Source organism: Futiania mangrovi, from assembly GCF_024158125.1.
Classification (GTDB): Bacteria; Pseudomonadota; Alphaproteobacteria; order Futianiales; family Futianiaceae; genus Futiania; species Futiania mangrovi.
Genome location: NZ_JAMZFT010000001.1, coordinates 1,012,205 through 1,241,580 on the forward strand (window position 1 = coordinate 1,012,205; position 229,376 = coordinate 1,241,580).

The window sequence follows — 229,376 nt, forward strand, 5'->3', positions numbered from 1 at the left end:
CCTATTATGTGCAGGAGTGGTTCGGCGATTTCGGCCTGGTGCTGCAGGACTATTCGGTGCCCGTGGCGATCCTGCTGGCGCTGCCGGTGATGCTGCTGGCGGGCATCGCGATGGAGCGGGGCCTCATCAAGCACTTCTACAAGCGCCCCCATGCCGACCAGATCCTCGTGACGTTCGGCCTCGCGATCGTCCTGCAGGAGATCGTGAAGGCGCTGTTCGGCGCCAATCCGATCCCGCAGCCCGCGCCGCAGGCGCTACAGGGCGCGCTGGACGTGGGCACGATGATCGGCTTCGACCCGGGCGTGATCGTCTATCCCTACTGGCGGTTCATATATTTCGTTTTCGCCGCGGCCGTGGTGTCCGCCGTCTTTGCATTCCTGCAGTACACGACCTTCGGGATGGTGGTCCGCGCGGGCATGGCGGACCGGGAGACGGTGGGCCTGCTCGGCATCAACATCGACAAGCGCTTCACGGCCATGTTCGGCTTCGCCGCCGTGGTGACCGGACTTGCGGGCGTGATGTATGCGCCGATCCTGTCGCCCGACTACCACATGGGCATGGACTTCCTCGTGCTCTGCTTCGTGGTGGTCGTCGTGGGGGGCATGGGCTCGCTGCCGGGCGCTGTCGCCGCGGGCTTCCTTCTGGGCGTCCTGCAGAGTTTCGCCGCCATGAACGAGGTCAAGGCGATCCTGCCCGGCATCGACCAGATCATCATCTATCTTGTGGCCGTCGTCATCCTGCTGACGCGGCCGCGCGGTCTCATGGGCCGCAAGGGTGTCATGGAGGACTGACGCATGACGGCGACGCGCACCAACGACACCCTGCTGATGATCGGCTTCACCGTCGCCGTGCTGGCGATGCCGCTCATCCTCGCGCCCTTCGGTGCGGGCTACCCCGACCTGATGCAGCGCTTCGCGATCTACGGGATCTTCGCCATCGGCTTCAACCTGCTGTTCGGCCTGACGGGCTATCTCTCCTTCGGCCACGCGGCCTTCCTGGGCGTGGGGTCCTACACCGCCGTCTGGATGTTCAAGCTGCTGACGCTGAACGTGCTGCCCGCCATCGTGCTGGCGATCGTCGTCTCGGGTCTCTTTGCGCTGGTGATCGGGTTCGTCTCCCTGCGCCGGTCGGGCATCTATTTCTCGATCCTGACGCTCGCCTTCGCGCAGATGAGCTACAACCTCGCCTATTCGGTGCTGACGCCGATCACGAACGGCGAGACGGGACTGCAGATCAATCTCGACGATCCGCGTATCCTCGATCCGAAACTCGAAACCGGCGACCTGCCCCTGACCAACATCTTCGGGTTCCACATGAACGACGTGTTCTGGAATCCGACCTTCCTGGGCCAGCAGTTGCAGTTTTCCTATGGCTTCTACACCTGCGCACTCGTGCTGATCGTGGCGTTCTACATCTCGCTGCGGGTCTTCCGCTCGCCCTTCGGGATGATGCTGCGGGCGGTGAAGACGAACCAGAACCGCCTCAACTACACCGGCGTGAACACGCGGCCCTATACGCTTGCGGCCTTCGTGATCTCGGGCATGTACGCGGGCCTCGCAGGTGCGCTGCTCGCCTGCATGGACCCGCTGGCCGGTGCGGAGCGGATGCAGTGGACGGCCTCTGGCGAGGTGGTGCTGATGACCATTCTCGGCGGCGCAGGCACGCTGCTGGGTCCAGTCCTCGGTGCAGGCTTCATCAAGTATTTCGAGAACATCTTCTCCAAGGTGAACAACAATGTCCTGCACGAGGCGTTCGCCTTCCTGCCCGATGGGCTGGAGGACTTCGTGGTCTGGATCGTCAGCCCGTTCGTCGGCGCCGGCTGGCACCTGACGCTGGGCGCGGTGTTCATGCTGGTCGTGATCTTCCTGCCGGGCGGCCTGCTGGAGGGCGCGCAGCGCATCGTCAACCTGCTGACCGGGCGCAGCGCGAAGGGCGGATCGAGGTCGTCCGGCGCGGCCTCGGCGCCGGCCGAATAGGGAGGGACGGGAACCCATGGGTATTCTCGAGGTTCGCAACGTCTCCAAGCGCTTCGGCGGTCTGCAGGCGCTCAACAACGTCAACCTGACGGTGGAGCAGGGCAGCGTCCACGCGATCATCGGGCCGAACGGCGCGGGCAAGTCGACCTTGCTCAACTGTTTCGTCGGCCGCCTGACGCCGGACACCGGCTCCGTCATGTTCGACGGGCACAGCCTGCTTGGCGCCAAGCCGCACCAGATCAACCAGTTCGGCGTCAGCCGCGTGTTCCAGACACCTGAGATCTTCACCGATCTGACCGTGCTGGAGAACGTGATGATCCCGACGTTCGCCAAGCGCGACGGGGCCTACAAGCTCAATCCGCTGGCCCGCGTCTCGCAGGAGACAGAGGTGCGCGACCACGCGGAGGCGACGCTGTCCGACGTCGGTCTCCTCGACAAGCGCAAGATGGTCGCCTCCTCGCTGTCGCGCGGGGACAAGCGGCGGCTGGAGATGGCGATGTGCCTGGCGCAGGATCCCAAGCTCCTGCTGCTCGACGAGCCGACGGCGGGGATGAGCCGCGCCGACACGAACCGCACCATCGACCTGCTCAAGCAGATCGGCGAGAGCCGCGGCATCACCAAGGTCATCATCGAGCATGACATGCACGTGGTCTTCTCGCTGGCGCAGAAGATCGCGGTGCTGGCGCAGGGGACGGTGATCGTCGAGGACGTGCCGGAGAACATCAAGGGCCATCCCAAGGTCCGCGAAGCCTATCTCGGGGAGGCCCAGGTATGACACTGACAGACGCCGACTTCGGCCGCGCCTCCGCCAGCCATCTCGGGCGGCAGGAGTACGCCTATTTCTCCGCGCACGAAATTCACGCCTATTACGGCGAGAGCTACATCGTGCAGGGCGTGAGCTTCAACGTGCACGAGGGCGAAATCCTTGCGCTTCTCGGCCGCAACGGGGCGGGCAAGACCTCGACGCTGCGCACCATCGCGCGCGTCGACAGCCCGGCCTTGACCCGTGGCGAGATCTGGCTGGACCACAAGCCGCTGCACGAGATGAAGTCCTACCAGGCAGCGGCGAACGGGGTCGCGCTCGTGCCGGAGGACCGGCGGATCATTCCCGGCCTCACGGTGGAGGAAAACCTCCAGCTCGCCCAGATCGCGCCGCCGCACGGCTGGTCGATCCAGCGGATCTACGAGCTGTTTCCGCGGCTCGGCGAGCGGCGCAAGCAGGAAGGCGTCACGCTTTCGGGCGGCGAGCAGCAGATGCTCGCCATCGGGCGGGCGCTGGCGCGCGATGTGAAGCTGCTGTTGCTCGACGAGCCCTATGAAGGGCTCGCGCCCGTGATCGTGCAGGAGATCGAGCGCACGCTGGTCGAGATCAAGGCCCTCGGCATGACCACGATCATCGTGGAGCAGAACGCCATCGCGGCCCTCAAGCTCGCCGACCGCGCGGTCATCCTCGACATGGGCTGCGTGGTGTTCGACGGTACCGCGCAGGAGGTTCTCGACAACGCAGAGCTGCGCGAGGAATACCTCGCGATCTGACGGGGCGCCGCGGCCCCGCGACGGCAAGGAGCCCGGCCCCGGCAGATTGCCAGGTCGGCGTTACGGCACACGTCCATGTATCCTGTCGATGGTTCTGCTGCCGGGGCGCTAACCTATCATTGTATACATAAATCTCTGGAATTTCCCGCGATGGCTATCCAGAATAGCCCCGACAGCCATCAGGGAGGCGCAAGCATGGCGGACGCGGCACCGTCACCCGGGGTTCGCAGCGGGGCAGTTGAGCGGGTCTACACCGGGCTTCGCAAGCTGCTGATCGAAGGCGCCTATCCGCCGGGCACGCATTTGCGGGAGGAGAGCCTGGCAAGCCAGCTGGGCGTCAGCCGGACGCCGGTGCGGGAGGCGATCCGCAAGCTCGCAACGGAAGGCTGGCTCGACATCATCCAGAACCAGGGCGCCTTTGTGCGCCGCTGGTCGCGGGCCGACATCGAGGAGGTGCTGAGCCTGCGCGCGATGCTCGAAAGCCATGCCGCGCGCCACGCCGCCCGTCATGCGACAGTTGGGCAGATCGCTGAAATGAAGGCGATATGCAGCCGCGCCCTATCCTTGCTGCCATGCGAGGATCCGCAGGCCATCGCGGAAGTCGCAGCGCTGAACAGCCGCTTCCACAAGCTGATCCTCGATGCCTCGGGGCAGAGGAGGACGGCGGCGATCATTGCCAATCTCGTCGAACTTCCGATCACGCTGCGGTACTTCAAGCAGCTGGAGCCTGACGACATGGAGCGCAGCATCCGGGAGCATCGGGCGCTTGTGGAAGCCTTCGAGACCCGCGACCCCCATTGGGCCGCTGCACTCATGGAGGCGCATGTGCATGGCGGAAAATCCCTGTTCCTTGGCCGTGTGACGTCTCTCGGCGAGGACGATATGACCGCGGAGGAGCCTGCGGGGGATGTGGGCTCCAACACAAATTCGGGGAATTGACAGGACAAATTTCCGCGCCCATTGTATACAAATTACGACTTTGGGATAATGCCTGATGCCAGACGACGCGATCCGGCCGCACCTATCGCCTTCGCCGCAGCCAGCGGCGGGCCGCGGCGGGCCGGGCTGGTCTCTCGGCGTGGCGGAAGCCTCCCGCCGGATTAGCGCGGGCATCCTGACACCGGCAGAGCTTCTGGAATCGGTTCTTTCCCGGATCGGCGAGGTCGACGGCGCGGTCCGCAGCTACATCCGCGTGATGGCGGAGGAGGCGCGCGCGGCGGCGGCAGAGGCTACGGCGGACATCGCCGCAGGGCATTGGCGCGGGCCGCTGCACGGCATCCCCTTCGCGGTGAAGGACAATTACGATGTGGCGGGCGTGGCCGCGACGGCGGCGAGCCATGCGCGCCTCGACCGCGTTCCGGCACGCGATGCGGCGCTCGTGACCGCGCTGAGGGACGCGGGCGCCATCCTCGTCGGCAAGCTGGCGACATGGGAGTACGGAACGGGCAACGGCGGCGAGTACTTCGACCTGCCGTTCCCGCCCGCGCGCAATCCCTGGGACCTGTCGCGCTTCACGGGTGGGTCGTCGACGGGTGCGGGAGCATCGGTCGCGGCGGGAACGGCGCTGTTCGCGCTCGGCTCCGACACCACCGGGTCCGTGCGCCTGCCCGCGGGCGGCACCGGCATGACCGGGATCATTCCGACGCCCGGGCTGCTGAGCCTCGAGGGCATCCTGCCCAATTGTTATTCGCTGGACGTGCCCGGACCGATCTGCCGCACGGCGGAGGATACCGCGCTCGTGCTCGACGCGCTCGCGCCGGGCAGAGGGTTTGCGCGGGCTTCGACGCAGGGGATCGCCGGTCTCCGGATTGCCGTGGTGCGCGACAAGGGGCCGGGATTCCCTGCGCCCGACGCGCCCTTGGCGGCAGCCTTCGAGATGGCGCTGCGGGTTCTCGCCGATCTCGGTGCCATTGTCGAAGAGGTTCGCCTGCCGGTCCCGGCCGCTGAGTGCCTTGCCGTCACGCAGATGATCGGCCCGTCGGAATCCGCCGCGATCCACGAGGAGGAACTGCGCACGCGACCGGGCGACCTGGGGCGCGCGCTGCGCGACAAGTTGCTTGCAGGGTCGTCTGTGCGCGCCGTCGACTACATCCAGGCGCTGCGCCGGCGGACCGAGGTCGCGTACGCCATCGACGCGCTGATGGCGCGGTTCGACGCGCTCGTGACCTACGGCACGCTGCATCTTCCGCCCCGCCTCGGCGTGGAGCCGGAGATGACCGCCTACACGCTGGAGACGATGCTCGCGCCTTTCAACCTGTCGGCGAGCCCCGCGCTCGTCCAGTGCACGGGTTTCACGGCGGAGGGGCTGCCGACCCATTGGCAGATCGTGGGCAACCGCGGCGACGAGGCCATGGCGCTGAGGGTTGCGGCGGCCTACGAGCGTGAAACCCGCTGGGGGGACCGCTGGCCGGACATTCCCGCGGAGGCGCCGCCGCCCCCACCGGTCGCGGCGCCGGAGAGGACCGAGCCTTCGGGGGCGTTCCGCGAACGTGCCGCGCGCATGGGTCTGGGCCACCTGAACGATGTCGACATGGCGCGGATGGAAGAGCTTGAGGAGCGCGCGGTCAGCCGCGGCGCAGCCTTGCCCCGTCCGCGTGCAAAGGAGGTTCAGCCCGGCTTCGGGCTGCAACGGCCCCCGGTCTGAAGGGGGAGGCAAGACCGGCGGCGGCGCCCGAAGCCCGCAAGGGGCGCCGCACGGCCATGCGGGACCGGGACGAACGGACCGGCGCGCGGCGAAAGAAAGCGGGCGTGAAGCAGCCCGGCAGGGCGGGAGGGTTCAGGCCCGATGCCCGGAAAGCCGGCAGGGAAATGCGTCTAACGGGACGAATTGGGGAGACATCATGTCTGATCACGAGAAAACGGGCGGATTGGCGACCAACCGCCGCCGCTTCCTGCAACTCACCGGTGCGGCCGGTCTCGGCCTCGCGGTGCCTTTCAACCTCGCCAATGTCCGGCTGGCGCATGCCGCGGGCGGACAGCTTCGCGTCCGCGTCGGTTCGGACATCTCGATCCTCGACCCGGCGCTGATCTTCCAGATCGAGAACCAGACGGTCGCGGGCCATGTCTACAACGGTCTCGTGAAGTACGACCAGGCGACCAACGCGATCGTGCCCGACCTTGCGAAGGAATGGGAGGTGTCGGAGGACGGCAAGACCTATACCTTCCACCTGCACGAGGGCATCAACTTCCACAAGGGCTATGGCGCGCTGAAGGCGTCCGACGTCAAGTTCTCCTTCGACCGCGTCCGCGCCGAGGCGACGGGCAGCCGTTACAAGGGGCAGTTCGCGTCCATCGAGAACGTGGCCGCCCCCGACGACAAGACCGTCGTCATCACGCTGAAGGGTGCCAATTCCGGCTTCCTGCACAAGGTCTGCGCCTTCAACCAGGGCTGGATCGTCAGCGAGAAGGCGGTGACGGAGAAGGGTGAGGGCTACAAGCTCGATCCCATCGGCACCGGCCCCTTCGTGTTCGACAGCTGGACCGCCGGGTCGTCCGTGCGGATGGTCGCCAACCCCGACTATTTCGAGGGCGCGCCCAAGGTGGACGAGGTCGTCCTGCGCATCATCAAGGACGAGACGGCGTCGGCCATCGCGCTGGAGAACGGCGAGATCGACATCGCCTTCGCCATCCAGCAGCCGGAGGTCATCGACCGCCTGAAGGCGGCCAATGGCGTGACCATGCTGAGCCGGGAGGCGAACAACACCGTCAACCTGGTGCTCAACACCACGATCAAGCCGATGGACGACGTGCGGGTGCGCCGTGCGATCATCCACGCGCTCAACCGCAAGGGGCTGATCGACGGCTTCTTCAAGGGCACGAAGGCAGAGGCCTACAGCGTGCTCACGCCGACGTTCCAGGAATACACCGAGAACGTGCCCAAGTACGACTACGACCCGGACAAGGCACGCGCCCTGCTCAAGGAAGCGGGGGCGGAAGGCTTCGAGTTCGAGATCGTGACCGTCGCGCTCAACCCTTACGACAAGTTCCCGGTGCCGATGGCCGACGACCTGAACGCGGTCGGCATCAAGACCAGCATCCGCGTGCTGGAGCGGGGCGCCTATGTCCAGGCCCGTGCGAGCGGCAAGGTCAAGAGCTGCATCACCGCGGTGGTCGGCCCGCCGGACCCGGACTCGCCGCTGGTGACGCTGTTCTCCACGGCGTCCTTCCCGCCGGGCCTCAACACGTCGCAGTACGGAGAGGTCGACGACCTGTTGCAGGCGGCGTCGGCTGAGCAGGACCTGGAGACGCGCAAGGGCCTTTACGAGAAGATCGCCCAGAAGACGATGGAGGACGTGCCCGTGGTGCCGATTTTCGCCGACCGGCTGTTCATGGCGCACAGCGACAAGGTCCAGGGGCTCGTGCAGAACTCGCTCTTCACGGTCAACACCTACTCGGTCTCCCTGACGGGGTAATGCATCCGTGACTTACTATCTGAGCCGGACCCTGCTGCAGCTTGCAGTGACGATCTTCGGGATCGTGACCGTCGCATTCTTCCTGATGCGCGCGATTCCGGGCGATCCCGCCCTCTACATGCTGGGCGATTTCGCGACGGAGGCGTCGCTGCAGGCGCTCAGGGCCCGGCTCGGCCTCGACCTGCCCGTGTGGCAGCAATACCTGCTGTTCGTCGAGCGCGCGGTGACCGGCGATCTCGGCCGGTCGGTCGTGACCGGCCAGCCTGCGCTGAAGGAAATGCTTGCGGCCTTGCCCTGGTCCCTGTCGCTCGCGGTCGCGGGGCTACTCGTCGCGGTGGTGACGGGTGTTCCTCTCGGCATCCTGTCGGCGATCAAGCGCGGCACCTGGGTCGACGTGACGATCATGTTCATTGCACTGCTCGGTATTTCCTTCCCGGTGTTCTGGGTCGGGCTTGCGGCAATCCTGATCTTCTCGCACGAACTGGGCCTCTTTCCCGCGCTCGGGGCCAGCACGCAACAGGGCTTCTGGGTGCAGGCGCATCATCTCGTTCTGCCGGCGGTCGTTCTGGGGCTGTCGGTCGCGGCCTATATCGCGCGGCTGACGCGCAGCGCGATGCTGGAGGTGCTGGGGCAGGACTATATCCGCGTGGCCCGCGCCATGGGCGTGCCGGAGAAGCGGATCTTCTTCCGCCTGGCCCTGCGCAACGCGCTCATTCCCATCCTGGCCGTGATCGGCGTGACGTTTGCCTGGTCGCTCGGCAACGCGATCCTCGTGGAGGTCGTATTCAGCCGTCCCGGCCTCGGCTCCACCGTTCTCAAGGCGATCCTCGCGCGCGACTACCAGCTCGTCCAGGCGGGCGTGCTGATCCTCGCGGCGGGCGTCGTCCTCATCAATGTCACGCTGGACCTTCTCTACGGCGTGATCGACCCGCGCGTGAGGCAAGGCTGATGACCGATCTCGCAACCGGACCCGCATTCGACGCCGACGCGCTGCGCGACCGGGAGGCCGCGCGCCGCCGCCGCCGGCAGGCCATGCGCCGCTACCTGACGCACCCGGCGTTCATGATCGGCGGCACGCTGCTCATCCTCCTGGGGATCGTCGCGATCTTCGCGCCCTGGATCGCGCCGAACGCGCCGCTCAAGACCAACATGAGCCTGATCCTCGCAGGCCCGTCGTGGGAGTATCCGCTGGGCACCGACCAGTACGGGCGCTGCGTGCTTTCCCGCCTGGTCTACGGGACGCGCATCTCGCTGCAGGTGGCGTTCTGGGTGGTGACGATCTCGCTGACGCTCGGCACGTTCATCGGTTCGCTCGCGGGGTACATCGGCGGCTGGATCGAGCGTGCGATCGTGGTGATGATCGACATCCTGCTCGCGTTTCCGGGCTTTCTTCTGGCGCTGGCGCTGGTGGCGGCGCAGGGCTCCTCGCTGCAATCGGTCATCATCGCGGTCGCCATCGCGTACACGCCGCGGGTTGCGACCGTCATGCGTTCCGTCGTGCTGACCATCAGGCCGCGCCCCTTCATCGAGGCGTCGCACGCGATCGGCCTCGGCCACCTGCGGATCCTGCTGCGCCACGTCATCCCGAACGCCATGGCGCCTGTGATCGTCGTGGCGACGGTCAGCGCGGCGACGGCGATCCTCGCCGAGGCAGGATTGAGCTTCCTCGGCCTCGGCGTCCAGCCGCCGACGCCGACCTGGGGCAGCGTCATCGCCGACGGGCAGGCGGTCATCACCACGAATCCGTCGATCTCGATCTCGGCGGGCCTGTGCATCGCGGTCACGGTGATCGCGCTCAACCTGCTGGGCGACGGCCTGCGCGACACGCTGGACCCTCAGATGCGCCGCCAGACCGGCGCGAAGATGCTGTGAGGGGGCGAGGGGCATGACCGCACGCAACGTGATCTCCGGCCCGTTTCCGAAGGCGGTGCCGCCTGCGCAGGCGTCCGAACCGCGCCCCGATCCCCGCTCCGATCCGCGCGCGGGGCTCGCGCCTGTGCTGGACCTGCGCAGCGTGACCACGCGCTTTCCGGGCGAGGAGGGCGCCATAACCATCGTCGACGATGTGAGCCTGTCGGTCCGCCCGGGCGAGACGCTGGCCGTTGTGGGCGAGAGCGGATCCGGCAAGACCATGACGTTCCTGTCCGCGATCGGCCTCGTCCCGCCGCCAGGCCGGGTCGTGTCGGGTCAGGTGATGCTCGGCGGCACGGACCTGCTCAAGCTGCCGCCGGAGGAGTTGCGCAAGCATCGCGGCACCGGTCTGTCGATGGTGTTCCAGGATCCGCTGACCGGTCTCAACCCGGTCTTCACCATCGGCGACCAGATCGCCGAGGTGCTGCGCGCGCACAAGGACATGAGCCGCGCCGAGGCCCGCAACCGGGCCATCGAACTGCTCGACCGGGTGCACATCCCCGACCCGAAGCGGCGGGTGAACGACTATCCGCACCAGCTGTCCGGCGGCATGCGCCAGCGGGTCCTGATCGCCATGGCCATCGCGCTCGAGCCGCGCGTGCTGATCGCGGACGAGCCGACGACCGCGCTCGACGTGACGGTGCAGGCGCAGGTGCTGGAACTGCTCGGCGAACTGCGCGACGCCTCGGGCATGGCGATGGTGCTGATCACACACGATCTGGGCCTCGTCGCACGCCATGCCGACCAGGTGGCGGTGATGTACGCGGGCCGCGTCGTGGAGCAGGGGCCCATCGAGGCCGTGTTCGACGCAACCGCCCATCCCTACACGGTCTCGCTGTTCGAGAGCGTGCCGCACCTGGATTCCGACTCTGCCGCCGACCTCACGCCCATCGAGGGGCAGCCGCCGAACCCGGCCTTCCTGCCGGCCGGTTGCGCGTTCGAGGCGCGCTGCTTCCTGGGCAGGGGCCGCGAGGACTGCCTGGCCCGGCGTCCATCGCTCGCAGCCGCCCGCGGCGCGGGGCACGAGACGGCGTGCCATCACTGGGGCGAGATTGCATCGGGGGAGGGCAGGTCATGAGCGTTCATCCCGGTGCGCCGGTGCCCGACGACACGCTGCTCCAGGTCCGCGGGCTGACCAAGCATTTCGGCGGCCGTGCGCTGCTTCCGGGGCGCACGAAGGCCGTGGTACGCGCGGTCGACGGCATCACCCTGCACATCCGCCGCGGCGAGACCTTCGGCGTGGTGGGGGAGACCGGCTCGGGCAAGAGCACGCTTGGCCGCGTGATCCTGCGCCTGCTCGACCCGACAGAGGGGCAGATCCTGTTCGACGGGCAGGACATCACCGGGCTGCCGCGCGCGCAGATGCGCGCCTTGCGCCGCGACATGCAGATGGTCTTCCAGGACCCTTACGGTTCGCTCGACCCGCGCATGAAGGTGGGCCAGATCATCGCCGAGCCGATGCGCGTGCACGGCCTCGCCCGCGGCAATGTCGCCGCGCGCACGGCGGAGATCATGCGCCAGGTGGGCCTCGCGCCGCACATGGCCGATCGCTACCCGCACGAGTTTTCCGGCGGGCAGCGCCAGCGCATCGGCATCGCGCGGGCCATGGCGCTCGACCCCAAGCTTCTGGTGCTGGACGAGCCCGTCTCCGCGCTCGACGTGTCGATCCAGGCGCAGATCCTGAACCTGCTGCGCGACATCCAGCGGCAGACGGGCGTGGCCTATCTCTTCATCGCGCACGACCTCGCCGTGGTGCGCCACATCTCCGACCGGATCGCGGTCATGTACCTCGGCCGCGTGGTGGAGATGGCGACGCGCGACAAGCTTTATGCGAACCCGCGCCATCCCTACACGGCGGCGCTGCTGAGCGCGGTGCCGATCCCGAACCTCGAGAAGGAGCGCGCACGCCGCCGCATCCCCCTTCATGGCGAGATCGGCTCGGCGACTGCCATGCCGTCGGGCTGCCGCTTCCACCCGCGTTGCTTCAAGGCCCGTCTCGTGGCGCAACGGGGCGGGGTGGAGACTGCCGCCGCCAAGGACGGAACCGTCCTGCCTGCGCCATGCGTGCGCACTGACCCGGCCCTCGCACAGGACAGCGAGGGCCAGATGGTGGCGTGCCACTTCCCGCTCGAGGGGTCGGAGGCCGCCGAAGCCACGCCGACCGCAACCGCCCGCACATCAGGAGAGCCCGCATGACCGAAAGCCGCGAAACCAATTATGCCGGCGTGTTCGACAACCGCCTCGGCTGGGGCAGGAAGCCCGCTGTACTCGTCATCGACTTCACCTATGGCTACACGACGCCTGGATCGCCGCTCTATGCCGAGGGCGTGGTCAAGGCCGTCGAGGCGAGCGTCGACCTGCTCGACGCCGCGCGCGCGGCCGGCGTACCCATCATCTACACCAAGGTGATGTACCACCCCTCCGGCATGGACGGAGGGCTCTTCGCGCAGAAGGTTCCGGTGCTGCAACGCCTCGTTCCGGGTGAGCGCCTCGTGGAGATCGACGACCGGGTCGCGCCGCACCCCGAGGACCTCGTCATCGTGAAAAACTATCCGAGTGCCTTCTTCGGGACCTCGCTAGCCGCCACGCTCACGTCGGAGGGCATCGACACGCTGATCCTGCTCGGCTGTTCCACGAGCGGCTGCGTGCGCGCGACCGCCATCGACACCATCCAGCACGGCTTCCGCGGGATCGTCCCGCGCGAATGTGTCGGCGACCGTCACGACGGGCCGCACGATGCGAACCTGTTCGACATGAACGCGAAATACGCCGATGTCCTGCCGCGTGAGGAGGTCATCGCGCACCTGAAGGGACTGGCCCGCACCAAGGCGGCATGAGCCCAGATATCCGGGAGGACCGACAATGACCCAGACCATACCGACAGCCGAGGACCGGATTTCGGTCTATTGGCAGACCGGCTGCACAAGCTGCCTGCGTACCAAGGAATTCCTGACCGAGCACGGCATCGAGTTCCGTTCCCGCAACGTGCTGGAGGACGACACCGCGCTCGACGAGCTTGCCCGCTTCGGCCTGCGCCAGGTGCCGATCGTGGTGCGCGGCGACGAGTGGGCGAACGGCCAGATCCTGCGCGATGTGGCGAAGCTGTGCGGTATTCCGTGGGGCGACGACAGGATCCTGCCGCCGGAGGAATTGCGCCGGCGCATCAATACGATCATCGCCGCAACGCGCGAGAACACGCTGAAGCTGCCGCAGTCGGAGATGCAGACCAACCTGCCGAACCGTCCGCGCAGCTATGCCGACCTCGTCTACCACACCTTCAACATCGTGGATGCGTTCGTGGAGCAGGAGGAGGGCATCCCCCTCGTCTACGAAAGCTATTACCGCCTACCCCCGAAGGAGATGCAGACGCCCGAGGGCCTCGCCGCCTACGGCGACCACGTGGCCAGGCGCTTCAACGACTGGTTCGACGCAAACGGCAAGTCCGTGGACTGGAGCGAGCGCGTCGACGTCTATTACGGCGAGCAGTCGCGCCACGACTTCCTGGAGCGGACCACCTGGCACTCCGGCCAGCACGCCCGCCAGCTGATCTGGGTGCTGGAACGGCTGGGCATCGAGCCCGCGCACCGTTTCGCCCCGGACGCCTTCCGCGGGCTGCCGATCCCGGAGAAGGTCTGGGACAGCGAGGCGGCCTGAGCCGCCAGGACCAATGACTGGACGGGCCCAATGGCAGGGCGGGCCTCAGCCCGCCTTGCGCGCCTGCCAGCCGTCGAGCTTCGAGCGCGCCCCGTTCGTCGCGGGATCCATCGCCGCGTCGTGGTTGTCGCGCTTCGCCGTCAGCTCGATCACATAGCCGTTCGGATCGCGGAAATAGATCGAATCGATGAACCCGTGGTCCGAGATGCCGCGTGTCTCGCGCCCCTCCGCCTTGCCCTTCTCGAACATGGCGTGCAGGTCGTCGTGGCTGACCTCCAGTGCGATGTGGAGGTCGAAATCGTGCTGGTCCTTGAACTCGAAGGGGCGGTCGGGCGCCTCGAAGAACGCGAGGTACGACCCGTCGTCCAGCTCGTAGAAGGTGTGCAGCGTGTTCGTCCCGCGCCCGCTCTTCGTCTCGGTGATCTCCAGCGTGTGGGCAAGCGGCAGGCCCAGGAAATCCTCGTAGAACGCCCGCGTCTCCTCGGAGTCGCGGCAGCGGTAGGCGTTGTGGTGCAATCCCTTGATCATCGGGCGTCCTCCTTGCGGCATGTCGTCGTCGGCGCCCTTTCCACTTAGTGTCGCGCGGGCACAGGGGCAAATGCGGGGCGGCTGTCTCGCACGGGGCCGCGTGTTATGCTGCCCGGCTGTGGCCTGGATGGCGCGGGGGAGTAGAGCAATGTCCGTAACGCAGTCCGAACTCGCGCTCTTCGTGCGCGACGCCCTTACCCGCGGTGTGCGCCGCGAGGAGATCGCCGCCGCACTCGACAAGGCCGGTTGGCGGCGGGAGCAGGTGCGCGACGCGCTCGCGGCCTATGCGGAGGTCGATTTCGTCGTGCCGGTCCCGCGGCCCAGGCCTTATGTCTCCGCGCGCGACGCCTTTCTCTACCTCGTGCTGTTCTCCACGCTTGGGCTCAGTGCCTGGCACCTTGGAATTCTGCTCTTCAACCTCATCGACCTGCTGATCCCCGATCCGGCGCAGCCTTGGGGGGAGTACCGGGCGATGGGGATCCGCTGGTCCGTTTCCGTGCTGGTGGTGGCCTTCCCGCTCTACCTCTACCTTGCGCGCAAGACGTCGCGGGAGGTGGCGGAGGATCCGGCCCGGCGCGCCTCGCGGGTGCGCAAGTGGCTGACCTATGTGACGCTCTTCGTTGCCGCGCTGGCGATCCTGGGCGACGTGGTCGCGCTGATCTACCAGTTCCTGTCGGGCGACCTGACGGTGCCCTTGCTCCTGAAGATCCTCGTGGTGGCGCTGATCGCGGTACCGATCTTCCTGTTCTACCTGCGTGACGTCTCGTCGGACGAAGGGGAGGGCTAGGAGATGCCCGCACGCATCCCCGGAACGGCGCTGGCCATCGGCGCGGTCGTCGTGATCGCGGTGGCGGTGGCCGTCGCGCTGACGGTGATCGACAGTCCCTGGACGGCGCGGGCCAAGCGTCTCGACGGCCAGCGCGCCATGCACCTGCAGACGATTTCGGGCGCACTCGACTGCTACTGGACGCTTGAGAAGCAGCGGGCGCTGCCCGACAGCCTCGATGACCTGAAGGCGCGTATGGAGGAAGAGACCGCTGCCCGCGGGCTTCCCGCCTACTGCCTGCCGGGTAGGCTGTCCGATCCGGAGACCGGCGAAACCTATGGCTACAGGCCGCTGGAGGGACCCGCCTACGAGCTTTGCGCCAGTTTCGCCCGCGCGTCGGAGGGGGTCGGCACCTACGACATGCCCCGCCGTTCTTATGCGCAGCGCTGGGCGCATCCCGAGGGGCGGCACTGCTTCCGGCTGGACGCGGGGACGATCGACCTGCCGGGCGTCGCGGACGGCGACTGACGCCCCCCGGGCTTGTCCGGACCTCTTGACTCCTCCGCGCGTTCGCGGGACGCTTTGTGTTATAACAAATGACGCAAGGGAGCGGGGGATGCCGGCCAATCGTCCGACGCTGGACGAACGCCTCGAGATGCATAGGCGCATGCTGGTCACGCGCCGGATCGAGGAACGCCTCGGCGAGATGCACAAGGCCGGGCAGACGCGCGGCCCGATCCACCGCTGCGACGGGCAGGAGGCGGTGGGCGTCGGCGCGACCGCGGCGCTGGAGCAGCGCGACTATGTGACGACCACCCATCGCGGACACGCAGTCTATATCGGCAAGGGGCTCGACCCCCGCCGCGTGGTAGCAGAGATCTTCGGGCGCGAGACCGGCTATGGCGCGGGCCGGGCGGGCCACATGCTGGTCGCGGACGCGAGCCGGGGCATGATCGGCGGCAATGCGATCGTCGGCGGCTCGATCCCGGCGGCGACGGGCATGGCGCTCTCGATCCAGATCCTGCGGGAGGAGCGGGTGGCGATGGCCGTCTTCGGCGACGGCGCTGCGCAGACCGGCATCTGCCACGAGTCCATGAACATGGCGGGCTTGTGGAAGCTGCCGGTGATCTTCCTGCTGGAGCACAACGAGTACGGCCTGACCGTCCACCACACGGCGCAATCGGCGGTGCCCGAGCTGCACGTGCGGGCGGCGGGCTATGGCATGCCGGGGGTGCAGGTCGACGGCAACGACGCGGTTGCGGTCTTCCAGGCGGTGGCGGACGCGCGGGCACGCGCGCTCCGCGGCGAGGGGCCGACGCTGATCGAAGCTCGGACCTATCGCGTCGAGGGGTTCTCGACCTCCGACATGGGCGGCTACCAGCGGCAGGAGGACATCGACCGCTGGAAGGCGCGCGATCCGCTTCTCGTCTCCCGCGCGGTCCTCGGGGAGGAGGCCGACGCCGCCCGCATCGCCGCGGTCGAGAAGGACGCCGAGGAGACGGTGGCCGCGGCGTTCGAGGCTGCGCTCTCCGACCCCTTGCCGGAGTTCGCGCCCCATGCGCCCAGCGCGCCCTATGCCAATGCCGGGGGAGGGTGCTGACATGGCCATCATGCGCTATGCCGAGGCCCTCAACGCCGCCCTGCGCGAGGAGATGGAGCGCGACCCGACGGTCTTCGTCTTTGGCGAGGACATCGCGACCTATGGCGGCGTGTTCAAGGTGACGGCGGGCCTGGCGGAGGCGTTCGGCGACCGGGTGCGCGACACGCCCATCTCGGAGCAGGCGCTGACGGCGATGGCGGTCACCGCCGCCATGACCGGGACGAAGCCGGTGCTGGAGATCATGTACGCCGACTTCATGCCGCTGACGCTCGACGCGCTGATCAACCAGGCATCGATCTACAACTACATCTGGGATGGGCAGGTCACGATGCCCTTCGTCCTGCGCACGCAGGGCGGCGGCGGCGTGGGTACGGGCGCACAGCACGCCAAATCGCTCGACAGTCTCGTCGCGCACATCCCCGGCATCAAGGTCGTGGCCCCGGTCACGCCGGCGGACGCGAAGGGCCTGCTGCTCGCCGCGATCCGCGATCCACACCCCGTCGTCGTGCTGGAGCACAAGCTGCTCTACAACACGCGCGGCGAGGTGCCGGACGACCAGGGGCCGGTCGAGATCGGGCGCGCCCGCACGGTGCACGAGGGGAGCGACGTTTCGATCTTCGCCACCTCCCGCATGGTGCTGGAAGCCGAGAAGGCAGCGGACGCGCTGGCGGGCGACGGCATTTCGGCGGAGGTGATCGATCTGCGCACGCTGCGCCCCCTCGACCTCGGCGCGATCACGGCGTCGGTCGCCAAGACCAACCACGCGGTCGTCGTGAACGAGGACTGGGGCTTCTGCGGCTATGCGGCGGAACTGTCGGCGACGATCATGGACCATGCGTTCGACGATCTGGATGCCCCCGTCGAGCGGGTGGCGGCGCTCGACATGCCGATCCCCTATTCCCAGCCGCTGGAGGAGGTCGTCATCCCCAATGCCGACCGGATCGCGGCGGCCGCGCGCCGCGCGCTGGCCTGAGGGGCGGGGATGGCGACGCCGATCACCATCGGGGCGGCTGGCGGCGAATATATGGAGTCCGTCGTGGTCGTCGAATGGCGCGTGAAGCCAGGCGACACGGTCAAGGCGGGCGAGGTGGTCGCGGTCGTCGAGACGGCGAAGGCCGCGACCGAGGTGACGGCGCCCTGCGACGGCACGATGGGCCGGATCCTGGCCGAGGAAGGTGCGGAGGTCGGTGTCAAGGATCCCATCGGCCTGATCGGCGAGGGCGAACTGGATACGCCGCCCGCGCAGGCGCCAGGCGTCACGCTACCGGCAGAAAAGGCGGTACCTGCCGCGCCTGCAGTCCCGCGCAAGGCGGGCCGCGTTGTGGCGAGCCCCGTCGCCCGCAAGGTCGCGGCGCGGGAGGGGGTGGACCTCGAAGCACTCGCGGGAACGGGACCGCGCGGCCGGATCAAGCGCCGCGACGTGGAGGCCGCCCTGCGTGCGGGCGGCGCGGGGTCCGGGGCGGCGTCCTTCGCGGAAGAAGCAGGCCCCCTGGCCGTCACGCGCGGCGGCGGCGGAGAAGGCGCGCCCATCCTGCTGATCCACGGATTTGCGAGCGACGCGATGGTCTGGCGCGCGGTGGAACGGGCGCTCGGCAAGGTCCGGCCCGTCATCCGCGTGGAACTTCCCTGCCACGGCCAATCGCCGAAGCGGCGGATCGGCAGTTTCCGGGAGCTTGCGCGCGCGGTGACGGAGGCGGTCGACGCGCTCGACGCCGGGCCGGTGCACCTCGTCGGGCATTCGCTGGGGGGCGCGGTCGCGCTGGCGCTGGCCGATACGCGCCCGCAGGTTGTCCGTTCCCTCATGTTGCTCGCGCCCGCGGGGCTGGGGCCGGAGATGGAGGGGACGATCACCGCCGGGCTCTGCCGGGCCACTCGCGTGGAAAGCCTTGCGCCCTGGCTGAAGCGCCTCGTCGGCGACCCTGCCATCGTGACGGAGAAGTACGCCGCCGCCGCCATGCAGGCGCGCGCGGACGCGAGGCTCCGCGCGGCGCAGACGGCGCTTGCCGGGGTTCTCTTCCCCGACGGGACGCAGGCGATGGACCTGACGGCTGCGCTCTCTCGCACTGCGGTGCCTGCGCGGATCGTCTGGGGCAAGGCGGATGCGCTGCTGCCGTGGCGGCACGCAATCGCAGCCCCCGGCACGGTCGGGCTGCACCTGCTCGAGGGCATCGGGCACATGCCGCATGTAGAGGCGCCGGAGACGGTCGCCCGCATCCTTCAAGACCTCATCGCCGCCGCCGAAAGCGGCGGGCCACGCTGACGGACAGGGAGCCGGAGACCATGCGTGACCTCGCCGGAAAACGGGTGCTCGTCACGGGCGCGAAGCAGGGGATCGGGTTCGCCATCGCCGAACGCTTCCGCGACGAGGGCGCGCGCCTCTGCCTGTTCGGCCGCAGCGGCATGGACGCGGCGCTGGCCCGCCTCGGCGCGGCGGACGCGCTCGCGGTGACGGGGGATGTCACCTCGGAAGCAGACCTCGACACCGCGGTCGGCGAGATGATCCGCGCCTGGGGCGGCGTCGACGTGCTGGTGACGGCGGCGGGCGTCACGCACATCGCGGCCATGGACAAGCTCACGCCCGCGCAGTTCCGCGAGGTCATGGACATCAATGTCACCGGCTCCTGGCTCGCGGTGCGCGCCTGCCTGCCCGCGATGGGTGAGGGCGCATCCACCATCATGCTGGGCTCGGTCTACGGCACGGGCGGCGCGCCCGACCGGTCGGCCTATTGCGCGTCGAAGGGGGCCGTCCACAACCTTGTCCGCGCGCTGGCGATGGAGCTTGGCCCGCGCGGCATCAGGGTCAACGCGGTGGCGCCCACGGGCGTGCGCACGCCGATGGTAGAGGACCTGATCGAGCGCGGCATCTACGACCTTGCGGGGGTATCGGGGCGCGCGGCGCTGAACCGCCTCGCGACGCTTGAGGAGGTGGCGGGCGCGTGCGCCTTCCTCGCCAGCGGGGATGCGTCGATGATCAGCGGCGCAATCCTGCCCGTCGACGGCGGATGGACCGCCAACGGCTTCATCCTGGGCCGGGGGGAGCGGACATGAACGGGCGGCTGATCTTCGAGGTCGCGGGCACGCGCCATCCCATCGACGTCACCGACGCGCACGCGCCGCGCACGCTCGCCGCGCTGCGCCGCTGGCTGCCGGCGGAAATCACCATTCACTGCGCCAAGATCGCGGGCTGCCACATCTACTGGCCGACGCCCATCCTGGAGACGCTGGAGGAGGGGGCGGACATCCACTCCCTGCCGCCGGGCGCGTTCCTTTACTACCCCGACCGGCAGTACATGGAGATCACCTACGACGCCCTGCAGGCGGAGACGGCGGCGGTCAACATGCTGGGGACGTTCGCGGGCGACCTCGGCTGGCTCAGGGCCTTCGCCGACGACCAGCGCGCGCGCCACGGGCGGGAGATCTTCACGGCGCGGCTGTTCTTCGAGGGCGAGGAGACGCAGAAAGCCCCAGCACCTGCGGGGGAGGAAGCGCACGGACGGTTGAGAGCCGCGCTCGCGGCGGCGTGGGAGGCGGAGCCGCAGGAACTGCGCGACTTCCTGATGCGAACGGGCCTCAACATTCCCTTCGGGCCGGTCATCACGGCGGAAGGGGAGTTCCGGCGCACGCAGGAGTTGATGTGGCGGCTGTGGCGGAACGCGAACGGCCATGACGACGCCACGCGCGCGGCCATCGCGCGGGAAACCCTCGAACTCACGCTCGCGCGCATCGTCGGTTATTGCCACCTGGGCGAGGCAGGCGCCGCGCTGGAGGCGGGGCGCGACGCCCTGCTGGCACCGGGGGCGGACGTCACCGCCATCCTGGGCGATCTCACGATCTACTGCGGGCGCATGGGGGCATGGCTCGACCTGCACGTGCCGTGGTGGGAGTGCAACGCGCTGATGCGGCGCGCGCTCGGCCGCGACGACGCCTGAGCCAAGGGACAGGAAAGGAACGGATCCATGAAGCGGGAAAACATCGGCTCGGGCTCGCACTTCGAGGAGGCCTACGGATACAGCCGCGCGGTCGCCGTCGGCGACACGATCTATGTCGCGGGCACCATCGGCATGGACTATGGCGCGCGGCAGATGTCACCCGATCCGGCGGAGCAGACGCGCCAGTCGCTGCGCAACATCGAGGCCGCGCTCGCCCGCCTCGGCTCCTCCCTGAAGGACCTCGTGCAGATCACGACCTTCGTCGACGCGGGCGAAACCTTCGAGAAGGTGGGGCCCGTGCTGGGCGAGGTGCTGGGCGGTATCCGCCCGACCAATGCCGCACTGGTGGTGGGCTTTCCCTTCCCCGACATCAAGGTCGAGATCCAGGCCATCGCGGTCAGGGGCTGCGGCGGATGAGCGAAGCGCTCGACCAGCTCGATCCCGTGGCGCGGCCCGCGACGCTTGCCGATCAGGCGCGCGAGCAATTGCGCGCGGCGATCATGGCAGGCCGGTTCGATCCGGGCGCCAAGCTGACCATCCGGTCGGTCGCCAAGGCGCTCGACATTTCGCTGACGCCGGCGCGCGAGGCGCTCTACGGCCTGGTGTCGGAGGGTACGCTCGACCTCGGGGCGAACGGGACGGTTTTCGTCCCGGTCCTGGACGAGGCGCGGGTGCGCGAGCTTCTGGTGATCCGGCTGGCGCTCGAAGGGGCGGCGGCGCGGGAGGCGGTCAAGCACCTCAATGCGCGCGCGCTCGGCCGGATCCGGGCGCTGAACGACCGGCTCGTGGGGGCCGACGCGGCGCGCGACTACAAGGCGCTGATGCGGCTCAACTGGGAGTTTCATTTCGCGATCTACGGGCTCGCGGGGATGCCCGCGCTTGTCCGCATGATCGAGGGGTGCTGGCTGAAGACCGGCTCGTACCTCAACGTGCTCTACCCGGCTTATGGCGGCAGCGACCGCGGCGTGCAGAACCACGCCGACATCATCGCAGCCCTCGAAGCCGGGGACGGGGACCGTCTGGCGGCGGCCGTGCAGGCCGATATCGAGACGGCAAGCAACGCGCTCCTGGTCGCGATCCGGGGGCGCATGGGGGGCAGCGGGACCGGGAGGGGCTGACACCCGTCACCCGGCGGACGGGCTGCGGCGGGTCCCGTTGTCTGCAATGATGGAGCAAACGCCGGACGAAACAGGCGACCAAGGCAAACCCGAAAACGGAGGGGAGATCATGTTGGGAGCAACGAGAACAGCAACGGTGGCGGCCCTCGCCATCGCCGGCACGTTCGCCACGGCGGCGAACGCGCAGGACTACACGTTCCGGATGGCCATCATCTCGAGCGAGAACAGCGTCTACTACGAGGACATGGCCAAGCCCTTCGCCGACCTCGTGGACCAGCTGACGGACGGGCGGGTGAAGATCGAGATCCTGCCCGCGGGCACGGTCGGCTCGGTGCTGAAACTGCACGAAGCGGTGCAGGACGGCCTGATCGACATGGCGCAGACCACGCCGATCTTCCTCGGCACCGCGGATGTGGTGAACGCGATGATCGCGTCCTTCCCGACGGGACTGGGAGTCGACAGCTACCTGCCGTGGCTCTATTCCGCCGGCGGCCTGGAGCTGTGGCAGGAGCACCGGCGCGAGAAGATGGGCATGCATGCGCTCGTGAGCGCGCTTGGCCCGTCGGAGTTCTTCGCCCACGCCAACGTGCCCATCCGCAACGGCGACGACCTGCAGGGCAAGAAGTTCCGCACGCTCGGCAACTGGGCGGCCATCGTGCAGGAAAACTATGGCGCGGTGCCGACGGTCGTCGCGGGCTCGGAAATCTACGGGATGCTCGAGAAGGGCGGCATCGACATGGCCGAGTACTCGATCCCGTCTGAGAACCAGAAGATCGGCTTCCAGGAAGTGGCCAAGTACATCATTTATCCGGGTATCCAGGCCCCGGCCTGGGCGTTCGAGACGGTGATGCTGTCGGAGACGTGGGACGAGCTTCCCGACGACATCAAGGCCAAGATGGAACTCGCGGCCGAGATCAACACCCACCGCAGCCTGCGCGTGATGACGGTGCGCGACCTCGACACGATGGAGGAACTCAGCAAGGGCGGGAACGAATTCGTCCGCCTCGACGACGCCTTCATGGCCGATGCCATGGAGAAATCGCGCGCCTGGGCCCTGCGCAACGCCGAGGAAGCGAAGGCCAAGGGCGACGATCTGCCGATGCGGGTCGCAACCTCGATCTTCGAGTTCCAGGACCATTGGCGCAAGAACGCGGGCTATCTCGTGCTCGATACGCCGAAGTAAGCCAGCGGCGGGGGCCGGGCGGGACATTGCGTCTCCGCCCGGCCCGCCTTGTCCATCCTGCGAAGGGAGGCGGCAGTGCGCGCGTTCATCGAGTTCCTGCTCGGCGTCGTCGACCGGCTGTCAGGCGCGCTGGCCGGCGTCGCGGTCCTGCTGACCGCCGGCATGATCGGCGCCATGCTGTACGAGGTCGTCGCCCGCTATTTCTTCGGCGCGCCGACGATCTGGTCGAACGACATTTCCTACATGCTGAACGGCGCGGTATTCATGCTGGGCGCGGCCTACACGCTGCGCCACGACGGGCACGTGCGCATCGACGTTCTGCAGCAGATGATGCCCTACCGGCTGCGCCATGGGCTGCAGGCGCTTTTCTATCTCGTCCTGTTTGCGCCGATCCTCTGGATGGTGCTGGACTTCGCCTGGACCCGCACGCTGCGCGCCTATGTCCGCGGCTCCCTGGAGACGGCAAGCGCATGGGAGCCGTTGATCTGGCCGTTCCTGACGGGACTGACGGCCGGACTGGCCGCCTTGTTCGTCCAGGTGATCGCCGAGGCGGTCCGGCACGCGCTCGCGGTCTGGGACGGTCCGCGCGACGTGCCCGCCACCGACATGCGCTGACGAGCGGGAAAGGCGACAGGCCCCGTGGAAAACGACGTTCTCGCGATCCTGATGTTCCCGGCGATGATCGGGCTGCTGCTGCTTGGCTTCCAGGTGGCATTCTCCCTGCTCGTCGTCGGCACGCTGTTCGGCTGGGTGCTCTACGATCACCGCGTCGCGATCCAGCTGTTCAACGTGATCCAGACCACCGCCTCGCAATTCCTGCTGACGGCCGTGCCGCCCTTCATTCTCATGGGCTGCATCCTTGAGCGTTCCGGCATCGCCGAGCGGCTGTTCAATGTCGTCCAGCTGTGGGTCGGGCGGCTGCCCGGGGGGCTGGCGCTCACCACCATGCTGATGGCGGCGATGATCGCGGCCACCACGGGCATCGTCGGTGCGGTCGAGGTGATGATCGGGCTGATGGCGATCCCGGCGATGCAGAGGCTCGGCTACCGCAACGACCTGATCGCAGGGACCGTGTGCGCCGGTGGCTCGCTCGGCACGATGATCCCGCCGTCGCTGGTGCTGATCGTCTATGCCTCGGTGGCGAACCTCTCGGTGGGCAAGCTCTTTGCCGCGGCGATCCTGCCCGGTGCGATTATGGTCGCGGCCTTCCTCGCCTACATCACCGTGCGCAGCATCGTCACGCCGCCCGCGACGCCGGAGCGTGAGGCCGCAGATCCGGGGCACGGCATGACGCTCGGCCGCAAGCTGTGGCTGACGCTGGTCGGACTGCTGCCCGCCGCGGGCCTGATCTTTGCGGTGCTCGGCACGATCCTGAAGGGTATCGCGACGCCGACGGAGGCCGCCTCGGTCGGCGCGCTGGGTGCGCTTGTGCTGGCCGGGTTCTATCGCAGGCTCGACCTGCCCATGCTGCGCGAGGCGTTCCTGACCACGCTGAAGCTCACCTCCATGATCCTCTTCATCGTTGTGGGCGGCTCGATGTTCTCCTCGATCTTCCGGGGCCTCGGGGGGAACGACGTGGTGCGCGCGGTCGTGGAGGCGGCGGACCTCGGCACGTTCGGCATCGTCGCATTGCTGCTCGCCATCGTGTTCGTCGCGGGGTTCATCCTTGAGTGGGTGTCGGTGCTGCTGATCTGCCTGCCGATCTTCGTGCCGATCCTCGATGCCTACGCAGTGGACCCGATCTGGTTCGCGATGCTGACCTTCATCATGCTGCAGACGTCCTACCTGACGCCGCCGATGGCACCGTCCATCTTCTATCTGAAGGGGATCGCGCCGCCTGGCATGACCACCCGGGAGATGTACGCGGGCGTCGTGCCCTTCATTGCCTGCATGCTGTTCGTGCTGGCCCTTGTCATGCTGTTCCCCGGACTGGCCACCTGGCTCCCCGGGGTATTGGTGACCGGGTTCTGAGCACGGGCAAAACCCACCGGACTTCCAGACCGGAGAAAGCGCCGATGAGCACCATCACCAATCTCGAACGCCGCCGCATCCAGGGCGAGATCGTCAAGCCGATCTACGAGGAACTGCTGGCGGAAGTGGGCCCGGAGAAGGCGCGCGAGATCCTGTCCCGCGCCGTCACCAAATCCGCCATTGCCGAGGCGCGTCAGGCCGCCGCCGCAGCAGAAGGCGGCGCGTCCATGGAGAGCTTCACCGAAAACTTCAACCGCACCTACCGCAACCGCGGGGCCGAGGCCGGCATCGAGGTCGAGGTGCTGGGCGAGGGACCTGGCCACCTGGACTTCAACGTGACCCGCTGCCGCTTCGTGGAGATGTACCGCGATCTTGGGCTGGGCGACATCGCCGACGTGCTCTCGTGCAACCGCGACGGCGTGTTCGCGGAAGCCTATGCACCGGACATCCGGCTCGACCGCGCGCAGACGATCGCCCAGGGCGCGCCCTGCTGTACCTTCCGGTACCGTCTGAAGTCAGGGGGCTGAGGACACGGGGTGCGCCGGCCGGTCAGTCCTTGCCCGTGGCCTTCCAGACGTCCGCCATCGGCAGGCCGGCAGCGATGGCGTCGGACCAGGCGTCGTCCCGCGCAGATATGCGCCGTGCTTCCCTCAGCACGTCCTCCATGCGGTCCTGCGGCACGACGACAACGCCCGTGTCGTCCCCGAAGATCAGGTCGCCGGGTCTCACCGCGACGGGTCCGATGCACACGGGTTGCTGCGTGCTCTCGATACCGACCCGGCCCTTGCCGGTCCGCATGAAGACGCCGCGGCTGAACATCGGGTAATCGAGCCCGCGCGTGCCGTCGATGTCGCGGCAGACGCCGTCGATCACCGTACCTGCAAAGCCGTTCCGGGCAGCGAATTGAGACAGAGTATCTCCCCAGACCGACATTTGCGTCCTGCCGCCATTGTCGATGACGACCACGGCGCCGGCCGGCACATCGTCCATGAAGTCGGCGAACCGGCCGAGCGCGGCCCCGGCCAACGTGTAGCGCACAGTAAAGGCGGGCCCGCACATCCTCGCTCCCGGTGTCTGTGCCCCTATGCCGTCCACCGTGCCGTGGATGCCGAGAGCATCCAGCGCGTCCGAGACGATCGGTGAACTGAGCGCCCGAAACGCCCCCATCAACTCCTGAACGCTGCCGTCATCTGTCATCCTGTGTCCCTTCCCCATGTTCCGGGCGCCGGACCGGCCTGCCACCCGCGCGAGGGATGGAGCCGGTACGGCACTCCCGGCAGGATGACAGGAAGCCGAAGCCACATTGAGCCGCAAATCGCGGAACCCCGCCATGCGCGCGCCCGGATCTCGCCGATGTGCAACATGCACCGTGCGCCAGGGACTCGTCCGGGCGCGGTGCATCGGGGGCGGCCGCGCCTTCGAGGCAGTAATCGACCTGCCGGGGGTCCGCGTGCGTCGATGTGCGCAGCCGGGATTCGGTGCGAATATTGACTTGCGTCATAAAACAAATTCGCTAATCAAATTATGAGTTTTCGAATATGATTTGTTTGGTGTTTTTGTTTTCCGGGTATCCGGTGCCGCTGTCTCGCGGCGCACCGGACGACCGGGCCGGGTCGGGAGCCACTGGGGGATTTTCATGACGCAGCGCAAGGGACGCATCTCGGTGATCGCGGTGGGGTGCCTCACGGCGGCGGCGGGGCTGGGCGTCCATTTCGGACCGGACGCGCGCGCGCAGGACGCGGTCCAGCCGGGCGACCCCACGGTCGGGCCGACTGTGAGCGGGTTCGAGGTCAACGGCGCCATCGACCTCTCCATCGGCTTCGACGACAACGTCTTCGCGACGCGCAACGACCGCGTGTCGGACGGGCTGGCGGTGCTGGGCTGGAGTGCGTCTGCCGAACGCGACGCGACCGGGCGCGACCTGCGCATCTACGCCAGCGGCGCGCACGCCCGCCATTTCTCCGAGAGCGACGAGAACTACGACGACGTCGCGCTCGGCACCGAGGCCGGGTTCCAGGCGGCGCCAACATGGCGGCTCTTCGGCGGGCTCTCGTTCGCGCGCGCGCACGAGAGCCGCGAGTCCCCGGACGATGCCGCGGGACAGGAGCCGACCACCTACACGGATATCGAGGCGTTCGCGGGCTCCTCGACCCAGATCGGACGAGGCAGCGTCCGCGTCGGCGCGACCTACAGCCGGCTCGACTATGACGACGTCTCGACGGCTGGCGGCGCGCCGATCGACAATGACGACCGCGACCGTCACGAGGTCACGTTCGGAGGGCGCGGGGGCTATGACCTCGGCGGCGGATACGAGATGTTCGGCCAGGCGCTTGCCGACCTGCGCATCTATGACGATGGCGCCGACGACAATGGCTTCGACCGGGATTCCCAGGGCTATGGCGTTGCCGTCGGCCTGCGCTACGACAACCGGCGCGACCTGGAACTGCAGGCGCTCGTGGGTTACCTGCACCAGACCTATGACGACGCACTGCTGGAAAACATCGGCGCGCTCGACATCGGCCTGTCCGGCACGTGGCGGCCGACCGGGCGCACCAGGGTAACGGGCGGCATCGCCCGCAGCATCGAGGAAACGACGATCAACGGTGCGTCCGGCTATGTGCTCACCAGCTACACGCTGGGGCTGGAGCAGGCAGTGCACCCGCAGATATCGCTCGACACGTCGGTGGGCTTCTACACCAACCGCTTCGTCGGCATCGCGCGGGACGACCATGTGCTGGGTCTCAGCGCTGGCGCCCGCTATTTCCCGATGAAGCACATCTTCGTCGGCACGTCCTACGAGTACCTGCAGCGGGACTCGAGCGATCCGAACGAGGATTACGACGAGAACCGCGTGTTCCTGCGCGTCGGGGCTCAGCTTGCACCGGGCTACGATCCGGCCTTCGACTATGGCGACGTGCCGGCGTTCGTGCCCGGCACCTATGCCGGCGTGCAGGTGGGTTACGGCAACCTCGGCACCGAGCTTGAGGGCCAGCGCGGTGGCGCGGGCGGTGGCGTCCCCGGCAGCCTGACAGCCGACTTCGGCGACCACGGACCCGAAGCCGGCATCTTCGCAGGCTGGGGCGTCGATGTCGGGAACTGGTACTTGGGGCTGGAAGCGGACGCTGCCCATTCGACCGCGGACTGGGATCATGCAAACCTGCCGGGCGAGCGCATCTTCGGCGTCGAGCGGGGTACCTCGGTCGGGTTCGGTCCGCGCTTCGGCTACCGGCTGGACGGCGGCAATCTCGTCTATGGCAGGTTCGGCCTGGCCTTGACGGAGTTCGGCACCGACTATGCCGCCCCCGACGGGGCCGGCGGCTATCGGACCGCGAGCGAGGATCACTGGCTTCCCGGCCTGCGCTTCGGCCTTGGAACAGAAGCGCCGGTCGGCGGGGGCGGCGGCTTCGTTCGGCTCGACTACAGCTACACGGCCTATCGCGACTACGACGTGCATTGGCTGACGCCGACGAGTCAGCTCCGGCGCGACAATTTCGCAAACGACGAGAGCCTGATGCGGCTGGGCTTCGGCTGGCGGCTGGGCGCGGCGCGCGATATCCCGGCACGGCCCGCCAGTTCCTTCGACGGCGCCTATGGCGGCGTGCTCGCAGGCCACGGCGCGCTGAACAGCGTCGAGCGGGGTGCGCGCAGCGGCGGCGCCACGACCCTGACCGCGGACCGGGGTGACACGGGCGTTGCGGGCGGTTTCTTCGGTGGCTATGGCAAGACGTTCGGCAATGTCTATGTCGGCGTCGACGCGAGCGTCGAACTGGCCGACGTGACGCGCGACAATGAACGCGATCCGAACGGGCGCGTCATCTCGACCGACCGGAGGGGAAGTGCGGGGGCAGGCGTGCGCGTCGGTTATACGCCGGACGGCAACGCGCTCTTCTACCTGCGCCTCGGCGGCACCGCGAGCGTCGTCGACACGGGCTATGAGGCTGGCGGCACGGTCTATGATCAGACGGACACGCTGACAGGCGTGAGCGTCGGCGGCGGCATCGAGATTCCCGCCTCGGACAATGCGTTCGTCCGCATGGATTACACCTACACCGACTATGGCAGCTATCGGCTTCCGCAATCGGGCGGCAACGTCGACAGCTTCGATACGGACGAGAGTATTTTCCGTGTCGGGATCGGTTTCAGGTTCTGAAAAAAGCGCATGTTTACAACGAGTTTGGAAAAGGGCGCCCAACCAAGCGCCCTTTTTTCCTTTCGTTTGCGGTAGATCAAGGTTCTTGCATGTGATTAATGGCCTTCTTATTTCTGTAAAATGAGATGACGGCCTGTCGGGAAGTGCTTCCCGGGGCCGCAAGACGGACCGCCGGGCAATCTGGCGGCCAAATCGATGGGAGCGGATATTATGCAGTCCAGCGTTTCGAAGTTTGCCCGCCTTCTGGGCAGCGTCGCGGTTGGCGCGATTGCCGCAGGCGCACTCACGGTCGTGCTTGCAACGGGCACGGCGGGCACCGCGTCTGCCGACAACCACGGCGGCAAGGGCGGGCAGGGCGGCCAGTCCGGCCAGATGGGCGCCAGCAAGGGCGGCAAGGGCGATGCCCGCGGTCACGGCCTTCGCGGCAAGAGCCTGATGGACGTGCTTGCCGAAGAGGACGAGGACAGCGACCGCCCCTCCTGGGCGGGTGTCCCCGGCCGTGACGGCAAGCCTGGACGCGGCAATCCGTCGTCCGGCGGCAAGAAGGGCGACCTGTTCGGCGACATGTACGTGCTGCTGCGTGACGATAACGGCGTTCCCATTCTCGTCGTCTGGTCGGACACGAACAATGACGGCATCCCCGACAGCTATGTCGAAAGCGCGGACGGCTTCGTCCAGCCGATCGACGCCGAGGGCAACCCCATTCCGCTCGATGCGGAAGGCGCGATCTACACAGGCTTCGAGGAGGACGCCCAGGAGGTCGAACTTGGCCGCCTGAACGTCGGCCGCTCGCCCGTGTTCGTGCTGGCGACCCGCTACGAGGAAGCGGTCAACACGCTCAACGACCCGAACGTGGCGTCGCTGTCGCTCGATCCCGTCGGCCGCATCCTGATCACCTACACCGACGGCACGACGAAGACGATCGACGCGCCGCTGGAGAACCTGGCGCTCTACCTCGAGATCATGAGCACAGGTACGCTCACCGGTGTCACGAGCACCAGCCTGTTCACCGGCGACCTCGCGAACCTCGTCGACGGAAAGCTGACGTCGGCCGACCTGCTGGATGCGGCAAGCTTCTTCGCCGCGTCCTCGGACAAGTTCGGCACGGTGGTCGAGGATACGATCATCTACATGAACCAGATCCTCGGTCTCGCGACCTACGTGGGCGACGATTACATCGACTACAAGTCGTTCACCTATGATCGCGAAACGACTTGGGGCGACGTCGAGGTCACCCTCATGCTGCCCGGCACGACCGACGGCACCTGGGTCGAGACCGACGTGAACATCTGGGAAGACTTCTTCGACGAGGCCGAAGCTTCGGGCAGCAACGTCGACGGATTTGCGACGGCCACCAACGACCTCGTCCAGGTGATCGAGTACATCCACGAGTATGCGGTCCCGGTCACCCCGACCGAGTAAGTCCGCACCCTGCGTCCGGCCGGGTCCGTTCCCCCCCTGCGCGACCCGGCCGGCGCTCCTTTCCGAAGTTTCTTCCGGAGGTTCCGCGATGCGAACCTGCATGACTTCCGTTCTGGCGCTGCTGCTTGCCGGTGCGCTCGGAACCGCGCTGCCGTCGGCGGCGTTTGCCCAGCATCAGTCGGGCGGCGGCGGCGGCCACACGACACATACCGACGACCATGACGACGCCAGCCACTCAGGCGGCCACACGTCCGGCACCGCGGGCCACAAGGGCAAGAGCGGCCGCGGAACGCCTGGCGGCGGCCATTCGGTGGAGGATCGCGTGTTCAGCAAGGGCCACAGCGATTCTGGCCGCGGCAAGGGCCCGAAATACATGGGCGGCGGCGCCGGCGGCCACGAGGATGGCGAGGACCATGACCACGAAGACGGAGACGACAGCCATTCGCACGACTGAGTGAGGATGGTGGCGGGTGAGGGGCTCACCGGGCGGTGCCGGGTTTCCGCAGCTGCCCTAGATTGGGAGAGCGACCATGAGACAACTCGATCGGCGTAGTCTTGTCGCGGGCGCTGCCGCGCTGGCGATCGGCCTGGGCGCACTGGCCCTGACGCCAATGCCGGCAGCGGCACAGCAGGGCGATCAGATTTACGGCAGCCAGCTGATGACCGAGCAGGAACGCATGGAATACCGTGAGCGCATGCGCAACGCGCGAACCCAGGAGGAGCGCGAACGTATCCGTTCCGAACATCACATGATGGTGCAGGAACGCGCCAAGCAGCGCGGCGTCGAACTTCCGCCGGAGCCACCTGCGGGCCGAGGCGGCGGCATGCAGATGCACAAGGGCGGCGGAATGGGACGGGGCGGCTAGCAAGCGGCCCGCGGTTCCGGCTGCATTACGGGTAAAGGGTCTGGCGGCGGTGGGGAGCTTTCTTCGCCGCCGTCCTGCGTCCGATGTCGCGGTTGTGCCCTGCAAGGGCGGGGGGTCAGCGGGAGCTTGCTCCGGCGACGCTCCGCGCCGTGACCGCCGTGCCGGGCGCCACGCGGTCGCCGGGATGGACGAGAACGTCCTCGCCTTCCGACAATCCGTCGCGCACTTCCGCGGAGATGCCGTCGCGGTGTCCGACCTCGACATGGCGCAGGCGGGCGACGCCGTCCTCGGCCACGAAGACCGCCCAGCGCTCCCCGTCGCGGAAGAGCGCGGTCAGCGGCACGGTCAGCGCGCGTTCGGTCTGCCACAGCACAACGCGGATTTCCACGCGGTAGCCATGCCCGAGGCGCGCCCACGACTCCGGCGGATCCGTGAGGTCGACGACCACGTTGACGCGCTGCTCCTCGATGCCCAGGGCCGAGACCTTGGTGAAGCCATAGGGCTCCACGCGCCGGACCAAGCCCGAGAGCGGCCGCGGGCCTCCCCAGTCGTCGATCACCACCTTCTGGCCGGGCTCCACCCGGATGGCATCGGAGGACAACAGGTCCGCCACGATCTCCAGGTCGCGCGGATCGCCGATCTCCACCAGCGGGTCGCCGGCCTGTACCACGCCCGCGCTTTCCCGCAACACCCGCAGGATCCGGCCCCCGACCGGCGCGACGATGGGAATGCAGACGCATCGCCCGTGCAGGATCTGCGTCTCGACCGGGGAGACGAGGCGGGCGCGTGCCTGCTCGACCTCGAACCGGCGCATCTCCAGCCGCGCCTCGGCCGTCGCGACGGCAGCCTTGCGCGTCTTGAAGGCCCGTTCCGCCTCGTCCAGCGCGCGCTGGGAGATCGTTTCGCGCCGGATCAGTTCGCGCGCACGCTCAAGCTCCGCCACGCTGAAGTCGAGTTCCGCCTTTGCCTGGTCCAGTTCCGCGCGGGCGAGTTGCAGCGCCGATTGAGCGGCCCGCAGCGCGGCATCCGCTTCGCCTTCGGAGCGCACATCCAGGAAGCCGGGGTCGGCAGGCTCGATCTGCGCCACCTCCGTCTCGTCTGCAACGACCGCGTCGCCCACGTCCAGTTCGATCCGGCGCAGGCGCCCGCCGACGGGGGCGGAGAGCACGAAGACGTCGCGCACGCGCGCCTCGCCCTCCTCGTCGATCGTGACGGTCATCGGGCCGGGTTCAACCCGGGCCAGGTCCACGGGCACGGGACGCGGCCAGAACGCGAACGCGAGGCCTCCCGCCAGCGCGAGGACCAGGATCCCCCAGATCGCGAGCCGCCGCCATTTGAGCGCCATGACGTGTCTACTCCCGGGTCTTGAGGACGGAAATCAGGTCGAGCCGGTCCAGACGCCAGCGCACAAGGTACGCGGACGCCGCCGTGGCGGCCAGACCGATGAGGACCGCCCAGCCATAGGTCGCGGGCGCCACGACGAGGGGCACGCGGAACAGTTCGGTCTCGAAGCCTGCGACGATGAGTGCGGCCAGGCCATAGCCCGCGATGCAGCCCGCCGGCAGCGCCAGAAACACGAGCACCGCCACTTCGCCCAGGAGGATATAGGCGATCTCCCCGCGCGTGAAGCCGAGCACGCGCAGCGTTGCAAGCTCGCGGCCCCGCTCCGACAGCGAGATGCGCGCACTGTTGTAGACGACCCCGAACGCCAGCGTGCAGGCGAAGACGACGAAGAAGGAGACGTAGATAAGCAGCGTGTCGCCCAGCGTCTGGTGAAAGGTCTGCACGGCGGCCTTGCGGATCGTCACGCCGGCTACCGCGGGCAGTTCCTTCAGTTCCGCATGGATCGCGGACACGTACAGGGGATCGACCAGCAGGTGCACCTGCTCGGCGCGCGGACCTTCACGCATCAGCCGGTCCAACGCGCCGATCCGCATGTAGGCAGGCGTCCCGATGAATGTTTCGATGATCGCGGTCACGGGAAGGTCGTGTACCGGGCGGCGGCCCTCGCGCACCTCCACGCGGACCAGGTCGCCCGCGTCCACGCCGAGCTTGCGCGCCAGTGTGGATGAGAGCAGCAACCCCTCCGGCGGCGGCGCAACCGCCCCGCGTTCCACATCGTACAGCAGGTTGAGGCGCGGCTCCTCCACGATGCCCTGGATCCCGCCCCGATGGGTGCGCGGACCCGCATGGAAGGTGACGGCGACGTAGCGGCCGGGCTCCGCCGCCAGGACGCCCGGCAGCCGTTCGAACGACCACACGGCAGAGCGCGGCTTGGTCTCGGCGAAACCCACCGTCATGTCTAGGCGCTGCTGCTCGTGGAAGGTGATGTCCACCATCCGGTCGATGGCGTCGAGCCATTGCATGGAGGTCACGAGCACCGCGACCGACATGCCGATCCCGGATACGGTGAGCGCCGAGCGCACCGGCCAGCGCGCGAGCTGGCGCAGGAAGATCCGCGTCGGCTGGTCGATCCAGCGTTCGAGCGCGGGTCCGTGCAGGCGCGTCTTGCGGTAGCGCGGCGGGGCAGGGGGGCGCATCGCCTCGGCTGGCGGCAGCCGGGCGGCCCTGCTCACGGCACCTAGGCTTCCCGCCAGCGCCGCTCCCAGGCTGACGACCGCGGCAATGGCGAACCCGGACGGTCCGGGGCGGAAATAGAGGAAGGGAAAGCGATAGAACTGGGCATAGACCTCGGTATTGTAGCGGCCGAGCCAGGCACCCGCCGCCCAGCCGAGCAGGATGCCGATGCCGGTCATCAGGATCACGAGTTTGGCGTAGTGCCAGCCGACCTCGAGATTGCTGTAGCCGAACGCCTTCATCAGGCCGATCTCGGCCCGCTCCGTCGCGATCAGACGGGCCAGAACCATGTGGGTCAGGAAAGCTGCAACCACCAGGAAGATCGTCGGCAGGATGCGCGCCATAGAGCGCAACTGGGCGATTTCGTTCATCAGGAACCAGTTGGACAGCTGTTCGGCACGCGCGTAGGCGCCGAGACCGCCGTAGGGTTCCAGGAGGCGGTCGAGCGCGGCGATGACCGTCGGTGTGCGTGCATCGGGCATGAGAGCCAGCGAAATCTCGTTGAAGGCGCCGTCGAGATCGAAGGCCGCCTCCAGCGCGCCGCGCCCCATCCAGAGCACGCCGAAGCGCTTCTCGTCCGGCATCAGCTGTCCGGGCCCCAGCGCATAGACGTACTCCGGCGACAGGGCGGTGCCGACGACGCGCAAGGTGCGCTTGCGCCCGTTGAGGATCGCCGCGAGCGTGTCGCCGGGCCTCAGGCCGTGCGCCTCCGCGAAGGGTTCGGCCAGCACGACCTCGTCGGAGCGGCCGGGCTCGGCGAGGCGCCCTTGCCGGACGGCCAGCCGGTTGAGGCGTGCTGCCCCCCGCTCCGGCAGGGAGACGAGCTGGCCCACAACCGGCTCGCCGAAGCCCGGTACGTCGAGGGTGGCAGTCTCGACGATGCGCGTCTCGACCGTGCGCACCCCGTCGATCTCGGCCGCCCGGACGGCGATACGTTCGGGCGCACGCGTCAAGACGGCGAAGACGTCAGCGAAGTCAAAGGCCTCGTAGTAGGCCTCCGCCGTCTCCTCCAGCGCCTCGATGGAGGTGAGCGACATGACGAGAACGGCCACGCCCGATGCTACGACCAGCGCGACCGCCAGCACCTGGCCGCGCAGGCGCGACAGGTCGCGCAGGAGTTTGCGGTCGAGCGCGCGCATCGCCGCTACCAGGACAGCGCGCGGGCGGGCTGGCGCTGCGCGTTGTGCCAGGTCTCGACGATGCGTCCGTCCGCGAAGCTCACGACCCGGTCTGCCATGCCGCCGATGGACCTGTTGTGCGTGATCAGTGCCGTCGTGGTGCCGAGCCGCCGGTTCACACTCTCGATCGCCTCCAGCACGAGGATGCCCGTCTCGCTGTCGAGCGCGCCCGTCGGCTCGTCGCACAGGAGCACGTCCGGCTGCTTGGCGATGGCGCGGGCGATGGCAACGCGCTGCTGCTCGCCGCCCGAGAGTTGCGCGGGGAAATGGTCGAGCCGCTCCTCCAGGCCGACAAGCCCTAGCGCCTCGGCCGGATCCATGGGGGCGCGCGCGATCTCGGTGACGAGAGCCACGTTCTCCCGCGCCGTCAGGCTGGGGATCAGGTTGTAGAACTGGAAGACGAAGCCGACATGGTCGCGCCGGTAGGCGGTCAGCGCCCGGTCGTCGTGTCCCTCAAGCTCCTCGCCGCGGAAGAACAGGCGGCCCTCGGTCGGCGTATCGAGCCCGCCCAGGATGTTCAGCAAGGTCGACTTGCCGCTGCCCGACGGCCCGAGCAGGACCGCAAGTTCACCTTCCGCGAGGTCGAGGTCGATGCCACGTAACGCATGAACCTCGACCTCCCCGGTCCTGTAGACCTTGGTGAGGCCCTTTGCCTGCAGGACGGTCCGCTTTTCCTCGGTGTCTGCAATGGTCATGCGGCTGCTCCGCGGCGGGCAGGGGACAGCCCGTCGAACGTCTTATTGCCGCAGACGCTGCCGGCCCGCCTTGAGCCAGATCAGCGCGCGAAGGGCACGGCGAGGCACGAAGTGCAGGGCGGCCATGTCTGCGTGGCACCGCCGAGGGGTGCACCAATCCGTTGCAAGGAAATCCCGCAGACGGCCCGGCACCTGCAATCGTGGCGGAGGAGGTGGGATTCGAACCCACGAGACCCTTCCGGGCCTGCCGGTTTTCAAGACCGGTGCCTTCAACCGCTCGGCCACTCCTCCAGCGCGCGGCCCAGATAGCACTCGCCGCCGTCCGGGTGCAATCGCCACGGCGCACCGGGCGAGGGTGCCTCGGCGCGTGGTCCGGCGGCGGATCGGAACACGTGCGCGGGGAAGGATTGCGGCGATCCGAACCTCGTGGCAGGAGTTATGTCCATGAAGATGTTTTGCGAATCACCTGTTTCAGTGCGCGCGGTGTGCGCCGCCGCGGTTCTGTGCGTCGGGCTTGGCCTTTCCATGGGCACCCCGGCACGCGCACAGGGCGGCGATTTCGGCGAATGGCTGCAGGACCTGCGCAGCGAGGCGCGGGGCGCCGGCATTTCGGAGCGTACCCTCGATGCCGCGCTTGCAGGCGTGACCCCCAACCCCCGCGTGATCGAGCTTGACCGACGGCAGTCCGAATTCACCCTGACGTTCGAGCAATACCGCTCCCGCGTTGCGCCGCAATCCCGGATCGACCGCGGGCGGCGTCTCTACGCGGAGAACAAGCCGCTGCTGGACGAGATCGCGGCGGCCTATGGCGTGCCTGCGCGCTTCATCGTCGCGCTGTGGGGCGTGGAGACCGACTTCGGACGGAATACCGGCGGTTATTCGGTGGTGCGGTCGCTGGCCACGCTGGCGCACGACGGACGCCGGTCGGACTATTTCCGCAAGGAACTTCTGAACGCGCTGCGCATCATCGACGAGGGGCATATCACGGCCGAGGCCATGATCGGCTCATGGGCCGGCGCGATGGGGCAGTCGCAGTTCATGCCGTCGAGCTTCCTCAGCCGGGCTGTCGACTGGGACCGCGACGGGCGCCGGGACATCTGGACGACTCGGGCCGACGTGTTCGCGTCGGCTGCCAATTACCTCAAGAACGCCGGATGGGACGGGCGCTACACCTGGGGGCGCGAGGTGCGCCTTCCGCGCGGCTTCGACCGTGCGCAACTGGGCCTCGATACCCGCAAGCCGCTGGAGACCTGGGCGCGTCTCGGCGTGCGCCGTGCCGACGGGGGCGTCTTGCCGGTCGCAGACATCACCGGCTCGATCATCGTGCCGGACCGCAGCGGCGGGCGCGCCTTCATCGTCTATGACAACTTCCGGTCCATCCTGCGCTGGAACCGCTCGTACTATTTTGCATTGACCGTCGGCTATCTGGCCGACCGCATTGGTGGAAACTGACCTCAGGCGCCCCGGGGGAGGGGCTGGTGCGATGACACGACGTCCTGACTGCGGTGCCGGCCGTGCGCGGCGGATGCGGATTGCCCTGCGTGCGTCTCCGGTTCTGCTTGCGCTGCTCGCCGCCGCTTGCGGCAGCGCGCCGGAACCGATGACCGGAACCTTCAAGCAGAAGGTAGGCCGCCCCTACCAGATCAACGGCGTCTGGTACTATCCGCGGGTCGAGGAGAACTACGACGCTGTCGGCATCGCCTCCTGGTACGGTCCAGGCTTTCACGGGCGTGCGACGGCGAACGGCGAAACCTTCAACGAGAACGCCCTGACGGCCGCGCACACGACGCTGCCGCTGCCGAGCTATGTGGAGGTGACCAACCTCGACAATGGCAACCGGCTGGTTGTTCGGGTGAACGACCGCGGTCCCTTCGCCGATGGCCGCATCCTCGATCTCTCCAAGGCGGCCGCGCGGGAGCTTGGCTTTCTCGAGCGTGGGCTGGCCCGCGTGCGTGTACGCCTCGTCGCTCCGCCCGAGGGGGTGACCCTGATCGCGGCAGAGGACCGCGGCACGGCGCCGGTTCGCACTGCGGCAGCGCCTGCCGATGCTCCCGCGGTACCTGTGTCGGTTCCGGTTGTCCCCGTGTCGGCCTCGGCCGTTCCGGCGCCGGCCGGTGCAACCCGCGGGGTTGCAGGGCTCGCTGGCGCTGGTGCGCCATACCGGATGCGGCCTGTCGAGGACGGGCCGGCAACCGCCGCCGCCAGCGCCGCTGCACCCACGCCCAGGGCGTCACCGCCGCGGGCGCAGGCTGCCGCCGCCCTGGTGCCGCGTCCGGCTCCGGCCGCGTCTGCCGGCTCCGGCAATTTCCACGTTCAGGTCGGCACCTTCTCGCAGCGTGACAATGCCGACCGCCTCGTTGCCCGGTTGGGACGGGACTGGCCGGGCAGCATCGACCCGGTGCAGTCGAGCGACGGGCGCACGCTTTACCGTGTGCGCCTTGGCCCGTTCCGTGACGCCGGGGAGGCGGCGCAGGCCCGTGACGCGGCCGCGCGTCATGGTCTCAATGACGCCAGAATCGTGACCGATCCGATCTGACGAGACGGGCTTGCCCGATAACCCGGGCGCGGGACCGGACGAAAGGACATCGCATGACGGCCGCTCTCCGCTTCACAACTCTCGCCGCGCTGGCATTGCTGGCGCTGTTCGCGGGCACGCTGTCCGCAAGGGCGCAGGTCGCGTTCGAGACGCAGGCGCGCGAGGCGATCCTCATCGATGCCCAGACGGGCACGATCCTTTTCGAGAAGAACGCCGACACCCCCATGCCGCCGGCATCCATGAGCAAGCTTATGACCACCTTCATGGTGTTCGAGGCAATCAAGGAGGGGCGGCTGAAACTGGAGGACCGCCTCCCTGTGAGCGAGCGGGCCTGGAAGATGGGCGGCTCCAAGATGTGGGTGCTCGTCGGTGACGAGATCCGCGTGGCCGACCTGCTGCGCGGCGTGATCGTCCAGTCCGGAAACGATGCCTGCATCGTGCTTGCGGAGGCGCTGGCGGGGTCGGAGGAAGCCTTTGCCGACCGCATGACGCGGCGCGCGCGGGAAATGGGGTTCCAGACCGCGACCTTCATGAACGCGACAGGCTGGCCTGCCGAGGGGCACCAGATGACGGCGCGCGAGGTGGCCCTGCTGTCGCGCAGGATCATCGAGCAGTTTCCCGGCCTCTACAAGATCTACTCGGAAACGTCCTTCACCTGGGCCGGCATCACGCAGGAGAACCGCAATCCGCTCCTCTACACCGACATCGGGGCGGACGGGCTCAAGACCGGCCACACGGAGGAGGCCGGCTACGGGCTCGCCGGAACCGCCGTGCGCGACGGCAGACGCCTGATCGTCGTGGTGACGGGGCTGCCCTCGACCCGCGACCGGGCACAGGAATCCCAAAGGCTGCTGCGCTGGGGCTTCTCTGAGTTCGACAACATCAAGCTCTTCAGCAAGGGCGAGACGGTCGAAGTGGCGGACGTGTGGGCAGGCGATGCGGCAACGGTACCGCTGGTGGTCGCCGACGACATCACGGTCACGCTTCCTGTGGTGGCGCGCGACGGCGTCACCGTGACTGCAAGCTATGTCGGGCCCGTTCAGGCACCGGTAGCCGCCGGAACCCGTGTCGGCACGCTCAAGGTGTCGGTCCCGGACGGCGACGACGTGGAGCTTCCCCTTTACGCCGGCGCGGATGTTGGAAAGGCGGGCCTCATGGGACGCCTCAAGGCGGCAGCGACCTACGCCGTCCATAGCGTCCTGGGGAACTGATGCCCGCGGGCGGCGAGGGGGGTACGAGTGGCCGCGGCCCCGGCCGCTTCATCACCTTCGAGGGCGGGGAGGGGACGGGAAAGTCGACCCAGATACGCCTCCTTGCACAGCATCTGGCAGCCGCCGGCCATGCGGTCACGCTCACGCGGGAGCCTGGCGGCACCGCGATGGCGGAGCAGGTCCGCACCCTGCTGCTCTTGCGCGGCGAGGCGCGGATGGATCCGATGGCAGAGACGCTGATGCACTTCGCCGCACGCGCCGACCACCTGGCGCATTGCATCCGGCCGGCACTGGCCGAAGGCCGCATCGTCCTGTGCGACCGCTTCACGGATTCGACGCGCGCCTACCAAGGCGCCGGACACGGTGTTCCCCTCACGCAGATCGACGCGCTCGACGAGATGGTGACTGGGACCACGCAGCCAGACCTGACGCTGCTGCTCGAGGTGCCGCCTGCGGTGAGCAGGCAACGGAGAGTCGCGCGGGACGGGGTGGGCGGCGGCGACCGCTACGAGGACCTTGCCGACGACTTTCATGCCCGCGTCGCAGCAGGCTTTTCGCAATTGCCGGCCCGCTATCCCGGGCGGATCGTCCGCGTCGACGGCAGCGGCACCGAGACCGCCGTCGCCGCCCGCATTGCCGCGATCGTTGCCGAACGGCTCGCACTCTGAGCACGCCTGTGCGAAAAGTGCGGTGCCTTCCCCTCCCGCGACGGACGCCGGCCTGACCCTATGAGCGACGACACCCAGCAGGACAGCGACTGCCGCCCCGGCGCGCCGCATCCGCGCACCCGCTTCGGCCTGCACGGACACGACCGCGCGGTCGAGGTGTTCCTGTCGTCCTGGGCCTCGGGGCGTCTGCCCCATGCGTGGCTGGTCGGGGGCGAGGAGGGGATCGGCAAGGCGACGATGGCCTACCACCTGATACGCGCGTTGCTGCGTCACGGGGACCGCGCGCCGGCCACGGTGGCGGAGGTGACGCAGGCCCCGCCCGACGAGGTCGCGCGGCGCATCGCCGCGGGCGGGCACGGCAACCTGATCGTTCTGCGTCGGCCGTGGGACGACAAGAAGAAGCGCGCCCAGGCGGTTCTGCCGGTGGCGGAGGTCCGCCGCCTCGGCGGGTTCCTGTCGCAGACTGCCAGCGAGAAGGGCTGGCGCATCGTCCTCGTCGACGGCGCAAACGACATGAATACGAGCGCGGCGAACGCGCTTCTCAAGAGCCTTGAGGAACCGCCGCGCAAGACATTGTTTTTCCTGATTTCTGACCGGCCCGGAGCCTTGCTTCCGACAATCCGGTCACGGTGCGCCAGGTTGGAGTTGCAGCCCCTGACCCAGGCCGATACCCGATTGGTGCTGGCAGAGATCGGGACGATGGGTGAGGGGGAAGGGGACCTCGACGCCGCCGTGGCGCTGTCCGCTGGCAGCCCGGGGCAAGCAGTCTCGCTGATGACAGGCGGGGTGCTGGGTATCTACCGGGACCTGCTCGGATTGCTTGGGGACGGCGATCTCGCGCGCACGCAGCGCGAGGCCCTGGCGACAGCGGTGACGGCAAAGAGCGGCGAGGGGGATCTGGACGGCCTGGTTGCCGCCCTCGGCCTGCTTCTGCCGCAGATCGCACGTGCGGGGGCTTGCGGTGCTGCACCTGACGACGTGCCTGACTTTGCGCGCGACCTCATCGTGCGGGAAGCGGGGCGCAGGCCCCTTGATGCCTGGCCAGCCGTGTGGGAGAAGACCGTGGACATCGCCGGGGAAGCGCGCGCCTACAACCTGGACCCCTACCAGACCGCGCTCCACATTCTCGATGACTTCCTCGACCCGGGCGGAGCTGCATGATGCTGGTCGACAGCCATTGCCATCTCGATTTTCCCCAATTCGGCGAAGACCTTGACGGCGTTCTTTCACGTGCGGCGGAGGCGGGTGTCGGCGCGATGCTGACCATCTCGACGTCGATTGGGCGCTTTCCGGGCGTGCTCGAAGTCGCGCGCCGCTCCCCCGTACTCTATGCCTCCGTCGGGGTGCATCCGCACGAGGCGGGCGCGGAGCCCGACGTGACCACCAACGATCTGCTGATGCGCGCGCGTGATCCGAAGGTCATCGGCATCGGCGAGACGGGCCTCGACTATTTCTACGAACACAGCCCGCGCGAGGCGCAGATCGCTGGCTTCCGGCGCCATATCGCGGCAGCGCGGGAAACGGGCTTGCCGCTCATCGTGCATACCCGCGACGCCGACGAGGACACGGTGGCAATCCTGGCGGAGGAAACGGGGAAGGGGGCGTTCCCCTTTCTGATCCATTGCTTTTCTTCGAGCGGCTGGCTCGCGAAGGAGTGTCTCGCGCTGGGCGGCTACATTTCCGTCTCGGGGATCGTGACCTTCAAGAAGGCCGAGGCGTTGCGCGAAACCATTGCCGAGGTTCCGCTTGACCGGATCCTGGTGGAAACCGACGCGCCATATCTCGCGCCCGTGCCGTACCGCGGCAAGACGAACGAACCCGCCTTCGTGGCGTACACGGCCGCTGCGGTCGCGCAACTTAAAAGCGTGGATGAAGACGCAGTCGCGCGCCAGACGACGGACAATTTTTTCCGCCTGTTTTCAAAGGCATCTCGGCCTCAATGACGACAAGATCAAAAGCGCCGCTCAAGGTCACGATCCTGGGTTGCGGGTCATCGGGCGGCGTCCCGCGTGTCGGCAACGACTGGGGTGCGTGCGATCCGGCGGAGCCGCGCAACCGGCGGCGGCGCTGCTCGATCCTTGTCGAACGCGGCGAAACCGCGGTGCTGATCGACACGTCCCCGGACCTGCGGGAACAACTGCTCGATGCGGGCACGCGGCGCCTGGACGCCGTCTTCTACACCCACGATCATGCCGATCAATCGCACGGCATCGACGATCTGCGCGCACTGGCGCTGACCATGCGGCGGCGGATCGACGTCTATTCGGACGAAGCGACCGCGCGCACGCTGATGAGCCGGTTCGGCTATTGCTTCGAGGAGATCCGCGGCAGCGGCTATCCGCCGATCCTGCGCCTCAACGAGATCGGCATGGAACCGCTGACCGTGGACGGGCCCGGTGGCGCCATCACGCTGACACCGTTCGAGGTGGAGCATGGCCGCATCCGCGCGCTCGGGTTCCGGATCGGGCCGGTGGCGTATACGCCGGACGTGAGCGACGTGCCGGAGGCCGCGTTCGATGTGCTGGACGGCGTCGACACATGGATCGTGGACGCTTTGCGCTACACGCCGCATCCGACCCATGCGCATCTGGAGAAGACGCTGCAGTGGGTGGCGCGCGTCAATCCGGCCCGCGCGGTTCTGACGAACCTGCACGTCGATCTGGATTACCACACGCTCTGCCGTGATCTTCCTGCCGGCGTCACGCCTGCGTTCGACGGCATGGTGCTCATCTTCGATGTATGAGTTTTGTGACATAATCATCATTATGCGAATTATATATGCTGGAACGAAGGGTCTCCTCCATGAGCGGAACTGAGCGAACCCCTGCCGGTACCGAGCCTGGACCCAGCGACGCGGCCCGCGGCGATCTCCGCCGCATCGACGCGCTTCTCGCCATCATGGCCAAACTCCGCGATCCCGACGGCGGCTGCCCGTGGGACCTCGAACAGGATTTTTCGTCTATCGCGCCATATACCATCGAGGAAGCCTATGAGGTTGCCGACGCGATCCAGCGTGCCGACATGGCCGATCTCAAGGACGAGCTTGGCGATCTCCTCCTCCAGGTGGTGTTTCACGCCCAGATGGCTGACGAGGCCCGCCTTTTCCGGTTCGCTGACGTGGTCGCAGCCGTTTGTGAAAAGATGATCCGGCGGCATCCCCACGTGTTCGGAACCGCGCACATCGACTCGGCGGAAGGCCAGACGGTCAGCTGGGAAGCGATCAAGGCGGCCGAGCGTGCTGAGAAAGCCAAGGGCGATGCGAGCCTGCTCGACGATGTGCCGGTCGCCCTACCCGCGCTGCTGCGCGCCGTGAAACTTCAGAAGCGTGCTGCGCGTGCCCGCTTCGACTGGAACGACCCGGTGCGCGTCTTCGACAAGGTCGAGGAAGAACTTGCAGAACTGCGCGAGGCGGTCGCGAGCGGCGATGCGGCACACGTCGCCGAGGAGATGGGCGATCTGCTGTTCGTCATGGCGAACCTTGCACGCCATCTGAAGGTCGACCCGGAAGATGCACTTCGTCAGGCCAACGCCAAATTCGTTCGCCGTTTCCACTATATCGAGCAGAATGCGGATACGCCGGACCTGGTTGCGGAACCGCTGAGCCTCGAAGCGCTCGAGGCCCTCTGGCAGGAGGCGAAGGCCAAGGGCCTCTAGTCCGCCGCGCCGAAAAAGCGCGCGAGTTCGTCCGCCACCTCCTTGGGCCGTTCTTCGGGCAGGAAATGGCCGCAGTCGAGCGCCCGCCCCCGCACCTCGTGCGCCCACGGCCGCCAGAATCCGAGGTAATCGAAATCGCGCCCGTCCTTGTTGCGCCGCTCGCCCCAAAGACAGAGCAAGGGCGCGGCGATGCGCGTGCCCGCTGCCCGGTCAGCCGCATCGTTCTCGCAATCGCGCGTGGCGCCAGCGCGATAGTCCTCGCACATGGCATGACGCGCGGCGGAATCGGAAAACGCCTTCAGATAATGCGCCATCGCTTTGTCATCGAAACGAAATCCGGCCGCCGCCCAGGATTTCAGCGTCCATCGCAGATAGAACTCCGGCTCCGCGCCGATCAGGCGTTCCGGCAGGTCGAACGGCTGCGCCAGGAAGAACCAGTGATAGGTGCCGAGCGCCATGAACTTGCCCGTGCGGTCGAAGGTGTCGAGCGTCGTGGCGATGTCGAGAACCGCAAGGCGCGCAACCGCAACCGGATGATCAAGCGCAAGGCGGTACGCGACCCGCCCGCCCCGGTCATGGCCTGCGACCGCGAACCGGTCGAAGCCCAGTTGCGCCATCAGTTCCACCATGTCGGCTGCCATGGCGCGCTTGGCATAGGTCAGGTGCTCGGGGTCGCTCGCCGGCTTCGCGCTGTCGCCATAGCCGCGCAGGTCGGGCGCCACGACGGTGAACCGCTCGGCCAGACGCGGGGCCACCGCGCGCCAGCAGGCACGCGATTGCGGGTAGCCGTGCAGCAGAAGGACCGGCGGCCCCTCGCCCGCGATGGAATAGGCGAACTGCCCTGCCGCGAGCCGCACCGTCCGGTCTGCGAAGCCCGGGATCAGTGCGCCGGAACTCACGCCTCGCTTCCCACTTTCAAAAGGCTCGGAAACTCCTTGAGAAGTTGGCCATATTCCTTTTCGCTCAACAACACGTCGAGATGAATCTCGCCCGTCTCCTCGTCCGGCGTGCTGCCCTGTACCTCGCCCTTGCGATAGAGCCAGGCGAGCGCCTCGCCCGCGTCCGCAGGGATGGCGAGGTGACGCAGCCGCCGCTCCTTCCGGAAGAAGCCGGCAATCGCATCGAGCAGCGCATCCATCCCCTCCCCCGTCAGCGCGGACACCGCGACGAGGCTCGGATCGCGTGCTGCACGTTCGGCCACCGCCTCCCGCTCGGGCTCGGGCAGGCGGTCGATCTTGTTGAGAACCTCCAGGATCTCCGACTGCGCACGGGTATCGACGCCAAGCTCGTCCAGCACGCCCAGCACGTCTGCCCGCTGCGCCAGCGTCTCCGGGTGCGAGATGTCGCGCACATGCAGGATCAGGTCGGCCTCCAGCACCTCCTCCAGCGTGGCGCGGAAGGCGGCCACCAGTTCCACCGGCAGGTCGGAGATGAAGCCCACCGTGTCGGAGAGGATGATCCGCTGTCCCGTGCCGGGCAGGACGATTGCCCGCATGGTCGGGTCGAGCGTGGCGAACAACATGTCCTTCGCCACCACCTCGGCCCGCGTCATCGTATTGAAAAGCGTAGACTTTCCAGCGTTCGTGTAGCCCACAAGCGCAACCACCGGGTACGGCACCTTGCGCCGCGTCTTGCGGTGCTCCTCCCGCGTGCGGGCGACCTTGTCCAGTTGCTTCTTGAGGCGCGTGATCTTCTCCGCCAGCACGCGCCGATCGGCCTCGATCTGCGTTTCGCCGGGGCCGCCGAGGAAGCCCGTACCGCCGCGCTGGCGTTCGAGGTGCGTCCAGGAGCGGACGAGCCGGCTCTTCTGGTAGGTGAGATGCGCAAGCTCGACCTGCAGCGCGCCCTCGCGCGTGGCCGCCCGCTCGCCGAAGATCTCGAGGATGAGGCCGGTGCGGTCGACGACCTTCGCCTTCCAGCGGCGTTCGAGGTTGCGCTGCTGCACGGGCGTGACCGCGCTGTCGATGACGACAAGCGCGATCTCGCGGTCGTGGATCAGTTCTGCCAGTTCGTCGACCTTGCCCTCGCCGAAGACCGTGCCCGGCTTGACCTTGTCGAGCGGCACCACCGCCGCGTGCACGATGTCGACGCCGATGGCTTCGGTCAGGCCCACGGCCTCCTCCAGCCGGGACCGGGGATCGCGCGCGGCACCATCCTCACCCGCCCTTGCGGAGGCGGGACGCTTCAATGCCGGGTGAAGGACGCAGGCGCGTGTGCTCATGCCGACACAACAGCACAAGCCAGGACCCGCGTCACCATCGGCGCTGGGGTCAATCCTGCTCCTGCTCGTACAGCTGGACCGGCTGGCCGGGCATCACGGTCGAGATCGCGTGCTTGTAGACCAGCTGCGAGTGCCCGTCGCGGCGCAGCAGCAGGCAGAAGTTGTCGAACCAGGTGATGACGCCCTGCAGCTTGACCCCGTTCACGAGGAAAATCGTGACCGGAATCTTGTTCTTGCGGATCGTGTTGAGGAACGTGTCCTGAAGGTTCTGCTTGTCGTTGGCCACGGGTTCTGCCCCTTTTTGTTGGCGGCGGTTCGGTACGGGTTACAAAGGCGCTGATCGCTACCCCAACGGAGGCGCACAATCAACAGGCGAAAGAGACACCGGGAAATCCCCCAGCAAGTCTCATGCCTGCGCCAGGGCCTCCGACGCCATTATGTAGAGTTCACGCAGCCGCATTGCCACCGATCCCGGCCTTCCATTGCCGATCACCGCATCATCGATCTGTGTCACGGGCGTGACGAAGGACGTCGCGCTGGTGATGAAGGCTTCGCGCGCGGCCTTTGCCTCCTCCACGGTGAACGGCCGCTCGATTATGTGGACGCCCGCTTCCTGGGCAACCTGCATCAGCATCCTGCGCGTGATGCCTCCCAGAATGGCACTGTCGAGCGCGCGCGTGACCAGGTTTCCGTCCGTGTCGACGATCCAGGCGTTGGTCGAGCTTCCCTCGGTCACATGGCCGGTTTCGTCGACCAGCCACGCCTCGTAGCCGCCCGCCTCCTTCGCCGCCTGCTTGGCAAGCACGTTCGGCAAAAGCGCGACGGCCTTGATGTCGCAGCGCTTCCAGCGGATGTCGGGATGGGTGACGGCACGCACCCCCTCCTCCGCCCGGGCCTGCGCCTTTACGAGGTCGACGGGACGTGCGGTGACGACCAGGGAGGAGGCGGCGTGCGCCGGAAAGGCGTGGTCGCGCGGTGCCACCCCCCGCGTCACCTGGAAATAGAGCAACCCGTCGCGCAGGAGATTTCGCCGCATCACCTCGCGCAGGACCACGCGCAGCGCCGGGCGCGCCATCGGCGGATCGATCCGCAATTCGCGCAGCGACCGGTCGAGCCGGTCGAGATGCGGCCCCTCGTCCAGCAGCCTGCCGTTCTTGACCGCGCAAACCTCGTAGACGCCGTCGGCGAACTGGTAGCCACGGTCCTCGACATGCACGCTGGCCTGCGCGTGAGGAACATAGCGGCCATTGACATAGGCGATGCGGGGCATGGATCGGATACCTTCTCGGGCAAACGGGTCAGAAATATTCGAAGCTGACGCGGAACATGTTCTCGACCTTGCGCACCATGTCCGCGGTCGCGAACAGGACCACGCGGGCGCCGGGCTTGATGACGGTGTCGCCGCGCGGAATGACGACCTGCCCGTCCTGAAACACACCGGCCACGATGATGCCCGGGGGCAGCGAGACCTCTTCGAGCGGCTTGCCTGTCAGCGACGAGGTTTCCAGTGCCTCCGCCTCGATCACCTCGGCGGCCCCGTCCTGCACGCTGCGCAGCGCCTTGATGCGGCCGCGCCGGACATGCTGCAGGATCTTCGACACTGTCGTCGCGCGCGGATTGATGAAGGTGTCGATGTTCAGCGTCCGCATGAGGCTGCGGTAGTTCTCGTTGTTGATGAGCGTCACGGCCCGGCGGGCCCCCTGCCGCTTCGCAAGGACGGAGGCGAGGATGTTCACCTCGTCGTCGTTGGTCAGCGCGACCACGGTTTCGGCATCCGCGACGCCCGCTTCCTCCAGCACCTCGCGGTCGAGCGCGTCGCCATGCAGCACCACGGTCCGCGAGAGGTGGTCGGCAACGAACTCCGCCCGCGACTTGTTGTCCTCGATCAAGCGGGCGCGAATGTGACCGCCCTCCTGCTCGATCGCCTCGGCGACGGCGAGGCCGACGTTTCCGCCCCCCATGATGATGATGCGGCGGGCCACCTGTTCCTCGTGACCGAAAACGGCCAGCGTCCGCGGCACCATTGCGGAACGGGAGCAGAAATAGATCTCGTCGCCGGGGAAAAGCTGGTCGTCGGCCTTGGGCACGCGCATCGCGTCTTCGCGCCAGATGCCGATCACGCGGGCGTCGAGATCGGGAAACAGCTCGGTCAGCTGGCGCAGCGGCGTGTTCACCACCGGGCAGTCGTCGTCGAGCCGGACGCCCACGACCTGAACCTTGCCATCGAGGAAGGGCAGCGTTTCGAATGCACCGGGCGCCTTGAGGCGCCGCAGCACAGACTTCGCCACCTCCATCTCCGGCGAGATGATCTCGTCGATCGGCAGATTGTCGCGGCTGAAGAGATCCCGCCACATCGGCTTGAGATAGGACTGGGAGCGGACGCGCGCGATCTTCACCGGCACATTGAAGAGGGAATGGCACACCTGGCAGGCGATCATGTTCACCTCGTCGGAGTGTGTGACCGCAACCACCAGCTCGGCATCGCGCGCGCCCGCGCGGTCCAGCACGTCCGGGTGCGACGCGAAGCCGACGACCCCTTGCACGTCCAGCGTGTCGGTGATCTTGCGCACGAGGTCGGGCGAGCTGTCGATCACCACGACGTCGTTTTCCTCCGCCGCAAGCTGGCGGGCAATGTTGGAGCCGACCATCCCGGCTCCGCACACGATGGCGCGCATGACGTGTCGCTCCTTTATCGGCCCCGTCGGGCCGTTACTCCTCGCTCTCGCCCCCACGGGCGTCGGCACCGATTCCCAGCATCTTCAGCTTGCGGTGCAGGGCCGAGCGCTCCATCCCGATGAACGACGCGGTGCGCGAGATGTTGCCGTTGAACCGCGTGATCTGTGCGACGAGATAATCGCGCTCGAACCTCTCACGGGCTTCGCGCAGCGGCAAGGTCATCAGTTGCTCGGTCCCGTTGCCGCGCAGCACGGCAGGCGCCGCATCAACGATGTCCTGAGGGATGGCCTCGGCCGTGATTGGGCCCTGCTCGCCGCGCGTCAGAATCAGCAGCCGTTCAACCACGTTGCGCAGCTGGCGCACGTTGCCGGGCCAATCGTAGCTTTGCAGCAGCGCCATGGCGTCGTCGCTCACGTCGCGCTGCGGGAAGCCAGCGCTTTCGGCCAGGGTGCGGGCGAAATGGCGCACGAGGACGGGGATGTCCTCCCGCCGCTCGGCCAGCGAGGGGATGCGCACGGGCACCACGTTGAGACGGTGAAACAGATCCTCCCGGAACCGGCCGCCCGCGATCTCCCGCGCAAGGTCGCGGCTCGTCGCGCTGATCACGCGCACGTCCACGCGCACCGGTTCGGCGCCGTTGACGCGGTGGAAGGTCTGGTCGACGAGGACCCGCAGGATCTTGTTCTGCGTCTCGGGTGGCATGTCACCCACCTCGTCGAGGAAGAGCGTCCCGCCGTGCGCCTGCTCGAAGACGCCGATCTTCCTGGGGTGGCCGTCCTGTGCCTCGACGCCGAACAGTTCCGACTCCATCCGCTCCGGCGCGATGGAGGCCGCGTTGATCGCGATGAAGCCGCCGCTCGCCCGGCGCGAGCCGGCATGAATCATCCGCGCGACCGTCTCCTTGCCCGAACCGGCCGGTCCGGTAACCAGCACGCGGCTTCCCGTGGGGGCGATCTTCTCGACCATCCCCCGCAGCGCCATCGCAGCCGGGGATTCGCCCACCAGCACATCCGACTGACCGGAGCGCAGACGAAGCTCCGCCACCTCGCGCTTCAGCCTCGCGGCCTCCAGCGCGCGGGCGATGATCAGCAGAAGCTGGTCGATCTTCAGCGGCTTCTCGATGAAGTCATAGGCGCCGGCGCGTATCGCGGACACCGCGACCTCGATATTGCCGTGGCCCGATATGATGACGACGGGAACGTCGGGCGTGTTCCGCTTCACCTCCTGTAGCACCTGCAGCCCGTCGAGGCGGGAGCCCTTGAGCCAGATGTCGAGGAGCACCAGCGACGGCTTGCGCATCGCGATCTCGCGCAGCGCGGTATCGGCATCGCCGGCCGTGCGTGCCTCGTAGCCCTCGTCCTCCAGGATGCCAGAGATCAGGTCGCGGATGTCCGCTTCGTCGTCGACGATCAGGATGTCCTTCATGCCACGCTCTCCGAGGGATTGATGCTCCCGGCCGGGTGCGGCCGGGGAAACACGAGGGTCATGGACGCACCGCGCCCGTCGGGAGCATCGCTGACACGCAGCGTTCCCCCGTGGTCGTCCATTACCTTCTCGACAATCGCAAGACCGAGGCCCGTGCCCTTGTCCCGCGTCGTCACATAGGGCTCGGTCAGCCGGTGGCGCAGGTCGCCCGGCAGGCCAGTGCCGTTGTCGATGATCCGAACCTCGACAGTCCCGTCGCCAGGCACGATCTCTACCCTTACCTTGCCTTCGTAGCCCGCTCCCTGCCCCTCCTGCTCGGCGCGCGCATGAACCGCTTCGCCGGCGTTCTTCAGCAGGTTGACGAGGGCCTGGGAGATCAGCCGCTGGTCGCATTGCACGAGCACCGCCTCGTCGGGCGCGATCACGCCGAACATGATCTGCGGGTCGCCGACCTGTTGCAGGAAGACCGCCTGGCGCACCACCTCCGTGATGTTCTCCTCCGCCATGACCGGCTTGGGCATGCGCGCGAAGGCCGAGAACTCGTCCACCATGTGGCGGATGTCGCCCACCTGCCGGACGATCGTGTCCGTGCACTGCTCGAACACCGCGCGGCCCTCGCCGATCTGGGTCGAATACTTGCGCTTCAGCCGCTCGGCCGACAGCTGGATGGGCGTCAGCGGGTTCTTGATCTCGTGCGCGATGCGCCGCGCCACGTCCGCCCAGGCCGCCATGCGCTGCGCAGCCATGAGCCGGGTGACGTCGTCGAGCGTCACGACAAAGCCCGCCGGCCCGTCGGGCGCGGGCTCGGTCGTAACCCGGACCAGCAGTTCGCGCGCCGTGCCCTCGCGCTCGATCCGCACCTGGTCCGAGGGCTCGAGGTCCGTGCGCAGCCCCTTGCGCACCCCGCGCACGAGGTCCTTCAGCTCCGGCGCCACGTCCTCCAGCCGCTGGCCGAGCAGCCGGTCTGGCGGCAGGCCGAGCAGCTTGCACGCCGTGGTGTTCGCAACCTCCACCCGGCCGCCCTGATCCAGGCCCACCACGCCCGCCGACACGCCGAACAGCACCGCCTCGATGAAGCGGCGGCGGTCGTCTATGCTCCGATTGGCCCGAACAAGCTCGTCGCGCTGCGCCTGCAACTGCGCGGTCATGCGGTTGAACGCGTTGCTCAGGCCCCCGATCTCGTCCTTCGGCTGGCCTTCGGGGACGCGCACGCGCAAATCCCCCTCCGACACGCGCATGGCTGCATCGATCAGGCGCCCGACGGGCGTGGCGAGACGGTTGGAGAACCATAGCCCCACCCAGATCGCCGTCATCAGCACCAGGAGCGCGAAGATGAAATAGATCAGCGCAAGGGTCAGCTGGACACCCGACCTCTGGCTTTCCAGCCGCTCGTACTGCTCCACCGCGTCGCGCGTGCGCCTGAGATGGTCGAGCGCGCGCGGATCGAGAAAACGCGCGACATAGAGATAGGCATCGACGAACGCGCCCAGCCGCACGAGGGCGCGGACCTGGGCATCCTCCTCGCTCGTGAGGATGACAACCTCCCCCTCCGCAGCCCTGTCCATCGCGCCTGCGGGCGGGGGATCGAACGTCATCGCCATGGCGAGGGACGCCTGAGCGATGATCTCCCCGCGGCTGTTGATCACGTAGGCCTCAGGCAGGGCGCGCAACGCGGCCTGTGTCGTCACAAGCTCGCCGAACCTGCTCGGATTGTCGTGCAGCAGGTTGGAAGCCCTGTTCACGTCGGTTGCCATGGCCAACGCGTCGGCGCGAATCACCTGGCGATGCTCGTCGAGATAGGCTTCGGCAACGACCACCGAGTTCGTCACCGCCTGCCGCACCCGCGTCGAGAACCACGTCTCGAGACCCAGGTTGATCGTGATCGCCGAAAAGACGGCCACCAGGATCGCCGGCACGACCGCGATCAGCGCGAAAAGCGTGACCAGGCGGATGTGCAGCTGCGAGCCGGCCGAACCCGCACGCCGCGCCATCAGAAGTTGAAAGACCCGCCACCCGATGATGGCTGCCAGCAGTACCAGCAGCGCGACGTCGAGCACGATCAGCGCAACCGCAAGCTCCGGCTGGGGGCCCAACGGTGTCGCGTCGGTTATGACGAGATAGGTCAGAAATCCGGAAAACGGCGCCGCAATCGCGATGGCGACCGCCAGTCGCGATCCGAGCCGTGCCTCGGAGAGGCGCCCGAACAGGCTGCGCCTGCCGGGCGGAGTAGCCGTTTCCGCGCTCGTGGCCATCAGGGGCATCTCCGTTGCGGGCCCGCATCACCCCGAGAGCAGGCCGCCTGCCCCGGTTGCAGCCCCTCTGTTGCGGCAATGCCGGCAACCTGTTGCCAAGTTACATCACTTGATGCCGCGGACCACGCGAATGTCAAGGTCGCGGATCTTCTTTCGCAACGTGTTCCGGTTGATGCCCAGCAGGTCCGCAGCGCGGATCTGATTGCCCCGGGTCGCGGCGAGGGAGGCCGTGATCAGCGGAAGCTCCACCTCGCGCAGGATACGGTCGTAGAGGCCTGCGGGCGGCAACTCCTCCCCATGCGCGGCGAAATACCGGTTGAGATGCCATTCGACCGCAGCGCCGATGCTCTCGCCGTGTCCCCCGTCGCCAGCCGGCTCTCCGCCCTCGCCATCACCGGCAGGCGCAGCGGGCGGGCGTTCGGAGAACAGTTCCTCCTCGACGATCTGCGCCGTGATGACATCTTCCGAATAGAGGGCGGCGAGCCGGCGGACGAGGTTCTCCAGCTCCCGGACATTGCCCGGCCAGCGGTGGCGCTTGAGGACGCCGAGGGCGCCCGCGTCGAGGGACTTTGCCGGCAGGCCCTCGCTCTGGGCGCGGCCGAGGAAGTGACGCACGAGATCGGGCACGTCATCCAGCCGTTCGCGCAGCGGGGGCATCCGGATCGGCACCACGTTGAGCCGGTAATAGAGGTCTTCGCGGAACAGGCCCTGGCCGATCAGCTGCCGAAGGTCGCGGTGCGTTGCGGCGACGATGCGCACGTCGGTGCGGATGGGAGTGCGTCCGCCCACGGTCGTGTATTCGCCTTCCTGCAGCACGCGCAGCAGGCGGGTCTGTGCCTCCGGCGGCATATCCCCGATCTCGTCGAGGAAGAGCGTGCCGCCCTCCGCCTGCTCGAACCGGCCCGTGGAGCGGGTCTGGGCGCCGGTGAAGGCCCCCTTCTCGTGCCCGAAAAGCTCGCTCTCTATCAGCTCGCGCGGGATCGCCGCCATGTTGACCGCGACGAAGGGTCCGCTGCGCCGCTTGCCGTAATCGTGCAGGGCGCGCGCGACCAGCTCCTTGCCCGTCCCCGACTCCCCCGTGATCATCACCGAGAGGTCGGTCTGCAGCAGTCGCGCCATGACGCGGTAGATGTCCTGCATGGCCGGCGACCTGCCGATCAGGGGCAGCCGCTCCTCCTCCGGCTCTGCCGCGGTGCCGCCTTCCCGGCTGTGAGGCACCGTCAGCCCGCGCCGCACCACGCCGATCAGTTCGTTGAGGTCGAAGGGCTTCGGCAGGTACTCGTACGCCCCCCGCTCCGCCGCGCGGATCGCCGTCAGTACCGTGTTCTGCGCGCTCATCACCACGATGGGCAGATCGGGGCGCAGCTTGCGGATCTTCGGCAGCAGGTCGAGCGCGTTCTCGTCCGGCATCACCACGTCGGTGACGATGATGTCGCCCTCGCCCTCCGACACCCAGCGCCAGAGGGTCGATGCGTTTCCGGTCGCACGGACGTTGAAGCCCGCGCGGACCAGGGCCTGGTTGAGGACCGTGCGGATCGCGGTGTCGTCGTCGGCAACGAGAACGGTGGCTTCGCTCATTGGCGTCACTCCTCGGGCTGCAGCATGGGCAGCAGCACGCGGAAGAGTGTGCGGCCGTCCCTGCGCTCATGCTCCACGATGCCGCCATGGTCGCCGATGATCTTGGCAACCAGCGCGAGGCCTAGGCCCGTGCCGCGCGGCTTCGATGTCACGAAGGGGTCGAACAGATGGGGCAGCAGGTCCTCCGGCACGCCGGGGCCATTGTCCTGGACCGTCACCTCGAACGGCAGGCCCTGGCGCCCCCGCCCACCCGGCAGCGACAGGCGCACGCCCGGCCTGAAGGCAGTCGAGACCTGGATCTCCCCGCCACGGGCCGGCACGGCCTCGGCGGCATTCTTCAGCAGGTTCAGGAAGACCTGGATCAGCTGGTCACGGTCGCCCAGCACCGGCGGCAACGAGGGGTCGTAGCTCTCCACGATCCGGATGTCGCGTGCAAAACCGTTCTCGGCGAGGCGGCGGACGTGATCCAGCACCTCGTGGATGTTCACGGCGGTCCTGCGGGGCGGGCGGGCGTCGGAGAAGACATCCATCCGGTCCATGATCTGGCAGATGCGGTCGGTCTCGTCGCAGATCAGGCGGGTCAGCGGCCTGTCGGCGGCGGGAGCCGACTGTTCCAGCAATTGCGCGGCGCCGCGAATACCGGAGAGCGGGTTCTTCACCTCGTGCGCGAGCATCGCCGCCATGGCGGAGACGGAGCGCGCGGCCCCGCGATGGGTGAGCTGGCGGTCCATCTTCTCGGCGATGGAGCGCTCCTGGATCAGGATCAGCAGGCGGTCGGGCAGTTCGGGGACCGGCGCCACCTGCACGTCGACCGTGCGCACCGGCGTGCGCGGCGTGCCGAGGTGGAGGCCGTATTCGCTGACGGTCAGCGCGCCCTGACGCACCTGCTCGACAAGACCGAGGAGCGGCGTGTCCTCGGCCACCAGTGTCTCGAGCGTGTGGCGCGCGAGTGCCGCGGCGCTCAGTGAAAAGAACACCTCCGCCGCCATGTTCGCAGCGACGATCGCATTGCCGCGGTCGACCACGAGGATCGGCAGCGGAATGGCCTGGACGATGGCGGTGGACAATTGGCCGGCGTTTCCTGTCAGCGCGATCATGCGGCGAGCTTCCCCCTGTCGGCGGCCTTCTCCGCAAGGCCATGCGCCTCGTCGAGGAGCGCGTGCACGTCCCCAGATGCGGTGGCGCGCATCAACGGCGTGCGCAGCGTCTCTGCCCCCGGCAGCCGGTCGAGGGTCCAGCCCAGGTGCTTGCGGGCGGCGCGCATGCCGACCTCCGGCCCATAAAGGCCGAGCATCGCCTCATGGTGTTCCCGCGCCGTGCGTGCGCGCACGCCGAGCGGCGGATCGTCCGGCACTAGGCGGCCCGCGAGTCCTGCGGCAACCTGGCTTGCGAACCAGGGCCGCCCCAGCGTGCCGCGCCCGATCATCACGCCGGCCGCACCCGACGCCTCCAGCGCCGCGCGCGCCCGCTCCACGCTGTCGATGTCGCCATTGACGATCACGGGGACGGACGAGACCTCGACCACCGGGCGCACGGCGGCCCAGTCCGCCTCACCCTCGTAGAACTGGCAGCGTGTGCGACCGTGAACGGTCAGAAGCTGCACGCCCGCGTCGACGGCCCTGCGCGCAAGCTCCGGCGCGTTGATGCTGTCATGGTCCCAGCCGAGCCGCATCTTGAGCGTGACCGGTACGTCCACCGCGCGCACCGTCGCCTCGATCAGCGTCAGCGCGTGGTCGAGGTCGCGCATCAGCGCCGATCCCGACAGTGCGCCCGTTACCTTGCGCGCCGGGCAGCCCATGTTGATGTCGATGATCTGCGCGCCCTCGTCCGCCGCGATCTTCGCGGCCTCTGCCATCCAGTGCGCCTCGCAGCCTGCAAGCTGCATCACGCGCGGCATGGACGATGCTGCCGGGAAGAGCGCGCGGCGCAGCGATTCCGCCTTCCGGTTCACCAGTTCCCGGCTGGCAATCATCTCCGACACGACGAGCCCGACGCCCCACGACGCCACCAGCTCCCGGAACACGAGGTCGGTGACGCCGGACATGGGCGCGAGGAACACGGGCGAGGAGAGCGCGTGTCCGCCGATAGCGTCGATCAGATTTGACATGGATGCGCCGGCAAGCGTGCTATTCGCGTGAGCAATTCGTTCAATGCCTCTTTTTTCAGCATTGGACGCTATCGCATTTCTCAAGGCACTGCAATTCGTCCTTCGCGTCCCGGCGGTTCCGGCAAGCCGGTTGCAGTTGGCCCCGCCCGTTCCGCCAAGTAGTCTCGCACGTACAGCAGAATCGGGAGCATCGCATGCGCATTGCCGCCGTGATCGTCGCTGCCGGACGGGGGCACCGCGCCGGCGGTGGCCTGCCGAAGCAGTACCGCACGCTGGCCGGACGCACGGTCCTGCGCCGCACGCTCGATGCGTTCCTGGCGCAACCGGCGATGTCCGCCGTGCAGGTGGTGATCCATCCTGACGACACGGCGCTTTACGATGAAGCGGTTGCGGGCCTCGACCTGCCCGCAGCCGTGCATGGCGGGGCGACGCGGATGGAGAGTGTGGCCGCGGGGCTCGACGCCCTCGCCCGCATGGATCGCGGCCCGGACGCGGTGCTGATCCACGACGCCGCCCGCCCCTTCGTCTCGCCCGCGCTGATCGACAGGGTCACGCAAGCCATTCGCCCGGACCGGGGCGCGATGCCTGGCCTTGCGGTCACCGACACGCTGCGGCGTATCGAGGGCGGTGCGTGCGCCGCCACCGTCCCGCGCGAGGGTCTGTGGCGGGCGCAGACACCGCAGGGCTTTCCCTTCGCGCCGCTGCGTGCGGCATTCAGGCTGGCGCGCGGCAGCGAGACGGACGATGTGGAAGTGGCGGTTGCGGCCGGGCTGACCGTCGTCGCCGTCGAAGGGGATGAGGCAAACGTGAAACTAACGACCGAAGCGGATTTCGAGGCGGCGGGACGCAGGCTCGCCCGCGACATGGAGACGCGCGTGGGCACAGGCTTCGACGTCCATGCCTTCGGACCCGGCGATCATGTGTGGATGTGCGGTGTGCGCATTCCCCACGATCGCGGTCTTGCGGGGCACTCCGACGCAGACGCCGGCCTCCACGCGCTGACCGACGCCCTGCTGGGCGCGATCGGCGCGGGCGACATCGGCCAGCATTTCCCACCCACCGATCCGCAGTGGAAGGGCGCGTCCTCCGACCGGTTTCTCGCCCACGCGGCGGGGCTTGTGAAGGCGCGCGGCGGGCGGATCGTGCACGTGGACGTAACCCTTGTGTGCGAACGTCCGAAGATCGGCCCGCACCGGGAGGCGATGTGCACCCGGATCGCGGAGATCCTGGAAATCGCGCCGGACCGCGTCTCGGTGAAGGCCACGACCACCGAGAAGCTGGGCTTCACCGGCCGTGGCGAAGGTGCCGCGGCGCAGGCCATCGCGAGCGTGGAGGTGCCAAGGGTGGAAGGTTCGCGCGCATGAGCGGGGCAACGCTGCTTGCGACCTGGTTCGGTGCCGGCCTGCTGCGGCCCGCGCCGGGTACGTGGGGCTCGTTTGCCGCCCTGCCCTTCGGCTGGGCGCTGGCCTGGTGGGGCGGCTGGCCGGCGCTGCTTGCGGGCGCCATCCTCGTGTTTGCGGTCGGCGTGTGGGCCGCAGACGTGCACTGCCGCGCGGTCGGCCGCCACGATGCCTCTGAAGTGGTCATCGACGAGGTTGCGGGGCAATGGCTGACGCTGCTGCCCGCCGCCATCGTTGCCGGCACACCCTCCCTTGCCCATCTGGGGGCAGGATTTCTGCTGTTCCGCATCTTCGACGTGGCCAAGCCCTGGCCCTGCTCGCTGCTCGACCGCAAGGTGAAGGGCGGCCTCGGCGTCATGATCGACGACGTGGCCGCCGGGGTTTACGGTGCCGCCATGCTCGCCCTGCTGATCTGGATCGGAGCGATGGGATGATCTTTCCTGCCGACCATGTGGCGAAGGCCGAGGCCGTGCTCGACGCGGCCCGCGCGCGCGGACTGATGGTGGCGACGGCGGAGTCCTGCACCGGCGGGCTGGTTGCCGCCTGCCTGACTGAGATCGCCGGGTCCTCGGCGGTCGTCGAGCGCGGCTTCGTCAGCTACACGAACCAGTCGAAGATCGAATTGCTCGGCGTGCGCGCCGACCTGATCGAGACACTCGGTGCGGTCAGCGAGGAGGTTGCCCGCGCCATGGCGGAAGGCGCCCTCGCCCGCAGCCACGCGCAGGTGGCGGTGTCGATCACGGGCGTTGCAGGTCCCGGCGGTGGCACGGTGAGGAAGCCCGTGGGCCTCGTCCATTTCGGGCTCGCGGTCGAGGGGCGCGACACCCGCGCCCGTGTCGAGCGGTTTGGTGCGCAGGGCCGCGCGCACGTGCGTCTGGCCGCGCTGGGCGTCGCCCTCGACCTGCTTCTGACGGGTGTCACGGGCGAGGACTAGGCCTGCGCCGCCTCTTCGCCGGGACCGTAGAGGTCGCGGGCCCGCGCCTCGAACGCGCGCACGAGACGCTGCATCGCCTCCTGAAACAGCGCCGTCACGACCCGCTGCAGGATCGCCGAGCGGAACTCGAAATCGACATAGAAGTCGATGTCGCAGCCGCCGTCCTCGCGCGGTATGAAGTGCCAATGGTTCGCCAGATAGCGGAACGGCCCGTCCACATAATCGACGTCTACGCGGGTTTCTTCCGGCCGCAGCGTCACCCGGCTCGTGAACTTCTCGCGGAACACCTTGAAGCTGATGATGAGGTCGGCGATCAGCGTCTCGTGTCCGTCCGCCAACTCACGCCGCCGGATCCGCGCGCCCGAACACCACGGCAGGAACTCAGGATAGCGGTCGACCGCCGCGACCAGGTCGTACATCTGGTCGGCCCGCCAGGGAACGTGACGCTTTTCGGCATGCGTGGGCATGGGCGCGCGCGTCAGGCCCGGGCCAGCTTCGCCTCGCGCGCGGCGCGCAGCTTCGCGAAATCCTCATCCGCGTGGTAGGACGACCGCGTCAACGGCGTCGCGGAGACGAGCAGGAAGCCCTTGGCCTGCGCGGTCTTCTCATAGGCCGCGAACTCCTCCGGCGTCACGAAGTCCCTGATCGCGTGATGCTTGGGCGTCGGCTGGAGGTACTGCCCGATGGTCAGGAAGTCGACGTCGGCCGAGCGCATGTCGTCCATCACCTGCAGCACCTGTTCGCGCGTCTCGCCCAGGCCGACCATGATGCCAGACTTGGTGAAAATCGTTGGATCTATCTCCTTCACCCGCTGGAGAAGCCGCAGCGAGTGGAAGTAGCGTGCGCCGGGCCGCACGGACGGATAGAGGCCCGGCACCGTCTCCAGATTGTGGTTGAAAACGTCGGGCCGCGCTTCCACGACCACTTCGAGCGCCCCGGGCTTCCTCAGGAAGTCTGGTGTCAGGATCTCGATGGTCGTCTCGGGCATCCGGTGCCGGATCGCGCGGATCGTGCGCGCGAAATGCTCCGCCCCGCCGTCGTCGAGGTCGTCGCGGTCGACGGAGGTGACGACCACGTGGCGCAGGCCCAGCTTCTCGACCGCCTGGGCGACCCGCGCAGGCTCGAACGCATCGAGGCTGTCCGGCAGCCCGGTCTTCACATTGCAGAAGCTGCAGGCGCGCGTGCAGGTATCGCCCATGATCATCATGGTCGCGTGCCGCTTCGACCAGCACTCGCCGATGTTGGGGCAGCCTGCTTCCTCGCACACGGTCACGAGCTTCTCGTCGCGGACGATCTGCTTCGTCTCCTGGTAGACGCCGCCGACCGGGGCCTTGACGCGAATCCACTTCGGCTTGCGCGCGACCGGATTGTCGGGCCGGTGCGCCTTCTCCGGATGGCGGGGCTTCGCCGGGGCTTGCTCTTCGGTGGTCGTGGCCATGGGCGGTCTCTGCCTCGACAGGAATGCGCCGCATGGGGCGCGGATGAACGTTGAGGTATTCCAGACGGGCGCTTCGATCAAGGCTGCACGGCGTCGGGAACGAAGCTGGCGCCCGCGCGTATTCTCAAGAGGAAGCGCCGCTGTTGCATCTCCAAATTCCTCTCGCGGCGCTTGCAAAGGCCGACAAGGAGGATGCCCACCATGACACGCACGCTCGCGACCTTGCTGGTAGCCGCCGGTTTTGCGACAGCGGCCGCCGGTACCGCGCTCGCCCAGGCGGACACCCGCACGATGATCATGAGCCCGCCGGTGCTGAGCCCGCAGGACTGTTTCGGCCCGAACCTCAACCGCATGAGCCGGGAGCGCTTCGAGCGGCACATGAACCGCTTGCCGCCTGAGCGGCGCGCGCCCTGCATGCAGATGTGGGAGCGCCGCGACGAGGCTGTCCGCGACTGGCGGCGCGAGCACCGGATGCAGCGCCAGCAGGAGATGCGCCGCAGGATGTGACGCGATAGCCGAGGGCGGACGGGGCAACGGCGCGGGTTCGCGCCCAGCCCCGCGTCGCCATCGCATCACATGTGGATCACGCGGCCATAGGCGTCGAGCACGCTCTCGTGCATCATTTCGGAGAGCGTGGGGTGCGGGAAGACTGTGTGCATCAGCTCTTCCTCGGTCGTCTCGAGGTTCATCGCGACGACATAGCCCTGGATCAGCTCGGTCACTTCCGCCCCGATCATGTGCGCGCCCAGAAGTTGCCCGGTCTTCGCGTCGAACACGGTCTTCACGAGGCCTTCCGGCTCACCCAGCGCGATGGCCTTGCCATTGCCCACGAAGGGGAAGCGGCCGACCCTCACCTCGTGGCCCGCTTCCTTCGCCTTCTTCTCCGTAAGGCCGACGGAGGCGACCTGCGGGTGGCAATAGGTGCAGCCGGGGATCAGTTCCTTCTTCATCGGGTGAGCGTCGCGGCCGGCGATCTTTTCCACGCAGATGACGCCCTCGTGCTCGGCCTTGTGGGCGAGCATCGGCGGACCCGCCACGTCTCCGATGGCGTGGACGCCCTTGACGTTGGTGCGGCCGTAGCCGTCGGTCACGATGCAGCCGCGTTCCGTCTTCACGCCGAGCTTCTCGAGCCCCAGATTCTCGACGTTGCCGACGACGCCGACAGCCGAGATCACGCGATCGACGGTCACGGTATCCGTCTTGCCCTTCGCATCCTCGATGGTGACGGTCACGCTGTCCTTGCCCTTGTCGAGCTTTGTGACCTTGGCCGAGGTGCGAATGGAAATGCCCTGCTTTTCGAAACGCTTGCGGGCGAGTGCCGCGATCTCCGCATCCTCGACCGGCAGGATCTGGTCCATCACCTCGACAACCGTCACCTCGGCGCCCATGGTGCGGTAGAAGCTCGCGAACTCGATCCCGATGGCGCCGGAGCCGACGACCAGCAGCGACTTCGGCATGGCGGGCGGCACCATCGCCTCGAAATAGGTCCAGACGAGCTTTCCGTCCGGTTCGAGGCCCGGCAGCACGCGCGGGCGCGCGCCGGTCGCGACGATCACGTTCTTCGCGGCATAGTCGCCGGGCCCGAGCGCGCCCTTGGGCTGCTCCACCGGCTTGCCCCCCATCGCGGACTTCGACGGCGCCTTGACGCTGAGCTTGCCGGGCGCGGTCAGCGTCGCCTCGCCCCAGATCACGTCTACCTTGTTCTTCTTCAGCAGGTGGCCGACGCCGCCGTTCAATTGCTTCGAGACACCGCGCGAACGTTCGACCACCTTCTTGATGTCGAAGCCGAAGTCCTTGGCCCACAGCCCATAATTGTCCGCATGGGACATGTGGCCATAGACCTCCGCCGAGCGGAGCAGGGCCTTGGTCGGGATGCAGCCCCAGTTGAGGCAGATGCCGCCCAGGTGCTCCCGCTCCACGACCGCGGTCTTGAGGCCGAGTTGTGCCGCGCGGATCGCCGCGACATAGCCGCCCGGCCCGCCGCCGATCACGATGACGTCATAGGTGGTGTTCGCCATGGGTCAGGTCCCCCGGAGCGTCAGAGCAGCAGGCTGAGCGGATTCTCGACGATGGATTTGAACGCGCCGAGGAGTTCCGCCCCCAGCGCACCGTCGACCGCGCGGTGATCGGTCGAGAGCGTCACGGTCATCAGCGTCGCGACCTCCACCTTGCCGTCCTTCACGATGGGACGTTGCTCGCCCGCCCCCACGGCGAGGATCGTCGCGTGCGGCGGGTTGATCACCGCGGCGAAGTCCTTGATGCCGTACATGCCGAGGTTGGAGACCGCGGTCGTGCCGCCCTGGTACTCCTCCGGCTTCAGCTTGCGGTCGCGGGCGCGGGCGGCATAGTCCTTCATCTCGGACGAGATGGCGGCAAGCCCCTTGGCGTGCGCGTCGCGCACCACCGGCGTGATGAGGCCGCCCGGGATCGACACGGCGACACCCACGTCGGAGCCCTTGTGCTTCAGCATGCCGCCTTCGGTCCAGGTCACGTTCGCGTCCGGGACCCGCTGCAGTGCGACCGCGAGCGCCTTGATAACGAAGTCGTTGACCGAGATCTTCCAGGCCGGCTTTCCGTCAGCGTCCTTAGGTGCGCTGGCGTTAACCTGCGTGCGCGCGGCGAGCAGAGCGTCGATGTTGCAGTCGACCGTCAGGTAGAAGTGCGGGATCGTCTGCTTCGCCTCGACGAGGCGGCGGGCGATTACCTTTCGCATGTTGTCGTGCGGGACGACCTCGTAGGTTCCGTCCTTGAAGAAGGCGCGGATCTGGTCGTCCGACATGGCGGGAGCCGCGGCCTTCGCGGGCGCACCGGCGGCCGGCGCGGGTGCCGCCTTGCCAGTTCCTTCCTTCGCAGCCTTCTCCACGTCCGCCTTCACGATCCGGCCGTGCGGACCGGAGCCCGAGATGCGCGCGAGATCGAGCCCCTCCTGCTCCGCGATGCGGCGGGCGAGCGGAGATGCGAAGATGCGCTCCCCTCCGGACTTCGGCGCGGGCGGAGCGGAAGATTGCGGCTTCTCCTCAGTCTTTTTGGCGGTTGCGGGCTTTTCCTCAGGCGCGGATGGAGCCTTCTCGGCAGGCTTCTCCGCCTTGGCGGGCGCGCCTGCGGATGCCTTCTTGCCCCCTGCCTCGATGTCGGATGCGCTCTCGCCCTCTTCCAGCAGGATCGCGATGGGCGTATTGACCTTCACCCCCTCGCTCCCTTCGGACACGAGGATCTTGCCGAGCGTGCCCTCGTCGACCGCCTCGACCTCCATGGTCGCCTTGTCGGTCTCGATCTCCGCGATCACCATGCCCGCGGCGATCTCGTCACCCTCCTTCACATGCCATTTGGCAAGCGTCCCCTCCTCCATGGTGGGAGAGAGTGCGGGCATCAGGATTTCGGTCGGCATCTTGTTGGTTCCCCCCCGAGCGTCAGTCCTTGTAGCAGACTTTTTTCACTGCCCCGACCACCTCGTCGACAGACGGCAGGGCGAGCTTTTCCAGATTTGCGGCATAGGGCATGGGCACGTCCTTGCCCGTCACGTTCAGCACCGGCGCATCGAGATGGTCGAACGCCTGCTGCATGAGCACGGACGAGATGTAGCTGCCGACGGAGTTCTGCGGCCAGCCCTCCTCGACCGTGACGCAGCGGTTCGTCTTGCGCACGCTCTCGACGATCGTGGCCGTGTCCATCGGGCGCAGGGTGCGCAGGTCGATCACCTCCGCCTCGATCCCGTCTTCCGCCAGTTTCTCCGCGGCGGCGAGCGCATAGGTCATGCCGATGGACCAGGACACGATGGTCACGTCCGCGCCCTTGCGCGCGACCCGCGCCTTGCCGATGGGCAGCACCAGGTCGTCGACCTTCGGCACCTCGAACGAGCGGCCGTAGAGGATCTCGTTCTCCAGGAAGATCACCGGGTTGGGATCGCGGATCGCGGCCTTGAGCAGGCCCTTGGCGTCCGCCGCCGTGTATGGCGCGACGACCTTGAGGCCGGGCACGCTGCTGTACCAGGCAGCGTAGTCCTGGCTGTGCTGGGCAGCGACCCGCGCGGCCGCGCCGTTGGGCCCGCGGAACACGATGGGACATCCCATCTGGCCGCCGGACATGTAGAGCGTCTTGGCCGCGGAGTTGATGATCTGGTCGATCGCCTGCATGGCGAAATTGAAGGTCATGAACTCCACGATCGGGCGCAGCTTTGCGAAGGCCGCGCCGACGGCAAGGCCCGCGAACCCGTGCTCGGTGATCGGCGTGTCGATGACGCGCTTCGCCCCGAACTCGTCCAGCAGGCCTTGCGTGATCTTGTAGGCGCCCTGGTACTCGGCCACCTCCTCGCCCATCACGAAGACGTCGCCGTCGCGGCGCATCTCTTCCGCCATGGCGTCGCGCAGGGCTTCGCGCACGGTCATGGAGACGGTTTCCGTGCCCTCCGGAACCTCCGGGTCGGCCTCGGCCACGGGTTCGCGCGGCTGGGCAGGCACCTTGTCCGGTTCCGCCTCTTGCGGCGCGGGCGCATCGGCCTTCGCCTCCGCCTTCTCCCCACCCTTCGGCGCGGCGGCGGCGGCGTCCTTCGCGCTCTCGCCCTCCTCGGCCAGAAGTGCGATCACGCTGTTGACCTCGACACCCTCGGTGCCTTCGGCCACCAGCAGTTTCGCAACGGTGCCCTCGTCGACCGCCTCGACCTCCATGGTCGCCTTGTCGGTCTCGATCTCGGCGATCACCATGCCGGAAGTGACCGCGTCACCTTCCTTCACATGCCATTTGGCGAGCGTCCCCTCGGTCATGGTGGGGGACAGCGCGGGCATCAGTACCTCGATGGGCATTGATCAGTTCGCTCCCTGCTCGATCCGTGTCGCGTGGTTGCCGGTGCCTTTGGCAAGCCGGCCTTTCAGGAAACCAGGACGTCCGTCCAAAGCTCCTGCGGATCCGGTTCCGGGCTCTCCTGCGAGAACTCCGCCGATTCCGCCACGATCTTCTTCACCCGCGCGTCGATCTTCTTCAGCGCGTCCTCGTCGGCATGCCCCTTCTCGATCAGCAGCTGTTTCAGCGTGTCGATGGGGTCGCGCTCCTTGCGCATCTTGTCCACCTCCTCCCGCGAGCGGTACTTCGCCGGGTCGGACATGGAATGACCGCGGTAGCGGTAGGTCATCATCTCGAGAATGTAGGGGCCATTGCCGCCGCGGACGTGGGCGGCAGCCTTCTCGCCCGCCTCGCGCACCTTCAGAACGTCCATGCCGTCGACCTGCTCGCCCGGAATGTCGAAGGACACCCCGCGCTGCGACAGGTTCACGGTGGAGGACGACCGCTTCACCGCGGTGCCCATGGCGTACTGGTTGTTCTCGATGATGTAGATGACGGGAAGCTGCCAAAGCTCCGCCATGTTGAAGCTTTCGTACACCTGGCCCTGGTTCGCGGCGCCGTCGCCGAAATAGGTCAGGCAGATGTTGCCGTTCTCGCGGTAGCGGTTGGCGAACGCCAGCCCCGTGCCGAGCGGCACCTGCGCGCCGACGATTCCATGGCCGCCGAAGAACGCCTTCTCGCGGCTGAACATGTGCATCGAGCCGCCCTTCCCCTTGGAATAGCCGTCGATGCGGCCCGTCAGTTCGGCCATGACGCCGTTGGGGTCCATGCCACAGGCAAGCATATGGCCGTGGTCGCGGTAGCCGGTGATGACCTGGTCGCCGTCCTTCAGCACGGACTGCATGCCGACCACGACGGCTTCCTGGCCGATGTAGAGGTGGCAGAAGCCGCCGATCAGCCCCATGCCGTAGAGCTGGCCCGCCTTCTCCTCGAACCGGCGGATCAGGAGCATGTCTTCGTAGTACTTGAGCAGGTCGGCCTTGCCCGGCGTCTTGGCCGAGGACGACCGCGTGCGGGTGGTCTTCGCCCCACCGGATGCCGCTTTGCCCGACTTCGACTGCGAGGTCGCCATGCGTCCCTTCCCCCTGTTGGTTTCGTTCGTGGGCGTGCCCTGCATAAGCTATGTCCGCGCCTTGCGTAAAGCGAGGCCTACGACGAAAGTCTTATGCCGGATACGCAATCTACTCCTGCCCGCCGCCGCGCAGGATGATGACATCGTTCGGATTGGCAAGGCCCAGGCGCCGGTGCACCTGCTCCTCCAGAAGGTCGGGATCGATGGGGTTGTTGCCCGATCCCAGAAGCTGGATCCGCCGCTCCAGCGCCTCCCGCTCTTCCCGCGCGAGGGTAAGCTCCTGCTCCAGGTGCGCGACCTGATATTGCAGGCGCAGATAGGCGATCAGCCCCCGTTCCCCTTCGAGGCCGTGATAGATGAAATAGGCAAGGATCGCGAACAGGACGATCGGCCAGATCGCCCAGCCCGTCCTGCCCCGGATTTCCGCCAACACCGCCATGGGTTCAAGTGACCATACCGGCGAGATTCCCGCAAGCTGCGCGCGCCCTTTGCGGCGCGCGCGCGGCCCACCCTCCCGCCGGCCAGTCCCGTCAGCGCCGCAGTGCCCGGGCGCCCGGATACTCCGCCACGGGGCCCAGTTCCTCTTCGATGCGGATGAGCTGGTTGTACTTCGCCAGCCGGTCGGACCGGGCGAGAGAGCCGGTCTTGATCTGCCCGCAATTGGTCGCGACCGCGAGGTCGGCGATGGTCGCGTCCTCGGTCTCGCCGGAGCGGTGCGACATCACCGCCCGGTAGCCCGCGCGGTGCGCCATCTCCACGGCCTCCAGCGTCTCGGTCAGCGTGCCGATCTGGTTGACCTTCACGAGGATCGCGTTGCCCACGCCGCGCGCGATGCCGTCGGCGAGGCGGGCCGGGTTCGTCACGAACAGATCGTCGCCGACCAGCTGGCACTTGTCCCCGATGGCTTGCGTCAGCGCGGCCCAGCCGTCCCAGTCGTCCTCGGCCATGCCATCCTCGATGGACACGATGGGATAACGCCCGACGAGCGCGTCCCAGTAACGCACCATCTCCTCCGGCTTCAGGGTCTTGCCCTCGCCGTCGAGCCGGTAGGCGCCGTCCTTGAAGAACTCGGTCGACGCGGCGTCGAGCGCGAGCACGATGTCCTCGCCCGCCTTGTAGCCCGCCTTCTCGATGGCCTTCATCACGAACTCGATCGCCTCGTCGGTGGAGCCGATGTTCGGCGCGAAACCGCCTTCGTCGCCGACGTTCGTGTTGTGGCCGGCCGCCTTCAGCGAGGCCTTGAGCGCGTGGAAAACCTCCGCCCCCATCTGCACGGCATCGGCGAGCGAGCCCGCGGCCACCGGCATGATCATGAATTCCTGGATGTCGATGGGATTGTCGGCGTGCGCGCCGCCATTGAGGATGTTCATCATCGGCACGGGCAGCACGCGGGCCTGCGCCCCGCCGACATAGCGGTAGAGCGGCAGCCCGCTCGCTTCCGCCGCCGCCTTCGCCACCGCCATCGAGACCCCGAGGATCGCGTTCGCGCCGAGGCGCGACTTGTTCGGCGTGCCGTCCAGTTCGATCATCAGGCGGTCGATATGGACCTGGTCTTCCGCGTCGAGGCCCGAAATCGCCTCGAAGATCTCGCCATTGGCCGCGTCGACCGCGCCTTGCACGCCCTTGCCGTTGTAGGCGTCGCCGCCGTCGCGCAGTTCCACCGCCTCGTGCGCGCCGGTCGAGGCGCCCGACGGAACCGCCGCGCGCCCGAAGGAGCCGTCCTCCAGCGTCACATCGACCTCGACCGTCGGGTTGCCCCGGCTGTCGAGAATCTGTCGGGCGTGGATGTCGACGATGGCGGTCATGGCGCGCGTCTCCTGTCGGATGATTCCGGGATCAAAACCTCGCGCGCTTCATAGGGCAGGACGCCGCGCGGGAAAAGCCCCCACGGGCCGGCCCGCCCTCATGTCGGCGGGTCAGAGCGACTTGGCCAGCCGGTCGAAGGCGGTGAGTTGCGCCAGCATCGCGTCCATCTGGTCGAGCGGCACCATGTTCGGCCCGTCGGATGGGGCCGTGTCCGGCTCCTGGTGCGTCTCCATGAAGACCGCCGCCACGCCGATCGAGACCGCCGCGCGGGCGAGCGTGCCGACGAAGCGCCGGTCGCCGCCCGAGGTCGCCCCCTGCCCGCCCGGCTGCTGCACCGAATGGGTCGCATCGAATACCACCGGGCAGGCACATTGTTCCTTCATGATGGGAAGCGCGCGCATGTCGGAAACGAGCGTGTTGTAGCCGAAGGACACGCCCCGCTCGCACGCCATCACGTTGGGATTGCCCGCGTCGCGCACCTTGGCGACGACGTTCTTCATGTCCCAGGGCGCGAGGAACTGGCCCTTCTTGACGTTCACGGCCTTTCCCGTTTTCGCCGCTGCGACCAGCAGGTCGGTCTGGCGGCACAGGAAGGCCGGGATCTGCAGCACGTCGACGACCGCACCGGCAATGGCGCATTGCTCCTCGGTATGGACGTCTGTCAGGACCGGCATGCCGGTTTCCTTCCGCACCTCCTCGAAGATCGGCAGCGCAAGCTCCAGCCCGATGCCGCGGGCGGAATTGGCGCTCGTCCGGTTGGCCTTGTCGAAGGAGGACTTGTAGATGATCCCGACGCCGTGCCTCTCGCCCAGCTTGCGCAGCGCATCGGCCATGAACAGCGCGTGGTCGCGGCCCTCCATCGCGCACGGACCCGCGATGATGGCAAGCGGCAGGTCATTGCCGATCTCGATGTTGCCGACGCGGACGGTGCTGGCGGTGCCGGTTTGGGCGGTCATGTCGTCAATCCCCTCGGGCCAAGTCGTCGTTTGGATCGCACGATCCGTCACGGGCGCCATGTAAGCCGTTGCGGCGGCGAAGGGAAGCCATGTGCGCTCCCCGCGCGTGACGTATCCGCGTTTAAGCAGCGGTTAAACATGGACGGGGCAGAATTGAGGCGGGGACGGCCATCCGGCTGGCGGGGCACCCGGCCGTTCCCCTGGGGTCAACAGGACGGTTACGCGAGACATGACGGACACATCGACGCGCGCCGGCAAGGGGGCAGGCGCCATGCTTCGGATCGGCCTTCCCGTTGCAGCGCTTGCGCTTGCCGGGGCGGCCGCGGTCTTGCTCCCGCCGCTGATCGTGCCGGTCCCGGCGCCGATCCTGCTCGTGGCGCTCGCACTCGCGGTCGGCGGCGGCTATGTCCTGCGCCCGCGCGCGCAAGAAGCGGGAGAGAGCGCCCCCATGCCTGCACCTGCGCCCGCCGGCCGGATCGAGCGGGTGGCGAGTGCGGCAAAGTCCCTGGCGGAAGGACATCTCGACGTACGCCTGCCCAAGGGCGGCAACGACACCGCAAGCGTGATTGCAGAGGCGCTCGATACCCTCGCCCAGACGATCCGGGCGGAGCAGGAAACGCGCGATCATCTCGCCAACATTGTCGACCATCTCGACGTCGCGGTGCTGCTGCTGGAACCCGATGGCCGCGTCCGCCAGGTGAACAGTGCCGCGCTCGCGCTGTTCCAGCGGGACGTGGACACGGTGCTTGGCGGGTCGATCTTCGGGCTGCTCGACGGCGAGGCGGATTCCGGCAGCGCAACCGAGGTGATCGCGCGCCTGGGAGAGCGCGCGACCGTGGTGCGGCCAACGGGCGACCTGGTCCCCGTCACGGCCCACGCCGTGGCCATCGACGGGCCCGACGGGCGCGAGATCGTCTGCGCGCTCCGCAACGTCGCCGCCGAGACCGAGCGCATGGAGGCGGTCGAGGCCGCTCATGTCGAGATGCAGGCGATGCAGCGGATGAAGGCACAGTTCCTCGACAACATGAGCCACGAGCTGCGCACGCCGCTCAACGCGGTGGTGGGCCTGTCGGAGATGTTCGTCAACCAGCTGTTCGGTCCCCTCGGCGACGAGAAATACGTCGCTTATGCGGGCAAGATCCGCGAGAGCGGCACCCACCTCTTGTCGCTGCTGAACGACATCTTGCAGATCGCCAAGATCGACGGGGGCTCCGAAACGCTGGTTATCGAGGAGGTCTCGCCCCTGGAACTCGCGCAATCTGCGGTCGCGCTCGTCGAGGATAGGGCGTGGGAGAAGGGCGTCGCGCTGGGCTTCATGCACGGCGAGGACCTCCCTGAGACGATCGAGGCCGACGGTGCTGCGGCCAAGACGATGCTTGTCCACCTGCTGAAGAACGCGGTCCAGCATACGCCAGCCGGCGGTGCCGCGACCGTGATGGTGGAATCTGACGGTGAGAATCTCATCTTCGTCATCGAGGACATGGGCCAGGGGATGCCGGCCGACCTCATCGCCGAGGCGCTGACGCCCTTCCGCCAGGTCAACGCCCACCGCAACGCCCGCAGCAAGGATGGGGCGGGCCTGGGCCTGCCGCTCGCCAAGCGGATCGCCGAACTGCACGGCGGCAGCTTCGAGATCGAGAGCGAGCCGGAGGCCTTCACCCGCGTCCGGATCAGCCTTCCCGTCGTGCGCACGACGTCCAAGACCCGCCTTCGGGCGGCGTGAGACCCGCACGCACGGCGGCGATCTCTCCCCTTGCCTGCGCGGTGATCTGGACGGCCCCCCAGACGAACAGCCCTGCATCCGGCGCCGGAAAGCCCCATTGGCATCTGATTGCCCTCGCAGCCCCTCGCGGGGGCGGCGTCAGACCAGCCGGCTCTGCTCGACCGCGGCCTTGACGAAGCTTGCAAACAGCGGATGGGGGGCGAAGGGCTTGGACTTCAGCTCCGGGTGGTACTGCACGCCGATGAACCAGGGATGGTCGGGCAGCTCCACGGTCTCCGGCAGCAGGCCGTCGGGAGAGGTTCCGGCGACCAGCATGCCTGCCTGTTCCAGCCGCTCCCGGTAGCCCATGTTGACCTCGTAGCGGTGGCGGTGCCGCTCCGAGATCGTGTTGGCGCCGTAGATCGAAGCGATCCGGCTGTTGGGTGACAGCCGCGCCTCGAAGGCGCCGAGCCGCATGGTGCCACCCAGGTTGCCATTGGCCTGCCGGCGTTCGAGTTGTTCGCCGCGCATCCACTCTGTCATCAGGCCGACCACCGGCTCCTCGCAGGGGCCGAACTCGGTCGAACTGGCCTTCGCGATCCCGGCGAGATTGCGCGCCGCCTCGATCACCGCCATCTGCATGCCGAAGCAGATGCCGAAATAGGGGACGTTGCGGGTGCGCGCGAAGGTCGCCGCGGCAATCTTTCCTTCCGCGCCACGCTCCCCGAAGCCGCCAGGAACGAGAATACCGTGCACGTCCTCGAGATAGAGGGCCGTGTCCTCCCGCTCGAACACCTCCGAATCGATCCAGCGCATGTTCACGCGGACATTGTTCGCGATGCCGCCGTGGATCAGCGCTTCCGACAACGACTTGTAGGCGTCGAGCAGGCCCGTGTACTTGCCGACGACGGCAATCGTCACTTCCCCCTCGGGCTGCATCACGGCATCGACGATGCCGCGCCACGCCCCGAGTTCAGGCTCCGGCGCGTCCTCGATCCCGAAGACCGCCAGCACCTCCCGGTCGAGTCCTTCCTCGTGATAGGCGATCGGCACCTGGTAGATCGTCGGCACATTGAGAGCCTGGATCACCGCGCTTGGCCGCACATTGCAGAACAGCGCGATCTTGCGCCGCTCGTCGGCCGGAATTTCCCGGTCGGCGCGGCACATCAGGATGTCCGGCTGGATGCCGATGGAACGCAGTTCCTTGACCGAATGCTGCGTCGGCTTGGTCTTCAACTCCCCCGCCGTGGAGATGAACGGCAGCAGGGTCAGGTGGATGAAGCACGCCTGCCCGCGCGGCAGCTCCTGTCCAAGCTGGCGGATCGCCTCGAAGAACGGCAGGCCCTCGATGTCGCCGACCGTGCCGCCGATCTCCACCAGCATGAAGTCGACGTCGTCGGCGCCATCCAGCACGAACGCCTTGATCGCGTCGGTCACGTGCGGGATCACCTGCACCGTGCCGCCGAGATAGTCGCCGCGCCGCTCCTTCTCGATCACGTTCTTGTAGATGCGCCCCGCGGTGACGTTGTCCCGCTGCGAGGCGGGCACACCCGTGAACCGCTCGTAATGCCCGAGGTCGAGGTCCGTCTCCGCACCGTCGTCGGTGACGTAAACCTCCCCGTGCTGATACGGGCTCATCGTGCCGGGGTCGACATTGAGATAGGGGTCGAGCTTGCGCAGGCGCACCCGGTAGCCGCGTGCCTGTAGCAACGCGCCGAGTGCCGCAGAAGCGAGCCCCTTTCCCAATGAGGAGACCACGCCGCCGGTTATGAATACGAACCGCGCCATGGACCTTCACCTTAGTCGAGATTCGGGGGGGCCGGAAGCACCTTCCGGCCCGTTACAAAACAGGAAACCGGAAACGGTCAGTCGGTCGCGGGAACCGACGGTCCGGAGGGTGCAGCCGGCGCGTCACCCGACGGCTGGGTGCCGACGGCCTCGCCCTTGAGCTGCTCGCTCGTCAGCGGTGTCGTGATCGGCGCGGTGTCGAGGATCGAGGAAGAGCCCGAATGGCCCGCGATCCAGGTCAGCGCCAGGCTCAACGCCATGAAAAGAGCCGCCAGGATCGCCGTTGTCCGGGTCAGCACATTGCCCGCGCCCCGGGCGGTCATCATGCCGCCGCCTCCGCCGATGCCCAGCGCGCCCCCTTCCGACTTCTGCAGCAGGACGACCCCGACGAGGAAGACGGTGACGACAAGATGGATGATCAGCAGGACCTGATACATGGCGAACCCTTCGAAAAGCCCGGTTGCACGGCGGCGGGACGCTTGTAGCCGCCGCCCGCGCGGGGGTGTTTAGCAGCCTTCGCGCGGCGTGTCACCTGACCGCGGTCACCGCTCTGCTGCAAACGCTTCGACGATGGGCAGGAAATCGGCCGCCTTCAGGCTTGCGCCGCCGACCAGCGCACCGTCGACGTCCGCAACGCCCGCGATGGATACGGCGTTCCCGGCCTTGACCGAGCCGCCGTAGAGCAGGCGGATCGCCCCCCCGGTCTCCGCGCCGTAGCGCGCCGTCAGCGCGGCCCGCATGGCCCCATGCACCTCAGCGATGTCCTCCTCGACGGGTGTGCGGCCCGTGCCGATGGCCCACACGGGCTCGTATGCGACGACGACGCTCGCCCCGCTCACGCCCTCGTCCGGAAGCGAGCCCGCAAGCTGGCTGCGCACGACGTCGAGTGCCTGGCCCGCATCGCGCTGGGCTTCGGTTTCACCCACACAGACGATGGCGACGAGGCCTGCCCCGTGGGCCGCGGCCACCTTGGCGCGCACGTCGGCGTCGGTTTCGCCGTGATCCGCGCGCCGCTCCGAATGGCCAAGGATGACCGCCCGCGCGCCCGCATCCGCCAGCATCGGGGCGGCGACGTCACCCGTGTGCGCGCCTGTGGCGTTTGCGTGGCAATCCTGCCCCCCTGCCGTCACCGCGGTCCCGGAGACGGCGTCTGCAAGCCGCGACAGCAGGGTCGCGGGCGGGCAGAGCATCACCTCGCAGGCGCCGGCGTGCACGGCCGCGCCTGCGGCGATCGCCTGCGCCTCGACCAGATGGCCCGCAAGGCCGTTCATCTTCCAGTTGCCAGCGACAAGCGGGGTGCGGGTCATGGGCCAGCCGTCCTCCAGACTGCGAACGAGGGTTCTGTTGCGCGTCTTGGTTGGCCGATCCGGCCGCCGGGATCAAGCCCGATTGCGCCCTGCCGGCGGGAGTGTCGTGCAGATTCTTTGCTTTTCGAGCACCAAGAGCCGCCGGCATTGGGTTGTAACGCCTCCCGCCCGCTCCTAATATCCGCCGCCCGACGGACCGGTTCGCGGTCCGCCGAACCGTTTTGCGCGCGTGAGCGAGGATGTCCGCCAAATGCTCGACCAGATGCGAAAGTTCGCCGGCGGCTGGGTCGCCGGTATCTTCATCGTCCTGCTTGCCGCGAGCTTTGCGGTCTGGGGCGTCGGCGACATGCTGCGCGGCGGTGCGTCGACCACCGTCGCCACGGTCGGCGACGTGCCGATCGAGGCGCCGGCCTTCCTGCGCGAACTGGACCAGGAGCGGCAGCGGCTTTCGCAGCAGCTGGGCCGCAACATCCTGCCGACCGAAGCGGTGCAGGAGGGAATCGACGGCCAGGTACTGGAGCGCATGATCGACCGCACCGTCCTCGACGTCATGGCCCACCGCATGGGCCTCGACACGCCGGATGCGGCAGTTGCTGACTATATCCGCACCCTTCCGGCCTTCCAGGGCCTCGACGGAACCTTCAACCGCACCGCGTTCGAAACCGTGCTGCGCCGGACCGGGTTTTCCGAGCAGGCGTTCCTCGAGAACGTGCGTGCCGATCTCACCCGCCAGCAATTGCTCGACGTGATCGGTGCGGGTGCGCAGCCGGCACTGCTCACGACGTCTGCGCTCAATCAATATGCCCGCGAAGCGCGGACGCTGAGCGCGCTCGTCATCCCGGCCTCAGCCGCTGGCGAGGTGACAGCCCCGACGGACGGGGAGCTGGCGTCCTATCACGAAGACAACACCCAGCGCTTTACCGCGCCGGAATACCGCGCGGTGACGCTGGTCGCGTTCGGGCCGCAGGATCTGGCCGCACAGATCGAGGTGCCGGAAGAAGATATCGCCGCACTCTACGAGACGCGAAAGCAAAGCTACACCGTGCCCGAACGGCGCACGGTCCAGCAGATGCTGTTCGACACGCAGGAAGCGGCGCAGGCGGCGGCGGCGCGCCTGCAGCTTGCGTCCGACCTCGACCAGGCCGTGGCCGATCTCGGCTTCTCGGCGGAGGAGATCTCTCTCGGTGCCGTGACGCGCGCCGAACTGCCGGACGCGGTCGCCGAAGCGGCGTTCGCCCTCGAGGCGCCCGGTGTGACGGCCCCGGTCGAGGGGCCCTTCGGCTGGACGCTGCTCCGGGTCACGGAGATCCAGCCCGAGGACGTGACCCCTCTCGCCAACGTGCGCGAACTCCTGCGCACCGAGCTTGCGCTGGAGCGAGCCAGGGACGAGCTATACGAGCTTTCGAACGTGTTCGAGGACCGGCGCGCGGGCGGCGAAACGCTGGAGGAAGCGGCGTCCGCACTCGACCTGCCTGTCTACAAGGCCGAGGCGATCGATGCGCGCGGTCTTGGCAAGGACGGTCAGCCGCCGCAGGACTTCCCCCGCATCGACGGGCTTCTGCAAGCCGTCTTCGAGTCGGACGTGGGGCTGGAGGAGCCGATCAACGAAACGACGGATGGCATCTATTGGGTCGTCCGCGTCGACGGGATCGAGCCTTCGCGCGTCAGGCCGCTCGACGAGGTGCGCGACCGCGTGGTCGAACTGGTGACGGCGGAGAAGCGCCAGGCCGCGCTCGCCGAAAAGGCAGAAGCCTATGCGGAAGCGGTGCGCAAGGGCGAAACGACCCTCGACAGCGTCGCCGCCGAGGTGGGTGCCGGCGTGCAGGAGATTTCGGGCCTTACGCGCCTGCAGCCGAAAGCGCCTGTCTCGGGCGACATGCTGGACGCACTGTTCGAGGCGGCGGAAGGCGGCGTCGTGACCGGACCTGCGGCGGGCAGCGACGGGTATCTGCTGGGCCGCGTCACGGCGATCTCCAGACCCGAGGGCGATGCGGCGGCGCAGGCAGCGCAGACCCGCCAGGCGCAGCTTTCCGATCTCTACCGGCAGGAACTCATCGCTTCTTACATCGCCGACGCGAAGCAGGCGCTCGAGGTGAGCCGCGACCCGGCTGCCATTCGCGCCGCGCTCAACTCCTATGGCGCGCTCTGAGGCGCGAAGGAAGGCCGCATGATCACGTCTCCGGCGTTCGACGCCTTCGCCGCAGCCTATGATGCAGGCCGCGCACAGGTCGTCTGGACCACGTATGTCGCGGACCTGGAGACACCCGTCTCCGCCTTCCTCAAGCTGGCACACGGCCGTCCGCAGAGCTTCCTGTTCGAGAGTGTGGAAGGCGGCGCCGTGCGCGGCCGCTACTCCATGATCTGCATGAAGCCCGACCTGATCTGGCGTGCGTTCGGCAGCCGGTCGGAGATCAACCGCTCCGCACGCTACGATCCCGATGCCTACGAGGCGTGCGAGAAGCCGCCGCTCGACGCCCTGCGCGACCTGATCGCGGAAACCCGGATCGAGGACATGCCGGCAGAGTTGCCGCCCATGGCCGCGGGCCTTTTCGGCTACATGGGCTATGACACCGTGCGGCTCGTCGAGCGGCTGCCGGAACCGAACACGGACGTGCTCGGCGTGCCTGATGCGATTCTCGTCCGCCCGACGATCGTGGTGATCTTCGACAGCGTGAAGGACCTCGTGACGGTGGTCACGCCGGTCCGGCCCGAACCGGGCGTCTCGGCGCGGGCGGCGCATGCCCGGGCGTGCGAGCGGCTCGCGGACGTGCTGGCAGATTTCGAGCGCGCGCTCCCGGCCACCGGCTACGACACGCGCACACTGGAGACGGCGATCCCGGCACCGGCCTCCAACATGTCGAAGGAAGCCTATTTCGAGATGGTGGAGCGGGCGAAGGAGTACATCCTGGCCGGCGACATCTTCCAGGTCGTGCTGAGCCAGCGCTTTGCCGTGCCCTTCCCGCTGCCGCCCTTCGCGCTCTACCGTGCGCTGCGCCGGACGAACCCCTCCCCCTACATGTATTTCCTCGACTTCGACGGGTTCTCGGTCGTTGGCTCGAGCCCGGAGATCCTTGTGCGCGTGCGTGACGGAAAGGTGACGATCCGCCCCATCGCGGGCACCCGCCCGCGAGGCAAGGACGAGGCGGAGGACGACGCACTCGAGGCCGACCTGCTCTCCGACCCCAAGGAACTTGCCGAGCACCTGATGCTGCTCGACCTCGGCCGCAACGACGTGGGCCGGGTCGCCGAAATCGGCTCCGTCGAGGTGACGGAGGAGTTCGGGATCGAACGCTACAGCCATGTCATGCACATAGTATCCAACGTGGACGGCAAGGTGCGCGGCGACGTCGATGCGCTCGACGCGCTGCAGGCCGGGCTTCCGGCGGGCACCATCTCGGGCGCGCCGAAGGTCCGCGCGATGGAGATCATCGACGAACTGGAGCCGGAGAAGCGCGGCATCTATGGCGGCGGCATCGGCTATTTCGCCGCGAACGGCAGCATGGACACCTGCCTTGTCCTGCGCACGGCGGTTGTCAAGGACGGCACGATGTACGTGCAGGCAGGCGGCGGTGTCGTCGCGGATTCCACACCCGAAGGCGAGTACCAGGAGACCGTGAACAAGGCGAAGGCCGTTGTCCGCGCGGCGGAGGAGGCCGTGCGCTTTGCGGCGTCGGGGGGGCGGCGGCAGTAGCCCGCCGGTTTCCGCCCGACGGGCCGGCCCCCTGCCCTAGCCGCGCAGCGACTTCACGATGGTCGTGACCGGCACGATCACGAAGCCTCGGTCCTCGATGGACTTGAGCCAGGGTTCGAGCATGTCCAGCGTCATCGGACGCGGGTGGCCGATGCCGACGGCAAAACCGTACTTCTTCGCCTTCCGCTCCAGTATTTCCAGCTGTTCCTGGATCGAGCCCTGTACGTCCTCGTAGTCGATGAAGACGTCGCGGTCGACGTTGGGAAGCTGCATCCGGCGCGCGAGCGGGCCCGCGACCGACTTGGCGCTCGTCCGGCTGTCGACGAACAGGAGGCCGCGCCGGGACAACTCGTCCATCACGACCGTCATCGCGTCCTGGTCCGCCGTGACCAGGCTGCCCATGTGATTGTTGACGCCAACGACACCGTCGATGCGCGCGAGGTGCCAGTCGAGCCGGGAGCGCAATTCGTTGAGGCCGAGCCCCGCCAGCAGCGCGTTCGGACCCGGGTCGAGCGGGAGCACAGGCTCCATCGGGATGTGCGCCATCGCCTCGAAGCCTGCAGCGCGCGCGCGATCGACCTGCGCCTGCACGTTCTCCACATGCGGGAAGAAGGAGAGCGTCAGCGGCTTGTCGAAGCTCAGGATCCGCTCGAAGGAAGACATGCTGTTGCCCATGTCGTCGATGATGATTGCGATCATCGGGCGCCCGGCGATCGGGGGCGGCGGCACGGCATTGCGCCGCCATGCAGGCAACAGCGCGCTCGGCGCCACTTCGCGCGGAACCGTGGGCAGTGCGGCGACCTCGGCCTGCGGTGCGGCGGCCTCCGGTGCCGGTACCGATGCGGGCGGCACCGTCTCGGGCAGGCCCAGCGTCTCGGGAACCGCCATGCGTCCGATCCCCTCGTTCCCGAAGTCGAATCCCTGCGGCACGGCGGGAAGAGCCGGTGCAGTCTCCGGTGAGATCACGCGCGGCGCAGCATCGCCCGCGCCGGATGTGGCGGGGGTAAGGATGGCAGGCTGCCCATCGGGCATCGCCACCTCGCTGCCCGTCCCGCGGACCAGATAGAGCGCGAGGACGGCCGCCGAAAGCGCCGCCACAGCCGCGTAGAGGCAGAGCAGGTAGAGCGACGGTGCCTTGCGCAGGCCCTTGCCGAGGTCGGCAACCCGGACCGTGGCCGCGGGCTCGCCGAGTGCCGCGATCGCGTCGGCGGCCAAGGTCTTGAAGACCTCGGCCGGCGGCCTGCCCGCCGCGGCGTTCCTGGAACCCTTCGCAACCAAGGTACTGACCACCGAATTCATCCGAACCTGACCTCTTCTACACAACTGCTGCGCCGCCGTCCTGCCGGGTGGCTTGACGCTCCGCGGCGGAGAGCCTTTAGTGCCCAACCGAACCCAGGGGTACGGGAAGACCGTCCCTGCACCCTTCGACCGTGCGAGTGACCGCGATGATCCTGCTGATCGACAACTACGACAGCTTTACCTGGAACCTCGTCCACTATCTGGGCGAGCTTGGGGCCAAGGTGGACGTGGTCCGCAACGACCAGATCACACCGGCCGAAGCCATGGCGCGCAGGCCTGCGGCCATCGTGATCTCGCCGGGCCCCTGCGATCCGGACCGGGCGGGCATCTGCCTCGACCTCATCGCCGCCGCATGGCGAGAGGTGCCGATCTTCGGCGTCTGCCTCGGCCACCAGGCGATCGCGCAATCCTTCGGTGCGCGCATCGTCCGCGCGCCGGTGCCCATGCACGGCAAGGTCAGCAAGATCAGCCACGACGGAACCGGCGTCTTCCAGGGCGTGCCCAACCCGTTCGAGGCGACGCGCTATCACTCCCTCACCGTCGACCCGGAGAGCGTACCCGACTGCCTGCGGGTGACGGCGCACAGCGAGGACGGCGTCATCATGGGTGTGTCGCATCGCGAGCGGCCCGTCCACGGGGTACAGTTCCATCCTGAAAGCATTCGCACGAACCATGGCAGGGCCATGCTTAAGAACTTCCTAAATCTTGCAGCGGTGGCGGCATGACGGCGGCGCAGGAACGCAGTCTTCGCCCCCTCATCGCGCGGGTCGCCGACGGCACCGCCCTGACCGAGGATGAGGCCATGCAGGCCTTCGACATCATGATGTCGGGCGAGGCGACGCCCTCGCAGATCGGCGGTTTCCTGATGGCGCTCAGGGTGCGCGGAGAAACCGTCGACGAGATCACCGGTGGCGCGCGCATCATGCGCTCCAAGGCGTTGAAAGTGGATGCGCCCGCCGGTGCCGTCGACACGTGCGGCACGGGCGGCGATGCGTCCGGCACCTACAATGTGTCGACCGCTGTCGCCTTCGTCGTCGCTGCTTGCGGTGTGCCCGTCGCCAAGCACGGCAACCGGGCGCTCTCGTCGAAGTCAGGCTCCGCCGACGTGCTCTCTGCGCTGGGCGTGAACATCGAACTGGACGCCGGCCTCGTCGCCCGCGCGATCCGCGAGGCCGGCCTCGGCTTCATGATGGCGCCGCGCCACCACGGTGCAATGCGGCATGTCGGCCCGACGCGGGTTGAGCTCGGCACCCGCACGATCTTCAACCTGCTGGGTCCGCTCTCGAACCCCGCTGGCGCACGCCGCCAGCTGATCGGCGTCTTTTCCGACCGGTGGGTCGTGCCGATGGCGGAAGTGCTGGGCAAGCTGGGGGCCGAGCGCGCCTGGGTCGTCCACGGCAGCGACGGGCTCGACGAACTGACGACCACGGGTCCGAGCATTGTCGCCGAATGGCACGCGGGCGCCGTGCGCACGTTCGAGGTCACGCCGGAGGACGCTGGCCTGTCCCGCGCCACGGCGGCGGATCTGCGCGGCGGCGATGCGGAGGTCAACGCCAGGGCGCTGAAGGCCGTGCTCGACGGGTCAAGGGACGCATACCGAGACATCGTGCTGCTCAACGCCGCGGCGACGCTGATCGTCGCGGACAAGGCCGCCGACCTGAAATCCGGCGCGGCGACAGCTGCCGACGCCATCGACAGCGGGAAGGCGCGGGCCGTGCTCGACCGGCTCGTCGCGGTCACCAACTCCTGAAGCGCCGGACAGACCCATGAGCGACATTCTCGACCGGATCCGCGACTACAAGCTCGAGGAGGTGGCTGCACGCAAGGCCGTGCGTCCCCTCGCAAGCGTGGAGCGCGACGCCCGCGCCGCCCCGCCCGTGCGGGGCTTTCACGCGGCCCTTCTGCGCGCGCAGGAAGAAGAGCGCTACGGCCTTGTCGCCGAGATCAAGAAGGCGAGCCCCTCAAAGGGCCTGATCCGCGCCGATTTCGACCCGCCGGCGCTCGCACGCGCCTATACGGACGGTGGTGCGTCCTGCCTTTCGGTGCTGACCGACACGCCCTCCTTCCAGGGCGAGGACAGCTACCTGACGGCGGCGCGGGAGGCGACCCATCTGCCCGTGCTGCGCAAGGAATTCCTGTTCGACACCTACCAGATCCCGGAGAGCCGGGCACTGGGCGCCGATTGCGTGCTGCTCATCATGGCCGCACTGGAGGACAGGCAGGCAGCCGAGCTTGAGGCCGCAGCCCTCGACTGGGGCATGGACGTGCTGGTCGAGGTGCATGACGGGGCCGAGCTGGACCGCGCGCTGAAGCTGCGCTCCCCCCTCATCGGCATCAACAACCGCAACCTGCGGACCTTCGAGACATCTCTCGCGGTGACGGAGACGCTGGCGCCCCGCGTACCCGCCGACCGGCACGTAGTGGGCGAAAGCGGACTCTTCACGCCGGCGGATCTCGCCCGGCTTGCGCGCATCGGCGTCAACAGCTTCCTGATCGGCGAGAGCCTGATGCGCCAGGCCGACGTGGCATCGGCAACGCGCGCCATCCTCGCGCGGGAGACGGTGGCATGAGCGGCAGTGCGCCCGGCGGGCGCCTTACTCACTTCGATGCAGACGGCAAGGCCGCAATGGTCGACGTCGGCAGCAAGGACGTGACCTCGCGCACCGCGGTCGCGAAAGCGCGCGTCCTGATGGCGCCGGACACGCTGGCCCGCGTCATGGAAGGCACCGCCGCCAAGGGAGACGTTCTGGGCGTGGCACGCCTCGCGGGCATCATGGCGGCGAAAAAAACCTCCGACCTGATCCCGCTGTGTCATCCGCTGGCGCTCACCAAGGTGGCTGTCGACCTCATGCCCCTGCCCGCCGACAATGCCGTGGAGATCACCGCGACCGCGAAGGTCGAGGGACGGACGGGCGTGGAGATGGAGGCTCTGACGGCTGCGTCCGTCGCGGGCCTCACCGTCTACGACATGCTGAAGGCCGTGGACCGCGCCATGCGCATCACCGACGTTCGGCTCGTCGAGAAGACGGGCGGCAAGTCCGGCGACTACCGGGCGGAGTGAGCGCGGCGGCAATGAACGGCAAGGCACCCTTCCCCCTTCTTCCCGTTGCCGAGGCGCGCGCACGCCTGTTTGCACAGCTGGCGCCGACCGGAACCGAATGGGTGCCGTTCTCCGAGGCCGACGGGCGTGTCCTTGCATCCGACGTCACAGCCAACCGGACACAGCCGCCCTTCGATGCGTCTGCGATGGACGGCTACGCGGTCCGGGCGGAGGACCTCGCCGACCTCTCCGCGCGCCTCGATGTGATCGGGGAGTCTGTCGCAGGCCAGCGCTTTTCCGAGGCGCTGCGGCCGGGAACGGCCGTGCGCATCTTCACCGGCGCGCCCATGCCGGAGGGAGCGGACGCCATCGTCCTGCAAGAGGATGTCGACCGCGCCGGCGATGTCATCGCGGCCCGCGAGGCACCCGCATCCGGACGCTGGATCCGGCCCGCCGGCCTCGATTTCAAGACCGGGGACAGGGTGTTGCGCGCGGGCACGCGGCTCGGTGCCGCAGACGTCGCACTGCTTGCGTCGGTCGAGGCGCTGAGCGTGCCTGTGCATCGCCGTCCCGTCGTCGCCATCCTGGCGACCGGAGACGAGCTCGTGCGGCCCGGCTCCCCGCGTGGGCCCGACCAGATCGTCGCCTCGAACACTTACGGGCTGGCCGCGCAGGTGCGCGCAGCGGGCGGCATCGCGCGCGACCTCGGCATCGCGGGCGACTCGGAGGAGGCGCTGCAGGCTGCCATCGCCGACGCGGCAGGCGCCGACATGCTGGTCACGCTCGGCGGCGCATCCGTCGGCGACCGCGACCTCGTGGGGCCTGTCCTTCGTGGGCTCGGCATGACGCTCGACTTCTGGAAGATCGCCATGCGGCCGGGAAAACCCCTGATGTTCGGGACGCTCGGTGGAATGCCCGTGCTGGGGCTTCCGGGAAATCCCGTCTCATCTCTGGTTTGCGGCACGCTGTTCGCCGGCCCGGCGATCCGCCGCCTCGCGGGCGAACCGGCATCCGCTCCCGCCACGCTGAGGGCCCGGCTCGCGGCCGACCTAGGCGAGAACGACCGGCGCGAAGACTATCTGCGGGCATCGCTGACGCGGGAGGAGGACGGAACGCTCCTTGCCACGCCCTTCCCGCGCCAGGACAGCTCCATGCTCGCGCTGCTTTCACGCGCGGATGCCCTAGTGGTGCGTCCGCCACATGCGCCGCCAGCCAGGGCCGGCGAGGCCGTCGACATCCTGCCGCTGCGGGCGATCTGAGGACGGATGTTCTCACTTCGCTTGACGAATCATTGCGAACCAAACTAGAACATAAGCGCAACGGTCCGCTTCGCGGCCGCCGTCGGAACACAGGGCAAAAGTTCGGGGGACACCATGCTCACACGCAAGCAGCACGAGCTTCTGCTCTTCATCCACCAGCGCCTGAAGGACGGTGGCGTCTCCCCTTCCTTCGACGAGATGAAGGACGCGCTGTCGCTCAAGTCGAAGTCGGGCATTCACCGTCTCATCACGGCGCTGGAGGAACGCGGGTTCATCCGCCGCCTGCCGCACAAGGCCCGCGCGCTGGAGGTGATCCGCCTGCCGGAAGACGCATCGCGCCCCGCAACGCCACCCGCGGCCACGACGGACACCAATGTCATCCCGGGCCGCTTCCGTAGTGCGCCGCGCCCCGCAGCCTCCGCGAAGCCGGTCGGCGAAGGCGCCGGAATCGCGGTGCCGCTGATCGGCAAGATCGCGGCTGGCGTTCCTATCGCCGCGCTGGAGAACCCGGTTGCCGAGATCGAGGTGCCGCGAGCACTCGCCGGGCAGGGGGAGCATTTCGCGCTCGAGGTCGAGGGCGACTCGATGATCGAGGCGGGGATCCTCGACGGCGACTGGGCGATCCTGCGCAAGTGCGACTCGGCGAATTCGGGCGAGATCGTGGTTGCATTGATCGACGACAGCGAGGCGACGCTCAAGCGCCTGCGCCGTAAGGGCAATTCCATTGCACTCGAAGCCGCGAACCCGGCGTACGAGACCCGCATCTTCGGTCCCGACCGGGTGAAGGTGCAGGGCAAGCTCGTGGGGCTTATCCGCCGCTATTGAGGCGATTGCGGCACCCAGGGACGGTTGCCGCGGGCACGAGCCACGGTTTCGACATGGACTCGCTCGCCTTGCACGGTGAGTGCCGTTGCCCCTTCCCGCTCGAGCCAGGTGCGGTCGATGGCATGCCCGGGCAGCTCCGGACATCTTAGACCTTCACGCGGAGCGATGATGATTGCGGCAAGCGCGCAATGCGCTTCCTCACCCCTGACACTGCGTCCTGAAGCTGCGGTCAGCACCGCGATGCCGATGCCCCCGCGACTGGACAGCACGCATGGGACCGCCGTACCGCAGGCGGCTTCCCAAGCCGTCCGGGCCACCTCCAGCGGTCGGGGGTCGCCGTCCGCTCGCAACCAGCGTTCGGCTGCGAAGGTCGAGCGCCGATTGAGAGCCATGGCGTAGTCCCCCTCCTCGTGCAGGCGTACGGCAATCGTCGCACCGATGTCGTCGACGAGGATGTCCGGGCCACGCGCCGTCGCAAAAGCTGCAAGTCCTGCACACAGAGGGACGAGCCCCATCCACCGGGTGCCGCCCCTCTGCAGCAGCAGGACGAGGCTACCTGCGACCACGGCGATCAGGGCCCAGAGAGGTGGCCGCGCCACGATGAACTCCGCGCCGGGCAATGCCGCGACCGCCGCGGCGACGGCAAGCACTGCGTCGATCCCCCATCCGGCAGCGGCGAGCGCGAACTCAGAAGCGGCACTCCATCCCAACTCCAGCAGCAAGCCCGCAACAAGCGCGGGCATCACCAGCAGCGCCACGACCGGCACGGCCGCCAGATTGGCAAGCAGGCCGAGTACCGCGACGCGGTCGAAGTGAAAGGCAGCAAACGGCGCGGTTGCCAGGCCGGCGATCAGGCTGGTTCCAGCGACACCTGCCATGTAGGCTGCCACACGATGGAGGGCGCCATGCTGGCGCGGGCGTTCGCCGCGCGGGCGGGCGGACCAGCGCTCGTAGATGGCGACAAGCGCTACCACCGCGGCGAAGGACATCTGGAACCCCGCCTCGAGCAAAGCCTCTGGCTGAAGCGCAAGGATGACGAGAGCGGCCAGCGCGACCGTCCGCATGGAAATGGCGCGCCGGTCGATCAGCACGGCGGAAAGCACCAGCATAGCCATCAGGAAGGCGCGGACGGTGGGCACCGAAGCGCCCGAGATGCCGAGATAGGCGGTAGCGGCAACCATCGCGGCCACGGCGGCGATCTTCTTCGCTGGCAGGCGCAGCGCAAGCGGGGGAATGAGCGCGATGGTCCCTCTCACCGCCCCGAAGACGGCGCCAACCACCAGGCCCATGTGCAAGCCGGAGATCGCAAGAAGGTGGGCAAGGCCCGCAGCGCGCAGGTGCTCTGTGTTCTCCGGCGGAATCCCGCCTCTGTCTCCGGTGACAAGGGCCACCGCGACCCCGCCTGCGGAACCCGGGATCGCAACGCGCAGCCGTTCCGCCACCGCGGCGCGCAGGCTCGCCCAGAAGCCCACACCGCCCGCACCGTCGACCGGTGCAATGACGCTCAGGCGCCGAACCTGGCCCAGTCCGCCGATCGATTCGAAGAAGAGCCGCCGCCCGAAATCATAGGCACCCGGCGCCACCGGGGGAGGGGGCGGCCATAGCCTCGCCGTCGCCTCGACACGCACCCCCGGCAAGAGGTCAGGCCCCGCCCCGCGTGCAGGCACGGCAAGCCGCAGACGGCGCGGCGTCGTACCGGGCCCAAGCCCCCCGATGCGGTCCACCTGAAGCACCACTGTCATGTCGCGGCCGCCGTCACCTTTTCCGGAGACCGCAAGCACACGGCCCGTCACCTCGGCGCTGCCGATACCCCTGTCGAGGACGGGCGTGCCGACCCCCTGGGTCCGCAGGGTTCCTGCAAGCACGCCGGTCAGCACCATTGCGGCAGCGAGACAGACGATCCGGAAGCCCGCACGTCCCGTTCGCCATGCTGCGGCGGCGAGCACGGCCACCGCGAGGGTCAGAAGCACGGGCGCAGCCTGCGCGGGTTCGGCCGGCAAGGCGAAATAGACGGCAATGCCGAGGGCCAGGAGAACAGGCGCCCAGGTGAAGGGCTGCGCCTGTTGTGCAATCCTGCCCGCGGCCCGCTTCACACCGCGGCGCAGACGCCGGCGCCGGGGCACTGCCATGGCGGCGGGCTTCAAAGGCCGGGCTGCCGGTGGTAAGGAAGCCGCGCCACTCATCGCCACGCCACGAACACAGGACGCCCCATGGCCGACCCCCGGACAGTTGTCACCCGCTTCGCCCCCTCGCCGACCGGCTTCCTGCACATTGGAAACGCGCGGACGGCGTTGTTCAACTGGCTTTATGCACGTCACACGGGTGGAAAGTTCCTGCTGCGCATCGAGGACACGGACCGTGCACGCTCCACCGACGCGGCAATCCAGGCAATTTTCGACGGCTTGCGCTGGCTGGGCCTCGATTGGGACGGCGATGCGGTCTTCCAGTTCTCACGCATGGACACGCATGCCAGGGAGGCGAACCGCCTCCTGGACGAAGGCAAGGCCTACCGCTGTTACATGACGGGGGAGGAACTGGAGGCGGAGCGCGCCCGCGCCCGCAGCGAGGGGGGGCGCGTCGAGAGCCCCTGGCGCGACCGCGACTGGCGGGAGGCACCCGCGGGCCGCCCGTTCGCCGTACGCTTTCGTGCCCCGCGTGCGGGCGAGACCGTGATCCGCGACATCGTCCAGGGCGAGGTTCGGATTCCCAATACGCAGCTCGACGACATGGTGCTCCTACGCTCCGACGGCACGCCCACCTACATGCTGTCGGTCGTCGTGGACGATCACGACATGGGCGTGACCCACGTGGTGCGCGGCGACGATCACCTGACCAACGCGGCTCGACAGATGCAACTGATCGAGGCGCTGGGCTGGTCCGTTCCGGTTTACGCCCACATCGCGCTGATCCACGGGCCCGACGGGGCGAAGCTCTCGAAGCGCCACGGCGCGCTGGGTGTGGACTGGTACCGCGACCAGGGCTATCTGCCCGCCGCCATGCGGAACTATCTCGCGCGCCTCGGCTGGGGACACGGCGACGACGAGATCTTCACGACCGAGCAGGCGATCGCATGGTTCGATATCGCGGACCTCGGCAAGTCGCCCTCGCGCCTGGATTTCGAGAAGATGCGCAGCGTGAACGCTCACTATCTGCGCGCGATGCCGGCGCAGGACGCGCTGGCTGCACTGGAAGAATTCGCAACCGCACACGGCCATGCGGCCTTCAACGAAACCCAGCGTGCCCGGATTGCAGGGATGCTGGATGCGCTGCGCGAACGGGCGAGCACGTTGGCCGACCTGCTGGACCAGGCGGCGTTCCTGCTCACCGACGAGGTGATCGTGCCGGACGATGCCGCTGCCGCCGTGCTGACGGAGGAAGCCCGGGCGCGGCTCGGTGCACTGGCGGACGCGCTGGCCGATGTCGAGCCATGGACAGCCGAAAGCCTCGAGGCGGCGGTCAAGGCGCACCTGAAGGATCAGGGCCTCAAGCTGGGCGCTGTCGGGCCGGCGATACGGGCCTGCCTCGTGGGCCGGACGGCGAGCCCCAGCCTGTTCGCGGTGCTGGGTGGCGTGGGCCGCGAAACGGCGCTGATGCGCCTGCGCGCAGCCGCGCGCCCGGCATGAGCGCCCCCCGATTTCGGGACGTGACGGCTGCGCTTCAAGGGCTTATGGTGCGCTGCGATTGGCGGGGGCGCCCCAACGCCGTATAACCCGTCGCGGAGACCTCTATTCGTCGCCTGTGCCGCCGGACCTTCCTACCGGGGGCAGCCTTGCGACCTCAGCCTCGAGGAGGGATGCAGTGAGCGATAACAACAAGACTGCAACGCTGAACGTGGACGGCAAGCCGTTTGACCTGCCGGTCCACTCCGGAACCGTCGGCCCGGACGTGATCGACGTGCGCAAGCTTTATGGCTCCACGGGGAAGTTCACCTACGACCCGGGCTTCACCTCCACCGCGAGCTGCTCCTCGAAGATCACCTATATCGACGGTGACGAGGGCGTGCTGCTCTATCGCGGCTATCCCATCGACCAGCTTGCTGAGAAGTCGCACTTTCTCGAGGTCTGCTACCTGCTGCTCTATGGGGAACTGCCGACGCCGGCGCAGTGCGAGGACTTCGAAAAGACCATCACCTACCACACGATGGTCCACGAGCAGATCCAGTTCCTGTTCCGCGGCTTCCGGCGCGACGCGCATCCCATGGCCGTGATGGTCGGCGTCGTCGGCGCGCTGTCGGCGTTCTATCACGACTCCACCGACATCAACGATCCCGAGCAGCGCAAGATCGCGACCCACCGCCTTGTGGCAAAGGTGCCGACGATCGCGGCGATGGCCTTCAAGTACTCCATTGGCCAGCCGTTCGTGTATCCGCGCAACGACCTCGGCTACACCGAGAACTTCATGCGCATGTGCTTCGCCGTGCCGTGCGAGGAATACACGCCGAACCCGGTGCTGGCGAAGGCGCTGGACACGATCTTCATCCTGCACGCCGATCACGAGCAGAACGCCTCCACCTCGACGGTGCGCCTGGCGGGCTCTTCGGGCGCGAACCCGTTCGCCTGCATCGCGGCGGGTATCGCCTGCCTGTGGGGGCCTGCGCACGGCGGCGCGAACGAGGCCGCGCTGCAGATGCTGGAGGAAATCGGGAGCGTCGACCGTATCCCGGAGTACATCAAGCGCGCCAAGGACAAGAACGATCCCTTCCGCCTGATGGGCTTCGGGCACCGGGTCTACAAGAATTACGACCCGCGCGCGAAGGTGATGCAGAAGCAGTGCCACGCGGTGCTGAACGAACTGGGTATAAAGAACGACCCGCTGCTCGAGGTGGCGGTCGAGCTGGAGCGCATCGCGCTGTCGGACGAGTATTTCGTCGAGAAGAAGCTCTACCCGAACATCGATTTCTATTCCGGCATCACGCTGCGCGCGCTGGGCTTCCCGGTGACAATGTTCACCGCGCTGTTCGCGCTGGCCCGCACGGTGGGCTGGATCGCGCAGTGGAAGGAGATGATCGAGGATCCCGAGCAGCGCATCGGCCGCCCGCGTCAGCTCTACACCGGCCCCGGCGAGCGGGACTACGTGCCGCTCGGCAAGCGCTGACCGGTCAGAGGCCGAGGCGGCGGGCGATGGCCTCCGCCGCCCGTTCGGCGGGTGGACGCCCGCCCCGGCCCAGCATCTCCATGGCTTCGGCAAACGCCGCGCGCTGATCCTGGCGCGCGGTTTCGTCGTTCAGGAGCCGCCTCACGGCGGCGCTCAGGCGGTCAGGCGTGCAGGCGTCCTGCAAAAGCTCCGGCACCACCGGACGGTCGAGCAGGATGTTGACGAGCGTCGCATAACGCACACGGATAAGCCTTTGCGCGATGGCGGCGCTGAGCGCGCCAACGCGGTAGGCCACGACCATCGGGGTTCCGGCGGCCGCAAGTTCCAGCGACACGGTTCCCGACGCTGCGAGCGCGGCATCGGCGGCATGGAAGGCCGCGAACTTCTCCGCCTCTCCCGTGACCGTGAAGGTTCTCTCCCCCCAGGTGGCAAGCGCCTCGCCAATACGCGCGGCCTGAGACGGAACCGTCGGCGTCACGGTCCACAGGCCGGGATGATCGGCCCGAAGGCGATTGAGGGTCTCGCCGAAAACCGGCAGGAGGCGCGTGACCTCGGACGTCCGGCTGCCGGGCAGGACGGCAAGCAGCGGCGCGTCCGCCGCAATACCGTGGCGCGCCCGAAAAGCGGCGCCCGTAACCGGATCGGGCGGCACGCGCGTGACGACCGGGTGGCCGACAAAGGTCGCGGGCAGACCGAAGCCCGCGAAGAAATCCGGCTCGAAGGGAAAGAGGCACAGAAGCTCGTCATAGACGCCCTTCAGCTTGCGCGCGCGTCCCGGCAGCCAGGCCCAGAGCTTCGGTGCGGCGTAGTGCAGGATCGGCATGCCGGGCCGGCCTGCCCGCACCCGGCGCGCAAGCCGTCCGTTGAAACCGAGCGAGTCGATGGTGAGCAGCAGGTCCGGTGCCTCGCGTTCGGCCAGCACTGCCGCAGCCCGCAACCGGGCGAGAATACGCCCGATACTGGGCAGCACGTCGCCCAGCCCCATGACCGCGATGTCGTCGAGCGGAAACAGGCTTTCCAGCCCCTCCTCCGCCATCGCGGGGCCGCCGACGCCGACGAAACGCAACCGGCCAGGCGCCCGCCCCTTCAGCGCGGCCATCACCTCGCCCCCAAGCCGGTCCCCGGAATACTCGCCAGCCACGATCATCACCGTGCGCCGGGCTTGCGCGCTCATGCCCCCGCTCCGCAGTGCCGCGACAGGTCATGCGCGGTGTAGCCGACGACGAAGAGCCCCTCCGCATCGGCCGCTGCAATCACGTCGTGGCGGTCGAGGATCAGCGCGTCGCCCGCCCGCAGCGCGATCCCGGCCAGCCCGGCCGCCGCGGCGCGGCGCACCGTCTCCGGCCCGATCGCGGGCAGATCGAGGCGGCGCTCCTGCGCGTGCTTGGCGGCCTTCAGGAGCACGCCTGCGCGCGCGGCCTTGCCCGTGCCGCGGACATGGGCAGGCAAATCCGCAAGACGTGCCAGCATGGCGTCGGTCCCTTCGACCGCCTCGATGGCAAGCGCGATGCCGCGCGCAACGACCGCCCCCTGGCCCACGTCGAAGGGTGCCAGCGCGCCGACGATCGCATCGGCCCGCGCGATGTCGGCCCAATCCGCACCGTCGGGTGACGAGACGGTCAGGCAGCACTCCGTGGCGAGCAGGGGCGCCGCGACCTCCTCCGGCCCGACGACGCGAAAGCCCTCATCCTCGAATGCCCCGACGATGGCCCGCATCAGTGCATCGTCGCCGCCACGCAGCTTCGGTGCGAGGCGGGGCAAGAGCCGGATCCCCGTCCAGTCGAGCTTGAGGTCGCCGAGATCGGGACGCGACACATAACCGGCGATGGCAACCTCGTGGCAGCCTGCCGTGCGCAGAAGGGAGAACAGGCGCCCGACCTGGCCAAGGCCTACGGTCGCGTCGGCATCTACCTCGGCTCCCTCCCCAGCCAGCGCCACGACGAACACGCTCCGGCCCGCCGCACGCGCAGCCGCCGCCAGACGGGCGGGCAGCGCCCCGCCCCCGGCAACGATGCCGAGCGGGCCACCCCCTGTCATCAGCCGCGCGCGGGCGTGCAGAACGACCGCGAGGTGTCGGCGGTCACGAAGGCGATCACCTCCTGCACGAGGGTCGAATCCACGTACTTCTGCGCCACCGCGGCCGCCCGTTCCTGGAGCGTACCCTCTCCAGCGAAAAGCTCCTGGTAGGCCGCACGGAGTGTGCTGATCTCCGGCTTGGAGAAACCGCGGCGCTTGAGGCCCACGAGGTTCAGCCCCTGAAGAACCGCGCGGTTCCCGGTCACGAGGCCGAAGGGGATGATGTCGTGCTCAACCCCCGACATGCCGCCAACCATGGCGTGACGCCCGATGCGGACGAACTGGTGCACAGCCGACAGCCCGCCCAGAATGGCGTGGTCGCCGATCTGCACATGACCGGCGCAGGTTGCATTGTTCACGAGGATCACATGATCGCCGATCCGGCAGTCATGGCCCACGTGCGCCCCGACCATGATGAGGCAGCTGGCGCCGACACTGGTCAGTCCTCCGCCTCCCTCCGTGCCAGGGTTGAGGGTCGCATGTTCGCGGATCACCGTCCGCGGACCCACCGTAAGGGCCGTTTCCTCCCCCCTGTACTTCAGGTCCTGGGGCGCGTGCCCGACCGAGGCGAAGGGATAGACGGTCACGCCCTCTCCGAGATGGGTCCGGCCGGCGACCGCGACATGGGAATGCAGCCGTACCCCCTGGTCGAGCTGCACACCCGCCCCGACCACGCAATAGGGGCCAATGGCGACGTCGGCGGCAAGCACGGCACCGGGATCGACGATCGCGGTCGGGTGGATATTGGACATGAAGCTTCCCGCTCTCCTCAGGGATCGACGATCATGGCGCCGAACTCGGCCTCGGCCACAAGCTGGCCGTCCACCTTGGCAGCGCCACGGAACTTCCAGACATTGCCGCGGCTGCGCTCGACGCCGACATGGATGTGCAGCTGGTCGCCCGGCGTGACGGGCCGGCGGAACCTGGCCTTGTCGATGGTCATGAAATAGACGAGCTTGCCCTCGCCCTCCGGTCCGAGCGTGTGCACCACCAGAACGCCTGCAGTCTGGGCCATCGCCTCCACGATCAGGACGCCCGGCATGATCGGACGAACCGGGAAATGCCCCTGAAAGAACGGCTCGTTGATCGTGACATTCTTGATACCGACGGCCGATTCGCCCGCGCGCATGTCGACGACCCGGTCGATCATCAGGAACGGATAACGATGCGGGATCATCTTCCAGATCCGTTCGACTCCCACGGAGTCGACAGCCGCAAGGGCTCCGTCGCTCATAAGTCACCCCCTCTTGCTTTCCGCAGGCGTGTCAGAAACGCCATGTCGCGCATGAACTCCTGGATATCCTTCGCCGGTACGCCGCCATGGACCGCACCTGCCGGGATATCGCGCATGACGCCCGAGCCGCCGGCGACCTTCGCACCCGTTCCGATGGTCACGCTGTTGGAAATGCCCGTGTTGCCGCCCACCGCGACGAAATCGCCCAGCACGGTGCTTCCACCGATCGCCACCTGGCCGGACAGGATGCAATGCCGCCCTATCTGCACATTGTGGCCGATCTGGACGAGATTATCGATCTTGCTTCCTTCCCCGACGACGGTGTCGGGACCGGCCCCGCGGTCGATCGCCGAGTTCGCGCCGATCTCGACATCGTCCTGAACGATGACCCGCCCCAGCTGCGGCACCTTGGCATGCGACGGCAGGCCCATTGCGAACCCGAACCCGTCCTGGCCGATCCGCACGCCGGGGTGCAGGATGATGCGGTCGCCGAGGCGCGCATGGCTGACCGAGACGAGCGCACCGATCCGGCAGTCACGCCCGATGGTCACGTTGGCGCCGATCACCGCGTTCGCTGCGATGTGCGTTCGCGCACCGATCTGCGCGCCGGGTCCGATCCATGCACCGGCGTCGATCCTCACGCCTTCGCCCAGGCGCGCGCTCTCGTCGACGACCGCGCGGATGTCGATCCCCGGCACGACGGGGTCCTGCGGATAGAACGCCTGCGCAATCAGCGCATAGGCGCGGTAGGGATCGTTGGCGAGCACGAGACGGCAGCCGGCCGGCGCATCCTTCGCAAAGCGCGGCAGGGCCACGCACGCACCCGCCCGCGTGGTGCGAAATTGCCCGAGATACTTGCGGTTGTCGAAGAAGCTCAACTCCGCCGGGCCCGCCGAAGACAACGGGGCAACGTCTTCCACGACGAAATGCGCGTCGTCCTGATCGGCCAGTACCGCCCCGACGGCGGCAGGCAGCCGTTCGACGATCTCGGCCAGCGTGAGCGTGCAGGCCCGCGTGAAAAAGGCTGGGTCCGCCATGCCTTGCTCCTGCTAGGGCTCCGCACCGGTCAGGGTCACCTCGATCTGCGGATCGAGCGCGTCGAGGCGCGCCAGTGCGGTGGCCGTGATGTCCATGGCTGTATCGTGCAACAGCACGCGCTGCCGTTCCAGCAGGAGCGTCGCGCCCGTCTCGGTGACGAGATCCTTGAGGATCGGCTCGATCGCCGCGCGCAACTGCGACTGCGCCTTCTGCTGGGCAAGCTGGATGGCACGGCTGCGCTCCTGGATGCCCATCTGCGTCCCACGCACCTCCTCCTCGAAGGCGCGGGCACGCTGCTGGAAGCCTTCTTCCGACAGCACGTTGCGCTGCGCGTTCAGGGCATCGCGTTCGCTGCGCAGGCGACTTTCCGCCTCCGAGGCGTCGGCTTGGAGGGTAGCGTTCAACGTCTCGATCTGCGCGAGCATCCGGCGCGCGGGCTTGGAGTCGCGCATCAGGGCACCTGTGTCGACGACGGCGATCCGGGCGACGGGCAGCGTTGCCGACGGGGCAGCCTGCTGCGCCCCCGCCACCCCGCCCGCCACGGCCAGTGCAGCCGCGACGCCGCAAACCGCCAAGCGCAACCTGCTGGGCCGCCGCCCACGCGCGGGGTACAGGCCGAGCATGGTCTAGAACCGCGTCCCGGCCGAGAAGCGGAAGAACTCTGTCTTGTCGTAGTCTTCCTTGATCAGGGCCTGGCTGAAGTTGAAACGGATCGGACCGATGGGCGAGGCCCAGCCCAGACCGAAGCCCACCGAGAGCCTGAGGCTCGCATCGTCCTCGATATTGCTCAGCACGCCGATCTGACCGGTAGTGGGATCGACGCCGATGACATCCTCCTCGTCGATTCCGAACGCCGTACCGGCATCCATGTAGACGCTGCCGCGGAAGCCGATCTCGCTCAGGCCGCCCAGCGGAAACTCCACCTCGCTGCGCACGACGGCATAGTAATTGGCCCCGAGCGCATCGCGCCGGACCGAGGCCGTGTCCCGCGGACCGAGACCCGAACGGTCGAAGCCGAGGAAGTCCGAACCGCCGATGAAGAACCGATCGGTCGTGCGCGGGTCATAACCGCCGAACGGGTAGATTGCACCGCCCTCGAACCCGATGCTGGCGACGACATCGTCCAGCACCTCGCGGAAATAGACAGCGCTCGCCCGTGACTTCACCATCCGGACGTCGCCGCCGAGGCCGGAGAAGTCCTGCTCGAGCGAGAAGCGGAAACCGCCCGTGGGGTCGATCGGGTCGTTCAGGATGTCGTACGTCAACTCGAACCCCAGCGAGGAGTTCAGGTACTCCCCCTCCGAGTCGCGGATGATCGCAGACGCCGAGACCGGAACATTGAAGATCTCGTCGAGAGACAGCCGGTAGCGGGGCGAAAGGCGCCAATTGTCCGACAGCGGGAACCCCGCCTGCAGCGCGAAGCCGGTGGATTTCTGGTCGAACGAAGACTCGCTCTGGTAGTCGGTTTCGACCCGGAAAAGATCGAAGCCCGCCGACAGGTCGCGATCGAACACCTTCGGCTCGCGGAACCGGATTTCGTATTGTTGCTGCGTGCCGCTCAAGGATGCACGCAGGCGCAGGAACTGGCCGCGGCCGAGGAGGTTGCGCTCCGTCAGCGCAATGTCCCCCAAAAACGAATCCGTCGACGAGAAACCGAGACCGAACGACAGCTCGCCGGTCGACTTCTCCTCCACCTCGACACGGACGTTCGCACGGTCCGGCAGCGAGCCTGGCTGCTCATCGATCTTGACGGAGGAAAAGAAGTCGAGGGCACGAAGGTTCTTGCGCGCATCGTCGAGCAGCGTGCGGTTGAAGGCGTCGCCCTCGGCCAGCCGGAACTCCCGCCGGATGACCCGGTCCAGGGTCCGCAGGTTGCCGATGATGTCGATGCGTTCGACATAGACCCGCGGCCCTTCACGCACCTCGATGACCAGGTCAATGGTCCGTGCATCGGCATTCTTGCGCACCCGCGGCCGCACCTCGGCAAAGGCGTAGCCCCGCTCCTGGAGCGTCACGGTGATCGCGTCGACGGCCTTGTCCACCGCGCTCGCATCGTAGGTGTCGCCGGTCGCGAAACGCAGGCGGCCCTGCAATTCCTGCGCATCGACATCGACGATCTCACTCGAGACCGAAACCTCGCCGAACTGGTACTGCTCCCCCTCCTCCACCGTGAAGGTGATGAAGAAGTCCTTCTGGTCCTCGGCCAGTTCGGCGACGGCGGAGATCACTTGGAAATCGGCGTAGCCTTCGGAGAGATAGAAACGGCGCAGCTGCTCCCGGTCGAAGGCGAGACGGTCGGGATCGTAGGTATCCGTCGAGCTGAGGATCTTCCACCAGGCGCTTTCGCTTGTCGCGATCTCGCCGCGCAGGGTGGAATCGCTGAATGCCCGGTTGCCGACGAACGCGATCCGGCGGATCCCGGTCAGCGCGCCCTCGCTGATCTCGAAGACCACGTCGACCCGGTTCTGATCCTGCTGGATGATCTTCGGCTCGATATCCGCCGCAAACCGGCCGTTCGCGCGGTAAAGCTCCAGCAGCCGTTGCACGTCGGCCTGCGCCTTCGCGCGGGTGAAGACCACCCGCGGGCGCAGCTGGGTCTCGACACGCAGCTCGTCGTCGTCGAGCGCGTCGTTACCCTCGAACGCCACGCGGTTGACGATCGGATTCTCGACCAGCGAGACGATCAGCGCGCTGCCGTCCTGGCGAATCGATACGTCGGCGAACAGGCCCGTGTTGAAGAGCGTCTTCAACGACTGGTCGATACGCGACGGCGTGATCGGATCGCCGGGGCTGATCGCCATGTAGGACCGGACCGTCGCTTCCTCGATCCGCTGGTTGCCCGTGACCTCGATCCGTTCGAGCGTCACGCCCTGCTCAGGCGCGGCAAGCGGCGCGGAGGTAACCGCGGCGGTCTGGGTCAGGCCAGGCGTTGCAAGGAGCGCGGTGCCAATGGCGAAAGTGGCGAGAGCGCGGCGGAAACCGCCAGGGAACCGGCGTCCGCGCGGCGCCCCCGGGTCAGGAGAGGATACTGCTGATGGTGTCAAACACACGGAGTTGGACGAAATCGTTCCAGGTGGCGAAAACCATGAGCGACAGGACCAAAACAAGGCCAATCTTGAACCCCATCTCCTGCGCCCGCTCGCCCAGCGGTTTACCACGCACCGCCTCGAAAGCATAGAAGAGAAGGTGGCCGCCATCGAGCAGCGGAACCGGGAACAGATTGATCAATCCGATGCTTGCGGAGATGATCGCCGCCAGGTTCAGAAGCGCAAGAAAGCCGATTTGCGCCACATCTCCGGACATTTTCGCGATCCGGATCGGGCCGCCGAGCTGATCGGTCGCCTCCGTTCCGGCAATCATGCGCCCGACATAGGACAGCGTGTTGCTGACGATGAACCAGGTTTCCTCGACCCCCATCCACACCGATGTGAGCGGATCGTAGCGGACGATTCGCGCCCCCTCGCCCGAACTGGCGCTATGCTGGATGCCGAGACGGGGCTGCGCGACGGTATTGCCGAACCCGTCGTCGGACCGGACCGTCTCGGGCGTCGCCATGATCCGCTCCTGCGTGCCGGAGCGCTCGACCACGAAGGCAAGCGACGCCCCGCCCGAGGTCATCACGATCCGCTGCACGTCGGAGAAGGTCTCCACCTCCGATCCGTCGACGCTGAGGATGACGTCCCCGACCTGGAAGCCAGCCCGCTCGGCCGCGCTGTCCGGGGCGATACCGTCGACGCGCGGCGGCGAAACGTACTGCCCCACGGCCATGAAGATGCCCGCGAAGATGGCGATGGTGAGCAGGAAGTTGGCAAACGGCCCTGCCGCCACGATCGCGGCCCGCTGCCAGAGCGGCTTGAAATGAAAGCTCTCAGCTCTCTCGGCAGCCGACATGCGCGACAGGTTGTTGCGGTCGGGCGTGCTCGCCTCGCTCATGTCGCCATGAAACTTCACGTATCCGCCCAGCAGCAGCCAGGAGAACTTCCAGCGCGTGCCGTGGCGGTCGTAGAAGCCGAACAGCTCCCTCCCGAAACCGATCGAAAAGACATCGATCTTCACCCCGCACCAGCGTGCGACCATGAAATGGCCGAGCTCGTGAATGAACACGACGAGCGTCAGGACGAACAGGAACGGCACGAGATAGCCGAGCGTTCCACCGATAGCCGGGAGGTTTGTCAGAAAGTCCATGAGGGCTTTGTACCCTAAACTCGTTAATGATTATCAGATCGGGAGAGAGCTAGGCCGCCGCGAACCCCTGCGCAAGGTGACGCGCGCGCGCATCCCAATGCATGACATCCTCCAGGCTTCCCGGCACGGCGCCTGCGGCCTCCCCCACAACGGCCTCAAGCACCCGCTCGACCCCCGCGGGGATATCGAGAAACCCGATTTCGCCCGCGAGAAAGCGCGCCACGCAGACCTCGTTGGCGGCGTTGAGCACGGTGGGCGCCACGCCTTCGGCCCGCAACGCTTCCCGCGCCAGGCGCAATGCGGGGAAGCGCGTGTCGTCCGGCGCCTCGAAATCCAGCCTGCCGACCCGCGCGAGATCGAGGCGCGCGCACGGCGTCTCCATCCGGTCGGGCCATGCCAGCGTGTGTGCGATTGGCGTGCGCATGTCGGGCGTGCCGAGCTGCGCCAGAACCGACCCGTCGCGGAAGGCGACAAGGCTGTGCACCACCGACTGCGGATGAACGAGGACATCGATGCACGCCTCGCCCACCGGGAAGAGGTGCGCAGCCTCGATCAGTTCGAGGCCCTTGTTCATCATCGTGGCGGAATCGACCGAGATCTTGGCGCCCATCGACCAGTTCGGATGCGCGATCGCCTGGGCCGGCGTGGCTGCACGCATCGCCGCGATGTCCCACGTCCGGAAGGGCCCGCCCGACGCGGTCAGCGTGATCCGCTCGACATCCGACATGCGTGCCCCGGCCAGCACCTGGAAGATGGCGTTATGCTCCGAATCGACTGGCAGAAGCGTGGCGCCCGCACGCTGCACCGCGTCCATGAAGACCGGGCCTGCGGATACGAGACATTCCTTGTTGGCGAGGGCCACGACCGCCCCCTGGCGCACCGCCGCCAGAGTCGGCTTGAGCCCGGCCGCCCCCACGATCGCCGCCATGACCCAGTCGGCGGGCCGGCTGGCCGCCTCGACCAGGGCCGCTTCACCAGCCGCAGCCTCGACGCCCGAGCCGGAGAGTGCTGCCCGCAGATCATCCAGCAGCCCCTCCTCCGCGATCACTGCAACGCGCGCCTGCAACGCGCGCGCTGCCTCCGCCAAAGCCGCCACGTTTCGGTGTGCGCTGACCGCCTCAACCAGGAACCGCCCGCCGGAGCCCGCAAGTCCCGCCCGGCGCACGAGGTCGACCGTGCTGCCGCCGATGGAGCCCGTGACACCGAAGATGGAAATGCGCCGGACCGATGCCGGCTGCGGGGACTTGGCGTGGCTTACGGCCATTCGAATACCGTTTCTCCTGTCGCGGCCATCGATACATGGACAAGGATGGCCGCCGCGACAAGGCCGTCGACCCGGTCCAGTATGCCCCCATGACCCGGAATGAGCGAGCCTGAATCCTTCCGCCCGTAGAAACGCTTGTACGCCGACTCGGCAAGGTCGCCCGCCTGGGCGACGAACGCCGCGACGACGCCGACCGCCATCATGGCCACGATGCTCCCCCGCCCGGCGGCGAGGCCGAAGCCGGCACTCGCAAGGCCGGCGAACACCATCGTCCCGGCCAGTCCGGCCCAGGTCTTTCCCGGGCTGATCCGCGGCGCGAGTTTCGGGCCGCCGATGGTCTTGCCCGCCGCATAACCGCCCGTGTCGGCCGCCCAGACCGTTACCAGAAGCCAGACGATCAGCATGAGGCCGTCGGGATGCTGGCGCAGGTACAGCAGCGCCACCGCGCTCGCCACCGTATAGATCGGAGCGAGCGCCGACAGCATCTGCGGCCGCCCCCGCGTGCGCACGGCGAGCGCAAGGGTAACGGCCAATCCGATGACAAGTGCCTGCCCCGGGCCGGCAAGGATGGCGAACAGCACCCCGGCACCTACGCCACCGACCGACAGCCCCATGTCGGACCGGTCCAGCCGGGCCATGTCTGCGGCCTCGTACATCATCAGGAGGGCCGCCGCGAAGATCAGTGCGGCATAGACCGCGCCTCCCGCCCAGACGGCTGCGAGCGCGATGGGCGCCAGAACGAGCGCGCTCGCCACGCGCGTCCAGAAGGCGCGCGTGCTTCCGGCGCCGGTTCCGGGCTGGCTCATCCCGCCCTCACGACGCGGCGCCGAACCGCCGCTCCCGCCGCTGAAACTCGAAGATCGCCGCCTCGAACTCCGCCCTGCCGAAATCGGGCCAGAGCGTGTCGATGAACACAAGTTCCGCATAGGCGGCCTGCCAGAGCAGGAAGTTGGAAAGCCGCTTCTCCCCGCTGGTGCGGATCACGAGATCCGGGTCGGGAATTCCCGCCGTCTCGAGATAGGCATCGATCCGCTCCGGCGTCATCGCGCAGGGTGTCAGCGTGCCCGACGCAATATCCTTCGCAGCGCGCGCAATCGCCCGCGTCAACTCTGCCTTGGAGCCGTAATTCAGTGCCAGGACAAGCGTCAGGCCAGTGTTCGCAGCCGTTTGCGCCTCCGCGTTCTCCATCAGGCTCACGATGTCGGACGCAAGCCCGCTCCGATCGCCGATAAAGCGCACGCGCACGTTCTTGCGGTGCAACTCGGCCAGTTCCTGGCGGATGTAGCGGCGCAGCAGGTCCATGAGAAGCTGCACCTCTTCGGCAGGCCGCTTCCAGTTCTCCGAGGAGAAGGCATAGAGGGTCAGATACTCGACCCCAAGGTCGCCCGCCGTCTCAACCGTCCGCCGGACCGCGTCGACGCCCTTCTGGTGGCCATAGGTGCGCGGCATGTGGCGCGCCTGCGCCCAACGTCCATTGCCGTCCATGATGATGGCGACGTGCCGTGGGCGGGGAGTATCGGTCTTCAGCGCCTCGGCAGTCAGCATTCGGAAACTCCGGCGGGAATCGCGGCAGCGGGCCTCAGACCTGCATGATCTCTTTTTCTTTATGCGCGAGGCTCTCGTCAATCTTTCCGATTGTCCGATCGGTGAGAGACTGCACCTCATCGGCGAGTCGCTTGTGCTCGTCCTGCCCGATTTCACCGTCCTTTTCGAGGCGCTTCAGCGTATCCATCCCGTCACGGCGCACGTTGCGCACCGCGATCCGCGCCTGTTCGGCGTACTTCGCGGCAACCTTCGTAAGCTCGCGCCGCCGCTCCTCGTTCAGTTCCGGGATCGGGATGCGAATCAACGTGCCGTCCGGCATCGGATTGAGCCCGAGCCCGGCGTTACGGATCGCCTTGTCCACCGCCGACACCATCCCCCTGTCCCAAACCTGGACCGCGAGCATCCGCGGCTCCGGCACCGAGACGGTGCCCACCTGGTTGAGAGGCATGGTCGCGCCATAGGCCTCGACGGTCACGGGGTCCAGAAGGCTGGCCGAGGCACGGCCCGTGCGCAGGCCGCCAAACTCCGACTGCAGCGTCGAGAGCGCCCCCTCCATGCGCCGCTCCAGGTCCTTCTTGTTGAACTCGCCGCTCATCGCCGCGTCTCCCCGTTCCTGTTCCCGCGCACGGTCACGCCACGGATGCGGCGCGGACCGCCCGCTCAGTCGTTGATCGTCGTGCAGGTACCCTCACCCGTCAGCACGCGGGCGAAAGCGCCTTGCGCATGGATGTTGAACACGATGATGGGCAAGCCGTTCTCGCGGGCAAGCGAAATCGCAGATGCGTCCATGACCTTGAGGTCGCGCGACAGCACGTCCATGTAGCTCAGCCGGTCGTAGCGGACGGCCTCGGGATCCTTCTTCGGATCTGCCGAGTAGACGCCGTCGACCTGCGTGCCCTTGAGCAGCGCATCGCAGCCCATCTCCACGGCACGCAGCGCCGCGGCCGTATCGGTCGTGAAGAACGGGTTGCCCGTACCTGCCGCGAAGATGACGATGCGGCCCTTCTCCATGTGCCGGATCGCCCGCCGCCGGATATAGGGCTCGCATACCGTGGTCATCGGGATCGCCGAAAGCACGCGGGTCTGTGCGCCGATCCGTTCCAGCGCGTTCTGCATGGCCAGCGCGTTCATCACGGTCGCCAGCATGCCCATATAGTCCGCGCTGGCCCGCTCCATGCCCTGGGCGGCAGCCGAAAGGCCCCGAAAGATATTGCCCCCGCCGATCACGAGGCAAACCTCGACCCCGAGATCGCGGACAGCCCGGATGTCGGCAGCGATCCGTTCGACGGTGTCGTGGTCGAGGCCATAGGCCTTGTCGCCCATCAGGGCCTCGCCCGACACCTTCAGCAGGACACGCCCGTACGCCGGTTTCGCCGCCATCCGAACGCTCCTTATTCCGCCACTGTCCGTTTCGCCGCCGTACTGTCCAAGAGGTACCGCGCGTCAACCGCCTGCCGCAGCGGCCACTTCCGACGCGAAGTCCTGCTCTTCCTTCTCGATGCCCTCGCCCAGCGTGAAGCGCACGAAGGCGATGAGATCGACCGGCGCACCCGCATCCTTGGCCGCTGCCTCGACCACCTGGCCGACCCGCGACTCGCCGTCGATCACATAGGTCTGCTCGAGCAGGCAAACCTCTTCGTAGAACTTGCGCAGCCGGCCCTCGACCATCTTCTCGATCACGGCCTCGGGCTTGCCCGACTCGCGGGCCTGCTCGACAAGCACCGCACGCTCCCGTTCGATCGCGGCGGCGTCGAGGTCTTCCTTCCTGAGCGACATCGGGCTGGTCGCCGCGATGTGCATGGCGATCTGACGGCCAAGCGCCTCGAGCGTGGCCTTGTCGCCCGACGATTCCAGAGCCACGAGCACGCCGATCTTGCCCATGCCCGGCGCAACCTGGTTGTGCACATAGGATGCGACGACGCCGTCGCTGACCTCGAGCGTCGCCACGCGGCGCAGAGACATGTTCTCGCCGATGGAGGCGATCATGCCGGTCAGGTGGTCCTGCACGGTGCCGGACGTGCCCGGATAGGAGGCGCCGGAGAGCGTGTCGAGGCTGCCGCCGGACGCCAGCGCCAGCTTGGCGATGGTTCCGGCCATCTCCTGGAACTTGTCGTTGCGCGCCACGAAGTCGGTCTCGGAATTGACCTCGACGACGGCGCCCCTGGTGCCTTCGGTCGCGACGGCCACGAGGCCCTCGGCAGCGACCCGGTCCGCCTTCTTGGCGGCCTTCGCAAGGCCCTTGGTGCGCAGCCAGTCGATAGCCGCCTCCATGTCGCCGGCCGTCTCGGTCAGCGCTTTCTTGCAGTCCATCATGCCTGCGCCGGTCTTCTCGCGCAGTTCCTTGACGAGGCTTGCGGTGATCTCAGCCATGATCGTCCGGGGTCCTCTGATCCTTGGGTTTCAAAAAGAATGCGCTGTCACGGGCGCGCGCACGGGTGCGACCCGAGCCGCGCCGCGTGACCGCGACGTGTCAGTTGGCCGCAGCGGCTTCCCCACCCTCGGCCGGCAGTTCCTCCACCGCCGGGTTCTCCTGCGCGCCGAGGTCGACACCTTCCTCGCCCTGGCTCAGCATGATGCCATCGAGCACCGCGCGGGCCATGAGGTCGCAATAGAGAGAGATCGCGCGGGTCGCGTCGTCGTTGCCGGGGATCGGATAGGTGATGTCGCTCGGATCCGAGTTGGAGTCGAGCACGCCGATCACGGGGATGTTGAGCTTCTTGGCCTCCTGGATCGCGATCGCTTCCTTGTTGGTATCGATCACGAACATCATCGTCGGCAGGCCGCCCATATCCTTGATGCCGCCCAGCGCACGCTCCAGCTTCTCCTGCTCCCGGGTCAGCTGGAGCATCTCCTTCTTGGTGAAGCCCGTCGCGCCGCCGGAAAGCTGCTCCTCCAGCTGGCGGAGCCGCGAGATCGAATGGGAAATCGTCTTCCAGTTCGTCAGCGTGCCACCGAGCCAGCGGTGGTTCACGAAGTACTGCGCACACCGCCGCGCCGCGTCGGCCACGGGTTCCGAAGCCTGCCGCTTCGTGCCAACGAAGAGGATGCGGCCACCGCCCGCCACCGTGTCGCGCGCAGCCACGAGCGCCTGGTGCAGCAGCGGCACGGTCTGCGCAAGGTCGATGATGTGGATGCCGTTGCGGTCGCCGAACAGGTAGGACCCCATGCGCGGGTTCCAACGGTGGGTCTGGTGACCGAAATGAACGCCCGCCTCGAGAAGCTGGCGCATCGTGAAATCGGGAAGAGCCATGTCCTTGTCCTTTTCCGGTTATCCACCGCAGGCGAGAACCCCCGAACCGTTCGAGAGCACCGGAGGGACCATGATGCAGGCAAGACCTGACCATGCGCCCCGTACCTGCGTGCGGGATCGGGGCGGCTTATACGCCCCGGCGCCGCAGGATGCAACCTCGCGCACCTCTCCCACGCATCGGGCGATGCAAGCCTGCCGCGGGCATGCACCCACACCGGTCACACATCCTCCACCTCGACGATCCCGGGAACCGCCTTCAGCGCACCCCTTGTATAGGGTGTTACCGCGTAACCCCCGGGCAGATCGATCTCCACCTCCCGCGCACAGTCGTCGAGCATCAGGACAAGACTTATCCGCCCGCGCCCGGCGGGCGGCAGTCGCGACTTCAAATGATGCAAGGGACCGTTGTCGCGCATGAAGACACGCAGGCCTGCCGCGTCGTTCGCGAGGATGTCGTCGATTGCGCGCACGCGCAGCACGCGCAGACGGACCTGCTCTCCCTCGACCTCGGTATCCGCGGAAATGACGACCGACCTGCCCACCTCGAGCAGGTCGCGGGTATCCCGCAACATCTCGGAGAAGACCGCGATCTCGTACACGCCCGAGGGATCGGAAAGCTGGACGAACGCGAACTTGTTGCCCCGCGCCGAACGCCGTTCCTGGCGCCCGATGACGGTGCCCGCAACGCTCACCCGGCCGGGTCCCTGGGCCGCCTTGCGCAGCACCTCCGCATAGGGAAGCACGCGGGCCCGCGCGAGGGCGCGCTGGTAATCGTCGAGCGGATGAGCCGACAGATAAAAGCCGATCGCGGCGAACTCCTCCGCGAGGCGGTCGAGCGGCAACCAGTCCGGCCGATCGTCCAGACGAAGGCGGGTCGCATCCTCGTCTCCGCCAAAGAGACTGTTCTGGTTGCTCACCCGCTCCTCGGCGGCGCGCTGGGCCTCCCCGATCAGCCTGTCGGCCGCGTGGAAGAGGCGCGAGCGGTTTCCATCCAGGCTGTCGAGCGCGCCCGCACGGATCAGGTTCTCCAGCGCCCGCTTGTTGACGAGCCGAGGGTCGAGCCGGCGTGCGAAATCCTCGACCCCCTGGAATGAACCGTTCGCGCGGCGTTGCTCGACAAGCGCCTGCATGGCGCCCGCTCCCACGTTCTTGATCGCCCCGAGCGCGTAGCGGACCGCCCCGTCCTGAGGCACGAACTCCACCTCGGAATGGTTGACGTCAGGAGGCAGGACCGGGATCGAAAGCCGGTCGAGTTCCTGCTTGAAGAGGTTGAGCTTGTCCGTGTTGCCCATGTCGAGCGTCATCAGCGCCGCCATGAACTCCACCGGGTAGTTCGCCTTCAGATACGCTGTCTGGTAGGCCACGAGAGCATAGGCGGCCGCGTGGCTCTTGTTGAAGCCATAGCCGGCAAACTTCGCGACGAGATCGAAGATGCCGTCCGCCTGCCCGCGGTCGACGCCGAGTTCGACCGCACCCGAGACGAAGCGCGCCTTCTGCTGGTCCATCTCCTCCTTGATCTTCTTGCCCATGGCCCGGCGCAGAAGATCCGCCTCCCCCAGCGAGTAGCCAGACAGGACCTGCGCGATCTGCATCACCTGTTCCTGGTAGATGATGACGCCGTACGTTTCCTTCAGGATCGGCTCGAGCTTCGGGTGGAGATAGTCCGGCTCCTCGTCCCCCTGCTTGCAGGCGATGTACTTGGGAATGTTGTCCATCGGGCCCGGCCGGTAGAGGGCCACGAGCGCGATGATGTCCTCGATGCAGTCGGGCTTCAGCCGGCGCAACGCATCGCGCATGCCCGAACTTTCCAGCTGGAACACGCCCGTGGACTCGCCGCGCGCGAGCATGGCGTAGCTTTCGCCGTCGTCCAGCGGGATGGTCTCGAGGTCGACCGCAACGCCGCGCCGTTCCAGCAATTCCAGCGCCTTGGCGAGGACCGTCAGGGTCTTCAGGCCCAGGAAGTCGAACTTGACGAGCCCCGCAGGCTCGACCCACTTCATGTTGAACTGCGTCACCGGCATGTCGGAGCGCGGGTCGCGGTAGAGCGGCACAAGCTCACTGAGCGGACGGTCGCCGATCACGACGCCCGCGGCATGGGTCGAGGCGTGCCGGTACAGCCCTTCGAGCTTCATGGCATAGTCGACCATGCGCTTGACCTGCGGATCCTCCCGCTGGGCGTCGCGCAGCCGCTCCTCCCCTTCCACGGCCTCCTTCAGCGTCACCGGGTTGGCCGGGTTGTTGGGCACGAGCTTGCACAGCCGGTCGACCTGGCCATAGGGCAATTGCAGGACCCGGCCCACGTCCCGCAGAACGGCGCGCGCCTGCAGCTTTCCGAAGGTGATGATCTGGGCGACCCGATCGTGGCCGTACTTGCCCTGAACATAGCGGATCACCTCGTCCCGCCTGTCCTGGCAGAAGTCGATGTCGAAGTCGGGCATCGACACGCGCTCGGGGTTGAGGAAGCGCTCGAACAGCAAACCGAACCGCAAGGGGTCAAGGTCCGTGATCGTCAGCGCCCACGCCACAACCGAACCGGCCCCCGAACCGCGGCCCGGCCCCACGGGAATGCCATGCCCCTTCGCCCACTTGATGAAGTCGGAAACGATGAGGAAATAGCCCGGGAACCCCATGCGCGTAATGATGTCGAGCTCGAACGCGAGGCGGCTGTCGTACTCCTCCCTCGGGGCGGCGGGGGCAACCGTCGCCAGGCGCCGTTCGAGCCCTTCGCGGGCCTGGCGGGCAAGCTCCGCCGCCTCGTCCAGCCCCGCATCGCTCTCGAAGCTCGGCAGGATCGGCTTGTGCTTGCGCGGGCGGAAGGCGCACCGGCGCGCGATCTCGACCGTGTTCGCGATCGCCTCCGGCAGATCGTCGAACGCCGCGATCATGTCTGCGGGCGTGCGGAAATGATGCTGCGGCGTCAGCCGTCGCCGGTCCGACTCCACGACATAGCTGCCGTCCGCGATGCAGATGAGCGCGTCATGCGCCTCGTAGAGACCCGCGTCCGGGAAATAGACATCGTTCGTCGCAACCAATGGAAGGCCATGCGCATAGGCCCTTTCGACGAAAAAGTCTTCCGCGGCAGCCTCTTCAGGCATACCGTGACGCTGCAACTCGACATAGAGACGGTCTGGAAACGCGCGCGCAAGCCGTAGCAGAACGGCCTCCGCCGGTCCCTCGCCACCGTGGCGCAGGGCATGCCCCACCGGTCCGAACGGCCCGCCCGTCAGCGCGAGGAGACCGTCCGCGTGGGCCACAAGCCGCTCGATGGACACCGAAGGCCCGAGCCCGGAGCCCGCGTCCATGTAGGCGGCCTCCATGAGCGCAAGCAGGTTGCGATAGCCCACGGCGTTCTGGACGAACAGAGAAAGCTCCCGCGATTCCCCGTGACGAACCGCGCGCCTGTCCTCCTCGACGCCCGCATCGAGCGTCAGGGAGCAGCCGATCACAGGCTGCACCCCTTCCCCGCTCAGCGTTTCCGAGATCTCCAGCGCGCCGAAGAGATTGTTCCGGTCGGTGATCCCGACGGCAGGCATGCCGTGCGCCTTGCACAGGCCGGGCAGCTTCTTGACCGGGATCGCGCCCTCAAGCAGCGAGTAGGCCGTGCGGACCCGCAGATGAATGAAGCCGTTCGACACCGATGCCGCCTCCCCCGTCACAGACCCGGCCTCATCGCCGGGCCGGACCGGCGTGTCCGGACACCCTACCCGGCGCCCAGGACCGCGCCCCAGAGCGAAGCTACCCAAACAAGGGACGCGATGGCCAGTACCCCGACGATGTCGCCCGCCCGCGGACCGCGGTCTGACCGATGATACTGCATGGCTGCCCCTCCCGTTCTTGCTGTGTTCACAAGAACGATATGAGAACAAATGCCCTTCGTCAAGCGCCTCGCGCCGCGCTCAGCTCACCGGAACGATTCGGCCGGCAGACAGTGTCACCGCCCGGTCCATCTGCCGGGCGAGCGCATGGTTGTGCGTGGCGATCAGCGCGCCCAACCCCTCCTCGCGCGCGAGGCGGACGAGTTCCGCGAAGACCTTGTCGGAGGTTCTCGGGTCGAGGTTTCCGGTCGGCTCGTCACCCAGAAGCAGGGCCGGCCGGTTGGCGATGGCACGGGCGATGGCGACGCGCTGCTGCTCCCCGCCGGAAAGCTCTGCAGGCCGGTGGGTGAGCCGCGCCTCGAGCCCCAATGCGGTCAGCAGGGAGATGGCGCGCGTCTCCGCCTCCTCCTCCGGCTTGCCCGCCAGCCGCAGCGGCATCATGGCGTTCTCGAGCGCCGTGAACTCCGGCAGGAGGTGATGGAACTGGTAGATGAAGCCGATGCGGTCCCGCCGCAGCGCCGTTCGCTCCCGGTCGCCCAGGTGCGTGGCATCGACGCCCCCGATCCGTACCTCTCCGGAATCGGGCTGTTCGAGCAGGCCCGAGACGTGCAACAGCGTGGACTTGCCCGACCCCGATGGGCCGACGAGCGCCACAAGTTCGCCCGCGCGGATGTCGAGATCGGCCCCGCGCAGCACCTCCAGCCGCGCCTCGCCCGAGCGATAGCCGCGCTGGATGCCGCGAAGCACGAGAACGGGCTCACTCATAGCGCAGCGCCTCTACCGGATCGAGGCGGGCCGCCCGCCAGGAGGGATAGAGCGTGGCCAGGAAGGACAGCGACAGCGCCATGACGAGCACGCCCAACACGTCGCCCGCCACGAGTTCGGCCGGCATGCGCGCGAGGAAGTAGATCGTCGGATCGAACAGCGTCACGCCCAGCAGGCGCGAGATGGCCTGCCGGATCTCCTCGATGTTCCAGCAGAACAGCACGCCGATGACGAGGCCGGCAAGCGTGCCCACAACGCCGATGGCCGCACCGGCGATGAAGAAGACACGCATCACCGCGCCGCGCGTCGCCCCCATGGTGCGCAGGATGGCAATGTCGTGCCCCTTGTCCTTCACCAGCATGATGAGGCCCGCGATGATGTTCAGCGCGGCCACCAGGATGATGAGGCTGAGGATGAGGAACATCACGTTCCGCTCGACTGCCAGCGCCGCGAAGAAACTCGCGTTCGCCTCCTTCCAGGTGGTGACGCCCGCGTTGCCGCCGATCGTGTCGTAGACGGAGGGCATGTAGCGTTCGACCTGGTCGGGATTGTCGACCATCAACTCGATGCCGGTGACCTCACCCGCCGCCTGGAAATAGACCTGCGCGGGCCCGAGCCCCATGAACACGAGGCTGCCGTCGTACTCCGACATGCCCATCTCGAAGATGGCTGCAACGGGATAGCCCTTCACGCGCGGCGCGGTGCCGAACGCGGTCTGGCGGCCCTGCGGCGAGATGAGCGTCAGGGTGGAGCCCACACGCAGGCCGAGCCGCTGCGCCAGGCGGGAGCCCACGGCAACACCGCCCTCCCCAAGGCCCTCGAGACTGCCAGCCAGCACATTGCCGGCGACGAGGTCGAGGCGGGCGAGACTGTCTTGCGGCATGGCGCGTACAAGGACGCCGCTGTTGACCCCGTTGGCCGAGGCCATGACCTGCCCCTCGACAATGGGGGTCGCGGACACGATGCCGTCGATGCTGCCGAGCCGCTCCGCCAACGTCTCGTAGTCGTCGATCCGTCCGCCGTAGACCGACACCATGGCATGACCGTTCACGCCGAGGATGCGCTGAACGAGTTCGATCCGGAAGCCGTTCATCACCGCCATGACGATGATGAGTGTGGCCACCCCGAGCATGATCCCGAGGAAGGAGAACCCGGCGATGACGGAGATGAAGCCGTCGCGCCGGCGCGAGCGCAGGTAGCGCAGCGCAAGCTGCCACTCCAGTGCGCCGAAGGGACGGCTTGCGCTCACGCCGAGAGCCGCGCGATGGCGGCCTCGAGCGTCATTTCCTCCGCCTGGCCGGTCTTGCGGTTCTTCAGTTCGACGACGCCCGCGGCAAGTCCCTTGGGTCCGACGACGAGTTGCCAGGGCAGGCCAATCAGGTCCATGACCGCGAACTTGGCGCCCGCCCGCTCCGCCTCGTCGTTGTAGAGCACTTCGACACCGGCGTTTCCAAGCTGGGCGTAGGCCTGCTCGCAAGCCGCGTCGACCGCCGTGTCGCCCTGCTTCAGATTGACGAGGCCGACCTTGAAGGGGGCCACCGGCTCCGGCCAGACGATGCCGCGCTCGTCGTGGCTCGCCTCTATGATGCCGCCCACGAGACGCGACACACCGATTCCGTAGGAGCCCATCTCGAGCGGCACGGGCTTGCCGTCGGGGCCCTGCACGCTCGCGCCCATCGGCTCGGAATACTTGGTGCCGAAATAGAAGATGTGCCCGACCTCGATGCCGCGGCCAGCAACGCGGCGCGCTTCCGGCACGGCGGCGAAGGCAGCCTCGTCGTGCATCTCGTCCGTCGCGGCATAATTCGCCGTGAACCCGTCGATGGCCTTTTGCAGACCGCCGACGTCGTCGTAGTCGACGCCCGAAGCCATCCAGTCCATCTCCAGATAGGCGCGGTCGAAATAGACCTGGCTCTCGCCGGTCTCCGCCAGGATCAGGAATTCGTGGCTCATGTCGCCACCGATGGGACCGCTTTCCGCGCGCATCGGCACAGCCGTCAGCCCCATGCGCTGGAAGGAGCGCAGATAGGCGAGGAACTGCCGGTTGTAGGTGTGGCGCGCGGCCTCCTTCGAGACGTCGAAGGAATAGGCGTCCTTCATCAGGAACTCGCGGCCCCGCATCACGCCGAAGCGCGGGCGTACCTCGTCGCGGAATTTCCACTGGATGTGGTAGAGGTACTTCGGCAACTCCCGATAGGTGACCGACGCGGCGCGGAAGATGTCGGTGATCATCTCCTCGTTGGTGGGGCCGTAGAGCATGTCGCGGTCGTGCCGGTCGGTGATGCGCAGCATCTCCTTGCCATAGTCGTCGTAGCGGCCGGACTTGCGCCACAGGTCGGCGGGCTGGATCGTCGGCATCAGCATCTCGACCCAGCCGGCGCGGTCCTGCTCCTCGCGCACGATCTGCTCGATCTTCTTCAGCACGGCGTGACCCAGCGGCAGCCAGGAATAGATCCCCGCCGCCTCCTGCCGGACCATGCCGGCGCGCAGCATGTAGCGGTGCGAGGCGATCTGCGCCTCGGCCGGGGTTTCCTTGAGCGTGGGCAGGAAATAGCGGGTGAGTCGCATGGAGTGAGCCTGTCCGTGACGAAACCGATGTCCGCCGGCGTTCTTATGGCATGGACCGCGCGAAGGCAATGCGACGCCTGCGGGACGGAAATGCGGCGGCCCCGGATAGCCTTGCGCCAGCCCAGATCGTGTCGCGCGAACCGTCGCGCGCGCACGAAAATGCAGGCTGACAGACCCGTCACGAAATGATAGTTTCCGTCCGCTGGGTCAGGCGACGAGATGGGTGGCCTCAGTCTAGGGAAGAACGCCGGGGACAAACAACAAGCAACCGGCGGCCGATAAACTCGGAAACGCGCGCGGGCCTTCGGGCAATTACCGCGCGCGTTTGCCTTCGGGCCCGGCTCACCTTGCGACCGGATCGAAGCCCGGAATCGAGTCGAGCGTCAGGATCCCCGACGTCGTGAGCCAGGCATAAAGCCCCCAGATGACGAGGGCTATGAGGGTCGTTGCAATCGCCTTGCGCGCCATGTGCGCGGCGACCGGCGCGCCGGGCTCGGTCCCCTCATCCACGGTTCCCTGTTCATGCTGGCTGCGCACGCCCCAGGGCAGCACGGCGAACAGTACGACCCACCAGATGATGGCGAAGGAAACGATGCCTTCGACGATGGACATGGGCGGCCTCGCTCCCCCGCGCGTGCGTCAGACCTGCTCGATCTCGACGAGCGTGCCGCAGAAGTCCTTCGGATGGAGGAACAGTACCGGCTTGCCGTGCGCCCCGATCTTCGGCTCGCCGTCGCCGAGGACGCGCGCGCCCTCCGCCTTCAGCCGGTCGCGGGCGGCATAGATGTCCTCCACCTCGTAGCAGACATGGTGCATGCCGCCGGAGGGGTTCTTTTCCAGGAACTTCGCGATCGGGGAGTTGTCGCCCAGCGGCTCCAGCAGCTCGATCTTGGTGTTCGGCAGTTCCACGAACACCGTGGTCACACCGTGGTCCGGTTGCGGCGTCGCCTCCGACACGGTGGCGCCGAGCGCACCGCGATAGACGGCGGCCGCGGCCGCGACATTGGGAACGGCGATGGCGACGTGGTTCAGCTTCCCGATCATCCCGTGTGGTCCTCTCGAATGCCGTTTCAGGTCTTGATGGTCATATAGGTCAGGCGGTGCGGCCGTGCAGGCGGGCGCGCGCCCGATCCTGTTCGATCAGCGGCAGGAGGCGGTGCATCTCGGGCCCGGCCTCGCGCCCCGTCAGCGCCTTGCGCAGCGGCAGGAAAAGCGCCTTGCCCTTGCGGCCGGTCTTCGCCTTGAGCGCGCCCGTCAGCGCGCCCCACGTCTCCTGGTCCCAAGGGGTTTCCGGCAGCAGACTAGCGGCGAGCGCCAGGAACTCCCGGTCCTCCTCCGCGATCTGCGGGGTCACGGGCTCGTTCACCACCGCCCACCAGTCGAGCACGCCGTCGATCCGGGTGATGTTCTCCCGCACCGTTTCCCAGAAGGCGACGCCGCCGAGCACACCCATCCGCTCCAGCCGCTCCGCCACCGCTGCATAGGGCGTCTCGGACAGGAGCTTTGCGTTCAGCGCCTCAAGCTCCCGCATGTCGAAGCGGGCAGGCGCGCGGCCGATCTTGCCGATGTCGAACTCCCCGATCAGCGTCGCGAGGTCTCCCCGCACCTCGACCGCGTCGGACGTGCCGAGCTTGGCAAGCAGCGACAACAGCGCCATCGGTTCCACCCCTTCCTCCCGCATGGAGGCGATGGAGAGCGAGCCGAGCCGCTTGGACAAGGGGCCGCCGTCGGCGTTCACGAGCAGCGGGTGATGGCCGAAGGCCGGCGGCGCGGCACCCAGCGCGCGGAAGATCTGGATCTGCACACCGGTATTGGCGACATGGTCCTCGCCCCGGATCACATGGGTGATCTTCTTGTCGACGTCATCCACGACGGAGCAGAGCGTGTAGAGATAGGTGCCGTCAGCGCGGATCAACACCGGGTCCGACAGCGAAGCCGCGTCGATGGTGACGTCGCCGCGGATCATGTCGGCCCAGCCTGTCGCCTCCTGGTCGAGGAGGAAGCGCCAGTGCGGGGTGCGCCCCTCCGCCTCGAACGCGGCCTTCTCCTCCGCCGTCAGCTTCAGCGCGGCGCGGTCGTAGACGGGCGGCAGGCCGCGGGCAAGCTGGCGCTTGCGCTTGCGCTCAAGCTCGTCGGCGGTCTCGTAGCAGGGATAGAGACGCCCCCCCGCAATCAGCAGGTCGCGCACCTCGTCATAGCGCGCCATGCGGTCCGACTGGCGCATGAAGTCGTCGTGCGAAAGCCCCAGCCATTCGAGGTCGCGCTCGATCCCCTTGGCGAACTCCTCCGTCGACCGTTCCCGGTCGGTGTCGTCGAGCCGCAGCAGGAAACCGCCGCCGGCGGCGCGCGCGAACAGCCAGTTGAGCAGCGCCGTGCGGACATTGCCGACGTGGATGCGCCCTGTCGGGCTCGGCGCGAAGCGGACGGTCACGGTCATCGGTCAGGCATCCGGTGTGCGAGCAAAGGAAGACGTTCGTGCCGCCTTATAGCGGCTTCGCGCGGGCAGCGCGAGGGGGCGCGCCCGCCTAGCCCTGCCGCGCGTCGCGGAAGGCGTTGGTGATCGGGTAACGGCGGTCGCGGCCGAAGTTGCGCGGGGAGATCTTGACCCCCGGCGCGGCCTGGCGGCGCTTGTACTCGGCGATGTAGACCAGGTGCTCGATACGCGCGACGGTCGCCCGGTCGAACCCACGCGCCGTCACCTCGTCGACCGAGCGATCCTCGTCCACCAGCCCGCGCAGGATCGCGTCCAGCACGTCGTAGGGGGGAAGCGAATCCTCGTCCTTCTGGTTCTCGCGCAGTTCCGCGGTGGGCGGCTTGTCTATGATCCGCTGCGGAATGACGCGGCCCGCGGGGCCGAGTGCGCCTTCGGGACGGTTCTGGTTGCGCCACTCCGACAGCGCGAAGACCTGTGTCTTGTAGAGGTCCTTCAGCGGATTGAAGCCGCCGCACATGTCCCCGTAGAGCGTGGCGTAGCCCACCGCGACCTCGGACTTGTTGCCGGTCGTGAGCAACATGGAGCCGAGCTTGTTGGAGACGCCCATCAGCAGGAGCCCGCGCATCCGGCTCTGCAGGTTCTCTTCCGTCACGTCGCGCGGCCGGTCGCCGAAGAGCGGCGCGAGCGCGGCCTCCGCCGCCGCCACGCCCTCGGCAATCGACACCGTGTCGTAGTGCACGCCCAGCGCGTCGGCGCAGGCCTGGGCGTCCTCGAGGCTCACCCCGCTCGTGAAGCGCGAAGGCAGCATGATCGTGTGGACCTTGTCGGGGCCAAGCGCGTCCGCCGCGATGGCCGCGGTCAGCGCGGAATCGATGCCGCCCGAGAGGCCGAGGACGACCGAGGGAAAACGGTTCTTGCGCACATAGTCGCGCAGGCCCCGCATGCAGGCCTGGTAGATCGCGGCATTGCCCTCCGGCACCGCCGGACGCTCTCCCGTCTCGCAGATCCAGCCGTCGCCCGACCGGCGCCAGTCGGTGATGCGGATCGCGTCGGTCCATGCGGGCATCTGGTGCGCGAGGCTGCAATCGCCGTTCAGCACGAAGCTGCCGCCGTCGAACACAAGCTCATCCTGGCCGCCAAGCTGGTTGACGTAGACAAGCGGCAGGCCGCTTTCGGTCACGCGGGCGATGGCCTGCTGCAGGCGGCGGTCGTGCTTCATCACCTCGAAGGGAGATGCGTTGATGGAGACGAGGATTTCTGCGCCCGTCTCCTCCAGGCACTCCGTCACGTCTGGGGCCCACATGTCCTCGCAGACCATGACGCCGACGCGCACGCCGCGCACGCCGACGGGTCCGGGCAAGGGCCCCTGCGCGAACACCCGCGGCTCGTCGAACACGCCATAGTTCGGCAGTTCGTGCTTGAAGCGCCGCGCCTCGATCCCGCCGCCCGCGAGGTGCAGCGCGGCGTTGAACACCTTGTCCTTCTCCGCCCACGGCACGCCCACGACGACGTCCGGCCCGCCGTCCGCGGTATCCGCCGCCAGCGCCTCGACCGCCGCCATGCACGCCTTCACGAAAGCGGGCTTGAGGACAAGGTCCTCCTGCGGGTAGCCGCTCAGGAAGCACTCCGTCAGGACCACGAGGTCGGCACCGGCCGCCGCGGCCTCGGCCCTCGCCGCGCGTGCGAGCGCCAGATTGCCCGCGAGGTCGCCGACGGTCGGATCAGCCTGGACGAGCGCGATACGGAGATGGTCTGTCATGGGCGGGCGGTCATGTACCCGGATTTGGGGCCTGTGCCGGGACGAAGGCAAGCCCCCGCCCCGGCGTGGATGGATGGTTCGGCCTCAGCTCGCCTTTGCGATCTGCCGGCGTTCCTCGACAAGGCCTTCCGCGATCAGGAACGCGAGGTCGAGCGACTGGCTGGCATTCAGGCGCGGGTCGCAATGGGTGTGGTACCGCTTGCTCAGGTCGCCTTCCCCGATGGCCTGCGCGCCGCCCAGACATTCGGTGACGTTCTGCCCCGTCATCTCGAAATGCACGCCGCCTGCATGCGTGCCTTCCGCCTGGTGGACGGCGAAGAACTGCTGCACCTCGCGCAGGATGCGGTCGAAGGGCCGCGTCTTGTAGCCGGTCGACGCCTTGATCGTGTTGCCGTGCATCGGGTCGCACGACCAGACGACGTGGCGCCCCTCGGCCTTGACCTTGCGCACCAGCTTCGGCAGGCCGTCGGTCACCTTGTCGGCGCCGAAGCGCGCGATCAGCGTCATGCGGCCCGGCTCGTTCTCCGGGTTCAGCAGGTCGATCAGGCGGATCAGTTCGTCCGGCTCCAGCGACGGGCCGCACTTCATGCCGATGGGGTTCTTCACACCACGGCAATACTCGATATGCGCGCCGTCCGGCTGGCGGGTGCGGTCGCCGATCCAGATCATGTGGGCCGACGTGTCGTACCAATCGCCGGTCGTGGAATCGACGCGCGTCATCGCCTGCTCATAAGGCAGCAGCAGCGCCTCGTGCGAGGTGTAGAAGTCCGTTTGCCGAAGCTGCGGCACCGTCGACGGGCTGACGCCGCAGGCTTCCATGAAGTCCAGCGCCTCGGAAATCTCGTCGGCGAGCTTGCGGTAACGCTCGGCCTCCGTGCTCTTGTCGACGAAGCCCAGCGTCCAGCGGTGGACGTTGTGCAGGTCGGCATAACCGCCCTGCGCGAACGCGCGGATCAGGTTCAGCGTCGCGGCTGCCTGGCTGTAGGCCTGGAGCATGCGCGCGGGGTCCGGCTGGCGGCCGTCATCCTCGAAATCCATCGAGTTGATGATGTCGCCGCGGTAGCTCGGAAGCTCCCGGTCGCCCTGCGTCTCCGTCGGCGCCGAGCGCGGCTTGGCAAACTGGCCGGCCATGCGGCCGACCTTCACGACGGGGCACTTGGCCGCATAGGTCAGGACGACCGCCATCTGCAGCAGCACGCGGAACGTGTCGCGGATGTTGTCCGGGTGGAACTCGGCAAAGCTTTCGGCGCAGTCGCCGCCCTGCAGCAGGAACGCCTTGCCCGCCGCAACCTCCGCGAGGCTTGCCTTGAGCTTACGCGCCTCGCCGGCGAAAACGAGCGGCGGATACTTCGCAAGCGTCGCCTCGACCTCCGACAGACGCCCGGCGTCCGGATAATCGGGAACCTGCTGGATCGGCTTGCTGCGCCAGCTTGCGGGAGACCATTGTTCAGCCATGCCACGATCACGGGCGCGTGGCACGCGCCCGCCCTTTCACTTGTCCTACCTCTTCTGCTTATAGTCCGAAGCGCCCGGCAATCTCAAACGAAACGCGCCCTCCGCTACTCCGCTGCTTCGGCGCGGATCCTCTCGCTGGGCTCGTACATGGTGACGAGTTCTTCCGCGGCCGTCGGGTGCACGGCCATGGTCCGGTCGAAGTCCGCCTTGGTCGCGCCCATCTTGACCGCGATGCCGAGGCATTGCGCCATCTCGCCCGCACCGTCGCCCAGGATGTGCAGGCCGACGACGCGGTCCGTCTTCGCGTCCACGACGATCTTCATGAGCATCCGCTCCTCGCGGCCCGACAGCGTGTGCTTCATCGGCCGGAAGCGTGCGCGGTAGATGTCGATGTCGCCCAGCGCCTGGCTGGCCTCGGCCTCCGTCATGCCGACGGTGCCGATCTCGGGCGTCGAGAAGACCGCGGTCGGGATCAGCTCGTGATCGGGGCGGGTCGGATTGCCGTTGAAGGCGGTCTCGACCATGCACATCGCTTCGTGAATGGCGACGGGGGTGAGGTTCACGCGGTCCGTCACGTCGCCCACGGCCCAGATGTTTGCCTGCGAGGTCCGCGAATATGCGTCGACCACGATGGCGCCCTTGTGGTTGGTCTCGACGCCGGCCGCATCGAGGCCGAGGCCAGCCGTGCGCGGGTCCCGCCCCAGCGCGAGCATGACCTGGTCGGCCATCGCCACGTCGCCGCCGGAAAGGTGGACGCGCAGGCCCTTCTCCGTTCTCTCGATCTTCTCGAACACCTGGTGGCAGAGGATGCGGATGCCGCGGGCCTCCATTTCCTGGTGCAGCATGTGGCGCACGTCGTCGTCGAAGCCGTTGAGGATCTCCATCCCGCGGTAGACGAGCGTGACCTCGCACCCCAGCCCCCGGAAGATGCCCGCGAACTCCACCGCGATGTAGCCGCCGCCGGCGATCATAATGTGCTTCGGCAAGGCGTCGAGGTGGAAAGCCTCGTTCGAGGTGATGCAGTGCTCGTGCCCGGGAAGCGCCGCGTGCGGATTGGGGATACCGCCCGTCGCAATCAGGATCTGGTCGGCGGTCACGGTCTTGCCGAGGCCCACGAGCCGAACCGTGTGCGCGTCCACGAGTTCGGCCCGGCAATCGAAGACCTCAGCCCCCGCCTTGCCGAGATTGCCCTTGTAGAGCCCTTCGAGCCGCGCGATCTCCTTGTCCTTGTTGGCGATCAGCGTCGGCCAGTCGAACGATCGCTCCCCCACGGACCAGCCATAGCCCGCCGCATCCTCGAACGCATCGGCGAAGTGGGAGGCGTAGACGAACAGCTTCTTCGGCACGCAGCCCCGGATCACGCAGGTTCCGCCGTAGCGATACTCCTCCGCGATGGCGACGCGCTTTCCGGCCTTCGCCGCCATGCGCGCCCCACGCACGCCGCCGGAACCGCCGCCGATCACGAAGAGATCGTAGTCGTAAGACACCATCGCCCGCTTCTCCTGCCTGAAAAGAGCCTGCTGGCCTACCTAGGCTGTCAGCACGCGGGTTTCACCCCCCGCCCCGATCACGACCGTGTCGCAGAGGCCGAGGAAGAGCCCGTGCTCCACGACGCCCGGAATGGCAACGAGGGCATCCGCCAGCGCCTCGGCGTCCGGGATCGCCTCGCACGCGCAGTCGAGGATGTAGTGCCCGCCATCGGTCACGAAGGGCGCGCCCTCGGTATCGGTGCGCAGGATCACGGGCGCGCCGTCGATGCCGCAGTCGCTCAGCGCGCGGCCGACGAGGATGCGCGTGGCGCCGAGCCCGAAGGGCACCACCTCGACCGGCAGGGGAAACTTGCCCAGCCGGTCTACCAGTTTCGATCCGTCCGCGATCACCAGCATGGAGGTCGAGGCCGCGGCCACGATCTTTTCGCGCAGCAGCGCGCCGCCACCGCCCTTGATCAGGCGCAGCGCCCCGTCCACCTCGTCCGCGCCGTCCACGGTGAGGTCGAGTTGCGGCGTGTCCTCCAGCGTGGTCAGCGGGATGGAGAGGGCGGCGGCCTGCGCCGCCGTCCGCTCCGACGTCGGGACGCAGACGACGTCGAGGCCCTGGGCCACCTTATCGCCCAGGGCGGCCACGAACTTCTCCGCCGTGGAGCCGGTGCCGAGGCCGAGGCGCATGCCCGGCTTCACCCACTCCAGCGCGCGGCGCGCCGCGGCCTTCTTGTCGTCGTCTGCGCTCATGTGTCAGATCCCGCCCATGCAGAGGTATTTCACCTCCAGATAATCCTCTATCCCGTAGTGGGAGCCCTCGCGGCCCACACCCGATTCCTTCACGCCGCCGAAGGGCGCGACCTCGGTCGAGATGATGCCGGTGTTGATGCCGACGATGCCGTACTCGACCCCCTCGGCCACGCGCCAGACCCGCCCGATGTCGCGGGCGTAGAAATAGGCGGCAAGGCCGAATTCCGTGTCGTTGGCGAGGCCGATCACCTCCTCGTCCGTCTCGAACCGGAAGAGCGGCGCGACGGGGCCGAACGTCTCCTCGCGCGCGACCTTCATGTCCTGGGTCACGCCGGTGAGGACCGTCGGTTCGAAGAAGCTGTGGCCGAGGTCGCTGCGCTTGCCGCCCAGCACGATCTTGGCGCCCTTGGAGGTGGCGTCGGCGATATGCTCCTCCACCTTCTCCACGGCCGCCATGTCGATCAGCGGACCTTGCGTCACGCCCTCCTCGAAGCCGCTGCCGACCTTGAGCTTCTTCACGGCCGCCGAAAGCTTCTCCGCGAAGGCGTCGTAGACACCCGCCTGCACATAGATCCGGTTCGCGCACACGCAGGTCTGGCCCATGTTGCGGTACTTCGACGCAATCGCCCCCTCGACCGCGGCGTCGAGGTCGGCATCGTCGAACACGATGAAGGGCGCGTTGCCGCCAAGCTCCATCGAGACCTTCTTCACGGTCGCCGCGCATTGCTCCATCAGCACCTTGCCGATCTCGGTCGAGCCGGTGAAGGTCAGCTTGCGCACGGTGGGGTTGCCGGTCATCTCCGCACCGATCTTGCGGGCCGAACCCGTGACGACGGAGAAGATGCCCGCAGGCACACCCGCCCGTTCCGCGAGTTCTGCAAGCGCCAGCGCCGACAGCGGCGTCGCGGAGGCGGGCTTCAGCACCATCGGGCAGCCCGCGGCGAGCGCAGGACCCGCCTTGCGCGTGATCATCGCGGCGGGGAAGTTCCACGGCGTGATCGCGGCACAGACACCGATCGGCTGCTTGATGACGACGATGCGCTTGTCGGCCTGGTGGCCGGGGATCGTGTCGCCGTAGACGCGCTTTCCTTCCTCGCCGAACCACTCGATGAAGGAGGCGGCGTAGGCCACCTCGCCCTTGGCTTCGGCCAGCGGCTTTCCCTGCTCCGCCGTCATGATGGCGGCGAGGTCGTCCTGGTTCGCCATCATCAGGTCGAACCAGCGGCGCAGCACGACCGCGCGCTCCTTCGCGGTCTTCGCGCGCCATGCGCCCCACGCGGCGTCGGCAGCCGCGATGGCGCGGCGCGTCTCGTCAACGCCCATGTCCGGCACGGTCGCGATGACCTCGCCCGTCGCTGGGTTCGTGACCTCGAAGGTCTTGCCGCTGTCCGCGTCGACCCACTTGCCGTTGATGTAGCACTGCTGGCGCAGCAGCTTGGGGTCGTTGAGCTTGAGTGTGGTCATCGTCATCCCTCCCGGTCCGCGTTGGCGGGACCCTTGTCCTTCAAAACTTCGGGCGTGAGCCTAGCCGGGCCGCGCGCGAAGTCAAAGGCGAAGGCGGGGATAGGCGATGCGACGTTCCCGCACGCCTGCGGAGCCGCACGCCTCAGGGCATATCGTCGCGGTTGCCGGGCAGGTACATGGCCCCGTCGCTGCCGTCGAGGCGGGCGTCGGGCGAGCGCCGCGTGCGCACCGCCTCGGCCTCCAGCCGGGCGACGCGGGCCTGCAGGTCGGCAAGCTGGCGCATGATCTCGGGATTGGCGCTGTTCGCCATCGCGCCCTGAAGCTGGGCCACGTGGATCGTCACCTGCTTGAGATCCGAAGACAGCCCCTCGACCTGCTTCGCCTGGTCCTCGATCCGGTCGAACAGGGTCGCGAGCCTCTTGTTGAGCGTGGTGAGACTATCGAGCCAGCCCACGCCCGCGCCCCCCTTCCCCGTCGTCCAACGGCGGCAGGCCCCCGAGAATTGCCGCAATCTCCGCCCGGTTGGCGTCCACGCGCTTCATCGAAAGCCGAAGCGCCTTCTCGGTGCGTTGCGCGTGCGCGGCGCTGACGCTCAGCAGCAGGGTAGCCATGGCTTCCTCGCCATCGTGCCCGGGCTGCGCGGCGGCGAGCGCGGCCTCCACGGCCTCCGGCGGGATCGCCTGTTCGCCGCGCGCCCGCGCCAGCTTGGCAACGAGGGTGCGGCCCGGTCCGCGCAGCTTCAAACGGGGCTGATCGTCGCTCGCGGGGAGCGAGGGGCTGTCATCTTCGTCGCCACCCGCCACGCCCGCGCCGGGAATCATGACACGCGCACCGGGTCGCACTGCGCCGGCGTCGAGCGCGCTCAGATGGACGAAGACATCCGGCCCGCCGTCGTCCGGCGAGATGAAGGCATAGCCCTTCGCGGCATTGAGGAACTTGATGCGCCCGCGCACGGCGGGACGGTCGGGGCCACGCGCGGCAGCCCCTCCCGACAGGAACTGCGAAGGGTCTTCCGACCTGGATTTTCCCATGTCTGCCCATGCACTCCCATGCAGTCCCAAAGTCTTGCACACTATAGACCGTCACAAGGCCGCGCGCAAAACCTTGGGCGCGTGGGTTATTCGACGGTGACGGACTTGGCGAGATTGCGCGGCTGGTCCACGTCGGTCCCCTTCGCCACCGCCGTGTGATAGGCGAGAAGCTGGATCGGGATCGAATAGAGAATGGGCGCCACGAACGGGTCGGCGTCCGGCATGACGATGGTGTGCCAGGCGCTGTCGCCCGCACGCTCCGCCCCCGTCTTGTCGGTGATGAGGATCACGCGGCCGCCGCGCGCCATCACCTCCTGCATGTTGGAGACGGTCTTGTCGAACAGCTCGTCCGACGGCGCGAGCACGATCACCGGCACGTTCTCGTCGATCAGCGCGATGGGGCCGTGCTTCAGCTCGCCAGAGGCATAGCCCTCGGCATGGATGTAGCTGATTTCCTTGAGCTTCAGCGCCCCTTCGAGCGCCAGCGGGTACATCGCCCCACGCCCCAGGTAGAGCACGTCGCGCGCCTTGGCGAGGTCGTGCGCCACCTCGCCCATTACCTCGTCGAGGTGCAGGGCCACGTTCATCAGGCGCGGCAGTTCGGCGAGCGTGCGCGTCAGCCGCTTGCGCTCGTCCGCGTCGATGGACCCGCGCGCCTCCCCCGCAGCGATGGCGAGCAGGGCGAGCGTGGTGAGCTGGCAGGTAAAAGCCTTGGTCGAGGCGACCCCGATCTCCGGCCCCGCGTTGGTCGGATAGAGCACGTCCGATTCCCGCGCAATCGCGCTTTCCGGCACGTTGACGATGCCGGCGATGTGCTGGCCCTGCTCCTTGGCGAGCCGCAGCGCGGTCAGCGTGTCGATGGTCTCTCCCGACTGGGAGACGAAGATCGACAGCCCGCCCTTGACGAGCGGCGGGTTGCGGTAACGGAACTCCGACGCGATGTCGGTCTCGGCGGGCAGGCGCGCCACCTGCTCGAACCAGTATTTCGCGACCGCGCAGGCGAAATGCGCCGTGCCGCAAGCTACCATCGTGACCTTCGGCAGCGCCGCCCAGTCGTAGGGCGCGGCGGGAAGCTCCACCGTCTCCGTCATCGGGCGGTAGAAGGTCGACAGCGTGTGGCCTACGACTTCCGGCTGCTCGTGGATTTCCTTCGCCATGAAGTGGCGGTGGTTGCCCTTGTCGACCAGGACGGACGAGACGGAAACCACCTTCACCGGCCGCTCGACCCGGTTGCCGGCCTCGTCATGGATCACGGCGCCTTCGCGGGTCAGAACCGCCCAGTCGCCATCCTCCAGATAGGTCACGCGGTTGGTCATCGGCGCGAGCGCGAGCGCGTCGGAACCCACGTACATCTCCCCCTCGCCCCAGCCGATGGCGAGCGGGCTGCCGCGCCGGGCGGCGACCATCAGGTCATGCTCGCCCCGGAAGATGAAGGCGAGCGCGAACGCCCCTTCCAGCCGCGACAGGGTTGCCGCCGCCGCGTCCTGCGGCGTGAGGCCGGCGTTCAGGTACTTGGTGACCAGGTGGACGACGGTCTCCGTGTCGGTCTCGCTGGCGAACGCCGCGCCTTCGGCCTCGAGCTCCCGGCGCAGTGCGCGGAAGTTCTCGATGATGCCGTTGTGGACGACGGCTACGCGGTCCGTGGCGTGCGGATGCGCGTTGCCTTCGGTCGGGCTGCCGTGCGTGGCCCAGCGGGTGTGGCCGATGCCGACCGCGCCGGAGATCGGCGCCTGCTGCAGCATCCCTGCGAGATTGCCGAGCTTGCCGGAGGCGCGCCGCCGCTCGATATGCCCGTTCACGACGGTCGCCACGCCCGCGGAATCGTATCCCCGGTATTCGAGCCGCTTCAACGCCTCAACCAGGCGGGGGGCCACGTCACCCTTGCCGAGAATGCCGACAATACCGCACATCTTGTATCGTTCCCTTGTTCGTACGCCGTCTCGATTTTCCTGGTCGGGCCGGTCAGCCCGCCTTCTTGCGCTGCTGCTTGCGGGCGCGATGGCGCGCCGCCCAGCCGTCGATGATCTTCAGGTCGGGCCGCGACACGGCGAGGGCGTCGCGCGGCACGTCCTTCGTCACCACGGTCCCGGAGCCGGTATACGCCCCGTCCGCGATGGCCACCGGCGCGATCAGCAGCGTGTCGGAGCCGATGAAGGCGCCCGCGCCGATGTCCGTGTGGCTCTTGGTGAAGCCGTCGTAGTTGCAGGTGATGGTACCCGCCCCGATGTTGGCGCGCGCGCCCACCCGGGCGTCCCCGATATAGGAGAGGTGGTTCACCTTCGCACCCTCCTCGATCCGTGCCTTCTTGATCTCGACGAAATTCCCGATGTGCGCGTCCACGCCGATCTCCGCCCCCGGGCGCAGACGGGCGAAGGGCCCGACAGTCGCGCCGGACGCGACGCGCGCACCTTCCAGATGGCAGAACGCGCGGATTTCCACGTGATCCTCGATCACGACGCCGGGACCGAAGACCACGTTCGGGCCTATCACCACGTCGCGGCCGATCTGCGTATCCCAGGAGAGGTGCACGGACGCGGGGTCGAGCATGGTCGCCCCCTCCTCCATCGCGCGACGGCACAGACGCTCCTGCAGGATGCCTTCGGCTTCGGCCAGTTCCACGCGGCTGTTGACGCCCAACACCTCGGTCTCGTCCGCCTCGACCACGGCGCAGGAAAGGCCCTGCTCCCGCGCGATGCCGACGATGTCGGTCAGGTAGAACTCGCCCTTGGCGTTCGCATTGCCGACCCGGTCCACTAGGTCCCAGACCTTCGCGCCGTCCACCAGCATGACGCCGGAATTGCAGAGATCGACGGCAAGTTCGTCGGCGTTGGCGTCCTTCGCCTCCACGATGCGGTCGAGACGCCCCTCGCCGTCGAGGATCAGGCGGCCATAGGCGCCCGGATCGTCGGGACGGAAGCCGAGGACGACGACCGACGCGCCCGCGGCGCGCTGCACGCGCATGTCCTCGATCGATTGCGCCGTGATGAGCGGGGTATCGGCATAAAGAACCAGCACGTCGCCCGCGGCACCCTTTACCAGCGGTTCGGCCTTGCCGACGGCGTGCGCGGTGCCGAGCTGCGGCTCCTGCACCGCGGTTTCGGCCGCGACCGGGTGCGCCGCGGCGGCCTGCGCGACGGCCTCTCCGCCATGCCCCACGACAACCACTGTCCGCTGCGCCTCAAGCGTTCCGCACAGGTCGAGCACATGGTCGAGCATGGCGCGCCCCGCCAGCCGGTGCAGGACCTTGGGCGTGTCCGACTTCATGCGCGTGCCCTTGCCGGCGGCAAGGACGATGCAGCTGAGCGGCGTGCGGGCAAACTTTGTGTCCATGGGGGCGCGTTTCCGTTCTCAGACCTGTCCTGCGCGAATACACCTTGTCGAAGGCGCCTGCGCTTGCGAAATCAATCTTGGTTTCTCACCGTTTCCGTGACGGTTGCCAATCGTGCTGTTACCGGAGAATGACAGCATTTCCGTAAATCGGGGTTAATGGAGCACGCGCGTGAGCCTTCCAGCAGGCCTGCCCTTTTCCAGCATCGTCTTCGATCTCGACGGCACGCTGGTCGACACCGCCCCCGATCTCGCGGCGGCGCTGAACCATGTCCTGGATCATGCAGGCCGCCGCCCGGTCGATTTGCAAGAGGTACGCCAGCTTGTCGGGCGCGGTGCGCGCGTCGCCATCGAGCGGGGCCTGACGCTCACCGGGGCGCCGGAGGAGCGGCCCGAGATCCTCGACGACTATTTCGCCCGCTTCCTTGCCTATTATGGCGACAACATCTGCGCGGGCAGCCGCCCTTTCCCCAATGCCGTTGAAACGGTTGAGACTTTCCGGGCACAAGGCGCGCGCACGGGCATCTGCACCAACAAGCCGCAGGTGCTGACCGACGGGCTGATGCGGGCACTGAACCTCGCCGACCGCTTCGAAGCGATCGTCGGCGCCGATTCCGTGCCCGCCCGAAAGCCCGACCCCGGCCACCTGTTCGAAACGATACGCCGCATGGGGGGAGAGCCTGCCTCCGCCGTCCTGATCGGGGACAGCGAAACAGACGTGAAGACTGCACGCGCGGCTGGAATCCCGGTGATCGCGGTCAGTTTCGGCTACACGGTGACGCCGGCCCATGCCCTCGGCGCCGATGCGGTGATCGACGATTTCGCCGAGCTGGCGGACGCATTGGCGCGTCTTGCGCGTTCGGCGGCTTGACGCGGGGCGCGCGCTGGCTTAAAGCACGCGCCGCTGAGGGCGATTAGCTCAGTTGGTAGAGCACTGTGTTCACATCGCAGGGGTCGCTGGTTCGAGTCCAGCATCGCCCACCATCCCTCACCCGCGCCGGACCCTACGACCCGTGCGCCCCCGAAGCGGAGGGGCGCGGGCGCGGAGCCGTCTTGCACACCGGGGCGCGGGACGCGATATCGCGCCCATGAGCATCGGCCCCGCGGCTGGGCCAGGAGGCGCGCGAAGGCAGCGAACATGAGCGAGACAACACCCCAGAAGCATGCCACCGACACCCTCGCCGGGGGATTATCGGCGCACTCGGCGCTGGTGCTGTTCTCGGGCGGGCAGGATTCGGCGACGTGCCTTGCCTGGGCGCTCGACACCTTCGCGCATGTGGAGACCGTGGGCTTCGACTATGGCCAGCGTCACAAGGTCGAGCTTGAGGTGCGCGGGCGCTTTCTCGACGGCCTGAAGCGCGCGTTTCCCGCGTGGGGCCGGAAGCTCGGCCCCGATCACATGCTCGATCTCGGCGTGCTGGGCGCGGTGAGCGAGACGGCGCTGACCCGCGACCGCGAGATCGAGATGACGGAAGCGGGCCTGCCCTCGACCTTCGTGCCGGGGCGCAACCTCCTGTTCTTCACGCTGGCGGCTGCACTGGGCTACCGGCGGAGCACCCGGCACCTCGTCGGCGGCATGTGCGAGACGGACTATTCCGGCTACCCCGACTGCCGCGACGACACGCTGAAGGCGTTGCAGGTTGCCCTCTCGCTGGGCCTCGATGCGCGGGTGACCGTGCACACGCCGCTCATGTGGATCGACAAGGCCCGGACGTGGGAGATGGCGGACGCGCTGGGCGGCGCGGCGCTGGTCGCACTGATCGCGGAGGAGACGCACACCTGCTACCTCGGCGACCGCACGACGCGCCACGACTGGGGCTATGGCTGCGGAAGGTGCCCGGCGTGCGAACTGCGCGCCGCGGGCTGGGACCGCTGGACGGCTGCGCGATGACCTACCAGGTGAAGGAGATCTTCTACACGCTGCAAGGCGAAGGCGCGCGCGCTGGGCGTCCCGCTGTGTTCCTGCGCTTTGCCGGCTGCAACCTGTGGTCGGGGCTGGAGCGCGACCGGGCGAGCGCGGTCTGCACCTTCTGCGACACGGACTTCGTGGGCACCGACGGCCCCGGCGGCGGCAAGTTCCGGTCTGCCGATGCACTCGCCGACGCCGTGGCGACGGCATGGCCGGGGGAAGCGGGCGGCGCCCCTTACGTCGTGTGCACGGGCGGTGAGCCCCTGCTGCAGCTCGACGCGCCCCTCATCGATGCGCTGCACGCGCGCGGGTTCGAGATCGCGGTGGAAACGAACGGCACGATCGCCGCGCCCGACGGCATCGACTGGATCTGCGTCAGCCCGAAGGCCGCCGCACCCGTCGTGCAGACGCGCGGGCACGAACTGAAGCTCGTCTACCCCCAGGCCGACGCGCTGCCGGAGCGGTTCGAGGGGCTGGACTTCGCGGCCTTCTACCTGCAGCCCATGGACGGGCCGGACCGCGCGCTTCACACGCAGGCCGCCATCGGCTATTGCCTCGCCCATCCGAAATGGCGCCTGAGCCTGCAGACCCACAAGATCCTTGGCATCCCATGACCCGCCCCATCGTCGAGATATCGAAGGAATTCCGCTTCGAGGCGGCGCACTTCCTGCCCTATGCGGGGGAGGACAGCCCGAACCGGCGGATGCACGGCCATTCCTTCCGCGCCGTCATCACGCTGCGTGGAATGCCCGACCCGGAGACCGGATTGCTCAAGCATTTCGGTGAGTTGGCAGCCGCGCTGGAGACGGTGCGCAGGGAACTGGACCACCGTCTCCTGAACGATGTGGACGGGCTGGGCTACCCGACGCTCGAACTCATCGCCATCTGGATCTGGGACCGGCTGATCGAGGATTTCGACGCGCTGGTCGCGGTTGCGGTTCACCGCGATTCCTGCGGCGAGTCCTGCATCTTCCGCGGCGAGGAAGAGTACGAGGAGGGCGAGGAATGAGCGGCGAGACAATCCGCACCACGCAACTCGGCCACGCGGTCGAGACGCCGGAGAGCCCGGAAAAGGCCGTGCTGGAGGCCGTGCCGGCCCCGCACCGCGATGTGGATTACGTCGCGCGCTTCGTGTGCCCGGAGTTCACCTCGCTCTGCCCCGTGACGGGCCAGCCGGATTTCGCGCATCTCGTCATCGACTACATCCCGGACGAATTCCTGATCGAATCCAAGAGCCTGAAGCTCTTTCTTCAGTCTTTCCGCAATCATGGCGCCTTTCACGAGGATTGCACCGTCGCGGTCGGCCGCCGGATCGTCGAGTCGGCCAGGCCGAAATGGCTGCGCATCGGCGGCTACTGGTATCCCCGCGGGGGCATCCCCATCGACGTGTTCTGGCAGACGGGCGAGCCGCCGAAGGGCGTCTGGATCCCCGATCAGGGTGTGCCGCCCTATCGCGGCAGGGGCTGAAGGCCGGGCCCCACTTCCGCGCCCGACGGCAGCGGGGCACCGGGCGCCCCGATCCAACCGAGAATATCCTGATAGACCGTCTCGCGCTGCAGGTCGCGCAGCAGCATGTGCCAGCCGTCGGGGTAGAGCGCGATGCGTGCACCTTCTGGCAGGCGTTCGGCGACCTGTGCTACCGCCTCCTTCGGGATCAGCGCGTCCTTCTTCCCATAGAGCAGCAGCACCGGGGGCTTCACCTCGCCCGCGGCCTTCTGCGCGGCATCCATCAGGCGGACCAAACCGAACACCACGTCGGCGCGCGTCTGCTTGAGGAACAGCGGGTCGCGGCCGTTCTCGATCAGGGCTTCCATGTTGTCGCTCGCCCGGATGCCGGTGCCGTCCCCGGTCATCGGCCACCAGGGGGCGAGGCGCACCACGAAGTCGAGCGCGGCACGGTAGAAATCCGGCATCGTCTCCAGTCCCCACACGGCGGGTGCCACGAGGATGAGCCCCTCGACCGGCGGCGCGCCCTCGCCCGACAGCGCGGTCATGGCGACCGCACCGCCCATGCTGAGCCCCGCGACATGGACCGGCACGCCCGGATGCCGCGCGCGGACGAGCGCGATCACGTCCTGCAGGTCGGCGGCGAGCGCGGCCTCCCCCGCCCACAGGCCGCGCCCCGGCGCCTGCCCGAAGCCGCGCTGGTCATAGGCGTAAACCGTCACGCCATGCGCCGCGAGCCACGGTCCCGGATAGCGGAACGCACCCGAGTAATCGTTGAGGCCATGCACACCGATCAGCACGGCGCGGGGGCCCTCCGCCTGCCATGTCCGATAGGGAAGCGCCGCGCCGTCCGGCATCACGAAGGCCACGCCATTGGTGCTCGCCGGAACGCTCGGCGTTCCCCGGCCCATGACGACAGGCTGGGCGCAGGCCGCAAGCGCGAGCAGACCGGCGAGGAAAAGGAGCCTCAGGACCCGCACAACCGCCTCACCTCGCGCCGCAGGACGGGCAGAACCTCCGCCTCGAACCAGGGATTGCGCTTGAGCCAGGCGGTGTTGCGCCAGGACGGATGCGGCAGCGGCAGCGCATCCGGCAGATAGGCCTGCCAGTTCCGGACCGTGTCGGTCAGCGTCGGCCGGGCGGCCTTCCCAAGATGCCAGGCCTGCGCATATTGGCCGATGACGAGGGTCAGTTGGACGTGCGGCAGCGCCGCCATGATCCGGGCGCGCCAGAGTGGCGCACACTCCCGCCGCGGGGGCAGGTCGCCGCCCTTCCCATCCTGCCCCGGAAAGCAGAAGCCCATGGGCACGATGGCGATGCGGGAGGTGTCGTAGAACGTCTCCCGGTCCAGGCCCATCCAGTCGCGCAACCGGTCGCCCGAGCGGTCGTCGAAGGGGATGCCGCTTTCATGCACGCGCGTGCCGGGCGCCTGCCCCGCGATCAGCAGGCGCGCAGAGGCTGCGGCGCGCACCACCGGCCGCGGCTCGTGCGGCAGGTCGCAGGCGCGGCAGGCCCGCACCTGCGCCAGCAGCGACTCGAATTCCGGATGGGATGCGTCCGCAACGGTCATGTGCGGGAGACTTCACCCGCCACGCGGCGAAATCAAGACGGCGGGACCCGGCACCCGGCCCCGCCGCCCGTTTGCATGGCTTCAGGCCGCGGCGCTCGGCCGGGCGGCGATCTCGCCCATCCAGCGGGTGAGGTTCTTGTAGGTCTCGTCCGGCTGCAGCTTGACGACCTTGCCGAACTGCACACCGACGAAGCCCGTGATGTCGGCGATGGAGAAGTTCTCGCCCGCGATGAAGGGACGGGTCGCAAGTTCCCGGTCCATCCACTCCCACGACGCGCGGACCTTGTCGACGTTCGCCTGGCCCCAGTCCTGGCACTGCGGCACCTCCAGCGGCGCCATGGCCGGGTGCGTGTGGCGGAACACCATGGCGGTGGCGAAGAGAACGCCGAACTCCATGCGCCGGTTCCACATCTCCACCAGCGCCCTTTCGAGCGGCGTCGCGCCGAACAGTGGCGGCTCGGGCTGCAACTCCTCGAAATAGCGGCAGATGGCGACCGATTCCGTGATCACCGTGCCATCGTCGAGTTCCAGCGCGGGCAGGAGCGCCTGCGGGCTCTTGGCCCGGTATTCGGGCGTCTTGTGCTCCTGCTTCATGATGTCGACAGGGACGAGGTCGACCTTGATCCCCTTCTCTGCCAGGAACATGCGCACGCGCCGCGGGTTCGGCGCCATCTTGGAGTCGTAGAGCTTCACGGCGGCTGGTCTCCCCTTTCGTGCGGCCCCGTTGCCGGGCCGTCTCGCATCCTGGGGCGACGGTAGAGGGCGGCACGTACCCGGGCAAGCCCGCCCCGCGCGCGGCGGCCTTGCGCGCGGGTTCGATCCGCGCGAGAAACGCTGTCGAAACAATGACGGACGACGGGCGGGAACGCCCGCAGGGCAAGGGAGATCGGAACGCATGGGCATCAGGTTCGACGGACGGGTCGCGATCGTCACGGGCGCGGGCGGCGGGCTTGGCCGCGCGCACGCGCTGGCCTTCGCCGGGCGGGGCGCGAAGGTCGTGGTCAACGACCTGGGCGGCGCGGTCGACGGCACCGGCGGCTCTTCCGACGCTGCGAAGGCCGTGGTGGAGGAAATCCGCGCGGCAGGCGGCGAGGCGGTCGCCAACGGCTCCTCCGTGACCGACGAGGCAGGCGTCGCGCGGCTCGTCCAGGACGCGATGGACGCCTATGGCCGCATCGACATCCTGGTGAACAACGCGGGCATCCTGCGCGACAAGACGTTCGCCAAGATGACGCTCGAAGACTTCCGCGCCGTTCTCGACGTGCACCTGATGGGGGCTGCCATCTGCTCGCACGCGGTGTGGCCGGTGATGCGCGACCAGGGCTATGGACGGATCGTGATGACCACGTCCACGAGCGGCCTCTACGGCAATTTCGGGCAGGCGAACTATGGCGCGGGCAAGATGGGCCAGGTCGGCCTGATGCAGACGCTGAAGATCGAGGGCGAGAAGTACAACATCCGCGTCAACGCGGTTGCCCCCGTCGCAGCGACCCGCATGACGGAGGACCTGCTGCCGGAGGATTTCCTGAAGCTGCTGCAGCCGGAGCGGGTCTCGCCCGCGGTCCTCTACCTCGCGAGCGAGGACGCTCCCACGGGCGCGATCATGATGGCGGGCGCGGGGCATTTCGCCATGACGCGGCTGCAGGAATCGCCGGGCGTGGTGATCCCCGGCGCGCCGACCGTCGACGACGTTGTGGCGAACCTCGACCGGATCTCGGACTTCACGAGCGCGAACAATTTCCGCATCGGGCCTGAGCAGACGGGCCACGTCTTCCAGACGGTCAGCGCGGCCAACAAGGGCTAAGACGGCAAGGGGGCAGCCGCGGCAGGCTGCCCCATTTCCATGCCCCGGTGCCGGCTGTCAGGCGACCGGCATGCGGGGACCGTTCTTCCTGCGCCGGCGGCGCCGGACGAGCGTGTTGAGCACCTCGACGCCCAGCGAGAAGGCCACCGCGAAGTAGAGGTAGCCCTTGGGGATGTGGAAGTGCATCCCCTCCGCGATCAGCGCGACCGCGATCAGCATCAGGAAGGCGAGCGCCAGCATCTTCACCGTCGGGTTGCGCTGCACGAATTCGCTGACGGGCGCGGCCGCGAGCATCATCACCCCGATGGCAATGACGACCGCCGTGATCATCACCGGCAGGTGGTCGGACATGCCGACCGCAGTCAGGATCGAGTCGAGCGAAAAGACGAGGTCGAGCGCCGCGATCTGCGCGATCACCATGCCAAAGCCCGCATGCACGGTCTGCTCCGCCTTGTGCTCGATCCCCTCGACCATGGAATGGATCTCGCTCGTTGCCTTGGCGAGCAGGAAGAGGCCGCCGCCGAGCAGGATGATGTCGCGCCAGGACATGGCATAGCCCTGGACCTCGATCACCGGCTCCTTCAGCCCGATGATCCAGGCGATGGACGCAAGCAGCGCGATCCGCATGATCAGCGCCAGCGAGAGGCCGATCATGCGCGCCTTCTGCTGCTGCTCCTCCGGCAGTTTCTGCGCGAGGATCGCGATGAAGATGACATTGTCGATCCCGAGCACGATCTCGAGGATCGTCAGCGTGGCAAGGCTGGCCCACGCCTGGGGGTCGGACAGGAGTTCAAGCATCAATCAACTCCGGGGCGAGAGAGGCTGCCTTCCTTCCTAGCAGCCACCGCCCCGGAATTTAACCCCGGTGGAACGCGGGTCTGTCAGGCGGCCGCCTTCGTCCGCCCCGCTGAGGAGAAGCGCTTGAGGTGCCATTCGGTGTCGCCGAACGCCTGCTCGATTGCGGTAAGGCGCTTGAAATAGTGCGGCGCCGTCATCTCCCACGTCATGCCCATGCCGCCGTGCACCTGGATCGCCGTCTGGCCAAGCGCGCGACCCGACTTGCCGGCCATGGCCTTGGCCGCGGACACGGCGCGCGCGCGCTCTCCGGCATTTCCGCCAAGCTTCAAGGTACCCATGTAGGTTGTGGAAATCGCTTCCTCTTTTGCGATCATCATCTCGACAAGCTGGTGCTGGATGACCTGGAACCGGGAGATCGGCTGGCCGAACTGCTTGCGCTCCTTCGCGTAGTCCAGGGTCAGTTCATGCAGGCGCGTCATGACGCCGACGGCCTCCCCGCAGACCGCCGCTGTCGCCTCATCCACCACGGCTGCGATGACGTCGGCCGCCTTGCCGGGCGTGCCGAGCACTGCGTCCGCGCCGACCTCGACGCCGTCGAGGCGCACTTCCGCCGCCCGCGCACCGTCGACCGTGCGATAGGGCCGCCGGGTCAGGCCCGCCGCGCTGGCGGGCACAAGGAACAGCCCTATGCCGTCGCGGTCAGCCGTCGCGCCTGAGACGCGCGCGCTCACGATCAGATGATCCGCCGCCCCGCCGAAGGGAACGAAGGTCTTCTCCCCCGTCAGCCGGTAGCCGTCGCCCGTCTTCTCCGCCTTTGCGGCAACGTGGAAGGGATCGAAGCGCCCCGCGGCCTCATAAAGGCCCGCGGTGTAGACACCCTCGCCGCCCACGATGGCGCCGATGTGCGCGGCGCGCTGCTCCGCGCTTCCCGCATGGCGCAGCAGGCCGCCCGCCAGCACGACGGTCGCCAGATACGGCTCGATCACCAGCGCGCGGCCCAACTCCTCCATCACGACCATAGTGTCGACCGCACCACCGCCGAGGCCGCCGTCCTCCTCCGCGAAGGGCATGGCGAACACGCCCAACTCGGCGAGCTTGCCCCAGATCTCGCGGCTGAACCCCTCCTCCGAGGCGACGATCTTGCGGCGCACGTCGAAGGAATAGGCGTCGGCGAGCATGCGCGACAGCGACTCGCGCAGCATCTCCTGCTCTTCGGTGAACGAGAAATCCATTTCAATTACCGTCAGTTGGGCGTTGTTGTTGAGGTGCGCAGGGGGTGCCGGGCCATCACAGGCCCAGCACCATCTTGGCGATGATGTTACGCTGGATCTCGTTCGTGCCGCCGTAGATCGTCGTCTTGCGCATGTTGAAATAGGCGTTCGCCTTGCCCAGCGCGTGATCGGGGCCGAGCGGCGCGATATTGTCGCCCACGTCCGCCGTACCGTGCGCGTCGACGAGGCCGTAGGGCCCGACCGCCTCCATCGCCAGTTCGGTAATGCGCTGCTGGATCTCCGACCCGCGGATCTTCAGCATGGAGGACTCCGCCCCCGGCCCCTTGCCCGCCGCTTCCTTGGAGAGGGCGCGAAGCTCAGTATATTCGAGCGCGAGCAGATCGACCTCGAGTTCAGCCAGGCGGCGCGCAAAGCCCCAGTCGTCGGCCATCGCCACGCCGCCGGGCTGCTCCAGCGCCGCGATCTCCTTCAGCTTCTCCACCGCCTGCTTGGAGCGCGCGACCGCGGCGATGCCCGTCCGCTCGTGCATCAGCAGGAACTTCGCGTAGGTCCAGCCCTTGTTTTCCTCGCCGACGAGGTTCTCGACCGGCACCTTCACGTCCTCGAAGAAGACCTCGTTCACCTCGTGCTTGCCATCCATCAGGATGATCGGCTTCACGGATATGCCGGGCGTCTTCATGTCGATCAGCAGGAAGGAGATGCCCTCCTGCGGCTTTCCTTCCGTCGAGGTACGCACGAGGCAGAAGATCCAGTCGGCATGCTGGCCGAGCGTCGTCCACGTCTTGGAGCCGTTGACGATGTAATGGTCGCCGTCGCGCACCGCGCGGGTCCGCAGCGAGGCGAGGTCGGAGCCCGACCCCGGCTCCGAATAGCCCTGGCACCACCAGTCCTCGCCCGAGAGGATGCCCGGCAGGAACCGGTCCTTCTGCGCCTGGTTCCCGAAGGTGTAGATGACGGGGCCGACCATGGTCACGCCGAAGGGCAGGATGCGCACGGTGTCGGCGCGGCCCAGTTCCTCCTGGAAGAGGTAGCGCTGCGTCGGCGTCCAGCCCGTGCCGCCGTACTTGACCGGCCACGCCGGCGCGACCCAGCCCTTCCTGGCAAGCACGCGGTGCCAGGAGAGGTAATCCTCCCGCCCGAGTTCAGCGCCGCTGTCCTGCTTGGCGCGCAACTCCGCCGGGTAGTTCTCGGCGATATAGGCGCGGACCTCGTCGCGGAAGGCCTGCTCCTCGGGCGTGAATTCCAGATCCATGAGCGTCGTCGTCCCTTGTTTCTCTCCCCTGCGCAGGAAGGCGGCTGCAGGGGTGACGTTTACGTCAACTTAGAGGTGATCCTAGGGTCAGCCGGGACCGCTGGCAATCCTCAAGCGACGCAATGACGCAAAGCCGGACGCGGCAAGCTCAGGGCCGCGTCACCTCTGCCTGCTCATAGGTGGCCATGCCCGCATGCGCGGCAGCCGCCGCCCGCACCAGCGGGATGGCGAGGGCAGCACCGGCCCCTTCCGGCAGCGTGATGCCGAGGTCGATCAGCGGGGCCTTGCCCATGGCCTCCAGCAGGCGCGCATGGGCGCTGCCGGGCATCAGGTGGGCGACCATGCAATGGTCGAGCGCGTCGGGCCGTATCTTCTGCAGCACGGAAGCGGCCACGCAGGTCACGAACCCGTCGAGCAGCACCGGCATCCGCTGGTAGCGGGCTGCCACGATCGCGCCGGCGATGGCCGCAAGCTCCCGCCCACCCAGCCGCGCGAGCGCGTTCAGCGGATCGGCGAGGTGGCCCGCGTGGGTGTCGAGCGCCTGAACCACGGCCTCCAGCTTGCGCGCGTATCCGGCGTCGTCCTGGCCGGGCTCCCGCTGTGCCCACGCTTCCGGCGCACCGCCGTGGAGCGCGCACGCGAGCGCGGCAGCGGGCGTGCCGTTTGCCACGCCCCAATCCCCGATGCACAGAAGGTCGCCGCCTTGCGCCACCGCCTCCATCCCGAAGGCGATGGTTCCGGCGCAGGTCCGCTCGTCCATCGCGGCTTCCACGCAGATGTCACCCGTCGGCACGTCGAGCGCGAGGTCGAACACCTTCAGCCCAGCTTCGGCCGCGGCAGCCATCTGGTTCACCGCAGCCCCCCCGGCTGCATGGGCGAACACCATCTGCTGCGTGAGGGCGGGGTCCAGCGGGCTGACCCCGCGCGCCGCGACGCCGTGGGTCCCGGCAAAGACGCAGACCTGCGGCTGCAGTACCTTCGGCGGGTGCGTCCCCTGCCAGGCCGCCAGCCATTCGGCAATTTCCTCCAGCCGGCCCAGGGAGCCCGCGGGCTTGATAAGTTCCGCCTCGCGCGCGCGCACCTTGTCCACGGCGGCCGAGTCGGCGCCGGGCATGCCGCGCACCACGTTGCGGATGTCGTCGAAAGGCAGGCCGGTCGGGCCGCGCGTGTCGGTTGTCATGCGTTCTTGTCCTCTGCCGGGCGGTCCCGCGCCTGATAGACCGGCGACGGTCCCGGCACAAGGGAGAGGCCGGGCTTGCCGCCTGCGCCCCTTCGCCCCATCTTCGCGGTTCGGAGCAGCCGGAGGGGCGTATGAGCCGGATCAAATCCCCATGCGTGAAGATCTGCGTCGTGCACAGCGGCACCGGGTTCTGCGTCGGCTGCCACCGCACGCCGGAGGAAATCGGCCGATGGGTACGCATGAGCGATGCCGAGCGCGAGGAAATCATGGCCGCCCTGCCCGCCCGCGCACACGCACACAAGGCCGCCCACGCCCGCCCGTCGCGGCGCCGGCGCGCCCGTGGCTGACATGGCCAGAAGATTCCGGATTTCGGAAAGTTTTATTTAATCTGTCCGCGGCATCCTTCCCCCTGATTGTACCAGTATCAGGGGATCGGCCATGACACGCCATCAGTTCGCCAGCGCCGGGTTTCTTGCCGTTGCAAGCCTGTTCGCGCTCGGCGCGCATCTGTCCGCGCTTCCTGTCGAGGCGGCCTCGACCGAGGGGCAGGTCGCCATCGCGCGCGGTGCGAGCGGTCATTTCGTCACGACCGGCCATATCGATGGCGCCCCCGTCGAGTTCATGGTGGATACCGGCGCCACGCTGGTCGCGCTGACCGCACGCGATGCGCGCCGCGCCGGCCTGGCGCCGCACAGTCTCGTCTACGACCGTATCGCTGTCAGTCCTGCCGGCGCGATGGCTGTTGCCACGGTCCGCCTGCGGGAATTGCGCATCGGCGAGCTGACGCTTCACGACATCGAGGCAGCCGTCACCCAGGCGGAGGACGGCCACTCCCTTCTCGGCCTCAATGCACTTGCCGCGCTTGAACGGGTCGAGATCAAGGGCGATACCTTGACGCTCACCCGCTGACCGCACATCCGAGTTTCAGGAGCCTTCCGCCCGATGAAGCCGCGCGCCGATATCCGCCCGAACACGCTGGAAAACGAGGTGGAGGCGCTGGTCGTCCCCACCGGCTTCCGGGAATATGACGCCCGCTGGCTCTATCCCGAGCAGATCAATCTGCTGGGCATCCAGGCGTTGGGCCTTGGCCTCGGCACACAGCTCCACGAGGCGGGTGTCGCGCCGAAGATCGTGGTGGGCCACGACTACCGCTCCTACTCGCTCTCCATCAAGCAGGCGCTGACCGTCGGCCTGATGGCGGCGGGCGTCGAGGTGCACGACATCGGCCTCGCGCTGTCGCCGACCGCCTATTTCGCGCAGTTCGCGCTCGACGTGCCAGCTGTCGCAATGGTGACGGCAAGCCACAATGCGAACGGCTGGACCGGCGTGAAGATCGGCATGGAGCGCCCCCTCACTCACGGTCCCGACGAGATGGCACGGCTGCGGGACATCGTGCTGAACGGCGAGGGCATGACACGCCCCGGCGGCGGCTATGTCCGCGTCCAGGGCATGCGCGAGCGCCACATCGCCGACGTGGCGGGGTCCGTGCGGATCAAGCGGAAGCTCAAGGCCGTTGTCGCCACCGGCAACGGCACGGCAGGCGCCTTCGCCCCCGACGTGTTGCGTCGTGTCGGCGTCGAGGTGATCGAGCGGCACACCGCGCTCGACCATTCCTTCCCGCACTACAATCCCAACCCCGAAGACCTGAAGATGCTGCACGACGTCGCCGAGATGGTGCGTGCGCACGGCGCAGACATCGGCCTGGCCTTCGACGGCGACGGTGACCGTTGCGGCGTCGTGGACAACGAGGGCGAGGAGATCTTCGCCGACAAGATGGGCGTAATCCTGGCCCGCGACCTCGCCCGCCTGCACGCGAAGCCGACGTTCGTCGTGGACGTGAAGTCGACGGGCCTCTTCGCCGCCGACCCGGTGCTGCAGTCGCTGGGCGTCACCGCCGACTACTGGAAGACCGGGCACAGCTACATCAAGCGGCGGGTCAATGCGCTGGGGGCGCTCGCGGGCTTCGAGAAGTCCGGGCACTTCTTCTTCAACGCGCCGATCGGCCGCGGTTACGACGACGGACTGGTGACGGCGGTCGCGGTGTGCGAGCTGCTCGACCGCAACCCGGACATGACGATGGCCGACCTGCGCCGCGCTCTGCCGCGGACCTGGGGGTCGCCCACCATGTCGCCCGCGTGCGCCGATACGGAGAAGTATGGGGTCGTCGACCGCGTGGTCGCCTGGTTTCGCGATCTGAAGGAGACGCGCGGAACGCTGATCGGCCAGCCGATCGCCGACGTGAACACCGTCAACGGCGTGCGCATCACCGTCGCCGATGGCACATGGGGCCTCGTTCGGGCCTCCTCGAACACGCCAAATCTCGTGGTCGTCGTTGAAAGCCCCGTCTCGGAAGAGAACATGCGCGCGATGTTCGCCGAGATCGATGCGGTCCTGTCGGCGCAGCCCGAGGTGGGAAAATATGATCAGAAGCTCTGAAAATTTTAGCCGTTTACCAACTCCTTTAGACAAGTGTTGACGCTTCCGGCCCCAATCTTGCGTAACCCGATGGCTGTTGTGTCCTTTTGGAGTTGCGTATCATGCGGGCCTCACGGTTCCTCCCGAACGATCGTGGCGCTGTTGCGGTCATCTTCTCAATAACGTTCATGGCGGTTGGCGGGCTCGCGGGTGCGGCGTTCGACTACAGCCGCATGACATCGACCCAGAAACACCTGCAGACGGCTGCTGATGCTGCAGCGCTGGCAGGCGCGCGCGTGGCCGCAGACGGCGGCGCCACGGGGGCCCAGAAGAAGGCGGCCAGGGAGAGCTTTGCTGCGAACTGCACGATGGCGTTCTGCGACCTGGCCGAAAAGCCGACTGTCGACACCAAGGGCGAGGTGATCACCGTCACCGCCAATGCCACGGTCCCCGCAACCCTGCTTCAGCTCGTCGGCATCGAAAGTCTGCGGGCAGACGCCACATCGCAGGCAACCTTCGGACTGGGCCAGTTCGTGGACGCCCATTTCGTCGTGGACGTGAGCGGCTCGTTCGAGTTCGCCGACGATCTCGCCGAGGCGGACCGGATGCGGCTCAACTACCGGCGGACGATCGACTGGGGCGTCGGCTGCTCCTTCGCCTGCCACGACGCGGTCGACATGTTCGGCCTCAACGTCACCTACAACGGCAAGACAGCGAACCAGATCGCCCGTGACGAGGGCATCTACCTCCGCATCGACCGGGTGCGCGATTCCCTGATCGGTCTTGCGGAAGCCATCGAGGCGACCAATTCCGGCGAGCATATCCGGCTCGGCCTCTTCACCTTCGACGACGAGGTCAAGCGGATCGTGACACCGTCGGAAGGCATCCCCGCCCTGAAGATGAAGCTCGAGGATCTCGACACCCGGTCGCACGCGACCGACTTCGATCCTGTACTGTCCTTCGTGAAGTCGAGGGTAGGCCCGGCGGGCGACGGCACGAAGGCGAAGCCGAAACAGGTCGTCGTCCTCATCACGGACGGCGTGCAGCACAGCGACGTCACGCTGGAGAACGTGATGCCGATCGACGTATCCAAGTGCACCAACCTGAAAGATGCCGGCTACGAGCTTTATGTCATGCATATCGAGTACCCGGAGCGGACCGCGATCTATCCGCTCGTGAACTCGGAGATGCCGGTGTTCTACGTGCTCGATCCGCAGCGCGGCGCGATCATCCAGGCGCTGAAGGACTGCGCCTCGCCGGGCCGTTTCTACGAGGGCAAGTACGCCTCGACGATCACGGACGCACTGCTCGACATCGCGGGCGAGATCGCGGGCGACGGCGAGCTTCGGCTGATCAAGTAGGTCCCTACCAGATGCCGGAGAGCATCCGGAACGCCATCAGCGCCAGGAACACGGCGAAGGCACGGCGCAGCGCCTTCATGCTGATCTTGTGATTGGCGGCTACACCCAGCGGTGCGGTCAGGATCGTGATCGGCACGATCAGCGCGAAGGCCACGAAGTTCACATAGCCGAGCGAAAACGGCGGCAGGCCCGGCGCGTCGAGGCCCTGGTACATCAGCACCAGCGCGCCGGGGATCGAGGTCGCAAGGCCGAGCCCCGCCGCCGTTCCGACCGCGCGGCGGATGTCGATGCCGTAGAGCGTCATCGCCGGCACGCCGAGGCCGCCGACTCCGAGCCCCATCATCACCGCGACCCCGCCGACCAGCGTGCCAATGGCCCAGCGCAAGAACTCCGGTAGGCGGGTGGAGATACGCCATTCCTCCTTGCCGAACGCCATGTTGAGCGCAAGCACGATGGCCACGACGCCGAAAACGCCGCGCAGGCTCGCGCCCGCGATGACGCTGGCGATCACCGCGCCCGCACTCGCCCCGATGACGATCCAGGGCGCCCAGGCCTTCGCCACCTCCGGGTCGAAGGAGCCGCGCTTGTAGTGGCTGCGGGCCGAGCGGATCGCCGTCACGACGACGGTCGCGAGCGAGGTGCCGACCGATAGCCGGATGGCCGTTTCGTCCGGCACGCCGATGGAGGTGAAGATCTTGTCGAGGATGGGCACGAGGATCATGCCCCCGCCGATACCCAGAAGCCCCGCCATGAAGCCGACGAACGCCGCCGTCACGCCGATGGCCGCGACCGCAAGCGCGATCTCCGGCCCCGTCAGCCCCCCGATGTCGATCATGCGGCGTCCGCCTCGTCCCGTGCGTTTCTTGGTCTTGCTTGCGCGGGTGTGTCTTCGGGCACGTGGGCGGCGGCGTCAAGGAGCGTCTGGGGCCCTGCATCGCACCCATGCATGTGCTCCGACAGGTGGCGGCGGTAGGCGCGCGCGCCGGGCAGCCCCGAGAAGAGGCCCAGCATGTGCCGCCCGATGGCGTTGAGGGGCACGCCGTCGCCCATCCGCGCCTCGGCATACTCCGCCATGGCGCGCACGACCTCGTGCCGGGTGGGCACGGGCGCGGGATCGGCGAAGATGCGCGCGTCGGCCCCCGCCAGCATGAAGGGGTCCTCATAGGCCGCGCGCCCGATCATCGCGCCGTCGACGCGGGCGAGGTGCTCCTCCGCCTCGTCCAGCGTGCGGATGCCGCCGTTGATGACGATCTCGAGGTCCGGGTTCTCCGCCTTGATCGCGTGCACGAGCGGGTAGTCGAGCGGCGGGATCGTCCGGTTCTCCTTGGGGCTGAGGCCCTTGAGCCAGGCCTTGCGGGCATGGATCGTCAGCGAGCGCACGCCCGCCCCGCGCATGGCCGCGACGAAGGTGCGCAGCATGACCGAAGGGTCCGCGTCGTCGACGCCGATGCGCGTCTTGACGGTCACGGGTATGTCGACGGCGGCCTGCATCGCCGCGACGCACCGCGCCACAAGCTCCGGCTCGGCCATCAGGCAGGCGCCGAAGCGGCCCGACTGCACCCGGTCGGACGGGCAGCCGACGTTCAGGTTGATCTCTGCATAGCCCCAGTCGGCGCCGATCCGCGCGGCCTCGGCAAGCTTCTCGGGCTCCGACCCGCCAAGCTGCAAGGCGACCGGCTGCTCCACCGGATCGAAGCCCAGAAGGCGCGCGCGGTCGCCCCGGATCGCGGCGTCGGCCACCACCATCTCGGTATAGAGCAGCGTGCGGCGCGAGATCATCCGCGCCATCCGCCGATAGTGCCGGTCCGTCCACTCCATCATCGGCGCGACGGAGAGGCGGCGGGAGAGAGGTGCGCTCATCTCACGCAACCGCCGGTTCGGTGAGGTCCTCGAGCAAGTTGGCGAGTTCCGCCGCGCTTGCCTCCACGCTCTTGTGGCTCGTGTCGAGGCGGGCCTCGGCCCGGGAATAGAGCCGCTCGCGGGCGTCGAGGATCGCGCGCAACTCGTCCATGGCCGACGGATTGCCCGCCATCGGGCGGCGGTCGCCCTGCGCGCGCACCCGCTCCATATGCTCCTCGGGCGTCGCGCGCAGCCAGACCGTGTGGAAGGCGTCGAGGAGCATCTCGAACGTCTCCGGCTCCGCCACGATCCCACCCGCGACCGCCAGCACGCAGGCCCGGTGCCGGGCAACGACCAGTTTGAGGCAGCGCTGTTCCAGCCGCCGGTAGCCGTCCTGGCCGTAAAGCGAGAAGATTTCCGCTATGGCGAGGCCGCTTTCGGCCTCGATCTCCCTGTTGAGTTCGACGAAGGGCAGGCCCATCCGCTCCGCCACCGCGCGGCCCAGCGTGGACTTACCCGCCCCGCGCAAGCCGATCAGCGCGAACCGTCCGGCCTTCAGGCCGCCGCCGCCGCGCCGCATCTCGGTCAGGATGGCCGACAGCCGCGCCCGCTCCTCCGGCGTGGCCTGGCGTACCGCGTCGAGGAGGGAGAGAAGCTCCGCATCGCCCGCGCCGCCGGATTCGTCCACGAAATCCTCCAGCCGCCGCCCGGTCGCGCGCGCCACCTGCCGCAGCAGCAGGATGGAAATGTTCCCCGCGCCGGTCTCAAGCTGCGCGAGGTAGCGTTCCGACACGCCCGAGGCCTGCGCCAGCATCTTGCGCGACATGGAAAGCCGCGTGCGCGCGGTGCGCACCCGCTGGCCGACGAGCGCGAGGAAGGCCGCATCGTCCGATGCGCCGTCGCCCGCCCGCACCGATGGCGCGGTCATGCCTGCCGCGGATGTGTTCGCCGGTCTCGCCACTGCTCTCGCCCCTGCCCGCCCGGTTCGCGCGTCGAACCGGCACTATATCGCATCCTTGTGGCCCATGCGGCGCGAAATGGCAAGGCAGCGCGGCGCGGACCTCAATAGGTCTCGACGTGATAGCGCCCGCTTGCGCGCATCACCGGCTTGATCGTGGCCCAGTCGAGCCCGTGCTTGCGGCAGATGTCGGCCAGCGCCTCGTCCACGCCCGTCTCCATGCCCTTGAGCCCGCAGATGTAGATGTGCGTCCTGTCGGAGGTCAGCAGCCCGCTCAACGCCTCACCGTTCACGCGCATCCGGTCCTGCACGTATTCCTTCGGGCTGTCCGGCACGCGCGAATAGACGAGGTGCTGCTCCATCAGCGCGGGGGGCACCTTCTTCAGCGGCCCGAAATAGGGAAGCTCGCCGGGCGTGCGCGCGCCGAAATAGAGGATCAGCTTGCCGGGCGCGCCGGGCATGGCGCGGCGGCGGCGCTCGGTGAACGCGCGGAAGGGCGCCGAGCCCGTGCCCGTGCAGATCATCACGATGTTGGCGGAGGGGTCGTTCGGCATGAGGAAGGTGCCGCCGAACGGGCCCGTCACCTGCACCTCGTCGCCCTTCTTCAGGTCGCAGAGGTAGTTGGAGCACACGCCCCCTTCCTCCCGCTTCACGGTGAGGGCGAGGTTGTTGGCGTTGCGCTTCTCCCCGTCGCGCGCGCTCGCCACGGAATAGAGGCGGATGTCGTGCGGGCGGCCGTCGGGCTTCGTCCCCGGCGGCACGATGCCGACGCTCTGCCCCTCCAGAACGGGAAACACCTGCTCCCCGAAGGACAGGATGATGTGGCGGACGTCGCTCCCCGTCCCCTCGTCGGTGATGCGGTAGTTGCCCTGCACCCTGGCGACCGCGGGCCGGGTGCGGGAATAGAGGTTGATCGAGGGCTTGTCGGCGCTGGCGGGCGCTGCGGGCTTGCCGCCGGTCCCTTCGTGCGCGCGGGCGAGCAGCGAGCTGATCTCGTCCTCCATCGCCTCGGCGAGCGCGCCGGTGTCCGCCTCGCCCAGGTCCTGTTGCTCCGGCAGTTCGTCCCAGGAGAACTGGTCCTGGAGCGAATAGGGCTCCATCACCATGCGCCAGTTGTCGATGGAGCCCGTCGGGCACGGCGCGATGCAGTCCATGCAGTAGTTGCACTTGGCCGCGTCCACGACGACGTTGTTGTCGTCGTGGGTGATCGCGTCGATCGGGCACATCTCCTCGCAGGTGTAGCACCGGATGCAGATTTCCGGGTCGATCAGGTGTTGCTTGATCGGGGTCTTCTGTGGCGCGTTCATCGCAAGGTGTCCCGCTCGGTCCGGCAAGGTCAGGCGTGCAGCCGCACGTACTCGAAATCGCCGGGCTGGTTGTCGATGCCGACCTTCGGCGCGGCGATCCAGCCCGCGTACTGGCCGGGCTTGGACACCGGCGTCATCAGCGAGTGGATGAAGTCGCCGTCGGCCTTCGACGGCAGCCACTTGTCGCGGTTTGCGTCCCATTCGGCCTTGGTGATCACCTTGCCCTCGGGCGAGACGTGCACGTTCGCGAAGGCGCCGATGTGGCGGTGGAACGCCTCGTGCGGCAGGGTCAGGCGGAAGTTGACGCCCGCCTTCTCGATGATCTTGTTCCAGCGCTCCACGCCCTTGGCGGCGTCCTTCGCATAGTCGTCGCGCAGGCGCATGTTGAGCGCGGTGAGCGCCGGCTCCTCCACCAGCTTCACCTCGCCGTCCACCAGCTTGAGAACCGGATAGGTCGCGTTCAGCAGGCGGTGGTCGTCGTCGATCTTCGTCTCCTGGTAGCGGCCCTTGAGGCCAGCGTTGAAGGCGTTCGCGGCGTTCGTCGAAACCTCGGACCCGAAGAGGTCGAGCGACAGCGTGTAGTGCAGGTTCGCCTTCTTCTGGATCGTCGGCAGGTCGATGACACCCAGCGCGCGCACCCTCTCGATGTCGTAGGGGTCGGCGATACCCGCCTCGTTCATCGCCTCGCAAGTGCGCTGGATGGTGCGGCCCACGCCCGTCTCGCCCACGAACATGTGGTGGGCCTCCTCGGTCAGCATGAAGCGGCAGGTGCGCGACAGCGGGTCGAAGCCCGACTGCGCGAGGCTCTCCAGCTGCATCTTGCCGTCGCGGTCGGTGAAATAGGTGAACATGAAGAAGGACAGCCAGTCCGGCGTCTCCTCGTTGAAGGCACCGAGCATGCGCGGCTTGTCCACGTCGCCGGAGCGGCGCTTGAGCAGTTCGTTCGCCTCCTCCCGGCCGTCCGAGCCGAAATACTTCTGCAGCAGATAGACCATGGCCCAGAGGTGGCGGCCCTCCTCCACGTTCACCTGGAAGAGGTTGCGCATGTCGTAGAGCGACGGCGCGGTCTTGCCGAGGTGGCGCTGCTGCTCGACCGAGGCGGGCTCCGTATCGCCCTGGATCACGATGAGGCGGCGCAGCATGGCGCGGTACTCGCCCGGCACCTCCTGCCAGGCGGGCTCACCCAGATGCGCACCGAAGGGGATCTTGCGGTCCTGCTCCTGCGGGGCGAGCAGGATGCCCCAGCGGTACTCCGGCATGCGGACATAGTCGAACTTCGCCCAGCCCTTCGGATCGACGCCGACGGCGGTGCGCAGGTAGACGAGGCTCTCCTGGAAGCCTTCCGGCCCCATGTCCTTCCACCAGTCGAGGTAGCCGGGGTGCCAGCGCTCCAGCGCCTTCAGCACGCGGCGGTCTTCCGACAGGCCGACATTGTTGGGGATCTGCGTGTCGTAGCTGACGTTCATCTGGTCGAACATGGGCGTGCTCCCTTGAGGCGTATTTCGGACGGGCGCGTCAGACGCGCTCCATGTTGAAGGCGGCTTTCCGGCCGGTGCCGTAGCGCTTGAGCGCACCCTCGGCGCCGACCGCGTTGGGGCGCTGGAAGATCCAGTTCTGCCAGGCGGTCAGGCGCCCGAAGATCTTGGTCTCCATCGTCTCGGGCCCGGCGAAGCGGACGTTGGCTTCGAGGCCGACGAGCGCGTCGGGGGAGAAGCTCGCCCGCTCCTCCAGGAAGATGCGCACCTCGTCCTCCCAGTCGATGTCGTCATAGGCTGCGGTGACGAGGCCAAGCTCTTCGGCCGCCTCCGCGTCAAGCTCCTCACCCTGCCGCTCCTTCGCGGCGGCGACCGTTTCGGGTTCGCCCAGGAAGCGGGTTTCGAGGCGGGAAAGGCCGTTCGACATCTTGTGCCGGCCGAAGTTCGCGGCACTCAGCATCATCAGCGCCTCGGGCCGGTTGTCACCCTCGAACGCGCCGAGCGCCATGTAGGCGCGGTCGGAGGCAAACGCGAGTTCGGCAAGTGTGCCCGCGAAACAGCTTCCCGGCTCGATCAGTGCGACGAGCGAGCGCGACGTCATGTCCACCCGCTTCAGCACGCGCGACCAGTTCAGCAGGATCTCGCGCGCGAGCCAATGGTCCGCGTTCGCCTCCAGGAAGGCGTCGTGGGCGAGCAGCTTCGCCGCATCCCCCTCGGTATGGAAGGCGATGACGCCGATCTCCGGCTCGTTGAAGCGGAGGTACAGCAGCGCGTCGTCAAGTTCCCGCGCCGCGCGCAGCGGCCAGAACGCATCGCCCTCCCCTTGCATCGCGGCGGCATCGGCGGGCGCGTCCGTGTCGGGGCCGGTGACGGTGAGGTTCGCAACCCGCCCCTCCCGGTCGATCTCCACCCGCACGGTCGAATAGCGGATCGTGTCGCCCGCGATCTCCCGCGCGAGGGGGCCCAGCGTGATCCCTTCCGCGTCCGACGGGCGGTCGGAGGTGGCGGCGAGCGCGAGCGCACGTTCCCTTACCGCGTCCTCGAAACGGGAGTTGGGCACAACCGCGTCGACGAGGCGCCATTTCACCGCCCGCTCGCCCCGCACCCCCTCCTCCGTCGAGCAGAAGATATCGGCACGGTCGCGGCGCACCTTGCGCTTGTCGGTAACGCGCGTGACGCCGCCGGTGCCGGGCAGCACGGCCAGCAGCGGCACTTCCGGAAGCGAGACCGAGGAGGAGCCGTCGTCCGTCAGCACGATTTCGTCGCAGGCGATGGCAAGCTCGTATCCGCCGCCCGCGCACGCCCCGTTGACCGCGGCCAGGTACTTCTGGCCGGAGTTCTGGCTCGCATCCTCCATGGAGTTGCGCGTCTCGTTGGTGAACTTGCAGAAATTGACCTTGTGGGCGTGCGAGGCCCCGCCCAGCATCCGGATGTTCGCGCCTGCGCAGAAGACGCGGTCCTTGCCGGAGCGCAGCACGACCGTCTTGACCCCCGGATGCTCGAACCGCAGACGCTGGATGGCATCGTAAAGCTCGATATCCACGCCGAGGTCGTAGGAATTGAGCTTCAGTTCGTAGCCCTCGAACAGGCCGCCCTGTTCGTCCACGTCCATGACGAGGTTTGCGATCTCGCCATCCACCTCGACCCGCCAGTGGCGGTATTTCGACGGATCGGTCTGGAAATCGATGCGCATGGCGCTGGCGTCCCTCCGCTGGCCCTCGCGAGCCGCGATGCGTGCGACTCGACCCTCTGTCCTTGATTGAGAACGACTCTAACCGAGCGGGCGTGAAACGCAATGGATTTATGCGCTAAAACTCACATTAATACACATATAAAGCATTATTTTGCATTATTCGTGATCAGAAGCGCTCGATACGCGGCATCGGAGACACCCATGCAGGGCGCTGACGGTTCGCCCTCGGGCCACACCTCCGACCCGTGACGCCCGGCGATGGCCATCAGACGCTCATGCGCCCGTGCCGATCCCATCCGCGCCTTCAGCCGCGCGTTCGCCACCTGGATGAGGCCGGCGAGCAGGGAGCGCTCCCGCGAATTGGGTTCCGCGCGCATCCAGACGGCTTCCCAGACCTCGTGCGCCTCCCAATGAAGGCCCGCGTCGAACAGCGCCCAGCCATAGCGGTAGGCCGCGTTCTCCCGCCACGCGACGTCGCGCGTCCGGGCGGGCGCGAGGGCCTTGGCGGCGTCGAGCGGCGCGGGATCGGGCACGCTTCCCGAACCCGGCAGGTGCGCGCGGGCGGGCAGCGGCAGCCCGCAGGCGTCGGCAAGCGCCTCCTCCCCGCTCAGACCGTACCCTCCGCCGCCATGCTGCGCAGCCGCTCCAGGATGACCGGGGAGCCCTGCACCGCCGTGCGCTGCATGTAGAAGCCGAGCCCGCGCAGACCGCCCAGCTCCTGCCCGTTTCCGGCGCGGCCCGGCCCGCCGTGGACGCACTGGGGCATGACGATCGCGTGGCCGGTGTGCGCCTTGCCGACGCTCTCGTCCACGATCAGCACCCGGCCGTGATAGGGCGCGATGTCGCCCGCGACGCCCGCCGCGAACTCCACATCGTTCGTGAACACGCTGGCCACCAGCGAGCCGCCGCCGCGCGCCGCGAGTGCCGCGGCGTCCGCCTGCGCCTCATAGGGCATGACCGTCAGGACGGGGCCGAACACCTCCATCTCGTGAATGAAACGGGCCTGGTCGGGATGCTCGCACACGAGCAGCGTGGCCGCGACGAACGCGCCCCGCTCCCGGTCGCCGCCTGCCAGGCGATCCGGCACGCCGCCGCCGCGGATGACGCGCGCCTCCTCCGTCAGCCGGGAAAGCCCGTGCAGCGCAGCATGCTGCTGGCGGGCGTTGACGAGGGGGCCTAGGCTCACCCCCTCCTCTGCCGGGTCGCCCACGGCGATCTGGTCGATGCGCGCGGCGAGCGCATCGCGCACCGCGTCGAGCAGGGGTGCGGGCACGAACACGCGCCGGATATTGGTACAAAGCTGCCCGGCCTTGACCGAGAGCGCCTTGTCCGCCTCCTGCACCAGCAGGTCGAAGACGGCCGTGCCGGGCCGCGCGTCGGGGCCGAGGATCGTGGCGTTGACGCTGTCGGCCTCGATATTGATGCGCGGGGCCGCCGCCAGCACGTTGGGGTGCGCGCGCAGCCGTGCCGCCGTGCCGGACGACCCGGTGAAGGCCAGGTGGTCGAAGGGCTGGAGCGCGTCGAGCAACTCTTCCCCCGCACCGCAGACGAGCGAGAGCGCGCCCTGCGGAAGGATCCCCGCCTCCACCACGTCGCGCACCATCTGGTGCGACAGCCAGGCCGTTGCGCTTGCGGGTTTGGCGACCGCGCCGACGCCGGAGAGGAGTGCCACCGCCACCTTCTCCCACAGGCCCCAGGCCGGGAAGTTGAAGGCGTTGATGTGCAGCGCAGCGCCCGTCCGCGAGGTCAGGATGTGGCCCGCTCCGAAGCCGCCGTCGCGCGAGAGCGCCTCGTGCCCCGGCTCCATGATGAGGCGCACGTCGCCCAGCGACTTGCCGATGCGGGCATAGACCTTCAGCGTCCCGATCGCGCCATCAATGTCGATGGCCGCATCGACGCCGGTGTTGCCGGAGTTGAGGCGCGCAATCTCCGCGTATTCGGCGCGGTTGGCGCTCAGCACCTCGGCAATCTGGCGCAGCAGGTCGCCCCGCTGCGCGAAGGTCAGGGCGCGCAGGGCAGGCCCGCCCACGTCGCGTGCATGGGCGAGGGCCGCGTGCGGGTCGATCCCGGTTGCGTCCACCTGCCCCAGCACGTCGCCGTTCGTCGGGTTCATCAGGTCGCGGCCAACCCCGCGCCCCTTGACCCAGCGCCCCCCGACATAGCTTTCGAGCTTCATCCCTGTCCCCTCCTGGCGGTGTTCATGGGCGCGGCACGGGGCTGCAGCACGCGCGCCACGAACCGCGCGGTTTCGGCAAGCGTGCGCTCAGGGCGCTCCTTGAAGGGCGCGTGGCCGCAAGCCGGCAGCATCACGGTCTCGACCGGGCTGCCCGATTGCCGCGCGATGGCGTCGACCTGCGCGCACGTGCCGTACTGGTCGTCCTCACCCTGCAGGACGAGGACAGGCACGCGGATGTTCCCGAGATAGCCCTCGATGTTCCAGTCCCGGAAGCCCGGGTCGAGCCAGGCGCCGTTCCAGCCGCGAAACGCGCAATCGACATTGGCCCCGTGATACTTCGCGAGCTTTTCCCGCAGATCCGTCGTCTCGAAGGCGGCCCGCGCTGCCGCGATGGAGGCGAGCCCCATCTCCTCGGTGAAGACGTGCGGCGCCATGAGCACGAGGCCCTTCACGCGGGCATCCGCGTGTGCGCCCGCGTGCACGATCGCGATGGACGCCCCGTCCGAATGGCCGACGAGGACAACCTCGTCCGCGCCGATGGCGTCCAGCACCTTGGGCAGCACGTCCTCGCCTTCCTCGTGCATGTAGGTGAGCGGGCGCGGCAGATCGCACGGATCAGAGCGGCCGTATCCCGCGCGCGAATACGCCACGACGGCACAACCCGTCGCCTCCGCCAGCCGCTCGGGGAAGTCGCGCCACATGGCGACGCAGCCCAGCCCCTCGTGCAGCAGGAGGAGCGTCGGCGCATCCCCCGGCGGCGGCCCGGCCCGCCGGTATTCGAGGGCCCTGCCCCCCGCCCGGATCGTGCCCGCCTCGGCCAGCGCCCGCGCCATGCCCCTCAATCCCGCAGCTTGAAGCGCTGGATCTTGCCAGTCGCGGTCTTCGGCAGCCCCTCCACGAAGACGATCTCGCGCGGGTACTTCCACTTGCCGATGCCGGCCTTCACATGCTCCTTCAGCACGTCGTAGAGGCCGTCTTCCTCCACGCCCTCCTTCAGGACCACGAAGGCCTTGACCTTGGTCAGCCCCTCGGCGTCCTCGAAGGACACGCAAGCCGCCTCAAGCACGCTCTCGTGCGAGATCAGCGCGGATTCCACCTCGAACGGCGAAACCCAGATGCCGCTCACCTTGAACATGTCGTCGGTGCGCCCGCAGTAGTGATAGCGCCCGTCCGCATCGCGCGTGTACTTGTCGCCCGTGCGGGTCCATTCGCCGATGAAGGTCTGGCGCGTCTTCTCCCGCTGGTTCCAGTAGCCGACGGGCTGGGTCGACCCGCGCACCAGCAGTTCGCCTACCTCTCCCTCGGCCACGTCCTTGCCGTGCTCGTCGACGAGGCGCAGGTCATAGCCCGGCACGCCCACGCCGGACGTCCCGTAGACCACGTCGCCCGGCGCGTTCGACAGGAAGATGTGCAGCATCTCGGTCGAGCCGACGCCGTCGAGAATGTCGACGCCGAAGCGGCGCTTCCACCGCTCCCCCACCTCCTTGGGCAGCGCCTCGCCAGCCGAGACGCACAGCCGAAGCCGGTTCGAGGCGATCTCCGGCCCCGCGCCGGCGTGCGCCAGCATCGCGGCATAGAGGGTCGGCACGCCGTAGAAGATCGTCGGATTGTGCTTCTTCAGGAGCGCATAGACGTCCGCCGGCGTCGGCCGCGCCGGCCACAACACCGCGGTGGCGCCGACCGACATGGGAAAGCTCATCCCGTTGCCGAGACCATAGGCGAAGAACAGCTTGGCTGCAGAAAAGACCACATCGTCGCGGCGGATGCCCATGACCGGCTGGGCATAGAGGCGGCAGGTCTCCATGAGGCTCGTGTGGACATGCTGCACGCCCTTCGGCATGCCCGTGGAGCCGGAGGAATAGAGCCAGAAGGCCACCTCGTCGGCGCAGGTGTCGGCGGGCGCGAAGCTGTCGGGCTGGCCCGCCAGTTCGGCGGCGAAGTCGCGATATCCGCCCGCATCGCCTCCGACCACGAACACATGCTCCAGGTGCGGCATGTCCGCCAGCACCGGCGCGACGGTCGCAAGCAGCGGTGCGGAGACGAAGAGCGCGCGCGCCCGGCTGTCGGCGAGGATGTAGCGGTACTGCTCCGCCGCCAGCAGGGTATTGAGCGCGACCGGAACGATGCCCGCCCGGATCGCGCCCCAGAAGATCGCGGGGAAGTCGACCGTGTCGAGCACGATCATCGCCACCCGGTCCTCCTGCCGCAGTCCCGATCCCTGCAGCAGGTTCGCGACCTGGCAGGACGCACCCAGCAACGCACCATAGGTGACCGACCGCTCCGGATCGATGAAGGCGATCTTGTCGCCCAGCCCTTCTGCCACGTTGCGGTCGAGGAAATCCGTGGCGGCGTTATAGGCGCGCGGATAGCTCATCGCTCGAACACTCCTCCCAACCCTGCGGGCGGGTCCGGCGAAACGCCTGCCCCCCGTCCTTGTTCTTCGCCCCGGCCCGCGCCGTCAGACGCCCAGCCAGGTGTGCAGCACGCCCGGCTCCGCCTCGATCTCGGCGGGTGTTCCCGACCATTGCACCGCGCCCTTGCCGAGCACGTAGAGGTGGTCGGCAAGCTGGGTCGCAAACCGGAAGTTCTGCTCCACCAGCAGCACGGTCATGCCGGCCTCCTTCACGAAGGCCAGCCGTTCGCGGATGTCGCGCACGACGATTGGGGCGAGCCCCTCCGTCGGCTCGTCGAGCAGCAGCACCTCCGGGTTCAGCAACAGCGCCCGCGCGATGGCGAGCATCTGCTGCTCGCCGCCCGACAGCTGCGCGCCGCCGTTGCGCCGGCGTTCCCGAAGGCGCGGGAACAGCTCGTACACCCGCTCAAGCGTCCACCGCCCCTCGCGCCGGCCGGCGACGAGGGTCAGGTTCTCCTCCACGCTCAGCGAGGGGAAGATGCCGCGCGTCTCCGGCATGTAGGAGAGGCCGAGGCGGGCGAGCCTGTGCGGCCGCGCGCCCGTGATGTCCTCGCCACGGAAGCGCACATGGCCGCGGCGCGGCGGCGTCAGGCCGATGATGGAGCGCAGCGTCGTCGTCTTGCCCGCGCCGTTGCGCCCCAGCAGCGCGACGACCTTGCCCTCCGGCACCGACAGGCTCACACCGTGCAGGATGTGGCTCGGCCCGTAATAGGTGTGCAGGTTCTCGACCTCGAGCATGGTCTCAGGCCACCTCCCCGCCGAGATAGGTCTCCTGCACGACAGCGGACCCGCGCACCTCCTCCGGCGTGCCCTCCATCAGCACCTCGCCATAGTTCAGCACCGTGATGCGGTCGGCGTGGGCGAAGACGAGGTCCATGTCATGCTCGATCAGCAGCACGGCGAGATCGCGCGGCAGATCGTCGACGAGGCGCAGCATCCGCGCCGTCTCTTCCGGGCTCATGCCCGAGGTCGGCTCGTCGAGCAGCAGGATCTTCGGCTCCGCGACGAGGGCGAGGCCCACTTCGAGCTGGCGTTGCGCGCCGTAGGAAAGCGCGGACACCGTCCGGTCCAGCATGTCGGCGAGGCCCACCCGCTCGGCGGCGGCCGCGGCGCGGGCGTGCGCGTCCTTGCGCGCCGATAGCCGCGGCCAGAACTCCCACCCGTAACCGCGCGCCGCGATGTCGGCGAGCACCAGGTTCTCCCGCACCGTCTGGCGGGGGAAGAGGTTGTTCTTCTGGAAACTGCGGGCGAGGCCGAGACGCGCCCGCCCGTCCGGCGCGAGCCGTGTGACGTCCGTCTCCCCGATCAGGATGCGGCCCGCCGAGGGCTGAAGCTCTCCCGCGATCAGGTTGAAGAGGGTCGTCTTGCCCGCCCCGTTCGGCCCGATGATCGCGTGGCGCACGCCGATGGGCACATGGATGCTCACCCGCTTCGTCACTTCGAGCGCGCCGAAGGTCTTGACGAGGTTCTCAGCGCGCAGCATCGGCGGCCCCCTTTTCCTCGCCCTGGGTGTTCTCGTCAGCCGGGGCGCCTCGGTTGCCGCCCGGCAGCTTGCGCCACGCCCACTCCGCCCAGCCGATGATGCCGTTGCGCCCGCCCATCACGATCAGCACCAGGAAGAGGCCGAGCCAGAAGCCCCAGTACTGCGTCATGTCGCTCAGCTCGTGGCGCAGGAAGACGAGCGTGGCGGCCCCCACCACCGGTCCCGCCAGCGTGCCCAGCCCGCCGAGGATCACCATGACGAGAACCTCGCCCGATAGCGTCCAGTGCAAGAGCTTCGGCGAGATGAACATCGTGTGCTGCGCAGTCAGTGTGCCCGCGAACGCCGCTATGGTGCCGGACAGCGCGAACGCGCTCGTCTGGTAGCGGCGCACCGGAAGCCCGAGCGCCCGCATCCGCGTCGTGTTGTCGTGCAGCCCGTGCAGCACCGCGCCGAAGGGCGACGCGATGAGCCGGTTCAGCGCGAGGTAGATCACCAGCGCCACGACGATCAGCGTCATGGAGAAGGTCGCCGGCGTGTTGAGGTCGAGCCCGATCCAGGTGAGGTCCAGCCGCTCGATCCCCGCGAACCCGTCGTCGCCGCCGAGCGTGCGGTTCTTGAAGAAGAACTCGTGCCCCATCTCGCCGATGGCGAGCGTGATCATGATGAAGAAGATGCCGTGCACGCGCGTCACGACCGAGCCGACGACGAGCGCGATCATGCCCGTCGCCGCCGTCGCCGCGACCATCGACAGCCCCACCGGCCAGCCCAGCACAACGGAGAAGAAGGCGAAGAGATAGGCACCCGTGCCGAAGAGCGCGGCATGTCCCAGGGAGACGAGCCCCGCGTAGCCCGCGATCAGGTCGAGGCTCATGGCCAGGATCGCGAACACCGCGATCTCCGCCAGGATCTCGTGCCCGAAATAGCCCGCCTGCGTCCAGTAGACCCCGAGCGCGATGAAGGTCGCCGCGGCGAAAAGGTGCCGGAAGGTGGCCCGTCCCGTCATCCCCTCAGCTCCGCGCCGGGAAGAGGCCCTGCGGCCGCACGAGCAGGATCACGACCAGCAGCGCGTACATCAGGATGCCTGCGAACTTCGGCAGGAACACCTGTCCGAAGGTCAACGTCGTGGCGATCAGCAGCGAGCCCGCGAGCGCGCCCGTCAGGCTGCCGAGCCCGCCCACCACGACGACCACCAGCGTCGGGATCAGGATGGCGATGCCCATGCCCGCCTCTGCCGAGAAGGCCGGCAGCGCAACCGCGCCCGCAAGCCCCGCCAGCGCGCAGCCGATCAGGAACACGATGAGGAAAGTCCGCTCCACGTTCACGCCAAGGCAGCTCGCCGTTTCCGCGTCGTCGACGCCCGCGCGCACCTCCGCGCCGAGCCGCGTGTATTCGAGCGAGAGATAGAGCAGCGCGAAGACGCCCAGCCCCACCGCGATGATGAACAACCGGTATTCGGGGTAGATCTGCCCCAGGATCTCGATAGAGCCGGAGAAGGGCGCGTTCTGCACGCCCACCTGGTCCGTTCCCCAGATGTAGCGCTGCACGTCCATCAGCACGAAGATCAGGCCGAAGGTCACCAACACCTGGTTCATCGGCCCCGCCTTGCGCATCCGGTCGATGACGAGACCGTAGAGCGCCCAGCCGAGCGCCATGACCGCGACCGGCGCCAGCAGGTAGGCCCACCACACGCTTCCGGTCCACATCGAGACCGAATAGCCGATCAGCGCACCCGCCGCATAGAGCGACCCATGCGCCAGGTTCACGAAGTTCATCAGGCCGAAGATGACGGTCAGCCCCACCGACAGAAGAAACAGCAGCATGGCGAGCTGCAGGCTGTTCAGGATCTGCACGATCCAGAATCCACCATCGCTGAGCACCGCGGACCCCCCGTCACGTGCCTCGACCCTGCGCAGATGCGCGATTTTCCTGCGCGGATGCGCGACTTGCAAAGAGCAGTCTGCCGGCAGCGGCATCCCTGACACGCCGCCGGCAGACCGGAGCCGGTTACATCATCTTGCAGCCGTTCGGCGGATCCTGCACGTCCGGGATCGTGTCGAGCACGGTCTGCGTCACCTTCCCGTCCTTGAAGTCGTTGCGGAAGATGTAGACGTTCTGCACGACGTTGTTCGTCGCCGGATCGATGCTGAGCGGACCGCGCGGGCCGGTGAACTCGACCTTGCGGAGGTTTTCCGCGAGCGCCTTCTTGTCGCCGCCCGACATCTTGATCGCCTCGATGATCAGGCGTGCGGCGTCATAGCCCGCCACCGCGAACTCCGAACCGAGCTTGCCCTCGTGCTTGGCCTGGTAGGCCTCCTGGAAGCGTTTGTTCTCGGCCGTGTCGATGGTCGGGACATAGTGCAGCGAGGCCGTGACCCCGTCCGCCGCCTCGCCCTGCACGTGGACATAGGCCGCCGACGTCAGGAAGCCCGAACCGTAGAGCGGGATGTCCTTGCCGATGCCGAAGTCCTTGTACTGCTTGACGAAGGCGATCGCCGCCGAGCCCGCGAAGAAGGTGAAGATCGCGTCCGGGTTGGCCGCCTGCGCCGCCGCCAGGTAGGGACCGTAGTCGTTGGTGCCCTGCAGCGGCGGATAGGCCTCGCCCACGATCTCGCCGCCCGCTTCCGTGAACGACTTGCGGAACGTGTTCATCATCTGGTGGCCTGCCGCATAGTCCGGCGCCATCAGGTAGACCTTCTTGATGCCCTTGTTCGCCATCCAGGTGCCCATCGGGCGGTTGACCTGCGCGTTCGAGAAGGACACGCGGATGATGTAGGGCGTGCAGTCCTTGCCCGTCGCCTCGTCATTGCCGGCGTTCGCCACGACGAGCGGCGTCTGCGACTGGTGCACGAAATCGCGCAGCGCGCCCAGCACCGCCGAGGAGACGATGCCCGTCAGCACGTCCACCTTGTCCTGCAGGACCATCTTCTTGGCCTTGCCGAGCGTCGAGGCGGGATTGGCCTCCGTGTCCGCCCTCTCGAGCGTGATCGTGTGCTCGCCCAGCTCCGAACCGAAATGCTCGATCCCCAGGTTGAAGCCGTTCTCGATGTGGTTGCCGAGGCCTGCGTAGACGCCCGAAAGCGGCACCAGCAGACCGACCTTGTATTCCGCCGCCTTGGCCGGCAGCGCAACCGCCGCAGCGGCCAGCGCGGCCACGAGCGCAGCGCCCGTACGTGTCTTGAGCACCTCGTCCTCCCTCGCTCCGTTGATCCATCCCGGTTCTTGGTTTTGCCAACCGGTCGCATGTATTTTCGTGCACGTCAAGAGGTTTGTCGTGCGGTAATTTGCATTATACTGCATGGACATTCGCCGCAACGCGACAGATTGCGCAGGTGTCCCGGCAGACAGTTAAGGCCCTGTCAACCCTTCGTGCCCCACCTTTCAGCACGGGACAGTGGGTGTCCTCCCACCTCGCACCGCTTTGACCGTTTGGAGATCCTGCATGGCGAAGGCGCAGTTTCACAAGGGACAGCGCGTGTTCGTGCAACCCGTCGGCACCTGGGCCACGGTCGAGCACGTCCTGCCGAAATGGACCAAGGGCGTCGAGGAACCGATCCGCATCACCTACGACTGCGGCCTCGGCCGGGAGTTCATTGCCGAGGAGCTGGACGCGAACCGTGCGCAGGACGAAGACCTCGATGCGCTCGACGGAAGTGTTTGGCGCGTGACGCGCGCCCGCAACCGCTGGCAGGAGCAGTACGACGTTTCCCGCCACCCCTACCCCGGCACCTATCCCGTGATCGTGACCGGCGAGAGCGAGTGGGGCGGCTGGCGCGTTCCCGCGGCAGAGTACGACCTCGACCCGCACCGGATCGAGCGGCAGGCCCAGGTGATGGCGCGTGCGGCTGGCATGCTGAAACTGCTGAAGCGTGTCGTCGAGGTGGCGCGCGCGGCGCCCGAAGACCTCAACGACGACATGCACGAGATCGCCCGCGAGGCGGTCGAACTGCTCCGCAAGCCGAAAGCCGGCGCGAAATCCTGAGATCAGCCGATGACGCGGTCCACATAGCCGAGAATCGGCAGGTGCATGCGCGATCCGAAGAAGATCGAGAACGCGATCACGGCGAACGATATCCCGATGACGCTCTCGAAGACGGCAGCCTCGCGGAGGCCCCGCCATGTCATCCAGGCCGCGCCGATGCTCGTCACGCCGAAGGCAAGGACATCAAGCCAGTTCATGACGCGGATTACCTCTTTCGCCTTGCACCGCAAACGCTGCGGACACACCTTGCAGCAAAGACGGTAAAAGCCTGATTAACCGGGGCATCGATTCCCGTCCCGTTTGTGTAAAACCTCTGTTCGCGCCCGAAATCGCCCGAAATCCGCAAGAAGGTGGCCCCGATGACGTACCGTACCGAGCAGCCCCGCACGATCCGGCTCGCCGAATACAGCCCCCCGGCGTGGCTGGTGGACGAGGTTGCGCTCGACATCGTGCTCCATCCCGACCGCACGCGGGTTACCGCCCGCCTTTCCATGCGCCGCAATCCGGCCGCGGCGGGTGGCGCGGACGACATCGTGCTCGACGGGCGCGGCCTGCCCTTGCTGGCGCTGAAGGTCGACGGGCGGGCGCTGAGCCCTGGCGAGATCACCAAGACGGACGAGACCCTGACCGTGCCCGGCGGTCTCGTTGCCGGCCGCGACCGCGTCAGCGTCGAGACCGAGACCGAGATCGCGCCCGCCGCGAACACCGCGCTCGAGGGGCTCTATCTCTCCAAGACCTGTTACTGCACGCAGTGCGAGGCGCACGGCTTCCGCAAGATCACCTTCTATCCCGACCGGCCGGACGTGCTGGCGGTCTTCCGCACGCGGATCACCGGTGACCCCGCCAAGACGCCGGTGATGCTGTCGAACGGCAACAAGGTTGGCGAGGGCACGCTGCCCGACGGGCGCGCCTGGGTCGAATGGCACGACCCCTTCCCCAAGCCCGCCTATCTCTTCGCTCTGGTGGCGGGGGATCTCGCGCTCGTCGAGGACAGTTTCACCACCATGTCGGGGCGCGAGGTGGCGCTGCAGATCTATGTCGAACACGGCAACGAGGACCGCACCGCCTACGCGATGGATGCCCTCAAGCGCTCGATGCGCTGGGACGAGGAGGCGTACGGGCGCGAATACGACCTCGATCTCTTCATGATCGTGGCCGTCTCCGACTTCAACATGGGCGCGATGGAGAACAAGGGCCTCAACATCTTCAACGCGAAATACATCCTCGCCAAACCGGACACCGCCACCGACCTCGACTACGCCCTGATCGAGGGGATCATCGCGCATGAATACTTCCACAACTGGACCGGCAACCGGGTGACCTGCCGGGACTGGTTCCAGCTCTGCCTGAAGGAGGGGCTGACGGTCTTCCGCGACCAGCAGTTTTCCGCCGACATGCGTTCCGCGCCGGTGAAGAGGATCGAGGACGTGCGCGCGCTCCGCGCCCGCCAGTTCCCGGAGGATGCGGGCCCCCTCGCCCATCCCGTCCGGCCCGAGGCCTATATCGAGATCAACAACTTCTACACGGCGACCGTCTACGAGAAGGGCTCCGAGCTGTGCCGGATGCTGCACCTCCTGCTGGGCGCTGAGGGCTTCCGCAAGGGCACCGACCTCTATTTCGACCGGCACGACGGAGAGGCCGCGACGGTCGAGGACTTCATCGCCGCCATGGCCGAAGCGAACGGCCGCGATCTTTCGCAGTTCGCCCGCTGGTATTCCCAGGCCGGGACGCCCGTCGTGAGCGCGGCCGGAACCTATGACGCGGACGCGCGCACCTACACGCTCGACGTGCGCCAGACCACGCGCCCGACCCCCGGCCAGCCCGCCAAATCGCCGATGCACATGCCGATGCGCATGGGACTCGTCGGCGAGGACGGTACGCCCCTGCCCCTGCGGCTTCAGGGGGAAGAACAGGGCGACACACCCACCGACCGCGTGCTGGAACTGACGGGGGAGAGCCACCGCTTCGTTTTCGAGGGTGTGGACCGGCGCCCCATTCCGTCGCTCTTCCGTGGCTTCTCCGCGCCCGTACGGCTCGAAACCGGGCTTGGCGAGGCTGAGGATCTCAAGCTGCTCGCCGCCGATCCCGACCCCTTCAACCGGTGGGAGGCCGGTCAGCGCCACGGCCGCCGCCGCCTCCTCGCCCTGATGGGGGAGGCGCTGGTGCAGAAGCCCTTCTCCGGCGATCCCGATTTCTGCGAGGGGCTGGGCGCGGTGCTGGCCGACGAGGCACTCGACCCGGCGTTCAAGGCGCTGGCGCTGCAGATGCCGACGGCGCATGCCATCGTGCAGGAGGTGACGGACGCGGACCCGGACGCGATCTTCGCCGCCCGCCAGGCCCTGCAGGCCGAGATCGCGTCACACCTGAAGGCCCCGCTGCTCGCGGCCTACGAGCGGCTGTCGGGCGCAGGCGACTACAGCCCGGACGCCGCAGACGCAGGCCGCCGCTCGCTGCGCAATGTCGCGCTGCATTACCTGAGCCTGCTCGACGACCCTGACTGCCGCGACCTCGCGGCGGACCAGTTTCGCGCGGCCGACAACATGACTGACACCATGGCGGCGCTCGCTACTCTCACCAACATGGAGACGCCCGCGCGGGAGGAGGCGCTGGCCGCCTTCTACGACCGCTTCAAGGACGACGAGCTGGTGCTCGACAAGTGGTTCTCGGTGCAGGCTACCTCCTGGCGGCCCGACGCACTTCAGCAGGTTCAGACCCTGACCGGGCATCCGGCCTTCACCATGCGGGTTCCGAACCGCGTCTATGCGCTGATCGGCGGCTTCGCCAGCGGCAACCCGGTGCGCTTCCACGGGTCCGACGGGGCGGGCTACCGGTTCCTTGCGGACCGCGTGCTGATGCTCGACAAGACGAACCCGATGGTGGCTGCGCGCCTTCTCCCTGCGCTGTCGGCGTGGAAGCGCTACGAGCCCGGGCGCCGCGCGCTGATGAAGGCGGAACTGGAGCGCATCGCCGCGACCGAGCCGCTATCCAAGGATGTCTACGAGATTGCGCAGCGGCTTCTCGCGGCGTAAACCGTCCCTTCGCCTGTTGCGGGTGCGTTCACCGGTGTGAAACACTCCGCGCGGTATAGGGGATGGCATGAGCAGCTTTCTCGTCACCGGCGGCGCCGGCTTCATCGGTTCGCATCTCGTAGTGCGCCTGCTCGAGGCGGGCCATGACGTGCGCGTCCTGGACGATCTTTCGACCGGAAAGCGGGAGAACGTGCCCGCTGGCGTCGAACTGGTCATCGGCTGCGTCAGCGATCCCGCGACCGTGGCCGCGGCGATGGCGGACATGGATGGCTGCTTCCACCTTGCGGCAATCGCGTCGGTCGCCCGCTGCAACGAGGACTGGCAGTTCTCCCACCGGGTCAACCTCGGCGGCGGGATCAATGTCTACGAGGCCGCATCCGCGCTGAGCGGCGGCCCGGTTCCTGTGGTCTATGCGTCGAGTGCGGCAATCTACGGCGACACCGACCTGCTTCCGATTGCGGAAGAGACGACACCCCGGCCGCAGACGCCCTATGGCGCCGACAAGCTTGGGCTGGAGCATCAGGCCCGCGCCCACGCCCATGTGCGGGGCATGTCCTCGATCGGCCTGCGCTTCTTCAATGTCTACGGGCCGCGCCAGGACCCCTCGTCGCCCTATTCCGGCGTGATCGCGCGCTTTGCGGACCTTCTGTCGGCGGGCCGGGCCATCACGATCTACGGCAGCGGCGAGCAGACGCGCGACTTCGTCTATGTGGGCGACGTGGTGACCGCCTGCGTGGCGGCCATGACCTCGCTGAAGGCGCGCCCCGCCGCGCAGCCGCGCGCCGACGTCTACAACGTCTGTACCGGCCGCACGACCAGCGTGCTGCAGCTTGCCCAGACGCTGGGCGCGCTCCTCGGCGTGAACTCGCGGCCGCAGCACGCCCCCGCGCGCCCCGGCGACATCTTTGCCTCCTACGGCGATCCGGCGGCACTCGCCCGTGCGCTCGGCGTCACGGCGGAGGTCGAGTTGAAGGACGGCCTGGCCCGCCTGCTCGACTGGTCGGGCCAGCGCGCGGTCGTCACAGATACCACTGATACTCCAAGGGCGAGACGAACGTCCTGAACTTCTCCAGTTCCAGGCGCTTGGTCTCCAGGTAGAGCGACAGGTACCCCTCCTGCAGGTACCCGCGCAGGATCTCGTCCGCGCCCGCCACGTCGAGGGCCGCGTCGATCGTGCCCGGCAGGCTGGGGTCGTGCCGCTCGCTCGCATTGCCCGCGGTTGCCGGTCCCGGATCGATGCGATTGGTGACGCCGTGGTGCACGCCCGCGAGCAAGGCCGCGAGCGCGAGATAGGGGTTGGCCTCCGCGCCCGCGACCCGGTGCTCCAGCCGGCGGGCATGCGCCGGTCCCGCTGGGACGCGCACCGCGACCGAGCGGTTGTTGTAGCCCCAGCACGGCGCCATCGGCACGAACAGGTTGGGCTGGAAGCGGCGGTAGGCGTTCCGGTTCGCGGCGAACACCGCCATGGACGCGGGCATCAGCGCCAGGCAGCCGCCGATCGCGTGGCGCAGCAGGTCCGCCCCGTCGCGTCCGCCGTCGTCGAACACGTTGCGGCCGCCCGCGCCTGCGAGGCTGAGGTGCAGGTGCAGGCCGCTGCCCGCCTCCGCCGGGAAGGGTTTCGACATGAAGGTGCAGTCGTAGCCGTGCGCGTCCGCCACGTTCGTGACCAGGTGACGCAGCAGCGCCGCGTCGTCTGCCGCCTCCACGGGATCGTCGACGTGGCGCAGGTTGATCTCGAACTGGCCGGGCGCGAACTCCGACGTGGCGACCGTCGCCGGGATGCCCTGAAGCTGCGCCATCCGGTCGACATCGGTCACGAAGGCCGAGAAATTGTCGAGCGAGCGCATGTCATAGACCGACCGGCGCGTCTCCGGCCGGTTGGAGCCCGGCGCGCGCGGCGGGCGCGGGGAGCCGTCGGCGTTCCGCTCCCGGTCGATCAGGAAGAATTCCAGCTCCAGCGCGCAGACCGGCGTGAAACCCGTCTCCCCGAAGCGCTCCGCCACGTGGGCCAGAACCGCGCGCGGTTCGATGACCGGCGGGGTCTTGTCCTCGAACTCCATCAGCACCTGGCCGACCACAGGCTCCTTGCCGTCGGCGCGGAAGAAGCGCGGCGCGAACGTTCCCGCGACCGGCACCGCGGTCACGTCCGGATCGCCGTCGCGGAAGCCGAAGCCGTCCGGGTCCAGGCTGTCCCCGGTCACGTCGAGGGCGTAGATCGACCGCGGGATCTGCACTGTCCCTCCGGCCATGTTGCGGGCCTCGTCGACCGTCAGCCGCTTGCCCCGCGCGATGCCGCACAGGTCGATGAACAGCGCGTCGATGAAGCGCATCTCCGGATAGGCCGCGAGAAGCGTTTCCAGGTCCTGCGCCGCCTTCAGCCGTTCGGCTCCGTCTGTCTGTCCACTGCCGTCCATGATGCAACGATACTCCTTCACCTGTCCGTCGCACGGTAATACAGGAACGCGCCGGCGAGGTAGAGCCGCCGCAACTCGGGAAAGGGAAACCGCGGCGCCCCTCCCCGGTAGATCGCCGGGATCGCGGCCCAGCCATCCTTGCCGAGGGCCAGCGCGCGCGCCAGCGCCCTGCCCGCCCAGACCGCGCTGTTGACCCCGTTTCCATGATAGCCCATGGCGAAACTCACGCTCTCGTCGCCGTCGAGAAGCCCTAGCGCCGGCACCCGGTTCCGCGTCATGCAGATCAGCCCGCGCCAGAAGTGCTCCGTCTTCACGCCGGCCCAGTGCGGAAAGACCTCCGCCAGCCGCCGTTCCATCCAGCCCCGCATGCGCGCCCCGTCCTCCGCCCGTCCGCTGGTGTCGCCGCGCGCACCGAACAGGAACCGCCCATCGGGCAGCATCCGGTAGTAGAACAGCAGCGTCCGCGTGCTCCACATCGGGCACAGCGTGCGCCAGTTGTGCGCGGCCCTGAGGTCGGGGCTCAGCGGTTCCGTCACGAGGATGTTGGAGATCACCGGCAGGAACCGCCCGGCAAGACCGAAGTGCAGCCCTTCGTCCAGAAAGCCGTTGACCGCGACGATCACCCGCTTCGCCCGCACGGTGCCCGTCCGCGTCACGAGCATATGCCCGCCCGCCTCGCGCCGCCACTCGAGGACGGCGCTTCTCGGGAACAGCCGGGCTCCCGCCGCCGCCGCCGCATGCGCGAGGCCCTGCACAAGCCGCAGCGGATTGATCGCGAAGCCGCAGTGCACCTTCAGCGCGCCGTGCTGCTCGCGTGCGTCGTAGAACTCCCGCGCGAACGACGCCTGGGTGTAGAGTGTCGCACCGATGCCGTACTTGCCGTAGCCGTCGCACAATTGGGTCAGCGCCTCGAACCCCTTGCGGTCGTGGGACACCCCGAACTCCGCGTCGCCCACGGCCTCCGCAGCGATCCCGTGTTCGGCGATCAGGCCGGCGACCAGGTCGACCGCCTCCACCTGGCTGTTCAGGAACGCGCGCGTTTCCGCTTCGCCATAGGTTTCCTCCAGCCCCCGGATCGTGCGCTTGGTGCAGTTGAGGCCGACGATGCCGCCATTTCGCCCCGATGCGCCCCAGCCTATGTGTCCAGCTTCGAGAACCGCGCAGGACAAGCCGTGGTCGCGGACGAGGTGCAGTGCAGCGGAAAGTCCCGTATAGCCGCCGCCGATAACCGCGACCTCGGTCTCGACGTCGCCCGCGAGCGGGCGGAGCGCACGCGCCTCGCCGCCGCCCGATACCGCCTCCCAGAAACTCGGCACCGGCTGATCGAACCGGTACAACGCCGCATCGTAGAGGCCCGCCATACTTATCCCCGCGACTCCCAATACGTGTATGCTAACCCTCTCGTGCACGTCTGAAAAAGGACGTTTGCGCCGGCCTTGCGCCTTGATACGATTTCGCGGCTGCGAACGGTTCGCATTGGAGGGTTTTCTGGTATGAGCGAAGGCAAGACGGGCCGCATTCTCGCGCTTGGCGCACTTGCGGTTTTCCTGACCGGCGGCGCGGCAACCGCGCAGGACAAGGTCGTGAACGTCTACAACTGGTCCGACTACATCGCGGAGGAGGTGCTCGCCCAGTTCGAGGCGGAGACCGGCATCAAGGTCGTCTACGACACCTTCGATTCGAACGAGATCGTCGAGACCAAGCTGCTGGCCGGCGGCACCGGTTACGACGTTGTCGTTCCCTCGGCGGAATTCCTGTCCCGCCAGATCAAGGCCGGCGTGTTCCAGCCGCTCGACAAGTCGAAGCTGACGAATATCGGCAACATGTGGGACGTGGTCTCCACGCGGGTGGCGAAGTACGACCCGGACAACGCCTATTCCGTCAACTACATGTGGGGCACCACGGGCCTCGGCTACAACGAGGAGAAGGTGACCGCCCTCCTCCCCGACGCGCCGGTCAATTCCTGGGCGCTGCTGTTCGACCCGGCGAACGCGAAGGTCCTGGCGGAGTGCGGGATCCACGTGCTCGACGCGCCGGCGGAGGCGATCCCCGCCGCCCTCGCCTATCTCGGCCTCGATCCCGACAGCCGCGACCCGGCCGACCTGGAGAAGGCCGAGGCCGTCTACAAGGCCATCCGCCCCTACATCCAGAAATTCCATTCGTCGGAGTACATCAACGGCCTCGCCAACGGCGACATCTGCCTCGCGCTCGGCTGGTCCGGTGACATCTTCCAGGCCCGCGACCGCGCGGACGAGGCGAACAACGGCGTGACCGTCGTCTACTCGGTGCCGAAGGAAGGCGCGCAGATGTGGTTCGACCAGCTCGCCATCCCGGCGGATGCGCCGCACCCCGACAACGCGCACACCTTCATCAACTTCCTGATGCGCCCGGACGTGATCGCGCAGGCCTCGAACTACGTCTACTACGCCAACGGCAACAAGGCCTCGCAGGAGCTGCTGGACGAAGAAGTGATCGGCGACCCCGCGATCTACCCGGATCAGGAGACGCTGGACCGCCTGTTCACCAAGCTGCCCTACGACGCCCGCACCCAGCGGACCGTCAACCGCATCTGGACGGCCGTGAAGACCGGACAGTGACCCCCGCCGGCGCCGGGACCGCTGTCGGCGCGGCGGTCCCGGCCCCTGTCTCGCGCGCCGCGAGCCGCTTTCGGGAGGCGTCATGAGCATCCGGCGCACACCACAGCCACAGCGCGACTACGCCCCCTGGACGGACCCGGCCGCCGTGCCGCTCGTCCGGTTCGAGAGCGTGACCAAGCGCTTCGGCGACTTCGTTGCCGTCGACGAACTCAGCCTCGACATCTACCGGCGGGAGTTCTTCGCCCTGCTGGGCCCGTCAGGCTGTGGAAAGACTACGCTCCTGCGCATGCTTGCGGGCTTCGAGACGCCGACGGAAGGCCGCGTCCTTCTAGACGGGGAAGACGTCTCGCGCCTGCCCCCCTACCGCCGGCCCGTGAACATGATGTTCCAGTCCTATGCGCTCTTCCCGCACATGACGGTTGCGGCGAACATCGCCTTCGGGCTCCGGCAGGACGGGATGCCGAAGCCTGAGATCAAGACCCGCGTCGACGAGATGCTGGAGCTTGTGCAGCTTGGCCCCTTCGCGCACCGCAAGCCGCATCAGCTTTCCGGCGGCCAGCGCCAGCGCGTCGCGCTCGCCCGCTCGCTCGCCAAGAAGCCGAAGCTGCTGCTGCTCGACGAGCCTTTGGGCGCGCTCGACAAGAAGCTGCGCGAAAAGACCCAGTTCGAGCTGATGGACCTGCAGTACGAGCTTGGCCTGACCTTCGTCATCGTCACCCACGACCAGGAGGAGGCGATGACCGTCTCCGACCGGATCGGCGTCATGAACCAGGGCAAGCTGATCCAGGTCGCTCCTCCGGGCGAGATCTACGAGTTTCCCGCGACCCGCTACGTCGCGGACTTCATCGGCGACGTCACGCTGATCGAGGCGCGCGTGACCGGGACAGCCGAGGGCGAGACGCATCTTTCGCGGCTCGGCGCGGGGGCGGACGACGCACCGCTGCTCTGCCGCCCGGGCAATGGCGCCGCCGCCGCGGGCGATGCGGTCGCCGTGGCGATCCGGCCGGAAAAGGTACGCATTTCCAAGCAGAAGCCTGAGGACGCGGCCGTCAATGCGGTCAGCGGCCAGGTGTGGGACATCGGCTATTTCGGGGATTTCTCGATCTATCACGTCCGCCTTGCAGACGGGACGACCGTCAAGGCGCAGGAACCCAACCAGAGCCGCCTCGCCGCCCGCGAGATAACCTGGGAAGACACGGTCTGGCTCAGCTGGGCGCCCGAGGCGGGCGTCGTGCTGACCGGCTGAGCGCACGGGGGAGGCGACAGGCGATGGCGGGCGCACAGGCACCGGGCACAGGCGGATGGGGACGGGTCGCGCTGATCCTCGCTCCCTACCTTTGGCTGCTCGTCTTCTTCCTCGCGCCCTTCCTGATCGTCCTCAAGATTTCGCTCTCCGACATGGCGATCGCCATGCCGCCTTACGAGCCGGTGCTGGACGTCTTCGCCGGGCTCGCGGCGATGGGAGATTTCCTCCGCGCGCTCGATTTCGAGAACTATGTCTGGCTGACGCAGGACAACCTCTACTGGCGCGCCTACCTGTCGAGCGTTCAGTTCGCTGCAATTGCGACGTTTCTGGCCCTGCTCATCGGTTACCCGATGGCCTATGGCATGGCGCGTGCGCCGAAGGCGTGGCGCCCGACGCTGCTGATGCTCGTCATCCTGCCGTTCTGGACGTCCTTCCTGATCCGCGTCTATGCGTGGATCGGCATCCTCAAGAACGAGGGGCTGCTCAACCTGCTGCTCGTTGACATTCTCGGCGTGATCGACACACCGCTGACGATCCTCAACACGACGACCGCCGTCTATATCGGCATCGTCTATTCCTACCTGCCCTTCATGGTGCTGCCGCTTTACGCTGCCCTGGAGAAGATGGACGAGAGCCTGATCGAGGCGGCGCTCGATCTCGGCTGCACACCGGTTCGCGCCTTCTGGCAGGTGACATTCCCGCTGTCTCTGCCGGGCGTTCTCGCAGGCTGCTTCCTGGTCTTCATTCCTGCCGTCGGGGAGTTCGTCATTCCGGACCTGCTCGGCGGCTCCGATACGCTGATGATCGGCAAGACCCTGTGGACGGAGTTCTTCGGCAACCGCGACTGGCCGGTCTCGTCTGCGGTGGCGATCCTGCTTCTGCTCATCCTCGTCGTGCCCATCGTGATCTTCCAGCGTCTGCAGGACCGCAACCGGGAGGCAGGGGCATGAACCGGTCTCTCTCGCCCTTCACCGCGACGGCGCTGACGCTGGGCTTCGCCTTTCTCTACCTGCCGATCCTGCTGCTGGTGATCTACAGCTTCAACGAGAGCAGGCTTGTCACCGTCTGGGGCGGCTGGTCGACCCGCTGGTACGGCGAGGTGCTGCAGAACCAGGCCATCCTCGACGCAGCGTGGGTCACCGTGCGGGTCGCCGCGGCATCGGCCACGGTGGCAACTGTCCTGGGCACGCTCGCGGCCCTCGTCCTCGTCCGGGCGGGCCGGTTTCCTGGCCGTATGCTGTTCTCCGGCATGGTCTATGCGCCCCTCGTCATGCCCGAGGTCATCACCGGCCTGTCCCTGCTGCTCCTGTTCGTCGCCATGGATTTCGCGCGCGGGTTCTGGACCGTGACTCTCGCCCACATCACGTTTTCCATGTGCTTCGTCGCGGTGGTGGTGCAGTCGCGCCTGGTCAGTTTCGACCGCTCTCTGGAGGAAGCGGCGATGGACCTCGGCTGCCCGCCGTGGCGCACCTTCTTCGAGATCACGTTGCCGGTGATCCTGCCGGCCGTCGTGTCAGGCTGGCTGCTGGCCTTCACCCTGTCGCTCGACGACCTGGTCATCGCCAGTTTCACGACGGGGCCGGGTGCCACGACACTGCCGATGCGGATCTACAGCCAGGTGCGCCTTGGCGTCACGCCGGAGATCAACGCGATTTCCACCATCCTCATCGCGCTTGTCACTCTGGGCGTAATCGCTGCCTCCATCACCACGAAGCGGCAGGAGCAGCGGCGCGAGGCGGACATGCGCGCCGCCGTTGCGCGCGAGGCAGCGCAGGCCTAGCTGCCCTTGCGTTCACCGCGCTCCTCGGCGCGCTCCCGGACCCTCTCCATGAGGCGCTCGCGCCTCGCTTCCAGTTCGGCGCTGATCCGTGCGCGCTCTTCCGGTGTCATGAGGCGGACCATGTCGAATACCGTGGCATGAACCGCCTGTTGCGTCTCCGCCATCCGGGCTTCCAGTACCCCGGCGGCGGCGGCGGCCTTCTCCTGGTCCACCGTTTCCGCGAAAAGGGTCTCGCGCAGACCTTCGCGCGCCTCGCCCATCGCCCTGTAGCGCCCGCGCAACTCCTCGCGCCGCACCCGCATCTGTGCCCGGATCTCCTCGGCCCGGTCCCCCGGCAACATGCGCAGGATGTTGCCCGGCGAGATGCTGACCGCATCCCAGTCGAGCCGGTCGCGGCCGAGGTGCTGCCCTGCCATCAGTCCGCCCAGGAACAGGTTCAGGAGGACCGAGGCGAAAAGTGCAATTCCAAGCCATTTCCGCCGCATGTCAGAACTCTCCTCCGAAACGATCGACGCCGGTCAGAGGCGCGCTGATCGCCGGGCCGGCCGTGAACGGGTCGTCTGTCAGCGCGGGGGTGGAGGCGCGCGCCTCGATGAAGCCGATGGTGAGGCCGAGGGCTGCGGCGGCCGCCAGCGCACTGCCTTGTGCCCAAAGCCCGCGCATCCAGCCCAGCAGATTTCCCCCGGCGGGCTGCTGCGCATCGATCTCAGCCAGGATCCGGCCGTAGAGCGCGGCGCCCGGCTCCGGCACCTCGACCGTGTCGAGCATCCGGGCGAGCGCCTGCGCCCCCGCCAAGGCCTCCCGCGCGGCGGCGTCGCGCGCCATCAGCGTCTCGGCCGCTGTCCGCGTGCCCTCCGGCCAGCGGGCAAGGTCGGGCCCGTGCCGGTCCAGCAGGTCCTCGAACATCTCGCGTGTCATTGCCCTTCCCTCCAACTCGCATCGTCCTTCATGTCGGCAAGCGCCGCGCGCAAGGCACGCCGGGCTCTCGCCAGCAGGGATTCCGTGGCCTCGACGCTCACGCCCAGGATCTCGCCGATCTCCGGGTTGCCCAGGCCCTCGTAGTGGCTCAGCACCAGCGCCGCTCTCTGCCGGTCGGGCAGCGCCATGATCTCCGCCTGCACCCGCGCCGACATGTCGCTGCGGGCCAGCGCCACCTCGGGCGTCGGGCCGGCGTCGACGATCTCGCCGGCCGCGTCGAGCCCGTCATGCCCCCAGCCCTTGCGCCGCACCCGGTCGGTGGCGGCGTTGGCGGCAACGCGATAGAGCCAGGTCGAGAACCGCGCCGTCCCGCCGTTGCCGAGGCCCTTCCACTTGCCTGCACTCTTCCAGGCTCTCAGGAAGACCTCCTGCGCGACGTCCTCGGCCTCCGCCCCGCTTCCCGTGAGGCGCCAGGCCACGCCGTGCACGCGCCCCATGTGCCGGTCCATCAGCGCCCGCAGCGCGCGCGTCTCCCCCTTCGCCATCGCCGCGACGAGCGGCAGGTCGGGGTCGGCGGACGCACCGGGGGCGTGCCCCGGCACATCCGCCGGTGCGCCGGGGCTCATGCCCTCGCCCGCACTCACCCGCATCTCCGGACGGACCGGGCGTGCGGGTCAGTCGCGCGTGCCGCGGCGTTCGCCGTCGCGGTGATGGTCGCGCTTGCGCACCTCGTCGCGGTCGATCTGGCCGTCGTCGTTGCGGTCTGCGCGGTCGAACATGCGCTCCTGCCGCTCAAGCATCGCCTCCCGCGTCATGAAGCCAGTTCCATCCCGGTCGATCCGCTGCCACATGCGCTCGATCCGGGCATTCTGCCGCTCTTCCATACGGGCTTTGGCCGCCGCTTGAAACTCCTGCTTCGAGACGCGCCCGTCGCTGTCCGTATCCATGCCGGAGAAGCGGTTCAGCGCGCGCGTCTGCATTTCCTCGCGGCTGATCCGGCCGTCCTTGTCCTCATCGAAGCGTTCGAACATCCTTTCGGCGCGTGCGCCGTCGTGCCCATGGTGACCGTCGCGCCAGGATTTCGCGAGCGCCACCCCGCCCGCGGTCGCTCCCGCCAGCGTGAGCGCCGCCGTAATGCCATAGACCGCAATCCGCTTGTTCATGTCCGTCTCCGTTGGATGGAGGACCCGTTCCGGTCCGTTCATCCCCAGAAACGGAGGGGGAGGCCCTATTCCGTCGCGTCCCCGCCCAGAAGCGCGCGATAGGCCGCGCGCACCTCCGTCCGTGCTTCGTCTAGCCTGGCGCCGAGCGTGTCCAGATCGGCCACGCCCACCACGCGGCTCATGGCCACAGCGAGTTGCGCAGGCGCCTCTTCCGCAGCGAGCGTGCCTTCGACCGCCACGCCGAGGAACTGCGCCAGCGTCGCATAAAGTCCGTGCGCCGCCTTCAGCGCCGCGCCATGTCCCTGCAACAGCCGCGACTCCTCCAGCCGGCTCAGGGCATCTGCGCTCTCCGTCGTCAGCAGGTCTGGCCGGTCCGGGGCGTGGACCAGTTGCAGGGCCTGCCAGATGAACTCCACATCGACCTGGCCACCCGCTGAGAGCTTGATGTCGAACACGCCGGAGGGCGGCCGCTCCGCGGCAAGCTTCTCCCGCATCTCGCGCACGTCGGCGCAGGTCGAGGCCGCGTCGCGCGGCGCGCACAGCGCCTCCCGGATGGCGGCGTTCACGCGCGCGGCAAATGCATCCGGCGCGGCGATCACCCGCGCCCGCGTCAGCGCGAGCTTTTCCCACGTCCAGGAGGATTCCTCGTGATAGCGCGCGAACGCCGACAATTGCGTCGCCAGCGGTCCCGCCCGGCCCGACGGGCGCAGCCGCATGTCCACCTCGTAAAGCTCTCCCTCCGCGGTGGGCACCGTCAGCGCGCTCACCAGCCGCTGGCCCAGCCGCGCGTAATACTGCTCCCTGGACAAGGGGCTGCCGCCGTCGGACTCCTCCCCCGCCTCCTGATCGTAGATGAAGATCAGGTCCAGGTCGGAGGTCGCGGTCATTTCGCGCCCCCCGCACTTGCCCAGCGCAACCACCGCGAACGCTCCGCCCGGAACGCGGCCGTGGCGCCGTGCCATCTCGTCCTCCACGGCGCGCAGCGTGACCCTTACCGCCGCCTCCGCAAGGTCGGCGAACGCATGGCCTGCCTCGCCCGCGTGCAGCACGCCGCGCAGCACCAGCACGCCCAGCCGGAACCGCTCCTCCTTGACCACGCGGCGGATCGCATCCAGCGCCCCTTCGAAGCCCTCCGCCGTCTCGACCGCGCCCGCAAGATGGTCCTGCATGGCCGCAAGGTCCCGCGGGCCGGAGAAGAATCCTGGATCCAGCACGGCCTCCAGCACGGCATGATTGCGGGCGAGATACTCGCCGAGGCGCGGCGCCATGCCCAGCACCTCCACGAGAAGCTCGAGCAGCGCGGGGTTCGAGCGCAGCAGCGCGAACACCTGCACCCCGCCAGGAAGACCCGACAGGAAGCGGTCGAAGCGAACCATCGCCTGGTCGGGATCGGCGGTACGGCCCATGGTCTCGATCAGGACGGGAACGAGGTGCGTCAGGATCTCCCGCGCCCTGGCGGTTCGCGTCGCCGGTATCCTGCCATGGTGCCACCCGCGGATCGTGCGGGAAACCGTCTCGGGCGCACGAAACCCCTTCTTGCGCAGGGTTTCCAGGGTTTCCGGATCCTCGTCGGTGCCGGTGAAGACAAGGCTGCCCTCTTCCGACGACAGCTCGGGCGCGTCGTCGAACAACCCGGCATAATGGCGGCTCACGCGGGTCAGATGGGCCAGCAGGTCGCTCTCGAAGCTTTCCCGGTCGGCATAGCCCATGAGCGCGGCAAGACACGCCCGGCCCTCTTCGTCCTCCGGCACACGATGCGTCTGCTCGTCGTTCATCATCTGGATGCGGTGTTCGACCGCGCGCAGATGGACATAGCTTGCAGCCAGAGCGTCGCGCGTCTCCGGCGTGACCCAGCCCAGGTCCGTCAGCGCATCGAGACCGCCCAGCGTGGTGCGCTGCCGCAATTCCTTGACCCGGCCGCCGCCGATCAGTTGCTGCGTCTGCACGAAAAACTCGATCTCTCGGATGCCGCCCCGCCCCAGCTTCACGTCATGCCCGGCGACCGCCAGCGTGCCGTGGCCATAATGCGAATGGATCTGGCGCTTGATCGACTTGATGTCCTCGACCGCGTAGAAGTCGAGGCTCCGGCGCCAAACGAAGGGTCGCACAAGGTCCAGGAACGCGGCGCCCGCCTCCAGGTCTCCGGCGATCGGCCGCGCCTTGATCAGCGCCATCCGCTCCCAGTTCTGGCCGAGCGTCTCGTAATAATGCTCCGCCGCGGGGACCGTGATGACCGGTGGCGTCGCGCCCGCGTCGGGGCGCAGGCGCAAGTCCGTGCGGAAGACGTACCCGTCGCCGGTCCGTTCCGACAACACCTTCACCAGCGACTGGGAGAGCCGGATCATCGCGGCCTTCACCTCGCCCACCGTATCCGCCGGCCAGCGCTCGGGGTCGAGGAAAAGCACCAGGTCGATGTCGCTCGAATAGTTCAGCTCGCCCGCGCCCAGCTTGCCCATGCCAAGCACGATCAGGCCGCATGTTTCCGCCGTTACGGGGTCGGGCCGCTCGGGAAGCTTGCCGCGCCGCACAAGGTCCGCGATCAGCACCGCAACGCCTGCCTGGACGCACGCATCCGCCAGCCGGGACAGTGCGCCCGTGACCTGGGCAACGTCCCAGAAACCGAACACGTCCGCCCGGGCGATCAGGATGGCGGCGCGTCGCCGCGCCTCCCGCAGCACGGGCATCAGGGACGCTGCATCTGCACCGCTTGCGGCCGCAGCCGCATGGACACCGGACAGGATCTCCTCGAAGAGCGCGTCGGGCTCCCGGGTCCAGAGGGCAGGCAGCCAGCTGGCCTCCCGCACCATCTCCCGGGCAAGAAACGCACTGCCCCCGGCGAGGACCTCGACCTGTTCCCAGCACGCGTCGCCGAGCGAGCTGTCGTCGCCGAGGCGTGCTGTCATGTCCTGGCGCGCGCGGCCCGCCCGGTCCGCGTCATGGACCCGCGGGCGCCCGCGCTGCACCGGGTGCCCGTCAGCCACGCAGCTCTCCACCTACTCTGCCGGATGCGGCCCCGTCACGCCGGCTCCCTTTCCGGCAGCCGTCTTGCCAGACGAGAAGCGGCGCGCTGCAGGCGCCGACTCCGTACCCACTTCCTTCGCAACGATGTTGCGCAGGATGACGGACATCACGATCAGAACCAGGTAACCGTCGTAATAGGCCATGCTGAGCGCGGCGCCGCCGACCGCGAAGCCAACCATGGAGATCTGCATCGTTCGTGCGAAATCCTGTGCCCACAGCAGATCGACCCGGTCCCTCGTTTGCCTGATAACCCAGACTGCTTGCCGCCATCCGAGATACATCATGAACAGATAGAGTGCGAGCCCGACATACCCGTGATCGCCCAACACCTGAAAGTAGATGGAGTGGGCCGCCTTGGGGTCGTACCTGCCATCGCCGTAGCGCGCCGAGATGTGCGGCTGCTGCGTCGCGCTGAAGCCGCCCCCGACGAGCGGGCGCTCGTTCGCGATGCTGATCGCCATGTTCCAGGCGTGCAGTCGGCCGGCAAAGGACTTGTCATCCTTCATCGTCTCGATCGACTCCATCCGCTCCTTCCACTCGTCCGGGACGAAATTGTAGGCCGGGATGGCGAGCACCAGGACCAGCGCAGCGGTGAGCACCTTCTGCCGGGTCTTGAGCCACAGGAATCCGCCCATGGCGACCAGCGCGATGAAGCCGCCACGCGAATAACTCGTGATGACGGCGAAGACTCCAAGCGCGATCACGCCATAGATGACGATTCGCACCCATTGCGTGCGGCTGTAGCGCGCGAGGTAGTAGAGCACCGGCATGATCATGACCATCGCCAGCGACAGGTGGTTCCGGTCCCCGATCATCGAGCCCTGCGGGCCGAAGTCCGCGGTGCCGAGGTTCCGCCCGCCTGCCAGGATCCCGGCGACGCCGTTCCGGGCGCAGTAATAGCCGATCGAGATGGCGAGCACCCACATGAGGGCGATGAGCCGTGTCCGCGTATTCACGATCAGGAGCACGGCGATCAGGTACACGAACACCTTGATCGGGATGTGCATGAAATAGACCCATGCGGATGCGAAATCGAGCGCCGTCAGCGTCGTGACCACCGTCCAGAGTCCGAACGCGACCAGGGCGGCCACGGTCCAGCTCATCGGCACTTTCTTGGCGTCGGGCGAGATCAGCCACCCGGCAAAGGTCGCGATCACGATCAGCTGGTTGAAAGGGATGTCGTAGGCCAGGCCGAACGTCTCCCGGTGCGGGTTCATCACCGCGAACCACGTCCACACGAGAATGCCGATCTGCGGTCTGAGAAAACAGAGCGGCAGCAGTCCGAGAAAACCGAAGATAAGCACCAGATCGCGCATCGGACCGTTTTCCTGTTGCCGGCACCACAAGGAGGTTCCCCGCCAGTCGGCGCAGGGTACCATCCCGTGTTCAGACCTCGCATATTCTGTGCGACGGCCCAAGATTTTGTTAATGCTGACGTCGCACGATGCATCCGAAAGGCGCCAGCGCGCCGCGTCCGACCCTCACGCTCCGGAGTTTGCTCATGCTTGGCGGCCTGCTTCTGGTGTTGGCGATCGCCGCGATCTACATCGTCTGCTTCTGGCTGATCGCCAATGAAGGCAAGCCGGACGAAGGCGCACACGGCATCCTTGCGCTGCGCACCGGGGCAGAGGTTCAGGCCCGGAAGGAGAAGCGAAAACCGCGAAAGAGGGGCCGCGCCGCGCGCCAGTCGCAAGCGGCAAAGCCATGAGCGTACCGATGCAGCTCCTGCGGATCCTGTCGGTAACGACCCTCTACCCGAACGCGGCGATGCCGTCGCACGGCGTGTTCGTCGAGAACCGACTGCGTCATCTGGTCGCCTCGGGCGAAGTGGACCTGCGTGTCATCGCGCCCGTTCCCTGGTTTCCCTTCGGATCGGAGATGTTCGGCGCCTACGCGCGCTTCGCCTCTGTTCCCCACGCGGAGGTCCGGCACGGGATTTCCGTCACGCACCCGCGCTATCCCGTCATTCCCAAGGTCGGCATGACCGCCGCGCCCTATCTGCTCGCCCGCACGATGGAACGCGCGATCCGCGCCGACATTGCACGAAACGGCGACGTCGACCTGATCGACGCCCACTACTATTACCCAGATGGCGTTGCAGCGGCCTGGGTGGCCGGACGCCTCGGCAAGCCAGTGGTCATCACGGCGCGCGGCACCGACATCAACCTGATCCCGCAGTATCCCCGGCAGCGCCGCATGGTGCTCGATGCGGCTGCCGCAGCCGATGCCTCCATCACGGTGTGCAGGGCGCTCAAGGACGAACTCGTCGCCCTCGGCGCCGAGGCGGGCAAGATCCATGTCCTGCGCAATGGCGTAGACCTGGACATGTTCCGCCCGCGCGGCCGGGACGCCGCACGTGCCCGCCACAGCCTGACACGCCCCACGGTCGTCTCGGTCGGCGGCCTGATCGAGCGCAAGGGACATCACCTGATCGTCGAGGCGATGAAGGAGGTGGCGGGCGCAGACCTGCTCATCGCAGGCGACGGCGAGATGCGCGGCGCGCTCGAGACGCAGATCGCGCGCCTCGGCCTCGGCGACCGGGTGCGTCTGCTCGGCCGGGTGAACCACGCCGACCTTGCCGAACTCTATTCCGCGGCGGACCTCATGGTACTGGCGTCGAGCCGCGAGGGCTGGGCGAACGTGCTGCTGGAGTCGATGGCCTGCGGTACCCCGGTTGCGGCGACCCGGATCTGGGGCACGCCGGAGGTGGTGCAGACCGAGGCCGTCGGCACCCTGATCGAGGAGCGCACACCGGCCGCGATCGCCAACGCGATCCGCCGGATGCTTGCCGCCCCCCGCGACAGGGCCGCGGTGCGCGCCTATGCGGAAAGGTTTTCCTGGGACGAGACCACGGCCGGGCAGCTTGCGCTCTTCCGGGAGATTCTTGCCCGCCGCGCCGCGCTCAAGACCGCGGCCTGAACCGGTCGCGCAAGCCCTTCGCGGCCCGCTCCAGCCAGAAGACGAGCCGGCGCCGCTGCAGTGTCAGCGAGACCAGCGGCGCCGCCTCCTGGCCCAGTTGCGTCTTGTAGCGGTTCTCCCCCGCCATGAAGTCATAGACGTGTGCGCCCCGTTCCAGATGGTCCGCCGCGCACATCGCATGGGTGACGAGACCGGGCTTGAGCTTTGCGTCGTCCTCGTAGCGCAGACCGCTCAGGTAGAAATAGACCCGCCCGTCACGCACGAAATTGTAGAGATAGCCGATCTCGTGCTCTCCCGCTCGCACCCGCACGACCTCCGCCTCGCCGGCCGGCATCGCCCGCGCGATCAGCGCCCGATGCATCTCCAGGTAGTGCGGATGGGCGAAGGCGCCGGGCTTGCCGCGCGCCTGCCAATAGGGCTGATGCAGGGCACCCAGCCGTTCGAAGAAGTCGAGCGCCTCGGCTACCGTGCCGGCCCGGGTCAGGGCAAGGGGTCCGTTGCGTTCCTCGTAAAGCCGCATCGACCGGCGGATCTGGTGGCGTGTGTTGCGCGACATCGTCTCCAGCACGCCGCCGGCCGCGCGTGCTGCATCCAGGTCCATCTCGGCGGACGCCGCATCGAGACGTTGCCAGACCCCGAGCCCTAGCCCTTCCAGCCGCGCGGCAAAGTCCGGCGGCGCGTTGCGCACGTAAAGCTCGTCCCAGAGACGGCCGCGCGCATCCATCAGCGCGGCGAGCGCGGCGTCCTCAGCCTCTTGCGCACAGTCCGGATGGCACAGGATCCGATTGTATTCCAGGGTCACGACATCCCGCGCGGGATCGCCCGTCTCGTTGAGAAAGAGCGTCCGGCTGCGCACGAACTTGCGGCGGACGGCGGTTCTCAGCTCGAAGCAGGCAAGCCCCACGGTCTCTTCCCCCCGCGTAACTTCGACCGTCCAGGGCGCCACGGCCAGCGTGTCGAGCCAGGTGCCGATCCACGTCCAGGAAAGAAAGAACGCAGGCCGCGCCGCCGCTTCCAGGTGCTTCCATTGAACCGAGAGCCGGCCACGGTCGCGCAAGGGCTCGATGCGCACACTCAATCCATGGGTGTTCGAGTGCATTGTGGATCACCTTCCGGCTGCGCCAATCACAACCATACAACGGTCATCTTTGTCCGGTCCTGTACCGGTTCGGGGCATGCACGAGGGACTTTACGTACCGCGGGCGCCGTTCCCGGCTGGCACGGTTCTTGTTACACGTTCGGCGTCGGGCGTTTGACGCCAAACCATGAGTATGAGGAAAATCCTTGCCGGTTTCCGGCAAAAACTGGTTAACGCGCGGGCTTGCATGGGAAACTTTAACGTTTTGATGCGACACAGGACGTTCTGGCACAGCTTGTGCGTGGAGCGGACAGCGGCTCAAGGGCCTGCGCAGTCCATCGGCTGAGAAGGGTGAAGATATGATGCGGCTCCCCGGACTTCTGAAATCGGTCGTTCTCACGATCGTTCTGGCGCTTGGCCTTTCGGCGTGCGCAACTTCGAACAATCCGCCAGCGCCGCGCGAAGCGGTGGCGCCTACTGCGTCACCTGACTATGTCCTGGGCCCGCTCGACCAGATCCAAGTCTTCGTCTGGCGCTCGCCCGAGCTCTCTTCCCAGGTTCCGGTGCGTCCCGATGGCCGCATCTCCCTTCCGCTGATCGAGGACATGCAGGCAGCCGGCAAGACGCCGACGCAGCTTGCACGCGACATCGAGGAAGCGCTGAAGGTCTATGTCCAGAACCCGATCGTCACGGTCATCGTGGACAATTTCCAGGGCGCGCTGAACCAGCAGGTCCGCGTCGTGGGCCAGGCGGCGCAGCCGCAGGCCATTCCCTTCCGTGCGGGCATGACGGTGCTCGACGTGGTCATCGCGACCGGCGGCCTCACCGAATTCGCCGATGGCAACCGGGCCGTGATCGTCCGCTACACGGGCGATACGGAACAGGCCTACAACGTCCGCCTCGACGACCTCATCCGCTACGGCGACATCAAGGCGAACGTGCCGATGCTGCCGGGCGACGTGCTGATCATTCCCGAGGCATGGCTCTAGGACACGTGCAGCGGGCGGCCCCGGCCTTGCCGGGCCGCCTGCCGCGCGTTCCTGCGCAACCGCGACAGCGCATACGACTTGCTTGAGGAGTTGACCCCGTGGGCGGCGACATTCGTTATCTCATCAATTTCTATCTGACGGAGTTCTGGAAGCGCCGTTGGATCATCGTCGGCGTTGCCTGGATCGTGGGTCTGCTCGGCGCCCTGATGGTGATGTCGGTCCCTGACCGCTTCGAATCCAAGGCGCAGCTCTACGTCGACACCGAGGCCCTGCTGCTGCAGGTGCTCAAGAACGACGCGGCGACGTTCGACACCGAACGCCAGATCGAGAATGTCCGCCAACTCATGTACTCGCGACCGAACCTGGAGCGCGTCATCAAGAACACCGACCTCGACCTGACTGTGAACGACCAGGTCGGCATGGAGCGTCTTGTAGCGAATCTGCAGGAGCGTCTGCAGGTGCTGCGCGTCGGCCGCGACCTCTATTCGGTCAGCTACGCGACCAACAACGCCAGCGTTGCGCAGCGCGTCGTGCAGGAAGTGCTCAACAGTTTCATCGAACAGAACCTGATCCTCGAGCAGACGGGTACGGACAAGAGCCGCACCTTCCTTGCCAGCGACCTGCAGCAGATCGAGAAGGATCTCGAGCAAGCCGAAACCAAGCTGACGGAGTTCCGCTCGCAGAACGTGGAGATCCTGTCGGACACGAGCTCCCTTCTGAGCCGCATGCGCGAGGCAGAATCGACCATCGACCAGGCGCGGATCGAGCGGTCGCTGCTCGAGGCGCGGCGCGACCAGCTGGCGGTGAGCCTCGCCAACACTCCGCAGTCGCTCACCAGCGGCGGTTTCGTCTCGGCGCAGGCGCAGCAGCTGGCAGAACTTCGCTCCCAGCGTGCCCAACTCCTGCAGCGTTTCACGCCGAACCACCCGGATGTGCAGGCGATCGAACAGCAGATCCGCGGGCTGGAGCAGTCCGGCGTGCGCACTGGTGGCGGCGGCCGTACATCCCAGCCGAACCCGGTCTATGTTCAGCTTCAGGATCAGCTCCAGTCTGTCGAACTGCAGCTCGCCCAGCTTGACGAGCGCGTCCGCCAGGCGCAGCGCACCGAGACAACCCTGCGCGACACGCTGGAGCGGCAGCCGGCCGTGCAGCAGCAGCTTGGCCAGCTGCAGACGACCTACCAGCAGCTCTACGACGAATACCGCAAGCGGCGTCAGGACCTGAGCGTCATCGAGATGACCGAGGCGCTGAAGACGCGGACGACGCTCGTCGACTACCGCGTGATCGAGCCGCCGATCGAGCCGGTCACCCCGGTCGGGCCGAACCGCCTGCTGATGTTCCTTGGCGTGCTGTTCGCGTCCGTCGGTGCGGGCCTCGCAGTGGCCTTCCTCCGGATCCAGATGTCGGACAATTTCCCGACACTGATGCACCTGCGCAACGCCTTCGAGATGCCGATCCTGGGCAGCGTGTCGATGATCCGCCCCGCCCGGTCCATGGCCCAGCGCCTGACCAGCCTGGCCGTGTGGGGCGCGAGCGCGGCCGCTCTCGTCGCGATCTTCGGCGGGCTGATATACCTCTATCACTTCCAGCTTTACCGCCCGAACCTGACGGGGATCTCGGACCAGCTCTACTTCATGTTCCGCTCGGCCATCTGACGGACAGCCTGGAACGACCGCTTCGGAGAACGAAACCATGAGTCTCATCGACCGCGTCGCGAAGAAGTACGGCGAAGGCAAGGAGAAGGGTTCGCTTGTCGAGCGGACCGTCGACAAGGCCGCGCCCGACTCCGCGAGGACGCGCGCCGCCAAGCCGGCAAAACCGATCGGCGCGCCGCCGGCCGCAATGCCCGTGGCCGAGACGCCGGCGGCACCGGCCAAGCAAAGCTCGGAGTTCGTGCTCGACTTCACACGGCTGCGCGAGGGCGGGTTCATCACCCCCTACAACCGCCGCTCCCGCGTGTCCGAGGAGTTCCGCCTCATCAAGCGGCGCCTGATGCAGCGCATGGCGCTGAACCGCGAGGGCGGCCAGGTGCGCGCCCGCAACCGCGAGCACGTGATCCTCGTCACGAGCGCGCGGCCCGGCGAAGGCAAGAGCTTCAACGCCGTCAACCTGGCTCTGTCGATCGTGCTCGACGAAGGCTTCAACGTTCTCCTCGTCGACGCCGACGTGGCGCGCCCGTCCCTCAGCAAGCTGTTCAACGTCAACGCCCCGCGCGGCCTGACGGACTTGCTGGGCCAGAACCCGCCGGACATGGCCGACGTCCTGCTCCGGGAGCGCAATCATCCGCTGAGCTTCCTGCCGGCCGGCACCGCCGTGGCTTCTGCGACCGACCTGTTCGGCAGCCCGCGGATGAACGCACTTATGGACGACATCGCAGACCGCTACACCGACCGGATTATCATCTTCGACGGTCCCCCGCTGCTCGCCAGCACGGAGCCTGTGGTGCTCGCCCAGCACGTGGGACAGATCGTGTTTGTGGTCGATTCAGACCGCACGTCGCGCAATGCAGTGGAGTCCGCGCTCGATCTCCTCGACCGGCACGACAACGTGAATCTTGTGCTGAACAAGGCTTCGGCGCAGGGTAATACTGATCAGTTCGGGTCGTACTACGACGCCTACAACCGCGGGGACGCTGCCTGAGCGCAGCGCGGGGACGGCGCCGTCAATGGGGGAGTGAATGTCGTGAAGCGTGCCGTAGCCCTGGTCACCGCCAGCACCGTCGCCGGAGTTGCCGTCGCCACTGCGCGGCCGTTGGAGATCACGCCCTATGTCGGCGCGGAGGTCACCATCTCGGACAACATCGACCTGGCGCCCAGCGGCCAGGAGGACAGCGCGATCGTCACCACGGCCTATGGCGGGTTCGAGGCGCTCTACGACAGCCCGCGCTTCCGGGGCGGCGGCGTTCTGGAGCTTGCGGGCGACGTCTACCACGGGCGCGACAATGGCAAGAAATTCGATGGCTTGCGCCTGAACACGAATGCATTCGGCACGGCGGAAATCATCCCTAACCGGGTCTATGTGGACATGTCCGGCTATTGGCGGGACGTGCTGATCAATTCGGACGGGCGCATCTCGCTAAACCCGGTGGCGGGCGCTGGCGAGCGCACGGGCGTCGGCAACATCACGATCTCGCCCTCGTATCGCCAGCCGCTCGGGTCCAACCTGATCGGCGAGGTGCGGACGACGCACTCGCTGACCGGCGGCGCATCCGGCGACATCTCGACCGAGGTACGGAACGCCGCGCGGGCCTCGCTCGGCACGACACGGCCGTTCGGCCGGTTCGGCTTCGAAAGCTTCGCCGAGTACAGCAACACTGATTCGGACGAGACGGGAGACGTCAACGACCTGGAGCGGATGACCGCCCAGTTCACCGGCAGCTACGAATTGTCGCCCCGCTTCGCCCTGCTCGGCCGCGTCGGGTACGACGAGATCGACAGCGCCGGTTTCACCGAGGAAATGAGCGGCTTCAGCTATGGTGGCGGCTTCCGGGCGCGGCCGACGCCGCGCTCCTCAGTCGAGGTCATCGTGGGCGAGCGCTACAACGAGCTGAATGTGGAGGCGGACGCCCGTTACCAGCTTACCGACCGCATCACGGCGGGCGTGCGCTATTACCAGGACGTTGCGACCAGCTCCTACTCGGAAACGGAGCTGTTCCAGGCACGCTTCCTCCAATCGTTCGGCATCTTCGGCACGCCGACCGAGAGCCAGCTTGCCTTCGCCCAGCAGGAGGTCGCCCTGCTGCAGGCTGCAGGCTTCCTCAGCACCGGCAGTACGAACCGCGTCTATCGCTCGACTGTCCTCAGCGGCTATCTCAGCGGGCAGTTCAACACCAACCTGGTCTATCTGAACGTCTTCGGGCAGGAGCGCGACTTCGACATCCTGCAGCCGGGCGATCCGTCGATCGACGACCAGAGCATCAATTTCGTCGCGGGCTGGGAGAAGCAGTTCTCCCCGCGGCTTACCGGGACGGCGGAAGCGACCTATCGTTATTATACGGGGGACAACCCTGTAACCTCCGACAGCGATACGTACGGTCTCCGGCTGGTGGCCGACTATCAGCTCACCCCCAATGTCGACATCTACGGCGGCCTGATCCACACGACCCGTCAGGCCACGTTCAACGCGGACGAGTACCGCGAGAACGCGGCCCTGTTCGGTGCACGGGCCCGCTTCTGAGCCTCAGGGAACCTGCCCACGATGTTTGAAGAGTACTACGGCTTCACCTCCTCCCCCTTCCGGCTCACGCCGGATCACCGGTTCTTCTACGGGTCGGAAGGGCACAAGAAGGCGATGTCGTATCTCAAGTACGGCCTCTACCAGGGTGAAGGGTTCATCGTCATCACCGGCGACGTGGGCACCGGCAAGTCGACGCTGGTCAGCCAGCTTTTCGCGGAACTCAACGCCGACGAGATCGTCGCCGCACAGATCGGCACGACCCATATCGACGCCGAGGATGCGGTGCGCATGATCGTGCGCGCCTTCAAGATCAAGACCGAGGGGAGCGACAAGGCCTCGCAGCTGACCGCGCTCGAGGACTTCCTGCAGGAGCAGTATCACGCGGGCCGCCGCGTGCTTCTGGTGGTGGACGAGGCTCAGAACCTGCCCGCGCGGACGCTGGAAGAGCTGCGCATGCTCTCCAACTTCAACGTCAACGGGGAGTCGCTGTTCCAGATCTTCCTCGTCGGCCAGCCGCAGTTCCTGCGCTACCTGGCGAACCCCGATCTCGTGCAGCTTCAGCAGCGTGTCATCGCATCCTACAAGCTGAAGCCGCTCTCGCCTGCCGAATGCCGCGCCTATATCGAGCACCGGCTGCTGCTGGCGGGCTGGACCGGCGTGCCCGATCTGACCGACGGCGCCCTCAACGCGATCTACCGCGAGACGAAGGGCGTGCCGCGGCGCATCAACACTCTGTGCAACCGCGTTCTGCTCTACGGCGCGCTCGAGGAGCTGTCGACCATCGACGAAGCCGCGGTGAACGAGGTCGTCAAGGACCTGCAGGGGGAGGTTCATGCCGCCCCGCAGACCCACATCGACCCTGCCGCGGACATGGACCCGCATGCCCCGCGCCCGGGCGAAAGCGCTGCCGCGCGGCCCGGTCCCCAGATGCAGGATCCGCGCGACAAGGTCTTCGACGACACGCCGGTCTATGGCGATCCGGAGCCGATCAACCCGGATGCAGCCGCCCCCGCCCTGCAAGCGGCCGCAGCAGCGCCCAACACCGAACTCATGCGCCGCATCGACCGGATCGAGACCGCGCTGCTGGCCCACGACCGCGCGCTGCGCGAACTGATCGACACTGCGGCAAGCTACCTCTCGACCTGGCAGGGCAAGGATTCCGAAAGCGGCGCCCCGGCCCTCGATACCGCGCAGACGGCGCTGGAAGAAGAGGCTGCGCCCGCGCTCAGCACCGGCGGCGACGACGATGGTGCGGCGCCGCCGCTGGCGTTCAAGCGGAACATCGTCTGACGCCGCACCGCACCCGATCGGGAGAACGAACGTGTCAGCATCGCCGAAACCCGGGGTCCCGCTCAGCGCGATGACCGTGGACGTGGAGGACTACTACCAGGTTTCCGCCTTCGAGGGCGTGGTTGATCCGGCCGACTGGGACAGCCTGCCGTCGCGTGTCGAGACCAACACGGAGCGTCTGCTCGATTTCTTCGGCGACCATGACGTCCGGATCACCTTCTTCACGCTCGGCATGATTGCGCAGCGGTTTCCCCGCCTGATTGCCCGCATGGCGGCGGAAGGCCACGAGATTGCGAGCCACGGCTGGTCGCACGTCCGGATCTTCCACCAGGATCGTGCCGCCTTTGCCGAGGATGTGCGCAAGACCAAAGCCACCCTCGAGGATGCAGCAGGCGTCGAGGTGCGCGGTTACCGGGCTGCCAGCTTCTCGCTGACCAAGGCAACGCCCTGGGCCTACGAGGTGCTTGCGGAGGCTGGCTATGCCTATTCCTCCAGCGTCAACCCGATCTCGCACGACCTCTACGACAACGCCCACCTGCCCCGGACCCCGTTCCGGGAGCCGACGGCGAACATGCTGGAGATCCCGGTCACGACCGCGCTCGTCAAGGGCCGGCGCAAGGCTTGCGGAGGCGGCGGCTTCTTCCGGATCCTGCCCTATGGCATGTTCACACGGCGCCTTCGAAGCGTGGTGCAAGACGAGAATATCCCAGCGGTTTTCTACTTTCACCCGTGGGAGATCGACCCCGATCAGCCGCGCATCGCCGGCGCGCCGCTGAAGTCGCGCATTCGTCACTACACCAATCTTTCACGCATGGAAGGCAAACTCGACCGCCTCATGCGCGAGTTCCGCTGGGGCCGGATGGATGCGGCCTTTCAGACGGACGCCTCCGCCCTGCTGGCCGCCGAATAGGACGGGAGATTCCATGTCCGCGATGCCGAAGCCCTTCACGGCCGAGGCCCGTGCCCCTCAACCGCCCGCCGATGCGGAGCGGGTGCCGGTGACCGTGGCGCCGCTTGCCGCGGACCGGGAGGCGGCGTGGGACACCTTCGTCGAAGCCCATGCCGAAGGCACGATCTTCCACCTGTCGCGCTGGCGCGAGGTGTTCTCGCAGGCATTCGGCTACGAGACCCACCTGCTCGCCGCGACGCGGGGCGAGGCGATTGCGGGCGTGCTGCCGCTGGTCCACGTCAAGACGCCATTGTTCGGCAACGCGCTCATCTCCCTGGGTTTCTACGTCTATGGCGGGATCCTGGCCACCGACAGCGAGGCCCGCACAGCGCTCGCCGAGGCCGCGGCGGCACTGGGCGGGCGGCTCGGCGTCGATTATGTCGAGTTGCGCCACCGCGAGCCGCTCCTCTCCGGATGGCACACGAAGGCGGAGACCTACGCGACCTTCATCGCGGACCTTCCCGCCGACGAGGATGCAAATCTCAAGATGATCCCGCGCAAGAAGCGCGCGGACGTGCGTAAGGGCATCGCGAACGAGAAGCTGACCGTGGATGCCGACGCGCCCGTCGAGGCGTTCTTCCACTGCTACGCGACGAGCCTGCGCAACCTCGGGACGCCGGTCCAGTCCCTGCGCTACTACCGCACGATCAAGGAGGTCTTCGGCGACCGCGTCGAGGTCTCGACCGTCAACGGCCCGGACGGCCCCGTGTGCGGCCTGCTCAGCTTCTTCTGGCGCGATACGGTCCTTCCCTATTTCGGCGGCGCGCTGCCCGAGGCGCGGGCGCTGCATGCCTATGACTACATGTACTGGGCGCTGATGCGGCGCGCGGCGGCGCGCGGCTGCACGCGCTTCGACTTCGGCCGCTCCAAGACCGGGACCGGGGCTTACGACTACAAGACCTATTGGGGCTTCCAGCCGCAGCCTCTGCACTACCAGTACCATCTTGTGAAGGCACAGGACCTGCCCGACGTGAACCCGAACAACCCGAAATATCGCCTGATGGTGCAGGCCTGGCAGAAGCTGCCGCTCTGGCTCGCCAACACCGCCGGTCCCTTCGTCGCGCGGCAACTGGGATGAACGGGGCCGGCGACTTCGGCGGCGAGATCCTGTTTCTCGCCCACCGCATCCCCTACCCGCCCAACAAGGGCGAGAAGATCCGTGCCTGGAACATGATCCGGCACCTTGCGCGGCTCGCGCCGATCCACATCGGTGCGCCGGTCGACGATCCCGCAGACATCGAGCACCGCGCGGCGGTCGAGGCCGTCGCGGCGAGTGCCTGCCTGCCGCAGGTCGACCCGCGCGTCCGCAAGCTCCGCGCAAGCCTCGGCCTCTTCACAGGCGAGCCACTGACGCTCCCCTATTTCCGCAACCGCACGCTCAAGCACTGGGCAGACACGGTGCGCGCGAACCGCAAGATCGTGCTGGAGGTCGTCTATTCCTCGGGCGCCATAACCTATTGCACGCCGGAACCGCGCCCCGGTACGGCGCGGCTTGTCGATTTCGTCGACCTCGACAGCGACAAGTGGCGCCAGTACGCGCGCACGGCGGGCCTGGCAGGCCGCATCGTCTACGGGCGCGAGGCGCAGACGCTCGCGGCGGAGGAGGTGCGCATCGCACGCTCGGCGCATGCGAGCACCTTCGTGTCGGAGCAGGAGGCCGCCCTCTTCCGCGCCGCCGCACCGGAGCTTGCCGACACCATCCACGCGGTCGGAAACGGCGTCGACATCGACTATTTCTCGCCCGCGCACAGTTTCGACAGCCCCTTCGCCGCCGCCCCGCACATCGTCTTCACGGGCGCGATGGACTATTGGGCGAACGTGGATGCGGTGCTCTGGTTCGCCAACGACATCCTGCCGCGCATCCGCGAGGAGGTGCCGCAGGCGGTGTTCGTCGTGGTGGGCTCCAACCCCGCGCCGGAAGTGTGCGCGCTTGCCGATCGCCCGGACGTGCTGGTGACGGGGCGCGTGCCTGACGTGCGCCCCTATGTCGCCTTCGCCGACGTCTGCGTCGCACCGATGCGCATCGCGCGCGGCATCCAGAACAAGGTGCTCGAGGGCATGGCCATGGGCCGGGCCGTCGTCACGACCTCCATGGGGTTCGAGGGGATAGACGCCACGCCGGGCGAAGACCTGGTCGTGGCCGACGGGGCCGACGCGATCGCGGACGAGGTCGTGCGCCTTTTGGGCGACCCTGCGGCGCGCGGCCAGCTTGGCGATGCGGCGCGCAGCCGCGCCGTGGAATCCTTCGGCTGGGACGCACGTCTCGCCGATCTCGACCGCGTGATCGGCCTTGCGCGCGGCCGCGCGGGGCATGATCTGATGCAAGGGGCCGGCCGGCCTCTCGAAGCAGCCGCAGAGGGACAGACGACATGACTGCCGCCACCCTGCCGGACGATACGATGGCCCGGGACGACGACCTGCGCGCCGCCTGGCGGCGGGCACTGATCACGCTCGGCATCCTTGTCGCCGCGGTGCTTGCGCTGAGCGTGCCTGTCGTCGAGAGCCTGCTCAATGTCTGGTGGAACACCGCCACCTACAACCACTGCTTCCTCGTCGTCCCGATCGCGGCGTTCCTCGTGTGGCTGCGGCGCGAGCGGGTTGCCCCCCTGCGCCCGCGGGTGGAGCCGCTGGCACTCGTGCCGGTCGCCGGGGCGGGTGTCACGCTCATGCTGGGGGAGCTTGCCGACATCAACATCGTCCAGCATTTCGCCCTGGTCGGCCTGATCGTCAGCCTGGCGATCTTCACGCTCGGCCGCGAGGTGGTGTGGGAACTGAAGTTCCCGCTGTTCTTCCTGTTCTTCCTCGTCCCCGTGGGCGACCAGGCCGTGCCGTTCCTGCAGGACATCACCGCGCACTTCGCAGTGTGGCTGCTGCGCGCCATCGACATCCCGATTTTCCACGACGGCATCATGATCGAAACGCCGACCGGCCTCTTCGAGGTGGCCGAGGCGTGCGCCGGCATCCGCTTCCTGATCGCCAATGTGGTGATCGCGGTGCTGTTCGCGCACCTGGCCTACGACCGCTGGTGGAAGATGGCGGTCTTCATCGGGCTCGGTATCCTCATCCCGATCGTCGCGAACGGCATCCGCGCGTTCGGCATCATCTACATCGCCTACATGACCGACAACGAATACGCCGTCGGCGTCGACCACATCGTCTACGGCTGGGGTTTCTTCGCCGCGATCATGCTGATCCTGCTGTTCATCGGAAACCTCTTCGCCGACCGCCGGCCCGGCGACATGCCGAACACGCCTGCGTGGCGCATGGCGTCGGCCCCGCGTGCGGTCACCCCGCTGCTGGCGGGCATTGCAGCACTCGCCGCGCTCGCCGCGCCGGCGTTTGCAAGCTACAAGCTCAACCGCGACTTCTCCGCGCACACGACGCCGCCCCTGACGGCAATCTCCTCGCCCGCGCCGGGCTGGACCATGACCGCGAACCCGGACATCGCCTGGTCGCCGGAATTCGAGAGTGCGGACGCCAACTACCTATTCCGCTTCGAGAAGGAGGGTGCCGCCCCCGTCGACCTGTTCATCGCCTGGTACACGCATCAGCGTCATGGGGCGAAGGTCGTCTATTTCGCCAACACGTTCGAGCAGCATCCCCGCTGGGTACGGCTGGAAACGCGCGGGGTCCGCCTTGACACGGGCGCCAGCGGCCTGCCCGCCTCCGTCCGCACGGACCGCATCGGCGGGATCCGCCCGCCGCAACGCCTGGTCGCCTCCTGGTACTGGGTGGACGGGCGCTTCTCGTCCGGTGCGCTCGACGCCAAGCTCGACCAGCTGCGCGCCAACCTGACGGGCGGAGAGGATGCAGCCGCGGTGATCGCCCTGTCGGCTCCACTGGAGTTCGAGCGCGAGGAAGCCCTCGCGGCCATCGAGGCATTCCTCGCAGACGCCCAGCCCCTGGACGCCTGGCTCGCCACGCTGGCCGCCGCCGCGCGTCCCTCCGGCACGAACTGAGGGCAAGGGGCCATGTGCGGCATCGCCGGACTCTTCGACCTCCGTGCAGAGCGGATGCCCGACGGCGATCGCCTCGGCCGGATGCTGCGGGCTCTTGCGCATCGCGGCCCGGACGGCGAGACGCGCCACCTCGAACCGGGTCTCGCCTTCGGCCACCGGCGCCTGGCCATCATCGACGTGGAGGGCGGCAGCCAGCCGATCTTCAACGAGGACGGCACGGCAGCCGTTCTCTTCAACGGCATGATCTACAACTACCGGACGCTGATGGACGACCTCGGCGCGCGCGGTCACCGCTTCCGTACGCGCTGCGATACCGAAACCATCGTCCACGGGTTCGAGCAGTGGGGCGCGGATGTCGTAGACCATCTCGACGGCTTCTTCGCCTTCGCGGTCTGGAACCGCAACACGCGGCAATTGCTCCTCGCACGCGACCGGTTCGGCAAGAAGCCGCTCTATTACGCAGTCGACAGCGATGGCTGGCTCGTCTTCGCGTCCGAGGTGGGCGCGATCCTAGCCGCGCTCGGCCAGGCGCCAGCGTTGCGCGCCGACGCGGTCGAGGACTATCTGGCCTTCGGCTATGTGCCGGAGCCGAAATCCGTCTTCCAGGGCATCGAGAAGCTGCCTCCCGCGCACCGCGTGCTTCTGAAGGGCCGCGACGGCCGCATTGCTCCGGAGGCCTATTGGGATCTCCGCTTCCCCGAACGCCCCGACGACATCGACGAGGCCGCCGCCATGGCGGGCGTGCGCGAGCGTTTGGACGCAGCGGTTGCCAAGCGGCTCGTGGCGGATGTGCCCCTCGGCGCCTTCCTGTCGGGCGGGGTCGATTCCAGCGCCATCGTGGCATCGATGGCGCGCACCAGCGACCATGCTGTGCAGACTTGCGCCATGGGCTTCGACGACCCGTCCGTCGACGAGACGCGGTTCGCGCAGATGGTCGCCGACCGCTACCACACCGACCATTTCACCGAGGTGGTGAACATGGAGGCGGCGAGCCTGATCGGCACGCTGGCCCATGCCTATGGGGAGCCGTTCGCGGACGCCTCCGCCCTGCCCACCTTTCTCGTCAGCCGGCTGGCGCGCCGCCGCGTCACTGTGGCGCTGTCGGGCGACGGCGGCGACGAGGTGTTCGCGGGCTACCGCCGCTACCCCTTCCACATGAGGGAGGAGGCGCTGAAAGCCTGGGTGCCTTCCAACATCCGCCGCCTCGTGTTCGGCCCGCTTGCCCGCCTCTACCCGGCGCTGCCGAACGCGCCGCGCTGGCTGCGCGCGCGTGCGACCTTCGAGGCGCTGAGCCTCGACACCGTCGGCGGCTTCTTCCGCGCCGTGACCATCATGCCGGACGCGGTGCGCGACGCGGTGCGGTCGCGCGACCTGGGGCGCACGCTCGCCGGCTACCACCCTTCGGAGGTGCTGCGCACCCACGCCGACCGGGCCGGAACGGACGATGCGCTGGCGCGTGCCCAATACATCGACCTCAAGACGTGGCTTCCGGGCCAGATGCTGGTGAAGGTCGACCGGGCGAGCATGTCGAACGGGCTGGAGGTGCGGAACCCCTTCCTCGACCGCGATCTCGTGGAATGGGCCGCGCGCCTGCCCGCGCACCTGAAGGTGCAGGGCTTCTCCGGCAAGCACGTGCTGAAGCGCGCGATGGAGGAGCGTCTGCCGCGGGAGGTGCTGTACCGCCCCAAGCAGGGCTTCACCGCCCCCATAGACCGCTGGATGCGCGCGGGCCTCGACGACCGCCTGGCCGGCCTCGCCGCTTCGCCGCGCCTGCGTGAGAGCGGCCTTGTCTCGCCCGAGGGGATCGCATCCCTCGTCACCCAGCACCGCACCGGACGCGGCGATTTCAGCCGCCCCCTGTGGGCCCTGATGATGTTCGACGCCTTCCTCGAGGAAACGGCGCGGACCGTGGCGGACTCACTGACCTCCGTCGCTCCCGGGGTCCCGAAGGCTGTAGAGCGCAATCTCAGCGCCCTTGGCTGACCGGTAGACCGGTTCGTAGAAGGGTTCGACCCGAAGCCCCAGCGCGGTCGCCCAAGGCACGTCATCCCCTGTCGGGCGGCCGAGGACGGCCAGCATCTGGATCCGCCGCTCAGGCGACGGCAGGTCCCATCCGACCGGCATCACGAACAGCGGCCGGCTCACCGGATCGTTCCCGGCGACGTCCGCGGGCGCATATCCTTCGGCGAACCGCAGCGGCGGATTGACCGAGACGAGCCGCGCCTCCGGTCCCGCCTGTACCGACGGAAGGTTGAGTTCCAGCGCGCCCGCCTCCCCGGCGGCCAGCAGCATGACCTGTCGCGGGAGGGGGTCTGCCGACAGGTCCAGCGTAAGCACCCGCTCGTCCCGCCCAAGCAGGGCACCGACCGTCTCGGCCTCCGTGCGGGCGGGGGCCGTCCTTTCCCGGTGATCCAGCGCGCTACCTGCAACCAACCCGCCGAGAAGCACCAGCCCGGCCAGTGCAGGTCCCCGCACGATCAGGCTGACGCCGACCGTCCCGCACCACAGTGCCGCGAGAACCCACCCAAGCCCGCCCACGGCGCGCCCCGCGCCGGTATCGAGCCCACCGCCGGGGACAAGGAAGAACACCAGCCACAATACCGCAGCTGCTACACCCAAGCCGTCCTCACGCCGCCACGCACCGTCGATGAGGCGCGCGAAACCGCAGACCACAACGCCATAAACCCCGATCCCGAAGGCAAGCACGGCAGCCTCCCGCGCCTTGCCGGCCGCGCTCTCGAGCAGCAGCGCAGCCCCTGCGGACGGGTCGGTCAGAAGATCCGCCACCAGCGGCCAGTCGAGCGCATAGGTACGTGCATGCAGCGCCAGAAGGGCAAGGGCGGGCGCAAACGAAGCAAGTGCGAACGCCAGACGGACCAGTGATCCCCGCAACGCCGTCCTACCGTCCGTCAGCACCGCGGAGCGGACGCCGTCCAGCAGCGTCAGGAGAAGCAGGATGCAGGCCGCCACGGCGAACACGGGCGCCGCCGCAAGGAACATGAGCCCAAGCAGAAAGCCGGCGATCACGGCTCCCATCACGTCGGCGATCCCGCCACGCTCGCTCCACAATACGAGGAGCGCGACAAAGAGCGCGATGGCCAGCCCCTCGCCCGCCGTCAGGCCGCCGACGACCATACCCGCCGGTACCAGGGCCGCCGCGGCGGCAAACGCCCAGCCCGTGGCCTGCCCCCCGCCCCGCCGCGCGGCAAGCGCCACCGAGAGGCCCGCGACCGCCAGGATCAGCAATCCCTGGAAGATGACGGCCGCGCGCGCCGTACCGGCCACGCCAGCCGCAACCGCGGTCAGCCAATATCCGAGGCTCGATGGTTCCAGCTGGCGCGAAAGGTCGAGAAAGCGCGTCACGCTGTCGAGGTCGCCAACCCACCCATGCAGCACCAGCCGCGACACATAGGCGGCCTCCGCAACCGCGGCTCCCCCAAGCAGGCCGAGCGGGCCTGCAAGCCAGATCCCCGCGATCAGCAGAAGCAACAGGCCCCAGACCGCCGCAACGTCGAACCCGCCGGCATGCCGCCGGCGCGCATTCTCACGCGTCTGCGCAAGCCGCCCGGCCGGCGATGCGTATGGCCCAGCTGCTGTGTCGGCTCCGGAAACGGCGCCCGCCGTCGCACTCATGGCTTCTCCCCCGATTCTGCAGGGGGATTATCCCATGAAAGAGGGCCCCGGACACGGGCCGGATGTGTGGGAAGCGCGCGCGCCCTTCAGGAGACGACCAGCGCCACCGTCAGCGCGATGGCAGCCCAGGAAACGAGCGACAGCCCCACGAGCGAGAGTAGAGAGGCCCGGGTCGACCAGCGTGACGAAGGATTCATCGCCATCGCCCCTCGATGCCAAGGTCCGGTAGCAGCACGGCCAAGACCAGGACCGCCTTCATTCGCCCGCTTCGCCATGTCGCACCCCCCCGATCTTCAATCGACCCGCCGACAGCATCCCGCACCATGCACCGGCCTGGATCGCGCCTGTTTTGTGGTTCAAAAACGTTAACGCAAAGGCCATGCCAGAATGAAGCCATTCGTTTTGCGCGATAAATTCTTTTTTATATTCAATATATTAAACAATCCGCATGTCACGATCTTCAGCCTGGGAAGCCGAATCAGTCGCGTCATCCGTAAAAATCCGGATGCGCAGGCGTCATCAAACTGACATGCGTCCTTGGCGGAGAGTCCAAGGCTTCGTATCCGCGTCCATTCCGGCAATTACCGACTTGTAAAGATTATTGACATAGGATCGACTCCTGAAGGTTCGACACCCAGCTCGTCACTGGAGGCCATCATTCTTTCGTACTTGATCGCCCTTGCCGTCTTCGGGGCGCTTTCGGTCTATCTCGCCCTCACCTGGCGGCGGGGAAACCGGCGCGGCCTGGTGCTGCTGGCGCCCGTGGTCATCACGGGAGTGTGGGCGGGACTCTACACGGCGCTGTCTTGGCTGCCGATGCTGCCGCTCTGGCTTGCGCCCGTGGCTGATACGGCACGCACGGTATCATGGGCGCTGCTCGTCCTGCTCTCGCTGCGCTGGATGCTGCAAAGGGAGGGCGAGCCGCTCGTGCGCGACCGGCTGTTCCTCGTTCTGGCTGGCCTGGCAGTTACTGCGATCGTCTTCTCGGTACCGCCGGCCGTCCATGTGGACCTGGGCCGGGTGCCGGTCAGCATCATCACGCTGTTCCTCCTGTCCGTGGTCGGCCTGCTGCTTGTCGAGAACCTGTACCGCGCCACCCGCGGGACCTCGCGCTGGGTCTTCAAGTACCTGATCGCCGCCGCGGGCACCGTCTTCGCCTTCGATCTCTATTTCTACGCCGAGGTGCTGCTGTTCGGGCGGCTCGAGCCGTTCTCGGCGATGGCCCGGCCGATCATCGCGGCAATGGTCGCGCCGCTGCTCGTCGTGACAGCGGCGCGGGTGCGGCGATGGTCGTTCGACGTGACGATCAGCCGCGACGCGGTCCTGCACACGACGGCACTGGTCGGGTCGGGCCTCTATCTCGTTCTGGTCGCGGGCGCGGGCTACGTGCTGCGGCTGGCGGATGCGTCCTGGGGTCCCGTCCTGCAGATCGTGATCCTGGCAGGCGCGGGTCTCGTGCTCGTCATGTTGCTGATGTCGGGCCGGCTCAGGGCGCGCGCGCGGCGTTATATCTCGCGCAACTTCTTCACGCTGAAGTACGACTACCGCGCCGAGTGGCTGCGGTTCATCCGCACGCTCTCCGGCATCGGCGAGGACGATCACGAGACCAGGAACGAGACCCTGCAACAGCGGGCAGTCCATGCGCTGGCCGACGTCGTCGAGTGTTCGGGTGGCGCACTCTTCACGCGCGGACGCGGGGGCGCCTTCGTGCGCACGGCGAACTGGAACTGGTCGACGATCAAGCGCCTGCTGAGCCTGCCTGCGCCCTTCATCGAGCTTGCCGAAAGCCGCCAGCCGGTCATCGACCTCGCCGCACCGCCTTCGGCGGACGAGCGGGGACGCATCGCCGACGCCCGCGGCGCCATCGCCGGATGGCTGGAGCAACTCGACGGCGAGGCGTGGCTGCTCGTGCCGCTGGTCAGCGCCGAGGAACTCGTCGGCGTCGCCCTCCTCGGCAAGCCGCGCGACCGCCGCCCGCTCGGCTGGGAGGACCGTGACCTGTTCGAGGTGCTGGGCCCCCAGGTCGCGAGCTACCTGCGCGAGGAAGTGGCCACGCGGCGGGTCTCGGAGACGCAGGAGTTCGCCCGCCTCAACCGCAATTTCGCGTTCGTGATCCACGACCTGAAGAACCTCGTGAGCCAGCTGTCGCTCATCGTGCAGCAGGCCAAGAAACACGGCGACAATCCCGAGTTCCAGAAGGACGCGATGGAGACCGTGGCGGAATCCGTCGACAAGATGCGCGCCATGCTGGTGAAGCTGAAGGAACGGACGGACGACAAGACCGAGACCGTCGCCATCGACCTGGCCCCGGTGATCCGCAGCGTGGCCGTGAACCGCCGGCTGCTGATGCCGAATCTCGACATCGGCACGGTGGAGGAGCCCTTGCGCTGTGATGTCGAACCGGAGGCGTTCGAGGCAATCCTCGCGAACCTGATCCAGAATGCGTTCGAGGCTGCCGGCGAGCAGGGCCGCATCTCCATCGACGCGCGCGCCGATGGGCCCCACATGTCATGCCGCGTCAGCGACACGGGCCCGGGCATGAGCGCCGACTTCATCCAGGGCGGACTTTTCCAACCGTTCCGCTCCACCAAGTCATCCGGTTTCGGCATCGGCATGTACCAGTGCCGGGAACTGGTCGAAGCCTGGGGCGGAACGCTCGACGTCCGCTCCGAGCCGGGAGAGGGCACGACCGTCGCGGTCCGCCTGCCGCTCGCCGGCCATTCCGAGACGCCTGCCGGCCCGCCCGCAGCGGACCGTGCGGCCATGACGACTGCGGGCACATGAGGACCGACCGATGAGCGAGGACTATGTCGAACACCTTCCGGCGAGCGGCGCAAAGGGCACGAGTCCCGCGCCCCGCAAGCCCCAGGACGGCGAGCGCCGCCTGATGATCGTCGACGACGATCCGGGCATCGTGCGCTCGCTGAAATGGGCGCTGGAGGGCTACACGCTCGAGACTGCAGGATCGCGCCCCGAGGCATTGCAGAAGCTCGAACACTTCCAGCCCCAGGTCGTGACGCTCGACCTCGGTCTGCCGCCCCACCCCGACGAGGCGACCGAGGGATTGACCGCGCTGTCGGAGATCCTCCGCCTTGCGCCGGGGACGAAGGTCATCGTGGTCTCGGGCAACAACGACCGGCAGAACGCGGTGAAGGCGGTCAGCCTCGGCGCCTACGACTTCTACGAGAAGCCGATCGACGCAGAGGTGCTGCAGCTCATCATCGACCGGGCCTTCAACCTGCGCCAGCTGGAGGAGGAGAACAAGCGCCTCCAGGCCGAGAGCACCGGCGTCTTCCATGGCATCATGACGGCCGCCGATTCGATCGAGGCGCTGTTCCGCACGGTCGAGAAGGTCGCCAAGACCGACATCAGCGTGCTGATCCTGGGCGAGAGCGGCACCGGCAAGGAGCTGTTCGCAAAGGCGCTGCACAAGGCAAGCCCGCGCGGCTCCGGGCCGTTCGTCGCCATCAATTGCGGCGCCATTCCGGAAAACCTGCTGGAATCGGAATTGTTCGGGCACGAGAAGGGCGCGTTCACCGGCGCCGTCCGCACCGTCAAGGGCAAGATCGAGAACGCCAACGGAGGCACGCTCTTCCTCGACGAAATCGGCGACATGCCGCTTCAGCTTCAGGTCAAGCTGCTGCGCTTCCTGCAGGAGCGCGTGATCGAGCGGGTCGGCGGCCGCGAGCAGATCGCCGTCGACGTACGGATCGTGACGGCCACGCACCGCCAGATCCGGGACCTGATCGAGGCTGGCGACTTCCGGGAGGATCTCTACTACCGGATCAGCGAGATCACGCTCGACATCCCGCCGCTGCGCGAGCGCGACGACGATGCGGTCGTGCTGGCGCAATACTTCATCGACGTTTTCGCCCGCGAGTCCGGCCTGCGGCGCCTGACGCTCAGCCCCGATGCGCAATCCGCGATCCGCAAGTATTCCTGGCCGGGCAACGTGCGCGAACTGGAGAACAAGATGAAGCGGGCGATGGTGCTGGCCGACGGCGACATGATCACCGCGTCCGACCTGCAACTGGGCGTGGCACCCCAGAAACCGGGCCGCATGACGCTGAAGGACGCCCGCGAGGCTGCCGAACGGGCCGCGCTGCGCGATGCGCTGGACGCCACCGACGGTAATCTATCCCAGGCGGCAAAGCTTCTGGGCGTCAGCCGCCCAACCATCTACAACCTGATAAAGCAGCTCGACATGAAGGTGTGAACGGGATCGTCACAATTTCGGACCATAGATCGGGTCCGATAAGCTTGCCTAGTACGCCACCGAGACCGTTCCCGGCAGCAGGCCGGGGACTTCAGACCGGAAAGAGGACATGACGGATCATTCCAGCCTGACCAGACGCCCGCTCCGTGCGGCCACGCTCGCCCTTGCAGCGCTTCTGGCCACGACATCCATGACCCCGGCGTTTGCCGCGGTCGATGCAAGCTCGGTGCGATATTACCAGGAAGCGCTGGAGGAGGTCGACAAGGGCAATGTCGACGCCGCCATCATCCAGCTGCGCAACGCGCTCCAGCGCGACCCTGAGAACCACGATGCCCGCCAGCTTCTGGGCAAGCTGCAACTGCAGCGCGGCGACGCGGTCTCCGCCGAGAAGGAGCTGTCGCGGGTGATCGAAAAGCGCCCGACCGACGAGGCTGAGGCGCTGCTGGGACGCGCCCTCCTTGCCCAGGGCCGCTACGAGGAGACGATCCGGCGGGTCACGCCGGACGGTCTCGACACGGAATCGACGATCGCCAAGCACGCGGTGCTGGGCGAGGCCTATCTCGCCAAGCAGGACTTCGCGAAGGCTGAAGAGCTTTACAACCGCATCGTCGAGCTGGATCCGAAGTCCGTTCAGGGCCAGTACGGGCTCGCCCGCGTCTACACGCTGGGCCGCCAGCTTCAGAAGGCGGAACGGCAGATCGACGAACTGCTGCGCGATCACCCCGAGCACGGTCCTGCATGGATGGTCCGGGGCGAGCTGGCCATGGCCAAGGAAGACCGCCACATGGCGCTGTTTTCCTTCAACAAGGCCATCGAGCTCATGCCTCGCGACGTGAACGGCTACATCGCCCGCGCGCGCGCCTACCTGATGAACAACCAGATCACGCAGGCGCGCGAGGACGCGAACCGGGTGATCGAACTGCGCCCCAACAACGCACTCGGCTACTACCTGCTGTCGGCGGCCGCATTCGCGGAGGGCGACACGGTCGCGGCGGACCAGGCCTATATCCGCGTGGCCGAACAGCTGCGCGACTTCCCGCCCGCACTGCTTCTGGGTGCGCTCATCAAGTTCAAGATGGGTGACTTCGCCCAGTCGGAACAGCTGATGACCCGCTATGTGAATTCGGAGCCGGGCAATATGGCCGCGCGCCGGGCTCTCGCCATCGTGCGTCTGCGCGTCGACAGCCCGCAGGCCGCCATCGACCTGCTGGAACCGATCGTGCGCGACAGCCCGACCGACGTCTCCTCGATGCAGGCGCTCGCTTCCGCCTACACGCGCGTCGGCCAGTACGACAAGGCTGACGCCATGTACCGCCGCATCCGCGAGGTCGGCCGGCCGCAGGACATCCGGCGCGCCGAAGCCGCGCAGATGCTGCTGTGCGAGGGCGGCGAACTGTCGCCGGCCGCGGCGGAGGCGTGCAGCGGCATGCTGCGCGACGACCTCGGCAAGGATATCCTGCTGGTTCTCGACTACATCAACACCGGCGATCTGGACCGGGCGCTCGCCGAGGCGGAGAAGCTCCAGACCTCCAATCCCGACAGCGAACTGGTTCTGCAGACGCTCGCAGGCGTGCATGTGGCGCGCAAGGATACCGGCAAGGCGCGGGAGATCCTGTCCGCAGCGCTGGAGAAAAACCCCGACTTCACCTCGGCCGTGGACCTGATGGAGGCCCTCGACAAGCGCGAGGGCCGGACGGGCGAGATCGAGGGACGCCTGCAGTCGCTCATTTCCCGCAGCCCGGAGAACCCCGCGCTGGCGGTGCGTCTTGCCCGCCACTACGCGGAAAACGGGCAAGGCGGGAAAGCCGCGAGCTTCCTTGCAGACAATCTCGGCCGCTATGAGCGGAGCATCCAGTACCGCGAGGCGATGGTCCGGGTGAACCTGTCGGAGAACAACCCGGCCGCCGCGCGCGAGGCCATCGCGGGCCTCGTCTCGCTGCGCCCCGAGGATGTCGACGTGCTGCGCTTCGCGCTCAACGGCTACATCCTCACCGACAATCTCGACCGCGCGGTCGAGATGGGGAAGAAGCTCGTCGAGGTCGCGCCGGACGACAACCAGCATCCGCTGGCACTGGCTCAGCTTCAGGTCCGCTCGCGCGATTTCGATGCAGCCCTCGCCACGATGAAGAAGGCACGCAACGCCTCCCCGAACGATTCGGAACTCGCCCGGACGGAGGCCAGCATCTACCTGCTGAAGAACGACATGGACGGTGCGATGTCCGTGGCCCGCGACTTCCAGTCGGTGAGCTTCGCCGACGGCAAGGAAATGGAGGCGAGCCTTCTGGCCCGCCAGGGCCGGATCGAGGACAGCATCCTCCTGCTCGAGAACGCCTTGATCGAGAAGCCGCAATCGCAGCTTGCCACCGGCCTCTACCGTGCCCGGCGCCAGGCCGGCCGCACCGAGGCGGCGGTCGAGGGTCTGAAGCAATGGCTCACCGACAACCCCGGCGACCGCGGCGCGACGACGGTGCTTGCCGCCGGGCTGCTCGAGACCGGGGCCTACCGGGATGCCGAGACGCTCTACCAGGCTCTGCTGATCGAAGACCCGCGCAACGCCGTGCTGCTCAACAACATGGCATGGGTCCGCGGACAGCTGCGCCGTCCGGACGCGATCGACTATGCCGAGCGGGCCTACATGCTGAAGCCCGACTCCGCCCTGATCGCCGACACCTATGGCTGGCTCCTGCTGCAGCGCGACAAGGTGACCGAGGGGCTCAACATCCTCGAGGCTGCCTCCAAGGCCGCGCCCGACAATGTGGAGATCCAGGCGCACTACGGGATCGCGCTGAGCCGCGCAGGCCAGAACGAGAAGGCGATCGAGGTGCTTGAAGCGGCGCTCGACGACGGTGCGGGCTTTGCCGAGCGCAAGCTCGCCGAGGAGACGCTGCGCCGGCTCAAGGGCAACTGAGCGGGCCAGGCCGGCCGCACCGGCAAAGGCAGGAAGAACCGACGAAGGGCCGGGAAGGGTTACCCCCTCCCCGGCCCTTTTCCCTTGCCGCCAGCCCTTCGGCAGGCTCCGCGCGCAGGTGCGAAAAAGGGCCCGCCCGCTGATGTGCGGACGGGCCCTCCGGTGCCGTGAGGCCAAGGCCTGGCGGCGTGCCTACATCTCGCGGAAGGCGCGCTGCAGGATGTGGCGAACCGGGTCGAGAAGATAGTCGAGGGCAGTCCGCTCCTGCGCCGCGACGACGATTTCCGCAGGCATCCCGGCCACGAGCTGTGCATCCTGCAGGCCCGCAAGCTCTTCGTCCGGCACGGCGATACGGGCGACGTAGTAGCTGACGCCCGTCTGCTGGTCCGTCACGATGTCGGGCGCAACCTGCACCACCGTGCCGTCGAGCGGCGGCGTCATGCGCTGGTCGAACGCCGTGATGCGGATCTGCGCCGGCAATCCGGCGTGCACGATGTCGATGTCCGTCGGGCGGATGCGTGCCTCGATGGTAAGGTCGTCCTCGGCGGGCGCAATGTCCATCAGCGGCTCTCCGGGCGAGACCACGCCGCCCACGGTGTTGACGGCGCTGCGCAGGACCGTTCCGTCGATGGGCGCGCGGATCACCAGCCGCTCGTAGACGTCGCGGGCCGACTTCAGCCGCTGCTCCAGGTCGACGAGGCGGTCCTGCGTCTCGCGCAGTTCCTCGAGCACCCGGCGGCGATAGTCCTCGCGCACCTGGATCATCTGGATGCGGGCCTCGCCAATCGCGACCTTCGCCTGCGAGATGCGTGCGATGCGGGACCCCCGCTGGCCTTCGAGTTCGGCGACGGCGCGTTCCAGCGCAAGAACGCGCGTGCGGTTCGTGTGGCCGGCGGCGAGCAGTTTCTGCAGGCCCTCGAGCTCCTCGCGGATGATCCGCGTCTGCTCCTCGGCGGCCTGCTGCTCGGCGCGCGTTCCCTCGATCTGCTGCTCGTACTGCTCGATCCGGCTTTCCAGAATGTCGATCTGGCCGCCCAGTTGTTCGTTGCGGGCGGAGAAGAGAGACATTTGCGAGGCCATGGCCGCCTGGGCGCGGGGGTTCCCGGCCTCCGCGGCCTCGCCGACCTCGAGCGGAATCTCGAGCGTATCGGCCCCATCGCGCTCGGCGAGGAGACGGGCTTCCGCCGCCCGCTCGGCCATCACCTGGGCCTCGAGAAGTTCCATCGTCGCGCGCGCGCGCGTGTCCTCGAGCGTGAAAAGGACATCGCCTGCCTTCACGCTGTCGCCTTCCTGAACGCGGATCTCGGCGACGATGCCGCCCTCGAGGTGCTTCACCGTCTTGCGCTTGGTGGCCGAGGTGACCATGCCCTGCGCGATGGCGCCGGCAGCAAGCTGCGCCGTCCCGGCCCAGGCTGTGAAACCGCCGAGGCCCAGCGCCACGACAAGCACGCCGGCAGCTGCCGTGGGCCAGGGATCGACGGGCACCTTGCGGACCGACTTCGCGCCGGCAGCCTTGCGCTCATCCTCGCCCGCACGTCCGGAGAACAGGCCCGACAGCCCGGTCGTGCCCAACAGGGAGCGCAACCGCGCCGGGTCCACCCGCCCGAGGCGGGTCTTGAGCCAGGCCGCGATGTCCGTTTGCTTAGCCATTGACCGCCTCCTTGAAGTGTTCCAGGACGCGCCGCGCGCGTCCGGGCGCCTCGCGGGCCGCCGCATCGTGATCGTCCGTTGCAGCCTGGTTCGCTGCGCCGCCGCCCGCGCCCGGTGCGCCTCCGCCCCCATGCGGATCGTTCGCGGCCGATGCTTCGTCACCGGCCTGATCGTCTCCCGGCTGGGTCGTGATCTGGTGCGATGGCTTGAAGAACGGGAGCGGCTGGGCCGTGCGGTTGAGGATCTCGTCGCGGGGGCCGAGCGCGCTCACCATGCCGTCGCGCAGGACGAGGATGCGGTCGACGCCCTGCAGCATGCTGGGCCGGTGCGAGATGAGCACGACAGTGATGCCCCGGCGCTTCAGTTCCGCGATGCACTTCAGCAGCGCAAGGTCGCCGTCATGGTCGAGATTGGCGTTCGGCTCGTCGAGCACCACGAACGCCGGGTTGTCGTAGAGCGCGCGGGCGAGCGCGATCCGCTGGCGCTGGCCGCCGGACAGCGCGCGCCCGCCCTCGCCGATACGGGTTTCGTACCCGTCGGGAAGCGACAGGATCAGTTCGTGCACACCGGCAAGCCGGGCCGCGTCCACCACCTTCTGCGGGTCGATGTCGCCCAGGCGCGCGATATTCTCCTTCACGGTCGCGTCGAACAGTTCCACGTCCTGCGGCACATAGCCGACATAGCGCCCGAGATCGCCGTGCGCCCAGCGGAACACGTCCGCGCCACCCAGTCTGACGGCGCCGGCCGCCGCGGGCCAGACGCCGACGAGCAGGCGCGCCAGCGTCGACTTGCCGGACGCGCTGGGGCCGATGACGGCCATCACCTCGCCCGGTTCCATCGCAAAGGAAATGCCGCGAAGGATCGGCTCGCGCCCGCCGGGGGCAACCGCTGCCGCGTTCTCCACCGTCACCTGACCTTCCGGCCGGGGCAGTCGCATGCGCTTGCCAGGCTCGGGGAAGGCTGCAAGCAGCTCCTTCAACCGGTCATAGGCGCCGCGCGCGCCGACGAAGCCGCGCCACGAACCGATCATCTGCTCGACCGGCGCAACCGCCCGGCCGACGATGATCGAGGCGGCGATCATCATGCCTGCCGACATCTCGTGCACCAGGACGAGGGAAGCGCCTCCCGCCAGCACGCCCACCTGCAGGACGATGCGGAGCGCCTTGGACAGGCCTTGCAGGACGGCGACCCAGTCTGCCGCCTCGGATTGCAGCGACAGCCCGCGGTACCAACGCCCGAGCCAGCGCGTCCGTGCCCTGCCCGTCATGCCCATGGCGCGCAGGGCCTCGATGTTCCGGACGGTCTGGTCGGCGAACTGTTCGGCCTCGCCCAGGTGCTGTCCCGCCTCCCTGAGGCGCGTGCGCGAGATCCATTCGGTGGCAAGCGCCATGCCGATCAGCAACACCGCGCCGGCGACGGCAATCCCGCCGAGAACCGGATGGATGAGGAAGATGACGAGGAGATATACCGGAATCCAGGGTGCGTCGAAGAACGCAGCCGGCCCCGCCCCCGTCAGGAACTGGCGGACCGTGTCCACGTCGCGCAGACCGGCCAGACGCCCTCCTGCCCCCGCGGTCAGCGCGCGAAGCGCGAGCGCATTGAACACGGGACGCCGGATGCGCTCGTCGAAGGCGTTGCCGATGCGGATCAGCATCCGCCCACGCACCCCCTCCAGCACGCCGTAGATCACCAGCAGCCCGACCGCCACCGCCGTCAGAGCCACGAGCGTCTCCCCGCTCTGGCTCGTCAGCACGCGATCGTAGACCTGCATCATGTAGACCGGCGAAACCAGCATCAGCAGGTTGATGACCATGCTGAAACCCGCGGTCGCCAGAAATGCGGATCTGAGCGCCTTGAATCCCTCGCCCGCATCTCCCGTCTTGCGCGTCATGTCGAACTCCTCAGCCCCAGGACCACGAGAGCGGCATCCCCCTGTCCGCCAGCCCTCATGGGACGACTGAGCGTAGCGTTTAGTCCCTAACCGGGAGTTAACCTTGATGAAGGGTTGCTGGACCCTTTTGGGGGCCATTCGCCATTTGCACGCGGCTTGCATCGATTGCCCCTTAGAGGCAAGGCTGTTTGCCAATGAGACAGACTCTTGAGGAAAGGATCTTCGATGCAGAAGGGTGCCGCAGAGCGCAAACCGGGAGAGACCGATGATGAGTTGCTTCACAAGGTAGGGACTGGAAACTGGCGAGCGGTTCGCCTGCTCGATTACCCAGTTGATCGTATCCTCGAGGCTGCTGGAGCCTGGAAAGCACAGGCTGCCGGAATTGTGAAGCCTTGGTTAGTCTGGTGCGCACATCCGGACTGGGCCGTTCTTCAGCAAAAGCTTGTCCTTTCGGCCGGTTGGACTCCAATCGTCGGCTTCGATCCTCGAGTAAGTCATGTTCCCATTGTCCCCGGAAGCCTTCGTATCGACTTCAACGAGCAACTCCAATTGCCTCTGATGTACCCGCATTTCCCGGTCGAACTTGCCTTCATGTGGATCGACAAGATCGCTTTCTGGCACTCCGACTTTCTGCTTGCTCATGACATGATGGAGCGCGTGGCAACCCAGTTTGAGTCCCTGCCCCAAGGCGAATGCTTCGTCACTCATCCAGGTCATCCGATCCGCACCCGGCTAAAGTGGCTGTTGAACGCAAAGGATGCGCGCTATTGGGAATTGCTCGGTTGCACCACCAAGGAAGCCAGCAAAAGTCAATGGGACAACGGGACCAGTTGGTGGATGAACTTCCAAGATCATCCAAATTGTCCGGATAAGGTCGAGTACGAACGGCGTGCAAAGTGTTACTATGATCACGGTTCAGGAATTCGCTACTGGCACCAAAAGTGCGGCGGAAGAGTGCGATTTATATATGAAACGGAAATCGCGCACGGCCACTTCACAAAGATTGGAAATCCGGATTTCAAGCGTAGCATTCCCGCTGGACAGTCAGACTCTCTTCGCCTGATGGAACAGGACATGTCCCGCAACTTTGGGCTTGTGGAAGCGGCAAAAAAGATGCGAATTGAGGATTTATTATCAAGTGACTGAGGGAAAAGCTGAAAGTGCGTCAGATTTTCCCTCAGTCAGAAAGCTAAAGCAGGATGAGACTGGTCGTATCTACTTGGTTTGCCTGAACCCCTTCGAGCGTGATCGAACCCAGCGCGCCGAAGTCGAACACGGCGTCGCCGTCGGCATTGGTGCCGAGTGCGGCCATGATGTCAGCCTTGGACGCAAGACCCGGAAGCTCGGCCACCTTGAACTCCAGCCGGTCGATGCCGGCCTCGAAGTCCACGATACGGTCGTGCCCGATCGCGCCACGGTCAAAAACGAAGGTATCCATCACCCCATTGTGCAGAACGGTACCGGCCCCGCCCTTGAGCACGTCATTTCCGCCGCCGGCCGAGATGCGGTCCGAGCCGCGACCGCCGACGATGTAATCGTCGCCCGCGCCCGTTATCAGCGTGTCGTTCCCCTCGCCGCCAAAGACGAGGTTGATGCCGTCGCCAAGAACGATCTGGTCGTCGCCGCCGCCGGCAATCACCATCCAGTTCTCGCCATCGGTCTTCGTCAGGCCGTTCGCTTCGTCGTCAAGGATCAGCACGTCGCTGTTGGAGAGGATGCTGCCGTCGGAGAGAACGGGCATGATGTTGAACGCGGAAAGATCATCAAAATTAGACACCATATCTGGTGAATGCTCAACCAGGAACCCAAACGCCTCTAGCGAATTCACATCCCCGGTCAGAGAGAAATGGAGTCCATTGGCGGCACGCGCATAGGCGACAAACCCGCCTCCAGATGCTGGATAACCCGGCATTGAGCCATCGTCGCGAAGCTGCTCAAGCCCGCCGGAGGCCTCAAATAGCTCCTGCCATGTATCGACAATTACTTTGTTGCCGTTTACATCTGTTATAATGTGATTAAGTACATAGCTGGAGCCAATTCGAGGATCGAATCCTTTGTCCTCGTTGGTAAAGCGACCAGCAATAAAGTTCGTTTGCCATTCCATTAGCGCGCCGGCATCTTCGAAACCCATTCGAAGTAATTGTGGAAGCGCAAGGGCCACAAAGTCCTGTTGAAAGTTCGTGATGTCAGTTCTTGTTGGCTCAAACCAACCTGCAAACTCAGCAGTCTGATGCCCGCTTTCCATATGGCGGACGATAAAGTCTTTCAAGACGTCTTCGACAACCTCTGTGATATACGCCCTATAAGTCGTACCTTCGGGCGAAACCCATGAGGCGTAAGCCGCTTCACGAAGGAACCATGCGTAAGAACGCACCTGCTCACCATAAAATGAGAAATCTCCATCGAGTCGCGAGGTTCTCTGGTAGGCCTGAAGCACATTCCAAGAAGTCTGCGCTTCGAGTTGATCGAGGTAATACTGATCCCCCGTCAGCAGATACGGCAGGTAACTGAGAGATGGCTGGTGTGCCACGTCCGGGGTCCAGCCGGTTTCCTTGTAGCTGATCGGTTCGATGCCGTGCCGGTCGAGCGTGGCACGGGAGTCGATCCAGACTGTCGGATGGTCGGTGTACTTCGCTGCCTCGCCGGTGGCCTTGTCGATAAAGTGCCAGGGGATGTTGCCGGCCGCTTCCGCATTAGCAATCAGCGTCTGATAGGCCCGTTCGTCCATCGAATGGAGATAGAGTGTGGCCCAGTTGGGAAGCAGCCCGATATCGTTCCGGTACCCGGTTCCAGGCATGTACTGCTGGATGTTGCCGGTCGCGTCCGTACCCCCCGAATTCGCCATCGCCGTGTCGTAGAGCTTTTGGATCTCGTTCGCGCTACCGCCCACAGCGAGGTCGTAGCTCGGGATCGCCCCGGTCTGGATCATGTAGGCGACGTCGAAGATCGTGTGGACGGGCGCGGGCTGCTTGGTCGCGAACATCTCCCGCCAGGTCGTGTGGTGATGCTGCGTCACGTCGTCGAGGAACTTCACGGTCTGCCCATTCGACGTGATCGTGGCGTCGTACTGGATCGGCACGTCGTCAGTTTCGAACAGCCAGTTGTAGTTGAACTGCACGTTCGTGCGCACCGTGCCGTCGGCCAGCATGCGCACGTCGAACGACAGCTGGAAGTCGTCGCGCACGTCCGCGCTCAGGCGCACCTCGGTCGCGAACGGGCCCGAGATCCAGGACTTGACCGTGCCGTTGGCGATTGCGTCGGAAAGCAACTGTGCCACGTCCACCGTGGCGCTGGTGCCGTCCGCGAAGTCCATGCGCACCTGCATGTCGAGACCGGAGGCGAGAATGTCGGAGGCGTCGAGCGCGGGCGGCACAACTGACGGCTGTCCCTTGGCCAGCATCACGTCCAGCGCCTGGCCCGAGGCCGAGGCCGGAAGCTCCAGCGTCAGGATCGCGTGGCGCACGGAGCCATCCGGATGCGTCGCCTTCGCGTCAACCTGCAGCGCATAGTCCTGCCCGCCGATGCGCGCGACGATGACGTCGCCGGGCTTCACGTCGCCCTGGGCGAACACATGGCCGAAGGTGACGACCTTGGAGGTTCCCTCGCCCAGTTGCCCGACCTGAAGCTTGAGGCCCACGATCTCGTCCGGGGCCTGCGCTTCCAGCACCTTCGGCGCGTAGATCACGCCTGACTGCTGACCCTCCAGCAGCGGCGCCGCCATCGCAACCTGAATGGCTTCGCCGCCCGACGTGCCACCGGTACCCGAGTCGGTGGTGCCCGAGCCGTCGGACACCACGGGCTCGGCGGTGGTATCGCCCGGTACGGGCTCCGCCACCGTGCCGCTGTCGGCGGGCAGCTGGTGCACGCTGCCCTCCAGCACCTCGACCGCGACGTCGCCGAGCGCGGCAAGCATGACCGGATCCTGGGTCAGAACCAGAGACTGGATGGCAGCGGGCACCGAGGCCCCGGAGTTCCCCTGCACTTCGGACACGATGCGCAGAACGGTCCCTTCGGCCGGGGGACCGTCGAAGACGACAGCCATGTCCGGCAGTTCCGCGAAATCGACCGCCCAGGAGCCATCGGCCTGCTGCGTTCCACCGACGACACGCGCCTGCTGCGGCAGCCCCTGGATCACGAGACGGCCCTGCAGAGCCTCGCCCGAGAGAGAAAGACCGAGCGCGATGGACTGCAGGTCCGCGGTGCTGAAGCCCACCGCGGCGCCATCGGCGACGACGCCCTGATAATCCGCCGCCTCGGCCACATCCGTATAGACAGGACCCGAATGGGCAAGAACCTGACCCGTGGCGGAGACCATTGCCGCGGAGAGCACGAGTGCCCCCGCAAACCCGGTCGACAGCCGGCCGGCGATCGTGCCAGCCGCATCAAGTCCAAGCATCCACCTGCCCTCCTGATCCTGAACACCACCCTGGATCGTGGCACCCAGCGGTACGCCCGCGATCCGGATCATCGCGCCCTCGGGGGGCGTACCGGACGGGTCGACGACGAGACTGAACGCCCCCTCGCCGGCAGTCAACTGTCCCGCATAGAGTCCGAGCGCGGGTTCGCTCACAGGCTCCTCCGGCGCGGGATCCTGCGCAACCGGCTCTTCCGTCACGGGCTCCTCGGTAACGGGGGGCTGTTCCGCCACGGGCTCCTCGGTAACGGGAGGCTCTTCGGTAACTGGCTCTTCCGCCACGGGCTCCCCGGTAACGGGGGGTTCCTCGGTAACGGGCTCCTCCGCCACGGGTTCCCCGGTAACGGGGGACTCTTCCGTCACAGGTGCAGGTTCCTGGGCGACGGGTTCCTCGGCCGGGGCAGGTTCCTGGACGACAGGCTCCTCCACTGTCGGAAGCGGCGTCTGGTCCTGCACCACGAAGCGGTCACCGTGCCGCCCGTGCGTGTCGAAGCCGTATTCGAACCCCGAGGCAAGCTGGATCCTGCCCGAGGACGTCAACGACACGCCTTCGATCTCGATCCGCCCGATCTCGAGAGTTGCACCGTCCGCACCCTCGACGCGAACGGAGAGCTGGCCGAGGCCGATCGCGGCCACCGGTACCCACGCGTCGAGGCTGAACGTCTTGCGCGGTGCATGGACGCCCGCAATGCCACTCGATGCGATCACGGCGCCGTCCAGCAGAACCTCCACGCGGTCCGCAAGGTTGGACGACGGGTTGGAGAACGTGACCGCGATCTGCGTATCGGGCGGCGTCTCCTCCACCGTGCGCGAGAGAGCCGTGTCCCCGGTCGTGGTGGACGCCTGCAGGTACGTCGTTTCGGAGAGCTGCGTCTGCGTGCCGGGAAGCGCATTCGTCTCGACGGCGCCGAAGCCCCAGCGCGTGTTGGCATGCTCGACCAGCGTATAGGCGCTGCCGGAGTCGAGGGTCACGCCCTGGTTGTCCCTGCGCACCGTATCGTCTAGCCGCGCGCGCGTGAGGTTCAGGCCACTGCCTTCCTCGCCCGAAACAACGATGCCGATGTCGGAAAAACTGGCACCGGAAACATCATACCAGCCCTTGATCGCGAATGTGCCGTCCGGAGACAGCACGTCCACCAGCGATACAGTTTCTATAAGGGTGTCACCAATATAGATATCGACGACTTGCGGATAGGTCGCGCCGAAAACCGAAAATTCGAGCGAAAGAAACTGCATTTTTAGCTCCCGAGCAGACGCCCCCGCATCTTCAGCACGTATTGAACGGCCCCTTCCCTAATGCCGCGTTAAACAAACAATTCGATGAAAGAGTATTCGATCAACGCCGATGCCTCACTTTTCATAAAACTGTCTGGATCGTGATTTATTCCTTCCGCCTGTTCATAAACGTGACGGTAACCATGCGCGGGATATGGCATGGATCGTGCTTTGGCTGGCACCGGCTTTCGGGCTGGCGTAAGCATGTGCCGGACATCCCCCGGCACCCCCCGCGGAATGGCCCTGATGGCATTCAAGCGCATGCCGTGCTTAGAGGGGCGGTTGGCAAGAGAGGTTGGTTGTGCTGAACCTGTTCGGTCACTACGTCCGGGCGAATACCGTGCTCCTCGGGATCGCGGAATTTCTGTTCCTGGGCGTGGCCTTCTACCTTCTGGCTCTTCTGCTGCTCGGCGCGGCGGCGGGCGCCGGGGAACAGCATTTCGTGCTGACGCGCGTCCTTGTCCCGACCTGCGTGCTGATGCTGACGATGTTCTCGCTCGGCCTGTACGAGCCGCGGGCACGCCATGACCTGCGCGTGTTCCTGATCCGCCTGCTCGCAAGCTGCCTGGCGGGCGGGTTCGTCCTCTTCCTTTTCTTCATCCTCGTGGGTACGGGCGCGCGCGATGCAGGACTGACCGGGTTTTCGGCGAGCGGCGTCGCCTTCGTCGTCGTTCTGGTCCTGTGGTTCGCGTTCAACGCGATAACCCGCAGCGAGGCCTTCCGCACCCGCATGATCGTTCTGGGAACGGGCGAGCGCGCGGGCGAGGTGGCGAGCCTGGCGGCCCAGCCGGGCTCGAGCCTCTCGGTCGCGAGCATGCTGTCGGCCAGCGACATCAAGGACACGGAGACGGGCGAGGCGCGCAACCTTCTCGACCTGTGCCGGCGCACCGGCGCGACGGAAATCGTCGTCGCGCTGCAGGAGCGGCGCGGCGTGCTGCCGGTCAGCGAGCTTCTCGCCTGCCGGATGCACGGGATCAATGTGACCGACTATTCCACCTTCTGCGAGCGCGAGAGCGGCAAGGTGGACCTGGACAATGTGTACCCGAGCTGGCTGGTCTTCTCCGACGGCTTCCGGAACACGCAGCGCACTTTCCTCTGGAAGCGGCTGTTCGACGGAATCGTGTCGCTTTCGATCCTGACGCTCTGCCTGCCGATCCTGATCGGCACCTACCTGGCGGTGCGGCTCGACAGCAAGGGGCCGGGCTTCTATCGCCAGCGCCGCGTCGGCCTCGATGGCAAGGTGTTCGAGGTCTACAAGTTCCGCTCCATGCGCACCGACGCCGAGAAGGCGGGCGCGCAATGGGCGAGGCAGAACGACGACCGGGTGACGCGCGTCGGCCGCTTCATCCGCCGCACGCGCATCGACGAACTGCCGCAGCTGATCAATGTGCTGTCGGGCGACATGAGCTTCGTGGGCCCGCGTCCCGAGCGCCCGGAGTTCGTGGCCGAACTGTCCCAGGAAATCCCCTATTACCAGGACCGCCACAGGGTGAAGCCGGGGATCACGGGCTGGGCGCAGATCAACTACCCCTACGGCGCCTCGGTCGAGGACACGAAGGAAAAGCTGAAGTACGACCTCTATTACATGAAGAACTGCACGCTCTTCCTCGACTTCCTGATCCTGCTGAAAACGATCCGCGTCGTCCTGTGGCCCGAAGGCGTGCGCTAGGGCGGCGGACGCACTGCGCTACCAGCAGTCGACGCGCACGACAGCCTCCGCCTGCGCCTCCGCCTGGAGGGCCGATGCGGCCGCCGCGTCTCCGCCGTCCGGATAGGACGATGGCAGGCTGACGCCCGCCCCGCGGGCGAAACGGGCCAGGTCACCCGCCGAGATGGCAAGTCCAAGATTGGTGATGGTGACGCCGGTCGCCGCATAGACGGCAGCGGAGTTTATCTTCTGCGCGATCAGCCCCACGACCCGTCCCTGCCGGTCGATCACCGGGCTGCCGCTGTGGCCGAAGCGCACGTCGGCGGAAACCGGGACGCGACCGTCCGGCGGCGACATGTCCGACGGGATGCTGCCTTCCACGATGAGCGCCTGCATGGGCCCGATCCCCCGGAACGGATAACCGACAATGCGGATGTCCCGGCCAGAGGGATCGCCCGAGGCATCGAGCACGAGCGGCTGCACCGCGTGGGGCCGAGTGCGCAGCAGGGCGAGGTCGGTCGCGCTTTCCCGCGCCACGACACGGGCAGGAAGCCGTTCCCGCTTGCGGGTCAGGACCGTCACGTCCTTGCAGGCGGCAACGGTGTGGAGGGAGGTCAGCACCTCTCCGCGCGTACCGATGAAGAAGCCCGTGCCATAACCCTTCACCGCGGGCAGGGTGCGGTCGGGCGCAGCGATCTGGCCGGCGATCGCGGCGCGGCGCGCCTGCTGGCGTACCTCCGCCTCGCTCTCGGATATCACGGTGCCGGTACACTTGCCGGAAACGACACGGGAGACCGCGTCGCGCGCCGGATCGTAACAGAACTGGACCTGGGATGCCTCGTCGGCCCGCGCGGAAGTGGACAGTGCCGCTGCAACCAGCGCCGCCGCACATCCCGCCGCCGTCCACGCCCGCGATGCGTTCATCGCATGCACCCCGCGCCCGATGCGCGACGCCCGGCTACCCGTCCTTCCCGGCCTGCGGCCCCTTCAGGAGGGCATCGAGCCTGCGCTGTTCCTCCGCCGAGAGTGGCGCCGCGCCATCCCCGGCCTGCTTGCGGGCCGTCGCGCCCAGAAGGCGCCATACACCGAAGCCCGCCACGGCAAACAGCAGAAACGGCCCGAACCACAACACGTAAGTCTGCGGCTTCACGGGGGGTTTGAGCAAGACAAAGTCGCCGTACCGGCGCACCAGAAAGTCCACGACCTCGGCATCCGTGTCGCCGTCGACAAGGCGTTCGCGCACGATCAGGCGCATGTCTCGGGCAAGCTGCGCGTCGGAATCGTCGATCGACTGGTTCTGGCAGACGAGGCAGCGCAGCGTCTTCGAGATCTCGCGCGCGCGCTCCTCCAGCACAGGATCGTCTAGCTGCTCGTCCGGCTCGACCGCGGTGGCGAAGGCGGCACCCGCCAAACCGAGCGCGAAGAGCAACGCGAGGAATGCCACGCGCAGGCTCATGCCGCTGCCTCCGCCGTCTTGCGCCGGCTGCGCGGCTGCGGTGCGCCGACGCGAAGACGCCGGTCGGCGAGCGACAGGCATCCGCCGAGCACCATCAGGCCCGCCCCGCCCCAGAGCCAGGGCGCGAGCGGATTGTCGAAGATCCGCACGCTCCAGGAGCCGTTCTCCTGCACCTCGCCCATGACGACATAGAGGTCGCCCAGAAGCCCGGTGACGATCGCCGCCTCGGTCGTCGGCATGCGCTGGACGGGATAGAACCGCTTCTCCGGCGTCAGCGTCTTGCCCGCGAAGCGGCCGTCCGTCACCGCCAGGTTTCCGGTCACCGACATGTAGTTGGGACCGCGCACCCGCTCCACCCCGTCGAAGCGCAGCGTGTGGCCGGCCACCGTCACCGTGTCGCCGGGCGCCATGATGACAAGTTCCTCGGTCTTCCAGCTTTCGACCGCGACGACACCCGCGAGGAATATGCCGAGCCCGCCGTGGGCCAGCGCCATGCCCCAGACGCTGCCCGGAAGCCCCCGGGCGCGCGCCCAGGTGTCGCCAAGAGGCGCGCGGAAGGCGCGCGTGCGCTCCGCGAGGTCGCACAAGGCGCCGACGACGAGCCAGGTTGCGAGCCCCATGCCGAAGGACGCAAGCAGCGGCGTGCTCCCGCTGAGTGCGGCGGCAACGGCGGTCACGGCCACCGCCGCGACGGCGGCGGCCACAAGGCGCTGGAACGCGCCTGTGAGGGTGCCGCGCTTCCACGCGAGCATCGGCCCGAAAGGCACTGCCAGCAGAAGCGGCACCATCAGCGGCCCGAAGGTCAGGTTGTAGTAGGGAACGCCGACGGAAACCTTGTAGTCGAACGCCTCGGCAAACAGCGGGAAGAGCGTGCCGAGAAGCACTGTGGCGCAGGCCACCGACAGGAAGAGATTGTTGAGGATCAGCGCGCCCTCGCGGCTGACCGGCTGGAACACCGCGCCGGACGACATCTGCGGCGCACGCCAAGCGAACAGCGCGAGCGCCCCCCCGATCGCGACGACGAGCAGGCCGAGAATGAAGACCCCACGCGTCGGATCGGTCGCAAACGCATGGACCGAGGTCAACACGCCGGAGCGCACAAGGAAGGCTCCCATCAGCGAGAGCGAGAACGCAAGAATCGCGAGCAGGATCGTCCAGATCTTCAGCGCGTCGCGCTTCTCCACCACGATGGCGGAGTGGAGCAGCGCGGTCGCCACCAGCCAGGGCATGAAGGAGGCGTTCTCCACCGGATCCCAGAACCACCATCCGCCCCAGCCAAGCTCGTAATAGGCCCACCAGGAGCCGAGCACGATGCCGAGCGTCAGCGCGGCCCAGGCCACCAGCGTCCACGGCCGAACCCAGCGCGCCCAGGCAGGATCGACGCGCCCCTCGAGCAGGGCAGCGACGGCGAAAGAGAAGACACTCGAAAGCCCGACATAGCCCAGGTAGAGGAAGGGCGGGTGAAAGGCGAGGCCCGGATCCTGAAGCAGCGGGTTGAGGTCGGCCCCGTCGAGCGGCGCGGGATCGAGGCGCAGAAACGGGTTCGATGTCACGAGGATATAGGCGAGGAAGGCGACACCGATCAGGCCCTGGATGCCGATCGTGCGCGCCGCGAGCGTCGACGGCAGCCGCCGCCCGCCCATCGCGATCATGCCCCCGAAAAGCGCAAGGATCAGCACCCAGAGGAGCATCGAGCCCTCGTGGTTCCCCCACACGCCCGTCACCTTGTAGAGCATGGGCTTGAGCGAGTGCGAGTTCTGCGCGACGTTCGATACGGAGAAATCCGACACGACGAAGGCGTGCATCAGCGCAAAGAAGGAGATCGAGACGAAGAGAAGTTGCGTCAGCGCAGCCGGCGCCGCCATGTCCATCAGCCGCGCGCTGCCGCGATGGGCGCCGTAAAGCGGAACGACCGCCTGGACGAGCGCGACCGCGAGCGCGAGAACGAGCGCGAAATGCCCAAGCTCGGGGATCATTGGGCGCCCTCCTGCCAGTGGCCCTGCTTCTTCAGTGCGTCCGCAACCTCGGGCGGCATGTAGGTCTCGTCATGCTTGGCAAGCACGGTCGCGGCGAGGAACGAGCCGTCCGGGCCGAACGCCCCTTCCGCGACGATGCCCTGCCCCTCGCGGAACAGGTCGGGCAAGATGCCGTCGTAGCGCACGGTCATGGTGTTCGCGGTGTCGGTGATGTCGAAGGCAACCTGCCGCCCCTGCCCCCGGATGACCGAGCCGTCGACGACGAGTCCGCCGACCCGGATACGCTGGCCGGGCTCGACCCCCTTCGCCGCAACCTCCGTCGGGCTGAAGAAGAAAACGACCTGGTCCTGAAGCGCGGTGAGGACAAGCCCGACAGCCACCGCGAACACGGCCAACCCGCCCGCGATCAGGCCGATCCTCAGCTTCTTGCGACGCGTCATCATCTTGCCGTGACCACCTTGCAGAGGGCCTTGTCCCTGAACGCAATTCTATTTAGCGAGCCGAGGCTCCCGGCGAAAGGGCGCGAGGATGCCTGCGGCGATCAGTCCGGAGGATTCCCGCGCCTCCGCGGCCCGAACTGCCACGAAACGGTGTAAAGAAAAAGGGGCGCCGAAGCACCCCTTCTCCCGTGATCTGCGTCAAGCGCCCTGCGTTCAGGCCGGGTTGACGCCAAGCATGCGCAGCGTCTCGATCGTCAGCTCGCCCGAGCCGAGGCCCTTGTCCTTCTGGAACCGCTCCAGCGCGTCGTAGGTGCCGCGGCCCAGAACGCCATCGATCTTGCCCGGATCGTAGCCGGCATTCTTCAGCGACGTCTGCAGACGGGTCACCCAGTCCTCGGTCATGTTGACCTCGCAGAGGATTTCCCGCCACTCGATCGAGCCGTCGGACATCTTCACGCGCTTGGTCACGGTCTCGTACTCGGCCGGAACCTCGGTCACGACCTGGCGGGCAGGCTCGACGACCTTCTTGACCTTGATGGTCTCGTACTTCGCCGGAATCTCGACCTTCACGGTCTTCGGCGGCTCGACCATGATGCGCTTGCGCACCTTCTCGGTCACCGCAGGGACGACCTCCTCGACGACCTGCGCCGGGGTCTTCATCACCCGCTTGCTGACGGTCTTGTACTCGGCCGGAACCTCGACAAGGCACATCGTCTCGCCGGTGCCGCGCTCGACCTTCTGAATCGGGCCGCAGTTGTTCTGCCAGGTGGTGTAGGCGGCGCGCACCAGCACCTGCTCCTCAACCTCCTCGAACTCCGCCGGGACGGGCACGAGCTTTGTGGATTCCTCCTGCACGACGACGATCTCGTCGACGAAGTCGTACTGAGCCTCCACAAGCTCGAACTTGAAGGAGGCTTCCTCGACGAGAACCTCCTGCTCGACCTCCTCGTACTTCGCAGGGATCGTCTCGACCTCCTGCGAGGCGGGCTTGATCAGCACCCGCTCCTCCTGCTCGGCATATTGCGGCGGGATGAACACGCGCGCGAAGCACTGGCCGGGCTTCGCATTCGGCGGCAGGTTCAGGCCCGTCGTGTCGGTGGAGGCGGTTTGCGCCATTGCCGGCGCGGCGAGCGCGAGCGCAGCCGCCCCCGCAAGAACAATCCTCAATCCCCTCATCGATCCCTCCAAGATCACTGCAGAAACTCTCGCAAAACGCCCCATCCCGCTTCCGGGTCCGGAGCGCCGCCATACGGGCGCCAAGGTGAACCCAACGCCAGAACCAGCAAAACCCCCGGTTTTCCCCGGCTAGACCTACACCGATTCGGCTACATGCGCGACCTGACACATGATGCCCCGGCGGGCGTCAACCCCGCACCGTCGCAGACATCCCGGCCGGACATGTGCAACCTGGACGCACTCACCCCGTCCTCTCCGTGAGACGACCGCGGAACCGGACTATTCCCGGCCTGCAAGAAAATCTTGCCATGTCCCCGCGGCAGGGTGGCATGTCGCAATTGCAGCACAAGTGTCGCAAACTGTCCGTGACATGCGCGCCCGGGCGGATAGGGTCGAGCGCAGCAGGATAACCGCTTCCAGGAGCGCGGGGATACATTTTCGGATGACACGCTTCTCGGCCTTCGCGATCGCGCGCAACGCGCTGAGCTTTCACAAGGACTGGGGACCGCACTGGCGCAATCCCGAACCGAAGCGCCAGTACGACGCGGTGATCGTCGGCGCCGGCGGGCACGGGCTGGCGACGGCCTACTACCTCGCCAAGGAGCACGGGCTGACCAATATCGCGGTGCTGGAGAAGGGCTGGCTCGGCGGCGGGAACACGGGGCGGAACACGACGATCATCCGGTCGAACTACCTCCAGGACGCCTCGAACGCGATCTACGAGCTTTCGCGCGCGCTCTACGAGGGCCTGTCGCAGGAGCTGAACTACAACGTCATGTTCTCGCCGCGCGGCGTGATGATGCTCGCCCAGACCGAGCACGAATACCGCGCGCTGCAGCGCACCTCGCACGCCAACCGGCTGAACGGCGTCGAGACGCGGATGATCACGGCGGACGAGGTGAAGCGGATCTGTCCGATCCTCAACACCTCGCCCAATGCGCGCTATCCCGTTCTGGGCGCGCTGTGGCAGCCGCGCGCCGGGACCGCGCGCCACGATGCGGTCGCTTGGGGCTATGCCCGGGGCGCGGACGCACGCGGCGTCGACATCGTGCAAAACTGCGAGGTCACGGGCATCGACGTCGAAAACGGGCAGGTCACGGGGCTCACAACCACCCGCGGCCACATCCGCACGCGCAAGGTTGGCGTCGTCGTCGCGGGCCACACGAGCCAGCTGATGGCGATGGCCGGGGTGCGCATGCCGATCGAGAGCGTGGCGCTGCAGGCGCTCGTCTCCGAGCCGATCAAGCCGGTCATGCCCTGCGTCGTGATGGCCAACACGGTGCACGGCTACATGAGCCAGTCCGACAAGGGTGAGCTTGTGATCGGCGGCGGCGCCGACGCCTACAACAATTTCAACCAGCGCGGCTCCTTCACCTCGCTGGAGCACACGGTCCGCGCCCTGGTCGAGACGTTCCCGGCGATCTCGCGGCTCCGGATGCTCCGGCAATGGGGCGGCATCGTCGACATGACGGGCGACCGCTCCCCCATCCTGTCGCGGACGCCGGTCGAGGGGCTCTACGTCAATTGCGGCTGGGGCACCGGCGGGTTCAAGGCGATCCCCGGATCCGGCTTCTCCTTCGCGCGGCTGATCGCGCGGGGCGAGGACGACGTCTGCGGGCCCTTCTCGCTCGACCGCTTCCGCGAGGGGCGGATGATCGACGAGTCGGTCGCCGCCGCCGTGGCACACTGAGGGAGGGCGGATCATGCTGCGCATCACCTGTCCCGTCTGCGGTGCCGAGGGCGACGAGACCGAGTTCGCTTATGGCCACCAGGCTCACATCCACCGCCCCGGCCCCGACTGCACGGACGCCGAGTGGGAGGAGTACCTGTTCCTGCGCGAGAACCCGAAGGGCTGGCACGCAGAACGCTGGCTGCACGCCTTTGGATGCGGCAAGTGGTTCCACGCGGTCCGCCACACGGTAACCATGGAGATCGCTGGCACCTACCCGGCCGATGCAAAGCCGCCCGCCGACCTGAAGACGCTGCTGGAGGGAGCGGCCTGACCATGCCCCACCGCCTGCCGACAGGCGGCCGGATCGACCGGTCGCGCCCCCTCACCTTCCGCTTCGACGGCAAGACCTATCGCGGGTACGAGGGCGACACGCTCGCCTCCGCGCTGATGGCGAACGGCGTGATCCTGATGGGCCGCTCGTTCAAGTACCACCGCCCACGCGGACCGATCGCCGCCGGGGCGGAGGAGCCGAATGCGCTGGTCGAGGCCGGCGAGGGCACGCGGCACGAGCCGAACCTGCGCGCAACGCAGGTGGAGCTTTACGAGGGCCTGACCGCCCGCTCGCAGAACCGCTGGCCGTCGCTCGCCTGGGACGTGGGCGCGGTCAACAGCAAGCTGGCGCGCGTCTTCCCGGCGGGCTTCTACTACAAGACCTTCATGTGGCCGCGCAGCTTCTGGGAAAAGCTCTACGAGCCGGTGATCCGGCGGGCGGCGGGCCTCGGCACCGCGCCGAAGGAGCGCGACGGCGACACCTACGAGCAGATGCACGCCTTCGCCGACGTCACGGTCGCGGGCGGCGGGGTCGCGGGCCTCGCGGCAGCGTTGGCTGCGGCGGAGGCCGGCGCGCGCGTCTTGCTGATCGAGGACCAGCCAGTGCTCGGCGGGCGGACGCCGGACGAGGGGCACGAGATCGCGGGCAAGCCAGCCGCAGACTGGATCGCGCAAACGGAAGCCGCGCTGCGGGCGCACGCCAACGTCACGATCCTGAGGCGCACCACGGTCGTGGGGCATTTCGACCACAATTATCTGATGGCGGCCGAACGGGTCGGCGACCATGCCCCGGCGCCGACGGCCGGGGCGGCGCCGCGCCACCGCCTGTGGAAGATCCGCGCCCGGGAGACGGTCGTCGCGGCAGGCGCGATCGAGCGGCCGATGGTCTTTGCCAACAACGACCGGCCGGGCGTGATGCTCGCCTCCGCCGTGCGGACGTTCGTTGCGCGCTACGGCGTGTCGCCCGGCCACCGGGTCGTCGTCTTCACCAACAATGACGACGCCTATCGCACGGCGCTGACGCTCGCCGACGCGGGCGTGATGGTGCCGCTGATCGTGGATGCGCGCGAGGGCTCCGACGGCGACCTCGTCCGCCAGGCGCGCGAGCGGGGGCTGTCGATCCGGTTCAAGGCGGGGATCGCCACGGCGCTCGGCACGAAAGCCGTGACCGGCGTGCGCGTGGGCACGCTGCGCGACAGCGGACGCATGGGCGACCCGCTGGAGACGATCGACTGCGACGCCGTCGCCATGTCGGGTGGCTGGAACCCGGCGGTGCACCTCTTCTCCCACTGCGGCGGCAAGCTGCGCTTCGACGAGACGCTCGCGGCCTTCGTGCCGGGGGAAACGCGGGAGCGGCTGACGGTCTGCGGCGCGGCAAACGGGGCGATGACGCTCGACACCGTACTCGCCGACGGGGTCGCCAAGGGGCACGCGGCGGCGGCGCGCGCGACGGGAGCAGATGTGGGCAAGGCCCCGAAGCCGCCCAGGGCCGACGCGCCGCGGGAGGCGCCGCTCGCGCCGATCTGGTTCGTGCCCTCGCTCCCGCCCTATGCCGAGGGGAACAAGCACTTCCTCGACCAGCAGAACGACGTGACCGCGGCGGACGTGGAGCTTGCGGCGCGCGAGGGTTACCGCTCGGTCGAGCACACGAAACGCTACACCACGCTCGGCATGGCGACGGACCAGGGCAAGACGTCGAACATCGCAGGGCTAGGCATCCTCGCGGACGCACTGGGCAAGCCGATCCCGAAGGTGGGGACGACCACCTTCCGCCCGCCCTACACCCCCTACTCCTTCGGCGCGATCGCGGGACGGCGCGCGGGCGCACTGTTCCACCCGGTCCGCAAGACGCCGATCAGCGACTGGGCCAACGCCCACGGCGCGGACAACGAGCCGGTGGGCGACTGGCGCCGCCCCTTCTGCTACCGCAAGCCGGGCGAGACGCGCGAGCAGGCCGTCACGCGCGAGGTGCGCGCGGTGCGCCAGGCGGTCGGGCTGCTGGATGCTTCCACCCTCGGCAAGATCGAGGTGCGGGGACCGGATGCGGGCGAACTGCTCGACCGCGTCTACACCAACATGATGTCGACGCTGATGGCCGGACGCTGCCGCTACGGCCTGATGATGAACGACAACGGCTTCCTGTGGGACGACGGCGTCGTGGCGCGGCTGGGCGAGGACCGCTTCGTCCTGCACACGACGAGCGGCAATGCAGGCCGGGTGCGCGCGTGGCTGGAGGAGTGGCTGCAGACCGAGTGGTTCGACCTCAAGGCCTATGTCACCGACGTGACGGAGCAATGGGCGCAGATCGCGGTGGCGGGACCGAAGGCGCGGCGGCTGCTGGAGAGCCTCGACAGCGACATCGACTGGTCGGCGGACGCCTTCCCCTTCATGGCGCAGGTGAGCGGACGTCTGGCGGGCTGCCCGGTGCGTGTCTACCGGATCAGCTTCTCGGGCGAGTTGTCCTACGAGATCGCCGCGCCGGCCAGCCAGGGCCTGCACCTGTGGCAGGCGCTGCTGACAGCGGGCAGCGCGCTCGGCGTCCAGCCCTATGGCACCGAGGCGCTGCACATCCTGCGCGCGGAGAAGGGCTTCATCATGATCGGGGACGAGACCGACGGGACGGTCACGCCGCGCGACCTCGGCCTCGACTGGGCGCTGTCGAAGAAGAAGCGCGACTTCATCGGCAAGCGCGCGCTGGAGCGCCCGGAGATGACGCGGCCCGACCGCAGGCGACTCGTCGGCCTGCTGACGGAGGAGGCGCAGACCGTCCTGCCGGTCGGCGCCTGTGCGGTGGCCGATCCGAACGCCGCCAGACCGATGAAGACGATCGGCCACGTGACCTCCAGCTACATGAGCCCGACGCTGGGCCGTTCAATCGCCATGGCGCTCGTCGAGCGCGGGCCGGAGCGGATGGGAGAGACGCTCTCCTTCCCGCTGGAGTCGGGCGTCGTGCGCGCGAAGATCGTGGACCCGGTTTTCTACGACAAGGACGGGGAGCGGCAGAATGTCTGACAGCGTTCCGATGCTGAAGAGCGCGCTCGACGGCGTCGCGGCGGGCCGGACGGGGCTCGCGCTAGACCTCGCGGAGGTGTTTCCGCAAGGCATGGTGACGCTGCGGGCGGACGCTGGCGAGGCGTTTGAGGCGGCACTCTCCTCCCTCGGCCTGCCGCCACTGCCCGGCGTGCGCCGCTCGACGGTCGCGGACGGGCGCCGCCTGATCTGGATGAGCCCGGACGAATGGCTGCTGCTGTGCGCCCATGGGGAAGCCGCGGACCTTGCCCAACGTCTCGACGCTGGGCTCGAAGGCGTCCCCCACGCGGTGGTCGATGTGTCGGACGCGCGCACGGTGTTGCAGATCCGCGGCGCGGGCGCGCGGGAACTTCTGATGAAGGGCGCGCCCGTCGACCTGTATCCGGCCTCCTTCGGCGTCGACGACGTGCGCCGCACCCAGTTCGCCGAGGTCGCGTGCGCCTTCTGGATGATCGCCGACGGCCCGCCTGCCTTCGAGATGGTGGTCTTCCGCTCCTACGCCGAGTTCGTATGGCGCTTCCTGGCCGACAGCGCCCGCAAGGAGGCGATGATCCGGCTGTTCTGACCGCACCCGGTTGTCAGCGCCTCGGCTTTCGGGCGACACTGGCCCCCTTGCCGGCGCGGTACCCTGCTGGCCAAGGGATTGGGCATCTCGCCACCGGGGACGTCGCACATGGGCTTCTTTGTTACGATTCTTGTCGGTTTTGCAATTGGCTATGCCTTCTGCTTCATGCAGCGTGGGAAGCGGGAGGAGCGGCTGCACGACAGCTGGCGCCAGCGCCTGACGCAGGCCGAGACACAGGCGCGCGCACTGCGCGACGACCTGAAGGCCGCGCGGGAGGCGGGCGCGGGCGGCCCCCAGGGAGGCGGCGCGGCGATCGACGAGTTGCGCCAGAAGCTGATGGCCTGCGAATCCGAGCGTGCGCGTGCGCTGGCCGAGGTCGACCGGCTCAAGGGGGCCGGTGCAGCAGCACGCGCACCCGCAGCCCCCTCCGCCCGGCTTCTGGAGAGCGAGGCCGCCGCCCGCGCCGCCGCGACGGGGATTCCTGCCGCGGACGCGGATGCCGCGCCCGACGACCTCACCCGCATCAAGGGCGTGGGTCCGAAGCTCGCAGGCCTCCTGAACGAGCTTGGCGTCTTCACCTTCGCGCAGGTCGCCGCGTGGACGCAGGCCGACATCGACCGCGTGGACGAGCGGCTCGGCAGCTTCAAGGGCCGTATCCGGCGCGACGATTGGGTCGCACAGGCGAAAACGCTCGCGAAAGGCTGATCAGGCGGCGGGCGTGCCGCGCCGCCGGCGCCGTGAACGCCCGCCCTCGCCCGCCTCCGCCGCCGCCGTCACCTCGCGCGGCGGCAGGTCGACCGCCTTGGCAAGCTCCGTATAGGGAGCGGTCGCGTGCGGGATCGCCATCGCGCCCACGAAATGCTCCTGGAACTTCGGCTCGACCGCCGTCTCGATCTTCTCGATGCGGCGCACGACGTCCTCGATCTCGGCGCGCGCGGCCGTGTTGAGCAGCGCGATGCGTGCGCCCGTGCCTGCGGCGTTGCCCGCCGAGCCGACCTTTGCCGGGTCGCAATCGGGGATGAGGCCCAGCACCATCGCGTAGACCGGGTCGATGTGGCTGCCGAACGCGCCCGCGAGCGTCACCCGCTCCACCCGGTCGATGCCGAGATGATCCATCAGCAGCCGCGCGCCCGCGTAGAGTGCGCCCTTGGCAAGCTGGATCGCGCGCACATCGCCCTGCGTGATCCGCACCGCCGGGTCGCCGTCGTGCAGGAGGTAACTGAAGGTGCGCCCCTCGCCCGCGATCCGGTGCGTGCGCGCGCCCTTCGTCCCGTCGACGATGCCGTCCGCGCGGATGAGGCCCGAGAGATACATCTCCGCCAGCGCCTCGATGATGCCCGACCCGCAGATGCCGGTGACGCCGATGCCCGCGACGGCTTGAGCGAAGCCCGGCTCGTTCGACCATAGGTCGCAGCCGATCACCTTGAAGCGCGGCTCCAGCGTCTCGCGGTCGATGCGCACCCGCTCGATGGCGCCGGGGGCTGCGCGCTGGCCGCAGGAGATCTGCGCCCCCTCGAACGCCGGTCCCGTGGGCGAGGAGGCCGCAAGCAGCCGGTGGCGGTTGCCCAGAAGGATCTCGGCATTGGTGCCCACGTCGACGATCAGCGCGATCTCGTCGGAGAGGTAAGGCGTCTCCGACAGCGCGACAGCAGCCGTATCCGCGCCCACGTGCCCGGCGATGCAGGGGAGCACATAGACCCGCGCGCCGGGGTGAAGCTTCAGGTCAAGCTCGCTCGCGCGCAGCGACTGCGCCGTCCCCGCCGCAAGCGCGAAAGGCGCGCCGCCAAGCTCGCTCGGGTCGATGCCCAGAAGCAGGTGATGCATGATCGGGTTGCCGACGAACACCGCCTCGAGAATGTCCCCGGGCGCTATGCCCGCCTCCGCCGCCACTTCCGCCGCGAGGTCGCTGATCGCCTCGCGCACCGCCGCCGTCATCTCCCGGTCGCCGCCGGGGTTCATGAGGACGTAGGAGACGCGGCTCATCAGGTCCTCGCCGAAGCGGATCTGCGGGTTCATCACGCCGGCGGACGCCACCACCTCCCCGCTCGCGAGGTCGCAGAGGTGGGCGGCGATGGTGGTCGAGCCGACGTCGATGGCAAGCCCGTAGATCCGGTCGCGGAAGTCCGGCCAGACGGCGACGATGCGTGGGCCGGCGCGATCCTCGTGCACCGCCACGGTGATGCGGAAGCCGCCCTTGCGCAGCGCGGCTTGCAGCACGCGGATCACGTCGAGGTCGGCGGCCGCCCCCTCGATCCCCCATTGCGCGGCAAGTGCTGCCTGCACGCGCTCGAGGTCGCCCTGCGGCTTGTGCATGTCCGGCTCCTCCACCTCCAGGTAATGGAGGCGGGTGGCCGGGTTCATCTCGATGGCGCGGACCTCGGCCCGCTTGCGGACGACCTGCTTGTGGACCTGGCTGTCGGCGGGCACGTCGATCACGGCGTCGCCCTGCAGCGTCGCGGTGCAGGACAGACGCCGGCCCGCCTTCATGCCGCGCTTGGAGCGGTAGCGTTCCTCGACCGCGCTCCACGGGCTCAGGTGCCCCGCGCGGCTGGTGAGCCCGTGCTTGGCGAACTCCCCCTCCGACAGGACGACCTGGCAGCGCCCGCAGATCCCGCGCCCGCCGCAGACGGAATCGATGTCGACGCCGAGGGACCGCGCGGCCGTCAGGATCGGCGTGCCGACCGGGAAACGGCCACGCCGCCCGCTTGGCGTGAAGACGAGGAGCGCGTCGCTGGTCTTGCCATCCGGCATGATCGGACCTGTCAGCTTGCTTGCGTTTCGCCCGGCGCCTCAGGCCGCACCGCCGCGCCGGCGGCGGCGTTCGCGGCGGCCGCCTTCGCCCTCTGCCCCCTCGGGCGCCGGCGCGCGGTTCGCGGTCAGCCAGGCGCGGCAGTCGGGGTCGACGCCGTTCAGCGTGTTGGCCGCACGCACGCCGTCCATTTCCTCCTTGTGAAGCGGGTTCATGATCGCGCTCGTCATGCCCGCGCAGGCGGCCATCGAGAGGAAATGGGCGTTCATCGCGTGCCGGTTCGGGATACCGAAGGAGATGTTGGAGGCGCCGCACGTCGTGTTGACGCCCAGTTCCTCGCGAAGGCGGCGGATCAGGGTGAAGGCCTGCTTGCCCGCGGCGTTGAGCGCGCCGATCGGCATGACCAGCGGGTCGACCACCACGCGGTCCTTGGAAATGCCATGATCGGCGGCGTGCTCCACGATCTTCTTGGCGACCGCGTAGCGCACGTCCGGGTCCATGGAGATGCCCGTCTCGTCGTTCGAGATGGCGACGACGGAGGCGTCGTATTTCTTCACCAGCGGCAGCACACGCTCCAGCGATTCCTCCTCGCCCGTGACCGAGTTCACCAGTGCCTGCCCCTTGTAGACGGCAAGCCCCGCCTCCAGCGCGTCGATGATGGAACTGTCGATGGAGAGCGGCACGTCGACGATGGACTGCACGAGCTGGATCGTCTCGGCGAGGATGCGCGGCTCGTCGGCGAGCGGGATGCCCGCGTTCACGTCGAGCATCATGGCGCCCGCCGCAACCTGCGCGACGGCGTCGGCCTCCACCATCGAATAGTCGCCGTTCTTCATCATCTCGGCGAGCTTCTTGCGGCCCGTGGGATTGATCCGCTCCCCGATCACGCAGAACGGCTCGTCGAAGCCGATGACGACCTTCTTCTTCTCCGAGGTGACGACGGTGCGGGCCATGGGCTGAAATCCCTCAGCTTGAGGATATAAAGATGTCTTTATGCGACTTGCCGTGTCCCGCGCGCATTGTCAAGGGGCTGGGCGTGCAACCCGCCCCGGTTCCCGGCGATCCACTCCGCCGTCTGGCGCAATCCGCCGAGGGGGAAGAAATGCAGCCGGCGGATCGCCGAGGCGGGCGTCTCCGCGACATGTTCCGCGATGCGGCCGACGAAGGCGTCGGGTCCCGCGACCGACATCAGCTTCGTCATGTTGCGCGCCTGCCGGGTCAGCACCCGCATGGACGGGCCGATCCCGCACATGGTCGCATACTTGATGAGGGTCGAGAGCTTGGCCGGACCTGCGACGCCGAGGTCGATGGGCAGCCGGTTGCCCCCGGCGCGAAGCCGCTCGGCCCACGCGATGCAGGGCGCGGCCTCGAAGCAGAATTGCGTGGTGATCGACAGTGCGTCGCCGGTGCATTCCGCATAGGCGTTCTTCCAGGCGAGCGCGGCGGCGATCCCCTCCTCCCCGATGTCCCGGTTGCCTTCCGGATGCCCGGCGACCGCGACCGTCCGTATGCCGGCGTCCGACAGCGCGCCTGTCTCAAGCACCGCCATGCTGTCGGCGAAGGGGCCGCGCGGCCGCTCGATCCCGCCCGCGATGCAGAGCGCGGAGGACACGCCCGCCTCGCCCGCATACGCGCGCGCCCATTCCCGCAACTGGTCCTCGCTGTCGAGCAGGCGGGCGGGGATATGGGGACGGGGGCAGAACCCCTCGCGCACGAGCCTGCGCGCCGCGCCCAGCATCTCCGCGAACGGCGTCCCCTCGATGTGGGCGACATAGACCGTCGTGCCGCGCGGCAGCAGGTCGCGCAGGTCCGGAACCTGCCCGATCTGCTTCGGGGTCACCTCGATGGTGAAGCTCTGCAATAGCGCGCGCACGGCAGGTGTCGTCATCCCGTCACTCCAACCGGGGTCTCTCGCGCCCCGTCCAGACCGTTGTCAGTCCGGCGCCGCCGCGTACCCGCCCCGCTCGACGAGCGCCTTGAGACGCCCGGGCGTGAGTTCCGCCTCGATCCGGGCGACGGCATCCTCGACCGCCGCTTCCAGATCGTCCTCGCAGGGCTCGGGCGCGCCGCGCCGCCACTCGGCAAGATAGGCATCGGTCCCGCTCGCTCCCACGCGCATCGCGCACCGGTCGATGGCCTGTTCGAAGCGCTCCGAAAGCTGCCGCTTCGCCGTCCGCCGCCCCGCCCTGGCGATGACCTGTGCGGGGATGTCGCGCCAGTACACGACCGTGAGTTGACCCATGTCCGATCCGTCCTTGCCGATGTGAAGGGTTACGCGAATGCGCGGGGCCGTCCGCTGCCGCCAGCGACCGGGCGCGCGCCGATTGCGACAGAGGTGCCGGATTCGCGGCCGTTTTTGAAGCCTCACGCGGCTCAGGGGCCCGGGGGTGTCTCCGGCCCGTCGGGCGCGAACGCTTCCGCGATGTCGAACGCGCGCGAGGCGAACTGCCGGTGGGCCAGCACCGCGCATACGAGAAACGTGGTCAGCATCAGCGTCAGCGGCCCGATGAACCAGCCGAGATAGGCCAGCGCGAAGAAATAGGCGCGCAGGCCCCTGTTGAACTGCTTGGCCGCGACGATGTTCATTTCGGCGGCGCGCAGGGCCGCGTCGCGTGCCTCCGCCGTGTCTGCCTGGTCGGTCAGCGGTGCCGCGCCCACGAGGATCGAGCAATAGTTGAACAGCCGGAACGCCCAGCCGAACTTGAAGAAGGCGTAGACGAAGATCATCGTGAAGACGAGGATCTTCGCCTCCCACGCAGCCGGGTCCATGCCGCCCACCAGGAAAGGCACATCCGACGCCACCGCCATGATCCGCTCCGTCGCGCCGAGCAGCGCAACGCTGCCGCCGATGGCGAGGATCGAGGTCGAGGCAAAGAACACCGTGCCGTTCAGCAGATTGGCGAGGATCGCGGTGTCGACCATCCGCACCTCGCGCGTCAGCATCCGCAGCATCCAGCGCCGCCGCGCCTCGTTCATGCGCGTGGTGAGCGTATGTCTGGCCAGCGGGCCGGTATCGACCACCAGCGCGAACAGGATCCACCCGCCGAAGAACACGGCAACGGCGGCGAAATCGAGTGCGGAGAGCCCCATGTCGGGCAGCGGCATGCCGGACCCCTGTCTTGCGTTGGCCGAGGTCGCTCACGGTGCATGGCTTGCCGCGAATGGGCAAGGCGCGCCATGCGGGCGCGCGAGAATTGGGCGAGCGCGCGGCATCGAGGCCATGCGCTTCCGCAACGGTCCATCTCCAAGGGAGGCGCGTGGCCCATGTCCGATACCGACCCCGGCGGTGCGATGGATCCACAGGCCGCATCCGCGGGGCGGAGCGGCAGGCGCGGGCGCGGGGGGGCGGATGCGCGACGCGCGCGCCGCGGCGGCGGCGGCCTCGGCCCCCAGATGACGGCCATCGTGCGCAAGGTGCCGCTCTACGACCCCCTGAGCGAGGAGGGTCTCACCCTTGTCGAGGAGAACGCCGAAACCGTCCTGCAGGAGATCGGGATCGAGTTCCGCGACGATCCGGAAATCCTCGACCTGTGGCGCGCAGCCGGGGCCGACGTGCAGGGGGAGCGCGTCCGCATGCCGAAGGGTCTCTGCCGTGCGCTGCTGAAGACCGCGCCGCGGCGCTTCGTCCAGCATGCACGCAACCCGGATCGCTCGGTCGAAATCGGCGGCGATTCCATTGTGTTTGCGCCAGTTTACGGCCCGCCCTTCATCCACAATCTCGACGAGGGGCGGCGCTATGCGACCATCGAGGATTTCCGCAATTTCGTGAAGCTCACCTGGATGACGCCGTGGCTGCACCATTCGGGCGGCACCGTATGCGAGCCGGTGGACCTGCCCGTCAACAAGCGCCACCTGGAGATGGTACTTTCCCACATCCGCTATTCCGACAAGCCCTTCATGGGTTCCGTCACCGCGCCGGAGCGGGCCGAGGACACGGTCGAGATGGCCCGCATCCTGTTCGGCGCGGATTTCGTGGATCGGAACACGGTGCTCCTCAGCCTCATCAACGCCAATTCGCCGATGGTGTTCGACGAAACTATGCTGGGCGCGTTGAAGGTCTACGCTCGCGCCAACCAGGCCTGCCTCGTCACCCCCTTCATCCTGTCGGGCGCGATGTCGCCCACGACCGCCATCGGCACGCTGACGCAGGTTCTGGCGGAGGTGCTGGCGGGCGCCGCCGTCACCCAGATGATCCGCCCGGGCGCGCCTGTGCTCTTCGGCGTCTTCGCAAGCTCCATGTCCATGCAGTCGGGCGCGCCGACCTTCGGCACGCCAGAGCCGTCGCTCGTGCTCTATGGCGCGGCGCAGCTTGCCCGCCGCCTCGGCCTGCCGTTCCGCTCAGGCGGCAGCCTGTGCGCTTCCAAGCTGCCGGATGCGCAGGCGGCCTATGAATCCGCCGCCACCATGAACGCGACCATGATGGCGGGGACCAACTTCGTGCTGCACGCGGCGGGCTGGCTCGAAGGCGGGCTCGCGGCGTCCTACGAAAAGTTCATCCTCGATATCGACCAGCTCGGCATGTACCAGCGCTTCGCGGAGGGCTACGACATGTCGGAGCGCGGGCAGGCCATGGACGCGCTGCGCGAGGTCGGACCCGGCAACCATTTCCTCGGCTGCGCGCACACGCAGGCGAATTTCGAGAGCGCCTTCTACCGGTCCTTCACGGCAGACAACAATTCCTACGAGCAATGGCTTTCCGAAGGTGGACTGAGTTCCGCCGACCGCGCCAACCGCATCTGGAAGGAGCTGCTCGCCGGCTACGAGGCCCCGCCGCTCGACCCGGGCATTGCCGAGGCGCTCGACGACTTCGTGGCCCGGCGCAAGGCCGAGATGCCTGACGCCTTCGCCTGATCTCGGTGATCCGATCCGGAATTGACGAGTCGGCGGCGCTCCTGTGTCCTTGATGTGTGGGTGAACGGACGGAGGCGCGGCCATGAGCAGGACCGAGATCGGCGAGCGCCCGCACCATGTCGCCTTCCTGCTGGTGCCCGAGTTTTCGATGGCGGCCTTTTCCTCGGCCGTCGAGCCCTTGCGCATCGCCAACATGCTGGCCGAGCAAGAGGTGTTCACCTGGGGACTCCTCAGCGTGGACGGCGCGCCCGTTGCCGCGTCGAACGGCATCGTCTTCACACCGTCGGGTGGGCTCAAGGATCTGCGCCGCGGCAACACGGTCATCGTCTGTTCCGGCCTCAACGTGCAGAAATACCAGACGAAACCGCTGGAGAACTGGCTGAGGCGGCAGGACAGGCTGGGCGTCAATCTCGGTGCGGTGTGCACCGGCTGCTACATCCTCGCGCATGCCGGGCTGCTCGATGGCTACCGCTGCACGATCCATTGGGAAAACCTCGCGTCCTTTACCGAGGAATTTCCCGATATCACTGTTTCGACGCACCTTTTCGAGATTGACCGCAACCGCTTCTCGTCCGCTGGCGGCACCTCGCCCATCGACATGATGGTCACGCTGATCGCGCTGGCGGAGGACCGGGATCTGGCGCAACAGGTGGCGGAAGAACTGATCCACGCGCCGATCCGAGACCAGACGGAGCATCAGCGCATCTCGCTCCCCGCCCGCATCGGCGCGCGTCACCCGAAGCTCGTGCAGATCGTCGCGGCGATGGAGGAGAATTTGGAAGACCCGCTCTCGCCCGCCGAGCTTGCGCGGGACGCCGGCCTCTCGACGCGGCAGCTCGAACGCCTGTTCCGCCGGTATCTCAACCGCTCGCCAAAGCGATATTACCTCGAGTTGCGCCTTCAGAAGGCCCGGCAACTCCTTCTGCAGACAGATATGTCCGTCATCAATGTGGCGATGGCGTGCGGCTTCACCTCGCCCTCCCACTTCTCCAAGTGCTACCGCGCCTTCTTCGACCGCACCCCCTATCGCGAGCGCGGCCTGCCCGGACCGCATCTCGCCCGCGCCGTCGAGCAGGCAGAAGATTTCGCCCGCGGCTGACCGCTCAGGCTGCGAGGAACCGTGCCAGATCGCCGTAGCCGGTGACGCGCCGCTCGAAAGCGAGGCCGAGACGCCGGGCCGCGTCCTGCGCCCTCTCCGTCAGGTCCGGATCGTCGGTCTGGGCGAGGTAGACCACGCGCTCGTAATTTCCGAAATAGAGGTCGCGCAACTCTGGATGCCTGTCGAGGCCCAGGCCCGCCCACACGATCGCGTCGAACTGCCGCGCAAGGAAATCCGTCAGAAAAAAGGATGTTACGTCGCGTTCTTCCGTTTCGGCGAACCTGTCGAGGCCGCTGAAGAACGCATAGCAATGGGGACCCGCGATCCGCTCCGCCCCCTCCTCCGCAAGCACGGCGTCGAGCCGCCCGCCGGTCCCGCAATCGCCGTAGAGGACGAGCGGGCGCGCGCCTTCCGCCTTCGCCTGGCGGATCTTCGCGCGCACGGCCTCCGGAATCCGGTCGGGGCGGTTGTGCAGTTCCGCCGGCAGGCAGCGCAGGTCGACGCCCTCCAGCCCCTGCTGATCCAGCACGGCCAGCACCTCGCGTGCGAGCGCGCCGCACGCGATCAGGACGGTGCGGGGCCGGCCGGTCGTCATCTCAACCCGCCGCGCGGGCGTTGTGGCGGCGCGCGATCAGGTCCTTCGCCGTCTCGACCGCCACCGCCGCGTCACGGCAATAGGCGTCCGCGCCGATGGCCTTGCCGAACTCCTCGTTCAGGGGGGCGCCGCCGACGAGGACGATGAAGTCCTCGCGCATGCCCTTCTCCTTCAGTGTGTCGATCACGACCTTCATGTACGGCATGGTCGTGGTCAGCAGCGCCGACATGCCGATGATGTCCGGCTGATGCTCCTCGATCGCGGCCAGGTAGTTCTCGACCGGGTTGTTGATGCCGAGG

The 229,376-nt window shown here is 67.7% G+C and carries 202 protein-coding genes and 2 tRNA genes (2 of these 204 running past the window's edge); 95 read left to right on the forward strand and 109 right to left on the reverse strand.

Going from position 1 to position 229,376, the window contains the following annotated elements:
- From NJQ99_RS04855 to NJQ99_RS04915, 13 genes are all read left to right on the forward strand, one after another.
- A protein-coding gene (locus tag NJQ99_RS04855; RefSeq protein ID WP_269331664.1) for a branched-chain amino acid ABC transporter permease crosses the window boundary here: on the forward strand, nt 1-791 show its 3' portion. The gene continues 238 nt to the left of window position 1, outside the view; the window shows 791 of its 1,029 coding nt (coding positions 239-1,029); the start codon falls outside the window, past its left edge; the stop codon is at nt 789-791.
- 3 nt (nt 792-794) lie between these two features.
- Entirely contained in the window at nt 795-1,976 is a 1,182-nt protein-coding gene (locus NJQ99_RS04860) for a branched-chain amino acid ABC transporter permease (protein WP_331283256.1), read from the forward strand.
- Nucleotides 1,977-1,992: 16 nt separating this feature from the next.
- Nucleotides 1,993-2,751 (forward strand): ABC transporter ATP-binding protein, encoded by a 759-nt coding sequence (locus NJQ99_RS04865; RefSeq protein WP_269331665.1) that lies wholly within the window; start codon nt 1,993-1,995, stop codon nt 2,749-2,751.
- Nucleotides 2,748-3,512 carry an ABC transporter ATP-binding protein gene (locus NJQ99_RS04870; protein WP_269331666.1) on the forward strand — a complete coding sequence of 255 codons (765 nt, stop codon included), beginning with the start codon at nt 2,748-2,750 and terminating at the stop codon, nt 3,510-3,512. Before NJQ99_RS04865 ends, NJQ99_RS04870 begins: the two co-directional genes overlap by 4 nt.
- Nucleotides 3,513-3,707: 195 nt before the next feature.
- The gene (locus tag NJQ99_RS04875; protein WP_269331667.1) at nt 3,708-4,451 is read left to right on the forward strand and encodes a GntR family transcriptional regulator; all 744 of its coding nucleotides are present in this window, start codon (nt 3,708-3,710) and stop codon (nt 4,449-4,451) included.
- Nucleotides 4,452-4,506: 55 nt separating this feature from the next.
- Nucleotides 4,507-6,156 carry an amidase gene (locus NJQ99_RS04880; RefSeq protein WP_269331668.1) on the forward strand — a complete coding sequence of 550 codons (1,650 nt, stop codon included), beginning with the start codon at nt 4,507-4,509 and terminating at the stop codon, nt 6,154-6,156.
- A 196-nt stretch (nt 6,157-6,352) separates the two neighbouring features.
- Nucleotides 6,353-7,924 carry an ABC transporter substrate-binding protein gene (locus tag NJQ99_RS04885; RefSeq protein ID WP_269331669.1) on the forward strand — a complete coding sequence of 524 codons (1,572 nt, stop codon included), beginning with the start codon at nt 6,353-6,355 and terminating at the stop codon, nt 7,922-7,924.
- Between the two features lie 7 nt (nt 7,925-7,931).
- Nucleotides 7,932-8,873, forward strand: coding sequence for an ABC transporter permease (locus tag NJQ99_RS04890; RefSeq protein ID WP_269331670.1), 942 nt, complete (start codon nt 7,932-7,934; stop codon nt 8,871-8,873).
- Nucleotides 8,873-9,796, forward strand: coding sequence for an ABC transporter permease (locus NJQ99_RS04895; protein WP_269331671.1), 924 nt, complete (start codon nt 8,873-8,875; stop codon nt 9,794-9,796). Before NJQ99_RS04890 ends, NJQ99_RS04895 begins: the two co-directional genes overlap by 1 nt.
- A gap of 13 nt (nt 9,797-9,809) precedes the next feature.
- Nucleotides 9,810-10,913: an ABC transporter ATP-binding protein gene (locus NJQ99_RS04900; RefSeq protein WP_269331672.1), complete on the forward strand. Its 1,104-nt coding sequence runs from the start codon at nt 9,810-9,812 to the stop codon at nt 10,911-10,913.
- Entirely contained in the window at nt 10,910-12,031 is a 1,122-nt protein-coding gene (locus tag NJQ99_RS04905) for an ABC transporter ATP-binding protein (RefSeq protein WP_269331673.1), read from the forward strand. The genes NJQ99_RS04900 and NJQ99_RS04905 overlap by 4 nt, the downstream gene beginning before the upstream one ends.
- Complete coding sequence (locus NJQ99_RS04910) at nt 12,028-12,672, forward strand: N-carbamoylsarcosine amidohydrolase (RefSeq protein ID WP_269331674.1); 645 nt, start codon at nt 12,028-12,030, stop codon at nt 12,670-12,672. Before NJQ99_RS04905 ends, NJQ99_RS04910 begins: the two co-directional genes overlap by 4 nt.
- A gap of 25 nt (nt 12,673-12,697) precedes the next feature.
- On the forward strand, nt 12,698-13,489 hold the full coding sequence (locus NJQ99_RS04915) for a glutaredoxin domain-containing protein (protein ID WP_269331675.1): 792 nt from the start codon (nt 12,698-12,700) through the stop codon (nt 13,487-13,489).
- Nucleotides 13,490-13,534: 45 nt separating this feature from the next.
- Here NJQ99_RS04915 and NJQ99_RS04920 read toward each other — a convergent pair whose 3' ends face one another.
- The gene (locus NJQ99_RS04920) at nt 13,535-14,017 is read right to left on the reverse strand and encodes a VOC family protein (protein ID WP_269331676.1); all 483 of its coding nucleotides are present in this window, start codon (nt 14,015-14,017) and stop codon (nt 13,535-13,537) included.
- Between the two features lie 148 nt (nt 14,018-14,165).
- Here NJQ99_RS04920 and NJQ99_RS04925 point away from each other — a divergent pair, with 148 nt between their 5' ends.
- The 13 genes from NJQ99_RS04925 to NJQ99_RS04985 all read left to right on the forward strand — a co-directional run bounded on the left by NJQ99_RS04925 (nt 14,166) and on the right by NJQ99_RS04985 (nt 25,111).
- On the forward strand, nt 14,166-14,804 hold the full coding sequence (locus NJQ99_RS04925; protein WP_269331677.1) for a DUF5671 domain-containing protein: 639 nt from the start codon (nt 14,166-14,168) through the stop codon (nt 14,802-14,804).
- 3 nt (nt 14,805-14,807) lie between these two features.
- On the forward strand, nt 14,808-15,311 hold the full coding sequence (locus tag NJQ99_RS04930) for a hypothetical protein (RefSeq protein ID WP_269331678.1): 504 nt from the start codon (nt 14,808-14,810) through the stop codon (nt 15,309-15,311).
- 88 nt (nt 15,312-15,399) lie between these two features.
- Nucleotides 15,400-16,383, forward strand: a complete 984-nt coding sequence (locus tag NJQ99_RS04935; protein WP_269331679.1) for a thiamine pyrophosphate-dependent dehydrogenase E1 component subunit alpha — start codon at nt 15,400-15,402, stop codon at nt 16,381-16,383.
- Nucleotide 16,384: 1 nt separating this feature from the next.
- Nucleotides 16,385-17,356: an alpha-ketoacid dehydrogenase subunit beta gene (locus NJQ99_RS04940; protein ID WP_269331680.1), complete on the forward strand. Its 972-nt coding sequence runs from the start codon at nt 16,385-16,387 to the stop codon at nt 17,354-17,356.
- A gap of 9 nt (nt 17,357-17,365) precedes the next feature.
- A complete protein-coding gene (locus tag NJQ99_RS04945) occupies nt 17,366-18,643 on the forward strand; it encodes an acetoin dehydrogenase dihydrolipoyllysine-residue acetyltransferase subunit (protein ID WP_269331681.1) in 1,278 nt (425 codons plus the stop codon).
- A 20-nt stretch (nt 18,644-18,663) separates the two neighbouring features.
- Entirely contained in the window at nt 18,664-19,431 is a 768-nt protein-coding gene (locus NJQ99_RS04950; RefSeq protein WP_269331682.1) for an SDR family NAD(P)-dependent oxidoreductase, read from the forward strand.
- Nucleotides 19,428-20,312, forward strand: a complete 885-nt coding sequence (locus NJQ99_RS04955) for a DUF3830 family protein (protein WP_269331683.1) — start codon at nt 19,428-19,430, stop codon at nt 20,310-20,312. Before NJQ99_RS04950 ends, NJQ99_RS04955 begins: the two co-directional genes overlap by 4 nt.
- A 27-nt stretch (nt 20,313-20,339) precedes the next feature.
- Entirely contained in the window at nt 20,340-20,729 is a 390-nt protein-coding gene (locus NJQ99_RS04960) for a RidA family protein (RefSeq protein ID WP_269331684.1), read from the forward strand.
- A complete protein-coding gene (locus NJQ99_RS04965) occupies nt 20,726-21,430 on the forward strand; it encodes a GntR family transcriptional regulator (RefSeq protein WP_269331685.1) in 705 nt (234 codons plus the stop codon). Before NJQ99_RS04960 ends, NJQ99_RS04965 begins: the two co-directional genes overlap by 4 nt.
- 136 nt (nt 21,431-21,566) lie before the next feature.
- Nucleotides 21,567-22,613, forward strand: coding sequence for a TRAP transporter substrate-binding protein DctP (gene dctP, locus NJQ99_RS04970; protein WP_269331686.1), 1,047 nt, complete (start codon nt 21,567-21,569; stop codon nt 22,611-22,613).
- A 75-nt stretch (nt 22,614-22,688) separates the two neighbouring features.
- Nucleotides 22,689-23,228 carry a TRAP transporter small permease subunit gene (locus NJQ99_RS04975; protein WP_269331687.1) on the forward strand — a complete coding sequence of 180 codons (540 nt, stop codon included), beginning with the start codon at nt 22,689-22,691 and terminating at the stop codon, nt 23,226-23,228.
- A gap of 24 nt (nt 23,229-23,252) precedes the next feature.
- Nucleotides 23,253-24,584 carry a TRAP transporter large permease gene (locus NJQ99_RS04980; RefSeq protein ID WP_269331688.1) on the forward strand — a complete coding sequence of 444 codons (1,332 nt, stop codon included), beginning with the start codon at nt 23,253-23,255 and terminating at the stop codon, nt 24,582-24,584.
- Nucleotides 24,585-24,628: 44 nt separating this feature from the next.
- Complete coding sequence (locus tag NJQ99_RS04985; protein ID WP_269331689.1) at nt 24,629-25,111, forward strand: L-2-amino-thiazoline-4-carboxylic acid hydrolase; 483 nt, start codon at nt 24,629-24,631, stop codon at nt 25,109-25,111.
- A 22-nt stretch (nt 25,112-25,133) separates the two neighbouring features.
- On the opposite strand, the gene NJQ99_RS04990 is transcribed toward NJQ99_RS04985, so the two are convergent.
- Nucleotides 25,134-25,781 (reverse strand): RraA family protein, encoded by a 648-nt coding sequence (locus NJQ99_RS04990; RefSeq protein ID WP_269331690.1) that lies wholly within the window; start codon nt 25,779-25,781, stop codon nt 25,134-25,136.
- Between the two features lie 439 nt (nt 25,782-26,220).
- Here NJQ99_RS04990 and NJQ99_RS04995 point away from each other — a divergent pair, with 439 nt between their 5' ends.
- The 4 genes from NJQ99_RS04995 (at nt 26,221) to NJQ99_RS05010 (ending at nt 31,022) form a co-directional block, all read left to right on the forward strand.
- Nucleotides 26,221-28,734 (forward strand): outer membrane beta-barrel protein, encoded by a 2,514-nt coding sequence (locus tag NJQ99_RS04995; protein ID WP_269331691.1) that lies wholly within the window; start codon nt 26,221-26,223, stop codon nt 28,732-28,734.
- 210 nt (nt 28,735-28,944) lie between these two features.
- Nucleotides 28,945-30,156 (forward strand): hypothetical protein, encoded by a 1,212-nt coding sequence (locus NJQ99_RS05000; RefSeq protein WP_269331692.1) that lies wholly within the window; start codon nt 28,945-28,947, stop codon nt 30,154-30,156.
- Between the two features lie 100 nt (nt 30,157-30,256).
- On the forward strand, nt 30,257-30,610 hold the full coding sequence (locus NJQ99_RS05005; RefSeq protein WP_269331693.1) for a hypothetical protein: 354 nt from the start codon (nt 30,257-30,259) through the stop codon (nt 30,608-30,610).
- Nucleotides 30,611-30,686: 76 nt separating this feature from the next.
- On the forward strand, nt 30,687-31,022 hold the full coding sequence (locus NJQ99_RS05010; RefSeq protein WP_269331694.1) for a hypothetical protein: 336 nt from the start codon (nt 30,687-30,689) through the stop codon (nt 31,020-31,022).
- Between the two features lie 115 nt (nt 31,023-31,137).
- Here the strand turns inward: NJQ99_RS05010 and NJQ99_RS05015 are convergent, their stop codons facing one another.
- The 4 genes from NJQ99_RS05015 to NJQ99_RS05030 form a co-directional block, all read right to left on the reverse strand.
- Nucleotides 31,138-32,367 carry an efflux RND transporter periplasmic adaptor subunit gene (locus tag NJQ99_RS05015; RefSeq protein WP_269331695.1) on the reverse strand — a complete coding sequence of 410 codons (1,230 nt, stop codon included), beginning with the start codon at nt 32,365-32,367 and terminating at the stop codon, nt 31,138-31,140.
- 7 nt (nt 32,368-32,374) lie between these two features.
- Nucleotides 32,375-34,738: an ABC transporter permease gene (locus tag NJQ99_RS05020; protein ID WP_269331696.1), complete on the reverse strand. Its 2,364-nt coding sequence runs from the start codon at nt 34,736-34,738 to the stop codon at nt 32,375-32,377.
- 5 nt (nt 34,739-34,743) lie between these two features.
- Nucleotides 34,744-35,472 (reverse strand): ABC transporter ATP-binding protein, encoded by a 729-nt coding sequence (locus NJQ99_RS05025; protein ID WP_269331697.1) that lies wholly within the window; start codon nt 35,470-35,472, stop codon nt 34,744-34,746.
- A 201-nt stretch (nt 35,473-35,673) separates the two neighbouring features.
- Nucleotides 35,674-35,763, reverse strand: a tRNA-Ser gene (locus NJQ99_RS05030).
- Between the two features lie 153 nt (nt 35,764-35,916).
- Between NJQ99_RS05030 and NJQ99_RS05035 the strand changes: the two genes are divergently transcribed.
- Genes NJQ99_RS05035 through mazG form a run of 8 tightly spaced genes read left to right on the forward strand, consistent with a single transcriptional unit; the run spans nt 35,917 to nt 43,541 of the window.
- A complete protein-coding gene (locus NJQ99_RS05035; protein ID WP_331283257.1) occupies nt 35,917-36,924 on the forward strand; it encodes a lytic murein transglycosylase in 1,008 nt (335 codons plus the stop codon).
- Nucleotides 36,925-36,955: 31 nt separating this feature from the next.
- Nucleotides 36,956-38,008, forward strand: a complete 1,053-nt coding sequence (locus NJQ99_RS05040) for a septal ring lytic transglycosylase RlpA family protein (RefSeq protein ID WP_269331698.1) — start codon at nt 36,956-36,958, stop codon at nt 38,006-38,008.
- Nucleotides 38,009-38,061: 53 nt separating this feature from the next.
- Nucleotides 38,062-39,219, forward strand: coding sequence for a D-alanyl-D-alanine carboxypeptidase family protein (locus NJQ99_RS05045; protein WP_269331699.1), 1,158 nt, complete (start codon nt 38,062-38,064; stop codon nt 39,217-39,219).
- Nucleotides 39,219-39,887 carry a dTMP kinase gene (gene tmk / locus NJQ99_RS05050; RefSeq protein WP_269331700.1) on the forward strand — a complete coding sequence of 223 codons (669 nt, stop codon included), beginning with the start codon at nt 39,219-39,221 and terminating at the stop codon, nt 39,885-39,887. The genes NJQ99_RS05045 and tmk overlap by 1 nt, the downstream gene beginning before the upstream one ends.
- A gap of 60 nt (nt 39,888-39,947) precedes the next feature.
- Nucleotides 39,948-41,048, forward strand: a complete 1,101-nt coding sequence (locus tag NJQ99_RS05055) for a DNA polymerase III subunit delta' (RefSeq protein ID WP_269331701.1) — start codon at nt 39,948-39,950, stop codon at nt 41,046-41,048.
- The gene (locus tag NJQ99_RS05060) at nt 41,048-41,830 is read left to right on the forward strand and encodes a TatD family hydrolase (RefSeq protein WP_269332080.1); all 783 of its coding nucleotides are present in this window, start codon (nt 41,048-41,050) and stop codon (nt 41,828-41,830) included. The genes NJQ99_RS05055 and NJQ99_RS05060 overlap by 1 nt, the downstream gene beginning before the upstream one ends.
- Nucleotides 41,827-42,630: an MBL fold metallo-hydrolase gene (locus NJQ99_RS05065; RefSeq protein ID WP_269331702.1), complete on the forward strand. Its 804-nt coding sequence runs from the start codon at nt 41,827-41,829 to the stop codon at nt 42,628-42,630. The genes NJQ99_RS05060 and NJQ99_RS05065 overlap by 4 nt, the downstream gene beginning before the upstream one ends.
- A 59-nt stretch (nt 42,631-42,689) precedes the next feature.
- Entirely contained in the window at nt 42,690-43,541 is an 852-nt protein-coding gene (mazG, locus tag NJQ99_RS05070; protein ID WP_269331703.1) for a nucleoside triphosphate pyrophosphohydrolase, read from the forward strand.
- Here the strand turns inward: mazG and NJQ99_RS05075 are convergent.
- The 10 genes from NJQ99_RS05075 to dusB form a co-directional block, all read right to left on the reverse strand.
- Nucleotides 43,538-44,440: an alpha/beta fold hydrolase gene (locus NJQ99_RS05075; protein ID WP_269331704.1), complete on the reverse strand. Its 903-nt coding sequence runs from the start codon at nt 44,438-44,440 to the stop codon at nt 43,538-43,540. The two genes, mazG and NJQ99_RS05075, sit on opposite strands and share 4 nt — an antisense overlap.
- Nucleotides 44,437-45,762 carry a GTPase HflX gene (hflX, locus tag NJQ99_RS05080; protein ID WP_269331705.1) on the reverse strand — a complete coding sequence of 442 codons (1,326 nt, stop codon included), beginning with the start codon at nt 45,760-45,762 and terminating at the stop codon, nt 44,437-44,439. The genes NJQ99_RS05075 and hflX overlap by 4 nt, the downstream gene beginning before the upstream one ends.
- Before the next feature lie 49 nt (nt 45,763-45,811).
- Nucleotides 45,812-46,048, reverse strand: coding sequence for an RNA chaperone Hfq (gene hfq, locus NJQ99_RS05085; protein ID WP_269331706.1), 237 nt, complete (start codon nt 46,046-46,048; stop codon nt 45,812-45,814).
- A gap of 120 nt (nt 46,049-46,168) precedes the next feature.
- A complete protein-coding gene (locus tag NJQ99_RS05090; RefSeq protein WP_269331707.1) occupies nt 46,169-47,032 on the reverse strand; it encodes a D-amino-acid transaminase in 864 nt (287 codons plus the stop codon).
- A gap of 28 nt (nt 47,033-47,060) precedes the next feature.
- A complete protein-coding gene (trkA, locus tag NJQ99_RS05095) occupies nt 47,061-48,437 on the reverse strand; it encodes a Trk system potassium transporter TrkA (RefSeq protein ID WP_269331708.1) in 1,377 nt (458 codons plus the stop codon).
- A gap of 34 nt (nt 48,438-48,471) precedes the next feature.
- A complete protein-coding gene (gene ntrX / locus NJQ99_RS05100; protein ID WP_269331709.1) occupies nt 48,472-49,863 on the reverse strand; it encodes a nitrogen assimilation response regulator NtrX in 1,392 nt (463 codons plus the stop codon).
- Entirely contained in the window at nt 49,860-52,115 is a 2,256-nt protein-coding gene (locus NJQ99_RS05105; RefSeq protein ID WP_269331710.1) for a sensor histidine kinase NtrY-like, read from the reverse strand. The genes ntrX and NJQ99_RS05105 overlap by 4 nt, the downstream gene beginning before the upstream one ends.
- 105 nt (nt 52,116-52,220) lie before the next feature.
- On the reverse strand, nt 52,221-53,693 hold the full coding sequence (gene ntrC, locus NJQ99_RS05110) for a nitrogen regulation protein NR(I) (protein WP_269331711.1): 1,473 nt from the start codon (nt 53,691-53,693) through the stop codon (nt 52,221-52,223).
- A gap of 5 nt (nt 53,694-53,698) precedes the next feature.
- Nucleotides 53,699-54,790, reverse strand: coding sequence for a two-component system sensor histidine kinase NtrB (locus tag NJQ99_RS05115; RefSeq protein WP_269331712.1), 1,092 nt, complete (start codon nt 54,788-54,790; stop codon nt 53,699-53,701).
- Nucleotides 54,787-55,800: a tRNA dihydrouridine synthase DusB gene (gene dusB / locus NJQ99_RS05120; RefSeq protein ID WP_269331713.1), complete on the reverse strand. Its 1,014-nt coding sequence runs from the start codon at nt 55,798-55,800 to the stop codon at nt 54,787-54,789. Before dusB ends, NJQ99_RS05115 begins: the two co-directional genes overlap by 4 nt.
- Before the next feature lie 194 nt (nt 55,801-55,994).
- On the opposite strand from dusB, the gene NJQ99_RS05125 reads away from it, so the two are divergent.
- The 3 genes from NJQ99_RS05125 to NJQ99_RS05135 are packed head-to-tail and all read left to right on the forward strand — an operon-like array spanning nt 55,995 to nt 58,134.
- On the forward strand, nt 55,995-57,164 hold the full coding sequence (locus tag NJQ99_RS05125) for a bifunctional 2-C-methyl-D-erythritol 4-phosphate cytidylyltransferase/2-C-methyl-D-erythritol 2,4-cyclodiphosphate synthase (protein WP_269331714.1): 1,170 nt from the start codon (nt 55,995-55,997) through the stop codon (nt 57,162-57,164).
- Nucleotides 57,161-57,634: a phosphatidylglycerophosphatase A family protein gene (locus NJQ99_RS05130; RefSeq protein WP_269331715.1), complete on the forward strand. Its 474-nt coding sequence runs from the start codon at nt 57,161-57,163 to the stop codon at nt 57,632-57,634. Before NJQ99_RS05125 ends, NJQ99_RS05130 begins: the two co-directional genes overlap by 4 nt.
- Entirely contained in the window at nt 57,631-58,134 is a 504-nt protein-coding gene (locus NJQ99_RS05135) for a CinA family protein (RefSeq protein ID WP_269331716.1), read from the forward strand. The genes NJQ99_RS05130 and NJQ99_RS05135 overlap by 4 nt, the downstream gene beginning before the upstream one ends.
- On the opposite strand, the gene NJQ99_RS05140 is transcribed toward NJQ99_RS05135, so the two are convergent.
- Both NJQ99_RS05140 and lipA read right to left on the reverse strand, forming a co-directional pair.
- Nucleotides 58,131-58,601, reverse strand: coding sequence for a type II toxin-antitoxin system RatA family toxin (locus NJQ99_RS05140; RefSeq protein WP_269331717.1), 471 nt, complete (start codon nt 58,599-58,601; stop codon nt 58,131-58,133). The two genes, NJQ99_RS05135 and NJQ99_RS05140, sit on opposite strands and share 4 nt — an antisense overlap.
- An 11-nt stretch (nt 58,602-58,612) precedes the next feature.
- Nucleotides 58,613-59,572 (reverse strand): lipoyl synthase, encoded by a 960-nt coding sequence (gene lipA / locus NJQ99_RS05145; protein ID WP_269331718.1) that lies wholly within the window; start codon nt 59,570-59,572, stop codon nt 58,613-58,615.
- Between the two features lie 201 nt (nt 59,573-59,773).
- Here lipA and NJQ99_RS05150 point away from each other — a divergent pair, with 201 nt between their 5' ends.
- Nucleotides 59,774-60,079 (forward strand): hypothetical protein, encoded by a 306-nt coding sequence (locus NJQ99_RS05150; protein WP_269331719.1) that lies wholly within the window; start codon nt 59,774-59,776, stop codon nt 60,077-60,079.
- A 65-nt stretch (nt 60,080-60,144) separates the two neighbouring features.
- Here the strand turns inward: NJQ99_RS05150 and lpdA are convergent, their stop codons facing one another.
- The 7 genes from lpdA to kdsA form a co-directional block, all read right to left on the reverse strand.
- The gene (gene lpdA, locus NJQ99_RS05155; protein WP_269331720.1) at nt 60,145-61,590 is read right to left on the reverse strand and encodes a dihydrolipoyl dehydrogenase; all 1,446 of its coding nucleotides are present in this window, start codon (nt 61,588-61,590) and stop codon (nt 60,145-60,147) included.
- Between the two features lie 20 nt (nt 61,591-61,610).
- Nucleotides 61,611-62,960, reverse strand: coding sequence for a pyruvate dehydrogenase complex dihydrolipoamide acetyltransferase (locus NJQ99_RS05160; protein ID WP_269331721.1), 1,350 nt, complete (start codon nt 62,958-62,960; stop codon nt 61,611-61,613).
- Between the two features lie 22 nt (nt 62,961-62,982).
- Nucleotides 62,983-64,371, reverse strand: coding sequence for a pyruvate dehydrogenase complex E1 component subunit beta (locus NJQ99_RS05165; protein ID WP_269331722.1), 1,389 nt, complete (start codon nt 64,369-64,371; stop codon nt 62,983-62,985).
- Between the two features lie 65 nt (nt 64,372-64,436).
- Nucleotides 64,437-65,480: a pyruvate dehydrogenase (acetyl-transferring) E1 component subunit alpha gene (pdhA, locus tag NJQ99_RS05170; RefSeq protein ID WP_269331723.1), complete on the reverse strand. Its 1,044-nt coding sequence runs from the start codon at nt 65,478-65,480 to the stop codon at nt 64,437-64,439.
- Between the two features lie 109 nt (nt 65,481-65,589).
- Nucleotides 65,590-65,919 (reverse strand): FtsB family cell division protein, encoded by a 330-nt coding sequence (locus tag NJQ99_RS05175; RefSeq protein ID WP_269331724.1) that lies wholly within the window; start codon nt 65,917-65,919, stop codon nt 65,590-65,592.
- A gap of 91 nt (nt 65,920-66,010) precedes the next feature.
- Nucleotides 66,011-67,285 carry a phosphopyruvate hydratase gene (eno, locus tag NJQ99_RS05180; RefSeq protein WP_269331725.1) on the reverse strand — a complete coding sequence of 425 codons (1,275 nt, stop codon included), beginning with the start codon at nt 67,283-67,285 and terminating at the stop codon, nt 66,011-66,013.
- Nucleotides 67,286-67,396: 111 nt separating this feature from the next.
- A complete protein-coding gene (gene kdsA / locus NJQ99_RS05185) occupies nt 67,397-68,242 on the reverse strand; it encodes a 3-deoxy-8-phosphooctulonate synthase (RefSeq protein WP_269331726.1) in 846 nt (281 codons plus the stop codon).
- A 229-nt stretch (nt 68,243-68,471) separates the two neighbouring features.
- Between kdsA and NJQ99_RS05190 the strand changes: the two genes are divergently transcribed.
- A complete protein-coding gene (locus NJQ99_RS05190) occupies nt 68,472-69,965 on the forward strand; it encodes a sensor histidine kinase (RefSeq protein ID WP_269331727.1) in 1,494 nt (497 codons plus the stop codon).
- Nucleotides 69,966-70,103: 138 nt separating this feature from the next.
- Here NJQ99_RS05190 and NJQ99_RS05195 read toward each other — a convergent pair whose 3' ends face one another.
- From NJQ99_RS05195 to tpiA, 3 genes are all read right to left on the reverse strand, one after another.
- The gene (locus NJQ99_RS05195) at nt 70,104-71,732 is read right to left on the reverse strand and encodes a CTP synthase (RefSeq protein WP_269331728.1); all 1,629 of its coding nucleotides are present in this window, start codon (nt 71,730-71,732) and stop codon (nt 70,104-70,106) included.
- Between the two features lie 77 nt (nt 71,733-71,809).
- Nucleotides 71,810-72,169 carry a preprotein translocase subunit SecG gene (secG, locus tag NJQ99_RS05200; protein ID WP_269331729.1) on the reverse strand — a complete coding sequence of 120 codons (360 nt, stop codon included), beginning with the start codon at nt 72,167-72,169 and terminating at the stop codon, nt 71,810-71,812.
- A 105-nt stretch (nt 72,170-72,274) separates the two neighbouring features.
- Nucleotides 72,275-73,039, reverse strand: a complete 765-nt coding sequence (tpiA, locus tag NJQ99_RS05205) for a triose-phosphate isomerase (RefSeq protein WP_269331730.1) — start codon at nt 73,037-73,039, stop codon at nt 72,275-72,277.
- A 250-nt stretch (nt 73,040-73,289) separates the two neighbouring features.
- Here tpiA and NJQ99_RS05210 point away from each other — a divergent pair, with 250 nt between their 5' ends.
- Together NJQ99_RS05210 and trpE are read left to right on the forward strand one after the other, a co-directional pair.
- On the forward strand, nt 73,290-75,188 hold the full coding sequence (locus tag NJQ99_RS05210; protein ID WP_269331731.1) for a SurA N-terminal domain-containing protein: 1,899 nt from the start codon (nt 73,290-73,292) through the stop codon (nt 75,186-75,188).
- Between the two features lie 18 nt (nt 75,189-75,206).
- The gene (gene trpE, locus NJQ99_RS05215) at nt 75,207-76,730 is read left to right on the forward strand and encodes an anthranilate synthase component I (RefSeq protein ID WP_269331732.1); all 1,524 of its coding nucleotides are present in this window, start codon (nt 75,207-75,209) and stop codon (nt 76,728-76,730) included.
- Between the two features lie 36 nt (nt 76,731-76,766).
- Here trpE and NJQ99_RS05220 read toward each other — a convergent pair whose 3' ends face one another.
- Entirely contained in the window at nt 76,767-78,020 is a 1,254-nt protein-coding gene (locus NJQ99_RS05220; protein ID WP_269331733.1) for a divergent polysaccharide deacetylase family protein, read from the reverse strand.
- Between the two features lie 155 nt (nt 78,021-78,175).
- Between NJQ99_RS05220 and NJQ99_RS05225 the strand changes: the two genes are divergently transcribed.
- The 6 genes from NJQ99_RS05225 (at nt 78,176) to lexA (ending at nt 83,153) form a co-directional block, all read left to right on the forward strand.
- A complete protein-coding gene (locus NJQ99_RS05225; protein WP_269332081.1) occupies nt 78,176-78,754 on the forward strand; it encodes an anthranilate synthase component II in 579 nt (192 codons plus the stop codon).
- Nucleotides 78,751-79,779 (forward strand): anthranilate phosphoribosyltransferase, encoded by a 1,029-nt coding sequence (gene trpD, locus NJQ99_RS05230; RefSeq protein ID WP_269331734.1) that lies wholly within the window; start codon nt 78,751-78,753, stop codon nt 79,777-79,779. The genes NJQ99_RS05225 and trpD overlap by 4 nt, the downstream gene beginning before the upstream one ends.
- A gap of 16 nt (nt 79,780-79,795) precedes the next feature.
- The gene (trpC, locus tag NJQ99_RS05235; protein WP_269331735.1) at nt 79,796-80,599 is read left to right on the forward strand and encodes an indole-3-glycerol phosphate synthase TrpC; all 804 of its coding nucleotides are present in this window, start codon (nt 79,796-79,798) and stop codon (nt 80,597-80,599) included.
- A complete protein-coding gene (moaC, locus tag NJQ99_RS05240; RefSeq protein WP_269331736.1) occupies nt 80,596-81,090 on the forward strand; it encodes a cyclic pyranopterin monophosphate synthase MoaC in 495 nt (164 codons plus the stop codon). The genes trpC and moaC overlap by 4 nt, the downstream gene beginning before the upstream one ends.
- An 11-nt stretch (nt 81,091-81,101) precedes the next feature.
- The gene (locus tag NJQ99_RS05245; RefSeq protein WP_269331737.1) at nt 81,102-82,328 is read left to right on the forward strand and encodes a molybdopterin molybdotransferase MoeA; all 1,227 of its coding nucleotides are present in this window, start codon (nt 81,102-81,104) and stop codon (nt 82,326-82,328) included.
- 114 nt (nt 82,329-82,442) lie between these two features.
- Complete coding sequence (gene lexA, locus NJQ99_RS05250; RefSeq protein WP_269331738.1) at nt 82,443-83,153, forward strand: transcriptional repressor LexA; 711 nt, start codon at nt 82,443-82,445, stop codon at nt 83,151-83,153.
- Here lexA and NJQ99_RS05255 read toward each other — a convergent pair.
- Nucleotides 83,147-85,282: a ComEC/Rec2 family competence protein gene (locus NJQ99_RS05255; protein ID WP_269331739.1), complete on the reverse strand. Its 2,136-nt coding sequence runs from the start codon at nt 85,280-85,282 to the stop codon at nt 83,147-83,149. The genes lexA and NJQ99_RS05255 overlap by 7 nt on opposite strands.
- Before the next feature lie 81 nt (nt 85,283-85,363).
- Between NJQ99_RS05255 and gltX (NJQ99_RS05260) the strand changes: the two genes are divergently transcribed.
- Complete coding sequence (gene gltX, locus NJQ99_RS05260; protein ID WP_269331740.1) at nt 85,364-86,776, forward strand: glutamate--tRNA ligase; 1,413 nt, start codon at nt 85,364-85,366, stop codon at nt 86,774-86,776.
- 175 nt (nt 86,777-86,951) lie between these two features.
- A complete protein-coding gene (gene gltA, locus NJQ99_RS05265; protein WP_269331741.1) occupies nt 86,952-88,247 on the forward strand; it encodes a citrate synthase in 1,296 nt (431 codons plus the stop codon).
- Between the two features lie 4 nt (nt 88,248-88,251).
- Here the strand turns inward: gltA and lpxB are convergent, their stop codons facing one another.
- The 31 genes from lpxB to glmU all read right to left on the reverse strand — a co-directional run bounded on the left by lpxB (nt 88,252) and on the right by glmU (nt 123,688).
- The gene (gene lpxB, locus NJQ99_RS05270) at nt 88,252-89,421 is read right to left on the reverse strand and encodes a lipid-A-disaccharide synthase (protein WP_269331742.1); all 1,170 of its coding nucleotides are present in this window, start codon (nt 89,419-89,421) and stop codon (nt 88,252-88,254) included.
- Nucleotides 89,418-90,284 carry an LpxI family protein gene (locus tag NJQ99_RS05275; protein WP_269331743.1) on the reverse strand — a complete coding sequence of 289 codons (867 nt, stop codon included), beginning with the start codon at nt 90,282-90,284 and terminating at the stop codon, nt 89,418-89,420. The genes lpxB and NJQ99_RS05275 overlap by 4 nt, the downstream gene beginning before the upstream one ends.
- Complete coding sequence (gene lpxA, locus NJQ99_RS05280) at nt 90,284-91,075, reverse strand: acyl-ACP--UDP-N-acetylglucosamine O-acyltransferase (RefSeq protein WP_269331744.1); 792 nt, start codon at nt 91,073-91,075, stop codon at nt 90,284-90,286. Before lpxA ends, NJQ99_RS05275 begins: the two co-directional genes overlap by 1 nt.
- 17 nt (nt 91,076-91,092) lie before the next feature.
- Nucleotides 91,093-91,557, reverse strand: coding sequence for a 3-hydroxyacyl-ACP dehydratase FabZ (fabZ, locus tag NJQ99_RS05285; protein WP_269331745.1), 465 nt, complete (start codon nt 91,555-91,557; stop codon nt 91,093-91,095).
- Nucleotides 91,554-92,594: a UDP-3-O-(3-hydroxymyristoyl)glucosamine N-acyltransferase gene (gene lpxD / locus NJQ99_RS05290; protein ID WP_269331746.1), complete on the reverse strand. Its 1,041-nt coding sequence runs from the start codon at nt 92,592-92,594 to the stop codon at nt 91,554-91,556. Before lpxD ends, fabZ begins: the two co-directional genes overlap by 4 nt.
- A 12-nt stretch (nt 92,595-92,606) precedes the next feature.
- Entirely contained in the window at nt 92,607-93,170 is a 564-nt protein-coding gene (locus NJQ99_RS05295; protein WP_269331747.1) for an OmpH family outer membrane protein, read from the reverse strand.
- Between the two features lie 51 nt (nt 93,171-93,221).
- Nucleotides 93,222-95,462, reverse strand: a complete 2,241-nt coding sequence (bamA, locus tag NJQ99_RS05300; RefSeq protein WP_269331748.1) for an outer membrane protein assembly factor BamA — start codon at nt 95,460-95,462, stop codon at nt 93,222-93,224.
- Between the two features lie 148 nt (nt 95,463-95,610).
- On the reverse strand, nt 95,611-96,780 hold the full coding sequence (gene rseP, locus NJQ99_RS05305; protein WP_269331749.1) for an RIP metalloprotease RseP: 1,170 nt from the start codon (nt 96,778-96,780) through the stop codon (nt 95,611-95,613).
- A 49-nt stretch (nt 96,781-96,829) separates the two neighbouring features.
- The gene (dxr, locus tag NJQ99_RS05310; protein ID WP_269331750.1) at nt 96,830-98,044 is read right to left on the reverse strand and encodes a 1-deoxy-D-xylulose-5-phosphate reductoisomerase; all 1,215 of its coding nucleotides are present in this window, start codon (nt 98,042-98,044) and stop codon (nt 96,830-96,832) included.
- Nucleotides 98,035-98,850, reverse strand: coding sequence for a phosphatidate cytidylyltransferase (locus tag NJQ99_RS05315; protein ID WP_269331751.1), 816 nt, complete (start codon nt 98,848-98,850; stop codon nt 98,035-98,037). Before NJQ99_RS05315 ends, dxr begins: the two co-directional genes overlap by 10 nt.
- Before the next feature lie 7 nt (nt 98,851-98,857).
- Nucleotides 98,858-99,589, reverse strand: coding sequence for an isoprenyl transferase (locus NJQ99_RS05320; RefSeq protein ID WP_269331752.1), 732 nt, complete (start codon nt 99,587-99,589; stop codon nt 98,858-98,860).
- A gap of 34 nt (nt 99,590-99,623) precedes the next feature.
- On the reverse strand, nt 99,624-100,184 hold the full coding sequence (frr, locus tag NJQ99_RS05325; RefSeq protein ID WP_269331753.1) for a ribosome recycling factor: 561 nt from the start codon (nt 100,182-100,184) through the stop codon (nt 99,624-99,626).
- Nucleotides 100,185-100,249: 65 nt separating this feature from the next.
- Entirely contained in the window at nt 100,250-100,969 is a 720-nt protein-coding gene (gene pyrH / locus NJQ99_RS05330) for a UMP kinase (protein WP_269331754.1), read from the reverse strand.
- A gap of 63 nt (nt 100,970-101,032) precedes the next feature.
- Complete coding sequence (tsf, locus tag NJQ99_RS05335) at nt 101,033-101,959, reverse strand: translation elongation factor Ts (RefSeq protein ID WP_269331755.1); 927 nt, start codon at nt 101,957-101,959, stop codon at nt 101,033-101,035.
- A gap of 100 nt (nt 101,960-102,059) precedes the next feature.
- A complete protein-coding gene (gene rpsB / locus NJQ99_RS05340) occupies nt 102,060-102,839 on the reverse strand; it encodes a 30S ribosomal protein S2 (RefSeq protein WP_269331756.1) in 780 nt (259 codons plus the stop codon).
- Between the two features lie 218 nt (nt 102,840-103,057).
- Nucleotides 103,058-106,474, reverse strand: coding sequence for a DNA polymerase III subunit alpha (gene dnaE / locus NJQ99_RS05345; protein WP_269331757.1), 3,417 nt, complete (start codon nt 106,472-106,474; stop codon nt 103,058-103,060).
- 261 nt (nt 106,475-106,735) lie between these two features.
- Nucleotides 106,736-107,419: an ABC transporter ATP-binding protein gene (locus tag NJQ99_RS05350; RefSeq protein ID WP_269331758.1), complete on the reverse strand. Its 684-nt coding sequence runs from the start codon at nt 107,417-107,419 to the stop codon at nt 106,736-106,738.
- Nucleotides 107,412-108,668 (reverse strand): lipoprotein-releasing ABC transporter permease subunit, encoded by a 1,257-nt coding sequence (locus NJQ99_RS05355; protein WP_269331759.1) that lies wholly within the window; start codon nt 108,666-108,668, stop codon nt 107,412-107,414. Before NJQ99_RS05355 ends, NJQ99_RS05350 begins: the two co-directional genes overlap by 8 nt.
- Nucleotides 108,665-109,987 carry a proline--tRNA ligase gene (gene proS / locus NJQ99_RS05360; protein WP_269331760.1) on the reverse strand — a complete coding sequence of 441 codons (1,323 nt, stop codon included), beginning with the start codon at nt 109,985-109,987 and terminating at the stop codon, nt 108,665-108,667. The genes NJQ99_RS05355 and proS overlap by 4 nt, the downstream gene beginning before the upstream one ends.
- Nucleotides 109,988-110,329: 342 nt before the next feature.
- Nucleotides 110,330-110,599 carry a DUF1467 family protein gene (locus tag NJQ99_RS05365; RefSeq protein WP_269331761.1) on the reverse strand — a complete coding sequence of 90 codons (270 nt, stop codon included), beginning with the start codon at nt 110,597-110,599 and terminating at the stop codon, nt 110,330-110,332.
- A gap of 27 nt (nt 110,600-110,626) precedes the next feature.
- The gene (mce, locus tag NJQ99_RS05370) at nt 110,627-111,031 is read right to left on the reverse strand and encodes a methylmalonyl-CoA epimerase (protein ID WP_269331762.1); all 405 of its coding nucleotides are present in this window, start codon (nt 111,029-111,031) and stop codon (nt 110,627-110,629) included.
- Nucleotides 111,032-111,080: 49 nt separating this feature from the next.
- On the reverse strand, nt 111,081-112,424 hold the full coding sequence (gene gltX, locus NJQ99_RS05375) for a glutamate--tRNA ligase (RefSeq protein WP_269331763.1): 1,344 nt from the start codon (nt 112,422-112,424) through the stop codon (nt 111,081-111,083).
- A gap of 88 nt (nt 112,425-112,512) precedes the next feature.
- Nucleotides 112,513-114,180 carry an NAD+ synthase gene (locus tag NJQ99_RS05380; RefSeq protein ID WP_269331764.1) on the reverse strand — a complete coding sequence of 556 codons (1,668 nt, stop codon included), beginning with the start codon at nt 114,178-114,180 and terminating at the stop codon, nt 112,513-112,515.
- 84 nt (nt 114,181-114,264) lie between these two features.
- Entirely contained in the window at nt 114,265-115,635 is a 1,371-nt protein-coding gene (locus NJQ99_RS05385) for a class II 3-deoxy-7-phosphoheptulonate synthase (RefSeq protein WP_269331765.1), read from the reverse strand.
- 104 nt (nt 115,636-115,739) lie between these two features.
- A complete protein-coding gene (gene gor / locus NJQ99_RS05390; RefSeq protein WP_269331766.1) occupies nt 115,740-117,125 on the reverse strand; it encodes a glutathione-disulfide reductase in 1,386 nt (461 codons plus the stop codon).
- Between the two features lie 39 nt (nt 117,126-117,164).
- Nucleotides 117,165-117,863 (reverse strand): ribose-5-phosphate isomerase RpiA, encoded by a 699-nt coding sequence (rpiA, locus tag NJQ99_RS05395; protein WP_269331767.1) that lies wholly within the window; start codon nt 117,861-117,863, stop codon nt 117,165-117,167.
- A 3-nt stretch (nt 117,864-117,866) separates the two neighbouring features.
- A complete protein-coding gene (gabD, locus tag NJQ99_RS05400) occupies nt 117,867-119,327 on the reverse strand; it encodes an NADP-dependent succinate-semialdehyde dehydrogenase (protein ID WP_269332082.1) in 1,461 nt (486 codons plus the stop codon).
- Between the two features lie 142 nt (nt 119,328-119,469).
- A complete protein-coding gene (locus NJQ99_RS05405) occupies nt 119,470-119,781 on the reverse strand; it encodes a hypothetical protein (protein ID WP_269331768.1) in 312 nt (103 codons plus the stop codon).
- Nucleotides 119,765-120,358 carry a cold-shock protein gene (locus NJQ99_RS16275; RefSeq protein WP_331283261.1) on the reverse strand — a complete coding sequence of 198 codons (594 nt, stop codon included), beginning with the start codon at nt 120,356-120,358 and terminating at the stop codon, nt 119,765-119,767. Before NJQ99_RS16275 ends, NJQ99_RS05405 begins: the two co-directional genes overlap by 17 nt.
- An 86-nt stretch (nt 120,359-120,444) precedes the next feature.
- The gene (gene glmS, locus NJQ99_RS05415; RefSeq protein WP_269331769.1) at nt 120,445-122,268 is read right to left on the reverse strand and encodes a glutamine--fructose-6-phosphate transaminase (isomerizing); all 1,824 of its coding nucleotides are present in this window, start codon (nt 122,266-122,268) and stop codon (nt 120,445-120,447) included.
- A 52-nt stretch (nt 122,269-122,320) separates the two neighbouring features.
- Nucleotides 122,321-123,688, reverse strand: coding sequence for a bifunctional UDP-N-acetylglucosamine diphosphorylase/glucosamine-1-phosphate N-acetyltransferase GlmU (glmU, locus tag NJQ99_RS05420; protein WP_269331770.1), 1,368 nt, complete (start codon nt 123,686-123,688; stop codon nt 122,321-122,323).
- A gap of 169 nt (nt 123,689-123,857) precedes the next feature.
- Between glmU and gph the strand changes: the two genes are divergently transcribed.
- The 6 genes from gph (at nt 123,858) to queF (ending at nt 127,061) form a co-directional block, all read left to right on the forward strand.
- A complete protein-coding gene (gph, locus tag NJQ99_RS05425) occupies nt 123,858-124,556 on the forward strand; it encodes a phosphoglycolate phosphatase (RefSeq protein WP_269331771.1) in 699 nt (232 codons plus the stop codon).
- 37 nt (nt 124,557-124,593) lie between these two features.
- A tRNA-Val gene (locus NJQ99_RS05430) sits at nt 124,594-124,669 on the forward strand.
- Between the two features lie 154 nt (nt 124,670-124,823).
- On the forward strand, nt 124,824-125,576 hold the full coding sequence (gene queC / locus NJQ99_RS05435; RefSeq protein WP_269331772.1) for a 7-cyano-7-deazaguanine synthase QueC: 753 nt from the start codon (nt 124,824-124,826) through the stop codon (nt 125,574-125,576).
- Nucleotides 125,573-126,208, forward strand: a complete 636-nt coding sequence (gene queE / locus NJQ99_RS05440; protein WP_269331773.1) for a 7-carboxy-7-deazaguanine synthase — start codon at nt 125,573-125,575, stop codon at nt 126,206-126,208. Before queC ends, queE begins: the two co-directional genes overlap by 4 nt.
- On the forward strand, nt 126,205-126,603 hold the full coding sequence (locus NJQ99_RS05445; protein WP_269331774.1) for a 6-pyruvoyl trahydropterin synthase family protein: 399 nt from the start codon (nt 126,205-126,207) through the stop codon (nt 126,601-126,603). Before queE ends, NJQ99_RS05445 begins: the two co-directional genes overlap by 4 nt.
- Nucleotides 126,600-127,061, forward strand: a complete 462-nt coding sequence (gene queF / locus NJQ99_RS05450; RefSeq protein WP_269331775.1) for a preQ(1) synthase — start codon at nt 126,600-126,602, stop codon at nt 127,059-127,061. The genes NJQ99_RS05445 and queF overlap by 4 nt, the downstream gene beginning before the upstream one ends.
- Here queF and NJQ99_RS05455 read toward each other — a convergent pair.
- The 3 genes from NJQ99_RS05455 to NJQ99_RS05465 all read right to left on the reverse strand — a co-directional run bounded on the left by NJQ99_RS05455 (nt 127,043) and on the right by NJQ99_RS05465 (nt 129,303).
- Complete coding sequence (locus NJQ99_RS05455; protein WP_269331776.1) at nt 127,043-128,020, reverse strand: alpha/beta hydrolase; 978 nt, start codon at nt 128,018-128,020, stop codon at nt 127,043-127,045. The two genes, queF and NJQ99_RS05455, sit on opposite strands and share 19 nt — an antisense overlap.
- Nucleotides 128,008-128,610: a uracil-DNA glycosylase family protein gene (locus NJQ99_RS05460; protein WP_269331777.1), complete on the reverse strand. Its 603-nt coding sequence runs from the start codon at nt 128,608-128,610 to the stop codon at nt 128,008-128,010. Before NJQ99_RS05460 ends, NJQ99_RS05455 begins: the two co-directional genes overlap by 13 nt.
- Before the next feature lie 81 nt (nt 128,611-128,691).
- A complete protein-coding gene (locus tag NJQ99_RS05465) occupies nt 128,692-129,303 on the reverse strand; it encodes a glutathione S-transferase family protein (RefSeq protein WP_269331778.1) in 612 nt (203 codons plus the stop codon).
- A gap of 202 nt (nt 129,304-129,505) precedes the next feature.
- Between NJQ99_RS05465 and NJQ99_RS05470 the strand changes: the two genes are divergently transcribed.
- Nucleotides 129,506-130,414 (forward strand): SDR family oxidoreductase, encoded by a 909-nt coding sequence (locus NJQ99_RS05470; protein ID WP_269331779.1) that lies wholly within the window; start codon nt 129,506-129,508, stop codon nt 130,412-130,414.
- A gap of 57 nt (nt 130,415-130,471) precedes the next feature.
- On the opposite strand, the gene NJQ99_RS05475 is transcribed toward NJQ99_RS05470, so the two are convergent.
- The 4 genes from NJQ99_RS05475 to NJQ99_RS05490 all read right to left on the reverse strand — a co-directional run bounded on the left by NJQ99_RS05475 (nt 130,472) and on the right by NJQ99_RS05490 (nt 134,876).
- On the reverse strand, nt 130,472-131,212 hold the full coding sequence (locus tag NJQ99_RS05475) for a TerC family protein (protein ID WP_269331780.1): 741 nt from the start codon (nt 131,210-131,212) through the stop codon (nt 130,472-130,474).
- A gap of 83 nt (nt 131,213-131,295) precedes the next feature.
- Nucleotides 131,296-132,444, reverse strand: coding sequence for an acyl-CoA dehydrogenase family protein (locus NJQ99_RS05480; RefSeq protein ID WP_269331781.1), 1,149 nt, complete (start codon nt 132,442-132,444; stop codon nt 131,296-131,298).
- A 55-nt stretch (nt 132,445-132,499) separates the two neighbouring features.
- Entirely contained in the window at nt 132,500-133,696 is a 1,197-nt protein-coding gene (locus NJQ99_RS05485) for an acyl-CoA dehydrogenase family protein (protein WP_269331782.1), read from the reverse strand.
- 148 nt (nt 133,697-133,844) lie between these two features.
- Nucleotides 133,845-134,876 carry a nicotinate-nucleotide--dimethylbenzimidazole phosphoribosyltransferase gene (locus NJQ99_RS05490; RefSeq protein WP_269331783.1) on the reverse strand — a complete coding sequence of 344 codons (1,032 nt, stop codon included), beginning with the start codon at nt 134,874-134,876 and terminating at the stop codon, nt 133,845-133,847.
- 131 nt (nt 134,877-135,007) lie between these two features.
- Here NJQ99_RS05490 and NJQ99_RS05495 point away from each other — a divergent pair, with 131 nt between their 5' ends.
- The 4 genes from NJQ99_RS05495 to NJQ99_RS05510 all read left to right on the forward strand — a co-directional run bounded on the left by NJQ99_RS05495 (nt 135,008) and on the right by NJQ99_RS05510 (nt 138,652).
- Nucleotides 135,008-135,223: a DUF1289 domain-containing protein gene (locus NJQ99_RS05495; protein WP_269331784.1), complete on the forward strand. Its 216-nt coding sequence runs from the start codon at nt 135,008-135,010 to the stop codon at nt 135,221-135,223.
- Between the two features lie 91 nt (nt 135,224-135,314).
- Nucleotides 135,315-135,785 (forward strand): retropepsin-like aspartic protease family protein, encoded by a 471-nt coding sequence (locus tag NJQ99_RS05500; RefSeq protein WP_269331785.1) that lies wholly within the window; start codon nt 135,315-135,317, stop codon nt 135,783-135,785.
- A 33-nt stretch (nt 135,786-135,818) separates the two neighbouring features.
- Complete coding sequence (locus tag NJQ99_RS05505; protein WP_269331786.1) at nt 135,819-137,312, forward strand: phosphomannomutase/phosphoglucomutase; 1,494 nt, start codon at nt 135,819-135,821, stop codon at nt 137,310-137,312.
- 101 nt (nt 137,313-137,413) lie between these two features.
- Nucleotides 137,414-138,652, forward strand: coding sequence for a TadE/TadG family type IV pilus assembly protein (locus tag NJQ99_RS05510; protein WP_269331787.1), 1,239 nt, complete (start codon nt 137,414-137,416; stop codon nt 138,650-138,652).
- Nucleotides 138,653-138,656: 4 nt separating this feature from the next.
- On the opposite strand, the gene NJQ99_RS05515 is transcribed toward NJQ99_RS05510, so the two are convergent.
- The 15 genes from NJQ99_RS05515 to NJQ99_RS05585 all read right to left on the reverse strand — a co-directional run bounded on the left by NJQ99_RS05515 (nt 138,657) and on the right by NJQ99_RS05585 (nt 155,179).
- Nucleotides 138,657-139,487 (reverse strand): sulfite exporter TauE/SafE family protein, encoded by an 831-nt coding sequence (locus NJQ99_RS05515; RefSeq protein WP_269331788.1) that lies wholly within the window; start codon nt 139,485-139,487, stop codon nt 138,657-138,659.
- Nucleotides 139,484-140,512 carry a tRNA dihydrouridine(20/20a) synthase DusA gene (dusA, locus tag NJQ99_RS05520; RefSeq protein ID WP_269331789.1) on the reverse strand — a complete coding sequence of 343 codons (1,029 nt, stop codon included), beginning with the start codon at nt 140,510-140,512 and terminating at the stop codon, nt 139,484-139,486. The genes NJQ99_RS05515 and dusA overlap by 4 nt, the downstream gene beginning before the upstream one ends.
- Nucleotide 140,513: 1 nt before the next feature.
- Nucleotides 140,514-141,419, reverse strand: coding sequence for a helix-turn-helix transcriptional regulator (locus tag NJQ99_RS05525; protein ID WP_269331790.1), 906 nt, complete (start codon nt 141,417-141,419; stop codon nt 140,514-140,516).
- Nucleotides 141,420-141,553: 134 nt separating this feature from the next.
- Entirely contained in the window at nt 141,554-142,756 is a 1,203-nt protein-coding gene (gene boxA / locus NJQ99_RS05530) for a benzoyl-CoA 2,3-epoxidase subunit BoxA (RefSeq protein WP_269331791.1), read from the reverse strand.
- 29 nt (nt 142,757-142,785) lie between these two features.
- Nucleotides 142,786-144,222, reverse strand: a complete 1,437-nt coding sequence (gene boxB, locus NJQ99_RS05535; RefSeq protein ID WP_269332083.1) for a benzoyl-CoA 2,3-epoxidase subunit BoxB — start codon at nt 144,220-144,222, stop codon at nt 142,786-142,788.
- A gap of 49 nt (nt 144,223-144,271) precedes the next feature.
- On the reverse strand, nt 144,272-145,924 hold the full coding sequence (gene boxC, locus NJQ99_RS05540) for a 2,3-epoxybenzoyl-CoA dihydrolase (protein ID WP_269331792.1): 1,653 nt from the start codon (nt 145,922-145,924) through the stop codon (nt 144,272-144,274).
- 146 nt (nt 145,925-146,070) lie between these two features.
- On the reverse strand, nt 146,071-146,457 hold the full coding sequence (locus NJQ99_RS05545) for a DUF309 domain-containing protein (protein ID WP_269331793.1): 387 nt from the start codon (nt 146,455-146,457) through the stop codon (nt 146,071-146,073).
- A 74-nt stretch (nt 146,458-146,531) separates the two neighbouring features.
- Nucleotides 146,532-148,100, reverse strand: coding sequence for a 3,4-dehydroadipyl-CoA semialdehyde dehydrogenase (locus tag NJQ99_RS05550; protein ID WP_269331794.1), 1,569 nt, complete (start codon nt 148,098-148,100; stop codon nt 146,532-146,534).
- Complete coding sequence (locus NJQ99_RS05555; RefSeq protein WP_269331795.1) at nt 148,097-148,933, reverse strand: alpha/beta fold hydrolase; 837 nt, start codon at nt 148,931-148,933, stop codon at nt 148,097-148,099. Before NJQ99_RS05555 ends, NJQ99_RS05550 begins: the two co-directional genes overlap by 4 nt.
- A gap of 5 nt (nt 148,934-148,938) precedes the next feature.
- Nucleotides 148,939-150,474, reverse strand: a complete 1,536-nt coding sequence (locus NJQ99_RS05560; RefSeq protein ID WP_269331796.1) for a benzoate-CoA ligase family protein — start codon at nt 150,472-150,474, stop codon at nt 148,939-148,941.
- An 84-nt stretch (nt 150,475-150,558) separates the two neighbouring features.
- Entirely contained in the window at nt 150,559-151,251 is a 693-nt protein-coding gene (locus NJQ99_RS05565) for an ABC transporter ATP-binding protein (RefSeq protein WP_269331797.1), read from the reverse strand.
- A 4-nt stretch (nt 151,252-151,255) separates the two neighbouring features.
- Nucleotides 151,256-151,996: an ABC transporter ATP-binding protein gene (locus NJQ99_RS05570; RefSeq protein WP_269331798.1), complete on the reverse strand. Its 741-nt coding sequence runs from the start codon at nt 151,994-151,996 to the stop codon at nt 151,256-151,258.
- Nucleotides 151,983-152,999: a branched-chain amino acid ABC transporter permease gene (locus NJQ99_RS05575; protein WP_269331799.1), complete on the reverse strand. Its 1,017-nt coding sequence runs from the start codon at nt 152,997-152,999 to the stop codon at nt 151,983-151,985. The genes NJQ99_RS05570 and NJQ99_RS05575 overlap by 14 nt, the downstream gene beginning before the upstream one ends.
- 4 nt (nt 153,000-153,003) lie before the next feature.
- Complete coding sequence (locus tag NJQ99_RS05580; protein WP_269331800.1) at nt 153,004-153,873, reverse strand: branched-chain amino acid ABC transporter permease; 870 nt, start codon at nt 153,871-153,873, stop codon at nt 153,004-153,006.
- A gap of 127 nt (nt 153,874-154,000) precedes the next feature.
- On the reverse strand, nt 154,001-155,179 hold the full coding sequence (locus NJQ99_RS05585; RefSeq protein ID WP_269331801.1) for an ABC transporter substrate-binding protein: 1,179 nt from the start codon (nt 155,177-155,179) through the stop codon (nt 154,001-154,003).
- Nucleotides 155,180-155,435: 256 nt separating this feature from the next.
- Here NJQ99_RS05585 and NJQ99_RS05590 point away from each other — a divergent pair, with 256 nt between their 5' ends.
- Entirely contained in the window at nt 155,436-155,975 is a 540-nt protein-coding gene (locus NJQ99_RS05590; RefSeq protein ID WP_269331802.1) for a hypothetical protein, read from the forward strand.
- 2 nt (nt 155,976-155,977) lie between these two features.
- On the opposite strand, the gene NJQ99_RS05595 is transcribed toward NJQ99_RS05590, so the two are convergent.
- Nucleotides 155,978-156,172, reverse strand: coding sequence for a hypothetical protein (locus NJQ99_RS05595; protein ID WP_269331803.1), 195 nt, complete (start codon nt 156,170-156,172; stop codon nt 155,978-155,980).
- 162 nt (nt 156,173-156,334) lie between these two features.
- On the opposite strand from NJQ99_RS05595, the gene pepN reads away from it, so the two are divergent.
- Together pepN and NJQ99_RS05605 are read left to right on the forward strand one after the other, a co-directional pair.
- A complete protein-coding gene (gene pepN, locus NJQ99_RS05600; protein ID WP_269331804.1) occupies nt 156,335-159,004 on the forward strand; it encodes an aminopeptidase N in 2,670 nt (889 codons plus the stop codon).
- A 67-nt stretch (nt 159,005-159,071) separates the two neighbouring features.
- Nucleotides 159,072-160,067, forward strand: a complete 996-nt coding sequence (locus NJQ99_RS05605) for an NAD-dependent epimerase/dehydratase family protein (protein ID WP_269331805.1) — start codon at nt 159,072-159,074, stop codon at nt 160,065-160,067.
- Here the strand turns inward: NJQ99_RS05605 and NJQ99_RS05610 are convergent.
- Together NJQ99_RS05610 and NJQ99_RS05615 are read right to left on the reverse strand one after the other, a co-directional pair.
- Nucleotides 160,024-161,418 carry a glutamine synthetase family protein gene (locus NJQ99_RS05610; RefSeq protein WP_269331806.1) on the reverse strand — a complete coding sequence of 465 codons (1,395 nt, stop codon included), beginning with the start codon at nt 161,416-161,418 and terminating at the stop codon, nt 160,024-160,026. The two genes, NJQ99_RS05605 and NJQ99_RS05610, sit on opposite strands and share 44 nt — an antisense overlap.
- A 17-nt stretch (nt 161,419-161,435) precedes the next feature.
- Nucleotides 161,436-162,779 carry an NAD(P)/FAD-dependent oxidoreductase gene (locus NJQ99_RS05615; RefSeq protein ID WP_269331807.1) on the reverse strand — a complete coding sequence of 448 codons (1,344 nt, stop codon included), beginning with the start codon at nt 162,777-162,779 and terminating at the stop codon, nt 161,436-161,438.
- Between the two features lie 132 nt (nt 162,780-162,911).
- Here NJQ99_RS05615 and NJQ99_RS05620 point away from each other — a divergent pair, with 132 nt between their 5' ends.
- The 4 genes from NJQ99_RS05620 (at nt 162,912) to NJQ99_RS05635 (ending at nt 167,041) form a co-directional block, all read left to right on the forward strand.
- Nucleotides 162,912-164,015 (forward strand): polyamine ABC transporter substrate-binding protein, encoded by a 1,104-nt coding sequence (locus tag NJQ99_RS05620; protein ID WP_269331808.1) that lies wholly within the window; start codon nt 162,912-162,914, stop codon nt 164,013-164,015.
- A gap of 82 nt (nt 164,016-164,097) precedes the next feature.
- Complete coding sequence (locus NJQ99_RS05625) at nt 164,098-165,261, forward strand: ABC transporter ATP-binding protein (RefSeq protein WP_331283263.1); 1,164 nt, start codon at nt 164,098-164,100, stop codon at nt 165,259-165,261.
- A 23-nt stretch (nt 165,262-165,284) separates the two neighbouring features.
- Nucleotides 165,285-166,211 (forward strand): ABC transporter permease subunit, encoded by a 927-nt coding sequence (locus NJQ99_RS05630; protein ID WP_269331809.1) that lies wholly within the window; start codon nt 165,285-165,287, stop codon nt 166,209-166,211.
- Nucleotides 166,208-167,041, forward strand: coding sequence for an ABC transporter permease (locus tag NJQ99_RS05635; protein ID WP_269331810.1), 834 nt, complete (start codon nt 166,208-166,210; stop codon nt 167,039-167,041). Before NJQ99_RS05630 ends, NJQ99_RS05635 begins: the two co-directional genes overlap by 4 nt.
- On the opposite strand, the gene NJQ99_RS05640 is transcribed toward NJQ99_RS05635, so the two are convergent.
- The 6 genes from NJQ99_RS05640 to NJQ99_RS05665 all read right to left on the reverse strand — a co-directional run bounded on the left by NJQ99_RS05640 (nt 167,038) and on the right by NJQ99_RS05665 (nt 173,459).
- Nucleotides 167,038-167,526, reverse strand: coding sequence for a periplasmic heavy metal sensor (locus tag NJQ99_RS05640; protein WP_269331811.1), 489 nt, complete (start codon nt 167,524-167,526; stop codon nt 167,038-167,040). The two genes, NJQ99_RS05635 and NJQ99_RS05640, sit on opposite strands and share 4 nt — an antisense overlap.
- A gap of 1 nt (nt 167,527) precedes the next feature.
- On the reverse strand, nt 167,528-167,959 hold the full coding sequence (locus NJQ99_RS05645; protein ID WP_269331812.1) for a hypothetical protein: 432 nt from the start codon (nt 167,957-167,959) through the stop codon (nt 167,528-167,530).
- Complete coding sequence (locus NJQ99_RS05650) at nt 167,956-168,603, reverse strand: sigma-70 family RNA polymerase sigma factor (RefSeq protein WP_269331813.1); 648 nt, start codon at nt 168,601-168,603, stop codon at nt 167,956-167,958. The genes NJQ99_RS05645 and NJQ99_RS05650 overlap by 4 nt, the downstream gene beginning before the upstream one ends.
- 30 nt (nt 168,604-168,633) lie before the next feature.
- Nucleotides 168,634-169,122, reverse strand: coding sequence for an EF-hand domain-containing protein (locus NJQ99_RS05655; RefSeq protein WP_269331814.1), 489 nt, complete (start codon nt 169,120-169,122; stop codon nt 168,634-168,636).
- A 65-nt stretch (nt 169,123-169,187) separates the two neighbouring features.
- Nucleotides 169,188-172,103, reverse strand: a complete 2,916-nt coding sequence (locus NJQ99_RS05660) for a bifunctional [glutamine synthetase] adenylyltransferase/[glutamine synthetase]-adenylyl-L-tyrosine phosphorylase (protein WP_269331815.1) — start codon at nt 172,101-172,103, stop codon at nt 169,188-169,190.
- A gap of 12 nt (nt 172,104-172,115) precedes the next feature.
- Entirely contained in the window at nt 172,116-173,459 is a 1,344-nt protein-coding gene (locus tag NJQ99_RS05665) for a putative O-glycosylation ligase, exosortase A system-associated (RefSeq protein WP_269331816.1), read from the reverse strand.
- A 185-nt stretch (nt 173,460-173,644) separates the two neighbouring features.
- Here NJQ99_RS05665 and NJQ99_RS05670 point away from each other — a divergent pair, with 185 nt between their 5' ends.
- Complete coding sequence (locus NJQ99_RS05670; protein ID WP_269331817.1) at nt 173,645-173,851, forward strand: hypothetical protein; 207 nt, start codon at nt 173,645-173,647, stop codon at nt 173,849-173,851.
- Nucleotides 173,848-175,062 (forward strand): glycosyltransferase family 4 protein, encoded by a 1,215-nt coding sequence (locus NJQ99_RS05675; protein WP_269331818.1) that lies wholly within the window; start codon nt 173,848-173,850, stop codon nt 175,060-175,062. Before NJQ99_RS05670 ends, NJQ99_RS05675 begins: the two co-directional genes overlap by 4 nt.
- On the opposite strand, the gene NJQ99_RS05680 is transcribed toward NJQ99_RS05675, so the two are convergent.
- The gene (locus NJQ99_RS05680) at nt 175,046-176,161 is read right to left on the reverse strand and encodes a GNAT family N-acetyltransferase (protein ID WP_269331819.1); all 1,116 of its coding nucleotides are present in this window, start codon (nt 176,159-176,161) and stop codon (nt 175,046-175,048) included. The genes NJQ99_RS05675 and NJQ99_RS05680 overlap by 17 nt on opposite strands.
- A 338-nt stretch (nt 176,162-176,499) precedes the next feature.
- On the opposite strand from NJQ99_RS05680, the gene NJQ99_RS05685 reads away from it, so the two are divergent.
- From NJQ99_RS05685 to NJQ99_RS05730, 10 genes are all read left to right on the forward strand, one after another.
- A complete protein-coding gene (locus tag NJQ99_RS05685) occupies nt 176,500-177,129 on the forward strand; it encodes an XrtA/PEP-CTERM system exopolysaccharide export protein (RefSeq protein WP_269331820.1) in 630 nt (209 codons plus the stop codon).
- 98 nt (nt 177,130-177,227) lie between these two features.
- Complete coding sequence (locus NJQ99_RS05690) at nt 177,228-178,784, forward strand: XrtA system polysaccharide chain length determinant (protein WP_269331821.1); 1,557 nt, start codon at nt 177,228-177,230, stop codon at nt 178,782-178,784.
- A 37-nt stretch (nt 178,785-178,821) separates the two neighbouring features.
- Nucleotides 178,822-179,769, forward strand: a complete 948-nt coding sequence (locus NJQ99_RS05695; protein WP_269331822.1) for a P-loop NTPase — start codon at nt 178,822-178,824, stop codon at nt 179,767-179,769.
- Between the two features lie 42 nt (nt 179,770-179,811).
- Nucleotides 179,812-181,305, forward strand: coding sequence for a TIGR03016 family PEP-CTERM system-associated outer membrane protein (locus NJQ99_RS05700; protein ID WP_269331823.1), 1,494 nt, complete (start codon nt 179,812-179,814; stop codon nt 181,303-181,305).
- Between the two features lie 21 nt (nt 181,306-181,326).
- Nucleotides 181,327-182,595 carry an XrtA/PEP-CTERM system-associated ATPase gene (locus tag NJQ99_RS05705; protein ID WP_269331824.1) on the forward strand — a complete coding sequence of 423 codons (1,269 nt, stop codon included), beginning with the start codon at nt 181,327-181,329 and terminating at the stop codon, nt 182,593-182,595.
- 31 nt (nt 182,596-182,626) lie between these two features.
- Complete coding sequence (locus NJQ99_RS05710) at nt 182,627-183,505, forward strand: XrtA system polysaccharide deacetylase (RefSeq protein ID WP_269331825.1); 879 nt, start codon at nt 182,627-182,629, stop codon at nt 183,503-183,505.
- 13 nt (nt 183,506-183,518) lie between these two features.
- Nucleotides 183,519-184,622 (forward strand): FemAB family XrtA/PEP-CTERM system-associated protein, encoded by a 1,104-nt coding sequence (locus NJQ99_RS05715; protein ID WP_269331826.1) that lies wholly within the window; start codon nt 183,519-183,521, stop codon nt 184,620-184,622.
- Nucleotides 184,619-185,917: a TIGR03087 family PEP-CTERM/XrtA system glycosyltransferase gene (locus NJQ99_RS05720; RefSeq protein WP_269331827.1), complete on the forward strand. Its 1,299-nt coding sequence runs from the start codon at nt 184,619-184,621 to the stop codon at nt 185,915-185,917. The genes NJQ99_RS05715 and NJQ99_RS05720 overlap by 4 nt, the downstream gene beginning before the upstream one ends.
- On the forward strand, nt 185,914-187,503 hold the full coding sequence (gene xrtA / locus NJQ99_RS05725; RefSeq protein WP_269331828.1) for an exosortase A: 1,590 nt from the start codon (nt 185,914-185,916) through the stop codon (nt 187,501-187,503). Before NJQ99_RS05720 ends, xrtA begins: the two co-directional genes overlap by 4 nt.
- A gap of 12 nt (nt 187,504-187,515) precedes the next feature.
- On the forward strand, nt 187,516-189,486 hold the full coding sequence (locus NJQ99_RS05730; protein WP_269331829.1) for an XrtA/PEP-CTERM system amidotransferase: 1,971 nt from the start codon (nt 187,516-187,518) through the stop codon (nt 189,484-189,486).
- Here NJQ99_RS05730 and NJQ99_RS05735 read toward each other — a convergent pair.
- Nucleotides 189,421-191,136, reverse strand: a complete 1,716-nt coding sequence (locus NJQ99_RS05735; protein WP_269331830.1) for a hypothetical protein — start codon at nt 191,134-191,136, stop codon at nt 189,421-189,423. The two genes, NJQ99_RS05730 and NJQ99_RS05735, sit on opposite strands and share 66 nt — an antisense overlap.
- A gap of 669 nt (nt 191,137-191,805) precedes the next feature.
- Here NJQ99_RS05735 and prsK point away from each other — a divergent pair.
- The 3 genes from prsK to prsT all read left to right on the forward strand — a co-directional run bounded on the left by prsK (nt 191,806) and on the right by prsT (nt 198,260).
- Nucleotides 191,806-193,920 carry an XrtA/PEP-CTERM system histidine kinase PrsK gene (prsK, locus tag NJQ99_RS05740; protein WP_269331831.1) on the forward strand — a complete coding sequence of 705 codons (2,115 nt, stop codon included), beginning with the start codon at nt 191,806-191,808 and terminating at the stop codon, nt 193,918-193,920.
- A gap of 103 nt (nt 193,921-194,023) precedes the next feature.
- The gene (prsR, locus tag NJQ99_RS05745; RefSeq protein WP_269332085.1) at nt 194,024-195,352 is read left to right on the forward strand and encodes a PEP-CTERM-box response regulator transcription factor; all 1,329 of its coding nucleotides are present in this window, start codon (nt 194,024-194,026) and stop codon (nt 195,350-195,352) included.
- A gap of 109 nt (nt 195,353-195,461) precedes the next feature.
- Complete coding sequence (prsT, locus tag NJQ99_RS05750; protein ID WP_269331832.1) at nt 195,462-198,260, forward strand: XrtA/PEP-CTERM system TPR-repeat protein PrsT; 2,799 nt, start codon at nt 195,462-195,464, stop codon at nt 198,258-198,260.
- Between the two features lie 192 nt (nt 198,261-198,452).
- Here the strand turns inward: prsT and NJQ99_RS05755 are convergent, their stop codons facing one another.
- On the reverse strand, nt 198,453-199,910 hold the full coding sequence (locus tag NJQ99_RS05755) for an HlyD family type I secretion periplasmic adaptor subunit (protein WP_269331833.1): 1,458 nt from the start codon (nt 199,908-199,910) through the stop codon (nt 198,453-198,455).
- Nucleotides 199,903-201,801: a type I secretion system permease/ATPase gene (locus NJQ99_RS05760; protein ID WP_269331834.1), complete on the reverse strand. Its 1,899-nt coding sequence runs from the start codon at nt 201,799-201,801 to the stop codon at nt 199,903-199,905. The genes NJQ99_RS05755 and NJQ99_RS05760 overlap by 8 nt, the downstream gene beginning before the upstream one ends.
- A gap of 225 nt (nt 201,802-202,026) precedes the next feature.
- Here NJQ99_RS05760 and NJQ99_RS05765 point away from each other — a divergent pair, with 225 nt between their 5' ends.
- Nucleotides 202,027-202,947: a hypothetical protein gene (locus NJQ99_RS05765; RefSeq protein WP_269331835.1), complete on the forward strand. Its 921-nt coding sequence runs from the start codon at nt 202,027-202,029 to the stop codon at nt 202,945-202,947.
- 43 nt (nt 202,948-202,990) lie between these two features.
- Here NJQ99_RS05765 and NJQ99_RS05770 read toward each other — a convergent pair whose 3' ends face one another.
- Nucleotides 202,991-207,451: a hypothetical protein gene (locus NJQ99_RS05770; protein ID WP_269331836.1), complete on the reverse strand. Its 4,461-nt coding sequence runs from the start codon at nt 207,449-207,451 to the stop codon at nt 202,991-202,993.
- 340 nt (nt 207,452-207,791) lie between these two features.
- On the opposite strand from NJQ99_RS05770, the gene NJQ99_RS05775 reads away from it, so the two are divergent.
- Complete coding sequence (locus NJQ99_RS05775; protein ID WP_269331837.1) at nt 207,792-209,159, forward strand: TIGR03013 family XrtA/PEP-CTERM system glycosyltransferase; 1,368 nt, start codon at nt 207,792-207,794, stop codon at nt 209,157-209,159.
- A gap of 18 nt (nt 209,160-209,177) precedes the next feature.
- Here NJQ99_RS05775 and NJQ99_RS05780 read toward each other — a convergent pair whose 3' ends face one another.
- The 5 genes from NJQ99_RS05780 to NJQ99_RS05800 form a co-directional block, all read right to left on the reverse strand.
- Nucleotides 209,178-210,062: a S1 family peptidase gene (locus NJQ99_RS05780; RefSeq protein ID WP_269331838.1), complete on the reverse strand. Its 885-nt coding sequence runs from the start codon at nt 210,060-210,062 to the stop codon at nt 209,178-209,180.
- Between the two features lie 34 nt (nt 210,063-210,096).
- A complete protein-coding gene (locus NJQ99_RS05785; RefSeq protein ID WP_269331839.1) occupies nt 210,097-210,594 on the reverse strand; it encodes a cytochrome c-type biogenesis protein in 498 nt (165 codons plus the stop codon).
- Entirely contained in the window at nt 210,591-212,570 is a 1,980-nt protein-coding gene (locus NJQ99_RS05790; RefSeq protein ID WP_269331840.1) for a heme lyase CcmF/NrfE family subunit, read from the reverse strand. The genes NJQ99_RS05785 and NJQ99_RS05790 overlap by 4 nt, the downstream gene beginning before the upstream one ends.
- On the reverse strand, nt 212,567-213,010 hold the full coding sequence (gene ccmE, locus NJQ99_RS05795; RefSeq protein WP_269332086.1) for a cytochrome c maturation protein CcmE: 444 nt from the start codon (nt 213,008-213,010) through the stop codon (nt 212,567-212,569). Before ccmE ends, NJQ99_RS05790 begins: the two co-directional genes overlap by 4 nt.
- A 213-nt stretch (nt 213,011-213,223) precedes the next feature.
- Nucleotides 213,224-214,177: a peptidoglycan-binding domain-containing protein gene (locus NJQ99_RS05800; protein WP_331283266.1), complete on the reverse strand. Its 954-nt coding sequence runs from the start codon at nt 214,175-214,177 to the stop codon at nt 213,224-213,226.
- Nucleotides 214,178-214,628: 451 nt separating this feature from the next.
- Between NJQ99_RS05800 and NJQ99_RS05805 the strand changes: the two genes are divergently transcribed.
- The 5 genes from NJQ99_RS05805 to NJQ99_RS05825 all read left to right on the forward strand — a co-directional run bounded on the left by NJQ99_RS05805 (nt 214,629) and on the right by NJQ99_RS05825 (nt 220,488).
- Nucleotides 214,629-215,876 carry a sarcosine oxidase subunit beta family protein gene (locus NJQ99_RS05805; RefSeq protein ID WP_269331842.1) on the forward strand — a complete coding sequence of 416 codons (1,248 nt, stop codon included), beginning with the start codon at nt 214,629-214,631 and terminating at the stop codon, nt 215,874-215,876.
- A 13-nt stretch (nt 215,877-215,889) separates the two neighbouring features.
- Complete coding sequence (locus NJQ99_RS05810; protein WP_269331843.1) at nt 215,890-216,189, forward strand: sarcosine oxidase subunit delta; 300 nt, start codon at nt 215,890-215,892, stop codon at nt 216,187-216,189.
- A 2-nt stretch (nt 216,190-216,191) separates the two neighbouring features.
- Nucleotides 216,192-219,200: a sarcosine oxidase subunit alpha family protein gene (locus NJQ99_RS05815; RefSeq protein ID WP_269331844.1), complete on the forward strand. Its 3,009-nt coding sequence runs from the start codon at nt 216,192-216,194 to the stop codon at nt 219,198-219,200.
- Nucleotides 219,193-219,783, forward strand: coding sequence for a sarcosine oxidase subunit gamma (locus NJQ99_RS05820; protein WP_269331845.1), 591 nt, complete (start codon nt 219,193-219,195; stop codon nt 219,781-219,783). The genes NJQ99_RS05815 and NJQ99_RS05820 overlap by 8 nt, the downstream gene beginning before the upstream one ends.
- A 108-nt stretch (nt 219,784-219,891) precedes the next feature.
- The gene (locus NJQ99_RS05825) at nt 219,892-220,488 is read left to right on the forward strand and encodes a helix-hairpin-helix domain-containing protein (protein ID WP_269331846.1); all 597 of its coding nucleotides are present in this window, start codon (nt 219,892-219,894) and stop codon (nt 220,486-220,488) included.
- Here the strand turns inward: NJQ99_RS05825 and NJQ99_RS05830 are convergent, their stop codons facing one another.
- The 5 genes from NJQ99_RS05830 to NJQ99_RS05850 form a co-directional block, all read right to left on the reverse strand.
- A complete protein-coding gene (locus NJQ99_RS05830; protein WP_269331847.1) occupies nt 220,489-222,534 on the reverse strand; it encodes an ASKHA domain-containing protein in 2,046 nt (681 codons plus the stop codon).
- A gap of 39 nt (nt 222,535-222,573) precedes the next feature.
- Complete coding sequence (locus NJQ99_RS05835) at nt 222,574-223,485, reverse strand: dihydropteroate synthase (protein WP_269331848.1); 912 nt, start codon at nt 223,483-223,485, stop codon at nt 222,574-222,576.
- Between the two features lie 38 nt (nt 223,486-223,523).
- Entirely contained in the window at nt 223,524-224,420 is an 897-nt protein-coding gene (locus NJQ99_RS05840; protein WP_269331849.1) for a methylenetetrahydrofolate reductase, read from the reverse strand.
- 45 nt (nt 224,421-224,465) lie between these two features.
- Complete coding sequence (locus tag NJQ99_RS05845; protein ID WP_269331850.1) at nt 224,466-224,774, reverse strand: virulence factor; 309 nt, start codon at nt 224,772-224,774, stop codon at nt 224,466-224,468.
- A 131-nt stretch (nt 224,775-224,905) separates the two neighbouring features.
- Complete coding sequence (locus tag NJQ99_RS05850; protein WP_269331851.1) at nt 224,906-225,637, reverse strand: DUF599 domain-containing protein; 732 nt, start codon at nt 225,635-225,637, stop codon at nt 224,906-224,908.
- Nucleotides 225,638-225,796: 159 nt separating this feature from the next.
- Here NJQ99_RS05850 and NJQ99_RS05855 point away from each other — a divergent pair, with 159 nt between their 5' ends.
- Both NJQ99_RS05855 and NJQ99_RS05860 read left to right on the forward strand, forming a co-directional pair.
- Nucleotides 225,797-227,383 (forward strand): trimethylamine methyltransferase family protein, encoded by a 1,587-nt coding sequence (locus NJQ99_RS05855; RefSeq protein WP_269331852.1) that lies wholly within the window; start codon nt 225,797-225,799, stop codon nt 227,381-227,383.
- Nucleotides 227,384-227,465: 82 nt separating this feature from the next.
- The gene (locus NJQ99_RS05860; RefSeq protein WP_269331853.1) at nt 227,466-228,482 is read left to right on the forward strand and encodes a GlxA family transcriptional regulator; all 1,017 of its coding nucleotides are present in this window, start codon (nt 227,466-227,468) and stop codon (nt 228,480-228,482) included.
- A gap of 4 nt (nt 228,483-228,486) precedes the next feature.
- Here NJQ99_RS05860 and NJQ99_RS05865 read toward each other — a convergent pair whose 3' ends face one another.
- Both NJQ99_RS05865 and NJQ99_RS05870 read right to left on the reverse strand, forming a co-directional pair.
- Nucleotides 228,487-229,077: a DUF1638 domain-containing protein gene (locus NJQ99_RS05865; protein ID WP_269331854.1), complete on the reverse strand. Its 591-nt coding sequence runs from the start codon at nt 229,075-229,077 to the stop codon at nt 228,487-228,489.
- A gap of 1 nt (nt 229,078) precedes the next feature.
- A protein-coding gene (locus NJQ99_RS05870) for a corrinoid protein (protein WP_269331855.1) crosses the window boundary here: on the reverse strand, nt 229,079-229,376 show its final stretch. 410 nt of this gene lie beyond the right edge of the window; the window shows 298 of its 708 coding nt (coding positions 411-708); the start codon falls outside the window, past its right edge; its stop codon occupies nt 229,079-229,081.

Bases quoted from the DNA above. Each gene is read 5' to 3' on its own strand.
- NJQ99_RS05010 (WP_269331694.1), top strand. From the start codon at position 30,687: ATGAGACAACTCGATCGGCGTAGTCTTGTCGCGGGCGCTGCCGCGCTG.
- NJQ99_RS05000 (WP_269331692.1), top strand. From the start codon at position 28,945: ATGCAGTCCAGCGTTTCGAAGTTTGCCCGCCTTCTGGGCAGCGTCGCG.
- NJQ99_RS04920 (WP_269331676.1), bottom strand. From the start codon at position 14,017: ATGATCAAGGGATTGCACCACAACGCCTACCGCTGCCGCGACTCCGAG.
- NJQ99_RS05115 (WP_269331712.1), bottom strand. From the start codon at position 54,790: ATGATCGCGCTGACAGGAAACGCCGGCCAATTGTCCACCGCCATCGTC.
- NJQ99_RS05635 (WP_269331810.1), top strand. From the start codon at position 166,208: ATGAACCGGTCTCTCTCGCCCTTCACCGCGACGGCGCTGACGCTGGGC.
- NJQ99_RS05525 (WP_269331790.1), bottom strand. From the start codon at position 141,419: ATGACCGCGCCATCGGTGCGGGCGGGCGACGGCGCATCGGACGATGCG.
- NJQ99_RS05490 (WP_269331783.1), bottom strand. From the start codon at position 134,876: ATGACAACCGACACGCGCGGCCCGACCGGCCTGCCTTTCGACGACATC.
- ntrX (WP_269331709.1), bottom strand. From the start codon at position 49,863: ATGAAGGACATCCTGATCGTCGACGACGAAGCGGACATCCGCGACCTG.
- NJQ99_RS04930 (WP_269331678.1), top strand. From the start codon at position 14,808: ATGCCCGCACGCATCCCCGGAACGGCGCTGGCCATCGGCGCGGTCGTC.
- NJQ99_RS05055 (WP_269331701.1), top strand. From the start codon at position 39,948: ATGAGCGACGACACCCAGCAGGACAGCGACTGCCGCCCCGGCGCGCCG.
- NJQ99_RS05705 (WP_269331824.1), top strand. From the start codon at position 181,327: ATGTTTGAAGAGTACTACGGCTTCACCTCCTCCCCCTTCCGGCTCACG.
- NJQ99_RS05680 (WP_269331819.1), bottom strand. From the start codon at position 176,161: ATGCACTCGAACACCCATGGATTGAGTGTGCGCATCGAGCCCTTGCGC.
- NJQ99_RS05565 (WP_269331797.1), bottom strand. From the start codon at position 151,251: ATGCTCGAGGTCGAGAACCTGCACACCTATTACGGGCCGAGCCACATC.
- NJQ99_RS04885 (WP_269331669.1), top strand. From the start codon at position 6,353: ATGTCTGATCACGAGAAAACGGGCGGATTGGCGACCAACCGCCGCCGC.
- ntrC (WP_269331711.1), bottom strand. From the start codon at position 53,693: ATGAGCGAAGCCACCGTTCTCGTTGCCGACGACGACACCGCGATCCGC.
- dxr (WP_269331750.1), bottom strand. From the start codon at position 98,044: ATGGCCGTAAGCCACGCCAAGTCCCCGCAGCCGGCATCGGTCCGGCGC.
- NJQ99_RS05245 (WP_269331737.1), top strand. From the start codon at position 81,102: ATGAACGGCAAGGCACCCTTCCCCCTTCTTCCCGTTGCCGAGGCGCGC.
- lpxA (WP_269331744.1), bottom strand. From the start codon at position 91,075: ATGTCCAATATCCACCCGACCGCGATCGTCGATCCCGGTGCCGTGCTT.
- gltX (WP_269331740.1), top strand. From the start codon at position 85,364: ATGGCCGACCCCCGGACAGTTGTCACCCGCTTCGCCCCCTCGCCGACC.
- NJQ99_RS04865 (WP_269331665.1), top strand. From the start codon at position 1,993: ATGGGTATTCTCGAGGTTCGCAACGTCTCCAAGCGCTTCGGCGGTCTG.
- NJQ99_RS04965 (WP_269331685.1), top strand. From the start codon at position 20,726: ATGAGCGAAGCGCTCGACCAGCTCGATCCCGTGGCGCGGCCCGCGACG.
- fabZ (WP_269331745.1), bottom strand. From the start codon at position 91,557: ATGAGCGACGGAGCCCTTGCGGCTGTCGACTCCGTGGGAGTCGAACGG.
- gabD (WP_269332082.1), bottom strand. From the start codon at position 119,327: ATGACCACACTCAAGCTCAACGACCCCAAGCTGCTGCGCCAGCAGTGC.
- NJQ99_RS05500 (WP_269331785.1), top strand. From the start codon at position 135,315: ATGACACGCCATCAGTTCGCCAGCGCCGGGTTTCTTGCCGTTGCAAGC.
- NJQ99_RS04940 (WP_269331680.1), top strand. From the start codon at position 16,385: ATGGCCATCATGCGCTATGCCGAGGCCCTCAACGCCGCCCTGCGCGAG.
- NJQ99_RS04900 (WP_269331672.1), top strand. From the start codon at position 9,810: ATGACCGCACGCAACGTGATCTCCGGCCCGTTTCCGAAGGCGGTGCCG.
- NJQ99_RS04860 (WP_331283256.1), top strand. From the start codon at position 795: ATGACGGCGACGCGCACCAACGACACCCTGCTGATGATCGGCTTCACC.
- NJQ99_RS05815 (WP_269331844.1), top strand. From the start codon at position 216,192: ATGCCCCACCGCCTGCCGACAGGCGGCCGGATCGACCGGTCGCGCCCC.
- boxC (WP_269331792.1), bottom strand. From the start codon at position 145,924: ATGCGCATCGATTTCCAGACCGATCCGTCGAAATACCGCCACTGGCGG.
- NJQ99_RS05825 (WP_269331846.1), top strand. From the start codon at position 219,892: ATGGGCTTCTTTGTTACGATTCTTGTCGGTTTTGCAATTGGCTATGCC.
- NJQ99_RS05190 (WP_269331727.1), top strand. From the start codon at position 68,472: ATGACGGACACATCGACGCGCGCCGGCAAGGGGGCAGGCGCCATGCTT.
- hflX (WP_269331705.1), bottom strand. From the start codon at position 45,762: ATGAGCACACGCGCCTGCGTCCTTCACCCGGCATTGAAGCGTCCCGCC.
- NJQ99_RS05560 (WP_269331796.1), bottom strand. From the start codon at position 150,474: ATGAGCTATCCGCGCGCCTATAACGCCGCCACGGATTTCCTCGACCGC.
- NJQ99_RS05315 (WP_269331751.1), bottom strand. From the start codon at position 98,850: ATGAGCCAGCCCGGAACCGGCGCCGGAAGCACGCGCGCCTTCTGGACG.
- NJQ99_RS05005 (WP_269331693.1), top strand. From the start codon at position 30,257: ATGACTTCCGTTCTGGCGCTGCTGCTTGCCGGTGCGCTCGGAACCGCG.
- NJQ99_RS05720 (WP_269331827.1), top strand. From the start codon at position 184,619: ATGAACGGGGCCGGCGACTTCGGCGGCGAGATCCTGTTTCTCGCCCAC.
- NJQ99_RS05090 (WP_269331707.1), bottom strand. From the start codon at position 47,032: ATGCCCCGCATCGCCTATGTCAATGGCCGCTATGTTCCTCACGCGCAG.
- NJQ99_RS04875 (WP_269331667.1), top strand. From the start codon at position 3,708: ATGGCGGACGCGGCACCGTCACCCGGGGTTCGCAGCGGGGCAGTTGAG.
- NJQ99_RS05445 (WP_269331774.1), top strand. From the start codon at position 126,205: ATGACCCGCCCCATCGTCGAGATATCGAAGGAATTCCGCTTCGAGGCG.
- NJQ99_RS05810 (WP_269331843.1), top strand. From the start codon at position 215,890: ATGCTGCGCATCACCTGTCCCGTCTGCGGTGCCGAGGGCGACGAGACC.
- NJQ99_RS05855 (WP_269331852.1), top strand. From the start codon at position 225,797: ATGTCCGATACCGACCCCGGCGGTGCGATGGATCCACAGGCCGCATCC.
- trpC (WP_269331735.1), top strand. From the start codon at position 79,796: ATGAGCGACATTCTCGACCGGATCCGCGACTACAAGCTCGAGGAGGTG.
- trkA (WP_269331708.1), bottom strand. From the start codon at position 48,437: ATGCGCGCCATCGTGTGCGGAGCCGGGATGGTCGGCTCCAACATTGCC.
- NJQ99_RS05735 (WP_269331830.1), bottom strand. From the start codon at position 191,136: ATGAGTGCGACGGCGGGCGCCGTTTCCGGAGCCGACACAGCAGCTGGG.
- NJQ99_RS05785 (WP_269331839.1), bottom strand. From the start codon at position 210,594: ATGAGCCTGCGCGTGGCATTCCTCGCGTTGCTCTTCGCGCTCGGTTTG.
- NJQ99_RS05255 (WP_269331739.1), bottom strand. From the start codon at position 85,282: ATGGCAGTGCCCCGGCGCCGGCGTCTGCGCCGCGGTGTGAAGCGGGCC.
- eno (WP_269331725.1), bottom strand. From the start codon at position 67,285: ATGACCGCCATCGTCGACATCCACGCCCGACAGATTCTCGACAGCCGG.
- gor (WP_269331766.1), bottom strand. From the start codon at position 117,125: ATGGTGTCTTACGACTACGATCTCTTCGTGATCGGCGGCGGTTCCGGC.
- NJQ99_RS05820 (WP_269331845.1), top strand. From the start codon at position 219,193: ATGTCTGACAGCGTTCCGATGCTGAAGAGCGCGCTCGACGGCGTCGCG.
- NJQ99_RS05695 (WP_269331822.1), top strand. From the start codon at position 178,822: ATGAGTCTCATCGACCGCGTCGCGAAGAAGTACGGCGAAGGCAAGGAG.
- lexA (WP_269331738.1), top strand. From the start codon at position 82,443: ATGCTCACACGCAAGCAGCACGAGCTTCTGCTCTTCATCCACCAGCGC.
- NJQ99_RS05570 (WP_269331798.1), bottom strand. From the start codon at position 151,996: ATGCTGCGCGCTGAGAACCTCGTCAAGACCTTCGGCGCGCTCGAAGTG.
- NJQ99_RS05605 (WP_269331805.1), top strand. From the start codon at position 159,072: ATGAGCAGCTTTCTCGTCACCGGCGGCGCCGGCTTCATCGGTTCGCAT.
- boxB (WP_269332083.1), bottom strand. From the start codon at position 144,222: ATGAACGTCAGCTACGACACGCAGATCCCCAACAATGTCGGCCTGTCG.
- NJQ99_RS05770 (WP_269331836.1), bottom strand. From the start codon at position 207,451: ATGCAGTTTCTTTCGCTCGAATTTTCGGTTTTCGGCGCGACCTATCCG.
- NJQ99_RS05760 (WP_269331834.1), bottom strand. From the start codon at position 201,801: ATGACGCGCAAGACGGGAGATGCGGGCGAGGGATTCAAGGCGCTCAGA.
- NJQ99_RS05175 (WP_269331724.1), bottom strand. From the start codon at position 65,919: ATGGCGGTGTTGGCGGAAATCCGGGGCAGGACGGGCTGGGCGATCTGG.
- prsT (WP_269331832.1), top strand. From the start codon at position 195,462: ATGACGGATCATTCCAGCCTGACCAGACGCCCGCTCCGTGCGGCCACG.
- NJQ99_RS05515 (WP_269331788.1), bottom strand. From the start codon at position 139,487: ATGATCGACATCGGGGGGCTGACGGGGCCGGAGATCGCGCTTGCGGTC.
- NJQ99_RS05160 (WP_269331721.1), bottom strand. From the start codon at position 62,960: ATGCCGACCGAAATCCTGATGCCCGCACTCTCTCCCACCATGGAGGAG.
- pdhA (WP_269331723.1), bottom strand. From the start codon at position 65,480: ATGGCGACCTCGCAGTCGAAGTCGGGCAAAGCGGCATCCGGTGGGGCG.
- NJQ99_RS05135 (WP_269331716.1), top strand. From the start codon at position 57,631: ATGATCTTTCCTGCCGACCATGTGGCGAAGGCCGAGGCCGTGCTCGAC.
- NJQ99_RS04960 (WP_269331684.1), top strand. From the start codon at position 20,340: ATGAAGCGGGAAAACATCGGCTCGGGCTCGCACTTCGAGGAGGCCTAC.
- NJQ99_RS04935 (WP_269331679.1), top strand. From the start codon at position 15,400: ATGCCGGCCAATCGTCCGACGCTGGACGAACGCCTCGAGATGCATAGG.
- NJQ99_RS05835 (WP_269331848.1), bottom strand. From the start codon at position 223,485: ATGGCCCGCACCGTCGTCACCTCGGAGAAGAAGAAGGTCGTCATCGGC.
- NJQ99_RS05655 (WP_269331814.1), bottom strand. From the start codon at position 169,122: ATGAACAAGCGGATTGCGGTCTATGGCATTACGGCGGCGCTCACGCTG.
- proS (WP_269331760.1), bottom strand. From the start codon at position 109,987: ATGCGACTCACCCGCTATTTCCTGCCCACGCTCAAGGAAACCCCGGCC.
- moaC (WP_269331736.1), top strand. From the start codon at position 80,596: ATGAGCGGCAGTGCGCCCGGCGGGCGCCTTACTCACTTCGATGCAGAC.
- NJQ99_RS04985 (WP_269331689.1), top strand. From the start codon at position 24,629: ATGAGCACCATCACCAATCTCGAACGCCGCCGCATCCAGGGCGAGATC.
- NJQ99_RS05765 (WP_269331835.1), top strand. From the start codon at position 202,027: ATGCAGAAGGGTGCCGCAGAGCGCAAACCGGGAGAGACCGATGATGAG.
- NJQ99_RS05035 (WP_331283257.1), top strand. From the start codon at position 35,917: ATGAAGATGTTTTGCGAATCACCTGTTTCAGTGCGCGCGGTGTGCGCC.
- NJQ99_RS16275 (WP_331283261.1), bottom strand. From the start codon at position 120,358: ATGGGAAAATCCAGGTCGGAAGACCCTTCGCAGTTCCTGTCGGGAGGG.
- mce (WP_269331762.1), bottom strand. From the start codon at position 111,031: ATGATCGGGAAGCTGAACCACGTCGCCATCGCCGTTCCCAATGTCGCG.
- NJQ99_RS05685 (WP_269331820.1), top strand. From the start codon at position 176,500: ATGATGCGGCTCCCCGGACTTCTGAAATCGGTCGTTCTCACGATCGTT.
- NJQ99_RS05210 (WP_269331731.1), top strand. From the start codon at position 73,290: ATGCTCGACCAGATGCGAAAGTTCGCCGGCGGCTGGGTCGCCGGTATC.
- NJQ99_RS05850 (WP_269331851.1), bottom strand. From the start codon at position 225,637: ATGCCGCTGCCCGACATGGGGCTCTCCGCACTCGATTTCGCCGCCGTT.
- NJQ99_RS05365 (WP_269331761.1), bottom strand. From the start codon at position 110,599: ATGTCCATCGTCGAAGGCATCGTTTCCTTCGCCATCATCTGGTGGGTC.
- NJQ99_RS05790 (WP_269331840.1), bottom strand. From the start codon at position 212,570: ATGATCCCCGAGCTTGGGCATTTCGCGCTCGTTCTCGCGCTCGCGGTC.
- NJQ99_RS04995 (WP_269331691.1), top strand. From the start codon at position 26,221: ATGACGCAGCGCAAGGGACGCATCTCGGTGATCGCGGTGGGGTGCCTC.
- NJQ99_RS05130 (WP_269331715.1), top strand. From the start codon at position 57,161: ATGAGCGGGGCAACGCTGCTTGCGACCTGGTTCGGTGCCGGCCTGCTG.
- NJQ99_RS05555 (WP_269331795.1), bottom strand. From the start codon at position 148,933: ATGGCGCGGGCGCTGGCCGAGGCGGGCACGATCCGGGCGGGGGGCAGG.
- NJQ99_RS05140 (WP_269331717.1), bottom strand. From the start codon at position 58,601: ATGCCCACGCATGCCGAAAAGCGTCACGTTCCCTGGCGGGCCGACCAG.
- NJQ99_RS05385 (WP_269331765.1), bottom strand. From the start codon at position 115,635: ATGGCTGAACAATGGTCTCCCGCAAGCTGGCGCAGCAAGCCGATCCAG.
- dusB (WP_269331713.1), bottom strand. From the start codon at position 55,800: ATGTCAAATCTGATCGACGCTATCGGCGGACACGCGCTCTCCTCGCCC.
- NJQ99_RS04915 (WP_269331675.1), top strand. From the start codon at position 12,698: ATGACCCAGACCATACCGACAGCCGAGGACCGGATTTCGGTCTATTGG.
- boxA (WP_269331791.1), bottom strand. From the start codon at position 142,756: ATGAACGCGCCACAGAAGACCCCGATCAAGCAACACCTGATCGACCCG.
- NJQ99_RS05780 (WP_269331838.1), bottom strand. From the start codon at position 210,062: ATGAACGCATCGCGGGCGTGGACGGCGGCGGGATGTGCGGCGGCGCTG.
- NJQ99_RS05730 (WP_269331829.1), top strand. From the start codon at position 187,516: ATGTGCGGCATCGCCGGACTCTTCGACCTCCGTGCAGAGCGGATGCCC.
- NJQ99_RS05550 (WP_269331794.1), bottom strand. From the start codon at position 148,100: ATGAAGCTCGAAAGCTATGTCGGGGGGCGCTGGGTCAAGGGGCGCGGG.
- rpiA (WP_269331767.1), bottom strand. From the start codon at position 117,863: ATGAGCGCAGACGACGACAAGAAGGCCGCGGCGCGCCGCGCGCTGGAG.
- NJQ99_RS05510 (WP_269331787.1), top strand. From the start codon at position 137,414: ATGCGGGCCTCACGGTTCCTCCCGAACGATCGTGGCGCTGTTGCGGTC.
- ccmE (WP_269332086.1), bottom strand. From the start codon at position 213,010: ATGACGCGTCGCAAGAAGCTGAGGATCGGCCTGATCGCGGGCGGGTTG.
- prsR (WP_269332085.1), top strand. From the start codon at position 194,024: ATGATCGTCGACGACGATCCGGGCATCGTGCGCTCGCTGAAATGGGCG.
- queC (WP_269331772.1), top strand. From the start codon at position 124,824: ATGAGCGAGACAACACCCCAGAAGCATGCCACCGACACCCTCGCCGGG.
- NJQ99_RS05670 (WP_269331817.1), top strand. From the start codon at position 173,645: ATGCTTGGCGGCCTGCTTCTGGTGTTGGCGATCGCCGCGATCTACATC.
- NJQ99_RS05165 (WP_269331722.1), bottom strand. From the start codon at position 64,371: ATGCCCATCGAGGTACTGATGCCCGCGCTGTCCCCCACCATGACCGAG.
- NJQ99_RS05105 (WP_269331710.1), bottom strand. From the start codon at position 52,115: ATGGCCACGAGCGCGGAAACGGCTACTCCGCCCGGCAGGCGCAGCCTG.
- mazG (WP_269331703.1), top strand. From the start codon at position 42,690: ATGAGCGGAACTGAGCGAACCCCTGCCGGTACCGAGCCTGGACCCAGC.
- gltX (WP_269331763.1), bottom strand. From the start codon at position 112,424: ATGACCGTGACCGTCCGCTTCGCGCCGAGCCCGACAGGGCGCATCCAC.
- NJQ99_RS05460 (WP_269331777.1), bottom strand. From the start codon at position 128,610: ATGACCGTTGCGGACGCATCCCATCCGGAATTCGAGTCGCTGCTGGCG.
- dusA (WP_269331789.1), bottom strand. From the start codon at position 140,512: ATGAGCGCACCTCTCTCCCGCCGCCTCTCCGTCGCGCCGATGATGGAG.
- NJQ99_RS05610 (WP_269331806.1), bottom strand. From the start codon at position 161,418: ATGGACGGCAGTGGACAGACAGACGGAGCCGAACGGCTGAAGGCGGCG.
- glmU (WP_269331770.1), bottom strand. From the start codon at position 123,688: ATGGACACAAAGTTTGCCCGCACGCCGCTCAGCTGCATCGTCCTTGCC.
- trpE (WP_269331732.1), top strand. From the start codon at position 75,207: ATGATCACGTCTCCGGCGTTCGACGCCTTCGCCGCAGCCTATGATGCA.
- NJQ99_RS05350 (WP_269331758.1), bottom strand. From the start codon at position 107,419: ATGAGTGAGCCCGTTCTCGTGCTTCGCGGCATCCAGCGCGGCTATCGC.
- pepN (WP_269331804.1), top strand. From the start codon at position 156,335: ATGACGTACCGTACCGAGCAGCCCCGCACGATCCGGCTCGCCGAATAC.
- NJQ99_RS05060 (WP_269332080.1), top strand. From the start codon at position 41,048: ATGCTGGTCGACAGCCATTGCCATCTCGATTTTCCCCAATTCGGCGAA.
- NJQ99_RS05590 (WP_269331802.1), top strand. From the start codon at position 155,436: ATGGCGAAGGCGCAGTTTCACAAGGGACAGCGCGTGTTCGTGCAACCC.
- NJQ99_RS05860 (WP_269331853.1), top strand. From the start codon at position 227,466: ATGAGCAGGACCGAGATCGGCGAGCGCCCGCACCATGTCGCCTTCCTG.
- tmk (WP_269331700.1), top strand. From the start codon at position 39,219: ATGCCCGCGGGCGGCGAGGGGGGTACGAGTGGCCGCGGCCCCGGCCGC.
- NJQ99_RS05575 (WP_269331799.1), bottom strand. From the start codon at position 152,999: ATGACGGGACGGGCCACCTTCCGGCACCTTTTCGCCGCGGCGACCTTC.
- NJQ99_RS04925 (WP_269331677.1), top strand. From the start codon at position 14,166: ATGTCCGTAACGCAGTCCGAACTCGCGCTCTTCGTGCGCGACGCCCTT.
- lpxD (WP_269331746.1), bottom strand. From the start codon at position 92,594: ATGGCGGACCCAGCCTTTTTCACGCGGGCCTGCACGCTCACGCTGGCC.
- NJQ99_RS05645 (WP_269331812.1), bottom strand. From the start codon at position 167,959: ATGACACGCGAGATGTTCGAGGACCTGCTGGACCGGCACGGGCCCGAC.
- NJQ99_RS05025 (WP_269331697.1), bottom strand. From the start codon at position 35,472: ATGACCATTGCAGACACCGAGGAAAAGCGGACCGTCCTGCAGGCAAAG.
- NJQ99_RS05045 (WP_269331699.1), top strand. From the start codon at position 38,062: ATGACGGCCGCTCTCCGCTTCACAACTCTCGCCGCGCTGGCATTGCTG.
- xrtA (WP_269331828.1), top strand. From the start codon at position 185,914: ATGACTGCCGCCACCCTGCCGGACGATACGATGGCCCGGGACGACGAC.
- NJQ99_RS05625 (WP_331283263.1), top strand. From the start codon at position 164,098: ATGAGCATCCGGCGCACACCACAGCCACAGCGCGACTACGCCCCCTGG.
- NJQ99_RS05125 (WP_269331714.1), top strand. From the start codon at position 55,995: ATGCGCATTGCCGCCGTGATCGTCGCTGCCGGACGGGGGCACCGCGCC.
- queF (WP_269331775.1), top strand. From the start codon at position 126,600: ATGAGCGGCGAGACAATCCGCACCACGCAACTCGGCCACGCGGTCGAG.
- NJQ99_RS05615 (WP_269331807.1), bottom strand. From the start codon at position 162,779: ATGGCGGGCCTCTACGATGCGGCGTTGTACCGGTTCGATCAGCCGGTG.
- rpsB (WP_269331756.1), bottom strand. From the start codon at position 102,839: ATGGCTCTTCCCGATTTCACGATGCGCCAGCTTCTCGAGGCGGGCGTT.
- NJQ99_RS04990 (WP_269331690.1), bottom strand. From the start codon at position 25,781: ATGACAGATGACGGCAGCGTTCAGGAGTTGATGGGGGCGTTTCGGGCG.
- NJQ99_RS04945 (WP_269331681.1), top strand. From the start codon at position 17,366: ATGGCGACGCCGATCACCATCGGGGCGGCTGGCGGCGAATATATGGAG.
- NJQ99_RS05495 (WP_269331784.1), top strand. From the start codon at position 135,008: ATGAGCCGGATCAAATCCCCATGCGTGAAGATCTGCGTCGTGCACAGC.
- NJQ99_RS05065 (WP_269331702.1), top strand. From the start codon at position 41,827: ATGACGACAAGATCAAAAGCGCCGCTCAAGGTCACGATCCTGGGTTGC.
- lpxB (WP_269331742.1), bottom strand. From the start codon at position 89,421: ATGAGCGCGCAAGCCCGGCGCACGGTGATGATCGTGGCTGGCGAGTAT.
- NJQ99_RS05225 (WP_269332081.1), top strand. From the start codon at position 78,176: ATGATCCTGCTGATCGACAACTACGACAGCTTTACCTGGAACCTCGTC.
- NJQ99_RS05485 (WP_269331782.1), bottom strand. From the start codon at position 133,696: ATGGATCTGGAATTCACGCCCGAGGAGCAGGCCTTCCGCGACGAGGTC.
- NJQ99_RS05150 (WP_269331719.1), top strand. From the start codon at position 59,774: ATGACACGCACGCTCGCGACCTTGCTGGTAGCCGCCGGTTTTGCGACA.
- tsf (WP_269331755.1), bottom strand. From the start codon at position 101,959: ATGGCTGAGATCACCGCAAGCCTCGTCAAGGAACTGCGCGAGAAGACC.
- NJQ99_RS05805 (WP_269331842.1), top strand. From the start codon at position 214,629: ATGACACGCTTCTCGGCCTTCGCGATCGCGCGCAACGCGCTGAGCTTT.
- NJQ99_RS05015 (WP_269331695.1), bottom strand. From the start codon at position 32,367: ATGGCGCTCAAATGGCGGCGGCTCGCGATCTGGGGGATCCTGGTCCTC.
- NJQ99_RS05665 (WP_269331816.1), bottom strand. From the start codon at position 173,459: ATGCGCGATCTGGTGCTTATCTTCGGTTTTCTCGGACTGCTGCCGCTC.
- NJQ99_RS05275 (WP_269331743.1), bottom strand. From the start codon at position 90,284: ATGACAGGGGGTGGCCCGCTCGGCATCGTTGCCGGGGGCGGGGCGCTG.
- NJQ99_RS05675 (WP_269331818.1), top strand. From the start codon at position 173,848: ATGAGCGTACCGATGCAGCTCCTGCGGATCCTGTCGGTAACGACCCTC.
- NJQ99_RS05505 (WP_269331786.1), top strand. From the start codon at position 135,819: ATGAAGCCGCGCGCCGATATCCGCCCGAACACGCTGGAAAACGAGGTG.
- NJQ99_RS05380 (WP_269331764.1), bottom strand. From the start codon at position 114,180: ATGACAGACCATCTCCGTATCGCGCTCGTCCAGGCTGATCCGACCGTC.
- NJQ99_RS05840 (WP_269331849.1), bottom strand. From the start codon at position 224,420: ATGACGACACCTGCCGTGCGCGCGCTATTGCAGAGCTTCACCATCGAG.
- NJQ99_RS05475 (WP_269331780.1), bottom strand. From the start codon at position 131,212: ATGCTTGAACTCCTGTCCGACCCCCAGGCGTGGGCCAGCCTTGCCACG.
- frr (WP_269331753.1), bottom strand. From the start codon at position 100,184: ATGAGCGGCGAGTTCAACAAGAAGGACCTGGAGCGGCGCATGGAGGGG.
- NJQ99_RS04950 (WP_269331682.1), top strand. From the start codon at position 18,664: ATGCGTGACCTCGCCGGAAAACGGGTGCTCGTCACGGGCGCGAAGCAG.
- NJQ99_RS05755 (WP_269331833.1), bottom strand. From the start codon at position 199,910: ATGGCTAAGCAAACGGACATCGCGGCCTGGCTCAAGACCCGCCTCGGG.
- NJQ99_RS05640 (WP_269331811.1), bottom strand. From the start codon at position 167,526: ATGCGGCGGAAATGGCTTGGAATTGCACTTTTCGCCTCGGTCCTCCTG.
- NJQ99_RS05715 (WP_269331826.1), top strand. From the start codon at position 183,519: ATGTCCGCGATGCCGAAGCCCTTCACGGCCGAGGCCCGTGCCCCTCAA.
- NJQ99_RS05595 (WP_269331803.1), bottom strand. From the start codon at position 156,172: ATGAACTGGCTTGATGTCCTTGCCTTCGGCGTGACGAGCATCGGCGCG.
- tpiA (WP_269331730.1), bottom strand. From the start codon at position 73,039: ATGACCCGCACCCCGCTTGTCGCTGGCAACTGGAAGATGAACGGCCTT.
- NJQ99_RS04955 (WP_269331683.1), top strand. From the start codon at position 19,428: ATGAACGGGCGGCTGATCTTCGAGGTCGCGGGCACGCGCCATCCCATC.
- NJQ99_RS05845 (WP_269331850.1), bottom strand. From the start codon at position 224,774: ATGGGTCAACTCACGGTCGTGTACTGGCGCGACATCCCCGCACAGGTC.
- NJQ99_RS05620 (WP_269331808.1), top strand. From the start codon at position 162,912: ATGAGCGAAGGCAAGACGGGCCGCATTCTCGCGCTTGGCGCACTTGCG.
- NJQ99_RS05195 (WP_269331728.1), bottom strand. From the start codon at position 71,732: ATGGCGCGGTTCGTATTCATAACCGGCGGCGTGGTCTCCTCATTGGGA.
- NJQ99_RS04880 (WP_269331668.1), top strand. From the start codon at position 4,507: ATGCCAGACGACGCGATCCGGCCGCACCTATCGCCTTCGCCGCAGCCA.
- NJQ99_RS05865 (WP_269331854.1), bottom strand. From the start codon at position 229,077: ATGACGACCGGCCGGCCCCGCACCGTCCTGATCGCGTGCGGCGCGCTC.
- queE (WP_269331773.1), top strand. From the start codon at position 125,573: ATGACCTACCAGGTGAAGGAGATCTTCTACACGCTGCAAGGCGAAGGC.
- NJQ99_RS04870 (WP_269331666.1), top strand. From the start codon at position 2,748: ATGACACTGACAGACGCCGACTTCGGCCGCGCCTCCGCCAGCCATCTC.
- trpD (WP_269331734.1), top strand. From the start codon at position 78,751: ATGACGGCGGCGCAGGAACGCAGTCTTCGCCCCCTCATCGCGCGGGTC.
- NJQ99_RS05020 (WP_269331696.1), bottom strand. From the start codon at position 34,738: ATGCGCGCGCTCGACCGCAAACTCCTGCGCGACCTGTCGCGCCTGCGC.
- NJQ99_RS05040 (WP_269331698.1), top strand. From the start codon at position 36,956: ATGACACGACGTCCTGACTGCGGTGCCGGCCGTGCGCGGCGGATGCGG.
- NJQ99_RS05480 (WP_269331781.1), bottom strand. From the start codon at position 132,444: ATGGATTTCTCGTTCACCGAAGAGCAGGAGATGCTGCGCGAGTCGCTG.
- glmS (WP_269331769.1), bottom strand. From the start codon at position 122,268: ATGTGCGGTATTGTCGGCATTCTCGGCAAGGGTGACGTGGCCCCCCGC.
- pyrH (WP_269331754.1), bottom strand. From the start codon at position 100,969: ATGGCGGCGAAACCGGCGTACGGGCGTGTCCTGCTGAAGGTGTCGGGC.
- NJQ99_RS05630 (WP_269331809.1), top strand. From the start codon at position 165,285: ATGGCGGGCGCACAGGCACCGGGCACAGGCGGATGGGGACGGGTCGCG.
- lpdA (WP_269331720.1), bottom strand. From the start codon at position 61,590: ATGGCGAACACCACCTATGACGTCATCGTGATCGGCGGCGGGCCGGGC.
- NJQ99_RS05320 (WP_269331752.1), bottom strand. From the start codon at position 99,589: ATGCTGACTGCCGAGGCGCTGAAGACCGATACTCCCCGCCCACGGCAC.
- NJQ99_RS05830 (WP_269331847.1), bottom strand. From the start codon at position 222,534: ATGCCGGATGGCAAGACCAGCGACGCGCTCCTCGTCTTCACGCCAAGC.
- secG (WP_269331729.1), bottom strand. From the start codon at position 72,169: ATGTATCAGGTCCTGCTGATCATCCATCTTGTCGTCACCGTCTTCCTC.
- lipA (WP_269331718.1), bottom strand. From the start codon at position 59,572: ATGGCCACGACCACCGAAGAGCAAGCCCCGGCGAAGCCCCGCCATCCG.
- kdsA (WP_269331726.1), bottom strand. From the start codon at position 68,242: ATGACCGCCCAAACCGGCACCGCCAGCACCGTCCGCGTCGGCAACATC.
- NJQ99_RS05470 (WP_269331779.1), top strand. From the start codon at position 129,506: ATGGGCATCAGGTTCGACGGACGGGTCGCGATCGTCACGGGCGCGGGC.
- rseP (WP_269331749.1), bottom strand. From the start codon at position 96,780: ATGGACTTTCTGACAAACCTCCCGGCTATCGGTGGAACGCTCGGCTAT.
- NJQ99_RS04905 (WP_269331673.1), top strand. From the start codon at position 10,910: ATGAGCGTTCATCCCGGTGCGCCGGTGCCCGACGACACGCTGCTCCAG.
- NJQ99_RS04910 (WP_269331674.1), top strand. From the start codon at position 12,028: ATGACCGAAAGCCGCGAAACCAATTATGCCGGCGTGTTCGACAACCGC.
- NJQ99_RS04895 (WP_269331671.1), top strand. From the start codon at position 8,873: ATGACCGATCTCGCAACCGGACCCGCATTCGACGCCGACGCGCTGCGC.